The 224595-nt window shown below is 67.5% G+C and carries 213 protein-coding genes, 1 tRNA gene and 6 riboswitches (1 of these 220 running past the window's edge); of the genes, 114 read left to right on the top strand and 100 right to left on the bottom strand.

Annotation, left to right across the window (positions count from 1 at the left end):
* Nucleotides 1–130 precede the first annotated feature (130 nt).
* Nucleotides 131–376 (bottom strand): hypothetical protein, encoded by a 246-nt coding sequence (locus tag AC5RVV_RS13025; RefSeq protein ID WP_494001803.1) that lies wholly within the window; start codon nt 374–376, stop codon nt 131–133.
* Nucleotides 377–799: 423 nt separating this feature from the next.
* On the opposite strand from AC5RVV_RS13025, the gene AC5RVV_RS13020 reads away from it, so the two are divergent.
* Complete coding sequence (locus AC5RVV_RS13020; RefSeq protein ID WP_494001802.1) at nt 800–1579, top strand: hypothetical protein; 780 nt, start codon at nt 800–802, stop codon at nt 1577–1579.
* A gap of 41 nt (nt 1580–1620) precedes the next feature.
* Here the strand turns inward: AC5RVV_RS13020 and AC5RVV_RS13015 are convergent, their stop codons facing one another.
* Nucleotides 1621–2769, bottom strand: coding sequence for a YDG/SRA domain-containing protein (locus AC5RVV_RS13015; RefSeq protein WP_494001801.1), 1149 nt, complete (start codon nt 2767–2769; stop codon nt 1621–1623).
* A 275-nt stretch (nt 2770–3044) separates the two neighbouring features.
* Here AC5RVV_RS13015 and AC5RVV_RS13010 point away from each other — a divergent pair, with 275 nt between their 5' ends.
* Nucleotides 3045–3347, top strand: coding sequence for a hypothetical protein (locus AC5RVV_RS13010; protein ID WP_494001800.1), 303 nt, complete (start codon nt 3045–3047; stop codon nt 3345–3347).
* Nucleotides 3348–3453: 106 nt separating this feature from the next.
* Here AC5RVV_RS13010 and AC5RVV_RS13005 read toward each other — a convergent pair whose 3' ends face one another.
* The gene (locus tag AC5RVV_RS13005; RefSeq protein ID WP_494001799.1) at nt 3454–3642 is read right to left on the bottom strand and encodes a hypothetical protein; all 189 of its coding nucleotides are present in this window, start codon (nt 3640–3642) and stop codon (nt 3454–3456) included.
* Nucleotides 3643–4558: 916 nt separating this feature from the next.
* On the opposite strand from AC5RVV_RS13005, the gene AC5RVV_RS13000 reads away from it, so the two are divergent.
* A complete protein-coding gene (locus AC5RVV_RS13000; RefSeq protein ID WP_494001798.1) occupies nt 4559–5584 on the top strand; it encodes a GmrSD restriction endonuclease domain-containing protein in 1026 nt (341 codons plus the stop codon).
* Nucleotides 5585–5662: 78 nt separating this feature from the next.
* On the opposite strand, the gene AC5RVV_RS12995 is transcribed toward AC5RVV_RS13000, so the two are convergent.
* Together AC5RVV_RS12995 and AC5RVV_RS12990 are read right to left on the bottom strand one after the other, a co-directional pair.
* A complete protein-coding gene (locus AC5RVV_RS12995) occupies nt 5663–7267 on the bottom strand; it encodes a phospholipase D family protein (protein ID WP_494001797.1) in 1605 nt (534 codons plus the stop codon).
* A gap of 134 nt (nt 7268–7401) precedes the next feature.
* Nucleotides 7402–7851 (bottom strand): MarR family winged helix-turn-helix transcriptional regulator, encoded by a 450-nt coding sequence (locus AC5RVV_RS12990; protein WP_494001796.1) that lies wholly within the window; start codon nt 7849–7851, stop codon nt 7402–7404.
* Between the two features lie 178 nt (nt 7852–8029).
* Here AC5RVV_RS12990 and AC5RVV_RS12985 point away from each other — a divergent pair, with 178 nt between their 5' ends.
* Complete coding sequence (locus AC5RVV_RS12985; protein ID WP_494001795.1) at nt 8030–8515, top strand: general stress protein; 486 nt, start codon at nt 8030–8032, stop codon at nt 8513–8515.
* 125 nt (nt 8516–8640) lie between these two features.
* Here the strand turns inward: AC5RVV_RS12985 and AC5RVV_RS12980 are convergent, their stop codons facing one another.
* Complete coding sequence (locus AC5RVV_RS12980) at nt 8641–9243, bottom strand: NADPH-dependent FMN reductase (protein WP_494001794.1); 603 nt, start codon at nt 9241–9243, stop codon at nt 8641–8643.
* Nucleotides 9244–9550: 307 nt separating this feature from the next.
* Between AC5RVV_RS12980 and AC5RVV_RS12975 the strand changes: the two genes are divergently transcribed.
* The gene (locus AC5RVV_RS12975) at nt 9551–10069 is read left to right on the top strand and encodes a hemerythrin domain-containing protein (RefSeq protein WP_494001793.1); all 519 of its coding nucleotides are present in this window, start codon (nt 9551–9553) and stop codon (nt 10067–10069) included.
* 56 nt (nt 10070–10125) lie between these two features.
* Nucleotides 10126–10290: a hypothetical protein gene (locus AC5RVV_RS12970; RefSeq protein WP_494001792.1), complete on the top strand. Its 165-nt coding sequence runs from the start codon at nt 10126–10128 to the stop codon at nt 10288–10290.
* A 75-nt stretch (nt 10291–10365) separates the two neighbouring features.
* Here AC5RVV_RS12970 and AC5RVV_RS12965 read toward each other — a convergent pair whose 3' ends face one another.
* From AC5RVV_RS12965 to AC5RVV_RS12945, 5 genes are all read right to left on the bottom strand, one after another.
* The gene (locus AC5RVV_RS12965) at nt 10366–11631 is read right to left on the bottom strand and encodes a CAP domain-containing protein (protein WP_494001791.1); all 1266 of its coding nucleotides are present in this window, start codon (nt 11629–11631) and stop codon (nt 10366–10368) included.
* A 203-nt stretch (nt 11632–11834) separates the two neighbouring features.
* Nucleotides 11835–12872 carry an LLM class flavin-dependent oxidoreductase gene (locus tag AC5RVV_RS12960; RefSeq protein ID WP_494001790.1) on the bottom strand — a complete coding sequence of 346 codons (1038 nt, stop codon included), beginning with the start codon at nt 12870–12872 and terminating at the stop codon, nt 11835–11837.
* Between the two features lie 84 nt (nt 12873–12956).
* Complete coding sequence (locus tag AC5RVV_RS12955) at nt 12957–14375, bottom strand: lipase maturation factor family protein (protein WP_494001789.1); 1419 nt, start codon at nt 14373–14375, stop codon at nt 12957–12959.
* Nucleotides 14376–14525: 150 nt separating this feature from the next.
* Complete coding sequence (locus AC5RVV_RS12950) at nt 14526–14627, bottom strand: MFS transporter small subunit (protein WP_493968694.1); 102 nt, start codon at nt 14625–14627, stop codon at nt 14526–14528.
* 1 nt (nt 14628) lies between these two features.
* Nucleotides 14629–16029 carry an OFA family MFS transporter gene (locus AC5RVV_RS12945; protein ID WP_494001788.1) on the bottom strand — a complete coding sequence of 467 codons (1401 nt, stop codon included), beginning with the start codon at nt 16027–16029 and terminating at the stop codon, nt 14629–14631.
* 151 nt (nt 16030–16180) lie between these two features.
* Between AC5RVV_RS12945 and AC5RVV_RS12940 the strand changes: the two genes are divergently transcribed.
* Nucleotides 16181–17710: a sialidase family protein gene (locus tag AC5RVV_RS12940; RefSeq protein ID WP_494001787.1), complete on the top strand. Its 1530-nt coding sequence runs from the start codon at nt 16181–16183 to the stop codon at nt 17708–17710.
* A 138-nt stretch (nt 17711–17848) separates the two neighbouring features.
* The gene (locus tag AC5RVV_RS12935) at nt 17849–19477 is read left to right on the top strand and encodes a threonine/serine exporter family protein (RefSeq protein ID WP_494001786.1); all 1629 of its coding nucleotides are present in this window, start codon (nt 17849–17851) and stop codon (nt 19475–19477) included.
* A 128-nt stretch (nt 19478–19605) separates the two neighbouring features.
* On the opposite strand, the gene AC5RVV_RS12930 is transcribed toward AC5RVV_RS12935, so the two are convergent.
* Together AC5RVV_RS12930 and AC5RVV_RS12925 are read right to left on the bottom strand one after the other, a co-directional pair.
* Nucleotides 19606–20493 (bottom strand): siderophore-interacting protein, encoded by an 888-nt coding sequence (locus AC5RVV_RS12930; RefSeq protein ID WP_494001785.1) that lies wholly within the window; start codon nt 20491–20493, stop codon nt 19606–19608.
* Nucleotides 20494–20800: 307 nt separating this feature from the next.
* On the bottom strand, nt 20801–21556 hold the full coding sequence (locus tag AC5RVV_RS12925) for a uracil-DNA glycosylase (protein ID WP_494001784.1): 756 nt from the start codon (nt 21554–21556) through the stop codon (nt 20801–20803).
* A gap of 163 nt (nt 21557–21719) precedes the next feature.
* Between AC5RVV_RS12925 and AC5RVV_RS12920 the strand changes: the two genes are divergently transcribed.
* The 3 genes from AC5RVV_RS12920 (at nt 21720) to AC5RVV_RS12910 (ending at nt 23117) form a co-directional block, all read left to right on the top strand.
* The gene (locus AC5RVV_RS12920) at nt 21720–22028 is read left to right on the top strand and encodes a DUF3263 domain-containing protein (protein ID WP_127515197.1); all 309 of its coding nucleotides are present in this window, start codon (nt 21720–21722) and stop codon (nt 22026–22028) included.
* Between the two features lie 60 nt (nt 22029–22088).
* A complete protein-coding gene (locus AC5RVV_RS12915) occupies nt 22089–22724 on the top strand; it encodes a LytR C-terminal domain-containing protein (protein WP_494001783.1) in 636 nt (211 codons plus the stop codon).
* Nucleotides 22725–22910: 186 nt separating this feature from the next.
* Nucleotides 22911–23117, top strand: a complete 207-nt coding sequence (locus AC5RVV_RS12910) for a cold-shock protein (RefSeq protein ID WP_127515201.1) — start codon at nt 22911–22913, stop codon at nt 23115–23117.
* 96 nt (nt 23118–23213) lie between these two features.
* Here AC5RVV_RS12910 and AC5RVV_RS12905 read toward each other — a convergent pair whose 3' ends face one another.
* A complete protein-coding gene (locus AC5RVV_RS12905; RefSeq protein WP_494001782.1) occupies nt 23214–23747 on the bottom strand; it encodes a TM2 domain-containing protein in 534 nt (177 codons plus the stop codon).
* Between the two features lie 394 nt (nt 23748–24141).
* On the opposite strand from AC5RVV_RS12905, the gene groL reads away from it, so the two are divergent.
* Nucleotides 24142–25770, top strand: coding sequence for a chaperonin GroEL (gene groL / locus AC5RVV_RS12900; protein ID WP_494001781.1), 1629 nt, complete (start codon nt 24142–24144; stop codon nt 25768–25770).
* A gap of 85 nt (nt 25771–25855) precedes the next feature.
* Here groL and AC5RVV_RS12895 read toward each other — a convergent pair whose 3' ends face one another.
* On the bottom strand, nt 25856–26776 hold the full coding sequence (locus AC5RVV_RS12895; protein WP_494001780.1) for a DUF4031 domain-containing protein: 921 nt from the start codon (nt 26774–26776) through the stop codon (nt 25856–25858).
* A gap of 115 nt (nt 26777–26891) precedes the next feature.
* Between AC5RVV_RS12895 and AC5RVV_RS12890 the strand changes: the two genes are divergently transcribed.
* Nucleotides 26892–27917, top strand: a complete 1026-nt coding sequence (locus AC5RVV_RS12890) for an RNase H family protein (RefSeq protein WP_494001779.1) — start codon at nt 26892–26894, stop codon at nt 27915–27917.
* 73 nt (nt 27918–27990) lie between these two features.
* Here AC5RVV_RS12890 and AC5RVV_RS12885 read toward each other — a convergent pair whose 3' ends face one another.
* From AC5RVV_RS12885 to AC5RVV_RS12875, 3 genes are all read right to left on the bottom strand, one after another.
* Entirely contained in the window at nt 27991–28281 is a 291-nt protein-coding gene (locus AC5RVV_RS12885; RefSeq protein ID WP_494001778.1) for a WXG100 family type VII secretion target, read from the bottom strand.
* A gap of 119 nt (nt 28282–28400) precedes the next feature.
* Nucleotides 28401–29858 carry a sensor histidine kinase gene (locus AC5RVV_RS12880; protein ID WP_494001777.1) on the bottom strand — a complete coding sequence of 486 codons (1458 nt, stop codon included), beginning with the start codon at nt 29856–29858 and terminating at the stop codon, nt 28401–28403.
* 3 nt (nt 29859–29861) lie between these two features.
* Nucleotides 29862–30572 carry a response regulator transcription factor gene (locus tag AC5RVV_RS12875; protein ID WP_494001776.1) on the bottom strand — a complete coding sequence of 237 codons (711 nt, stop codon included), beginning with the start codon at nt 30570–30572 and terminating at the stop codon, nt 29862–29864.
* A 178-nt stretch (nt 30573–30750) separates the two neighbouring features.
* Here AC5RVV_RS12875 and AC5RVV_RS12870 point away from each other — a divergent pair, with 178 nt between their 5' ends.
* Nucleotides 30751–31014 (top strand): hypothetical protein, encoded by a 264-nt coding sequence (locus AC5RVV_RS12870; protein WP_494001775.1) that lies wholly within the window; start codon nt 30751–30753, stop codon nt 31012–31014.
* Between the two features lie 85 nt (nt 31015–31099).
* On the opposite strand, the gene AC5RVV_RS12865 is transcribed toward AC5RVV_RS12870, so the two are convergent.
* From AC5RVV_RS12865 to AC5RVV_RS12855, 3 genes are all read right to left on the bottom strand, one after another.
* Nucleotides 31100–32755, bottom strand: a complete 1656-nt coding sequence (locus AC5RVV_RS12865; protein WP_494001774.1) for a DNA repair helicase XPB — start codon at nt 32753–32755, stop codon at nt 31100–31102.
* Entirely contained in the window at nt 32756–35359 is a 2604-nt protein-coding gene (locus AC5RVV_RS12860; RefSeq protein WP_494001773.1) for a helicase-associated domain-containing protein, read from the bottom strand. It abuts the gene before it with no gap.
* Nucleotides 35360–35475: 116 nt separating this feature from the next.
* Entirely contained in the window at nt 35476–35730 is a 255-nt protein-coding gene (locus tag AC5RVV_RS12855) for a hypothetical protein (protein WP_494001772.1), read from the bottom strand.
* A 230-nt stretch (nt 35731–35960) separates the two neighbouring features.
* On the opposite strand from AC5RVV_RS12855, the gene AC5RVV_RS12850 reads away from it, so the two are divergent.
* Genes AC5RVV_RS12850 through AC5RVV_RS12840 form a run of 3 tightly spaced genes read left to right on the top strand, consistent with a single transcriptional unit; the run spans nt 35961 to nt 38499 of the window.
* Nucleotides 35961–36344 (top strand): cold-shock protein, encoded by a 384-nt coding sequence (locus AC5RVV_RS12850; RefSeq protein WP_494001885.1) that lies wholly within the window; start codon nt 35961–35963, stop codon nt 36342–36344.
* Between the two features lie 10 nt (nt 36345–36354).
* Entirely contained in the window at nt 36355–37185 is an 831-nt protein-coding gene (locus tag AC5RVV_RS12845) for a DUF3027 domain-containing protein (RefSeq protein WP_494001771.1), read from the top strand.
* 48 nt (nt 37186–37233) lie between these two features.
* Nucleotides 37234–38499 carry an MFS transporter gene (locus AC5RVV_RS12840; RefSeq protein ID WP_494001770.1) on the top strand — a complete coding sequence of 422 codons (1266 nt, stop codon included), beginning with the start codon at nt 37234–37236 and terminating at the stop codon, nt 38497–38499.
* 103 nt (nt 38500–38602) lie between these two features.
* Here AC5RVV_RS12840 and AC5RVV_RS12835 read toward each other — a convergent pair whose 3' ends face one another.
* The gene (locus AC5RVV_RS12835; RefSeq protein WP_494001769.1) at nt 38603–40606 is read right to left on the bottom strand and encodes an HNH endonuclease signature motif containing protein; all 2004 of its coding nucleotides are present in this window, start codon (nt 40604–40606) and stop codon (nt 38603–38605) included.
* Between the two features lie 169 nt (nt 40607–40775).
* Complete coding sequence (serC, locus tag AC5RVV_RS12830) at nt 40776–41909, bottom strand: phosphoserine transaminase (protein WP_494001768.1); 1134 nt, start codon at nt 41907–41909, stop codon at nt 40776–40778.
* Nucleotides 41910–42157: 248 nt separating this feature from the next.
* On the opposite strand from serC, the gene AC5RVV_RS12825 reads away from it, so the two are divergent.
* The 12 genes from AC5RVV_RS12825 to AC5RVV_RS12770 all read left to right on the top strand — a co-directional run bounded on the left by AC5RVV_RS12825 (nt 42158) and on the right by AC5RVV_RS12770 (nt 56106).
* Entirely contained in the window at nt 42158–42853 is a 696-nt protein-coding gene (locus AC5RVV_RS12825) for an iron-dependent transcriptional repressor DtxR (RefSeq protein ID WP_494001767.1), read from the top strand.
* A gap of 99 nt (nt 42854–42952) precedes the next feature.
* Nucleotides 42953–43166: riboswitch (cyclic di-AMP (ydaO/yuaA leader) on the top strand.
* Nucleotides 43167–43343: 177 nt separating this feature from the next.
* Complete coding sequence (locus AC5RVV_RS12820) at nt 43344–43940, top strand: M23 family metallopeptidase (protein ID WP_494001766.1); 597 nt, start codon at nt 43344–43346, stop codon at nt 43938–43940.
* 117 nt (nt 43941–44057) lie between these two features.
* Nucleotides 44058–44230: riboswitch (cyclic di-AMP (ydaO/yuaA leader) on the top strand.
* A gap of 4 nt (nt 44231–44234) precedes the next feature.
* Nucleotides 44235–44957, top strand: coding sequence for an NlpC/P60 family protein (locus AC5RVV_RS12815; RefSeq protein ID WP_494001765.1), 723 nt, complete (start codon nt 44235–44237; stop codon nt 44955–44957).
* Between the two features lie 419 nt (nt 44958–45376).
* Nucleotides 45377–45546, top strand: a riboswitch (cyclic di-AMP (ydaO/yuaA leader).
* Between the two features lie 4 nt (nt 45547–45550).
* Complete coding sequence (locus AC5RVV_RS12810; RefSeq protein WP_494001764.1) at nt 45551–46345, top strand: NlpC/P60 family protein; 795 nt, start codon at nt 45551–45553, stop codon at nt 46343–46345.
* A 316-nt stretch (nt 46346–46661) separates the two neighbouring features.
* Nucleotides 46662–47162: an HNH endonuclease gene (locus AC5RVV_RS12805; RefSeq protein ID WP_493979388.1), complete on the top strand. Its 501-nt coding sequence runs from the start codon at nt 46662–46664 to the stop codon at nt 47160–47162.
* Nucleotides 47159–47866 carry a molybdenum cofactor guanylyltransferase gene (gene mobA, locus AC5RVV_RS12800; RefSeq protein WP_494001763.1) on the top strand — a complete coding sequence of 236 codons (708 nt, stop codon included), beginning with the start codon at nt 47159–47161 and terminating at the stop codon, nt 47864–47866. Before AC5RVV_RS12805 ends, mobA begins: the two co-directional genes overlap by 4 nt.
* Nucleotides 47867–47915: 49 nt before the next feature.
* Complete coding sequence (locus AC5RVV_RS12795) at nt 47916–48194, top strand: DUF6457 domain-containing protein (protein ID WP_494001762.1); 279 nt, start codon at nt 47916–47918, stop codon at nt 48192–48194.
* Nucleotides 48191–49360: a molybdopterin molybdotransferase MoeA gene (locus AC5RVV_RS12790; protein ID WP_494001761.1), complete on the top strand. Its 1170-nt coding sequence runs from the start codon at nt 48191–48193 to the stop codon at nt 49358–49360. Before AC5RVV_RS12795 ends, AC5RVV_RS12790 begins: the two co-directional genes overlap by 4 nt.
* A gap of 98 nt (nt 49361–49458) precedes the next feature.
* The gene (fdhD, locus tag AC5RVV_RS12785; RefSeq protein ID WP_494001760.1) at nt 49459–50343 is read left to right on the top strand and encodes a formate dehydrogenase accessory sulfurtransferase FdhD; all 885 of its coding nucleotides are present in this window, start codon (nt 49459–49461) and stop codon (nt 50341–50343) included.
* A gap of 51 nt (nt 50344–50394) precedes the next feature.
* Nucleotides 50395–52704, top strand: a complete 2310-nt coding sequence (locus AC5RVV_RS12780) for an FdhF/YdeP family oxidoreductase (protein ID WP_494001759.1) — start codon at nt 50395–50397, stop codon at nt 52702–52704.
* A 177-nt stretch (nt 52705–52881) separates the two neighbouring features.
* A complete protein-coding gene (locus AC5RVV_RS12775; protein WP_494001758.1) occupies nt 52882–54762 on the top strand; it encodes an ABC transporter ATP-binding protein in 1881 nt (626 codons plus the stop codon).
* A 114-nt stretch (nt 54763–54876) separates the two neighbouring features.
* Nucleotides 54877–56106, top strand: coding sequence for an ROK family transcriptional regulator (locus AC5RVV_RS12770; protein WP_494001757.1), 1230 nt, complete (start codon nt 54877–54879; stop codon nt 56104–56106).
* Between the two features lie 421 nt (nt 56107–56527).
* On the opposite strand, the gene AC5RVV_RS12765 is transcribed toward AC5RVV_RS12770, so the two are convergent.
* Together AC5RVV_RS12765 and AC5RVV_RS12760 are read right to left on the bottom strand one after the other, a co-directional pair.
* Nucleotides 56528–56600, bottom strand: a tRNA-Arg gene (locus AC5RVV_RS12765).
* Between the two features lie 17 nt (nt 56601–56617).
* Nucleotides 56618–57274, bottom strand: a complete 657-nt coding sequence (locus AC5RVV_RS12760) for a hypothetical protein (protein WP_494001756.1) — start codon at nt 57272–57274, stop codon at nt 56618–56620.
* A gap of 96 nt (nt 57275–57370) precedes the next feature.
* Between AC5RVV_RS12760 and pcrA the strand changes: the two genes are divergently transcribed.
* From pcrA to AC5RVV_RS12735, 5 genes are all read left to right on the top strand, one after another.
* Nucleotides 57371–59767, top strand: a complete 2397-nt coding sequence (gene pcrA / locus AC5RVV_RS12755) for a DNA helicase PcrA (protein WP_494001755.1) — start codon at nt 57371–57373, stop codon at nt 59765–59767.
* A 75-nt stretch (nt 59768–59842) separates the two neighbouring features.
* Nucleotides 59843–60910: a mechanosensitive ion channel family protein gene (locus AC5RVV_RS12750; RefSeq protein WP_494001754.1), complete on the top strand. Its 1068-nt coding sequence runs from the start codon at nt 59843–59845 to the stop codon at nt 60908–60910.
* 221 nt (nt 60911–61131) lie between these two features.
* Nucleotides 61132–62295 carry an ADP-forming succinate--CoA ligase subunit beta gene (gene sucC / locus AC5RVV_RS12745; protein WP_494001753.1) on the top strand — a complete coding sequence of 388 codons (1164 nt, stop codon included), beginning with the start codon at nt 61132–61134 and terminating at the stop codon, nt 62293–62295.
* An 18-nt stretch (nt 62296–62313) separates the two neighbouring features.
* The gene (sucD, locus tag AC5RVV_RS12740) at nt 62314–63234 is read left to right on the top strand and encodes a succinate--CoA ligase subunit alpha (protein WP_494001752.1); all 921 of its coding nucleotides are present in this window, start codon (nt 62314–62316) and stop codon (nt 63232–63234) included.
* A gap of 117 nt (nt 63235–63351) precedes the next feature.
* Nucleotides 63352–64407, top strand: a complete 1056-nt coding sequence (locus AC5RVV_RS12735; RefSeq protein ID WP_494001751.1) for a zinc-dependent alcohol dehydrogenase family protein — start codon at nt 63352–63354, stop codon at nt 64405–64407.
* A 30-nt stretch (nt 64408–64437) separates the two neighbouring features.
* Here AC5RVV_RS12735 and AC5RVV_RS12730 read toward each other — a convergent pair whose 3' ends face one another.
* From AC5RVV_RS12730 to AC5RVV_RS12720, 3 genes are all read right to left on the bottom strand, one after another.
* A complete protein-coding gene (locus AC5RVV_RS12730; RefSeq protein WP_494001750.1) occupies nt 64438–66921 on the bottom strand; it encodes a GcvT family protein in 2484 nt (827 codons plus the stop codon).
* A 140-nt stretch (nt 66922–67061) separates the two neighbouring features.
* Entirely contained in the window at nt 67062–68972 is a 1911-nt protein-coding gene (locus AC5RVV_RS12725; RefSeq protein ID WP_494001749.1) for a BCCT family transporter, read from the bottom strand.
* Between the two features lie 31 nt (nt 68973–69003).
* Complete coding sequence (locus AC5RVV_RS12720; protein ID WP_494001748.1) at nt 69004–69354, bottom strand: bifunctional 3-phenylpropionate/cinnamic acid dioxygenase ferredoxin subunit; 351 nt, start codon at nt 69352–69354, stop codon at nt 69004–69006.
* Nucleotides 69355–69600: 246 nt separating this feature from the next.
* Here AC5RVV_RS12720 and AC5RVV_RS12715 point away from each other — a divergent pair, with 246 nt between their 5' ends.
* The gene (locus AC5RVV_RS12715; protein ID WP_494001747.1) at nt 69601–70806 is read left to right on the top strand and encodes an NAD(P)/FAD-dependent oxidoreductase; all 1206 of its coding nucleotides are present in this window, start codon (nt 69601–69603) and stop codon (nt 70804–70806) included.
* Between the two features lie 47 nt (nt 70807–70853).
* Nucleotides 70854–71999 carry an aromatic ring-hydroxylating oxygenase subunit alpha gene (locus tag AC5RVV_RS12710; protein WP_494001746.1) on the top strand — a complete coding sequence of 382 codons (1146 nt, stop codon included), beginning with the start codon at nt 70854–70856 and terminating at the stop codon, nt 71997–71999.
* Nucleotides 72000–72039: 40 nt separating this feature from the next.
* On the opposite strand, the gene AC5RVV_RS12705 is transcribed toward AC5RVV_RS12710, so the two are convergent.
* The 4 genes from AC5RVV_RS12705 to AC5RVV_RS12690 all read right to left on the bottom strand — a co-directional run bounded on the left by AC5RVV_RS12705 (nt 72040) and on the right by AC5RVV_RS12690 (nt 76781).
* Complete coding sequence (locus tag AC5RVV_RS12705) at nt 72040–72849, bottom strand: IclR family transcriptional regulator (protein ID WP_494001745.1); 810 nt, start codon at nt 72847–72849, stop codon at nt 72040–72042.
* A 55-nt stretch (nt 72850–72904) separates the two neighbouring features.
* Nucleotides 72905–73729, bottom strand: coding sequence for a creatininase (locus tag AC5RVV_RS12700; protein WP_494001744.1), 825 nt, complete (start codon nt 73727–73729; stop codon nt 72905–72907).
* 101 nt (nt 73730–73830) lie between these two features.
* Nucleotides 73831–75090, bottom strand: coding sequence for a M24 family metallopeptidase (locus tag AC5RVV_RS12695; protein WP_494001743.1), 1260 nt, complete (start codon nt 75088–75090; stop codon nt 73831–73833).
* 86 nt (nt 75091–75176) lie between these two features.
* Nucleotides 75177–76781, bottom strand: coding sequence for a purine-cytosine permease family protein (locus tag AC5RVV_RS12690; protein WP_494001742.1), 1605 nt, complete (start codon nt 76779–76781; stop codon nt 75177–75179).
* A gap of 165 nt (nt 76782–76946) precedes the next feature.
* Between AC5RVV_RS12690 and AC5RVV_RS12685 the strand changes: the two genes are divergently transcribed.
* On the top strand, nt 76947–78455 hold the full coding sequence (locus AC5RVV_RS12685) for a PucR family transcriptional regulator (RefSeq protein WP_494001741.1): 1509 nt from the start codon (nt 76947–76949) through the stop codon (nt 78453–78455).
* 28 nt (nt 78456–78483) lie between these two features.
* On the opposite strand, the gene AC5RVV_RS12680 is transcribed toward AC5RVV_RS12685, so the two are convergent.
* Entirely contained in the window at nt 78484–79152 is a 669-nt protein-coding gene (locus tag AC5RVV_RS12680) for a GntR family transcriptional regulator (RefSeq protein WP_494001740.1), read from the bottom strand.
* Nucleotides 79153–79320: 168 nt separating this feature from the next.
* Between AC5RVV_RS12680 and glyA the strand changes: the two genes are divergently transcribed.
* From glyA to AC5RVV_RS12630, 10 genes are all read left to right on the top strand, one after another.
* Nucleotides 79321–80616, top strand: coding sequence for a serine hydroxymethyltransferase (gene glyA, locus AC5RVV_RS12675; protein WP_494001739.1), 1296 nt, complete (start codon nt 79321–79323; stop codon nt 80614–80616).
* Nucleotides 80616–81833 (top strand): sarcosine oxidase subunit beta family protein, encoded by a 1218-nt coding sequence (locus AC5RVV_RS12670; protein ID WP_494001738.1) that lies wholly within the window; start codon nt 80616–80618, stop codon nt 81831–81833. Before glyA ends, AC5RVV_RS12670 begins: the two co-directional genes overlap by 1 nt.
* A 14-nt stretch (nt 81834–81847) precedes the next feature.
* Nucleotides 81848–82174: a sarcosine oxidase subunit delta gene (locus tag AC5RVV_RS12665; RefSeq protein WP_494001737.1), complete on the top strand. Its 327-nt coding sequence runs from the start codon at nt 81848–81850 to the stop codon at nt 82172–82174.
* Between the two features lie 14 nt (nt 82175–82188).
* Nucleotides 82189–85098: a sarcosine oxidase subunit alpha family protein gene (locus AC5RVV_RS12660; protein ID WP_494001884.1), complete on the top strand. Its 2910-nt coding sequence runs from the start codon at nt 82189–82191 to the stop codon at nt 85096–85098.
* Nucleotides 85091–85720 (top strand): sarcosine oxidase subunit gamma, encoded by a 630-nt coding sequence (locus AC5RVV_RS12655; protein WP_494001736.1) that lies wholly within the window; start codon nt 85091–85093, stop codon nt 85718–85720. Before AC5RVV_RS12660 ends, AC5RVV_RS12655 begins: the two co-directional genes overlap by 8 nt.
* Before the next feature lies 1 nt (nt 85721).
* Complete coding sequence (locus tag AC5RVV_RS12650) at nt 85722–87197, top strand: L-serine ammonia-lyase (protein ID WP_494001735.1); 1476 nt, start codon at nt 85722–85724, stop codon at nt 87195–87197.
* A gap of 139 nt (nt 87198–87336) precedes the next feature.
* Nucleotides 87337–88200, top strand: a complete 864-nt coding sequence (gene purU / locus AC5RVV_RS12645) for a formyltetrahydrofolate deformylase (protein ID WP_494001734.1) — start codon at nt 87337–87339, stop codon at nt 88198–88200.
* 149 nt (nt 88201–88349) lie between these two features.
* On the top strand, nt 88350–88994 hold the full coding sequence (locus tag AC5RVV_RS12640) for a TetR/AcrR family transcriptional regulator (RefSeq protein ID WP_494001733.1): 645 nt from the start codon (nt 88350–88352) through the stop codon (nt 88992–88994).
* Nucleotides 88991–90658, top strand: coding sequence for an MDR family MFS transporter (locus tag AC5RVV_RS12635; protein WP_494001732.1), 1668 nt, complete (start codon nt 88991–88993; stop codon nt 90656–90658). The genes AC5RVV_RS12640 and AC5RVV_RS12635 overlap by 4 nt, the downstream gene beginning before the upstream one ends.
* A gap of 48 nt (nt 90659–90706) precedes the next feature.
* Nucleotides 90707–91966 (top strand): LOG family protein, encoded by a 1260-nt coding sequence (locus tag AC5RVV_RS12630; RefSeq protein WP_494001731.1) that lies wholly within the window; start codon nt 90707–90709, stop codon nt 91964–91966.
* Here the strand turns inward: AC5RVV_RS12630 and AC5RVV_RS12625 are convergent.
* The 3 genes from AC5RVV_RS12625 to AC5RVV_RS12615 form a co-directional block, all read right to left on the bottom strand.
* Entirely contained in the window at nt 91961–93052 is a 1092-nt protein-coding gene (locus AC5RVV_RS12625) for a matrixin family metalloprotease (RefSeq protein WP_494001730.1), read from the bottom strand. The genes AC5RVV_RS12630 and AC5RVV_RS12625 overlap by 6 nt on opposite strands.
* A 128-nt stretch (nt 93053–93180) precedes the next feature.
* On the bottom strand, nt 93181–94284 hold the full coding sequence (locus AC5RVV_RS12620; protein WP_494001883.1) for a VIT1/CCC1 transporter family protein: 1104 nt from the start codon (nt 94282–94284) through the stop codon (nt 93181–93183).
* Nucleotides 94285–94701: 417 nt separating this feature from the next.
* Nucleotides 94702–96171, bottom strand: a complete 1470-nt coding sequence (locus AC5RVV_RS12615) for a sodium:solute symporter family protein (RefSeq protein WP_494001882.1) — start codon at nt 96169–96171, stop codon at nt 94702–94704.
* 241 nt (nt 96172–96412) lie between these two features.
* Between AC5RVV_RS12615 and AC5RVV_RS12610 the strand changes: the two genes are divergently transcribed.
* The 3 genes from AC5RVV_RS12610 (at nt 96413) to AC5RVV_RS12600 (ending at nt 100016) form a co-directional block, all read left to right on the top strand.
* The gene (locus AC5RVV_RS12610; RefSeq protein WP_494001729.1) at nt 96413–96988 is read left to right on the top strand and encodes a helix-turn-helix domain-containing protein; all 576 of its coding nucleotides are present in this window, start codon (nt 96413–96415) and stop codon (nt 96986–96988) included.
* A gap of 281 nt (nt 96989–97269) precedes the next feature.
* Nucleotides 97270–98331, top strand: a complete 1062-nt coding sequence (speB, locus tag AC5RVV_RS12605) for an agmatinase (protein ID WP_494001728.1) — start codon at nt 97270–97272, stop codon at nt 98329–98331.
* The gene (locus AC5RVV_RS12600; RefSeq protein WP_494001727.1) at nt 98328–100016 is read left to right on the top strand and encodes a thiamine pyrophosphate-binding protein; all 1689 of its coding nucleotides are present in this window, start codon (nt 98328–98330) and stop codon (nt 100014–100016) included. The genes speB (AC5RVV_RS12605) and AC5RVV_RS12600 overlap by 4 nt, the downstream gene beginning before the upstream one ends.
* 107 nt (nt 100017–100123) lie before the next feature.
* Here the strand turns inward: AC5RVV_RS12600 and AC5RVV_RS12595 are convergent, their stop codons facing one another.
* Entirely contained in the window at nt 100124–100552 is a 429-nt protein-coding gene (locus AC5RVV_RS12595) for a very short patch repair endonuclease (protein ID WP_494001726.1), read from the bottom strand.
* A gap of 148 nt (nt 100553–100700) precedes the next feature.
* Between AC5RVV_RS12595 and AC5RVV_RS12590 the strand changes: the two genes are divergently transcribed.
* Nucleotides 100701–101645: an aldo/keto reductase gene (locus AC5RVV_RS12590; protein ID WP_494001725.1), complete on the top strand. Its 945-nt coding sequence runs from the start codon at nt 100701–100703 to the stop codon at nt 101643–101645.
* An 80-nt stretch (nt 101646–101725) separates the two neighbouring features.
* Here AC5RVV_RS12590 and AC5RVV_RS12585 read toward each other — a convergent pair whose 3' ends face one another.
* From AC5RVV_RS12585 to fdhA, 3 genes are all read right to left on the bottom strand, one after another.
* Nucleotides 101726–102661 (bottom strand): M23 family metallopeptidase, encoded by a 936-nt coding sequence (locus AC5RVV_RS12585; RefSeq protein ID WP_494001724.1) that lies wholly within the window; start codon nt 102659–102661, stop codon nt 101726–101728.
* A 3-nt stretch (nt 102662–102664) separates the two neighbouring features.
* A riboswitch (cyclic di-AMP (ydaO/yuaA leader) is annotated at nt 102665–102841 on the bottom strand.
* Nucleotides 102842–103585: 744 nt separating this feature from the next.
* The gene (locus AC5RVV_RS12580) at nt 103586–103987 is read right to left on the bottom strand and encodes a GlcG/HbpS family heme-binding protein (RefSeq protein WP_493979553.1); all 402 of its coding nucleotides are present in this window, start codon (nt 103985–103987) and stop codon (nt 103586–103588) included.
* A 34-nt stretch (nt 103988–104021) separates the two neighbouring features.
* On the bottom strand, nt 104022–105233 hold the full coding sequence (gene fdhA / locus AC5RVV_RS12575) for a formaldehyde dehydrogenase, glutathione-independent (RefSeq protein ID WP_494001723.1): 1212 nt from the start codon (nt 105231–105233) through the stop codon (nt 104022–104024).
* Between the two features lie 269 nt (nt 105234–105502).
* On the opposite strand from fdhA, the gene AC5RVV_RS12570 reads away from it, so the two are divergent.
* Nucleotides 105503–106126, top strand: coding sequence for an FMN reductase (locus AC5RVV_RS12570; protein ID WP_494001722.1), 624 nt, complete (start codon nt 105503–105505; stop codon nt 106124–106126).
* A 99-nt stretch (nt 106127–106225) separates the two neighbouring features.
* Here AC5RVV_RS12570 and AC5RVV_RS12565 read toward each other — a convergent pair whose 3' ends face one another.
* The 3 genes from AC5RVV_RS12565 to AC5RVV_RS12555 form a co-directional block, all read right to left on the bottom strand.
* Nucleotides 106226–106651: a pyridoxamine 5'-phosphate oxidase family protein gene (locus tag AC5RVV_RS12565; RefSeq protein ID WP_494001881.1), complete on the bottom strand. Its 426-nt coding sequence runs from the start codon at nt 106649–106651 to the stop codon at nt 106226–106228.
* A gap of 145 nt (nt 106652–106796) precedes the next feature.
* Complete coding sequence (locus AC5RVV_RS12560) at nt 106797–107426, bottom strand: superoxide dismutase (RefSeq protein WP_494001721.1); 630 nt, start codon at nt 107424–107426, stop codon at nt 106797–106799.
* A 225-nt stretch (nt 107427–107651) separates the two neighbouring features.
* Nucleotides 107652–111236: a TM0106 family RecB-like putative nuclease gene (locus tag AC5RVV_RS12555; protein ID WP_494001720.1), complete on the bottom strand. Its 3585-nt coding sequence runs from the start codon at nt 111234–111236 to the stop codon at nt 107652–107654.
* Nucleotides 111237–111458: 222 nt separating this feature from the next.
* Nucleotides 111459–111580: riboswitch (SAM riboswitch) on the top strand.
* A gap of 29 nt (nt 111581–111609) precedes the next feature.
* On the opposite strand from AC5RVV_RS12555, the gene AC5RVV_RS12550 reads away from it, so the two are divergent.
* The 3 genes from AC5RVV_RS12550 to AC5RVV_RS12540 all read left to right on the top strand — a co-directional run bounded on the left by AC5RVV_RS12550 (nt 111610) and on the right by AC5RVV_RS12540 (nt 113986).
* The gene (locus AC5RVV_RS12550) at nt 111610–111759 is read left to right on the top strand and encodes a hypothetical protein (RefSeq protein WP_494001719.1); all 150 of its coding nucleotides are present in this window, start codon (nt 111610–111612) and stop codon (nt 111757–111759) included.
* Nucleotides 111756–112283 carry a PIN domain-containing protein gene (locus AC5RVV_RS12545; protein ID WP_494001718.1) on the top strand — a complete coding sequence of 176 codons (528 nt, stop codon included), beginning with the start codon at nt 111756–111758 and terminating at the stop codon, nt 112281–112283. The genes AC5RVV_RS12550 and AC5RVV_RS12545 overlap by 4 nt, the downstream gene beginning before the upstream one ends.
* 392 nt (nt 112284–112675) lie before the next feature.
* The gene (locus AC5RVV_RS12540; protein WP_494001717.1) at nt 112676–113986 is read left to right on the top strand and encodes an Nramp family divalent metal transporter; all 1311 of its coding nucleotides are present in this window, start codon (nt 112676–112678) and stop codon (nt 113984–113986) included.
* A gap of 192 nt (nt 113987–114178) precedes the next feature.
* On the opposite strand, the gene AC5RVV_RS12535 is transcribed toward AC5RVV_RS12540, so the two are convergent.
* Together AC5RVV_RS12535 and AC5RVV_RS12530 are read right to left on the bottom strand one after the other, a co-directional pair.
* Nucleotides 114179–114391, bottom strand: coding sequence for a FitA-like ribbon-helix-helix domain-containing protein (locus tag AC5RVV_RS12535; protein ID WP_494001716.1), 213 nt, complete (start codon nt 114389–114391; stop codon nt 114179–114181).
* A gap of 98 nt (nt 114392–114489) precedes the next feature.
* Nucleotides 114490–115737 carry an NAD(P)/FAD-dependent oxidoreductase gene (locus AC5RVV_RS12530; RefSeq protein WP_494001715.1) on the bottom strand — a complete coding sequence of 416 codons (1248 nt, stop codon included), beginning with the start codon at nt 115735–115737 and terminating at the stop codon, nt 114490–114492.
* 132 nt (nt 115738–115869) lie between these two features.
* Between AC5RVV_RS12530 and AC5RVV_RS12525 the strand changes: the two genes are divergently transcribed.
* Complete coding sequence (locus AC5RVV_RS12525; protein WP_494001714.1) at nt 115870–116379, top strand: Lrp/AsnC family transcriptional regulator; 510 nt, start codon at nt 115870–115872, stop codon at nt 116377–116379.
* Nucleotides 116380–116668: 289 nt separating this feature from the next.
* Nucleotides 116669–117385 (top strand): NADPH-dependent FMN reductase, encoded by a 717-nt coding sequence (locus AC5RVV_RS12520; protein ID WP_494001713.1) that lies wholly within the window; start codon nt 116669–116671, stop codon nt 117383–117385.
* Nucleotides 117386–117596: 211 nt separating this feature from the next.
* On the opposite strand, the gene AC5RVV_RS12515 is transcribed toward AC5RVV_RS12520, so the two are convergent.
* From AC5RVV_RS12515 to AC5RVV_RS12505, 3 genes are all read right to left on the bottom strand, one after another.
* Nucleotides 117597–118880 carry a hypothetical protein gene (locus AC5RVV_RS12515; protein ID WP_494001712.1) on the bottom strand — a complete coding sequence of 428 codons (1284 nt, stop codon included), beginning with the start codon at nt 118878–118880 and terminating at the stop codon, nt 117597–117599.
* 99 nt (nt 118881–118979) lie between these two features.
* A complete protein-coding gene (locus AC5RVV_RS12510) occupies nt 118980–119384 on the bottom strand; it encodes a DUF4383 domain-containing protein (protein ID WP_494001711.1) in 405 nt (134 codons plus the stop codon).
* A 260-nt stretch (nt 119385–119644) separates the two neighbouring features.
* A complete protein-coding gene (locus AC5RVV_RS12505; protein WP_494001710.1) occupies nt 119645–120040 on the bottom strand; it encodes an SRPBCC family protein in 396 nt (131 codons plus the stop codon).
* Nucleotides 120041–120210: 170 nt separating this feature from the next.
* Here AC5RVV_RS12505 and AC5RVV_RS12500 point away from each other — a divergent pair, with 170 nt between their 5' ends.
* Complete coding sequence (locus tag AC5RVV_RS12500) at nt 120211–121269, top strand: App1 family protein phosphatidate phosphatase (protein ID WP_494001709.1); 1059 nt, start codon at nt 120211–120213, stop codon at nt 121267–121269.
* A 150-nt stretch (nt 121270–121419) separates the two neighbouring features.
* On the opposite strand, the gene AC5RVV_RS12495 is transcribed toward AC5RVV_RS12500, so the two are convergent.
* Nucleotides 121420–121917 (bottom strand): CarD family transcriptional regulator, encoded by a 498-nt coding sequence (locus AC5RVV_RS12495; RefSeq protein ID WP_494001708.1) that lies wholly within the window; start codon nt 121915–121917, stop codon nt 121420–121422.
* A gap of 80 nt (nt 121918–121997) precedes the next feature.
* Between AC5RVV_RS12495 and AC5RVV_RS12490 the strand changes: the two genes are divergently transcribed.
* Both AC5RVV_RS12490 and AC5RVV_RS12485 read left to right on the top strand, forming a co-directional pair.
* Nucleotides 121998–122669, top strand: a complete 672-nt coding sequence (locus AC5RVV_RS12490; protein WP_494001707.1) for a TetR family transcriptional regulator — start codon at nt 121998–122000, stop codon at nt 122667–122669.
* Nucleotides 122670–122671: 2 nt separating this feature from the next.
* Nucleotides 122672–123082, top strand: a complete 411-nt coding sequence (locus AC5RVV_RS12485) for a YchJ family protein (protein WP_494001706.1) — start codon at nt 122672–122674, stop codon at nt 123080–123082.
* A gap of 108 nt (nt 123083–123190) precedes the next feature.
* Here the strand turns inward: AC5RVV_RS12485 and AC5RVV_RS12480 are convergent, their stop codons facing one another.
* From AC5RVV_RS12480 to AC5RVV_RS12470, 3 genes are read right to left on the bottom strand one after another with little or no spacing between them, the layout of a single operon-like run.
* Complete coding sequence (locus AC5RVV_RS12480) at nt 123191–123535, bottom strand: DUF202 domain-containing protein (protein ID WP_494001705.1); 345 nt, start codon at nt 123533–123535, stop codon at nt 123191–123193.
* Nucleotides 123535–123933 carry a YidH family protein gene (locus tag AC5RVV_RS12475; protein WP_494001704.1) on the bottom strand — a complete coding sequence of 133 codons (399 nt, stop codon included), beginning with the start codon at nt 123931–123933 and terminating at the stop codon, nt 123535–123537. The genes AC5RVV_RS12480 and AC5RVV_RS12475 overlap by 1 nt, the downstream gene beginning before the upstream one ends.
* A 60-nt stretch (nt 123934–123993) precedes the next feature.
* Nucleotides 123994–124311 (bottom strand): hypothetical protein, encoded by a 318-nt coding sequence (locus AC5RVV_RS12470; protein WP_494001703.1) that lies wholly within the window; start codon nt 124309–124311, stop codon nt 123994–123996.
* Nucleotides 124312–124421: 110 nt separating this feature from the next.
* Here AC5RVV_RS12470 and AC5RVV_RS12465 point away from each other — a divergent pair, with 110 nt between their 5' ends.
* Nucleotides 124422–124898 carry an acyl-CoA thioesterase gene (locus tag AC5RVV_RS12465; RefSeq protein ID WP_494001702.1) on the top strand — a complete coding sequence of 159 codons (477 nt, stop codon included), beginning with the start codon at nt 124422–124424 and terminating at the stop codon, nt 124896–124898.
* 30 nt (nt 124899–124928) lie between these two features.
* Here AC5RVV_RS12465 and AC5RVV_RS12460 read toward each other — a convergent pair whose 3' ends face one another.
* On the bottom strand, nt 124929–125348 hold the full coding sequence (locus tag AC5RVV_RS12460) for a MarR family winged helix-turn-helix transcriptional regulator (RefSeq protein ID WP_494001701.1): 420 nt from the start codon (nt 125346–125348) through the stop codon (nt 124929–124931).
* A gap of 214 nt (nt 125349–125562) precedes the next feature.
* On the opposite strand from AC5RVV_RS12460, the gene AC5RVV_RS12455 reads away from it, so the two are divergent.
* The gene (locus AC5RVV_RS12455) at nt 125563–126045 is read left to right on the top strand and encodes a helix-turn-helix domain-containing protein (RefSeq protein WP_494001700.1); all 483 of its coding nucleotides are present in this window, start codon (nt 125563–125565) and stop codon (nt 126043–126045) included.
* A 363-nt stretch (nt 126046–126408) separates the two neighbouring features.
* Here the strand turns inward: AC5RVV_RS12455 and AC5RVV_RS12450 are convergent, their stop codons facing one another.
* On the bottom strand, nt 126409–126837 hold the full coding sequence (locus AC5RVV_RS12450) for a DoxX family protein (RefSeq protein ID WP_494001699.1): 429 nt from the start codon (nt 126835–126837) through the stop codon (nt 126409–126411).
* Between the two features lie 255 nt (nt 126838–127092).
* Complete coding sequence (locus tag AC5RVV_RS12445; RefSeq protein ID WP_494001698.1) at nt 127093–127707, bottom strand: GyrI-like domain-containing protein; 615 nt, start codon at nt 127705–127707, stop codon at nt 127093–127095.
* A 72-nt stretch (nt 127708–127779) separates the two neighbouring features.
* Here AC5RVV_RS12445 and AC5RVV_RS12440 point away from each other — a divergent pair, with 72 nt between their 5' ends.
* Nucleotides 127780–128529, top strand: coding sequence for a M50 family metallopeptidase (locus tag AC5RVV_RS12440; RefSeq protein ID WP_494001697.1), 750 nt, complete (start codon nt 127780–127782; stop codon nt 128527–128529).
* A 208-nt stretch (nt 128530–128737) separates the two neighbouring features.
* Complete coding sequence (locus AC5RVV_RS12435; protein ID WP_493979582.1) at nt 128738–129040, top strand: DUF4193 domain-containing protein; 303 nt, start codon at nt 128738–128740, stop codon at nt 129038–129040.
* A 54-nt stretch (nt 129041–129094) separates the two neighbouring features.
* Here AC5RVV_RS12435 and AC5RVV_RS12430 read toward each other — a convergent pair whose 3' ends face one another.
* Nucleotides 129095–129745: an SDR family oxidoreductase gene (locus AC5RVV_RS12430; RefSeq protein ID WP_494001696.1), complete on the bottom strand. Its 651-nt coding sequence runs from the start codon at nt 129743–129745 to the stop codon at nt 129095–129097.
* A gap of 56 nt (nt 129746–129801) precedes the next feature.
* On the opposite strand from AC5RVV_RS12430, the gene AC5RVV_RS12425 reads away from it, so the two are divergent.
* Nucleotides 129802–129942: a hypothetical protein gene (locus tag AC5RVV_RS12425; protein ID WP_494001695.1), complete on the top strand. Its 141-nt coding sequence runs from the start codon at nt 129802–129804 to the stop codon at nt 129940–129942.
* A gap of 65 nt (nt 129943–130007) precedes the next feature.
* Here the strand turns inward: AC5RVV_RS12425 and AC5RVV_RS12420 are convergent, their stop codons facing one another.
* Nucleotides 130008–130829, bottom strand: a complete 822-nt coding sequence (locus AC5RVV_RS12420) for a family 1 encapsulin nanocompartment shell protein (RefSeq protein WP_494001694.1) — start codon at nt 130827–130829, stop codon at nt 130008–130010.
* Nucleotides 130826–131296, bottom strand: a complete 471-nt coding sequence (locus AC5RVV_RS12415) for a ferritin family protein (protein ID WP_494001693.1) — start codon at nt 131294–131296, stop codon at nt 130826–130828. The genes AC5RVV_RS12420 and AC5RVV_RS12415 overlap by 4 nt, the downstream gene beginning before the upstream one ends.
* 429 nt (nt 131297–131725) lie before the next feature.
* Here AC5RVV_RS12415 and AC5RVV_RS12410 point away from each other — a divergent pair, with 429 nt between their 5' ends.
* Nucleotides 131726–132109, top strand: a complete 384-nt coding sequence (locus tag AC5RVV_RS12410) for a hypothetical protein (RefSeq protein WP_494001692.1) — start codon at nt 131726–131728, stop codon at nt 132107–132109.
* A gap of 97 nt (nt 132110–132206) precedes the next feature.
* Here the strand turns inward: AC5RVV_RS12410 and AC5RVV_RS12405 are convergent, their stop codons facing one another.
* The 3 genes from AC5RVV_RS12405 to AC5RVV_RS12395 form a co-directional block, all read right to left on the bottom strand.
* On the bottom strand, nt 132207–133991 hold the full coding sequence (locus tag AC5RVV_RS12405; RefSeq protein WP_494001691.1) for an HNH endonuclease signature motif containing protein: 1785 nt from the start codon (nt 133989–133991) through the stop codon (nt 132207–132209).
* A gap of 281 nt (nt 133992–134272) precedes the next feature.
* The gene (locus AC5RVV_RS12400) at nt 134273–135793 is read right to left on the bottom strand and encodes an MDR family MFS transporter (protein WP_494001690.1); all 1521 of its coding nucleotides are present in this window, start codon (nt 135791–135793) and stop codon (nt 134273–134275) included.
* A gap of 381 nt (nt 135794–136174) precedes the next feature.
* The gene (locus tag AC5RVV_RS12395; RefSeq protein ID WP_494001689.1) at nt 136175–137083 is read right to left on the bottom strand and encodes a C40 family peptidase; all 909 of its coding nucleotides are present in this window, start codon (nt 137081–137083) and stop codon (nt 136175–136177) included.
* 3 nt (nt 137084–137086) lie between these two features.
* Nucleotides 137087–137251: riboswitch (cyclic di-AMP (ydaO/yuaA leader) on the bottom strand.
* Nucleotides 137252–137443: 192 nt separating this feature from the next.
* Between AC5RVV_RS12395 and AC5RVV_RS12390 the strand changes: the two genes are divergently transcribed.
* Nucleotides 137444–138433 (top strand): LysR substrate-binding domain-containing protein, encoded by a 990-nt coding sequence (locus AC5RVV_RS12390; protein WP_494001688.1) that lies wholly within the window; start codon nt 137444–137446, stop codon nt 138431–138433.
* Nucleotides 138434–138508: 75 nt separating this feature from the next.
* Here AC5RVV_RS12390 and AC5RVV_RS12385 read toward each other — a convergent pair whose 3' ends face one another.
* Complete coding sequence (locus tag AC5RVV_RS12385; RefSeq protein WP_494001687.1) at nt 138509–139870, bottom strand: MFS transporter; 1362 nt, start codon at nt 139868–139870, stop codon at nt 138509–138511.
* Entirely contained in the window at nt 139867–140937 is a 1071-nt protein-coding gene (locus tag AC5RVV_RS12380; protein ID WP_494001686.1) for an MBL fold metallo-hydrolase, read from the bottom strand. The genes AC5RVV_RS12385 and AC5RVV_RS12380 overlap by 4 nt, the downstream gene beginning before the upstream one ends.
* Before the next feature lie 300 nt (nt 140938–141237).
* Between AC5RVV_RS12380 and AC5RVV_RS12375 the strand changes: the two genes are divergently transcribed.
* Nucleotides 141238–142701, top strand: a complete 1464-nt coding sequence (locus AC5RVV_RS12375; RefSeq protein WP_494001685.1) for an aldehyde dehydrogenase family protein — start codon at nt 141238–141240, stop codon at nt 142699–142701.
* Nucleotides 142702–142705: 4 nt separating this feature from the next.
* Here the strand turns inward: AC5RVV_RS12375 and glsA are convergent, their stop codons facing one another.
* The gene (glsA, locus tag AC5RVV_RS12370) at nt 142706–144520 is read right to left on the bottom strand and encodes a glutaminase A (RefSeq protein WP_494001684.1); all 1815 of its coding nucleotides are present in this window, start codon (nt 144518–144520) and stop codon (nt 142706–142708) included.
* A 147-nt stretch (nt 144521–144667) separates the two neighbouring features.
* Here glsA and AC5RVV_RS12365 point away from each other — a divergent pair, with 147 nt between their 5' ends.
* The 3 genes from AC5RVV_RS12365 (at nt 144668) to AC5RVV_RS12355 (ending at nt 146657) form a co-directional block, all read left to right on the top strand.
* Nucleotides 144668–145462, top strand: coding sequence for a hypothetical protein (locus AC5RVV_RS12365; protein WP_494001683.1), 795 nt, complete (start codon nt 144668–144670; stop codon nt 145460–145462).
* Between the two features lie 195 nt (nt 145463–145657).
* On the top strand, nt 145658–146095 hold the full coding sequence (locus AC5RVV_RS12360) for a LapA family protein (RefSeq protein ID WP_494001682.1): 438 nt from the start codon (nt 145658–145660) through the stop codon (nt 146093–146095).
* A gap of 13 nt (nt 146096–146108) precedes the next feature.
* The gene (locus tag AC5RVV_RS12355; RefSeq protein ID WP_494001681.1) at nt 146109–146657 is read left to right on the top strand and encodes a DUF488 domain-containing protein; all 549 of its coding nucleotides are present in this window, start codon (nt 146109–146111) and stop codon (nt 146655–146657) included.
* A gap of 120 nt (nt 146658–146777) precedes the next feature.
* Here AC5RVV_RS12355 and AC5RVV_RS12350 read toward each other — a convergent pair whose 3' ends face one another.
* From AC5RVV_RS12350 to AC5RVV_RS12330, 5 genes are all read right to left on the bottom strand, one after another.
* Nucleotides 146778–147077 (bottom strand): hypothetical protein, encoded by a 300-nt coding sequence (locus AC5RVV_RS12350; RefSeq protein WP_494001680.1) that lies wholly within the window; start codon nt 147075–147077, stop codon nt 146778–146780.
* A 120-nt stretch (nt 147078–147197) separates the two neighbouring features.
* Nucleotides 147198–148061: a phosphatase PAP2 family protein gene (locus AC5RVV_RS12345; RefSeq protein ID WP_494001679.1), complete on the bottom strand. Its 864-nt coding sequence runs from the start codon at nt 148059–148061 to the stop codon at nt 147198–147200.
* 55 nt (nt 148062–148116) lie between these two features.
* On the bottom strand, nt 148117–148326 hold the full coding sequence (locus tag AC5RVV_RS12340; RefSeq protein ID WP_494001678.1) for a CDGSH iron-sulfur domain-containing protein: 210 nt from the start codon (nt 148324–148326) through the stop codon (nt 148117–148119).
* The gene (locus AC5RVV_RS12335; RefSeq protein ID WP_494001677.1) at nt 148262–149296 is read right to left on the bottom strand and encodes a glycosyltransferase family 2 protein; all 1035 of its coding nucleotides are present in this window, start codon (nt 149294–149296) and stop codon (nt 148262–148264) included. Before AC5RVV_RS12335 ends, AC5RVV_RS12340 begins: the two co-directional genes overlap by 65 nt.
* On the bottom strand, nt 149293–150351 hold the full coding sequence (locus AC5RVV_RS12330; protein ID WP_494001676.1) for an iron-containing redox enzyme family protein: 1059 nt from the start codon (nt 150349–150351) through the stop codon (nt 149293–149295). The genes AC5RVV_RS12335 and AC5RVV_RS12330 overlap by 4 nt, the downstream gene beginning before the upstream one ends.
* A gap of 215 nt (nt 150352–150566) precedes the next feature.
* Between AC5RVV_RS12330 and AC5RVV_RS12325 the strand changes: the two genes are divergently transcribed.
* The 3 genes from AC5RVV_RS12325 to AC5RVV_RS12315 all read left to right on the top strand — a co-directional run bounded on the left by AC5RVV_RS12325 (nt 150567) and on the right by AC5RVV_RS12315 (nt 152358).
* Entirely contained in the window at nt 150567–151127 is a 561-nt protein-coding gene (locus tag AC5RVV_RS12325) for a type 1 glutamine amidotransferase domain-containing protein (RefSeq protein WP_494001675.1), read from the top strand.
* Between the two features lie 80 nt (nt 151128–151207).
* A complete protein-coding gene (locus AC5RVV_RS12320) occupies nt 151208–151768 on the top strand; it encodes a GNAT family N-acetyltransferase (protein ID WP_494001674.1) in 561 nt (186 codons plus the stop codon).
* Nucleotides 151769–151923: 155 nt separating this feature from the next.
* Entirely contained in the window at nt 151924–152358 is a 435-nt protein-coding gene (locus AC5RVV_RS12315; protein WP_494001673.1) for an Hsp20/alpha crystallin family protein, read from the top strand.
* 106 nt (nt 152359–152464) lie between these two features.
* Here the strand turns inward: AC5RVV_RS12315 and AC5RVV_RS12310 are convergent, their stop codons facing one another.
* Nucleotides 152465–153217: a SurA N-terminal domain-containing protein gene (locus tag AC5RVV_RS12310; protein ID WP_494001672.1), complete on the bottom strand. Its 753-nt coding sequence runs from the start codon at nt 153215–153217 to the stop codon at nt 152465–152467.
* Between the two features lie 160 nt (nt 153218–153377).
* On the opposite strand from AC5RVV_RS12310, the gene AC5RVV_RS12305 reads away from it, so the two are divergent.
* The 4 genes from AC5RVV_RS12305 to AC5RVV_RS12290 all read left to right on the top strand — a co-directional run bounded on the left by AC5RVV_RS12305 (nt 153378) and on the right by AC5RVV_RS12290 (nt 158389).
* Nucleotides 153378–153821: a glutaredoxin family protein gene (locus tag AC5RVV_RS12305; protein ID WP_494001671.1), complete on the top strand. Its 444-nt coding sequence runs from the start codon at nt 153378–153380 to the stop codon at nt 153819–153821.
* A gap of 402 nt (nt 153822–154223) precedes the next feature.
* Nucleotides 154224–156038, top strand: coding sequence for a DUF4389 domain-containing protein (locus AC5RVV_RS12300; RefSeq protein WP_494001670.1), 1815 nt, complete (start codon nt 154224–154226; stop codon nt 156036–156038).
* A gap of 603 nt (nt 156039–156641) precedes the next feature.
* A complete protein-coding gene (locus AC5RVV_RS12295) occupies nt 156642–158081 on the top strand; it encodes a glycosyltransferase family 2 protein (protein WP_494001669.1) in 1440 nt (479 codons plus the stop codon).
* Complete coding sequence (locus AC5RVV_RS12290; RefSeq protein ID WP_494001668.1) at nt 158027–158389, top strand: hypothetical protein; 363 nt, start codon at nt 158027–158029, stop codon at nt 158387–158389. Before AC5RVV_RS12295 ends, AC5RVV_RS12290 begins: the two co-directional genes overlap by 55 nt.
* Here the strand turns inward: AC5RVV_RS12290 and AC5RVV_RS12285 are convergent.
* Nucleotides 158386–159495, bottom strand: a complete 1110-nt coding sequence (locus tag AC5RVV_RS12285) for a copper resistance D family protein (protein WP_494001667.1) — start codon at nt 159493–159495, stop codon at nt 158386–158388. The genes AC5RVV_RS12290 and AC5RVV_RS12285 overlap by 4 nt on opposite strands.
* A gap of 144 nt (nt 159496–159639) precedes the next feature.
* Between AC5RVV_RS12285 and AC5RVV_RS12280 the strand changes: the two genes are divergently transcribed.
* Nucleotides 159640–160707, top strand: coding sequence for an enoyl-CoA hydratase/isomerase family protein (locus AC5RVV_RS12280; RefSeq protein ID WP_494001666.1), 1068 nt, complete (start codon nt 159640–159642; stop codon nt 160705–160707).
* Nucleotides 160708–160757: 50 nt separating this feature from the next.
* On the opposite strand, the gene AC5RVV_RS12275 is transcribed toward AC5RVV_RS12280, so the two are convergent.
* The 4 genes from AC5RVV_RS12275 to AC5RVV_RS12260 form a co-directional block, all read right to left on the bottom strand.
* Complete coding sequence (locus tag AC5RVV_RS12275; RefSeq protein ID WP_494001665.1) at nt 160758–161561, bottom strand: ABC transporter permease; 804 nt, start codon at nt 161559–161561, stop codon at nt 160758–160760.
* An 11-nt stretch (nt 161562–161572) separates the two neighbouring features.
* On the bottom strand, nt 161573–162502 hold the full coding sequence (locus AC5RVV_RS12270) for an ABC transporter permease (RefSeq protein WP_494001664.1): 930 nt from the start codon (nt 162500–162502) through the stop codon (nt 161573–161575).
* A gap of 181 nt (nt 162503–162683) precedes the next feature.
* Nucleotides 162684–163883, bottom strand: coding sequence for an ABC transporter substrate-binding protein (locus tag AC5RVV_RS12265; protein ID WP_494001663.1), 1200 nt, complete (start codon nt 163881–163883; stop codon nt 162684–162686).
* Between the two features lie 46 nt (nt 163884–163929).
* The gene (locus AC5RVV_RS12260; RefSeq protein WP_494001662.1) at nt 163930–164997 is read right to left on the bottom strand and encodes an ABC transporter ATP-binding protein; all 1068 of its coding nucleotides are present in this window, start codon (nt 164995–164997) and stop codon (nt 163930–163932) included.
* 186 nt (nt 164998–165183) lie between these two features.
* Here AC5RVV_RS12260 and AC5RVV_RS12255 point away from each other — a divergent pair, with 186 nt between their 5' ends.
* Both AC5RVV_RS12255 and AC5RVV_RS12250 read left to right on the top strand, forming a co-directional pair.
* Nucleotides 165184–165969, top strand: a complete 786-nt coding sequence (locus tag AC5RVV_RS12255) for a winged helix-turn-helix domain-containing protein (RefSeq protein ID WP_494001661.1) — start codon at nt 165184–165186, stop codon at nt 165967–165969.
* Nucleotides 165966–166772: a cache domain-containing protein gene (locus AC5RVV_RS12250; RefSeq protein WP_494001660.1), complete on the top strand. Its 807-nt coding sequence runs from the start codon at nt 165966–165968 to the stop codon at nt 166770–166772. The genes AC5RVV_RS12255 and AC5RVV_RS12250 overlap by 4 nt, the downstream gene beginning before the upstream one ends.
* Nucleotides 166773–166847: 75 nt before the next feature.
* Here the strand turns inward: AC5RVV_RS12250 and AC5RVV_RS12245 are convergent, their stop codons facing one another.
* From AC5RVV_RS12245 to AC5RVV_RS12235, 3 genes are all read right to left on the bottom strand, one after another.
* Nucleotides 166848–167312 carry a hypothetical protein gene (locus AC5RVV_RS12245; protein WP_494001659.1) on the bottom strand — a complete coding sequence of 155 codons (465 nt, stop codon included), beginning with the start codon at nt 167310–167312 and terminating at the stop codon, nt 166848–166850.
* Nucleotides 167296–168912: an SDR family oxidoreductase gene (locus AC5RVV_RS12240; protein ID WP_494001658.1), complete on the bottom strand. Its 1617-nt coding sequence runs from the start codon at nt 168910–168912 to the stop codon at nt 167296–167298. Before AC5RVV_RS12240 ends, AC5RVV_RS12245 begins: the two co-directional genes overlap by 17 nt.
* Before the next feature lie 65 nt (nt 168913–168977).
* Complete coding sequence (locus AC5RVV_RS12235; RefSeq protein ID WP_494001657.1) at nt 168978–169493, bottom strand: DUF6328 family protein; 516 nt, start codon at nt 169491–169493, stop codon at nt 168978–168980.
* Nucleotides 169494–169682: 189 nt separating this feature from the next.
* On the opposite strand from AC5RVV_RS12235, the gene AC5RVV_RS12230 reads away from it, so the two are divergent.
* The 6 genes from AC5RVV_RS12230 to AC5RVV_RS12205 all read left to right on the top strand — a co-directional run bounded on the left by AC5RVV_RS12230 (nt 169683) and on the right by AC5RVV_RS12205 (nt 174281).
* Nucleotides 169683–170504 carry a DUF4397 domain-containing protein gene (locus AC5RVV_RS12230; protein ID WP_494001656.1) on the top strand — a complete coding sequence of 274 codons (822 nt, stop codon included), beginning with the start codon at nt 169683–169685 and terminating at the stop codon, nt 170502–170504.
* 113 nt (nt 170505–170617) lie between these two features.
* On the top strand, nt 170618–171313 hold the full coding sequence (locus AC5RVV_RS12225) for a class F sortase (RefSeq protein ID WP_494001655.1): 696 nt from the start codon (nt 170618–170620) through the stop codon (nt 171311–171313).
* Nucleotides 171314–171377: 64 nt separating this feature from the next.
* Nucleotides 171378–171950, top strand: a complete 573-nt coding sequence (locus tag AC5RVV_RS12220; protein ID WP_494001654.1) for an RNA polymerase sigma factor — start codon at nt 171378–171380, stop codon at nt 171948–171950.
* A complete protein-coding gene (locus AC5RVV_RS12215) occupies nt 171937–172725 on the top strand; it encodes an anti-sigma factor (protein WP_494001653.1) in 789 nt (262 codons plus the stop codon). The genes AC5RVV_RS12220 and AC5RVV_RS12215 overlap by 14 nt, the downstream gene beginning before the upstream one ends.
* A gap of 69 nt (nt 172726–172794) precedes the next feature.
* Nucleotides 172795–173595: a TspO-related membrane protein gene (locus AC5RVV_RS12210; protein WP_494001652.1), complete on the top strand. Its 801-nt coding sequence runs from the start codon at nt 172795–172797 to the stop codon at nt 173593–173595.
* A 125-nt stretch (nt 173596–173720) separates the two neighbouring features.
* On the top strand, nt 173721–174281 hold the full coding sequence (locus tag AC5RVV_RS12205; protein ID WP_494001651.1) for a Dps family protein: 561 nt from the start codon (nt 173721–173723) through the stop codon (nt 174279–174281).
* 160 nt (nt 174282–174441) lie between these two features.
* Here the strand turns inward: AC5RVV_RS12205 and AC5RVV_RS12200 are convergent, their stop codons facing one another.
* Nucleotides 174442–175260, bottom strand: coding sequence for a CPBP family intramembrane glutamic endopeptidase (locus AC5RVV_RS12200; protein WP_494001650.1), 819 nt, complete (start codon nt 175258–175260; stop codon nt 174442–174444).
* A gap of 80 nt (nt 175261–175340) precedes the next feature.
* Nucleotides 175341–175616 carry a hypothetical protein gene (locus AC5RVV_RS12195; protein WP_494001649.1) on the bottom strand — a complete coding sequence of 92 codons (276 nt, stop codon included), beginning with the start codon at nt 175614–175616 and terminating at the stop codon, nt 175341–175343.
* Between the two features lie 299 nt (nt 175617–175915).
* Here AC5RVV_RS12195 and AC5RVV_RS12190 point away from each other — a divergent pair, with 299 nt between their 5' ends.
* The 7 genes from AC5RVV_RS12190 to AC5RVV_RS12160 all read left to right on the top strand — a co-directional run bounded on the left by AC5RVV_RS12190 (nt 175916) and on the right by AC5RVV_RS12160 (nt 182098).
* Nucleotides 175916–177007, top strand: a complete 1092-nt coding sequence (locus AC5RVV_RS12190; RefSeq protein ID WP_494001648.1) for a polyprenyl synthetase family protein — start codon at nt 175916–175918, stop codon at nt 177005–177007.
* 5 nt (nt 177008–177012) lie between these two features.
* On the top strand, nt 177013–177897 hold the full coding sequence (locus AC5RVV_RS12185; protein ID WP_494001647.1) for a phytoene/squalene synthase family protein: 885 nt from the start codon (nt 177013–177015) through the stop codon (nt 177895–177897).
* Entirely contained in the window at nt 177897–179582 is a 1686-nt protein-coding gene (gene crtI, locus AC5RVV_RS12180) for a phytoene desaturase family protein (protein WP_494001646.1), read from the top strand. Before AC5RVV_RS12185 ends, crtI begins: the two co-directional genes overlap by 1 nt.
* The gene (locus tag AC5RVV_RS12175; protein WP_494001645.1) at nt 179579–179959 is read left to right on the top strand and encodes a lycopene cyclase domain-containing protein; all 381 of its coding nucleotides are present in this window, start codon (nt 179579–179581) and stop codon (nt 179957–179959) included. Before crtI ends, AC5RVV_RS12175 begins: the two co-directional genes overlap by 4 nt.
* The gene (locus tag AC5RVV_RS12170) at nt 179956–180312 is read left to right on the top strand and encodes a lycopene cyclase domain-containing protein (RefSeq protein WP_494001644.1); all 357 of its coding nucleotides are present in this window, start codon (nt 179956–179958) and stop codon (nt 180310–180312) included. Before AC5RVV_RS12175 ends, AC5RVV_RS12170 begins: the two co-directional genes overlap by 4 nt.
* Nucleotides 180309–181166 (top strand): prenyltransferase, encoded by an 858-nt coding sequence (locus AC5RVV_RS12165; protein WP_494001643.1) that lies wholly within the window; start codon nt 180309–180311, stop codon nt 181164–181166. Before AC5RVV_RS12170 ends, AC5RVV_RS12165 begins: the two co-directional genes overlap by 4 nt.
* A gap of 62 nt (nt 181167–181228) precedes the next feature.
* Nucleotides 181229–182098 carry a glycosyltransferase gene (locus AC5RVV_RS12160; RefSeq protein WP_494001642.1) on the top strand — a complete coding sequence of 290 codons (870 nt, stop codon included), beginning with the start codon at nt 181229–181231 and terminating at the stop codon, nt 182096–182098.
* Here the strand turns inward: AC5RVV_RS12160 and AC5RVV_RS12155 are convergent.
* Nucleotides 182043–182435 carry a VOC family protein gene (locus AC5RVV_RS12155; RefSeq protein WP_494001641.1) on the bottom strand — a complete coding sequence of 131 codons (393 nt, stop codon included), beginning with the start codon at nt 182433–182435 and terminating at the stop codon, nt 182043–182045. The genes AC5RVV_RS12160 and AC5RVV_RS12155 overlap by 56 nt on opposite strands.
* Before the next feature lie 170 nt (nt 182436–182605).
* On the opposite strand from AC5RVV_RS12155, the gene AC5RVV_RS12150 reads away from it, so the two are divergent.
* Nucleotides 182606–183055, top strand: coding sequence for a YkvA family protein (locus tag AC5RVV_RS12150; RefSeq protein ID WP_494001640.1), 450 nt, complete (start codon nt 182606–182608; stop codon nt 183053–183055).
* Here the strand turns inward: AC5RVV_RS12150 and AC5RVV_RS12145 are convergent.
* A complete protein-coding gene (locus AC5RVV_RS12145) occupies nt 183052–183990 on the bottom strand; it encodes a serine/threonine-protein kinase (RefSeq protein WP_494001639.1) in 939 nt (312 codons plus the stop codon). The genes AC5RVV_RS12150 and AC5RVV_RS12145 overlap by 4 nt on opposite strands.
* Before the next feature lie 207 nt (nt 183991–184197).
* On the opposite strand from AC5RVV_RS12145, the gene AC5RVV_RS12140 reads away from it, so the two are divergent.
* The 3 genes from AC5RVV_RS12140 (at nt 184198) to AC5RVV_RS12130 (ending at nt 185619) form a co-directional block, all read left to right on the top strand.
* Complete coding sequence (locus AC5RVV_RS12140; RefSeq protein ID WP_494001638.1) at nt 184198–184953, top strand: ANTAR domain-containing protein; 756 nt, start codon at nt 184198–184200, stop codon at nt 184951–184953.
* Nucleotides 184954–185056: 103 nt separating this feature from the next.
* Nucleotides 185057–185401 carry a hypothetical protein gene (locus AC5RVV_RS12135; protein ID WP_494001637.1) on the top strand — a complete coding sequence of 115 codons (345 nt, stop codon included), beginning with the start codon at nt 185057–185059 and terminating at the stop codon, nt 185399–185401.
* Nucleotides 185398–185619 carry a hypothetical protein gene (locus AC5RVV_RS12130; protein WP_494001636.1) on the top strand — a complete coding sequence of 74 codons (222 nt, stop codon included), beginning with the start codon at nt 185398–185400 and terminating at the stop codon, nt 185617–185619. The genes AC5RVV_RS12135 and AC5RVV_RS12130 overlap by 4 nt, the downstream gene beginning before the upstream one ends.
* On the opposite strand, the gene AC5RVV_RS12125 is transcribed toward AC5RVV_RS12130, so the two are convergent.
* A complete protein-coding gene (locus AC5RVV_RS12125) occupies nt 185616–187016 on the bottom strand; it encodes a dihydrolipoyl dehydrogenase family protein (RefSeq protein WP_494001635.1) in 1401 nt (466 codons plus the stop codon). The two genes, AC5RVV_RS12130 and AC5RVV_RS12125, sit on opposite strands and share 4 nt — an antisense overlap.
* 153 nt (nt 187017–187169) lie before the next feature.
* Nucleotides 187170–188111, bottom strand: coding sequence for a DMT family transporter (locus AC5RVV_RS12120; RefSeq protein WP_494001634.1), 942 nt, complete (start codon nt 188109–188111; stop codon nt 187170–187172).
* A gap of 294 nt (nt 188112–188405) precedes the next feature.
* Between AC5RVV_RS12120 and AC5RVV_RS12115 the strand changes: the two genes are divergently transcribed.
* Nucleotides 188406–189026: a phosphoribosylanthranilate isomerase gene (locus AC5RVV_RS12115; protein WP_494001633.1), complete on the top strand. Its 621-nt coding sequence runs from the start codon at nt 188406–188408 to the stop codon at nt 189024–189026.
* A gap of 17 nt (nt 189027–189043) precedes the next feature.
* Here AC5RVV_RS12115 and AC5RVV_RS12110 read toward each other — a convergent pair whose 3' ends face one another.
* Nucleotides 189044–189736 (bottom strand): TetR/AcrR family transcriptional regulator, encoded by a 693-nt coding sequence (locus AC5RVV_RS12110; protein ID WP_494001632.1) that lies wholly within the window; start codon nt 189734–189736, stop codon nt 189044–189046.
* Between the two features lie 109 nt (nt 189737–189845).
* On the opposite strand from AC5RVV_RS12110, the gene AC5RVV_RS12105 reads away from it, so the two are divergent.
* The 4 genes from AC5RVV_RS12105 to AC5RVV_RS12090 all read left to right on the top strand — a co-directional run bounded on the left by AC5RVV_RS12105 (nt 189846) and on the right by AC5RVV_RS12090 (nt 196710).
* A complete protein-coding gene (locus tag AC5RVV_RS12105) occupies nt 189846–190574 on the top strand; it encodes a DUF2306 domain-containing protein (RefSeq protein WP_494001631.1) in 729 nt (242 codons plus the stop codon).
* A 183-nt stretch (nt 190575–190757) separates the two neighbouring features.
* The gene (locus AC5RVV_RS12100; RefSeq protein WP_494001630.1) at nt 190758–191885 is read left to right on the top strand and encodes a DUF4236 domain-containing protein; all 1128 of its coding nucleotides are present in this window, start codon (nt 190758–190760) and stop codon (nt 191883–191885) included.
* A 175-nt stretch (nt 191886–192060) separates the two neighbouring features.
* Entirely contained in the window at nt 192061–192915 is an 855-nt protein-coding gene (locus AC5RVV_RS12095; RefSeq protein ID WP_494001629.1) for an excalibur calcium-binding domain-containing protein, read from the top strand.
* A gap of 687 nt (nt 192916–193602) precedes the next feature.
* A complete protein-coding gene (locus AC5RVV_RS12090) occupies nt 193603–196710 on the top strand; it encodes a DEAD/DEAH box helicase (RefSeq protein ID WP_494001880.1) in 3108 nt (1035 codons plus the stop codon).
* Between the two features lie 25 nt (nt 196711–196735).
* Here the strand turns inward: AC5RVV_RS12090 and AC5RVV_RS12085 are convergent, their stop codons facing one another.
* The gene (locus tag AC5RVV_RS12085) at nt 196736–196933 is read right to left on the bottom strand and encodes a YegP family protein (protein WP_494001628.1); all 198 of its coding nucleotides are present in this window, start codon (nt 196931–196933) and stop codon (nt 196736–196738) included.
* A gap of 150 nt (nt 196934–197083) precedes the next feature.
* Here AC5RVV_RS12085 and AC5RVV_RS12080 point away from each other — a divergent pair, with 150 nt between their 5' ends.
* Complete coding sequence (locus tag AC5RVV_RS12080; protein WP_494001627.1) at nt 197084–197308, top strand: hypothetical protein; 225 nt, start codon at nt 197084–197086, stop codon at nt 197306–197308.
* Between the two features lie 47 nt (nt 197309–197355).
* Here AC5RVV_RS12080 and AC5RVV_RS12075 read toward each other — a convergent pair whose 3' ends face one another.
* Both AC5RVV_RS12075 and AC5RVV_RS12070 read right to left on the bottom strand, forming a co-directional pair.
* Entirely contained in the window at nt 197356–197979 is a 624-nt protein-coding gene (locus AC5RVV_RS12075; RefSeq protein WP_494001626.1) for a class I SAM-dependent methyltransferase, read from the bottom strand.
* Between the two features lie 82 nt (nt 197980–198061).
* Nucleotides 198062–198415 carry a MerR family transcriptional regulator gene (locus AC5RVV_RS12070; RefSeq protein ID WP_494001625.1) on the bottom strand — a complete coding sequence of 118 codons (354 nt, stop codon included), beginning with the start codon at nt 198413–198415 and terminating at the stop codon, nt 198062–198064.
* Between the two features lie 108 nt (nt 198416–198523).
* Between AC5RVV_RS12070 and AC5RVV_RS12065 the strand changes: the two genes are divergently transcribed.
* The 3 genes from AC5RVV_RS12065 (at nt 198524) to AC5RVV_RS12055 (ending at nt 199930) form a co-directional block, all read left to right on the top strand.
* On the top strand, nt 198524–198946 hold the full coding sequence (locus tag AC5RVV_RS12065; RefSeq protein ID WP_493987766.1) for an Hsp20/alpha crystallin family protein: 423 nt from the start codon (nt 198524–198526) through the stop codon (nt 198944–198946).
* 97 nt (nt 198947–199043) lie between these two features.
* A complete protein-coding gene (locus AC5RVV_RS12060; RefSeq protein WP_494001624.1) occupies nt 199044–199520 on the top strand; it encodes a J domain-containing protein in 477 nt (158 codons plus the stop codon).
* A gap of 11 nt (nt 199521–199531) precedes the next feature.
* On the top strand, nt 199532–199930 hold the full coding sequence (locus tag AC5RVV_RS12055; RefSeq protein WP_494001623.1) for a hypothetical protein: 399 nt from the start codon (nt 199532–199534) through the stop codon (nt 199928–199930).
* 280 nt (nt 199931–200210) lie between these two features.
* On the opposite strand, the gene AC5RVV_RS12050 is transcribed toward AC5RVV_RS12055, so the two are convergent.
* The 3 genes from AC5RVV_RS12050 to AC5RVV_RS12040 form a co-directional block, all read right to left on the bottom strand.
* On the bottom strand, nt 200211–200384 hold the full coding sequence (locus tag AC5RVV_RS12050) for a hypothetical protein (RefSeq protein ID WP_494001622.1): 174 nt from the start codon (nt 200382–200384) through the stop codon (nt 200211–200213).
* 219 nt (nt 200385–200603) lie between these two features.
* A complete protein-coding gene (locus AC5RVV_RS12045; RefSeq protein ID WP_494001621.1) occupies nt 200604–202808 on the bottom strand; it encodes an ATP-dependent nuclease in 2205 nt (734 codons plus the stop codon).
* A gap of 948 nt (nt 202809–203756) precedes the next feature.
* A complete protein-coding gene (locus tag AC5RVV_RS12040; protein WP_494001620.1) occupies nt 203757–204938 on the bottom strand; it encodes a helix-turn-helix domain-containing protein in 1182 nt (393 codons plus the stop codon).
* Nucleotides 204939–205101: 163 nt separating this feature from the next.
* Between AC5RVV_RS12040 and AC5RVV_RS12035 the strand changes: the two genes are divergently transcribed.
* From AC5RVV_RS12035 to AC5RVV_RS12020, 4 genes are read left to right on the top strand one after another with little or no spacing between them, the layout of a single operon-like run.
* A complete protein-coding gene (locus tag AC5RVV_RS12035; RefSeq protein ID WP_494001619.1) occupies nt 205102–206424 on the top strand; it encodes an MFS transporter in 1323 nt (440 codons plus the stop codon).
* 45 nt (nt 206425–206469) lie between these two features.
* Nucleotides 206470–208176, top strand: a complete 1707-nt coding sequence (locus tag AC5RVV_RS12030) for a thiamine pyrophosphate-dependent enzyme (protein WP_494001618.1) — start codon at nt 206470–206472, stop codon at nt 208174–208176.
* Entirely contained in the window at nt 208173–209951 is a 1779-nt protein-coding gene (locus AC5RVV_RS12025; RefSeq protein WP_494001617.1) for an amidohydrolase, read from the top strand. Before AC5RVV_RS12030 ends, AC5RVV_RS12025 begins: the two co-directional genes overlap by 4 nt.
* Nucleotides 209948–211231, top strand: a complete 1284-nt coding sequence (locus AC5RVV_RS12020) for a M20 family metallo-hydrolase (RefSeq protein WP_494001616.1) — start codon at nt 209948–209950, stop codon at nt 211229–211231. Before AC5RVV_RS12025 ends, AC5RVV_RS12020 begins: the two co-directional genes overlap by 4 nt.
* Before the next feature lie 63 nt (nt 211232–211294).
* Here AC5RVV_RS12020 and AC5RVV_RS12015 read toward each other — a convergent pair whose 3' ends face one another.
* The 6 genes from AC5RVV_RS12015 to AC5RVV_RS11990 form a co-directional block, all read right to left on the bottom strand.
* On the bottom strand, nt 211295–212206 hold the full coding sequence (locus AC5RVV_RS12015; RefSeq protein ID WP_494001615.1) for a cation diffusion facilitator family transporter: 912 nt from the start codon (nt 212204–212206) through the stop codon (nt 211295–211297).
* A complete protein-coding gene (locus AC5RVV_RS12010; protein ID WP_494001614.1) occupies nt 212203–212610 on the bottom strand; it encodes an ArsR/SmtB family transcription factor in 408 nt (135 codons plus the stop codon). The genes AC5RVV_RS12015 and AC5RVV_RS12010 overlap by 4 nt, the downstream gene beginning before the upstream one ends.
* Nucleotides 212611–212698: 88 nt before the next feature.
* Nucleotides 212699–213568 carry a 3-hydroxyacyl-CoA dehydrogenase family protein gene (locus AC5RVV_RS12005; RefSeq protein ID WP_494001613.1) on the bottom strand — a complete coding sequence of 290 codons (870 nt, stop codon included), beginning with the start codon at nt 213566–213568 and terminating at the stop codon, nt 212699–212701.
* 7 nt (nt 213569–213575) lie between these two features.
* Nucleotides 213576–215045: an aldehyde dehydrogenase family protein gene (locus tag AC5RVV_RS12000; RefSeq protein WP_494001612.1), complete on the bottom strand. Its 1470-nt coding sequence runs from the start codon at nt 215043–215045 to the stop codon at nt 213576–213578.
* 28 nt (nt 215046–215073) lie between these two features.
* Nucleotides 215074–216234 (bottom strand): acyl-CoA dehydrogenase family protein, encoded by a 1161-nt coding sequence (locus AC5RVV_RS11995; RefSeq protein ID WP_494001611.1) that lies wholly within the window; start codon nt 216232–216234, stop codon nt 215074–215076.
* 78 nt (nt 216235–216312) lie between these two features.
* Complete coding sequence (locus AC5RVV_RS11990; RefSeq protein ID WP_494001610.1) at nt 216313–217743, bottom strand: aminotransferase class III-fold pyridoxal phosphate-dependent enzyme; 1431 nt, start codon at nt 217741–217743, stop codon at nt 216313–216315.
* A gap of 82 nt (nt 217744–217825) precedes the next feature.
* On the opposite strand from AC5RVV_RS11990, the gene AC5RVV_RS11985 reads away from it, so the two are divergent.
* Nucleotides 217826–219412, top strand: coding sequence for a PucR family transcriptional regulator ligand-binding domain-containing protein (locus AC5RVV_RS11985; protein WP_494001609.1), 1587 nt, complete (start codon nt 217826–217828; stop codon nt 219410–219412).
* Between the two features lie 3 nt (nt 219413–219415).
* Here AC5RVV_RS11985 and AC5RVV_RS11980 read toward each other — a convergent pair whose 3' ends face one another.
* Nucleotides 219416–220603, bottom strand: coding sequence for a CaiB/BaiF CoA transferase family protein (locus tag AC5RVV_RS11980; protein ID WP_494001608.1), 1188 nt, complete (start codon nt 220601–220603; stop codon nt 219416–219418).
* 230 nt (nt 220604–220833) lie between these two features.
* Here AC5RVV_RS11980 and speB (AC5RVV_RS11975) point away from each other — a divergent pair, with 230 nt between their 5' ends.
* Entirely contained in the window at nt 220834–221814 is a 981-nt protein-coding gene (gene speB / locus AC5RVV_RS11975; RefSeq protein ID WP_494001607.1) for an agmatinase, read from the top strand.
* A 42-nt stretch (nt 221815–221856) separates the two neighbouring features.
* Here the strand turns inward: speB (AC5RVV_RS11975) and AC5RVV_RS11970 are convergent, their stop codons facing one another.
* On the bottom strand, nt 221857–222450 hold the full coding sequence (locus AC5RVV_RS11970) for a helix-turn-helix domain-containing protein (RefSeq protein ID WP_494001606.1): 594 nt from the start codon (nt 222448–222450) through the stop codon (nt 221857–221859).
* Between the two features lie 175 nt (nt 222451–222625).
* Here AC5RVV_RS11970 and idi point away from each other — a divergent pair, with 175 nt between their 5' ends.
* Entirely contained in the window at nt 222626–223156 is a 531-nt protein-coding gene (gene idi / locus AC5RVV_RS11965; RefSeq protein WP_494001605.1) for an isopentenyl-diphosphate Delta-isomerase, read from the top strand.
* 59 nt (nt 223157–223215) lie between these two features.
* Here idi and AC5RVV_RS11960 read toward each other — a convergent pair whose 3' ends face one another.
* Nucleotides 223216–224595 carry the 3' portion of a putative bifunctional diguanylate cyclase/phosphodiesterase gene (locus tag AC5RVV_RS11960; protein ID WP_494001604.1) on the bottom strand. It continues 984 nt past the right edge of the window, so the window shows 1380 of its 2364 coding nt (coding positions 985–2364); the start codon falls outside the window, past its right edge; it ends in the stop codon at nt 223216–223218.

Genomic DNA, 224595 nt, shown 5'->3' with positions numbered 1-224595 from the left:
CTGGTCGTGTTCCAACCGGAGTTCGTCCCAAGACTTCTTGGCTTTTGGAACCATCACCTCGACAGGCAGGTACTCGATGATGTCGCGGGCCCGGAAGCCGTAGGCTCTATGCGTGAATCTACCTGGTGCTTCAGCGCACGCCCGAGCCAGTTTGTAATCCACTAGTACTCGTTGCCTTTCGGCCACGGAATGCGCTGGTCAGTCGTGTCATGGCCAAGTCCTGTTCGTTGGACTTCGACAGCTTCACTGCTTCCGCCCACACCTCGTTGACTTCTTGAATCCTGATATCGTCCAGGATCGCCACAAGATGTGCGTCGGTGAGGTCAAACAGAACCTGGCTCTCGATTGATCCAGGCAGATTCCTCGCTCCATGCATGGGGATAATCCTGACCCGCGTTTCGTCCAGTGTTTGGCCCGCAGAAGGCGCGCAGCTTCGACTAGGAGGAAAATGCGGTAAAGGCCTAGAAGGTCAGACGGAGACAGTCCCAGAACTGCAAGGGACTCCGGGCCCAGGTCCGGGATTTTTCCAACGCGCGTTCTCCCATCGGTTTTCGACACATGGACGCAACTGGTGGCAGGCGGCGCTCCATCGCGCTGCCGAGCGGCACCTGTCTGCGGGCCTCGAAGCGCTTACGGCATTTCGGCCCCAGCTAATTGTCGCCACACACTCTCCCGAGGTTCTCAACTCCAGTACTTCGTCTTTGGGAGTGGCTGCCGGAGCGGGGGAAATAGAAGCGACCCCCCGTTGCCCTCTATCATTTGTCAAGCTACCGCAATCTAGGTTAAGTAGTCTAAGACAGTGAGAATTATCGATGATCTTTCGCATCTTGTCCTGGCATACCTCGAAGCGATGGAGAGACGTGGCTGCAGGCTGTCAGTTCAGGCGCTAAACGCCTACGGGATACAGCCTGAACGCATCGTTTACGACGAGATGCACGGCGTAGAAGCGGGGCGTGGAAGTTTGATCAAGGCCCTGATTAGGAGTGACACCGATGAGCCTTGGATAAGCGATGAGCCTTTCGACCGATTCTTTTCTCGGCTCCAATGGATTGAGGTTAAGGATGAGAGGGTGAGTCTGACCGAACTCGGCAAAACCGTACTTCAGGAAGCCAATAGTCCCCGCACGGAGGATACATCAGCCATTGATGTCCTCATTGACCCGAACAATCAGTTCGCCTATGTCCAGGTGATGAACAAAATAGGTCAGGTTGAGGAATCCCTTGTCATTGATCCCTATCTTGATGCGGAAACTGCTGTGGATCTTGGGCAAGTGCCAACGATCACCAGAGTACTGACGGGGGATAGGACTATAAGCAAGCTGCGAGGACATTTTGGTCTTGTCATGAGGGCGAGACCAGACTTTGAGATCCGATACATCGATCAGAAAGTCCTGCACGACCGATACGTTATTCCCAAGGTCGGTCCCGTGCTAGTTCTAGGGAGTAGTCTCAACTCCATAGCACGCCGCCAGGGCGTGATAACTCCATTGGAACCACGCGGGTCTCAGTACATCGCAAAGGCTTACGAGAAGATGTGGCTTGAGGCCAGTAGCCTCACTATTGAGGCAGTCGAAAGTTAGTCTACGAGATTCGGTAACTGCTAGAGGCGACTTACCGGCCGTTACTGGTACCCCCAAAGTTCGCGGTGGTAGCGCAGATACTCGACGCCGACGTCGTGTTGGGCGTGCCTCTGAAGGGTGCCGATGACCAGTCCCAGATGATCGGTGACCGTCAGGTCATCAGTGATGTAGATACCGCCCTCGTCGAAGAGGGTGTGGTGGTTGGGGCAGAGGCAGAGCACGTTTTCGGGCGTGTCCGGTCCGTCGTGTGGTTTGCCCAGCGCCCGGATGTGGGCTCCCTCGGAGATCGAGCCGCCGGGGATGTCGAGCCGGAGGCCGCAGATCTGGCAGTGGTCCTGGTAGAGCTTTTTGACCGCCCGGGACACGGCGGTGCTGCGGATGGTACGGGTCACCACACTGGCGGATGTTTTCGGCATCCTGCTGCCCTCGGGGAGGTCGGCAATCGGCTTTCCGGTGTTGAGGTCGTTGCCGCCGGCGCCGAGGTAGATGGTTTCGTCACCGAAGTCCTCATCGTCCTCATGCCCGCCGCTGTCGGCGATCGAGTCCGCTCTCTCGGTCTTGGTCCCGCTGATGCCGTCTATGATCGACTGGTGTACCCCGAGTACCGACATTTCCCGCCTGGCCCGCCAGGTGCCTTCCGGGACGCCGGGAGGTTCTCCAAAAAACCGTTCTGCCACAACGGTGACAGGCATGCGCGCGGCGCTGTCAGAGCTTGCCTTCCGGTGCCATATGCGGGGGGTGTCCCATTCGACCACGAGCCGGTCTTTCAGGGAGGCAAGGAAGCCTGTCGGTCGCAGGTCGTAGTACCGGTTCGCCTCGGTGCGCTCTGCTGACACCTCGCCATGGTTTTCATAGGTACCCCAGAGACGGGAGCGGCGCTGGCCGTCGGCGATGAGGATCACCCAGTATCGAGGAGGGTCCGCGGGGAAGCGGCGGGGCGAAACGTCCTGCTCTCGGGTGTAGGCGAGGACTCGCTCCTCGGTCAGGTCCTCCGGTCCACGCAGCCCACGGGGGTCTCTTGGCCTGAAGGCGTGGCGGATGACGTGTACGTCCTCCAACCGGACCTCCGCATAATGCGCGCCCATGCCGGTGAGCACATGACCGAGGGTGAGTGACGCAGGGGGAGCCTGCCCGGCAGGGACCGCTGTTTCCGCAGACAGGCCGGGGGCAAAGGATTGGAGATCTGCCACGGGAACACCTTATGCCACCCAGGCTGAGCAACCGCCATGAGTTGCCAACGAAGGTCCATCTCGTGAACGCACACGGTTTGTACAAGAAACCAGTCGAGAGCCGTTCTGATCTGCATGCCCGCGAGCAAGTGACTGAGAAAGCAGTAGATCCCGCTTAGCGTGCAGGCACGGGCAAAATGCGGCTCCTCGACTGGGTTGTGGTGCCGCTGCTGACCAGTCAGGAGATTGGTATAGCCTTCTTCTCAGCTTGACCTTCCCGACAGATTGGACCACTCGTGCCGACTGAACGACTTTACGCACAAGCGGCAAATCAGAAGACGGGCAGGCTCGCCCTGGGACTATCTCTCCTTGGCCTGGCACTATTCCTGGCCGGCCTGCTGTTGCCGACGATCTGGGTGCTCATGTGGGCGTCGTTGCTGCCGTTGCTGGCAGGACTGATCGCCGGCCTCGTGGCGCTCTCGAAGAATGCGGGCAGGAAACCGGGAGTCTGGGCGATCGCCATCGCCATGCTGCCCATCCTCGCCGGGGCCGTCTTTGGTGCGCTGGTATGGATGGCGCTCTTCAGCGCCATCCTTTAGCAGACAGCTTCGCACCGAGTGCGGGCTTCTTAATGCTGCGGAGGAACTCGCCGGCAACGCTTCATTGGCCCCCATCGGATTACGCGTCCCGCCAACGGGGTTGTGCCTAGGCTGCCTTGGCGGCTTTCGCCTCGGAACACGGCCATTCAACGAGCCGGACGAAGTTGCCCTCCTCGTCATAACAGCAGTCCTCGCAAATCACCGGTGCGGGCAGTTCATCGCAGGCGTCGCAGCGGCCGCACGAGTTGGGATCCATGAAGTCGATGCCGATGCCGCGGGAATGTGTAGTGGCCATCTCGTCCTCCTTCTCTCCATCTGAGGTTGCTGCCAACCTAACACCGGCCTCTGACAGGATCTCAGATTTCGAGCGGCGTTGCCGGGACCGGCACGGAGTCGGGTACACAGGAAGCAAGGAGCGTATCAGCTGAGGGCTGAGGGCTGAGGGCTGAGGGCTGAGAGCTGAGAGCTGAGAGCTGAGAACTGAGGGGCGAGGGGCGAAGGATGTGAAGTGTCAGGAAAGGCGTCCCGGTGACCATCCGCCGTCGCCGGATTGGCTCTAAATTGGGGCGGCGCGAGGCTCTGCCGTCACCGATCCCCGGGCCAGCACCTCAACCCATTGTGTGCCCGCCAATCGGCGCCTACCCTAAGAGCCAAGGGTAGGAGTTGGCCATGGAAGTCACCCTTTTCGTTATCGACCTCGTGCTCGCCTTTGCCCCTTTTATGGTGCTGGTGCTTGTGCCGAATCGACGGGAAGGCCGACCCGTTGCGCCGCACCGCCGCTCCCCATCCGGCTTGGCAGCTGCCCGCCGGGCCAGGAAGAAGGTAGTCCCGGAAGGGGCCGGGAATCCTCTCCTGCCAGCGCCGGCGGGTGTCGGTGGAGTAACCGCGGCGACAGTGCGGCTGCGGCCCGCCCGGCGGCTGACCCGGCCGAGGTTCCGTCGCGGCCCAGGACGTCACACCAGGGGACCGCGATAAACGGGAGCATGGAACCGGCGGGTTGAAGCAGCTTCCATGGTGCTCACGGTTGTTTGGCCCTGCCCGCTCCGGAGCCTCTGAACCGCGGAACCGATCCTTGTCTGCGGCTTGTTCCCCACCGCGAAGACTATTGATCGATCAGTGATTTCCCTCCGCTCTGCTCCGCCTTCATATGCCTGCCGCTACGGCGTGTCCATCCGGGCGCGATGAGGCGTCTGCCGTAGACATGAATGGACATGGAGAAGAAGAAACCCCTCGCACTTGCCTGCTTGGCGCTGGCCGTCCTGCTGTCCGGCTGCACCTCGCCCGCCGAAGCGGACCAGCCCCTGGTCGCCCCCACCATCGAGGTGACCGACAGCCCCGAACCGACCCGGGTTCCCGAAACCCCGGAACCGACCGAGAAGACGGAGGAGCCCAAGGCCCCGCCGGCGCAGGAACCGGAGGAGGAGCCTGCCGGCGCCGGCACCGCCCTGAAACAACTGGATAGCATCGCGATCAAGGGCCGCGCCCCAAAGACCGGATACTCGCGCGACCAGTTCGGTGACGGCTGGCTGGATCCGGACCGTAACGGCTGCGACGCGCGCAATGACATCCTTCAGCGCGATCTGGACTACACGGTTCTCAAGGCCGGCGGCTGTGTGGTCACCTCAGGGGTGCTGACCGATCCCTTCACCGCCACGACCATCGACTTCGTCCGCGGCAACAAGACCAGCACCGCCGTCCAGATCGACCACGTTGTCGCCCTCTCGGACGCCTGGCAGAAGGGTGCCCAGCAGCTGGCCAAGAACCAGCGCGAAGTCTTCGCCAACGACCCGCTGAATCTGCTGGCGGTGGACGGACCCACCAACGGCTCCAAGTCCGACGGCGACGCTGCGACCTGGCTGCCGCCGAACAAGGCGTTCCGCTGCGAGTACGTGGCCCGGCAGACCGCCGTCAAAGCCAAGTACGGACTCTGGATGACCCAGGCCGAGCACGACGCCATCAAAAACATCCTCTCCACGTCCTGCCCGGACCAACCGGTCCCGGCCGACGGGGGAGTGGACGTGCCCGTGGCAGCCGCGCCGGCGGCACCCAAGCCCGCTCCTGCGCCAAAGCAACAGCCTGCACCGGCGCCTGTCCAGGAGGCGCCAGCCGGCGGGAACGTGTTCTACAAGAACTGCACCGCCGTGAAGGAAGCCGGCGCGGCCCCGATCCGGGCCGGCGACCCCGGCTGGGACACCAAATTCGACCGCGACGGCGACGGCGTCGGCTGCGAGGGCTGACGAGAGCTAACGAGCGCGGTTGAATCGCCCGAGACATGGTTTCCACGAGGGGCCGGCGCCGCAGCGGTGGCATGACGGTCAGTAACGGCGCCGCAGTCTCATCCGGAGGGGGCGGCCGTCCGGGTCGAAGAGGAGCCGGTAGGCCGGGGCTGCCAACCGGCGCTGCCAAGGGGATCCCTCCGCCGGGCTATGGGAGCGCAGCCGTCCTTGCGGCCGCGGCAGTAAACGACCTGCACGATGCCAGGCATCGAGCTCGTCGGCGCTTGAGCGGACGGCGCGTACAGCCTCGCGGGGATCGAGGAGGTCAGCATTATCGCCGGGGACGCGTCCCAGATGTTCGCAGAGTAGCCGCAGGCGCAGGTCACGGGCGAACGGGCGGGCACCGTCACCGAGTTTTGCCGGGTCTGCCGGTGGCCTCGGGTCGCGCTGTTCGTCGAGCACGGCGGCCGTGAGTTCGGAATCGTGGCTCCAGGATCGCCGGTTCAGGTTGGCGCTGCCCACGGCGGCCCAGACGTCGTCGACCACGCAGACTTTCGAGTGGACGTAGATTGGCCAGCCCTGCCCGTTTTCGATGTCCAGCATCAGCAGCCGGTCGCCTCCGGCGTCGTGCACCATGCGCCAGGACAAACCCTGACCGAACAGCGCCGGTGGAACCTTGAGCCTGCCCTCCTGGTCCGGGAAGCGGGGGCAGACTGCGATGACATGGAGGCCGGGATTGCGGCGCAGGGCTTCCGCGAAGACCCGGCCGACGTCGGCTGACCACAGATACTGGTCCTCCACGTAGACCAACTGTCGTGCTCGCCGCAGCGCCTTCGCGTAATCGCGGGCCACGCTGCGCTCGCCGCCGGGTGCGAACGGGTAGCCCGGAGAGCGTTTGGGGTAGGTGCGCAGTAACTGCACGTCGCAGTCACCCGCGGCAGGCGGTGCCGGCCGCGGGGGAGGCAAGGGGGAGGCCTGCTGCAGGAGGCCGCGGACCATGTCTGGCAGCCGGTGCCAGGGCAAGCGTGCCATTGGTGCGGGGTCGTCCCAGCGCTCGCGAAACACCTTCTCCACCTCAAGGACGACCGGTCCGCGCAGCAGCAGCTGCACGTCGTGCCATGCCGGAGTCGGTCCGTAGGCGCGGGCAAACCTGCGGGGCTGCGGGTCCCCTCGATGGGTCTCGTCGTCGCCGCGGGACCGGGCCAGATCCATCCCGCCCACGAAGGCGACGTCGGTGGAAGGATGGGCCGCGCGCCGGATGACCACGAACTTCTGGTGGTGACTGCCGAATCTGCGAACGCGGTGGTCGAGCAGCATCTCGGCGCCCGAGGCGTTGATGGCGGCGGCCAACTCCCGGTTCTGTCCCAGCGTGCCCACTATCCAGGAGGGATGGGATCGCCACAGGAGCCCCTTGACCGTGGCTCCGCGCCGCGCGCTGCGGCTCAGCGCTTCCGCCACGGTCAGGCCGTCGGTGAGCAGCTCGTCGGCGTCCATCCGCCACCCGGCAAGCAGGACCAGGTCCCCCGGCCCCGTGGCATGCAGCTCAGCGGCCAGGAGCGGGAAATACTCCCGGCCGTGCACAAGCACGCGCACCTCGTTGCAGGCCGTCCATGGGAGCAGCTGTGTAGCGTCGTTGCCCCGCTCGGCCCCCGACAACAGCCAGTGTTCGAGAGAAGAGCCGGTCGCTTCTCCCGCCAGCCTCATCTCAGCATCATGCCCGCCCGCCCCGGCACCGGCAATGCACAGCCCCCCGGACCGGGTCCGGGATGCCACACCGAGCTCGGCCTAGCAGCTGCAATGACTTGCGACAGGTGCTTTCAGCGGGAGTGCTTCCCGGGTCATTCCCGGGTGGACTCGGGCAAGGAAGCCCGGGGTGAGCCGTACTGGAAAAGCCGGGGCGTGGCTGCGGAAAGTTCTTTGGCAAAGCGGACCAGCATTGCGCCGAGGATTTCCCGGTCTTCAGGTGACCACGTGGAAAGGATTTCGTCGAAGGCCGCGGCGCCGGCCTGGCCGATTTGCCTTTGCAGTTCGATTCCCCTGGCTGATGTGCCAAGAAGGGTGGCGCGGCGATCCGCGGGGTCAGGTTGGCGATCCATCAGTCCTCTGCCTTCAAGCCGGCGGACTTGCGGGTTCATGGTCGATTTATTCACTCCCCACTGTGCGGCCAGGTCCGAAAGGCGCATTGGGCCGTTCCCGGTGAGGTATTCCAGCAGCGCCGTATCGGTTGGCGAGAGGTCAGCGGCTGCCGGGCCGAAGACGAAGTCTCGGATTTTTTCCTGCTGGCCCACTGGAGCATCAGGGCAAAGCCGTGCGGACCTGCACTCTATGTCGGCCTGTCGCCGTCGCCCGCTTGCGTCGCTGTATCGGTCAGGGGGAAGCCTATCCAGAAAGATTCGGTTCGGCTAACCTAACTAAATTTGCTAAGCTTGATGCGTCCACAAAGACAACACCATTGGAGGTAGGAACATGACCACCACATCATTCCAGCATCAGTCGACTGTTTCCGGTCCGGCGGCTCCGGGAACCTCAGCCGTGCTCGCCGAGTTCAAGGACTACCTGCAGGCGCAGCGCCTGGTGGACCGCCTCTCGGATGAGAAGTTCCCGGTGGAGCACGTGCGCATTGTCGGCCTCGGCATCAGCAGCGTGGAGCAGGTTACGGGCCGGATGACCAAGGGCAAGGCCGCGCTGGCCGGAGCTGCGGGCGGCGCCTGGTTCGGCCTGCTCATCGGACTTCTGTTCGGGCTCTTTGTCCCCGGTATTGTCTGGCTGAGCGTGCTGCTGGGAAGCGTGGTCATCGCAGCAGTATGGGGGGCCGCTTTCGGTTTCATCGGGCATTGGAGCACCGGGGGACGCCGGGACTTCAAGTCGGTCAAGTCCCTCGAAGCCGAGCGCTACGCCGTCATGGTCGACGCCGACTACTTCGCCACGGCGGCTGCCATCGCCAACCGGTAGCCTGCCCGAGGGGGCGGGCGTCCCCTCCGGTGGACCGCGGGAGAGCCCCGGGAGCGGTTCACCCTCGTCGGGCCCACCTCTGACCCGTGGCTAGCTGAACGACCGCATCCACCACCGTTGTGGCGTCACTTGCGGGATTCGGGGTCCTCGTCTCCAATGTGTCCGGCGGCGTTCGCGTCAAGGACACGCTGGACGAAGGCGGAGTACTCCTCCATGTAGTGGCGCAGGAAGGCCTGCGTGGACTCGTCCCTGACCTCGCCGTCGTCGCCGTAGATGTCCGGCTTGAAGCTGATGTAGGCCTCGGGGGCGTTGAGCTGCGGGGCGTCCAGGAAGCTGAGAACGCTGCGCATGCTCGACTGCATGACGGCGGTGCCGATGCCTCCCGGGGAAGCGCCGATGATGCCGGTGGGCTTGCGGGCGAAGGAGTTGGTCCCCCACGGGCGGGACCCCCAGTCAATGGCGTTCTTCAAGGCTCCGGGGATGGACCGGTTGTATTCGGGTGAGATGAAAAGGATGCCGTCGGAGGCCTCCACCGCTTCCTTCAGTGCCCGGCCCTCGGCGGGGTAGTCGGCGTCGTAATCCGAGTTGTAGAGGGGGAGGTCCCGGATGGGGATCTCGTTGAACTCCATACCCTCCGGGGCAAGCTTAATCAGCGCCTTCGAAAGGGTCCGGTTGATGGAGCCGCTGGCCAGGCTCCCGACAAAATATCCGATCCGATAGTTGGGCATGACGGTTTTCCTTCCAGTCAGCCGGCCGGAGCCGGCATTCATCCTGAGGCCCGGACGTGACCCGGCCCGGCGATTGTCAGGCCACTCCCGTACTAGCACGACGTGCCGCACGCCGCCAGAGCAGCGGACGGAGCGGCACTACGATCGGCAGGATCCTCCGCGTTTCCCGGCGTAGCCCGGATGATGGGCAGCCTCGGGCGCCGGGCGGCTGGGGCGGCCTGACCCTCGACAGCCCGCCTGCCCGCGTCGACAATGGACAGACCCGGTCCGCCTGCAGGCGGCCCCACCTCGACCCGAGGAGCATGCGGTGACCGACAGCAGCGTCGAGGCAGAGAACGCGGCCGCGGCCGCCGTCGTTAGCCACCACCGTGAGATGCTGGCCCGGCTGCAGGCGACGACGGCGGAGCTCACCCGTGCCCTCGACACCGGAGATGAAGACACCGTCTACAACGCGCACGGCATACTGCTGGAGTGGGGCGAACGGGAGATGTTGCCACACGCCGAGTTGGAAGAAGCCCAACTGTACGGGCCGGCCGGGGCGACCGGGGAAGCCCGGCTCCTGGTGGAGTCGCTGCTGGCCGACCATACCGCGCTGGCCTCGCTGCTGGACGAACTCCGGGGCGCCGAAGGAATGGAGACGGCCACGGTGGCCGCCTCGATGTGCAGCGTGTTCGCACTGCACATCGAGAAGGAGAACAGGCTGCTGGTGCCTTTCATTGCACGGACTCCGGATCTGTCCTTGTCCTCGGCGGTGGAGGGCCTGGTGGAACTCGTCGGCGGCACGCACGTGCACGCGCCGGACGAGAACAAGCGCGCCCACGGGTGAGGGCCTGCAGGCGGCTGAGGAGCCAACACGTAAGCGACGGTGAGGGGAGCAATGCTGTGAGCGAAGACCGCCCGGAACTGGATCCGGACATCCCGCAGAACGAAGACGGCATCGTCATCGAACCCGGATCGGAGATCGACCGGGACCTCGAAGAAAACCTGCCGGCGGACAAGGACGGCGCCGGGTCGGAAGGGGAGCAGCTCCTGGGCGGGGAAGAGTAGCCCGGGCCGCCCCGGCGCTCGCAGATCAGGAGCGCGGCTGGACGCCGCTGGCCCTCGCCCCTCGGGCGCTCGGCGTCAGCTGCCGATGATCAGGGTTTGCCAGCCGCCGACGCCGATGACGGCCCGCGAGCCAAGCTTGTTGATCAGCACCGGGTAGTGGTACAGATTGCCGCGGGAGTCGCGGGCCAGTACGCCTTGCTTTCCGTCGCCCAGATGGTCCCGGATCAGGGACAGATGCGTCATCGCGTTCCAGCCCGAGGAGCCGATGATCCGTCTGGTCTCGGAAATGAACTTGCCGGCGCCGTTGGACCGGTACAGCTTGAGCTGGCCCTGGGGTGTCTTGGCGACGACGTCCATCTTGGCGTCGCCGTCGATGTCGGCCGTGAAGATCGGCAGGGACTTCCAGCCGGTGCCCAGCAGCGTGCGGCTGCCGTGATTGAGTCCGGCCGGGTTCGGATAGTAGTAGAGCCGGCCGGTGTCGGTGTTGCGGGCCAGCAGCGCAGGGTAGGGGTCGGCCTGTTTCCACGCGGTAACGGTGACGTCGTAGTTTCCCCACCCGCTGGATCCGATGGTGGCGGCACTTTCCAGTCCGCCGTCCGGCTTGCCGAAGTGAGCCGTCAGTTTGCCGGACTTCCAGCGCACCACCACATCGAGCACGCCGTCGGCGTTCCAGTCGGCCACCTGAACCTGTGACACTCCCTTGAACCCGCTCGCTACAAGCCGGCGCTTGTAAAGGTCGTGGCCCTTGGCCGAGTCGTAGGCGTAGAGGTTCCCCGCGGAGTCGATGGCCGCGACGTCGCCGTGCTGGAAGCTGGCGCGCACCATGCCCGGATGCGGGGGCAGCGTTGCCCGGGTGGTTGCGTAGCCGGCCATGTTCGCCACCGCCACGTACATCCCGTACCAGTCCTTGTGCGTGGTCTTCATATACCCCACGCCGATGTCCGTGGCGTTGGGGCTGAGCAGGCCGGCGCGGTGCGCGGGGGAGTTCATCCACCAGTCCACCACCTCGCGGGCGGAGTTGTTGATGGCGATGTTCTCGGTGTACCAGTCGAAACCGCGCGGGATTTCGTTGCTGCCGTAGCCCGGGCGATGGATCTTGTTCATGTCCAACGTGTTCTTGTTGATCCGCGCGTTCAGCTCCTCGGACCACTGCTGGGCAACATTGCCTACGTTCTGGTTCCAGACCACGGGCGAGAGGCCGTTCTGCGCGCGGTAAAGGTTGGTCAGCCGCAGCACCTCGGCGACGAACGGATCCTGCGCGTTCCTGGTGACCGCCGAGGCCGGGGCCACCCCCGCGAAAGCGAGGGCGAACAGCAGGATGATGGCAATAAAAGGTTTCACAAGAACGCGCACATCATTCAGGGTACGGGTTGAACGATAAAACCACGATGGTGAGACCCCTGGCGGACGTCCCCGCGCGCAAAGAAATGACGCCCGCCCGAAAAATCACTACCAAGGCGAGCGGGACGGCGGCGGGAGGCTTCCCCGCGAAGCCTCCCGCCGCCGTCGAACGCTGACGCGCGCCAGCCCCGCCCGTTCGGCGACTACTCCGCCAGCTGCTCCCGCACCAGCGGCGCCACCTTGGTGCCGTAGAGCTCGATGGAGTTCATCAGCTTCCCGTGCGGGAGGGTGCCCAGGCTGTACTTCATGTCCCAGCGGGACAGGCCCAGGCCCTTGGCGACCTTCACGATCTTGGTGGCCACGGTCTCCGGGGAGCCGACGAACAGGGCGCCGTCCGGGCCCGCCTCGGCCTCGAACTGGCCGCGGGTCATCCGGCTCCAGCCGCGCTCGCGGCCGATCCGCTCCTGCATGTCCGCATACGGCAGCCACATCTCCTCGCGGGCCTGCTCGTCCGTGTCCGCGATGTAGCCTGGGGAGTGCGCTCCGACGGGCAGCGCCGGCTTTTCGAACTGGTCCAGCGCACGCTGGTAGAGCTCGGTGAAGGGGGCGAAGTTCATCGGTGCCCCGCCGATGATGGCCAGCATCAGCGGCAGGCCGTAGTGGGCCGCGCGGACCACCGACTGCGGGGTGCCGCCGACCGCGATCCAGGTTTTCAGGCTGCCGGAGGCCGTGGGCGGGTAAACCCGCTTGTTGTCCAGCCGCGGCCGGGTGCGGCCGGCCCAGGTGACGGGCTCTTCCTTGAGCAGTTCGGTGAAGAGGTGGAGCTTCTCGTCGAAGAGGACGTCGTAGTCGGCCAGGTCCAGGCCGAACAGTGGGAAGGACTCCGTGAACGAGCCGCGGCCCAGGATGACTTCGGCGCGGCCGTTCGAGGCGGCGTCCAGGGTGGAGAAGCGCTGGAACACCCGGACCGGGTCGTCGGAGCTGAGCACGGTCACGGCCGAGCCCAGGCGGATGCGGCTGGTCTGGCCGGCGATCGCGGCCAGCACCACATCGGGGGCGGACACCGCGAAGTCCTCGCGGTGGTGCTCGCCGATGCCGATGAAGTCCAGGCCGACCTCGTCGGCCAACTTCGCTTCGGCGATCACGTTCCGAATGACCTCATCGTGCGGCAGGAGCTTGCCGTCGGCTCCGGTGGTGACGTCCCCGAAGGTGTCCAGCCCGAGTTCGATTGTCTGTGCCACGCGGTGGCCGCCTTTCATCATTAAGGTATATATGCATATGCATATGCATGGTGTCTACTGGCGGCAACCGCGGGCCGGCCCGGGTTATTCCGCGGCGCGCGGGCGGGAGAGCGGGGGGACCAGCTGGCCGGACTCCCGGCGGATCCACCATTGGCCGGTGCTTCGTTTTTCTGCCCACGTGGAAAACCGGTAGTGGTAGAGCGTCGCGCGCACGTAGAGCGGCCGTACGCCGTCGAATGGATCGTGCCTGAGCAGCTTCAGCGTGGCCTCGTCCGCTTCCAGCAGCCGCACCAGCAGCGGGATGAACCAGTTTTCGCCGCGGGAGCCCAGCGCCAGGAACCACATCAGCCAGTCGAGCCTCAAGTGGTAGGGCGCGTACTGCCGCGGCATCCGCTGCGGGTCTCCGGGCTTGCCCCTGAACCCGTACTCGCGCCAGTGGACGCCGTCGGCGGACCCTTCCACGGCCACTTCGTAACGCTCCCGCGTGATGGAGCCGAAGGCGCCGTAGGCATTGGCCAGGTGCCAGCTGTTGAAACTGGCGTTCATCAGCTGATGCCGGCTGAACAGGTTCTTCAACGGCCAATAGCTCAGGTACACCAGCAGGGCGCACACCGCGAGCACCACAACGGTGAACCACACCGGTTCCTGCCGGTACTCCGGCGTGAAGTCACCCACCGGCAGGATGGCCTGCACCGCGTCGTCGGACACCGCCGCGAAGGCGAGCAGGATGGTCAGGGTGTTCAGCCAGGCGAAGTTGCCCGACGCCACCAGCCACAGCTGCGTGACGATCACGACCGCGGCCGCCATGCTGCCCACCGGCTGCGGGAAAAACAGGAAGAACGGCACCACCAGCTGGGCAAAGTGGTTGCCGGCCACCTCCACCTTGTGCAGCGGTTTGGGCAGGTGGTGGAAAAACCAGCTGGCCGGATTGGGCATCGGCTGGGTCTCATGGTGGTAGTACAGGGCGGTCAGGTCCCGCCAGACCGGGTCGCCGCGCATCTTGATCATGCCGGCGCCGAACTCCAGCCGGAACACCAGCCAGATGAACAGCCACAGCACCGGGGCCGGCGGCGCCACCCGGTCCGAGCCCAGGAAGGCGGCAAGGAAGCCGGCCTCGAGCAGCAGCGTCTCCCAGCCGAAGCCGTAGAACGTCTGGCCCACGTTCACGATGGACATGTACAGGAACCACAGGGCCAGGAACGCGATCATCGGCAGCCACGGCGGCCCCAGCTGCGGCAGCCCGGCCACCACCAGGGCTGCGATGACGACGCCGGCCCAGGCCACCGCCCGCAGCCGGCGGTCCGTGTATCCCCAGCGGAAGAGGGTGAAGCCGCGCGGGGTTCTTCGCTCCAGCAACCGGGGCACGGGCAGCAGCCCGTGTTCGCCCAGCAGGGCCGGGAACTGGGCCAGAGCCGAGGCGAAGGCGATCAGGAACACCGCGGCGATGCCCCGCTGCAGCACCTGCCGCGCCAACTCGAACCCCTCGGCACTGAACCATTCCATGGCATGTCCAACGCTACGACCGGCCGGTCCGCTGTCAAGCAACAGGCCCGGCTCGAAGGAGCCGGGCCTGCCGGGGGTTGAGCTTCACCAGGTGGGCCGGCGAAGCGGTGATGCGGGGGAGGTGCGTAGTGGGGTAGGTGCGCAGTTGGGTCAGCCGAAGAGCGCGGAGACCTTCAGCAGCGTCTGGCTGACGCCGTAGAGCAGCGGCACGCCGACCAGCACCCAACCGAGGGCTACTTGGGCTTTCTTCATCTCAGGCCTCCTTTCCGGCCATCGCGGCTTCGCCGGCATCCCTGGCCGGTGCCTCGTGGTACTTGCTGTCCACCGGCTTGACCATCAGGTTGGCAATGAAGCCGATGACCAGCAGGGCCACCATGGTGAGCAGGGCCGGCTGGTAGGCCTGCGCCGTCAGCTCGCCCGGCTTGCCCTGGGCATCCAGGAAGGCGTTGACGATCAACGGCCCGGCGATGCCGGCGGCGGACCAGGCCGTGAGCAGGCGGCCGTGGATGGCGCCCACCTGGAAGGTGCCGAACAGGTCGCGCAGGTAGGCCGGCACGGTGGCGAAGCCGCCGCCGTAGAAGCTGATGATGACGGCCGCCAGCAGCACGTACAGCCCGGTGGAGGTGTAGCCGAACAGGGCGAGCACCACGTACAAGGCGGCGCCCACGCCCAGGTACAGCATGTAGTTGTTTTTGCGGCCCAGGTAGTCGGAGGTGGTGGACCAGACAAACCGGCCGCCCATGTTCGCGATCGAGAGCAGCCCCACGAATCCGGCCGCAACGCCCGCGGACACCAGCGAAACGCCGTCGGGCTGGCGGAAGAAGTCCTGGATCATCGGGGAGGCCTGCTCCAGGATGCCGATGCCTGCCGTGACATTGCAGAACAGGGCGACCCAGACCAGCCAGAACTGGCGGGTCTTGATGGCATTCTTCGCCGAGACGTTCGCCGTGGTGACCAGGGCCTTGGCCTTGACCTTCGAGGCGTCGAAGCCTTCGGGCTTCCAGCCGTCCGCCGGCACCTTGATCGTGAAGGCACCGAACAGCATGTAGGCCAGGTACACCACGGCCAGGGTCAGGAACAGCTTGCCGACGGCGTCGCCGCTGGCGACCCAGCCCGGGGTCCCGTCGAAACTGGGGTCGTAGAACTGCAGCAGTGCGGTGGAGACCGGGCTGGCGATCAGCGCGCCGCCGCCAAAGCCCATGATCGCCATGCCGGTGGCCAGGCCGGGGCGGTCCGGGAACCACTTGATCAGGGTTGATACGGGGGAGATGTAGCCGATGCCCAGGCCGATGCCGCCGATCACGCCGTAGCCCAGGTAGACCAGCCAGAGTTGTTCGGTGAAGATGCCCATCGAGCCGACCAGGAAGCCGGAGCTCCAGAACACCGCGGAGGTGAACATCGCCATGCGCGGACCGTTGCGGTCCACCCAGGTGCCCATGACGGCGGCGGAGAGCCCGAGCATCACCATGGCGATGGAGAAGATGATGCCGATCTCGGTCAGGCTGACGTCGAAGTGGGCGACCAGGGCGTTCTTGTACACACTGGTCGCGTAGGCCTGGCCGATACACAAATGCACGGCCAGCGCCGCCGGCGGAATCAGCCAGCGGTTAAAGCCCGGAGGGGCGATCGTATGCGATCGGTCCAACCAACTCATCGTCGGGCGTCCTTTCAGGAGAGGGGTGCGAGCAGAACTGCAACGTGTGCTTCAGTTCACATAGTGGCCGATGGTTGGGCCAGGCAACCGGATTGATCCGGCGTGTCGTCCGGCACTGCCCTCGGGGCGCCGCGGCCGGTACGGTGGAGGAATGGAACAGGTCCTCGCCGTTCGGGGCGTGGAGGGCTACCGGCAGTACCGGGCTCCGGCGCTCGCCGTGACCCCGGCGGGCAGCGCCGTCGTCGCCTATGCAGGGATGGGAAGGCAGGGCCGGTCGCCTGCGACCGGCGACCTGCTGCTGCGCCGCAGTTTCGACGGCGGCGCGACCTGGGAACCGCAGCAGGTGGCGTGGGCGGACACGTCCGGACACGCGGCGGGCCGGCCGGGACTGTTTTCCGACGCCGCAACCGGGCGGATTTTCCTGGCCTTCGTCGCGGCGGCCGGAGGCGGCGAAGCGGGGCCGGACCCGGCGGCCACGGCACGGCGCTTCGAACTGCTGTCTTCCGACGACGACGGCGCCACCTGGCAGCACCGGTCGGTCGCCCCGCGGCCTGCCTCGGACGCGATCACGCGGCTCGCCGCTGCCGGGCCGGGCACCGGCGTGCACGCCGGCCGATACGCCGGGCGGTTGCTGGTGCTGTTCGCGGTGATGGCCGAGGGCGCGGGCGCGGGGGCCGCCTCCTGCTACAGCGACGACCACGGGGACACCTGGACCTTGGGAAAGCCGCTGCCGGCGCAGGACTCCGGCCCGGCCGCGGAGGACGGCGGGGGTGCCGCCGTCTGCCTGACCGACGGCCGGGTACTGCTGCATACCTGGGCTGCTCCCCGGCGGTTGGCCGCGGTCTCTGACGACGGCGGGCACAGCTACGGGCCGCTGCAGCCGGTCGACGAACTGTCCGATCCCGGGAGCAGCGGCTCCCTGGTCCGCTTCGACGGGCTGCCGGCCGTGGGCGGGCTGGCCGCACCGGCCAGCGACCGCTGGCTGCTGGCCGCCAACTGCCAGGACCCGCTGCTGCCCCGCAACGTGGTACTCAGCCTCTCTCGGGACAACGGGCACTCGTGGCCGCACAAGCTCACCGTTTACGGGAGCGGTGCCAGCGGGCCGGCCGCGGTGCGGCTGCCGGACGGCCGCATCGGGGTGCTGTACCAGCGGCAGGGCGGACGCGAGATCGTCTATGCCACCGCAGATCCGGGGCGGCTGCTGGCGGCCTGGCCGCGCGGGGCCGTCACGGCCCGGGACGACGACGACGCGGCGGGGCCGGGCCCCGTGACCGGGCCGCTGCCGGTGCCCAAGGACTACCCGCTGCGCTTCGACATGGTGCTGGAGGAGGTCCGCAGCCCGGCCGGGGGCGGGCCGGAGCCCGGCCACCGCGCCGGGGATGTGCTGGTCTTTGCCGGGCGGGCAAAGATGCTGGGACCGCAGCACCTGAGGGTGAGCCTGGCCGGCGGGTTCGACAACGCCGCGGATTTTCCGCCCCAGGACCTGGGCCCGGGCGGAGAAGCCAGCTACCTCCATCCTGTCCGCACGGTGACGCGCGCCGACGTCGCGGCCGGAGGCCTGACCGTTTCCTTCTCCTGCACCGCGGTCCCGGCGGACGAACCTTCCGGCGGTGCCCCGGTGGCGAGCCGCACGCGGGAGTTCAGCATCGACGTCGTCAGCGGTGAAATCCGCGAGACGTGACGCGCGCCTCGGCACCATCCCGGCGCCCTCCCGGCGAGGTGTGCAAGGATTTAACCCGGGATCAACGAGCGCCGCCCGGCGGTGGCGGAGACGCAGAACGGAGAGGGATTGCAGGACAAGGACCCAGACCAGGAATCCATGTCACCCATGACTCCGCAGGCGGGAATGCTGCCGATCATCAAGCCGAAAAACATCCCGGCCAACGACGCCGGCCGCGGCTCCGGCACCGGACGCGCCGGTTCGGCCGCTGGGCCCCAGAGCACCCACCCTCCGGTGCCGCGTCCGACGGACCGGCCGGTAGCCAAGCAGGTCAAGCCCGTTCCCAGCGGCACCGCGCCGCTGCCCGCCTCCGCGGCAGCCTCGCGCTCGAACGCGGCGGCCCGCCGGATGCTGCGCAAGCTCGTGCAGGGCGAGGCGCCGCCCACCGCGCCGATGAGCATCGTCGAGAGGCTGGCCGGCAGCCCCTACGCGAACCCGATGATCCAGACGGCCGGGGTCGATGCCTCCGCCCGCATCACGCTGGACTTTGCCCTGGACGTGGCGGAAACCATGTTCCGCTACGGGGCCGGCGCGCTGGAGGTGGAAACCAGCATCATCGCCGTGACCGCGGCCTTCGGGCTCAGCGACATCGACGTGGACATCACCAACCAGTCCGTGGTGATCAACTACGCCAAACCGGACACGATTCCCATTACCGTGATGCGGGTGGTGCGGTCCTGGACCAACAACTACGCCGGCCTGTCCCTGGTGCACGAACTGGTCACCGACATCGTCAACGGCGGGGTGGGGCGCAGCGAGGCGAAGGAACGGCTGCAGGAGATTACCTCGCGCCCCAAGCCCTTCGCCCGGTGGATGGCCATCGCGGCCGGCGGCGTGTTCTCCGGCTTCATCATTGCCTTCCTCGGCGGCAGCGTCTTCGCGGCCCTGGTGGGCGGCATCTCCACCGTGCTGATGGGTTTGGTCGGGCGGAAGCTGAGCAAATGGCGGATGCCGGACTTCTTCATCACCGGCATCGGCGCCTGCCTGGCCACCGTCATGGCGCTGCTGTTCTGGACGCTGCACGTGCCGATGAGCCCGTCGCTGGTGATCGCCGGCGGCATCCTGTTCCTCCTGCCGACCGGTCGGCTGGTCTCCGCCACCCAGGATGCGATCAACGGCTTCCCGGTCACCGCGTCGGGGCGTTATCTCTCGGCCTTCTTTACCTTCGCTGCGATTGCCGCCGGCGTCGCCGTGGGGCTGGTGGGCGGCTCGATGCTCGGCGTCAGCCTGCCCGAAGTCTTTGTGGAGGGCCAAGGCCAGTACCCCTACGTGGTGCGGGCGCTGCTGCTCGTCGTGTCAACCATTGCCCTCAGCATGACCGAGCAGACCAAGCTGAACATGCTGCTGCCCACGGCCGCCGTCGGGCTGGTCGGGCTGTTGATCTACGATCTCGCGGTGTGGGCGGGGATCGGCGACCGGATCGGCCCCGCCGTCGGGGCGGTGGTGATCGGGTTCCTCGGGCGCATCGTGGGCCTGCGGATGGGCTCGCCGCAGCTGGTGGTGGCGGTGCCGGCCGTGCTGTTCCTGCTGCCCGGGCTGTCCGTGTTCCGGTCGATCTTCGAGCTGACCGTCAACTCGGAGGCGCCGTTCAACGGCATCCTGGGGCTGTTCGGTGCGCTGACGGTGATCCTGGCCATCGCCGGCGGTACCGTGCTCGGCGACAACCTGGCCCGGCCGTTCACCAAGGGGCTGGGCTCGAACGAAAACCGGCGGGCCCGGCGCCGCTAAGGACGCAGGATCCACCGGGTGCGGGATGGGTTGCCCTGCACCGGGGGCCGGGGTGGGCGTCGGGGATGGGCGCCCGGTGGGCGCCGTCCGCCGGTGGATCGTTGCAGAAAGCCCCCGGCGATCCCGGCTCAGGCCGGGTAGTTCTCCGGGAAGATCTGGCCCGCCGGCGTGCGCTTCTCCGCCTGGAAGGCGTCTTCGGCCCGGCCGTAGGCCCAGTAACCCGAGATGGAGACCTGGTCGCGGGACAACCCGTGGTCCTTGAACAGGACATCGCGCAGGGACTTCACCTCGTCGCGCTCGCCGTGGACGAATGCATCCACGCGGCCGTCGGGCCAGTCCAGGCCGGCTATGGCGTCGCGCAGCAGGGTAGCGGTCCCGGGCGTTTGGCCGCGCCGGAACAGCCAGTGGATTTCCAGGTTGGCCGGAGCGCCCAGCTCCTGCACGTCCGCCTCGGAATCCACTTCCAGGAAGGCATGGCCGCGCGCGTCCGGAGCCAGTGCCTCAATGGCGGCGGCAACTGCCGGCAGCGCCGCGTCGTCGCCGGCCAAAAGGTACCAGTCGGCGTCGGGATCGGGCCGGTACGCGCCACCGGGGCCGTTGAACATCATCCAGTCGCCCGGCTTGGTCTGCGCGGCCCAGGGTCCGGCGAGGCCTTCGTCGCCGTGGACCACAAAGTCGACCACGACCTCGCGGGTGTCGCGGTCCAGCCGGCGCACGGTGTAGGTGCGGGTGACGGGCAGCTTGTCGGCCGGAAGGGTTTCCTTCAGCTCCGCGACGTTGACCGGGAGTTCCACATCGAGCGCGGGGTCCAGGAAGATGATCTTGATGTACTGGTCGGTGGCGTCCTTGGCGGCAAACCGTTCGGCGAACGAATCGAACGCCTCGCCGCCGGCGTAGACCCGGACCATGTGCTGTGAAATCCACTCGGTGCGCGTCACCTGGAGATTCGTCTGCACCCGCGGCGGCCGAGCGCTCCGTCCCGCACGGGCCGGGGCTGCTGCCGGTTGTGTCTGCATCCTGCACTACTCCTGACGAAGGGAAACTGCTACTGAGGAGAACCTAATCCACCGGTCGGGTAATCCCAATTTGCGGATGTTAAAGGTCACACGCGCGCCCAGGAACGCACGGACCCCCACCGCGAACCCCTTGGCCTCAGCGGTCCGGGCAAGGTCCCGGCTGTCCACGTTTGGCCGAAACTGTCCATGTCTTGGAAACCGTTAAGGCCTTGACCTGCGGCGACGCCGGAGCCGCGCGCAAAACATGGACAAAACGTTCCGGCGTCTGCCAGTCGGCCGTCCACGTCGCCCGGCTGCACGACGCGGCTCAGCGCAGCTCCCAGTGCACCGGTTCGGCGCCCTGGGCGGCCAGCAAGTCGTTAACCCGGCTGAAGGGCCGCGACCCAAAGAATCCGCGGGAGGCCGACAGGGGGCTGGGGTGCACCGTCTCGATCCGCGGCACCTGCTCCAGTACCGGAGCCAACTGCTGGGCTTCGCGGCCCCAGAGCAGTGCCACCAGCGGGCCGCCGCGCTGAGCCAGCGCCCGGACCGCGAGTTCGGTGACCTGCTCCCACCCCTTGTTGCGGTGGGACCCGGCCTTGCCCGCCTCCACAGTCAGCGCGCGGTTGAGCATCAGCACGCCCTGGTCGCTCCAGGCGCTCAGGTCTCCGTGCTGGGGCGGCCGGATGCCCAGATCCATCTGCAGTTCCCGGTAGATGTTGGCCAGGCTGCGCGGCAGCGGACGCACGTGCCGTTCGACGGCGAAGGCCAGTCCGATCGAGTGTCCCGGCGTGGGATAGGGGTCCTGGCCGACGATCAGGACCTTGACCTTGGACAGCGGCCGCTGGAATGCCCGCAACACGTTTGCCGGCGCGGGCAGCAAGGTCTTTCCGGCGGCGCGCTCGCCGTCAAGGTAGGAAGCCAGGTCCCAGAGCAGGGGTTCGGCGGGAGCGAGCACCTCGGCCCATTCGGGATGAATCACGGCGGAGAGCTCCCGGGGGGAGGCAAACGGGTACGGGGCGCCAAGGTCCGCGGCAGGCGGGTGGGCTGGCAGCGGAAAGAGGGCACCGTCGTCGTAGTTCACAGTTCCATCTTTGCGGAAACCACCCGCCGGCCGGCAATCAGGTGGGGCGGCGCTCGCCGGGCCGCAACCGGCCCGGGGCGGTGAATGACACGCCTGTGATTCGCCTTTATCATGGGGGAGGTATTGATTGCTGTCAGCAAGTACTAGGAAGCGCAGGTGTGTTGTGGCGGGTTCGGCCGAGGCCAGTGCCTTTTCACTCGAGGCCGAGGTTGACGACGCCAGCCCGCTGAGCGAACGCGACCAGCGCATGCTGGCCCTGGAGCGGCAGTGGTGGAAGTACGCCGGAGCCAAGGAGCAGGCCATCCGCGAACTGTTCGACATGTCCGCCACGCACTACTACCAGATCCTGAATGCGTTGATCGACACCGAGGATGCGTTGGCGCACGATCCGATGCTGGTGAAGAGATTGCGTAGACTACGTACGTCCCGCCAGCGCGCGCGCACTGCTCGCCGGCTGGGCACCGACGCCTAGATCCGGGACGGCCTGGTAGGCCGGTTTCCGTTTCGCCACCACAAGGATGCACTGAAAGCGATGAGCAAGTACCCCCGGGATGAGTTCGACCAGGTCCCTGAAACTTCAGACCGCCACGGTGTGCACCGCGCACGGATGGCGACGCCGAAGTCCAACGGCCTGGGCCTGATCGTCCTGGCCGCGGTACTGGCGCTGGCAGTTGGCGCCCTGTCGTTCTTCGTGCTTCCGCTGCTGGGAGGCGGAGGATCTTCGACCACGGCCGCCGGCCAGGCCGCCCCCGCTGCCAGCGTTTCGCCCACGCCAACGGCGCAGGAAACCGAAACCGCCGAGCCGGAAGCGACCGCCACCGCGAAGCCGACCGAGGAGGCAACGGAAGAGCCCACCGAGGAGCCGACCGAGGAACCCACGGAAGAGGCCGCGGCGGTCAACAAGCAGGACCCGGTGATGATCCTCAACGGCACCGGCGTGACCGGGCTGGCCGGAACCGTGTCGCAGCGGGTGCAGGCGGACGGCTGGTCGATCGCGGTCGTGGACAACTGGGGCGGTGCCCCGCTCGCCGGCTCGGTGATCTTCTACAACCCGGGCCAGGAAGCCAACGCGCGGGCCCTTGGACAATTACTGGGCATCAGTGCGATGCAGGAAAACGGCAACGTCTCGCAGTACGTCACCGTCGCGCTGGGGCCCGGCTACCAGTAAGGCATTTTCCTCGCGCGCCGTAGCCCCGTTACCCATGCAGGGCGGCCTCCAAGCGGAATTTCGGTTACGCCTCAATAACATTTAGGTGTGCGGTAGCTCACTTCACCCCGCTGCGCGGTTAAGGTGAAACCATCCTGCCGCTGAACCGTACACGGCAGGCTGGAACTACTGAGTATGGAGAACGCTATGGCGCTGGGAACCGTCAAATGGTTCAACGCGGAAAAGGGCTACGGCTTCATCACCGTGGACGAAGAAAATTCCGATGTTTTTGTCCACTGGTCCGCTATTCAAATGGATGGTTACCGTTCCCTCGATGAGGGGCAGCGCGTAGAGTTCCAGATCGGCCAGGGCCAGAAGGGCCCGCAGGCGGAAGAAGTTCGGGTCGCCCCGTAGCAGACCCAGAACGACGACGGCGGCGGAGGCTGGGGTGCCTCCGCCGCCGGTTTCGTCGCGCCGGTTTCTCGCGCCGGTTTCGTCGCGCCGGTCGGGCTACTCCTTGAGCGGGATCCCGCGGGCGTCGCGCTTGAACGGCTCTGCCCCGACCAGGATCATGATGCCCTCGACGAACCCCCAGACGGCGCCGAAACCAAACGTCAGGAACGTGACGACAATCTGCACCACGCCGATGGCGACGTGGCCCAGATAGAACCGGTGGACGCCCAGGCCGCCCAGCAGGATGCCGAGCAGCCCGCCGATCAGCCGGGACTTCTGTTCCGGATAGTAGTAGCCCGGGGGAGCCCCGTAGTACTGCTGCTGCCCGTATGGCTGGCCCGGCTGGCCCGGCTGGCCGGGCTGCGCGTATGGCTGTCCCGGGGCGCCGTACGGTTGCTGGCCGAAGGGCTGCTGGCCCGGGGCCGGCTGCTGTTGCCCCGGAGCCCCGTAACCCGGCTGGCCGGGCTGCGGGTATTGCTGTCCCGTTGCGCCGTACGGCGGCTGTCCGCCGAGCGGCCTCGTCGGGTTGGTGCCCGGTGCCAGCGGCTCGGTGGGGTTGCTGGTGTTCTTCTCGTCCGGTGATTCAGACATGGTTCTCCGACCTGTGCCCGGTGCCGGGCCGATTGTTCGCGTGCGCTGTCTTGCCTGCCAATCTACGCGGGAGGGGCCTGTCGTTTCCATGGGGGTCCACCCTGATTGTTGGCCCGGGGGTGCTCAGGGGGATCTCGGCCGGAGAAGCGCGTCATCCGGCAGGCCCAACAGCTTGCACTCGACACCTGCGAGTGCTAATTATTGAGTTAGCACTCTCGCGGGCTGACTGCTAAGAAAGCCTGTAGGGAGTGAAACCCGCCACCTCGGTGAGGTGAGCGGCGCGGCGTACCGAATCCGCCGTCGTCGTGAGCCGTCCGTCGCGGGCACCGCAGGTGGCCAGCAGCCGTCAAAAGCTGCGTCCAGTGTCTATTGTCCAGAAGGGACGTAAGCCGCTATGGCAAAGATCATTGCATTTGACGAAGAGGCCCGCCGCGGCCTCGAGCGCGGACTCAACACCCTCGCTGACGCCGTTAAGGTAACCCTCGGCCCGCGTGGCCGCAACGTCGTGCTCGAAAAGAAGTGGGGCGCCCCCACGATCACCAACGATGGTGTTTCCATCGCCAAGGAGATCGAGCTGGACGACCCGTACGAGAAGATCGGCGCCGAGCTGGTCAAGGAAGTCGCCAAGAAGACCGACGACGTCGCCGGTGACGGCACCACCACCGCCACCGTCCTGGCCCAGGCCCTGGTCAAGGAAGGCCTGCGCAACGTTGCTGCCGGCGCCGACCCGCTGAGCCTGAAGCGCGGCATCGAGAAGGCTGTTGACGCCGTCACCACCGAGCTCATCGCTTCCGCCAAGGAAATCGAGACCAAGGAACAGATCGCCGCTACCGCGTCGATCTCCGCCGGAGATCCGCAGATCGGCGAGCTGATCGCCGAGGCCTTGGACAAGGTGGGCAAGGAAGGCGTCGTCACGGTCGAGGAGTCCAACACCTTCGGCCTGGAGCTTGAGCTCACCGAAGGCATGCGCTTCGACAAGGGCTACCTGTCCGCATACTTCGTCACCGACGCAGAGCGCCAGGAGACGGTCCTCGAGGATCCGTACATCCTGATCGTCAACTCCAAGATCTCCAACGTGAAGGACCTGGTTGGCATCCTGGAGAAGGTCATGCAGTCGGGCAAGCCGCTGCTGATCATCGCCGAGGACGTCGAGGCCGAGGCCCTGGCCACCCTGATCGTGAACAAGATGCGCGGCACCTTCAAGTCCGTGGCCGTCAAGGCTCCGGGCTTCGGTGACCGCCGCAAGGCCATGCTGGCCGACATCGCCATCCTGACCGGCGGCCAGGTCATCGCCGAAGAGGTCGGCCTCAAGCTGGAGAACGCCACCCTGGACCTGCTGGGCCAGGCCCGCAAGGTGGTTGTCACCAAGGACGAGACCACCATTGTCGAAGGTGCCGGCGAAGCCGACGCCATCGCCGGGCGCGTCAACCAGATCCGTGCCGAGATCGAGAACTCCGATTCCGACTACGACCGCGAGAAGCTGCAGGAGCGCCTGGCCAAGCTGGCCGGCGGCGTTGCAGTCATCAAGGCCGGTGCCGCAACCGAGGTCGAGCTCAAGGAGCGCAAGCACCGCATCGAGGACGCTGTCCGCAACGCGAAGGCTGCCGTTGAGGAAGGCATCGTCGCCGGTGGCGGCGTGGCCCTGATCCAGGCCGGCGCCAAGGCGTTCGCCAACCTCAACCTCGAAGGCGACGAAGCAACCGGCGCCAACATCGTCAAGGTTGCCATCGACGCTCCGCTGAAGCAGATCGCACTCAACGCCGGCTTGGAGCCGGGCGTCGTGGCCGACAAGGTCCGCGGCCTGGCCGACGGCCACGGCCTGAACGCCGCCACCGGTGTCTACGAGGACCTGCTGGCTGCCGGCGTGAACGATCCGGTCAAGGTGACCCGCTCTGCCCTGCAGAACGCGGCCTCCATCGCCGGCCTGTTCCTGACCACCGAAGCCGTTGTCGCCGACAAGCCGGAGAAGGCCGCTCCGGCCATGCCGGGCGGCGACGAGATGGGCGGCATGGGCGGCTTCTAAGCTTCCCCGCCACCACCTCGGCTTGACAGCAGGCCACGGTTCAGCGAGGCGCGGTTCCCGTCACGGGAGCCGCGCCTCGCGGCCTTTAACCCCTTTCCGGAGCGAGCCAGTCGGGCCTCTCGTGCCAGGCTTCCAGCTCGGCGGCGAGGTTGTGCCGGGCACGCTCCAGCCACTTCTCCCGGGCGGACGGGGTCCGGTAGAGCGGATCCAGCGCCAACAGACCACGGACGACGGCGGTGCGCCCGGCGGCGAAGTCGGCGTCGGGCACGTGCGCATAGTCTTTGCGGACGTCCCGGACATAGCTGCGGTACTCCGCCGGCGTTCCGCCGAGGACGGACAGGTCGGCGTCGCACAGCAGGGCACCGGTCCGATCCTGCGGGCCGGGCGAATGGGTGGCCGTGAGCAGGACCAGCCGGACCACTTCGGCCGTCTCCTCGCCGCTGCAGCCCGCGGCCGGCAGGCAGGCAGCCGCGAGATCAGCCGATTCCTGTTCGTCGACGCCGGGCCGGCCGTTGTAGACGGCGTCGTGGAACCAGGCCGCCAACCATACTGCCCGCGGCCGGGGAACGGACCCGGCCGGGGCAGTGAGCTGTTCCAGCGCCTCCAGGACAGCCAGCAGGTGGCCGGGGCCGTGGTAGTGGCGGTGCGGTTCTCCCCAACGGTCCAGCAGGTCGCGGCCGAGGTTCTCCTGCCCGGGCAGCAGCTCGTTCCACCGGCGGAGCAGCACCCTGCGCAGCCTCTCCGGGCGCTGACGGGCCGGTACCCGCAACCCGCTCGCCTGCAACCGGCGGGTCAGGTCACCGGCGCTGACTTCGACGGCACCCAGCCTGACCAGCTCGGCGTAGCGGCTGGCCGGCACATCGTAGTGGTCCCGGTCGAAGGCCCGCTCGCGGATCTCGGCTGCCGCGGCGAAGCGGTGCAGCTCGGCCAGCGACGTGTCGGAGACCAGATGGGAAAAGCGGGTGCCGTGCGCGGGCCAGAGCGGAGGATCGATGAGTATTGCCACGTGCCCAGCCTAGGGCCAAGAATGTCTGCCCCGCGCCCGCCCTAGGGCCAGGAATGTAGGCCACGTGCCCCGCGCACGGACAGGAACGGTGGCCGGATCTGAAAAGATGGAGATCATGACTATCACTGCTGCCGCCGATGGCTCCGCGCTCGGCAACCCCGGACCCGCTGGCTGGGCCTGGTACATCGACGACACCGCGTGGGCTGCCGGGGGCTGGCCACACGGCACCAACAACCAGGGCGAGCTGATGGCTGTGCTGGACCTGTTCCGGGCCACTGCGCACCTGCCGCAGGAACACCTGCGCGTGTTGTGTGACAGCCAGTACGTGATCAACTGCGTGACCAAGTGGATGCCGGGTTGGAAGCGGCGGGGCTGGAAGAAGGCCGACGGCAAGCCGGTGCTGAACGTCGACCTGCTCAAAGACATCGACGCCGCGATCAAGGGCCGCAGCTACGAGTTCGAGTGGGTGAAGGGCCACGCCGGACACAGGCTGAACGAAGCCGCCGACGAACGCGCCCGAGCGGTGGCCCTGGCCTTCCAGAACGGCACCGGCGCACCGGCCGGCCCGGGCTTTCCCGGTGGACCGGGAACCTCCGGCAGCGCCGTCATCGGATCTGCGCGGGCTGCCGCCGCCCGCCCGGGAACCACCCCGGCTGCCGCCGCCCGCCCGGGAACCACCCCGGCTGCCGCCGCCCGCCCGGGAAACACCCCGGCTGCCCGGCCGGCGGCCGCAGTCGTGCCGGAACCCGATCTTTTTTCCGAGTTGGAAGACTTCGCCGACCCGGCCGCTGTCGGGGACGCCGCGGAAGAGCTGGTGGTGCGGCTCGAGAAGGAGCTGCTCAACCCCGTCGTCCGGGCAGACTACGGGCGCTTGGCCGTGCTGCTGCACCCCGACTTCGCCGAGATTGGCGAAGCAGGCCGGATGTGGACGCGGGACGCGATGATCAGCGAACTTCAGGAAAGCCCGGAGCTCGACGCGTCCATGGAGGTCTTCGCCGTCGAACGGCTGGGAGAAGACAGCATCCTGCTGACCTACCGGAGCGTCCGCCGCGACAGTTCGGCCCTGCGCAGTTCGCTCTGGCTGCGCGAAGGCGGGCGGTGGCGCCTGCGGTTCCACCAGGGCACACCCGAGCAGGACTGAACGCCCGGCCGCACACCCGGCGGCGCCGCGGCCAAACCCTGCGGCCTCGCACCGGCACCCGCCCGGACGAAGGTCAGGCCAGGAACATCCGGGCGTTGGCCTCCTCGGCCTGCGAGTACTGCTGGGAGGCGTGGGACAACGCCGCGTTGATGCTGGCCAAGGATTCCTCCACCTTCAGCTGGGTGGCCCGCCAGTCCGTGATCAGCTGCTGGAAGTTCGTCGCCGCCGAACCGGTCCACAGCGACTCCAACTCGCGCAGCCCGGACTGCATGGTGTTCACCTCCGCCTGCAGCCGTCCGATGGTGCCCTGGACAGCGAGGCTCTTGGCGGCCAGAGCCTCGCTGTCTACCTGGAATACGGCCATGGTGTCCTCCGCTCGTGGATGAATCTGTCCGACACGTTCAGGCTAAGCAGCGGCGGAAGATGCCGCGAGACCCGAACCGACGGATGTGGAAAACCCCCAAGCGAGGGACGGGCCCGCGGTCACCCGAGGTCGAAGGCGCCGTCCTCGTCCGCCGGCGGGTGATACGGGATCCGGATGGACATGGTTGCCCCGCCGCCCGGGGTTTCAGCCAGCCTGACGCTTCCGTCGTGCTGGGCCACCAGGGCCGCGACGATGGCCAGGCCGAGCCCGGTGCCTCCGGTTTCGCGATCGCGGGAGGTGTCCGCCCGGTAGAAACGTTCGAACACCCGCGCGGCCTCGTCTTCGGAGATGCCCGGTCCGTGGTCGCGGATCTCCAGGACGGAATCCAGGCGGTCCTCGCTCGCGGGCTGGACGCCGACGGCGATCTCCAGCGGTGAGCCGTCGGGTGTGTAGCGCAGGGCGTTCGTGACCAGGTTGGCGACCACCTGGCGCAGCCGGGCCTCGTCGCCCACGATCGGGGCGGGCCGCGGCGCCCCGCCGTCGAGCCCCACGACCGTAATGGCGCGGTTGGGGGCGCTGGCCCGTGCATCCAACGCCGCATCATTGCCGAGCATGAGGAGATCCAGCGGCCTGGTTTCGAGCGGACGCTGTTCGTCCACCCGTGCCAGGGTCAGCAGGTCTTCCACGAGCTGGCCCATGCGCTTGGCTTCGCTCTCGATCCGGCCCATGGCCGCACCGACGTCGTCGGGCGTCTGCAGCGCGCCGTGCCGGTACAGCTCGGAGAAGCCGCGGATGGTGACCAGCGGGGTGCGCAGCTCGTGCGAGGCATCCTGGACGAAACGCCGCATTCGCTGTTCGGACGCGGTCCGGGACGCGAAGGCGGTTTCGATGTGCGCGAGCATGGCGTTCAGGGAACTGGACAGCCGGCCCACTTCGGTCGCCGGGTTCAGCACGTCGACGCGGCGGGAGAGGTCCCCGGCGGCAATGGCCGCTGCCGTTTTCTCCACCCGCGCCAAGGGCCGGAAGGAACGGGTGACGGCCAGCCACACGATGCCGATGGCGGCCACCGTGGCCGAGACGGCGATCAGAAGCGTGCTGGCCGCAACCTTGTCGAAGGTGCTGTTCACCTCGCTGTAGCTCACCGCCACCGCGACGGAGCCGGAATCGTTCTGGAGGGGCGTGACCCACACCCGCCAGCCCTGGCTGTCCCGTTCGGTGCCGGCAACGTGGAACCCCCGGCCTTCGAGTGCCTGGGCCCGGTCGGGGGTAATGTCCCGCAGGTCCGGGCGGTCACCCGTTGGGTTGGTGTCAAGCGTGAGCTCGCCGCTGCGGGTGAACAAGGCGCCGTAATACCTCGACGAGTAGGACATTCCGGTGGGGGCCGTCGCCTCACGGACCAGGAAGGACGAGATGGACTGGCGGTTCTTGAGCAGGTCCTCGTCGAGCTGCCTCACCAGCGTGTCGTGAAGCTGGGTCAGGATCAGCGCCGAGGTCAGGGACAGGGTGGCGACCATGAGCACGCCCATGATCAGCACCAGCTGCGACCGCAGGGATGCTGACTTCCATCGATCCAGCATGGATCAGCGGCGGTCGGCCGTGCGCAGCAGGTACCCCACGCCGCGCTTGGTCTGGATCAGCGGCGGAGTATCCGGATTCGTGTCGATCTTCCGGCGCAGGTAGGAGATGTAGGACTCGACAATCGAGGCGTCGCCGTTGAAGTCGTACTCCCAGACATGGTCCAGGATCTGCGCCTTGGAGAGCACGCGGTTGGGGTTCAGCATCAGGTAGCGCAGCAGCTTGAACTCGGTGGGGGAGAGGTCGATGACGTCGCCGCCCCGGCGCACCTCGTGCGCGTCGTCGTCGAGCTCCAGGTCGTCCACCTGGATGATCGCGTCGTCTTCCAGCAGCGGCCGGGTGCGGCGGAGCACGGCGCGGATCCGGGCCACCACTTCGTCCAGGCTGAACGGCTTGGTCACGTAGTCGTCGCCGCCGACCGTCAGGCCGGTGACCTTGTCTTCGGTTTCGTCGCGGGCGGTGAGGAAGACCACGGGGAAATGCCTGCCGGAGGCCCGCAGCTTGCGGGTGACGGTGAACCCGTCCATGTCCGGCAGCATTACGTCCAGCACGGCCAGATCCGGTAAATGCTCTTCGGCGGCGTCCAGGGCCTCGCGGCCGTTGGCCGCAGCCACTACCTCGAATCCTGCGAACCGCAGCGAGGTGGACAGCAGTTCCCGGATGTTCGGCTCGTCGTCGACGACCAGCAGTTTGGCTTCGGGCTCAGGCTTTTTCACCCTTTCAGTGTGCTCCCGGTTTCTGGGAGTTTGCTGAGTGAATGCTGCGCGTGTAGGGCGGCCCGGATGCCCCATGCCCGGCCGGGGCAAATGGGTCGTTTGCCCGATGCTGCCACACCTGTCGGCGGCGGATTCTTGATTCGTCGGCGACAGTCCGGCACAAGCCGAAAGGGAAATCATGCAGTCAGCAGTATTGGCCCGCGAATCTGAAGCAACGGATCTTTATGAGGCGGTTGAGGAGTTCGACGGTTCCCAAACCTTGAAACTCCGGCAGTTGCTCCGCGACACGGCGAGGGCGCTGAGCGCGGCGGCGGGCACCGCACGCCGAAGCCTTGCCCGTCGCCGCATGGACCGGCGCCGCTGGGCGGTTGATTACCAGCGGCTGGAGGAAGTCCGCGAAGAGGCCTTCCTCCAGTTGTACCGAAACGGCGGCCTGCGCTGAGGCCGGCGGCAGCCCCAAAGCGGCCTTCCTCCAGTTGTACCGAAACGGCGGCCTGCGCTGAGGCCGGCGGCAGCCCCAAAGCGGCCTACGGCTGCAGCACGTCGTTGGCATCCTTGATGGTGTAGGCGTAGCCCTGCTCGGCCAGGAAGCGCTGGCGTTTGGCCGCGAAGTCCTGGTCCAGCGTGTCCCGCGACACCACCGTGTAGAACCGGGCAGCCCGGCCGTCCGACTTCGGGCGCAGGAGCCGGCCCAGGCGCTGGGCTTCTTCCTGCCGCGAGCCGAACGAACCGGACACCTGGATGGCCACGGTGGCTTCGGGCAGGTCGATGGAGAAGTTGGCGACCTTGGAGACGACCAGCGTCTGCAGTTCGCCGCGGCGGAACGCGTCGAACAGGCGCTGCCGTTCCTTCACCGACGTCTCGCCCTTGATCAGGGGCGCGTCCAGGTGCGCGGCAATCTCATCCAGTTGGTCGATGTACTGTCCGATCACCAGCAGCTGCTCGCCCCGGTGAGCCCGCACCAGGGCATCGACCACCGGGGTCTTGGTCGGCGACGTTGCGCACAGCCGGTACTTGTCGCCGTCGTCGGCCATGGCGTAGGCCACCCGCTCGTCCCGCGGCAGGTCCACCCGGACTTCGACGCAGTCGGCGGGGGCGATGTAGCCCTGCGCCTCGATGTCCTTCCACGGCGCGTCGTAGCGCTTCGGGCCGATCAGCGAGAACACCTCGCCCTCGCGGCCGTCCTCGCGCACCAGCGTCGCCGTCAGCCCCAGTCGCCGCCGCGCCTGCAGGTCAGCGGTCATCCGGAACATCGGGGCCGGGAGCAGGTGCACCTCGTCATAGATGATCAGACCCCAGTCGTTGGCATCCAGGAGCTCCAGGTGCGGGTGCAGCCCGCCGCGGCGCATGGTCAGCACCTGGTAGGTGGCGATGGTGACCGGCCGGACCTCCTTGACCGAACCGGAGTATTCGCCCACCTCCTCCGCGGTCAGGGAGGTCCGGCGGACCAGTTCGTCCTTCCACTGCCGCGCGGAGACGGTGTTGGTCACCAGCACCAGGGTGGTGGTGGAGCTGGTGGCCATCGCGGCCGCGCCGACCAGCGTCTTGCCGGCCCCGCACGGCAGGACGACGACGCCGGAACCGCCGGCCCAGAAATTCTCCACGGCCAGGCGCTGGTATGGCCGCAGCTGCCAGCCGCCGGGTTCCGCGGATTCGGCCAGCGCGATCGGATGCGGCGTGCCGTCGACGTAGCCGGCCAGGTCCTCCGCGGGCCAGCCCAGCTTGAGCAGCAGTTGCTTGAGCTGGCCGCGCTGGGAGGAGTGCACCACGGTGGTCTCGGCATCGATCCGCGGACCCAGCAGCGGCCGGATCTTCTTGGCGTGCATGACCTCTTCGAGCACCGGGTAGTCGGTGGTGCGCAGCACGAGGCCATGCTGCGGGTCCTTCTCCAGCCGCAGCCGCCCGTAGCGGGACATGGTGTCCTCGATGTCCACGAGCAACGCGTGCGGCACCGGGAAGCGGGAGTAGTTCAGCAGCGTGTCCAGCACCTGTTCGGCGTCCAGCCCGGCCGCGCGCGCGTTCCACAGCCCCAGCGGAGTGATCCGGTAGGAATGCATGTGCTCCGGTGCGCGCTCCAGTTCGGCGAACGCGGCGATGGCGTGCCGGGCCTCGGTGGCCTGTTCGTGGTCCACTTCCAGCAGGATGGTCTTGTCGCTCTGGACGATCAGGGGTCCGTTGGCCATTCAGCTGCCCTCCACTAGTTCGATGTCCATGACGCGGTGGATGGAGACGGTGCGCTCGCTGTCACGGTCGGGGTCGAAGACCCGCACCCGCCCGCCGCTGACGGACAGCGGGAGCATCACCTGGCGCCGGTGGTTGCCGTCCGGGTCCACGATCCCGATCCGCACCTTCTGTTTCAACCGGACCGCGGTGCGCAGCGTTTCCAGCGCCAACAGCGGCCCGGCCTCGGCGGCCGGGCGGGCGGGAACGCCGCTGCTCCGCAGCATCGCCAACTGCGCATCCGTGTCTTCAGCGGTGAGTTCCCAAGGGTTCGTCCTGACCGGGAACGACGACGGCGCCCGGCCGGCCTGCGCCGCGCCGGAGCCATCGGGCGGAGGGTTGTCAGCGGAAGTGCTGCCGCCGGCGCCCGTCCTGCGGCCGGCGCCCGCCCCGCCGTCGGGGCACGTTCCGCCGCCCAGAGCCGCGCCGTCGTCGGCCTCCGGAGCCGGCGCATAACCGAGCTGGCGCAGGGAGGCGATCAGGTCGCGGGGACCGACCCGCGACACCAGCACCGTAGGGGCCAGCCGGCGCAGGCCCAGGCGGGCCGTGCGCGGGTCGGCGAGGAGGTCCGTCAGGGCATCTTCGTCGTCGCTGCGCAGGAAACTCGCGGCCGATCCGACCCGCAGCGCGCCGTGCCGGGAAGCGGTGTCCTCCACCAGGTACTCCAGCGGCTGCGGCACGCCGGTGGCCGAATGCCGGGTCAGGAAGCCGAGGATGCCGGCCGCATCCCGGCCGGCGTCCAGGGCGCGGCGAATGCTGTCGGCCGAGAACCGGTAGATGGCCGCCGGGCCCTGGCCTTCGGCGTCGGACAGCAGGGACAGTTCGGCGGCGATGTCCGGGGCCAGATACCCGGGAGCAACGGCCGTCAGGTCCGCCTGCAGCATGAATTGGTCCAGCGGTGCCGGCAGCTGCTCCGCCAGCAGCGCGGCGGCCTCGGCCAGCCGGTCCTGCGCCGTGGCCCGCCCCAGATCGGTCAGCGCGCCGGAGCCGGTGAGACCCAGCCGCGCGGCCTCGGTCAGGATGCCCGGGACCAGCCGCTTGTACCGGCGCTGCTGCCGGGGCCGCCGCCAGACCAGGTAGGCGGTAACCGCTTCCGGCGAGGGCGCCGGCGTGCTGCCGCTGGTCGCTCCACCCTCTTCCGGGGCACCCTGTCCCGCCCGATCTGTGACTGAATCGGCCGCGCCGCAGAGTTCGTCCAGTGCCTCGAGCACGTGGCGCCGGACTGCCGGTGCATCGGGCCGCGACGCTTCGGCTGCCAGCGCATTAATGGCGGTGTCCGACGTCGTCCGCCCGCCCACCAATGACGGCGCCCGGTCGAGCTGGAGCCAGGACGCGACCAGCAGCTGCCATTGGTCCCGGCGCTCCAGGGAGCCGAACGTGGCGCCCGCAGGGACCACCCAGCGGGAGGTATCAACGTCCAGGACGACGAGGCCGGCGGCGGCGGACAGCTCCAGCAGCCAGCTGGTCATGCCCGGCTCGATCCGCAACGCCTCGGCCAGCCGCCGGACTTCGCGGACCCCCACGCCGCCGGCCCGCAGCGTGGCTACCGGGCCCCGGCGAATCTGTTCCAACAGTTCGGCCACCAGCCGCAGCGTCTCGGCCGCGGCAGAGAAAGCGGCGTTGTCGCGCAGCGAATTCCGGACCTGCCGGGCTGCAACCTCCGGCGGCCGCGTGTGCCAGGGGTCAACCACGGCGCCGCCGCGCACCGCCAGGCCGACCGGCCGGGGGAGCTCCACGTGCGATGCGTCGATGGGCACCAGCAGCGCATGGGCGGCCAGCCAGTCGATGGGTGAGGCGGCGTCTCGTAGGCCTGTATCGGCCAGCCGGTGCGGCAGCGCCCCGAGCGGGGAGCGGTGGAATTTCCCGAGCAGCTCCTCCGTATGCTCGGGCGCCCGGGCCATCAGCGCCGGCCAGGTCCGCGGGTCGGCGAGCCAGCTCCCGAGGGCGGCGGCTGCCCGGACGCCCGGGGACGGGGCGCCCGCGCTTTCGTCCGGGTCCGGCTCGCCAACGTCGGCGGGGAGGGCATGACCGGCCTCCCGCAGCAGCCGCTCCGTACGGATTAAATGGTCGGCGGCCACGGGGCTGGCGGCGGCCAGGGCTGCGTAGCTGCGACCGAGGCCGGACGGGTAAGGTCCCAGTGCTTCGGCCAGGCTCGCCACCGGTAGGTAGGCCGGGGAAGGAGGGGCGGCACCGCCGTCGTCGTCGGAGGGCGCTTCGGCGAGCAGCAGCAGGGCCAGCCCGTGCAGCCGCGCCAGGCACGAGTCCAGTTCGTGAAGGGTCGCCGTGCCGTCCGGGGGCACAAGCAACGGCCGCAGGGAGCGGGCGTCGGCGGCGCGTCCGGCATCCACGTCGGTGCTGAGCACTACGGCTTCGAGTACCTCCAGCTCGGGCCTGGACAGCTGCTCCAGCACCCGCTGCAGGCTGATCCGCGTGCACGCGCGCGCAGCCAGCGCGGAAAGGTCCGGCACGGCCGGGAGGCAGAGATCCGGACGGGCGCCAAACAATTGCCGCAGCTCGGTGTCGCTGCGGGCGGCCAGTTGACCAGCCAGGGCGCGGATGGAGGACACCGGATTAACGTTACCCCGGGCCTCTGCGGCGCGACGGTGCCGAGGCGGGACTCGGGAGCGGCTGCTGCGCGCTGGCTGTCCGCTAGCTGGAGCGGCTGCTTCGCGCTGGCTGCCCGCTAGCTGCGGCGGCGGCGGCGGACGCTGCCGGCCACCAGCAGCACCATCAGCACGAAGGCGATCGGAAAGCAGAACCAGGCCAGTCCCAGAAAGCCGGCCCACACCTCGGTTCCGGCCATGGCACCGGCCAAAATCACGCCCAGGCTGCCCAAACCGGTCAACAGCGCGACGATGGCGGCAAGGACCAGCACTCGGTGCAAAGCACCGGACTCGGCGGGGCGGGACGGCTTGTGGGCGGGGACGGTTGCGGGCATGACACCAGATTACAGCCGCCATTCCGGGGCCTCATTCCGGGTGCTCACGCCACGAGCGGAAAGCGGCGGGCAACGGGCTCGGCGGTCAGCGGAACGCGATAACCTAGAGACAGACTTTCCCCGATTCGGCGCGGTCGCATGTGCGACCGCTGTGCTACCGGCGGGGCCCATGGTAAGAACGCAGCAGCGTGCGGTACCGCTGCATCATGAAGCAGAACGAGGTAAGCAAAGTGCCCATCGGCAAAGTCAAGTGGTTTGACACGGAAAAAGGGTTTGGATTCCTGGCCAGCGAGGACGGACAGGAAGTGTTCCTGCACGCCTCGGCGCTGCCGGCCGGCGTCAAAGACGTCAAGCCGGGAACGCGGATGGAATTCGGCATAGCCGATGGCCGCCGTGGCCCCTCCGCGCTCTCGGCGCGCATCCTCGACGCCGCTCCTTCGGTGGTCCGGGCGACGCGGAAGCCGGCCGAGGACATGGCCGTGATCACCGAAGACCTGATCAAGCTTCTGGACGAGGTCTCCAACGGCCTGCGCCGGGGCCGCTACCCCGAGCGCTCCCACGCGTCGAAGGTTGCAGCGGTGCTCCGCCGCGTAGCCGACGACCTGGACGCGTAGAGCGGCCTCGATGACTGAAAATATGACCGACGCCGGCGCTGAAACGGTTGACGAGGGGCAGGCGCTCGCCGACGAGCCGAAGGCCGAGGCGGCGCCCCGGCGTCGTCCCGCCAAGCGTGCTCCGAAATTGGACCCTGTGTTGGCCGAAGCGGTGGACCGTGCGCGCGACGGTGTGCTGGAGATCGCCCCGTCGGAGCAGATCGGTGCACACGTAGGCACGTTTGCCGACGGCGACCGCCTGGTCACCCACAGGTTCGAGGCCCAACTGGCGGGCTACGCGGGCTGGCAGTGGTTCGCCACGCTGGCCCGGGTGCCGCGGGGCAAGGAAGCAACTGTTTGCGAAGTGGGCCTGCTTCCCTCCGAGAAGTCGCTGCTGGCGCCCGAGTGGGTGCCGTGGGCCGACCGGGTTCGGCCCGAAGAAGCCGCGGCTGCGGCGGAAGCAGAGGCGGCGGAGCGCTCCGAGGCTGCTGCTGCAAACGATGGGGCAGAGGCGGCGGACGGCACCGAGGCAACTCCTGCCGATGATGCGGCAGCGACGGATCGGACCGAGGCAGCCGCGGGCGGCGTGGCGGAGGCAGCGGACGGCACCGAGGCCGCTGCTGGCGATGATGTGGAGGCGGGGGACGGCACCGAGGCCGCTCCTGCCGACCATGTGGCAGCGACGGATCGGACCGAGGCAGACGATTCCGATGTAGCCGCGGACGGCGTGGCTGCAGCCGAGGATCTGCGCCCGGCCACGGAGGACTCAGCCCACGGGAACGGCACCGAGACATCCGACGTCACCGCGACCGAGACATCCGACGTCACCGCGACCGAGGACGGCGCCGAAACTACGTCCTGACGCGACCCATCGACGAGGCAGGTGTGCAGCCGGAAAGGGCGGTAAAGCGTGTTTCGTTCACTGAGGTTGTTCAACTACCGGATCTGGTTCATTGGAGCTTTGGTCTCCAATATCGGTACGTGGATGCAGCGCACGGCGCAGGACTGGCTGGTCTACGACATCCTGACCGAGCAGGACGCCGCTGCCATGGGCATCGTGATGGCCCTGCAGATGGGGCCACAACTGGTCCTGGCTCCTTGGGCAGGGCTCGTTGCCGACCGCTTTGACCGGCAAAAGCTGCTGATGGCCACCCAGATTTCGATGGCCGTGCTGGGCTTGGCGTTGGGGTTGATGGTGATTGCCGACGTCGCCCAGTTGTGGCATGTCTACGCCTTTGCCCTGGCACTCGGCATGGTGACAGCGGTGGATGCGCCGGCACGGCAGACGTTCGTCTCGGACGTGGTGCGCGACGATTACCTGCCCAACGCAGTGGCGCTGAACAGCACGTCCTTCAACCTGGCCAGGATGGTCGGGCCGGCCATTGCCGGTGTGCTCACCGTCGCCATTGGTCCCGGACCGGTATTCCTGATCAACACCGCCACCTTCGCGGCAATGATCGCGGCGCTGCTCGCCATCCGACGGCAGGAGCTTCACCTGCGGGAGAAGGCCGCCAAGGGACGCGGGCAGATCCTCGAAGGCTTCCGGTATGTGAAGCAGCGGCCCGACCTGGTGGTGGTGCTCGCCGCCATCTTTATCATCGGTACTTTCGGCCTGAACTTTTCCGTCTTTGTCGCCTCGATGGCGCGCACCGAATTCGGCGGACATGCCGGAGATTTCGGCTTGCTCTCCTCGGTCATGGCCGCGGGTTCGGTCACCGGGTCGCTGCTTAGCGCACGGCGTGACCGGCCGCGGTTGCGCTATATCTTTGGCGCGTCGGTGGCCTTCGGCATCGCCTGCACTGTGGCAGGGCTCGCCCCCACGGTTTGGCTCTTCGGGCTGGCGCTCGTGCCGGTCGGCGCTGCCGCCATCACGATCATGACCAGCGCCAATGCGTACGTCCAGACCACGACTGCCCCCATGATGCGCGGGCGTGTCATGTCTTTGTACATGGCCATCCTGATGGGCGGGACCCCGATCGGTGCGCCTCTGGTCGGTTTGGTGGCCAACAGCTTCGGCCCGCGCTGGGGGCTGGGGGTGGCCGCGCTGTCCGGCGTGGCCGCCGCCGCGATCGGGATCGTATGGGCCTGGCGTGCCCACCACATGCGCCTGCGCTTCGACCGCTCTGCGGCCCGGAAACTAACCATTACCTACGGCGTGCCGGACCGGCGCGCCTAAGAGATTCCGAGACCGCAGGCGCCCCACGCACCCGGAAACTTCTGCTGCGTTACGGCATTCTCCGCTGGCGTCCCCGGCATTTTCTGCTCGTGTCGCGGGAAGCTCAGAATGGGGGTGGTGCGCTGGGGTCAGTGTTGTCGTCGGGCAGTTCGATGCCGCCGAGCGTGCGTTTTGGTGGTTGGTCACCGCGGTCGATGGTTTCTCGGGCGGCGGTGTCTCCGGCTGTATCTACGCCGCCGTCGGTGTTGTCTCCGTTTTCGCCGTTGGTTGCCGATTCCGTCTCCGTTGGACGGGGCAGGAGGGTGTCCCAGCCCTCGTCCGGGTAAGTGGTCTTGCGGTGGCCGGTGCGCGTGGTCCACGTGATCTCACCTTGTGGCCCGGCCTCGGCCTGGACATGCCCGGCGGTCTTCGCCGCATGGTGGGTGCTGCACAGGCACTGCAGGTTTTCCGGCACGGTCGGCCCGCCGTCGTCCCAGCCTCGGACATGGTCGATCTCGCAGTATCTGGCCGCGCGGCGGCAGCCGGGGAAGCGGCAGTGCCGGTCCCGGACACGGACCAGGCGTTTGAGCCATTCGGGCGGAATCCGCAGTTTCCGGGCGGCCGCGATCGCCTGGCCGTGGTCGTCGGTAAGCACCGGCAGCCAGGACCTGGCCAGCTGGGCCAGTTCCCGTCCCATGTCCGCCGAGATCGGTCCGTGCCCGGCCAGGTCCCCGGGCTCCTCGCCCAGTCCCAGCAGCGTGGCCAGGGGCACCGTGACCAGCATCCCCGGCCCAGCACCGCCGCAGTTACCGCCGCTGCCGCTGCCGGGTGCGGTCCGGGTGCCCACAGCGTCCCCGAGGAGCGGCCGTGGGTCTGCGACCGCCCCGGCCCTGGACGCACCACCACAGTTACCGCCGCTGCCGGCGGTTGCCTGTGCCGCGGCTGGCTCCGGTGCTGCCGGCACCGTGTCTTCTGCCGTCGTAGGCTCCACGGTGCCGGCCGGGCAGGTGCGGTCGGCCAGTATGAGATCGCAGAACACATCGGCGCGGAGTTGGGGCAGGGTCCTGGTCTCGCCGGGGCCTTGGAGGGAGCGGGCTGTGGCCTGGATCCGGTCGAAGACCAGATGCGCTTTGTCCGCGCTGGTGCGGATCCACAACTCGCCCATCCCGTCGTCCTGGTGGGTTAGCTGCACGTCCCGGGACTCGTTCGCCCGCCGGTGCCGCTGCGCCAGGGATTCCGGGTGCAGGCGGTCCCGCATCCGCCGGGCACGGGACCGCACGGTATCCAGTGTGACGTCCCCGGCGCCGGGCAGCACCGCGGCCTCAAAATCCTGCAGGCATTCCGCCGGCAGGTCCGCGCAGCCGCGGGCCAGCGCCTTCGCGCGCGGCAAGTCCAGGTCCCCGCGGCCCATCGCCTCGAGAGTGCCCGGCAGGTGCGTGCAGATCTGCCGGGCGTCGGCCAGCATGGCCCGCGCCGCGGCGTCACCGGTGCACAGATGCGCCGAGATCTCGTGGTGCGCGAAGCGGGAAAAGCCTTCCGGGTCCCGGTCGGCGCCCACCCCGGGACGCAGCCGGGCGAAGCGGTCCAACGCCTTCACCCGGCAGGACTGCACCCACGCCTCCACCCGCGCGGCAGCCAAAAGGTAATCCATGGTCTGCACGTCATCCAGTTCCGCCGGCTCCACCACCGCCAACAAACCGGCCAGCACGGCAGGCACCCCCACCCCACCCTCGGGCACCACAGGCTCGCTATCGGTGCCCTCCGGCACCACGGGCAGGCCTACCCCCTCTTCGGTGGTCCCGGCCGTCGGCTGTCCGGTGCCAGATCCCTGGGATGCTCCGGGATCCTCGGGCATTGCTGGCTGCCCGCCGCCGTCGGCTTCGGTCGGTGAGGGAGTCTCTGCAGTGTTGGCCGCCTCGGCGGCGGCAGACGCACCAAGTTCAGCGGCCGCGGGAAAGAAACCGGCGCGATCAGGCCCGATGCCATAACGCCGGAGCAGTGCCTCTGCCACCACGTGCTGCAGCAGCGCCTCCAGCAGCGAACTGTCCGGACGCGAGGGCACCCCAAGGTCCATCACCAGTCCCTGTCCCGGAACCGGGAACCGAAGCTCGTCGCCCTCGCCCTCCATATCCTCACGCTACCGGCTGCCCCGGACAGTTTAGGGTTGAGCAGAATCGCTGGATGGCGGCACGACGCCGGTGCTGGCGCAACGCCCTACGCAACGCTGCCAATGCAAAAGGTCCGGCCGCCGCGAACGGAAGCCGGACCTTTGCGAAACGACGCGAGGTCGGGGGGAGTCAGCCCTGGAACCGGTCCACCACGTAGTCGATGCAGGCCAGCAGCGCGCTGACGTCCTCCGGCTCTACGGCGACAAAGGTGGCGATGCGCAGCTGGTTGCGGCCGAGCTTGCGGTACGGCTCCACGTCCACCACTCCGTTCGCGCGCAACACCTTGGCGACCGCCGCGGCGTCAACCGACTCGTCGAAGTCCACCGTCGCGATGACGTTCGAGCGGTGCTCCGGGTTCGCCACGTACGGGGTCGCCACGGCGGAGGCCTCCGCCCACTGGTACACCCGTCCTGCCGAATCGGCGGTCCGGGCGGAAGCAAAGTCCAAACCGCCGTTGCGGTTCAGCCACTCGATCTGGGCGTTGAGCGTGACCAAGGTTGCCAGCGCGGGCGTGTTGTAGGTCTGGTTCTTCAGCGAATTGTCGATGGCCGTTTCAAGATTGAGGAAGTCCGGAATCCAGCGATCGGTGGCACCGATCCGGGCGGCCCGTTCCAGCGCTGCGGGGGAGAAGACGCCCAGCCACAGGCCGCCGTCGGACGCGAAGTTTTTCTGGGGCGCGAAGTAGTAGACGTCGCTCTGGGCGACGTCGACGTCGAGCCCGCCCGCGGCGGAGGTGGCGTCGATGAGGACCAAGGCGCCGTCGTCGGCACCCTCCACACGCTGCACCGGAGCCGCCACGCCGGTGGAGGTTTCGTTCTGCGCCCATGCATAGACATCCACGCCAACCTCAGCCCGCGGCTCCGGCCGGGAGCCGGGTTCCGAGGTGATGATGCTGGACTCGGCCAGGAACGGAGCCTTGTTGGTGGCCGCGGCGAACTTGGAGCTGAACTCCCCGAAGGACAGGTGCTGGGCCTTCTGCTCTACCAGTCCGAAGGTTGCAACGTCCCAAAACGCCGTCGAGCCGCCAACGCCGAGGATGACCTCGTAACCCTCCGGCGCCTTGAAGAACTCCTTGAGCCCTTCGCGGACGCTGCCCACCAGATGCTTCACCGGTGCCTGGCGGTGCGACGTGCCCAGGAGGTTCTTGCCGGCGGCGACCAGGGCGTCGACCTGTTCCGGGCGCACCTTGGACGGCCCGGCGCCAAAGCGCCCGTCTTTCGGCAGCAGGTCGGCGGGAATGCTGATGGACTGGGTATCGCTCATGAATACCTTTCCTGGCGTGGTGGCAATGATCTCGATGGCGGTTCGCCGTTGAACGCCCGTTTCATTCTGCCTCAACGCCGAGGGCCGCCGTTAGTTGCAGTGGGCATTGTTGCGTTGGGCGCTCGGCGCGTCAGCCCGCGGCGAAGCTGCCGGTCCGGCAAGGAAAACAGGCTAGGCTGGGGAGGGGAAAACACCCTCATGCATGCTGCTGGAGCAGCCTTTTCACCGCGCCGAGGAGCAAGAAGCCATTGACTGATCTCATCGACACTACCGAGATGTACCTGCGCACTATCCTCGAGCTCGAAGAAGAGAACATCGTCGCGCTGCGCGCCCGGATCGCCGAGCGGCTGCGCCACTCGGGCCCTACCGTGTCGCAGACGATCGGGCGGATGGAGCGGGATGGACTCGTGGTCGTCACCGGCGACAGGCATCTGGAACTGACCGAGCTGGGCCGGCGAAAAGCCACCGAAGTGATGCGCAAGCACCGACTTGCCGAGCGGCTGCTCTCCGACGTCATCGGACTGGACTGGGCCTACGTGCATGACGAGGCCTGCCGCTGGGAGCACGTGATGAGCGAGCGGGTGGAGCAGCGGCTCTACGAACTGTTGGGCAGGCCGACGGTTTCGCCGTACGGCAATCCCATCCCCGGCCTGGAAGCGCTCGGGGGCCAGCCGGCCGAAGAGTTCACCACCGGCGTGCTCAATCTGGCGCAGGCCATGGGCAGCTACACGTCCGACAAAGAGGTGAGCATCGTCAGGCTGGCGGAGCCCATCCAGGTGGAACCGGAACTGTTGCTCCAGCTGGAAGAGGGCGGTTTGAAGCCGGGCGCCAGCCTTCAGCTGGAGACCGCCGGCGAGTACATCTCCGTGCGCGTGCCGGGGATCGAAGGGGCCTTGGAGCTGCCACCGGAAGTCGCCGCGCACATCTTTGTATCAATGCGATGAAACGTTGACCCTTGAAAACACGCACCCCGGATAACGGATTTATTACTTTCGGGGACTTTTACGTATAGTTGACCCGGGCGTCGAGACATCGATTCCCACACCCTCCGCAAGCCGAGCCCTGTCGGCGGAGGCGTGTATCCGTGAGACAGGGGCGGAGGACCCACCAAGCGGCAGTATGTTCGCTGCCTTGGGGTGAAGCCGCAGCGGGCAAAGCCTCGGTGAATCGTTCCACCGGCGCTCTGTGCGGTGTGGCCGAGTTTTCTCTTGACTCGAATCCGACAGCTAACTTCGCAGGCGCTTTGGGAGAGGTAACAGAATTTTGGCAGGACACAAAGCCTCGGGACGGCGCCGTTCAACCGCCCCGGCCGAACACTCACGCCCTCGTGCCGCAACGCCCGGCCGACGCCGGGCCCAGCCTGCGCCGTCGCCGGTAGCAGCAGCCGCGCGCGACGTCGGGCATAAGACGGCGATCGTTGCAGCCGCCTCCGGGATGGCCCTGACCGTGATGCTGCCGACGACGGCCGGCGCCACCGCCGACGCCCCGCAGGATGCCCCTGCCGCCAGCAGCATCTCCGCCGCCACCGAAGCCCGGCTGACGTTCGAGCGTGCCGGCCTGACCAGCAAATTCGACCCGGACACCAAGCTGAAGCAGGTCATGGTCGCCTCGGGCAGCAATGCCAAGGTCGTCAGCAGCGAGGGCTCCCTCTCGCAGCCGATGGACGAGCTGACCATGACGTCGCCGTTCGGCTACCGCGTCAGCCCCATCACCGGCTACGCCGGGGAGCTGCACACCGGCCAGGACTACGGAGCAGCCTGCGGCACGCCGGTCCACGCAGCGGCCGGCGGAACCGTCGTCGAGGCGGGCTTCCAGGTCGGCGGCGGCGGTAACCGGATCGTGGTGGACCACGGCAACGGCCTGAAAACCACCTACAACCACCTGAGCACCATTGACACCTCCGTCGGTGCCACCGTGCAGCGCGGGGAGATGGTGGGCCAAAGCGGCACCACCGGCGCCTCAACCGGCTGCCACCTCCACTTCGAAGTCATGGTCAACGACAAGCTGGTGGACCCCACCGGCTGGCTGTGATGAACACGCCGTAACCGGAACGTGACACATACCGCAAACTGTTATAAGGTTTCACCCGTGCCAGCCGTCAACAGGCTGGCACCTTCGGGCGGAATGCCGAACTCTGCCGTCGCCCGAAGTTCGTTCGCACCGAATCGCATGGCAGAGGCGGGGGAACCACTTCCCGGACATCGCACGGTGTCCTTGGGGTAAAGCCGATTAGGCCCGGGCCACCAGCCCGCAGCCGGCCGGCCGGATGAACTCCCATCCGAACCCGACAGCTCACCTCGCAGGCATTTGGGAGAGGTACAGACCGTGTCCAAGAGCATTACTGCGGGCCGCCATCGTGCGACCCCCGTCCGCACGAGCCCGCTTGAGACGATTTCCAAGGCTGTGTCCGCGAATGCGGGAACCGTGGGACGTCAGGGTGCCGTGATCGCCGCCGCTACCGGCCTGGTTCTGACCGGTACCATTCCGGCCCAGGCTGTCAGCGCTGACCGAGGGGTCGAGGCCCCGGCCCGCGTGCAGGTGGAGGCCGTGCAGGCCTCCGCAGCCGTGAAGCTGACCTTCGAACGCGCGGGGATCACCTCCACCCCCGCACCGGAGCCGGTTGTCCAGGCCGTCTCCAACGAAATCAACCCCACGACCGGCAACGACGCCGGGTCGAACGAAACCAAGACTGTCAAAAAGGCCGGCGAGGCTGCCGCCAGCGGAGCCGCCGGCGCCATCGTCGCGGCCGCCTACGGACAGATCGGTGTCGCCCAGGACTGCACGGCCCTGGTCGAGAACGCCCTGCGCGCGGCAGGCTTCGCGGTGGGCGACCTCGCCCCGGCGCAGTTCTTTGCCTACGGCACGCAGGTAGCCACCCCGCAGCCCGGCGACATCATCTACTACGCCAACGGCGGTGCCGGCGTGGCCCACGTGGCCATCTACGTCGGCAACGGCCAGGCGGTCCACGGCGGATGGGCGGGCTACAGCACTGTCTTGGGCAGCGCCTACATCGGCTCCGGCCCGGTCTTCATCCGTCCGGCAGGCTAAGCACTTCCTGTCACGGCCTTCTCGCGGCGCGTCCTTCGGGGCGCGCCGCAGGCGTTAAAAACGGCGCGCGGAGGACCTGGGTGGAATCGGTGCGCTGAAACGCGCGCGGAGGACCTGCGCGGGAACGGCGCCTGGAACGTGCGTGCAGCCACGGCCCGGAGCGGCGTGTGGAAGACCCGCGCGACAACGGCGCCTGGAACGTGCGTGCAGCCCCGAAACGCACGGCGCACCCTTCGTACCAGCCTCGTCCCGGATCCGTCCGGAAGCAGGGCTCCGAGGGCTGTCGTAATCAAAACATCACCGCGCCGTGATCAGAATGTGACAATGCGTGATTGATCGTATACGCTCTAACGCGTGCCAGTTGCCAAACGGCTGGGACCTCCGGGTGGATTGCCGAGCTCTGCCACCGTCCGGAGTCCGTTCGCAAAAAACTTCGCGGGCAGAGGCGGGGGAACCAATTTCGGGTTCCGTACAAGGAACCCTTGGGGTTAAGTCGCCAGCACTCTCAGGCATTGCCGGGGAGGGCTGCGGCCGGATGCACTCCCATCCGAATCCGACAGCTCACCTCGCAGGCATTGGGAGAGGCCTTTAACGTGTTCAATGACACCGCTACGGGGCGCCACCGCGCCGTTTCCGTCCGCACCAACCCGCTGGAGACGATTTCCAAAGCCGTCTCGTCCAATGCCGGATCCATGGGTCGCTCGGCAGCCGTGATCGCTGCCGCGTCCGGACTGGCCCTGACCGCCGCGGTCCCCGCGCAGTCAACCTCCATCGAACGCACCGCATCCACGGTGTCCGTACCCAGCCGCGTGCAGGTGGACACCGTCCAGGCTTCGAGTGCCGTCGAGCTGACCTTCTCGCGTCCCGCCATCAAGTCCACTCCGGCCCCGGAGCCCGAGCCTGTCGTCGAAGCCGTGGCCGAGGAAGTGGCCCCGGTCGTCGAGGAGGCCGCAGACACCGCCCAGGGCGCCGTCCAAGCCGCCGCTCCCGCGGTCGAGGTCAAGGCAGCCACCGCGGCTCCCGCAGCCAAGGCAGCGCCGGCGAAGGCCGAAGCTTCCGCCAGCGGCGTGGCCTCCACGCTGGTGTCCTCCGCGTACGGCCAGATCGGCATCTCGCAGGACTGCACCGCCATGGTGGAGAAGGCCCTGCGCGCCGCCGGTTTCTCGGTGGGCGACCTCGCACCCGCACAGTTCTTCAGCTACGGCACCCAGGTTTCCACCCCGCAGCCGGGCGATCTGCTCTACTACTCCGACGGCGGAGCAGGCGTTGCGCACATCGCCATCTACGTGGGCAACGGCCAGGCCATCCACGGCGGCTGGACCGGTTACACCACCGCACTGGCCAGTGCGGACGTCGGATCCGGCTACGTAGCCATCCGCGTCAACTAGGCAACAGCCTTCCCGGTCCACAGCGACCGTCCCGCCGGCCCCGGTGCACGCCCAGCGCGCGCACCGGGGCCGGCGGCGTTGTCGGGAGGCCAGACGCCTGCGCGGACCGGGCTCGTCAGGGCCCACGGTGGGCCCCGCGGGTGTCGCCGCCGCGTCGCCGGACCGCCCGCGCCATCATTCCGACGGCCCACGGGCGGTGAAAAAGTTAGCGCGGAACGCACTCGCCGTCATACTCTTTGACTGTCAGTGCAGAAAATCCAGTCCCGGACCGGGATCTGAAGCACCGGTCGGGTTGGCCAGACCTAGAGGAATGTGCATGCGCACACTCGTTCTGAATGCTGGTTATGAACCCCTGGCGGTTGTCACCTTCCGCCGGGCGCTGCTTCTTGTGCTCACCGGCAAAGCCAGCGTGATTGCCGAAGACGGGGACCCCGTCGTCGGCCCCAACGACATACTGGGCCGCCCCTCGGTCATCCTGCTCAACCGCTACATTAAGATGCCGTACAACAAGGACACCGCGGTGACCCGCCGCGGCGTCCTGCGCCGCGACAACCACCTCTGCGCCTACTGCGGCAAGACAGCCACCACGGTGGACCACGTCAAGCCCCGGTCCCGCGGGGGAGAAGACAGTTGGGAGAACCTGGTGGCCTGCTGCCTGCGCTGCAACAACGCCAAGGGCGACCGCACGCTGGCCCAGATGGGCTGGAGCCTGCGCTTCACGCCCCGGCCGCCCAGCGGCGCCCGATGGCGGATCCGCGACCTGGACCGTCCCGCCCCGGCCTGGAGCCAGTTCCTCGACACCCATACCGCCGCGTGACCGCTCCGCTTTTCGACGCCGTCGTGCTGGCTGGCGGCCGATCCTCGCGCCTGGGCGGCAGCCCCAAGGCACTGTTGCGGCTCGAGGGAACCACCCTGTTGCGCCGCACGCTGGAGGCCGTCCGCGGGGCCCGGCGGATCTCCGTCGTCGGCCCCGACGACCTGTCCGAGGAAGTGGAAGCTTTCCGCCGCACGCTGGTCCCGCAGCCGCTGCGGCTGACGCTCACCCGGGAGGACCCGCCGTTCTCCGGCCCGGCAGCGGGCATTGCGGCGGGAATCCAGGCGCTGTTACGGGACGACGACGGCGGTGCCTCCGTCCAGGCGCTGTTACGGGACGACGACGGCGGTGCTTCCGTGCGGGCCCCGTTCACGCTGCTCTTCGCCTGCGACATGCCGATGCTGGCCGGGCTGCCGGAACTGCTGCTCCGCCACGCCGTCAGCCGGCCGGAGGCCAGGCTCTGGATCCCGGTCGACGCCGACGGCAAACAGCAGCCGCTGGCTTGCTGCGCGCACAGCGCGGCGCTGGAGGCCGCGGTGCGGAACGCCGGGGGTGCGGCCGGGTTGGCCGGCCAGCCGGTCAGGCGGCTGCTCGGCGGGCTGCCCGCCGCCGAGATCACGCTCGAGGGCCCGTCAGGGGGCCACACCTCCGACGTCGACACGTGGCAGGACGCGGGCCGCTTTGGCATTGCCCGGCCCGCGCCGTAGCCTGAAACAAACGTTGTACTTGCCCGCACCGGGCGGATCGGAGGCCATTGTGTCCGGAGCGGCCGAAAAGCTCTCCCCCTTCGTCAGCGAACTGCTCCAGGCGCTGGAAATCGAAGACACGCCCGTTGACATCGACGCCGTGCTGGAGCTCGCCGGCGTCGCGGCGCACAGCGTGATCCGCCCGGCGGCGCCGCTGACCACGTTCGTGGTGGGCTACGCGGCCGGCCTGGCCGCCGCCACCGGACAGGCAACACCCGAGGTGGCCATGCGCGCCGCCTCCCGCGTGGCCGACGAAGTGGCGCGCCGACACGGCGCAGTGCAGGAGTGAGTGGCTCCGGGCTGCGCTGGGACGACGCCCGCAGAGCCGCCTATGCCGCGGGCCGGGAGGCGGGACGGCCCGATCCCGCGAACGTGGAGCTGGCCGCCTGTGCCGGTCGCACGCTGGCCCGCGACCTGAAGGCGCTGGTGCCGGTCCCGCACTACGCTTCCTCCGCCATGGACGGCTGGGCCGTTGCCGGCACGGGGCCGTGGCAGTTGGTGCCGGCCGGCAGCGACCTGCGGCCGGGGCTGGCCGCCCCGGTCGTCACCGGCGGGCTGATCCCCGACGGCACGGACAGCGTGCTGCGCAGCGAATGCGGCACCGCGGCGAGTGACCGGCTCGAGCTGTGCGCGGGTACCGATGCGCGGGAACTGGCCCCCGGGCGCCACATCCGTCCGGCCGGCGAGGAGACCGCCGCCGGCGCCGTCGTCATCTCCGCCGGAACCGTGCTGACCCCCGCGCATCTGGCCGTCGCGGCCGTGTGCGGCCACGACACGCTCCCTGTTGCCCCCGTGCCGCAGGTAACCCTGCTGCTCACCGGCGACGAGGTCGTCACCTCCGGCATTCCCGCGCCCGGCCGGGTCCGGGACACGTTCGGACCCACGCTGCCGGCCATCATCGCCCGCCTCGGCGGCCAGGTCACGGACAGCCGGCGGCTGCCCGACGACTTCGCTGCCACCGCGGCAGCCATCGCCGGCTGCGGCGGCGACGTCGTGGTCACCACCGGCGGAACGGGCCACTCCTCGGCCGATCATCTGCGCCGGGTGCTGGACGCGGACGCGGCCACGATCCTGATCCCGTCCATCCGGATGCGCCCGGGGCATCCGGCGCTGCTGGCCCGGCTGGCCGACGGGCGGCTGCTGGTGGGCCTGCCGGGCAATCCGCTGGCCGCCATGATGGCGCTGCTGACCCTGGCGGCTCCGCTGCTGGCCGGGATGACCGGCCGGTCGCTGGCCCCGCTGCGCACCGTGCCCGCCGGGACGGCCATGCCGCCGCTGCACGACCAAGACCGGCTGATGCCCTACGGCATGTCGCCGGATGGCGGCGCCGTCCCCGCGGACCGCATCGGTTCGGCGATGATGCGGGGGCTGGCGGCCGCCGACGGCGTGATGGTGGTGCCGGCCGCCGGCGCCGAACCCGGCGAGCAGTTGCCGGCCCTCGAGCTGCCCTGGTAAACGGCGCTCCCAGCCCGCAGCCGGCCCCGCCCGCCGCGCCGCCGCGCGCAGCCGTGTGGCTGCCTTACCCTTGATTACAGGCAGTAGAGGAGAACTTCATGGGCCGCTTAACGCAGCGCCGCAAGGTGCTCAAACTCAGTCTCGATGCGCCGCCGCGCCGCCGCGAGGACGTGATGGCGGTGGAAGAGCCGCTGGAGATCCGGCTGGCCGGCCGCGCCTTCTCCATCACCATGCGCACCCCGGGCGACGACTTCGACCTGGTGGCCGGCTTCCTGGTCTCCGAGGGCGTCATCTGGTCGCCCGAACACCTTGTCTCGATGCGCTTCTGCGCCGGCGAGGACGAGGACGGGCGGCAGACCTTCAATGTGGTGGAGGCCCAATTGGCGCCGGGGGTGGCGCTGCCGGATCCGCGGCTTGACCGGCAGGTGGTCACCAGCAGCGCGTGCGGCATCTGCGGCACCGCCTCGATCGACGCCGTGACGAAGCGCTCCCGCTTCCCGCTGCAGAATGACGACGGCGGAGCCTCCCCGGGCCCGGACGGCACCGGTGCCGGCGGCGAAGTGCCGCTGGAGGTCCTGCTGCAGTTGCCGGACCGGCTGCGCGAACGGCAGCAGGTGTTCGAGCGTACCGGCGGCGTCCACGCCGCCGGGCTGTTCAGCGTCGCGGGCGAACTGCTCTGCCTGCGCGAAGACGTGGGCCGGCACAACGCGGTGGACAAGGTGGTGGGTTGGGCGCTGCGCGAGGGGCGGCTGCCGCTGCGCAACACGGTGCTGCAGGTCTCCGGGCGCGCCTCGTTCGAATTGGTCCAGAAGGCCTATCTCGCGGGGATCCCCGTCCTGTCGGCCGTGAGCGCGCCGTCCTCGCTCGCCGTCGAGCTGGCGGAAAAGGTGGGGCTGACGCTGGCCGGCTTCAGCCGCGGCCGCAGCATTAACGTGTATGCCCACCCGGGGCGGGTGGGCGCCGCCGTCGGGAATTTCGTGTGAGACGCGCCGGGTGAGTCGGGGAACCGGTGTGAGCCGGGATACATTAGGGGCATGACTCGTCCGGCACCCGTTAATGACATTGATGAAAGCACCCTGAAGGTCAAGGAACCGAAGAAGGTCGCCGCCGGTATTCCGGCGGTGAAGGTTGCGTTGGAGCGCGGCATCGAACAGGCCGGCGTTTCCCGCACCGCCCGGTCGCTGCTGCGGATCAACCAGCGCGGCGGTTTCGACTGCCCGGGGTGCGCCTGGCCCGAATCCATCACCGGTCCGCGCAAGCCGGCCGAGTTCTGCGAAAACGGCGCCAAGGCCGTGGCGGAGGAGAACACGAAGCGCACCGTCACGCCCGAGTTCTGGGCGCGCCACTCCATCGAAGAGCTCTCGACGAAGACCGAATACTGGCTGGGCCAGCAGGGCCGGATCACCGAGCCGGTCATCGTCCGCGAGGGGGAGACGCACTATTCGCCGATCTCGTGGGCGGACGCGTTCAGCCTGATTGGCGAACGCATCAGGGCCACGACGCCGGACCGCTGCGTGTTCTACACCTCGGGCCGGACCGCCAACGAGACCGCGTTCATGTACCAGCTGTTCGCACGCTCGCTGGGCACCAACAACCTGCCGGACTGCTCCAATATGTGCCACGAGTCCTCCGGCAGCGCCCTGAACCCGACCATCGGCATCGGCAAGGGCACCGTGTCGCTGGAGGACATCCACCACTCCGAACTGATCTTCGTAGTGGGCCAGAACCCCGGGACCAACCACCCGCGCATGCTCTCCGCGCTCAAGGAGTGCAAGGACAACGGCGGCACCATCGTGGCGGTGAACCCGCTGCCCGAAACCGGCCTGATGGCGTTCAAGGACCCGCAGTCGGTGGACGGGCTGCTGCGCGGCGGCACCGCGCTGGCCGACGAATTCCTGCAGATCAAGGTGGGCGGGGACCTCGCCCTCTTCCAGGCGCTGGGACACCTGCTGCTCGAAGAGGAAGGCCGCGCCCCGGGCACCGTCGTGGACAAGGCGTTCATCGACGCGAACACCGAAGGCTTCGAGGAGTACGTCGAAGCCCGCCGGCACGTCGACTGGACCGAAACCGAGAAGGCCACCGGGCTGTCGCGGCTGGAGATCGCCAAGGTCGCCGGGCTGCTGGCCAAGTCCAAGGCCACCATCATCTGCTGGGCGCTGGGCCTGACCCAGCAGCCGCACTCGGTCGATACCCTGCGCGAAATCGTGAACCTGCTGCTGCTCCAGGGCAACTTCGGCAAGCCCGGCGCCGGTGCCTGCCCGGTCCGCGGCCACTCCAACGTCCAGGGCGACCGCACCATGGGCATCTGGGAGAAGCCCAAGGAGTGGCTGCTGGCGGCGCTGGACAAGGAGTTCGGCATCACCTCGCCGCGCGAGCACGGCGTCGATTCCACCGAGGCGATCGACCGCTTCCACGAGGACAAGGTCGACGTCTTCGTCTCCATGGGCGGCAACTTCGCGCTGGCGAACTCCGAGACCGAGCTGCTCGAGAGCGGGATGAAGAAGGCCGGCCTGACCGTGCATGTCTCCACCAAACCCAACCGCTCCCACGTGGTGCACGGGAAGACGTCGCTGATCCTGCCGACGCTGGGCCGTACCGACCGGGACGACAAGCACCCGAAGGGCGCGCAGTTCCTCTCGGTGGAAGACTCCATGTCCGTCGTCCGGTCCACGCAGGGCCGGCTGGAGCCGGTCAGCGAGCACCTGCTGGCCGAACCGGTGATCATCGCGCGGATGGCCCAGGCCACCTTCGGCGACGACCACCCAGTGGACTGGCGGGCGATGGCCGAGGACTACGACGTGATCCGGGACCACATCTCCCGCGTGCTGCCGGGGTTCGAGGACTTCAACACGCGGATCCGGAACAAGAGCGGCTTTGTGCTGCCGAACCCGCCGCGCGACACGCGCTCCTTCGCCACCGACATCGGCAAGGCGCGGTTCACGGTCAGCCCGCTGGAGTACCTGGAGGCGCCCGAGGGACACCTAATCCTGCAGACCATCCGCAGCCACGACCAGTACAACACCACGTTCTACGGCCTGGACGACCGCTACCGGGGCATCTCCAACGGGCGGCGGGTCATCCTGGTGCACCCCGACGACCTGGCCGAACTGGGCTTCGCCGACCGCGACCTGGTGGACGTGATCAGCACGTTCAAGGGCACCGAGCGCCGCGCGGACGAGTTCCGCCTGGTGTCCTACCCGACGGCGCGGGGTTGTGCGGCCGCCTACTTCCCGGAGGCCAACGCGCTGGTGCACCGGGACCTGGTGGCACGGGAGTCCAACACGCCGGGCTTCAAGGCGATGACGGTGCGCTTCGTCCCGCACGAGGAGAAGCAGCTCAGCTGACGCCGGGCCGCGCCGGGTGGCGCCGGGCGGGCGGGGGCGGCGCCGGTGGGTCCGGCGGCTTTGCCTGCCCGCCCGCAATTCCGGACAGCTTCCGGCCGCATGGCCGCGGGCAGGAACACCAGGGCGTTCGGAATGGTTCTAGGGTGGCAGTAGCACCATCAGCCGTTAGGAGCCATCATGTCCATGGAAGGGGCAGCCTGGATTTCGCTGTACCGGCTTTCGCACTCGAAGGAGCAGAAGTCCTTCTCGCGGGAGACTGTCCGCCGGACCTTTGCGTTCGCCGCGCCCTACAAGGGCAAGATTGCTGTCTTTGTGCTGCTCTCGGTGGTGACCGCCACGCTGGCCGTCGCCACGCCGGTTCTCGCCGGCCGGGTGGTGGACGCGATCGTGGCCAAAACCGGCGTCGAGGTAGTGATCTGGCTCGCCGTCGTCATCGCCCTGGTGGCCATCGCCGACGCCGGGCTCAGCATGGTGACCCGGTGGATTTCCTCCGGGCTGGGCGAGGACATCATCCTGGACCTGCGCACCGCCGTGTTCGACCACGTCCAGAAGATGCCGATCGCCTTCTTCATGCGCACCCGCACCGGCGCGCTGGTCAGCCGGCTGAACAACGACGTCATCGGGGCGCAGCGGGCCTTTGCGGGAACGCTCTCCGGGGTGGTGAGCAACCTCGTGGCGCTGATCCTCACACTGATCGTCATGCTGAACACCTCCTGGCAGGTCACCCTGCTGGCGCTGCTGCTGCTGCCGGTGTTCCTGCTGCCGGCCCGCCGGATGGGCAGCCGGCTCGCCGAACTGCGCCGGGAAACCGCCAACCACAACGCCGCCATGAGCACACAGATGACCGAACGGTTCTCCGCACCCGGGGCCACGCTGGTCAAGCTGTTCGGCCGGCCCGCCGACGAATCCCGCGAGTTCAAGCTCCGGGCCCAGCGGGTGCGCGACATCGGCATCAAGACGGCGGTCATGCAGTGGGTGTTCGTCACGGCGCTCACCCTGGTGTCCGCGCTGGCGCTGGCCCTGGTCTACGGGCTCGGCGGTTTCTACGCCATCATCGGCCAGCTGGATCCCGGCGAGGTGGTGACGCTGGCGCTCCTGCTCACCCGCCTGTATGCGCCGCTGACGGCCCTGGCGAACGCCCGGGTGGAGATTTCCAGTGCGCTGGTCAGCTTCGAGCGCGTCTTCGAGGTGCTGGACCTGAAGCCCCTGATTACCGAAAAGGACGACGCCGCTGCCGTGCCGCCGGGCCCGGTCTCCGTCGAGTTCAAGGACGTGCGGTTCGCCTACCCCTCCGCCGAGAAGGTGTCGTTGGCCTCGCTGGAGGAGGTCGCGACCCTCGACGCCCGGGGCGGCGAGGAAGTGCTGCACGGGATCAGCTTCCGGGTGGAGCCGGGCCAGACGGTGGCGCTGGTGGGCTCCTCCGGGGCCGGAAAATCCACCATGGCCCAGTTGTTGGCCCGCCTGTACGACGTGGACTCCGGTGCCGTCGAGCTATCCGGCACCGATGTCCGTGACCTGAGCTTCGAGGCGCTGCGCGGAACCATCGGCATGGTGACCCAGGACGGACACCTGTTCCACGAGACCATCCGCTCCAACCTGCTGCTGGCCTGGCCGGAGGCCAGCGACGACGAGATATGGGACGTTCTGCGCCGCGCCCGGCTGCAGGACCTGATCCGTTCCCTGCCGGACGGCCTGGACACCATGGTGGGGGAGCGCGGCTACCGCCTCTCCGGCGGCGAACGGCAGCGGATGACCATCGCCCGGCTGCTGCTGGGCCATCCCCGGGTGGTGATCCTGGACGAGGCGACGGCGGCCTTGGACTCCACCAACGAAGCCGCCGTGCAGGCCGCGCTCAGCGAGGCACTCGAGGGGCGCACCGCCGTCGTCATTGCCCACCGGCTGTCCACCGTGCGCTCCGCCGACCGGATCCTGGTCATTGAGGGCGGCCGGATTGCCGAGCAGGGCACGCACGCTGAACTGCTGGCCTTGGAGGGCCGCTACGCCGAGCTGTACCGGACCCAGTTCCTCAGCGATACCCCGGTGGCCGGTTTGGCCTGACTGCGGCGGTCCGGCCCGCGCCGGGAGGGTGGCCGCGTGGCGGGTGTGGTCCGCCCGCTCAATGACTAGAGTTGCTCTGGGTCCCACACGTCGAAGAAGTGGAAAGCGGGTGCAATGCAGCGCGGAACCAACCTGGGCCGCCTGGGCGGCTACAACCAGGCCGTGATCCTTAACGCCATCCGACGTGCCCGCGGGGGAATCGCCCGGGTGGAACTGGTGGAGAGCACCGGGCTGTCCCCGCAGACCATCTCCAACGTGGTGCGCCGGCTGGTGGACGAGGGCCTGGTGCGCGAGGACCGCAAGACGGTCAGCGGGCCCGGCAAACCGCGCACGGTCCTGCAGCTGGAACTTTCCAGCCGGCTCGCCATCGGCATCCACCTCGACCCCGTGGTCATGACCCTGGTCATGCTGAACCTCGACGGCGAGGTGGTTGCGCGTGCCCGGCACGATGTTCCCGCCGCCGGGCAGCCGGACGGGATGGCCGCCGCGATGGCCGCGGCCACGGAGGCGCTCATCGCCGCTTCCGGAATCGAACGCCACCGCATCCTGGGCATCGGGCTGGCCGCGCCCGGGCCGATCGACGCGGTCGAAGGGATGGTGGTGGATCCGCCGATGATGCGCGAGTGGACTTCGGTGCCGCTGCGCGAACCCCTGCGCGACCTGACGGGCCTGCCGGTGCTGCTGGACAAGGACACGACGGCCGCGGCGGTGGCGGAACTGTGGGCCAGCGAACGGCGGGAGCCCGAGAACTTCGTGTTCGTTTACCTGGGCACGGGCCTGGGCGCCGGCATCGTGCTCGACGGACAGGTGCTGCGCGGCGCCTCCAGCAATATCGGGGAGATCGGCCATTTTCCGGTGGAGGCGGAGGTCCCGCCGTGTGACTGCGGGAAACGCACCTGCGTGGGCATGGCGCTGAACTTCGGCACGCTGTTCCGGCAGGCCATGGAGGCCGGCATCTTCCCGGCCGGCGCCGAGCTGGGGGACCGCCATCAGGCCACCGAAAGGATCGTCACGCTCTGCCGCATGGCCAGCGAGGGGGAGCCGGCGGCCGCGGCGATCATCGGCCGGGCCGCCGGGTTGCTGGGCGGAACCGTGGGGCAGGTGGCCAACATCCTGGACGTGGACCGGGTCATCTTCGGCGGCCCGCTGTGGGACGGATTGGACGAGCTCGCGCTGCCCATCCTGCGGGAGGAAATCAACAAACGGTTCGTCTCGCGGGCGATCCACGAGGTTGACGTGGTGTCGTCCCCGCTGGGCTTCGAGGTGGGGGCCATCGGCGGCGCCTGCCTGGTGCTGGATGACGCGCTCTCGCCCAAGGCCAGCGGGCTGATCCTGGGCGGCTAGCCGGGACGCGGGCAGGGGTGCGGTTCACACAGCGACGTCGGCGTCATCGGACCGGGCAGCCGCCCTGACGGGTTCAGGAGTTGCTTTATTAAATCCAATCGATTTAGATATATGGTGACGGCAGTGCCTGGAGTGCTCACGCTTTGGGAAAATGAACGGTCCCTTCAGCGGCTCACGTGCTTCAGGGGAACGGCTCGGCCGTCGGCCAACAGGCGGCGGGAAGATACTGCTGGCTCCGGCGAACGGGAAGAACCGGAACCAGCGGTCCCAGCTGACGGGAATTCCTGGCCGCTTTGGTGGAAGGCACTACAGCCGGCTACCGTCTGTGCTTCCGTGGGGGGTTGCACAGGCGGCGGTCGGCTGCCCTGGTTAACGGGCCGGGCGCGGCCGCCGCATTTCGCCGACAGGGCCGGCGGTGAAGTGCCCCCGGGCAGATTCGAACTGCCGACACCCGCTTTAGGAGAGCGGTGCTCTATCCCCTGAGCTACGGGGGCAACGCCAAAAGCTTAGCTTAAACGGCGCCGCCCGCCGGTGCGGCGGCCGGGCCTCCGGCAGGCCGGGGTTTACGCGTGAAGACCGCGACGACGGCGGCGACCAGGCTCAGCCCGAACAGGACGGACTTGGCGACAGTGAGGAAGCTCGCCAGTGACGCGTCGCCGACCGGGTCCGTGGCCAGCATGGCGTCGACGGCGAGGTTTTCCCCCAGATCCGCTGCCACGTAAAGCACGACGACGGACCAGGCGAGCCAGCGCCAGCCGAGGCGGCGGATTTGCTGCCCCAGCAGGATCAGCCACGTGAAGCCGAACATCAGCGGGAAGATGGTGTCGGCTGTCTTGTGCCAGTAGTTGTATTGCCCGGCACCGTCTTCGCCGAACGCGGTGCGCACCTGCTGGACGTACTCGGTGGAGTATCCGCCGATGAGCGTGTCCGGCATGGCCAGCCCCCCGGTCAGCTGGGAGAACTGCGGCATCACCAGCAGGAACGAGTAGCCGAACAGAAAGGCCGAGGCCGCGGCCCCGGCGATGACGATCAGGTTCGCGTTGCCGGCAGCGCGCTGGGGCGACCGGGTGCTGCCGGGAACGGCAGGCCTCGCGGCGGCGCTGCTGCCGGGGGCTGGGGCCGCCGCCGCACCGTGTTTCTTCGCGCGCTGTGCTGGGGTTTTGGACATACAACCATTATGCCGGGGCGCTCCTGCGTCGGCCGTGGTCGGAAGTCGCCGCCGGCGTCCCGCAGTGTCGGTGGTGGCTAATAGACTTAGGGGACCATGGATTTCCTCACCGACCCGGCGTTCGACCCGCATGTTGCCTCTCCGCCCGCTCCGCATCTGCCCGGCGCCGAAGAGCTGCTCTCGGGGCTGAACCCGCAGCAGGAAGAGGCGGTCAAGCATGCCGGCTCCCCGCTGCTGATCGTCGCCGGCGCCGGATCCGGCAAGACCCGGGTGCTCAGCCATCGCATCGCGTACCTGCTCGCCACCCGCCGCGCACGGCCGGGAGAGATCCTCGCCATCACCTTCACGAACAAGGCCGCCGCGGAGATGCGGGAGAGGATCGAGTCGCTGGTGGGGGACTCGGCCAAGCGGATGTGGATTTCCACGTTCCACTCATCCTGCGTGAAGATCCTGCGCCGCGAAGCCAAGCACGTGGGGTTGAACTCCAACTTCTCCATCTACGACTCGGCGGACACGCTGCGGATGGTCAGCCAGGTGGCCAAGGGGCTGGACCTGGACCCGAAGCGCTTCCCGCCCAAGTCCATCCAGCACAAGATCTCGGCGCTGAAGAATGAACTGATCGACGACGAGTCCTTCGCCTCCACCGCCAACTATTCGGATCCGTTCGAGCAGGCGGTGGCCTCGGTCTACACCGGTTACACCCAGCGGATGCGCCAGGCCAACGCCATGGACTTCGACGACCTGATCGCGCAGGTTGTCTTCATTTTCCAGGCGTTCCCGGCGATTGCGGACTCGTACCGCCGGCGGTTCCGCCACGTGCTGGTGGACGAATACCAGGACACCAACCATGCCCAGTACCGGCTGGTGCGCGAGCTGACCCGGGAGTCCGAGGACGGGTCGGTGCCGGCCGGCGAACTAACCGTGGTGGGCGACTCGGACCAGTCCATCTACGCCTTCCGCGGGGCCGACGTGCGCAACATCGTCGATTTCGAGAAGGACTACGCCAGCGCGCGCACCATCCTGCTGGAACAGAACTACCGGTCGACCCAGACCATCCTCACCGCGGCCAACTCGGTGATCTCCCGGAACCCTGACCGCCCGGCCAAGCGGCTCTGGACCGCCGAGGGCGACGGCGAGAAGATCATCGGCTACGTGGGCGAGAACGAGCACGACGAGGCCCGCTTCATCACCGGGGAGATCGACCGGCTGCAGGACTCCGAGGGCATCCGCCCCGGCGACATCGCCATTTTCTACCGGACCAACGCCCAGTCCCGTTCCATCGAGGACTTGCTGGTCCGGGTGGGGCTGCCCTACAAGGTAGTCGGCGGCACCCGCTTCTACGAGCGCAAGGAAATCAAGGACGCGCTGGCCTACCTGCGGGTCCTGGCCAACCCGGACGACGTCGTCAACCTGCGCCGCATCCTCAACGAACCGAAGCGCGGGATCGGCGACCGGGCCGAGTACGCCGTCGCGGCGTTGGCGGAACGGGACCGGATCTCGTTCATGGAGGCGCTGCGCCGGGCGGAGGAGGCACCCGGCATGGCCACCCGGTCGGTGAACGCGGTCGCCGGCTTCGTGAAGCTCATCGACGACCTGGCCGAGGTGGCCGCCGGGTCCGGTGCGGCAGCCGCGCTGGAGGCCGTGCTGGAGCAGACCGGCTACCTGGCGATGCTGCGCCAGAGCAACGACCCGCAGGACGAATCCCGCGTGGAAAACCTGGCCGAACTCGTGGCCGTGGTGCGCGAATACGAACGGGACAACCCGGAAGGGTCGCTGTCCGAGTTCCTGGAACAGGTGGCGCTGGTGGCCGACGCGGACCAGGTGCCCGACGCCCCGGACAGCGAGGCGGCGCGGCTGGCCCAGGACCAGGGCGTGGTGACGCTGATGACGCTGCATACCGCCAAGGGACTGGAGTTTCCGGTGGTCTTCCTCACCGGCATGGAACACGGAATCTTCCCGCACCAGCGCTCCATGACCGACCCGACGGAGCTGGCCGAAGAGCGCCGGCTGGCCTACGTGGGCCTGACCCGCGCCCGCCAGCGGCTGTACCTGACCCGGTCCGAGTCCCGCAGCATGTGGGGCCAGAGCCAGTTCAACCCGGCCAGCCAGTTCATCGAAGAGGTCCCGGCCGAACTCATCGACTGGAAACGCGAAGGCACGGCCCGCCCGACCTTTGCCTCCGCGGGCAGCTTCGGGTCCAGCCGCTACTCGGGATCGCACTGGGGCGCCGGGACCTCGGGCAGCCAGGACATCAGCAACATGCGCGGATCGGCGCCGTCGATCACCAGCGCCAAGACCCGGGCCGGACGGGTGCAGCCGCAGAAGGAAGTCATCGCGCTGTCCATCGGCGACAAGGTCAACCACGCGAGCTTCGGCAACGGGACCGTCCTGGGCCTCGAAGGAGCCGGCGACAAGACGGTGGCCAAGGTCAAATTCGACGCCGGCGAGAAGCGGCTGCTGCTGCGCTATGCGCCGCTGACCAAGATGGGCTGACCCCGCTGGGAGATGCGCCACGTTTGCGGCGGCGCATTTGGCAGCGGCATGACGGGGCGCTTACCGTTCTTATCCATGGACCACGTGGACATCAGGACTTTGGAACGGCTGGCAACCCCCGATTTTTGGCTTGACAAGCCGCTGCGCGTTTCGCTGATCCTGCTGGGTGGATTCCTGCTGAACATTGTGCTGCGGATGGTGATCAAACGCGTCACCGGAAAGATCGCCGACGGCGAGACCGCCAAGCTGGACAAATTCGACCCGGCAGCGCCCAAGAACACGAAGGACCCGCGCTACTGGCTGATTCAGGACTCGCCGATCGCCGCGGTGCGCCGGGCCCAGCGCTCGAAGACAATCGGATCGGTGCTGCGTTCGATCACCACCATCGTGCTGGCCAGCGTCACCGCGTTGATGGTGCTCACGGAGCTGGAATTCAATCTTGGCCCGGTACTGGCCAGTGCCGGTATTGCCGGCGTCGCCATTGGTTTTGGCGCCCAGACCCTGGTCAAGGACTACCTGTCCGGGCTGTTCATGGTGGCCGAAGACCAGTACGGCATCGGTGACGTGGTCGACTTGGGCGAGGCATCCGGCACCGTGGAGTCGGTCGGTCTGCGGGTCACGCAGGTGCGCGCCGTGGACGGCACGCTGTGGCACGTTCGCAACGGGGAGATCCTGCGGGTGGGTAACTCCTCGCAGGGCTGGGCGCGGGCAGTGCTGGACATCCCGGTGCCGTACGACTCCGATGTGGAGAAGGTCTCCGAGTTGATCCTCAAGACCGCCATGGAGCTGCGCATGGACGAGGACAACCGCAGGCTGATTTTGGACGATCCGGAGGTCTGGGGTGTGGAGGCACTGACCGGCGAATCCGTGGTGATCCGTTTGGCCATCCGCACGAAGCCGTTGGAACAGTGGGCAATCGCGCGCAAGATGCGGGCCCGCCTCAAGGAAGCGTTGGCCGAGGAAGGCCTGCGCATTCCGCTGCTGAACCAGACCGTGATCAGGGGCAGTGCACCGGCAGCAGCCGCAGCGCAGGGCGGGGGAACCACCGCGCAGGACGGGGACGCTGCCGCGCAGGGCGGGGAGGCCGCCCAAGGCGGGAACACCGCCGTCGTGGATCAGACGGGAGCCGGCGGCAAGAATTAGGTTCACGGCGCCGATACCTCAAACCCGGACACTTCTACAAGTCGTAGAAGTGTGCCCTTGGCCACTAAAGCGGTACTCTGGGACCGGCGCCCGAGGCCAAAGGGGCTAGAGTTCCCCATGGAGCACTGCAGGCATCCGCTCACCGTCCGTGGTCACCGCCACGGCCAACCGCGGACGCCGCTCCGAGTCAGAAACGACTTCGACGTAGAAGGACACAACCCGTGGACCTGTATGAATACCAGGCGCGCGATCTCTTCGAGGCACACGGAGTACCCGTGCTGGCTGGAATCGTTGCGTACACCCCAGAAGAAGCCAAGGCAGCTGCTGAGAAAATTGGCGGCGTAGTTGTCGTCAAGGCTCAGGTGAAGGTCGGAGGCCGCGGCAAGGCCGGTGGCGTCAAGGTCGCCAAGACCCCGGACGAGGCATACGAATACGCCTCCAACATCCTCGGCATGGACATCAAGGGCCACACGGTCAAGAAGGTCATGATCGCGCAGGGCGCCGACATCGCCGAGGAGTACTACTTCTCCGTGCTGCTGGACCGCGCCAACCGCAACTACCTGGCCATGTGCTCGGTGGAGGGCGGCATGGAGATCGAGCAGCTGGCCGTGGAGCGCCCGGACGCCCTGGCCAAGGTTGCCATCGACCCGGCAGTGGGCATCGACCAGGCCAAGGCCGACGAAATCGTTGCCGAGGCCGGCTTCGCCGAAGACCTTCGCCCCAAGGTCGCCGAGGTCATCGTCAAGCTCTGGGACGTGTTCATCAAGGAAGACGCCACCCTGGTGGAGGTCAACCCGCTGGTCAAGACCGGCGCCGGCGACATCGTCGCCCTGGACGGCAAGGTCTCGCTGGACGAGAACGCCTCCTTCCGTCAGCCCGGCCACGAGGAGCTCGAGGACAAGGACGCCGCGGATCCGCTCGAGGCCAAGGCCAAGGAACTGGACCTGAACTACGTCAAGCTCGACGGACAGGTCGGCATCATCGGCAACGGCGCGGGCCTGGTCATGTCCACCCTGGATGTCGTCGCCTACGCCGGCGAGAAGCACGGCAACGTCAAGCCCGCCAACTTCCTGGACATCGGCGGCGGCGCCTCGGCCGAGGTCATGGCCGCCGGCCTGGACGTCATCCTTAACGACGAGCAGGTCAAGAGCGTGTTCGTGAACGTCTTCGGCGGCATCACCGCCTGCGACGCCGTGGCAAACGGCATCGTCAAGGCCCTGGAAATCCTGGGCGAGAAGGCCAGCAAGCCGCTGGTTGTCCGCCTCGACGGCAACAATGTCGACGAAGGCCGGCAGATCCTGCTCAACGCCAACCACCCGCTGGTCACCCTGGCCCTGACCATGGACCAGGGCGCCGACAAGGCCGCCGAGCTGGCCAACGCCTAAGGACCGAGGAACTAAAACATGTCTATCTTCATCAACAAGGACTCGAAGGTCATCGTCCAGGGCATCACCGGTGGCGAAGGCTCCAAGCACACGGCGCGCATGCTGCACGCCGGCACCAACATCGTTGGCGGCGTGAACGCGCGCAAGGCCGGCACCACCGTCACGCACGGCGAGAAAACCCTGCCGGTCTTCGGCACCGTCAAGGAAGCCGTCACCGAGACCGGCGCCGACGTCTCCATCGTCTTCGTCCCGCCTGCCTTCACCAAGGACGCCGTGGTCGAGGCCATTGAGGCCGAAATCGGCCTGGTCGTGGTGATCACCGAGGGCGTTCCGGTGCAGGATTCCGCCGAGTTCTGGGCGCTGGCACAGTCCAAGAAGGACTCCGACGGCAACCAGATCACCCGCATCATCGGCCCGAACTGCCCGGGCATCATCACGCCCGGCGAGTCGCTGGTGGGCATCACCCCGGCGAATATCACCGGCAAGGGCGGCGTGGGCCTGGTCTCCAAGTCCGGCACGCTGACCTACCAGATGATGTACGAACTGCGCGACCTCGGCTTCTCCACCGCCATCGGCATCGGCGGCGACCCGGTCATCGGCACCACCCACATCGATGCCCTGGCCGCGTTCGAGGCCGATCCGGAAACCAAGGCGATCGTGATGATCGGCGAAATCGGCGGCGACGCCGAGGAGCGTGCCGCCGAGTACATCAAGGCCAACGTCACCAAGCCGGTCGTGGGCTACGTGGCCGGCTTCACCGCGCCCGAGGGCAAGACCATGGGCCACGCCGGCGCCATCGTCTCCGGCTCCTCCGGCACGGCCCAGGCCAAGAAGGAGGCCCTCGAGGCCGCGGGCGTGAAGGTCGGCAAGACCCCGTCCGAGACCGCGCACCTGCTGCGCGAGGTCTACCCGGACCACGAGGCACCGTCCAGCCTCTAGGCCCTCCGCCTACGGCATCGAGGCCCGCCACCTGCACAAGGTGGCGGGCTTCGCCCGTTCCCGGCCGCCGCGGCGACGCGGTTAGGCTGGAAAGCACACCACTGCACAGGAGGCTTAATGCGCGCTGCCATCATCCACGGACCGGGCGACATCCGGGTCGAGGAACGACCCGACCCGGAAATCCTTGCCCCCACCGACGCGATCGTGCGCGTGAGCGCCACCTGCGTCTGCGGCTCCGATCTGTGGCCCTACCGCGGCATCCGCGAGCCGGGCAGGCCGCATCCCATCGGCCACGAACTCATCGGCGTGGTCGAGGCCACCGGCGACGCCGTGCAGGCGCTGTCCGCCGGCGACTTCGTCATTGCCCCATGGGCCATCAGCTGCGGCGGGTGTCCGCCCTGCCGCAACGGCGTGCAAACCTCCTGCGAACGCCGGGCCAGTTGGGGAGGCCGGGACGAACACGGCCTGCCGGTCGACGGCGGGCAGGGCGAAGCGGTGCGGGTGCCCCACGCCGACGCCACGCTGGTTGCGGTGCCCGGCGTGACCGAACCGGGAGAGGAACTGGCCAAGAGCCTGCTCACGCTCTCCGACGTGATGGGGACCGGACACCACGCGGCCATCAGCGCCAAGGTCGGCCCGGGACGCACCGTCGTCGTCGTGGGAGACGGCGCCGTCGGGCTGTGCGGAGTGCTGGCAGCCCGGCGGCTGGGCGCCGAGCGGATCATCGCGATGTCCCGCTACGACGACCGGGCGGCGTTGGCGCGCGAATTCGGGGCAACCGATGTGGTGGCGGAACGCGGGAAGGCCGCCGCCGAAAAGGTCAAGGAGCTGCTCGGCGGCGTGCTGGCCGACTCCGTGCTCGAATGCGTGGGCACGGCGGAGTCCATGGACCAGGCGCTGCGCTGCACCAGGCCCGGCGGATCCGTCGGGTTCGTCGGCGTCCCCGCCGGCGGCGCCGAACTGCCCATCGGCGTGCTGTTCTCGAAGAACATTGCCGTCGCCGGCGGCGCCGCGCCCACCCGCGAATACCTTCCGGAACTCCTCGACGACGTGATGTCCGGGAAGATCAACCCCGGCAAGGTCTTCGACGCAGTCATGCCCCTCGACGACGCCGCGGAAGCCTACCGGGCGATGGACGAACGCCGCGCGATCAAGGTGATGCTGCGGCCCTAGCCGCGGCCGGGCTTCCCGCCAGCGCGGGCCTCAGCCGCGCAGGCGCTCCATGCCGGGGTCGACCAGCGGCTCGGCGGCGACGGTGGCCGGGATGCGGCGGCCGAAGTATTCGATCTCGACGCCGTCTCCCTCCCCGATGTCCGCAGGCAGCCACGCGTACGCCACCGGCCGGCCTACCGTGTGGCCGAAGGCCGCGCTGGTGACGTAGCCGGACGGGACGTCGTCCACGTATACCGGCTCCTTGCCCAGCACCACCGACCGGCCGTCGTCGATGGTCAGGCAGCGCAGCCGGCGGGGCGGCGCGCCCGCGGCGGCCAGCGCGGCGGCGCCGACGAATTCGCCCTTGTCGGCCTTGACCGCGAACCCGAGGCCCGCCTCCTCCGGCGTGTGCTCGGTGGTCATGTCGGTGCCCCAGAGCCGGTAGCCCTTTTCCAGCCGCAGGCTGTTGAATGCGGCCCGGCCGGCGGGGACGATCCCGTGCTCCTGCCCGGCGTCGAACAGCGCGTCCCAGAGCCTGAGCCCCTGGTCGGCCGTGGTGTACAGTTCCCAGCCCAGCTCGCCCACATAGGAGAGCCGCATCGCGGTGACGGAGAGGCCGGCGACGCGCACCTGGGCCGTGCGGAAGTACTTGAGCGAGTCGTTGCTGAAGTCGTCGCTGCTGGCCTTGGCCATCACGCCGCGCGCCAGGGGGCCCCAGAGCCCGATGCAGCAGGTGCCGGCGGTGATGTCCTCGACCCGGGCCCACTGGGCCGGGTCGGCCTGCGATTGCGCGGCCGCCTCGCCGCGCAGGTACTCGTAGTCGGCGTTGTTGTTGATGCCGGCCTGGAACCGTTCCCCTGCCAGCCGCGCCACCGTGATGTCGCTGCGGATGCCGCCGCCGGAATCCAGCAACAGGCAGTAAGTCACCGCCCCGGGTTTCTTGTTGAGCTGCCCGGTGCCCAGCCGCTGCAGCAGGGCCAGGGCGCCCGGCCCGGACACCTCCACCCGCTTCAGCGGGGTCATGTCGTACATGGCGACGGCGGTGCGCGTCTTCCACGCTTCGGCCGCGGCGATGGGGGAGTGGTAGCGGGCTGCCCAGGCCTCGCGCTCCGGTTCCCGCCAGTCCTGCGGCAGCGCCGCCAGCAGGGCCGCGTTGGCCTCGTACCAGTGCGGGCGCTCCCAGCCGCCGGATTCCAGGAAGACCGCGCCGAGCTCTTGCTGGCGGCCGAAGAAGGGGCTGGTGCGCAGGTTCCGCGGGGATTCGCGCGGTTGCAGCGGGTGCAGCACGTCGTAGATCTCCACGAAGTTCTGCTGCGACGTCTCGCTGATGTATTCCGGGGCCAGCTGCACGTCTTCGAACCGGCGCACATCGCCTTCGTGCAGGTCCGTCTGCGACCGCCCGTCCACCAGCAGCTCTGCAACCGCCTTGGCCACTCCCGCCGAATGGGTGACCCACACGGCTTCGGCCAGATAAAAGCCGGCGACGTCCGGCGACTCCCCGATCACCGGGGCGCCGTCGGGGGTGAAGGAAAAAACGCCGTTGAATCCGTCGGTGATGCCCGCGCCGCGGAGGGCCGGCAGCAGCCGCTGGCTTTCCCGCCAGGACGGTTCGAAGTCCGCCGGCGTGAAGCCCAGCCGCGAGGGCATGTGGTCGTCGGAGACGTCCGCCGGCGCGACAGCCGGCAGCCCGTCCAGGTCCACCGGCATGGGCCGGTGCGCGTAGGAACCGATGCCCAGCCGGTCGCCGTGCTCGCGGAAGTACAGGTCCGCGTCCTGGTGGCGCAGGATCGGCAACCGGGCGCCGTTGGGCAGTTCGTTCCGGCCGGCCAGCACCGGCAGCGCCGAGGTCTTGACGTACTGGTGCGCCAGCGGAAGCAGCGGCACCGTCATGCCGACCATGGCGCCGATCTTCGGCCCCCAGAACCCGGCACAGCAGACCACGACGTCGGCGGGCACCCTCCCGGTGTCGGTCTCCACCGCGGTGACCCGCCCGCCGGCGTGCTCAATGCCCGTCACGGTGGTGGAACCGCGGAACTCGACGCCGGCGGCGGAGGCGCGGGCGATCAGCAGCCGGACGGCGCGGGCCGCGAGGGCCAGCCCGTCGGAGGGGATGTGCAGGCCGCCGAGCACGTTGCCGGCCGGCAGCAGCGGATGGTGCTTTTCGCATTCATCCGGGTCGATCAGCCGGGCCTCCACGCCCCAGGAGGCGGCGAAGCCGGCCCTGCGCTTGAGCTCCTCGAACCGGGCGGGCGTGGTGGCCACCTCCAGCCCGCCCACCTGGTTGAAGCAGGAGATGCCGTCTGCCGTGAGCGAGCGCATTTTGCCCACCGTGTAGCGGGCGAATTCGGTCATGGTCTTGGACGGATTGGTTTGGAAGACCAGCCCGGGTGCGTGCGAACTCGACCCGCCGGCCAGGTGCAGCGGGCCCTGCTCCAGGACGGTCACGTTCGTGCGGCCGCGGGCGGCCAGTTCGTCCGCCAGATTGGCGCCGACGATCCCTGCTCCGATGATGACGATGCGCGGGGAAGTGCTCATGCGGTAATGCTCCTTCAGGTAGCAGGGCGGGGCAAGAGATGCGGGGCCATGCGTTGTAGATGTGCGCCATGCGTTGTGGGGCGGCGAGTTTGGGGTGCGGCGGGTGGTCCGGTTGCCCCGGCCGCCCGCCGCAGGGCGGCCTAGGCGGGCGGTGGAGCAGCTGCCGGGCACTTCCCTTCGGGACAGGTGTCGTCGCATTCGTGTTTGGTGACCAGGTCGAACCTGCTGCCGCCGTGCTGGCCCACCCCGGATCGGATGGCGCGTTCCACGACGGAGTCGGCCAACCGGCGGCGCAGCGCCAGCGGATCACGGCGCAGGTCCTTGGCCAGCGCAATGCACATCAGCAGCATCACCAGGACGAACGGCAGCGCGACCACGATGGTGATGTTCTTGAGCCCGTTCAGGGCCTCGGCCGGCTGGTCCCCGCCGGCCAGCAACATCACCGCAGCGACTCCGCCGGTCAGCGCGCCCCAGAAGATCACGACGCCGCGGGAGGGCTCTTCGGCCCCGTTGGAACTGAGGGAAGCCATCACCAGCGAGGCCGAATCGGCGCCCGTGACGAAGAAGATCCCTACCAGAACCATCGCCAGGATCGCCACCGCGCCGGCCAGGATGTTCGGCAACGGCAGGTTTTGCAGCAGATCGAAGAGGGCGCCGTCGAAGGAGATGGTCGGGTCGCCGTCGACCATGTCGACCAGCCCGTCGCCGGTATCCGGTGTGGCGTCTGCCGCGGCCTGCACTCCAAAGCTGGCGCCGCCGAAGATCGCGAACCAGGCGACGCTCACAACGCTTGGCACCAGCAGCACGCCGGTGACGAACTGGCGGATGGTGCGGCCGCGGCTGATCCGGGCAATGAACATGCCGACGAACGGTGTCCAGGACACCCACCAGGCCCAGTAGAAGACCGTCCAGCCGGACATCCAGCTGCGCAGCGCCTCGTCGCCCACCGCTTCGGTGCGGGAGGCCATCTCGGCCAGGTCGCGGGCGTAATCCCCGACGGCGGCCGGCACCAGGTTCAGGATGAACAGCGTGGGGCCGGCAAGGAACACGATCAGCGCCAAAAGAACGGCCAGCACCATGTTGATGTTGGCCAGCCACTGAATGCCGCGGCGGATTCCGGAGACGGCCGAGGCGATGAAGCAGGCCGTGAGCACGGCGATGATGACCACGAGCACGCCGGTGGCCAGCTCGCCCACCCACCCGTTGAACGCCAAGCCGCTGCCGATTTGCAGGGCGCCGAGGCCGAGCGACGCGGCCGTGCCGAAGAGGGTGGCGAAGATGGCCAGGATGTTGATGAACTTCCCGGCCGGTCCCTCCACCGTCTTGCTGCCGAACAGGGAGGTGAAGATTGCCGAGATCAGCTGTTTGCGGCCCAGCCGGTAGGTGCCGTAGGCCATGGCGATGCCGACGACGGCGTACATCGCCCACGGGTGCAGCGTCCAGTGGAACAGCGAGGTTGCCATCGCCGTCTGGATTGCCTCCGGCGTCTGCCCGTCCACGGTGCCGGGCGGCGGGGCGATGTAGTGGTACATCGGTTCTGCCACGCCGTAGAACATCAGGCCGATGCCCATGCCGGCGGCGAACATCATGGAGATCCAGGAGATGGTGCGGAACTCCGGCTTTTCGCCGTCCTTGGACAGCGGGATGTTGCCGAACCGGCCGATCGCCAGCCACAGCACGAAAACCACGAAGAGCGAGGCCAGCAGGATGAAGAGCCAACCGGTATTCTCCATCACCCAGTTCAGTACGGTGACCGAGGTGGTGCCGAGATGCTCGGTGGCCAGGAAACCCCAGGCCACGAAAGCGACGGCGAGGGCGCCGGCCACGGCGAAGACTGTCTTGTCCAAGCCTCCGCTCGTCCGCTGGCGGCCCGCCAGCGCCTGCTCGTTCTCGCTCTCCCGAAGCTCGGCCAGGATCCGGGCGTCCTCCTCGGTGCCCGCTTGATCCGGCGGCGCATTGGCCGGTCTGTCGGAGGGCTCCTGGGCCAGCACCCGCTGCACCTCGTGGTCGGGTGGGCCATCATCAACTGCAAGATCGTTGTTCACTGACATCTGGTTCCTTTGGTGGATGACGAAGGCCCGGCTACACGAACCCGTCGACCTGCAGGCCGGGCGGGAGATTCGGGGCCTCTTCTGATTCCTGGACCATGATGATGCCGTCCACGACGGAGACACCGTGGACGCGGACCGGGAGTTTTGCCGGCGGCGCGTCAACGACGCCGGTACGCAGATTGAACTTCGACGCGTGCAGCGGGCACTCGACTTCGCAGCCCTCTACCCAGCCGTCCGCCAGCGAGGCGTCCTGGTGGGTGCACGTGTCGTCAATGGCAAAGAGCTCGCCCTCTTCCGTGTGGAAGACGGCGATGGGAGGCGAAGTGTCAAGCCGGATGGCGTCGCCGGGGGTTAGCTGGCTTAAGGGGCAGGCCTGATGCATGGGGGCGCCTTCTTTCGCAACGACACAGCGTGCCAAGTTCCGTCGTGAACAACGGCGTTCACGATAGGCAACAGTGTGCCGGGTCACATTCGGTTGTCAAGGGTTTGGAGAAATTCTTTTCTGCGGGTCCTTACCCCTTGACACACGCGGAATCCGTCTTCACGCTGTTTCACATAGCGCGTCGTGTTGCGTCAGGCGCTGCTTGTTCGGAAAACGTGAACCCTCATGCTGTGAAAGGCCCTATCCATGCAGACCCTTGTTGTCATCGGAGCTTCGCTGTCCGGGCTTTCTGCGGCCCGGGCGGCACGGAACCAAGGTTTTGCCGGCCGCCTGATCGTCGTTGGAGCGGAAGTGCATCCGCCCTACGACCGTCCGCCGCTGTCCAAGGACTTCCTGGCGGGCCGGGTCTCGGAGGCGGACCTGGCATTAGTCGACGGGGACGACGAGTTGGCCGCGGAATGGATTTTGGGTGTGACGGCCATAGGCCTCGACCCGGAGTCGATGACCGTGTCGCTCAGCGACGGACGGAGCCTCGCCGCGGACGGACTGGTCCTGGCCACCGGGTCCTCCGCCCGGGTACTCCCCGAAGTCGATGGCTGCGCGAACGTTTTCACCCTCCGCACGTTGGACGATGCCCGTGCGCTGCGCGGTCATCTGCTTCCCGGCCGGAAAATGGTGGTGATCGGGGCAGGCTTCATCGGCGCCGAGACCGCTTCGACCGCCCGTGACGCGGGCCTCGACGTCACCGTGGTGGAGCGGTCTCCTGCCCCACTGTCCGGCGCCCTGGGCGTCGAGATGGGTGCGGCCGTCGCCGGGCTGCACTTGGCCGGCGGGGTGGAGATGCTGTGCGGCACATCTGTCCGGTCCTTCCGCACCAGCGGCGGAAACGTCAGCCACGTGGTGCTCGACGACGGGCGGGAACTTCCCGCCGACATCGTCTTGGTGGGCATCGGCGGGCAACCGAACACCGACTGGCTGCTCGGCTCCGGAATAGAGTTGGGCAACGGCGTGCTCTGCGACTCGGCGGGCCGCACCAGCGTCTCCTCGGTGGTGGCCGTCGGGGACTGCGCGGCCTGGTGGAACCCGCGGGCAGGGGCGCACCAGCGGGTTGAGCACTGGACCGGGGCCTTGGAGCAACCTGCCGTTGCAGTGGCAGCGCTGTTGCAGGACACCGCGACCCTGCCGCCGGTCAATCCGCCCTATTTCTGGTCCGACCAATACGGCTCGCGCATTCAGTTTGCCGGCCACGTGCACGGCCACGACCGGGTTGAAATTGAACACGGCTGCCTCGAAGACAACAGCTTCCTCGCCGTCTACTACGCCGGAGCCGACCCCGTTGCCGTGCTGGGTGTCAACCAGGTCCGCCAGTTCACCAGGTGGCGCAAATTCCTCAACCGGGAAGCCGAACGGCACCTGGGCGTACTTTCAGCCGAATTCGCCGCCGCATCCTGAGCAACGCACCGATTCTCCCGCTGCCAGTTCTGTTCAAAGGAGTTCGCATGACCGCCGAAATGGTTTCGGATAGCCTGATCGCCACCCTGCCCGGCCATACCTATGTTGACGACGACGTCTTTCGGGCCGAGCAGGAACGCATCTTCGAGCAGATGTGGTTCTGTGCGGTCAGGTCCGCCGACCTTGACAAAGCCGGCGCCTACCGGACGGTGCAGGTTGGCCGCGAATCGGTCATCGTGACCCGCAACCGCAAAGGCACCGTCCGTGCGTACTACAACATCTGCCGGCACCGCGGCGTCAAACTTTGCATGGAAGAGAGCGGTGAGGCGGGACGTTCGTTCCAATGTCCCTACCACGCCTGGACATACGACTTCGATGGCAAGCTCATCGCGGCGCCCAATCTCACCAAGATGCCCGATATCGACCGGCATAAGTACGGGTTGGTGGATGTTCCGGTGCGCGAATACCTGGGTTACGTGTGGTTGTGCCTCGCGGAGGAACCGCCGTCGTTCGACGACGACGTGGTGGGGGCGATCGAAGAGCGCCTGGGCGACGCCGGCGCGATCGACGGCTACGACATCGCCAACCTCAGCCTGGGCCGGCGGATCAGGTACGACGTGAAGGCCAACTGGAAGCTGATTATCGAGAACTTCATGGAGTGCTATCACTGCGCGACCATCCATCCGGAGTTGACGGAAGTGCTGCCGGAGTTCGCCGATGGACTGGCCGCGCAGTATTTTGTGGGCCACGGCGCCGAATTCGGCGAGGACGTCAAGGGCTTCACGGTGGATGGGTCGGAAGGCCTGGAACGGATTCCGGGCATCGCCGACGACCAGGACCGGCGCTATTACGCGGTGACCATCAGACCCACGGTCTTCCTGAACCTGGTGCCGGACCACGTGATCATTCACCGGATGTTTCCGTTGGCCGCGGACCGGACAGTGGTGGAGTGCGACTGGCTGTACATGCCCGGCGTGGTGGAAGCCGGAAAGGACCTCACGGCCTCCGTCGAGCTCTTTCACCGGGTGAACCAGCAGGACTTCGACGCGTGCGAACGCTGCCAGCCGGCGATGGGCTCCAAGATCTACGCCAACGGCGGCGTGCTGGTTCCCAGCGAACACCACATCAGCGCGTTCCACGAGTGGGTCACGGCCCGACTGGCCGGAGAGCCCGCCGCCGCCGTCGTCAAATGACAGCCGGGCGCCAACGTCGTCATTGGGTAGCCGGCGGCGGTCAGCTGTCCCGGGAGTAGCCCATCCGGGCGCTGATGTCCTGCCCGGCCTGCTTGATGTCCTCGACCAGCCCGTCAATCTGCTCGGGCTTGAACCGGAAGGCCGGGCCCGAAATGCTGACGGATCCGATAACGGTTCCCAGGTGGTCCCATACCGGAACAGCAATGGAATTCAGGCCGATCTCGAATTCTTCCTTGACGACGGCGTAGCCCTGGGCGGAGACCTGGAGCAGCTCCTTTTCCAGTTTCTGCCGGGAGGTGATCGTGTTCGCGGTCTGCGCCGGCAACCGGGTTTGCTTCACGATCTTGAGCCGGTCTTCGGAGGTGAGCCCCGCCAGCAGGACCTTACCGCTGGACGTGGCGTGGAGGGGCGTCAGACTGCCGATCCAGTCGGACATCGCCAGAGTGGAGGTGCCCCGCGCCTGGTCCACGTTGACGGCATAGTTGGAACGCAGGACTGCCAGGTTCACGGTTTCCTTGTACTGTTCCGCCAGTCGTTCCAGCACGGGCCGTGCCTCGCGCACCAGGCTCAGGTTCCCCGGGATCGAGTTCGCGAGCCGCAGGATGCTAAAGCCGAGCTGGTATTTGCCGCGCTCGCTGTTCTGCTGCACCATGCCGCGCTGGTCCAGGGATGCCAGCAGCCGCGACGCGGTGGACTTGTGCACGCCCATTTCCTCGGCGATGTCGCTGACGCCGGCGGCGCCACGGCGGGCCAGGATCTCGAGCACGGTGATGGCGCGGTCCACAGACTGCACGCCGCGGTTCAGGTTCTCCGGCGACGCCTCGTCGTCGAGCTCTTCAGGATCGGCCATAGGACCATAATCTCATTGCGGCAGGGCGGGGTGGACCCGCACGGCGAAGCTGGTCCTACATTGCCGCGACGGCTTCAGGGTCGGCGGCGAGTGCCTGCGCCACGGCAGGGGTGAATTCGCGGGACAGGGCTGCCGCCATGCCGGCCGATGCCCGTTCGAGCAGGATTCTGCCCTTGCCGGCGGTCGCCTCGGCCGCGGAGGAAAGGCAGCCGGAGGCCGGTGTCAGTTCGGGGTTGACGGGCAGGACATCGTAGTTCGGCAGGACGGCGGGGGGAGCGTCGACGACCTTGTCCATGCGGACGCGCTCCGGGTAGAGGTGCAGCATGAGCGAGGTTTCCAGCACGCCGCCGTGCTCCAGGTCCCAGCCGGTGAAGCCGTCCGGGTACAGCTCGGTGATGGTCCGCTCGTCAACGAAGTCCCAGTAGGAGAGCAGCACTACCTTGACGTCCTGGACGCCGCTTTGGTGCAGTTCGCGGAGCGCCAGGTCGACGCCTTCGTACAGGAACTGGTAGTTCTCGAAATGGCCGTTGATGAAGGCGATGTTCCGCGCGCCATGCCGGGCGAATTCCAAGGTCAGCGTTTTAGCGATGGAAATGACCGTCGCCGCGTCGAGGCTGGTGGTGCCGGGGAGGTGGTTGCCGCCCCCGGAACGTTGCTGGGACTTGTACCCGTAGACGACGGGAGCGGCGACAACACCGCCGATGGATGACGCCGTCGCACCGGCCAACGCCGTAGACAGGAGAACATCCACGTTGAGCGGCATATGCGGTCCGTGCTGCTCAATGGAGCCGACCGGGATCAGCACGACGGCGTTGTCTTCGGCGATGCGTTCCCGATAGGTAAAGGCGTCGAGTTCTTCCATGTACACGCTGGCAGTCATGCTTGCTCCAAACGATCGTTGTGCGGCCCATTGGCGATGGGCGGTGGATTGCAGATGGTGCTGCCGGGGCGGGACCGGACGGCCCCGCCCCGGCAGGTCTGTCAGGCCTGGATGATGTTGTTCTCGGGACCGAAACCGAACTTGGTGATGTTTTCCACGCTGTCTTCGCCGATGACGAGGATGTCGTGTTCGCGGTAGCCGCCGGCACCGGGTTCGCCGTCGGCGACGGTGATCATCGGCTCCATGGAAACGACCATGCCCGGTTCCAGGACGGTGTCGATGTCCTCGCGCAGTTCCAGGCCTGCCTCGCGTCCGTAGTAATGCGAGAGGACGCCGAACGAGTGGCCGTACCCGAACGTGCGGTTCGCCAGCAGCCCGTGGCCGATGTAGATCTCGTTCAGCTCGGCGGCGATGTCCTTGCAGACGGCGCCGGGCTTGATCAGTTCCAGCCCGCGGCGGTGCACCTCTACGTTGATGTTCCACAGCTCGAGCGAGCGTTCGTCCGGCTCGCCCAGGAACAGGGTCCGTTCCAGCGCGGTGTAGTAACCGGAGGTCATCGGGAAGCAGTTCAGGGACAGGATGTCCCCGCGCTGCAGCTTGCGGGTGGTGGCCCAGTTGTGCGCACCGTCGGTGTTGATGCCGGACTGGAACCAGACCCAGGTGTCACGGACTTCGCGGTGCGGGAAGGTGCGGGCAATCTCGTGGACCATGGCCTCGGTGCCGATCAGTGCCACTTCGTACTCGCTGATGCCTTCCCGGATGGCCGCCTTGATGGCCTCGCCGCCCAGGTCGCCGATCCGTGCACCGTGCTTGATGACCTCGATTTCCTCGGCCGACTTAATCATCCGCTGGCGCATCGCGTCCTGCGAGACGTCGAGCAGTTCGGCGCCGTCGAAGGCGGCCTGGATGCGCTGGCGGGTCATCAACGGCAGGGCATCGTCCTCGACACCGAGGCGGCGTGCGCTGACGCCGCGCTGGCGCAGGGCTTCCTGGAGGCCGAAGTAGAAGTTGTCTCGCTTCCAGTCCGTGTAGACGATGTTCTCGCCGTAGCTGGTGCGCCATGGCATTCCGGCGTCGATGTTGGCGGTGACCGTGACCGAGTCGTCTGCGGTGACGACCAGGGCGTAGTTGCGGCCAAACGTCGTGTACAGGAAGTCCGAGTAGTACTTGATGCCGTGGTAGCTGGTCAGGATGACCGCGTCGAGCTCCTTGGCGGCCATAATCTGCCGCAGCCCGGCCAGGCGGCGTTCGAATTCCGCATCGGAGAAGGTCAGCTGCTGCTTCTCACCGTTGTGCAGGACCTTCAGGCGCTCGAGCTCGGACACGCTGTTGGCGGAGGGGGAGGCGGGGGCGATGGTCATTGGATCTCCTTCATGGTGTTTCTGTGTGCGGGAAAGGTGGCTTTGAGGTTGGTGCGGCCACGCATGTTGATGCGTCGGTCCGCCGGCTAGGCCGTGGGTGCGGGGGTGCGGTCCTCCGGGGCATCCGGGGCCTCCGGTGCCAGCGCGGCAACGGAGCCTGCGGGATGGTCGGCCTCGACCAACGCTGTTTCGCAGTCGCCGTGGTCCTTCAGGAATTCCTCGTCGGAGCTGTCCTGCTTCAGGCCGAGCGGAATGCCGGCGGCAATCCGAGAGCGGAACCGGGAGTATCCGAGCAGGAAGTACACCGTGGCCGAGGTGATGGTCCCGCCCAGCCAGGAGAAATCGATGCCTCCGACAGCGGTCGCGATGGGTCCCTGGAGGACCGGAACCGAGCCGTACATGCACATCCAGGTCATGAAGATGCCGGCGAAGAAGGCGATGAAAGCCGCCGGGTTGAAGGCCTTGAGCTGGGTGTCGGACGGCGAGCGGAAGAGGTAGCTGAAGTTCTTATGGTGGCGCTCAAACACGAAGTAATGAACGGCCATGATCCCGCCCCAGGTCGCGACCCACGCTGCGATCGCGATGATCCAGTTGTGCAGCATGTGGGCAAAGTCAGTCGCGAACATGAAACCGATGACCGCCGCCATTGCGAGGCCACCGACGACGATGGACAGCTTCTTGCGGGAGATCTGGATGTCCAGGGCCTGTGTGGCGACGCCGAACGTGTACATGTTGATGATGTTGGTTGCGATGGGTCCGTGGATGACCAGCAGGATCACCGGAATGGCGAACGCTCCGTAGCTTTCCACGATCAGCTGGCCGGGATCGGCCGTGCCGTTCTTTGTCGCCAGGCTGGCGCCCAGGACGCCGAGCCAGACCACCGGGAGGAACTGCCCGAGGACGCTGACGACATAAAGCTTTGCGGGCCGGATCTTCTTGCTCACGAAGCGGGAGTAATCGGGAGCGTAGGTAAACCAGCCGATGCCCCAGCCGATGCCGATGGCGGTCATGATCGAGGACATGGCAGCGATCCGCGGCATGCCGGTGAGAACCTCGCCCACGGGTCCCTGGTAGCTCCAGTCGATGTCCAGCTGCGTCCAGGCCACGATCGACATGGCAATGAGGACCAGGACGGTGGGCGGCATGGTGATCCGCTCGAAGCGGGAAATGGCGCGGTAGCCGCGGTAGCAAATGGCCACCTGGATCGACATGATGACGGCAGCCGTGCCGATGCGCCACCCCAAGTTGGTGGCCGCAGGATCAACCCAGCCGATCATTCCGAACAGCGCCATGATCAGGTCCAGGATGACCCACGTGTTGACGGCGGACCATCCGATGGCGATCACGGCCTGGATGGCTGCGGGTAGGTAGGCGCCCCTGCGGCCGAACGCTCCGCGGGCCAGCAACATGCCGGTAGCTCCGGTGCGCTGCCCGAGGATTACGAAGAAGCCGAAGCCAAGCATGCCGATGACGTTGCCGGCAATGAGCACGGTGAGCGTATCGGCCAGGCTCAATCCGAGGTGGATGCCCAGGGCACCCAGGATCCAGTTGATCGGGGCGACGTTGGCGCCGGCCCAGATCCAGAACTGGCCGGACAGCTTGGTGGTACGGGCCGATTCGGGAACCGGCTGCAGGATGTCTTCTACGTGTTGGGTGGCCTGTTCGGATTTCGTGGCGGATCTCTGGCTCATGGCGGGTCTCCTGACGATTTGCAACGCGAGGCGGAGCAGGACTTCACCCAGACTAGGAGGTGATGCAGCTCACAGCGTATAGTCGGACCGTAACCACTTAGGTGCACGGAGGGTGACGGACTGTCCCCCCTACGCCGGTCGGGCTGCTCAGAGGCGGGATTATCCATGGTCGTGATGTTGTCGGATGTGCTTGGGCTTGAACTGATGCAGCGCGCCAGTCCGTTGGTCCGGGCCGGCAAAAGCCAGATTCCCGGCGGCAAGGTCAGATGGGTGCATTCGAGCGAAGTTTTGGAAATAGCGCCGCTGCTGCGCGGCCAGGAGCTGCTGCTGAGCGGCGGGGACGCCTTGTTGAACCTCCGGCCCGCCGCACAACACGAGTACATCCGCAGCCTGGCGGCCCGGCACGTGACGGCCTTGGCGATCCAGACCGCAGGCTCCGGCCGCTCCCTCTCGGCCGAGCTTGTGGAGGCAGCCGAAGAGGTGGGGCTGCCGCTGATCGAGCTGCGGCGCGTGGTCCCGTTCGTGGAGATTGCGGAAGAAGTCAATCGGAAAGTCGTGTCTGAACATGTCACGGCCCTGCAAACCGCCGATTCCATCTCGCAGCGCTTGGCGGAACACCTGGCTTCTTCCGGTCCGGCACTGAGCCCCCTGATCGAGATTGTCTCGCAGTCGCTGCGGATCGAGGCGGCGCTGCTGGACCCCAGCGGGACCGTCTTGGAGTTCGCCGGCGGCTTCCCGCCCGACCCCACCTCCGTGAATGTGGAATCGGACATTTTCGTTGGCAGCCTGGTGTCGGCGCGCCTGCGGCTGCAAAGCCGCCGGGATGTTGCCCCGGAGCTGCTGAAGACGGTGGGGGAGCGGATCGGCGGCATTCTGGCGCTCGCCGTGTCGCAGCAGCACAGGCCGACGGCGCAGCAGATTGCCCACACCGCCCTGATGCGGGCCGTTATCAGCGGCGCCGGCGCCTCCCAAATCCACGAGTTGTGCACCGCCGCGGGCCTCTCGACAGTGCAACCGGCCTTCGTCATGGTGTTTCGCCGGATTGGGCTGACCAGCGTGCGCGGAGTGGCCGAAAGGATCCTCAAAAACCGGTGTCCCGACGCCCGGACCTATCTGGACGGCGAGAGCCTGTGCGCCCTGGTCCAGCTCAGCATCAGCGGCACGCGCCAGGAGCGGCGGGAAATCCTGGCCGGATTGCGTGAGGACTTCCGCGGCCTGGCGGTGGCGGGTGCGATCGGGCCGACGGTTGCCACGCCGTTGCACGCCCACTCGTCCCTGGTCGAGGCCAGGCTGACCCAAGCGGTGGGGCCCCCGGACGACCTGGAAAGCAACATCCGCGACTGCGAGGACTTTGTCCTGGAGCGGCTGGCGGCCCGCGAGCTCTCCGGACCGGTCGCCGGACGAATCACCCAGGAACTGCTCGGCGAGCTGTTGGACTACGACCGGAAGCGGGGGACGCGGCTGCTGGACACCCTCGACGCCTGGCTCATGAGCGGCTGCAATTCCGCAGAGACTGCGCGGATCCTGTTCGTGGAACGCCAAACGCTGCATAAGCGGCTGCGCAAGATTTTCGATCTCATCGGCGAAGACCCCCGGGGCACGCCCAAGATGTCCGGGCTCAACCTGGCGGTCCGCCTGGCCAAGAACCCCTCGCCCGCCGAAATCGGCGGCTGAACGTTCCGCCAAAGACACCTTCCCCGCGCTACAACACCGCGCGGATGGCCTTTTCGAAGCCGGTGATGTGCTCGAGGGCCAGGCCGGCAGCGTGGTCCGCGTCGCCGTCGACAATTGAGTCCAGCAGTTCCACGTGCTCGGTGATGTGGCCGGCGACGGACGGCACCTTATCCAGCACGAGGCACCAGATGCGGGTGGCCAGGTTGTCCAGCCTGATCAGGGTGTCCTCGAGGTAGGGATTGCCCGCGGCGCGATAGATGGCGCGGTGCACGCTGAGGTCGTAACGCATCAGGTCGTGTTTGGCGGGCCGAGCGTCGTCGAGCTTTCCGATGTCCCGCGCCAGCTGCGACAGTTCTGCGCGCATGGCCTCCCCGGCCGACTCCGCTGCCTTGCGGGCCGCCAGGGGTTCCAGCACGCGGCGCAGTTCCGACACGGCGGCCAGCTCGGTGATGTCCACGATGGTCGCGAAGGTCCCGCGGCGCGGATAGGAGATGACCAGGTGATCGATCTCCAGTTTCTTCAGGGCCTCGCGCACCGGGGTGCGGCCGAAGCCGAGTTCCGCCGCCAGCTGCCCGTCATTGATGGGCGCGCCAGGGCGGATATCCAACATGATCAGCTTGTCCCGCAGCGCCCGGTAGGCCTGCTCGGCCAGCGACAGGTGCTCGGTCCCGGCATCGGTTTCCGCGGTGATGCTCATGATGCTCCTAATGGTCCGCTGACCTGGTCGGGGTCCTGCCGGCCGAAAACTGGATGCCGGAAGGAACCTCTTGACGGGGTGTGATCTCCCCCATACTATTGCAATCAGTTCTGATATATCAGTCACACATTAGTTGTGATTGATCACGTTCTTCGAAGGAGAAGTCGGATGGTGAACACGCTGACAACCGGATTGGCTGCGGCCGATCCCGAGGTGGCCGGTGCCATTGCGCGGGAGCTGGAACGCCAGCAGTCCACGCTGGAGATGATCGCGTCGGAAAACTTCGCCCCCACCGCGGTGATGGAGGCCCAAGGGTCGGTGCTGACGAACAAGTACGCCGAGGGCTACCCGGGCCGGCGCTACTACGGCGGCTGCGAGCACGTGGACGTGATTGAGCAGCTGGCCATCGACCGGGTCAAGGCACTGTTCGGCGCGGAAGCCGCCAACGTCCAGCCCCACTCGGGTGCCCAGGCCAACGCCGCGGCCATGTTCGCGCTGCTGACCCCGGGTGACACCATCCTGGGCCTGAACCTGGCACACGGCGGGCACCTGACCCACGGCATGAAGATCAACTTCTCCGGCAAGCTCTACAACGTCGTGCCCTACGGGGTCTCGGAGTCCGACCACCGGATCGACATGGCAGAGGTGGAGCGCCTCGCCGTCGAGCACAAGCCCAAGCTGATCGTGGCCGGCTGGTCCGCCTACACCCGCCAGCTGGACTTCGCGGAGTTCCGCCGCATCGCCGACAAGGTCGGCGCGTACCTGATGGTGGACATGGCGCACTTCGCCGGCCTGGTGGCCGCCGGACTGCACCCGAACCCGGTGCCGTACGCCGACGTCGTCACCACCACCACGCACAAGACGCTCGGCGGCCCGCGCGGCGGCGTGATCCTGTCCAGGCAGGAGCTGGCCAAAAAGATCAACTCCGCGGTGTTCCCCGGCCAGCAGGGCGGCCCGCTCGAACACGTGGTGGCCGCCAAGGCGGTGGCCTTCAAGTTTGCCGCCTCCGACGAGTTCGCGGACCGCCAGCAGCGGACCCTCGAGGGCGCGCGGCTGCTGGCCCAGCGGCTGCTGGCCGACGACGTGGCGGCCGCCGGCATCAGCCTGGTCAGCGGCGGCACGGACGTGCACCTGGTCCTGGTGGACCTGCGCAACTCGGAACTGGACGGCCAGCAGGCCGAGGACCGGCTGCACTCCATCGGCATCACCGTCAACCGCAACGCGGTCCCGTTCGATCCGCGCCCGCCGATGGTTTCCTCCGGCCTGCGGATCGGCACCCCTGCCTTGGCCACCCGCGGCTTTGGCGCCGCCGAATTCACCGAGGTGGCAGACATCATTGCCGCCGCCCTGACCCGTGCACCGGACGAGGAGCTGCTCACCGAGCTCCGCGGCCGCGTGGCCCTGCTGGCGGAGAAGTTCCCGCTCTACCCCAACCTGAACGCCGAGCCGAACGGAGCCGAATAATGGCCGATCTGCTGCCCGAGCACCCGGACTTCCTCTGGCGGAATCCGGAGCCGAAATCCTCATACGACGCCGTGATCGTCGGCGGCGGCGGCCACGGCCTGGCCACCGCCTACTACCTGGCCAAAAACCACGGCATGACCAACATCGCGGTGCTGGAACGCGGCTGGCTGGCCGGCGGCAACATGGCCCGCAACACCACGATCATCCGCTCCAACTACCTCTGGGACGAGAGCGCGGGAATCTACGAGCACTCGCTCAAACTCTGGGAGCAGCTGCCGGAGGAACTCGAATACGATTTCCTCTTCTCCCAGCGCGGCGTGATGAACCTGGCGCACACCCTGCAGGACGTGCGCGAGAGCATCCGCCGGGTGAACGCCAACCAGCTCAACGGCGTGGATGCCGAGTGGATCACCCCGGACCAGATCAAGGAACTGTGCCCCATCATCAACACCGGGGACGACATCCGCTACCCGGTCATGGGGGCCACCTACCAGCCCCGCGCCGGCATCGCCAAGCACGACCACGTGGCCTGGGCCTTCGCCCGCAAGTGCGACGAGATGGGCGTGGACATCATCCAGAACTGCGAGGTCACCGGATTCCTCAAGGACGGCGACCGTGTGGTCGGCGTCGACACCAGCCGCGGCCGGATCAACGCCGGCAAGGTCGGCCTGGCCGGCGCGGGACACAGCTCGGTGCTTGCCGAACTGGCCGGCTTCGAACTGCCCATCCAGTCGCACCCGCTGCAGGCGCTCGTCTCCGAGCTGCACGAGCCGGTCCACCCCACGGTGGTCATGTCCAACCACGTCCACGTCTACGTCTCCCAGGCACACAAGGGCGAACTGGTCATGGGCGCGGGCATCGACACCTACAACGGCTACGGCCAGCGCGGCGCCTTCCACGTCATCGAGGAACAGATGGCGGCCGCCGTAGAGCTCTTCCCGATCTTCGCCCGCGCCCACGTGCTGCGGACCTGGGGCGGCATTGTCGACACCACGATGGACGCCTCGCCCATCGTGTCCAAGACGCCGATCGACCAGCTCTACGTGAACTGCGGTTGGGGCACCGGCGGCTTCAAGGGCACGCCGGGCGCCGGCTACACCTTCGCCCACACCATCGCCACGGACGAACCGCACCCGCTGAACGCCCCGTTTGCCTTGGACCGGTTCGAGACCGGACACCTCATCGACGAACACGGCGCCGCCGCCGTGGCCCACTAGGAAGGAAGACCGAGATGCTTCTGATCGAATGCCCCTGGTGCGGGCCGCGCGACGAGACCGAATACCACTACGGCGGCCAGGCCCACGTCGCCTACCCGGCGGACCCGAACCAGCTGAGCGACGCCGAATGGGCGAAGTTCCTCTTCTACCGCGCCAATCCCAAGGGCCTGTTCGCCGAACGCTGGGTGCACAGCACCGGCTGCAGGCGCTGGTTCAACGCGGTGCGCGACACCGTCAGCTACGAATTCAAAGCCGTGTACAAGCCCGGCGAGAAACCACCGATCGAACTCGGCAGCCTCGCGGGTGCCAAGGCCCAGCCGGCCGAAGGAGGAGCGAAATGACCGCCACCGGCAACATCGCCAACCAGTCCCAGCGGCTTGCCGCCCCCGCCGCTGCCCGGATCGACCGAAACAAGCCGCTGAACTTCACGCTCGACGGCGACACCTACACCGGCTACGCCGGGGACACGCTGGCCTCCGCGCTGCTCGCGGCCGGGAAGGTCACGGTGGGCGACTCGCTCTATCTCGGCCGGCCGCGCGGCATCATGTCGGCCGGCGTGGAAGAGCCCAACGCACTGGTCAAGGTCAGTGCCCGCTACGCCGGGCACGTTGACGAGTCCATGCTGCCGGCGACGGCCCTGGAGCTGACGGACGGCATGGACGCCAGGCTGCTGAGCGGCCTGGGCCAGCTGGATCCGCGCACTGACGAGGCCGTCTACGACCGCAAGTACGTGCATACCGATGTGCTGGTGGTCGGCGCCGGCCCGGCCGGCCTGGCCGCGGCGCGAGAGGCAGCCAGGAGCGGTGCGCGCGTGATCCTGATGGACGAGCAGCTGGAGGCCGGCGGCTCCCTGCTGTCGGGCCGCGGCGAGACCATCGACGGCCTGCCCGCGCAGGAGTGGGTGGACCGGACCGCCGCCGAGTTGTCAGCTGCCGAAGAGCTCACCTACCTGGCCCGCACCACGGCATTCGGCAGCTACGACAGCAACTTCATCGTCGCCGTCCAGCGCCGCACCGACCATTTGGCCGGCGAGCTGGGAGCCGGCGTCTCCCGCGAGCGCATCTGGCACCTCCGCGCCAAGCAGGTGGTGCTCGCCACCGGTGCGCACGAACGTCCCATCGTCTTCGCGAACAACGACCGCCCCGGCATCATGCTGGCCTCCGCCGTCCGCAGCTACCTCAACCGGTACGCGGTGGCCGCCGGCAACCAAGTGGTCGTCGCCACCAACAACGACTCGGCGTACCAACTGGTCGCCGACTTGTCCGCGGCCGGCATCGCCGTCGCCGCCGTGGTGGAGGCGCGCACCGAGATCGGCGGCGCCGCGGCCGAGACGGTCCGCGCGGCCGGCACCCGCCTGATCACGGGCAGTGCCGTGGTGGACACCGAAGGCCGGAACGACGGCGGACGGATCAGCGCCGTCGTCGTCAGCGGTCTGGATGACGAGGGGCAGCTGACCGGGGAACCGGAGACCATCGAGACGGACCTGCTGGCCGTCTCCGGCGGCTGGAGCCCGGTGGTGCACCTGCACAGTCAGCGCGAACGCCGCCTGTCCTGGAACGACGAGCTGGCGGCCTTCGTGCCCGGCCACGCGGTCAAGGACCAGCAGACCGCCGGCGCCTGCAACGGAACCCTGGATCTGGCCGGCAGCCTGCGGGAAGGCGCCGCCGCCGGCGCTGAAGCGGCCACCCGTGCCGGCTTCGGCGTGGATCCGCAGGTCCCCGCGGCCGCCGCCGAAACGGTCTCCCCGATCCGGCCGCTGTGGCTGGTTCCCGCCCTCGACGGCGAGGCCGCCGGCTGGAAGAACCACTTCGTCGACTTCCAACGCGACCAGACGGTCGCCGACGTGCTGCGTTCGACCGGCGCCGGAATGCGCAGCGTGGAACATGTGAAGCGCTACACGTCGATCAGCACCGCCAACGACCAGGGCAAGACCTCCGGCGTCAACGCCATCGGCGTCATCGCCGCGGCACTGAACAACCCGGACGTCGGCAGCATCGGCACCACCGCCTACCGCGCCCCCTACACGCCGGTGGCATTCGCCGCACTGGCGGGCCGGCAGCGCGGGGAGCTCTTCGACCCGGCGCGGCTGACCTCGATCCACCCCTGGCACGTCGCCCACGGCGCGCTGTTCGAGGACGTCGGGCAGTGGAAGCGGCCCTGGTACTTCCCGCAGCCGGGCGAGGACATGGACGCCGCGGTGCTGCGCGAATGCGCCGCCGTCCGCGAATCCGTCGGCTTCATGGACGCGACCACCCTGGGCAAGATCGAGATCCGCGGCAAGGACGCCGGCGAATTCCTGAACCGGATGTACACCAACGCGTTCAAGAAACTGAAGCCCGGCCTGGGCCGCTACGGGCTGATGTGCACCCCGGACGGCATGATCTTCGACGACGGCGTGACGCTGCGCCTGGACGAGGACCGCTACTTCATGACGACCACCACCGGCGGTGCCGCCAAGGTGCTGGACTGGCTGGAGGAGTGGCTGCAGACGGAATGGCCGGAGCTGGACGTCGTGTGCAACTCGGTCACCGAGCAGTACACCACCGTCGCCGTCGTGGGGCCGAAGTCACGCGCGGTCATCGCCAAGCTGGCGCCCGAGCTGGACCTGGACAACGACGCCTTCCCCTTCATGGCGTTCCGGGAGACCACGCTGGCCTCCGGCATCCCGGCCCGCATTTGCCGGATCTCGTTCTCCGGCGAGCTGGCGTTCGAGATCAATGTGTCCTCCTGGTACGGCCTGAAGGTCTGGGAAGACGTGGCCGAAGCCGGCGCGGAGTTCAACATCACCCCGTACGGCACCGAGACCATGCACGTGCTGCGCGCCGAGAAGGGCTTCATCATCGTCGGCCAGGACACGGACGGCACGGTCACCCCGCAGGACGCCGGGATGGACTGGGTGGTCTCCAAGGCCAAGGACTTCGTGGGCAAGCGCTCCTACACCCGTGCCGACAACCTGCGCGAGGACCGCAAGCAGCTGGTCGGGGTCCTGCCGGCGGACAAGTCGTTCCGCCTCCCCGAGGGCGCGCAGCTGGTCAACCAGGGCACCCGCATCGCGCCGGCCGAGGCCCCGGTGCCGATGGAGGGGCATGTGACCTCCAGCTACCACAGCGCCGCGCTGGGCCGCAGCTTCGGCCTGGCCCTGATCAAAAACGGCCGCAACCGCATCGGCGAGACGCTGCAGGCACCCGTCAACGGGCAGCTGGTGGACGTCGTCATCGCAGAACCCGTACTCTACGACCCCGAAGGGAGCCGTCGTGATGGCTGAACAGGTCTTGACCAACATCGAAGCACTGCGCCGCAGCCCGCTGGCGCACCTGACCGAGGCAATCAGCCAGGGCGCCGTGGCCGGCGAACGCGGCGTAAGCCTGCGTGAAATCCCGTTCCTGAACATGGTCGCCCTGCGGGCCGAGCCCGGATCGGCCGGCGCCAAGGCGCTGGAGGCCGCCGCCGGGCTGCCGTTGCCGGCCGGCCACGGCCAGGTTTCCGGAAGCGCGAACTCGACGGCCATCCTGTGGCTGGGGCCGGACGAGTTCCTGCTGGTCGGGCCCGAAGGCACGGACGCCACGGCGGACCTGACCGCCGCGCTCGGCGGTGAGCCGGGCGCCGTCGTCGACCTGTCCGCGAACCGCACCACGCTGGAACTTTCCGGACCCTCGGCCCGGCTGGTGCTGGAGAAGGGCTGCCACGCGGACCTGCACCCGCGGGCGTTCGGTCCGGGCACGGCGATCACCACCCAGCTGGGCCCGGTGCCGGTGCTGCTGTGGCAGACCGCGGACCACGACGGCGGCCAGGTCTACCGGATCATGCCGCGGGCCTCGTTCGCGGACTACACCGCCCGCTGGCTGCTGGACGCCATGACGGAGTTCGCCGCGCCCGAGGTGGACTGAGATGGCACTGAGCGCGCTGGACCTGTTTTCGATCGGCATCGGGCCGTCGTCGTCTCACACGGTGGGCCCCATGCGGGCCGCCCGGCAGTTTGCCGCGTCGCTGGCCGGCGACGGGCTGCTGGAGTCGGTGGCCCGGGTGAAGTCGGAGCTGTTCGGCTCGCTCGGTGCCACCGGGGCCGGCCACGGGTCGGACAAGGCCGTGATCCTGGGCCTGCAGGGCGAGGACCCGGAGACCGTTGATCCGGATGCCGCAGACGCGCAGGTGCAGGAGGCGGCGGCCGCGCGGAAGCTGAGCCTCGCCGGCACGCACCCGGTGGAGTTCGACCTGGCGTCGGACGTGGTGCTGCACCGCCGCCGCTCGTTGCCGGCGCACCCGAACGGGATGACCTTCACCGCGTACGACGCCGGTGGCTCACCGCTGCGCGCATCCTCCTATTACTCGGTGGGCGGCGGGTTCGTGGTGACGGCCGAGGAGGCTGAACGTGCGGCGGAAGAGGCTGCGCGCGACGCCGGCGCAGGGGAGCGCGACGGCGGCGCCACCGCGCGCGACGCCGGTGCGGCGAGCTCTGCCGGGGACGGGGAACGGCTCCCGTACCCGTTCTCCAGTGCCGCGGAACTGCTCGCCCGCTGCCGCGAGGCCGGAACGTCGATAGCCGGCGTGATGCTGGCCAACGAACTCACCTGGCGCAGCGAAGCCGAACTGCGGGCGGACCTCCTGCGGATCTGGGCGGTGATGCAGGAGTGTGTGGAAAACGGCTGCACCCGCACCGAGGAGACCCTGCCCGGGTCGCTGCTGGTCCGCCGGCGTGCCCCGGGGCTGCGGCGCAGGCTGCGTGCCGCCGAGGAGGCACGGGCAGCGGACGGCACGCCCAACGCCGACCCGCTGTGGGCGATGGAATGGGTCAACCTGTACGCGCTGGCGGTCAACGAGGAAAACGCCTCCGGCGGGCGGATCGTCACGGCCCCCACCAACGGGGCGGCCGGGATCCTGCCCGCCGTGCTGCACTACTACACCAGGTTCGTGCCCGGCGCGGACGACGACGCGGTGGTGGATTTTCTGCTCACAGCGGCAGCCATCGGCATCCTGTTCAAGACCAACGCCTCGATTTCCGGGGCCGAGGTCGGCTGCCAGGGCGAAGTCGGGTCAGCTTGCTCGATGGCGGCCGGTGCACTGTGCGCGGTGCTCAGCGGGACACCGGAGCAGGTGGAAAACGCCGCCGAGGTCGGAATCGAGCACAATTTGGGCCTGACCTGTGATCCGGTGGGCGGCCTGGTGCAGATTCCCTGCATCGAACGCAACGCCATTGCCAGCGTCAAGGCGATCAACGCCGCCCGGCTGGCATTGGCCGGCGACGGCGACCACCGGGTGTCCCTGGACATGGCCATCAAGACCATGCGGGAGACCGGCGCGGACATGATGTCCAAGTACAAGGAGACGTCGCGCGGCGGCCTGGCCGTCAACGTCGTCGAATGCTGAACAGCCAGCGCTGAACAGCCAGCGCTGAACAGCCAGCGCTGAACAGCCAGCGCTGAACAGCCAGCGCTGAACCGTAAGTCGCACGGCAGTCCCGACGAGACCGCCGCGCGAAAAGCCAGACCGAAACGGGGTAGCAACCATGCCGATCCACCACGAGCACATCCTGACCCTCGACTGCCCGGAGCGGCTCGGGATCGTCCACGCGGTCTCGGGTTTCCTGGTCGAGCACCGCCAGAGCATCCAGGAGCTCAAGCAGTTCGACGACCGGCGGGCCGGGCATTTCTTCATGCGCACCGACTTCGCCGGGGAGAACGGCGGAACCAACTCCACGGAGCGGCTGCGCGAGGCGTTTGCGCCGTTGGCCGAGCAGTACGGCATGGCGTGGCAGCTGGAGCCCAAGGGCCGCAGGCGGCGGGTGCTGGTCATGGTGTCGAAGTTCGGGCACTGCCTGAACGACCTGCTCTTCCGCTCCCGGATGGGGGAGCTGCCGGTGGAGATTGTCGCCGTCGTGTCCAACCATCTGGACCACAAGGGGCTGGTGGAATGGCATGAGGTCCCGTATTACCACGTGCCGGTCACGCCGGACACGAAACCGGCCGCCGAGGCCGAGCTGCTGCAACTGATCGATGCCCACAACGTGGAGCTGGTAGTGCTGGCCCGCTACATGCAGGTCCTCAGCGACCACCTGAGCCGCGAGCTGACCGGGCGCACCATCAACATCCATCACTCCTTCCTGCCCAGCTTCAAGGGGGCCAAGCCCTATCACCAGGCCTACGAAAAAGGAGTGAAAACCGTGGGGGCCACCGCGCACTACGTCAACGCCGAACTCGACGAAGGCCCGATCATCGCCCAGCAGACGGTGGAAGTCGACCACACCTTCGGGCCGGAGGACCTGGTCGCCGCCGGCCGCGACACCGAGTGCAAGGCCCTGACCAACGCGGTCAAGTGGCACTGCGAGGGCCGGGTCATCCTGCACGGCAACCGCACCGTGGTGCTGCGGTAGGAGCGCGCGGTTGGTTGGTTTCTTACCGCTGAGCTGCCACGGATGCCACCGATCCTCTCCTTCGTTTGCCGGTGTGACGTTGCTCAAATTCTTGCAGGAATGAATGTTTGCACTTGTGCAAAGAGCGGGAGCGCTGGCACACTGGTTCGGTGAGTCAACTAAATTCCCTGCGTGAGCGCAAGCGGGCCGAGTGCTGGGCCGCCCTGCATGACGCCGCGGCGGAAGCGGCTCTGGAAGACGGAATCGAGGCCGTCACCGTGGATGCGGTGGCGGTCTCCGCCGGAGTTTCCCCGCGCACCTTCTTCAACTACTTCACGTGCAAAGAAGACGCGGTGCTGGGCCTCCGCGAGCCGGTGCTTGACGATGCCATGCTGGCCGAATTCGACGTCCACGCCAATCTGCTGGACGAAGTCGGCAAGTTGATGCTGGCGGTCACCCGCTCCATCCACGGCGGAGACGATGCCACCCGCCACCTGATCCTGCGCAAGCACCCGCACCTGCTGCACCGCCGCGTCCAGTACATCGTCAAGGTGGAGCAATTGGTCACCACCGCAGTCTCCGAACTGCTCGCCGGCTCCGACCGGCTCGCGGACGCTGAACGAATCCTGGCCGCCCATCCCGTCGGCGGGCAGTACACCGCCGAAGACGCCGCCCGCATGCTGGTCATGACGGCAGGCGCAGCAATCCGCTTTGCCATGCAAAAAACCATGTCCCAACCCACCCTGGAATCGCAGACCGAGGCCCTGGAACACAGCCTGGCCTTGCTGCGCGCAGTTCTGAAGGAATCCGAATGAACAACGAAAGCCGACAGGCGCTACAGCGCCCACCGGCATCCGCGACGTCCCGGCCGGAGCACCATGGCCACAGCCATGGCAACCTGCTGCTGGTATTCGTTGCGCTGATGATGGCCATGTTGCTGGCCGCCCTGAACCAGACCATCCTGGCCACCGCACTGCCCACCATCGTGGGCGAGCTCAACGGCGCCAACCTGATGCTCTGGGTGATCACCGCCTACATCCTGGCCGCCACGGTCATGATGCCCATCTACGGCAAGCTGGGCGACCAGATCGGCCGCAAATACCTGCTGGTCGCGGCGATCATTATGTTCCTGATCGGCTCGGTCATCGGCGCCCTGGCGCCGGACATGGGCTGGCTCATTGCTTCCCGTGTGGTGCAGGGGCTGGGCGGCGGCGGACTGATGATCCTGTCGCAGGCCATCATTGCCGATGTGGTTCCCGCCCGCGAACGCGGCAAGTACATGGGCGCCATGGGCGGAGTCTTTGCGTTCTCCTCCGTGGTCGGACCGCTGCTGGGCGGCTGGTTCACCGAGGGACCGGGCTGGCGCTGGGCCTTCTGGTTCAACCTTCCCGTGGGCGTCTTGGCCTTGATTGGCGCGCTGTTCTTCCTGAAGTCCCGTCCCGTCAAGGTGCGGCCGAAGCTCGACCTCTGGGGCATGCTGCTGATGGCGGCCGCGACCACCGGCCTGGTCCTGGTGAGCAGCTGGGGCGGCAGCACCTTCGCCTGGTCCGACCCGGTGCTCATCGCCCTCATTGCAGGCACCGTGCTGGCCGCCGTCGGGTTCGTGCTGGTGGAGCGCAAGACCGCCGAACCCATCATTCCCATGTCCATGTTCCGTGACCGCAACTTCATTATGACCACCATCGCGGGACTGCTGATCTCCGTGGCCATGTTCGGGGCCCTCGGCTACATGCCCACCTACTTCCAGATGGCTGCCGGCGTGTCGGCGACGGCGGCCGGGATGCTGATGATTCCCATGATGGCCGCGCTGCTCGCGTCGTCCATGACCTCCGGAATCCTGGTCTCAAGGACCGGCCGTTACAAGTGGATGCCGGTGGCCGGTTCGGCGGTGATGGCTGTGGCCCTGCTGCTGATGTACTTCGTGCGCGCGGACACGCCCGTCTGGGTGCTCTGCGTTTATCTGGGCCTGCTGGGCCTTGGCCTGGGCCTGAACATGCAGATCCTGGTGCTGATCGTGCAGAACTCCTTCCCGCTGCGGCAGGTGGGCACGGCGACGGCGGCCAACAACTTCTTCCGCCAGATCGGCGCCACGCTCGGCTCGGCCGTCGTGGGAAGCCTGTTCGCCCACCGCCTGGTCAACCTCCTCAATGACCGCCTGCCGGCAGCCGCCGTCGCGGCCACCGGAGGCGGGAACTCGCTGACGCCGGACATGGTCGCCGGCCTGCCCGCACCGGTACACGACGTTATTGTCGAGTCCTACAACGAAGCCCTGATGCCGCTGTTCCTGTTCATGGTGCCGATGGCCATTGCCGCCACCGTGCTGTGCATGTTCGTGGTGGAAAAGCCGTTGGCCACCTCGCTGGAGCCGGACGTCCTGGCCGAGGCGGCCTCGGAGGGGAATCTCGCGATCACCTCCGCGACCGAGGGCAACCCGCCGGCGAACACGGACCTGCGCCAAACCGAAGCCAGCAACAGGTAGCGCCCGGACCACCGCGGGCAGCTTCGAGTCGACGGTTATGCTGGCTGCATGGGAGCGTCAGCGGCACTGCACAAGGAACCGCGCGTCGTCGAGATTGAGTCGCTCGAGCACTTCGACCGGCTCGTCGCCCAGGCTCCTCGAGCCGGGGCAGCGGGCGACGGCGGACGCCATGCGAGGCCATCCGGCGAACCACAGCCAGGCGGGGGACCGGCCGGCCTGAGGCCAGACCGCGGGCCGCGACCCGACCGGCATTCGGCGACGGACGGGGGACCGCCGTCGATGAACGGCTGGCACTTCCAATCGGTGGATCTCAGCGGCCGCACGGAGGCCCTGCTCAGCATGGACCCGGCCGGCTCGGTGTTCCTTGGGTGCACGTTCGAGGCCGCCACCGAGGACTGGCTTCACCGCAACGGCGCGCTGATCTTCCCCACGCTGCCCGGCGTCCCGTTCGACCCGTACCGCGGCCAGGTTTACACCGCCGCCGAGCTCTACAGCGGGCTGGACACCGGACCCTACGAAGGGACGCTGGACGCGCAGGTCTACGCCTGGTCGTCGCGGTCCGCCACCCGCCATGACCTGGACTCCACGCTCGCGGCGAGCCTGCACGACCATGCCATCGGCGATGCCATGGAGGCGCTGTTCTCCACCGTGTTCGCCGGCCGGAGGATGGTGGGGGTGATGGGCGGGCACGCTGCCGAGCGGGGCAGCACCATTTACGACGGCGCCGCCCGGCTGGGCAGGCTGCTCGCCAGGGAGGGGTATGCCGTGGCGACCGGCGGCGGCCCGGGCGCGATGGAGGCCGCCAACCTGGGAGCGCGACTCTCCGCGTCCGGCGATGACGAGTTTGCCGACGCGCTGGACCGGCTGGCCGGGGTCCCCGGCTTCCGGCCGTCCGTCACCGACTGGGCCCGCGCGGCGGCCGACGTGCTCGCCAAAGCCGGGCCCGGCGTCGCGAATCTGGGCATCCCCACCTGGCACTACGGGCACGAACCGCCGAACCTGTTTGCCACCCACATCGCCAAGTACTTCGGCAACGCCCTGCGCGAGGCCGTGCTGCTGCAGCGCTGCGACGGCGGAATCGTGTTCCTGCCCGGCGCCGGCGGCACGGTGCAGGAAATCTTCCAGGACGCCTGCGAAAACTACTACGCCACCCCGGAAGCGCTCGCGCCGATGGTGCTGGTCGGGCGCAAGTACTGGACCGAGGAAATGCCTGCTTGGCCGTTGCTGCAGGCGCTGGCGCGCGGGCGGTCCATGGAGAAATCCGTGCACCTCGTGGACACCGTGGAGCAGGCCCTCGAGGTTCTATAGCTCGGGCACGCACTCGCCCTGGCCCAGCAACGCCAGGCCGGTGAGGTCGCCGTCGGCAAAGGTGAGGATGTCGTGCGAGGCCTGCGCGTACATCAGCTGGCTGGGATCCTCAACGTGGTCCAGGCCGATCAGGTGGCCCAGCTCGTGCATGATGATCGCCCGGGCGGCGCCTTTGCCATCGGGGGCACCCAGCAGTTGGCGGAACTGCGGGGTGTCCAGTTCGATCTGACCCGATACGTAAGCGGAAACCCCGCCCCGCGATGCCCAGCCGCTGCCGCCCAAGCCGATGGTCGGACCGGCCAAGGAGGGGCTCTGCTCCGGGTCCGACCAGGCGATCAGCACCGGCGCCCAGCGCTCGCCGTAGCGTTCTGGCTGGTAGGACCGGCGCCGCTCGGCGGGCCGTTCGGTCGTGGTTCCTTCGTCAATGAACTGCAGGCCGGTGGCATCCGAGACGTGGTCCACCGCCTCATGGACCAGCTCGATGTTGCCCGCGGGGGAGTCGGCAGTGCGGACCACATACCGGATCGGGCGGCACGGGTCGTAGGCGAGGTAGTCCTGCTTGGACGGCGAGGGCAGGAATCGGTAGGAACTGCTCTCCTCATTGAGGGGTGCGGGCACTCCCAGCGGTTCGTCCGCGGCGTCGACTCCCGACGGCGGAAAGCCGCCATGGCCCGGACCCTTGACAGTGGAGCCGGCATCGAACGGTACCCCATTCAGGGCGGCGGCCCCGCCGGGTTGCACAGCCGGGGCGGGCCCCGGTTGGGCCATCCAGATGAAGGCCCACGCCGCCAGTGACGCAGCGGCGGCCAGCAGGATGAATTTGCCGAACGGTGACGGGCCCCGGTGGTCCGGTTCTCTCCGGGCGGCCGGGGCCTGCGGGACCCGTGTCAGTGTGGGCATCTGCACGGGAGCGCGCGCCGGCCGCGCTGTCGGGTTGATCCAGACCTGCCCCTGGTCGGGCTGCGGCTTCCGGGGCTCGGCGGCGTCGGTGGCGACCCGCTGGGGGTCCTGCCCCGTCCCGGCTTCCGGCACAGGCCGGGCCCCGCCCGGCGCATGGCCCGGGCCCTCGGTCGGCGGCCAATTCATGGTCCCCCTCGGCATGGCGGACGGCGGTGCATCGTTGCCCCGCTTGCCTCAGGGTAACCAAGCCGTGAGACAAACGGTAGGGGTCTGTCCGGTGGCCCGCGGGTGAACAGGACGGGCGGCCGGCGGGGTCAGAGCGCTGTGGTGCCGAACAAGGAACCCAGCAGGTAGGTGGCCAGCGCCGCACCGAAGCCGATCGCCAGCTGCCGCAGGGCCCGCTTGAGCGGCGAGGCCCCGGACAGCAGCCCCACGATTCCGCCGGTGACAAGCAGTGCCACGCCGACCAGCACGAGCGCGACTACCACGGCCGCGGTACCCTGCATGCCGAAGATGTAGGGCAGGATCGGAATCAGCGCCCCGCTCGAGAAGAACAGGAAACTGGACAGGGCGGCATTCCAGCCGGTGCCGATCTCCTGATAATCGTTAATGTACGTTTCCGGCGGCTGCAGGGAGAGGCTCGGATCGCAGTCGCAGTCCAGGTAGCCCATCCGTTCGGCGGCACGGTGTTCGGCTGCTTCTTGGGTCATGCCCCGCGCACGGTACACGAGCACGAGTTCATTCGCGTTCAGGTCCAGGTCCGGCGCTGCCTGCAGGGTGATTTGGGTGGGGCGGGTGGCGGAGAGCAACTCGCGCTGGGAGCGCACGGACACGTACTCACCGGCGCCCATGGACAGTGCGCCGGCGAGGAGGCCGGCGAAGCCGCTGAACAGGATGAATCCACTGGAGACCCCGGTGGCACCGATGCCCATGATCAGGGCAAGGTTCGAGACCAGTCCGTCGTTCGCGCCGAAGACCGCCGCACGGAAGTTGCCGGAGAGCCGGGCTCGGCCGCGGGTGGCCAGGCCGCGGATGACCTCTTCGTGAATCAGTTCATCGGCGGCCATGGCCTCGGTCGCCGCAGGCTCACTGCCGTAGGGGGAGCGGCTCTCGGCCCGTTGCGCCAGGGCCAGCACGAACACCGAGCCAAAGCTGCGGGCCAGGAACCGCAGCACCGTCCGGCGCAACGAGGGCCGCAGCCTTTGTCCGGCATGCTTGCCCAGCAGATCGCGCCAGTGTTTTTCGTGCCGGCCCTCGGCGTCGGCCAGGGCCAGCAGGATCTCGCGTTCCTCGCCCTCGCGGCGCCTTGCCAGATCGCGGTAGATGGCGGCTTCGGCGCGTTCGTCGGCAAGATAGCGGCGCCACAGCCGGATGTCGGATTTCGACGGCGATGCCTTGCCGTCGGGGTGGGCGTCCATAGGGTCGGGGCCGGCTGGATCGGGGCTCGTTGTCACGCTGCTCCTGAGTCGGACCGGAGACGGTTCGATGATCTCCGGTCAGTTAACCATCAACTGACCGAAGGTCTCGCTCGCCCGGGCGCAGCGGAACAGGCGGTACCTGCCCTGCGCTCAGGTGGACTGCCGGGCCGCTAACGCTGGCCAGTGTGTCGACAGGCCTCCACGCCCAGTGCGCGTGAACCGCGCGGCGGTGGAGCTACTCCCCTTCGCAACCTCCATTGTAGCCGGTCGGGGCGGTCCCTTGAGGACCGCCCCGCCGTCACCGTCTCCTAGCCGGACCTAGGCACCAGCGTCAGCAGCCGTTCGGGCAAGGCGCCAGCCTCAGCTGCCGTTCGGGGCAGAGCCCACGCCAGCAGACGTATGTGGCAGCGCACCGCGTCAGCGCGTGGCGACCTCGTCGGGACCCTCGACCGGGACTTCCTCCGTTGCCTGCCCCGCCACCCGGCGGTCCCACGCCTGGCGCACGGCGGCATCGGTGGGCTTCGTGAGCAGCGACACTCCCACGTAGACCAGCGCGGAGGCGATCAGGCCGTAGTAGATCGGCTCGTTGGCGTAAACGCCGGCATATTGTTCCTCGGCGTTGATCTCCAGCACGATCATGGTGGTCAGCGTGACGATGGTGCCGGCCGCCATCGACCACGCGGCGCCCAGGCCGGTGCCGCGCTTCCAGACCAAGCCGCCCAGGATCGCGACCAGCAGCCCGCCCACCAGGATGTCGTACGCAATGGTCAGCGCGGCAACTACGTCCTGCACCACGATGGCCAGCAGGATGGAGACGGCACCCAGGCCGAAGACCCACCAGCGGTTGCCGGCCACATCGTGTTCGGTGTTCTCGTGGTCGTAATGGACGTGCTTGCCGAACCAGGAGGCCACGAACGGCACCACGTCGGCGCGGGCCACCGTCGCCGCGGCGATCAGGCAGCCGGACGCCGTCGACATCATCGCGGCCACGGCCGCGGCCAGCACAATGCCGCCGATGCCGATGGGCAGCAGGTTCATGGCCACGTCCGCGTAGACGTCGTCCTCGACTTCGATGGCCGGCAGCGCCACGGAGGCCGCCATGCCGATCAGGGCGCCGGCTGCTCCGTAGAGGATGCAGTAGATGCCGGCCGTCGCGCCGCCCCAGCGGGCGACCCCTGGGTTGCGGGCGGTGAAGACGCGCTGCCAGATGTCCTGACCGATCAGCAGGCCCAGCGTGTAGACCACGAAGTAGGTGATGATGGTCTGGACGCCGATGCCGGTCAGTGAGAAGAACTCCGCATCGACGCGCGAGCGGATGCCGTCCAGGCCGCCGGCGGCCGACCAGGTGAACGGCAGCATCAGCAGGAAGACGCCGACGGTCTTGATGATGAACTGTGCCATGTCGGCCAGCGTGATGGACCACATGCCGCCGACCGTGGAGTAAATCAGCACAATGGCGCCGCCGACGGCGATGGACAGCCAGCGCTCCCAGCCGAACAGCACCACCATGATGGTGGCATACGCCCCGGTGGACGTGGCGCAGAGCATGAGCGTGTACGCCAGCATGACGATGCCCGACACCTTGGTGGCATGCACGCCGTACCGCAGCGTGAGCATCTGTGCCACGGTGTAGATCTTCAACTTCTGCAGGGTCGGGGCGAAGAGCAGGCTCAGCAACAGCACGCCCGAGCCGATTGCGACGACCAGCCACATCCCGGAGATGCCCCATTTGTAGCCCAGGCCCACGCCGCCGACGGTGGAGGCTCCGCCCAGGACGACGGCGGCCATCGTGCCGGTGTAGAGGACGGGGCCGAGACGGCGGCCGGCCACCAGATAGTCGCTGGTGTTCTTGGTGCGGCTTTTGCCCCACCATCCGAAGAGCAGCATGGCGGCCAGATAGGCCACCACGATCACGACGTTGACGATTTGATTGTCCAAGGGAGACTCCAGGGGAGAATAGCGCGGAACACATGCCGAAAATTGCCTGTGGGGCAACAAGTGTTGAGTGTTAAGCTAAATGTGGCACGCGGCACAGGTCAACTCGGCCACGCTGCCTCTGGGTCCGCAGGGGTGGTTCGGCCACCCCTGCATGCCACCTCCGTCAACTCTGCACCGAGAAGGATGATTAGTGAAGGCACTGCCAGTCGAGCCCAGCAATGACCCGGTGGCCATAGGTTCGCGGATCCGCGCCGCACGCCAGGGTCAGCGCATGACCATCGAACAGGTTGCGGATTCGACGGGGCTGACCAAGGGATTCCTCAGCCGGGTGGAGCGTGACCTGACCTCGCCGTCGGTGGCATCGCTGGTCACCCTGTGCCAGGTGTTGTCCATCTCCATCGGTGACCTCTTCTCGATGCCGGAAACGCACGTCTCGCGCGCGGGGGAGGGGCCGCGGATCAATCTGGGCGGCGAAGGCATCAAGGAGGAGCTGCTGACCGCCCGGCACGAGCGCCGGTTGCAAATCATCCGTGCCGTGATCGAACCGCGGGGGCGCGGGGAGGCCGATCTCTACTCCGTGGACTGCGACGTGGATGTCCTGCACGTGATCGCCGGCAGAATCACGCTGGTCTTTACCTCCGAGCGCTACGAACTCGACGCCGGTGACACCATCTCCTTCTCCGGGCGGGAGCCGCACACGTGGATAAACGAGACCGACGAAGAGGCCATCGTCACCTGGACGCTGGTCCCGGCGGCCGCGCGCTAGTGCCCGTGTTGCGCTGCCGTCCGTGCCGCGGTAGCCGCCAGTGCCGTGTAGCCGTGGCGTCCGTGCCGCGATAGCCGCCGCGCCGTTCCGCGTTGGCCGCCCTGCCGCCTTGCCGCCCGGACCGCGGTCTTGACTGTTACCCCCACCACAAATAACATCACAGGCAACAGATGTTGCACATGAGGCAACCGTGAGTCAGTCGTTCCAGTACGGCACGCAGCCATCCGCGGCTCCGAATGACCGACCCCCAGCCCGCCGCCCGCACCCCTCAGAGGAGAACCATGGAAGAGCTACGTGTGGAAGCCAACGGCCATCTTGGCCCGATCGATTCGTCCCGTATCCCGCGGTACGCCGGAGCCGCCACCTTCGCCCGGCTGCCCCGCCTGGACCAGGTGCAGCAGGCGGACATCGCCGTCGTCGGCGTACCCTTCGATTCCGGCGTGTCCTACCGCCCCGGCGCCCGCTTCGGCGCCAACCACGTCCGCGAGGCTTCGCGGCTGCTGCGGCCGTACAATCCCGCGTGGGACCTGAGCCCGTTCGAAGAGGTCCAGGTGGCCGACGCCGGCGACATGGCCGTTAACCCGTTCAACATCAACGAAGCCATCGAGACCATTCAGCAGAACGCCCTCGACCTGACCGCCGCCGGCACCAAGCTGGTCACCCTCGGCGGTGACCACACCATCGCCCTGCCGCTGCTCCGCGCGGCCGCCGAGCGGGCCGGCGGTCCGGTCGCCATGCTGCATTTCGATGCGCACCTCGATACCTGGGACACCTACTTCGGTGCCGAGTACACGCATGGCACTCCGTTCCGCCGGGCTGTGGAGGAAGGCATCCTGGACACCGAGGCCATTTGCCACGTGGGCACCCGCGGCCCCCTCTACGGCAAGAAGGACCTCGACGACGACCATCGTTTCGGTTTCGGCATCGTCACCAGCTCGGACGTCTACTACGAAGGCGTCCGCGACGTGGTGGCCAAGCTGCGCGACCGAATCGGCAACACCCCGCTCTACATTTCGGTCGACATCGACGTGCTGGATCCGGCCCACGCACCCGGCACCGGCACCCCGGAGGCCGGCGGCATCACCAGCCGCGAGTTGCTGGAAATCATCCGCGGGTTCCGCGGCATGAACCTCGTCGGCGCCGACGTGGTGGAAGTGGCCCCCGCCTATGATCACGCGGAGATGACAGGGGTTGCCGGCAGCCACGTGGCCTACGAACTTGTCTCGCTGATGGCCGACACCGCGGCAGGCGGGTCCGGCAACGGGTACAGCGCCCAGGCGCTGAAGCGCGCGGGCGCCACCGTCGGTAGCGGCAAGGGATCGGATCAGGAGTCCTTCGAATGACAGCAGCAGGGAAAGCCGACTCCACGGCCCCGGCCGAAGCGACCGTTCGCAACGGCGGGGACCTCGTCGTCGAAACCCTCAGCGCGTTGGGCGCGACGACGGTGTTCGGGATCCCGGGGCAGCACGCCTTGGGATTGTTCGACGCGTTGTCCCGTTCGCCGTTGCGCTTCGTCTCATCCCGGGTGGAGAACAACTCCGCCTTCGCGGCGGACGGGTTCTCGCGTGCCACCGGCGAGGTCGGCGTGCTGTTCCTCTCCACCGGCCCCGGCGCCCTGACCTCGTTGGCCGGGCTGCAGGAGGCCTATGCCACCGGCGTGCCGATGGTGGTCATTGCCAGCCAAATTCCATTGGAAGGCCTGGGCGCGCGCCGCAAGGGCATGCTGCACCAGCTCGACGACCAGAAGGCATCGGCGGCCAACGTCACCAAGAGCCAGCGGTTGATCCAGCACGCGTCCGGCATCCCGTCGGCCATTCAGGACGCGTGGACCGAGGCGATCTCGTCGCCGCAGGGACCGGTCTGGGTGGAGGTGCCGCAAAACGTGCTGCTGGACCCGATCATGGTGCCGCCGGTGGAGGACGCGCTGGCCGAGGCATTCGACAACCCGCCGCGGACCGAGCTGGTCAAGGAAGCCGTGCACTGGCTCTCCGAGGCCAAGCGGCCGGCTATCATCGCCGGCGGCGGCGCCCGCCGGGGCAAGGCAGAACCGTGGCTGCGCTCCATCGCGGAAAAGCTGCGTGCCCCGGTGGTCTGTTCGCCGGGCGGCAACGGCGCGTTCCCGTGGAACCACGAGCTCTCGCTGCAGTCCTGGGTCGAGGACCGGTACGTCACCGACCTCCTCGAAGATGCGGACGTCCTGTTGGTCGTGGGCTCGTCGCTCGGTGAAGTGACGAGCAACTATTTCACCATGGAACCGCGGGGCCGGATCATCCAGATCGACGCCGAGCCCCGCGTCCTGGAGTCCAACGGCCCGGCCCTGGGCATTCGCGCCGACGCCGGCCAGGCACTGCAGGCGCTGGACGCTGCGCTGTCCGGCGATCCGGTTAACGGACCCGACTGGCACGGCCAAACGCCCGAGCAGCTGGTCAAAGACACCCTGACCAAGGTCCAGGCCCGCCTAAACAGCCAGGACCTGGCCAAGGAGCGGACCTTCATGGCGGACATCCGCGAGGCCGTGCCGGACGACATGCAAACCTTCTGGGACATGACCATCTCCGCGTACTGGGCCTGGAGCTGCTGGGACTCGCGCGACGGTGAATTCCACTCGGCGCAGGGCGCCGGCGGCCTGGGCTACGGTTTTCCCGGCGCCATCGGCGGCAGCGTCGGCCTGGCCAGCCAGGGAAAGCCCGCGCGCGTGCTGGCCGTCTCCGGCGACGGCTCGGCCATGTATTCGATCAGCGAGCTGGCAACCGTCCGACAGCATGACCTTCCGGTCACCTGGCTGATTGTGGACGACGGCGGCTACGGCATCCTGCGCGAATACATGGAAGGCGCGTTCGGACGGGCGACGGCAACGGAACTGGCGCGGCCGGACTTCGTGGCGCTGGCACAGGCCTTTGGTGTGCCGGCACGCCGGGTAGCGCCGGAGGATGTCGGCCCCGCACTCCGGGAGAGCTTTGCCGCCGAGGGACCGAACGTCGTCGTCGTCGAGACACTGCTGAAGATGTTCGCCCCCACGCACCTCTGACCCAACCCCGACGGGGGTCCACCCATTGCCGCGTTCCCCTGGCCAACAGCCCCTCCACCCCGGGATTTTCCCCGCGGGCGGAGGGGCTGTTGGGCCGGTAATCCGGCTCAGGCGAGGAAAGCGACCAGCTTGTCCTCGAGCGCGGCCAGATCGCCGGTTCTCTTGAACTCGCACTCCCAGACGGTGAGGACCTGCCAGCCGGCCGCCTGCAGCGCCGACCGTTGGGCTTCGTCGCGGGCAGCCGTACGCGTCCGTTTGGCTTCCCAGAAGCCGGCGTTGGACTTCGGCGCATGCCGGCCGACCCTGCAGTCATGGGCATGCCAAAAGCAGCCGTTGACGAAGATCACTTTCCGCCGTCCGGCGAAAACCAGATCCGGTTTGCCCGGCAGCTTCCCGCCGCCTGCGCTGCCATGCAGGCGGTAGCGGTATCCCTTGGCATGCAGCAGTTTCCGGACCAACAGCTCGGGTTTGGTGTTCTTGCCGCGGATTTTGGCCATGTTGGCGCTGCGCTGCTGCGGGGTCAGCGAGTCGGCCATAGCTAAAGTCTAGGGGAGCACGGTACTGCCCGGCGGGCCGCCGGCCGCCCGGCGGCGCCCTTACCGCGTCCGGGGAACGCGTCCGCCGCTGCTAGGTTAAACGTAAGCGGCATGCGAAGGCCGCGCCTTACCTTTGAAAGGACCTTCGATGCGCTTGATCGGCACTTCGGACATCAAGATCTTCCCGCTCGCTCTGGGCGGCAACACCTTCGGCTGGACCTCGGACGAGTCCGGTTCACAGCAGGTGCTGGATGCCTTCACCGAGGCCGGCGGCAACTTCATTGACACCGCGGACAGCTACTCCGCGTGGGTTCCGGGTAACCGCGGGGGCGAATCCGAGGAGATCATCGGCCGCTGGATGGCCGAACGGAAAAACCGCGAATCGGTCGTCATCGCTACGAAGGTGGGCGGTCATCCGGAACTCCAGGGACTGTCGGCGGTGAACGTGGCTGCTGCCGCCGAGGCTTCACTGCAGCGGCTGGGCACCGAATACATCGACCTGTACTACGCCCATTACGACGACGAGGGCACCCCGTTGATTGAGGCGGCCGCCGCGTTCGACGCCCTGGTGAGGGAGGGCAAGGTCCGCCAGATCGGTTTGTCCAACCTGTCTCCCGAGCGGATCGCCGAGTGGATGAACATCGCCCAGCAGAACGGTTTTGCGCTGCCGGTCGCGCTGCAGCCGCACTACAACCTGGTGGCCCGCAAAGACTACGAACAGGGCTATGCTCCGTTGGCCCGCGAACACAACCTCTCGGTGTTCCCGTACTACTCGCTGGCCGCCGGTTTCCTGTCCGGCAAGTACCACTCGACGGATGACGCCGACAGCAGCCCGCGCGGCGGCATGCTCCGTGATTACCTCACGATGGAGGGCTTCGCGGTCGTCGACGCGTTGGAGACCGTCGCCCAGTCGCGCGGCATCTCCCTCACGACAACCGCGCTTGCCTGGCTGCTGACCAAGCCCGGCATTACCGCTCCGCTGGCCAGCGCCCGGACGCCCGAACAGCTGCCGGAGCTGATGGCCGCCACGGACGTGGAGCTGACCGCCGACGAAGTCGCCGCCCTGGACCGGGCGTCGAGGCTCTTCGCCTGACCGGCCCTTAACGACGACGGCGATGCCGGGTGGGCATCGCCGTCGTTGGTGGCGGAAGCTCCGCCGTTGTCAAGGGTGGGTTAGAGCCAGCCGGCCGGATCCACCAGTTGACCGTCCTTGACAACCTCAAAGTGCAGGTGGCAGCCGGTGGAGTTGCCGGTGGTGCCCAGCTGGCCGATGGCCTGGCCCTTGGCCACCTTCTGGCCCAGCGAAACGCCGATCGACTGCAGGTGGTTGTAGGTAGTCTTCAGGCCGCTGCCGTGCTGAATTACGATGCGGTTACCGCCGCCGCCAACCTGCCAGCCGGCCTCGACGACCTTGCCGCCGTCGGCCGCGTGGACAGGGGTGCCGCAGGCCATGGCGTAGTCAATGCCGGTGTGCAGCTCGCCGGCAGCACCGGTGATCGGGTTCTGGCGGTAGCCGAAGCCGGAGGTCTGGTTCATGTTCGGGATCGGAGCGGCCAGCTTGCCGGTGGCAAAGCCGACGGTCTTCGCCTTGGCTGCGGCGGCCTTCTTGGCTGCGGCCGCGGCCTTTGCCTTCTTCTCCGCTGCAGCCTTCTTGGCCGCAGCTTCGGCCTTCGCCTTCTTCTCGGCTGCAGCCTTCTTGGCGGCCGCCGCCTTTTCGTCGGCCTTCTTCTTTTCGGCGGCCTCGGCGGCAACCTGGGCTTCCTCCGACGTAGCCTTGCTGGCTACCTTGGCCCGGTCAAAGCGGATTTCGGCCTCCTGGGCCGCCTGAATCTGCACGGGGCTTTGCTCGGAGGCGCGGTCGGAACCAACGTCGGTAGTGCCGCCGGCTTGGGCCACCGGGACCACTGCCGCGGCAAGGATGCCGGCGGCAACGGCAGCCAGGCCGGTCTTGCGGGCGAGGGAGTAGGCCGCCGGGGATGCTTCCCCTTCGCGGCGGGCAGGGGAGCCCTCGCTGGAACGGGAGATCTTAGCCAGGGCGGAACGCGAAATCTTGGACAGGGCATTCGTGGGGGTGTCGGAACGGCGACGACCGCGCACAGGGTTGTTCACAGGGTTTCCTCTCTTGCGCCTGCGAAGTTAGCTGTCGGATTCGAGCGAGAGTTCACTCGGTCCTGCCGGCAGTCGGATTTCAGAGTGCGACTGTGCCGGTGAGGACTTCACCCCGAGGTGCCCCCAAGCACCGTAAGTGGTTCCTCCGCCCCTGCCTTCGATGAAAAGCTCGATTCTTGCGGTCCGCTGGCAGGGTTAGACGGGCGGACCGGATGCCTACCTAGATAGATAGGAACAAATTCAAAATTACCGGAGCGACACGCGGCGTTACAAATTCGTTATCCGTGTTCCTTGTCACCAGAAGTTCCTCGGTCTGAGGTGATTCCTTTAATTGGGCGGAGTGTGCATCCGCCTGGGACTCGCGGCGCTGCTTGGCCGTTAGCGGAGCCCCGCGCCGGGGAGTAATCGGAGGTTGCACGCCGTTCCCGGGCCGTTAGTGGAGCCCCGCGCCGGGGAGTAATCGGAGGTTGCACGCCGTTCCCGGGCCGTTAGTGGAGCCCCCGCGCCGGGGAGTGAGCGGAAATTACAACGCCGGGGAGTGTTCGGAGGTTACACGCCGTTCCCCGGCCGTTACCGACCCCGTCCGGCCGGTAAGGGACGCCGCCGCCGGGCAGCTTCCAGTTAGCATTCGCGGCCCTGCGCGCACCAAGCCTTCGCGGCGCTGCTCTCGGGGAAGTGAGAGTGGATCGTGGCGGCGCAGACTGCGAAAGCGGTGAAGGCCAGCCGTGATGAACGCAACAAGCAGGGGCAGGCATCCGGATGCAGCCGCGTACCGGTCAGGCCGGCTGGCGCAGCAGGCCAAGCCCAACGAGCAGACGCCGAATCCCGGCCCGCCGCCCGGTGCCGACAGTCAGGCGCTGACCCGGACCCGGGTCCGCGGCCCGGTGCCGATAATCAGGTGCTGACCGGCTCCGGACCCCAAACCTAGAGTGCCGCCGCTCCGGCCTCCGCCACCGATTGGTCCTGCTCTCCGGAGCCGCCGCTGACGCCGATCGAACCGACCACCTGGCCGTCGCGGGAGAGCGGGATGCCGCCGGCGAAGATCATGATGCGGCCGTGGTTGCTGGCATGGATGCCGTAGAACTGATTGCCCGGCTGCGAGTTGTCGCCCAGGTCCTTGGTCTGGATGTCGAACGCCCGCGAGGTGAAGGCCTTGTTGATCGAGATGTCGATGCTGCCCAGCCACGCCCCGTCCATCCGCACGTGCGAGACCAGGTTCCCGCCCGCATCGGCGACGGCGATGTTCATCGGCTGGCCGATGTCGGCGGCTTTGGCCTCGGCGGCGGCAATGACCCGGCGGGCGTCTTCCAAGGTGACGGTGTCCATGTTTGCTCCTAGGTTCAAGGCCCCGTCGCGGGGCCTAGCTGATGTAACCGTTGGGGTTGAGCACGTACTTTGTGGCGGCACCGGCGTCGAACTCCGCATAGCCCTTCGGCGCGTCCTCCAAGGGGATGGCCGTGGCGTTCACGGCCTTCGCTATCTGCACCCTGTCGTGCAGGATGGCCATCATCAGGCCGCGGTGGTACTTCATCACCGGGCACTGCCCCGTGGTGAAGGAGAGCGACTTGGCCCAGCCCGTGCCCAGCGAGAGCGAGAGCGAGCCCTTCTGCGCGGCCTCGTCGATTCCGCCCGGGTCGCCGGTGACGTACAGCCCCGGGATGCCCAGCGCCCCGCCGGCCGCAGTAACCTCCATCAGCGAGTTCAGCACGGTGGCTGGCGCCTCTTGGGCGTCCTTGCCGTGCCCGCGGGCCTCGAAACCCACCGCGTCCACGCCGCAATCCACCTCGGGGACGCCCAAAAGCTGTTCGATCTGGTCCCTGGGATGGCCCTGGGAGACGTCCACGGTCTCGCAGCCGAAGCTGCGCGCCTGGGCGAGGCGGCCCTCGTTCATGTCCCCGACAATCACGACGGCGGCGCCGAGCAACTGGGCACTGGCCGCAGCGGCCAGCCCCACGGGGCCGGCGCCGGCAATGTACACAGTGGATCCAACCCCCACGCCGGCGGTGACGGCGCCGTGGAAGCCGGTGGGGAAGATATCGGAGAGCATGGTCAGGTCCATGATCTTCTCGAGCGCCTGGTCCTTGTCCGGGAACTTCAGCAGGTTCCAGTCGGCGTAGGGGACCAGCACGTACTCGGCCTGGCCGCCCACCCAGCCTCCCATGTCCACGTAGCCGTAGGCGCTGCCCGGGCGCTCCGGATTCACGTTCAGGCAGATGCCGGTCTTCCGCTCCTTGCAGTTCCGGCAGCGTCCGCACGCGATGTTGAAGGGGACGGAGACGATGTCGCCGACCTTGATGAACTCCACGTCGGAGCCGACGTCGACGACCTCGCCGGTGATTTCATGGCCCAGGACCAGGTTTTTCGGGGCAGTAGTACGGCCCCGGACCATGTGCTGGTCGGAGCCGCAGATGTTGGTGGCAACGGTGCGCAGGATGACTCCGTGCGATACCTGCCGGCCCACGTTGTCTGGGTGGACCCCCGGGCCATCCTTGAGGGTGAAACTTGGATAGTCGATGTCGATCACTTCGACCTTGCCAGGTTCCTTGTAAGCCACTGCTCGATTGCTGCTCATGGGGATTCCTCTGATGCGGAAGTCATGGATGGTGGGTGCCACGGTAGCCCTCTTGGATGGGGGCTGGCTAGGGTTGAGGCAGCCTTGGCCCTGCAGTCCAACACCTCTTGTGGCCCGTTGAAGGCGGCTCGTGTGCTTCTTGCGGGCCGACGCCCGCGGCGGAAGCGTGGCGCCCCGCCCTCCGCCGTCGGCTCGCCCCGGAATAATCTTCGCGATGCCTTGGTTGACCCATCTAGATGCGATTGCATGAACAAACCAGGAGGGTCTCAGTGTCAGAGCGCAAGATCGTTGTTATTTCCGCCGGACTCGGCGTTCCGTCCTCGAGCCGGATGCTGGCTGACCAATTGGCTGCCTCTGCCGTGGACCAGTTCCGCCTGAAGGGCGTCGAGGCCGAGGTCCGACTGGTGGAGCTGCGTGACTACGCCGTTGATATCGCCAACAACATGGTGACCGGCTACGCCGCGCCGAAGCTGGACGAAGTGCTCAAGGCAACCATGGCAGCCGATGCGCTGATCGTGGTGACCCCGGTCTTTAGTGCCTCCTACAGCGGGCTGTTCAAGTCCTTCTTCGATGTGGTCGAGCCGCGCGCGCTCGCCGGCAAACCGGTGCTGATGGGCGCCACCGGTGGCAGCGCCCGCCACTCGCTGGCCCTGGACTACGCCGTCCGTCCGCTGTTCAGCTACCTCCGTGCCCGCACGGTACAAACCACGGTCTTTGCCGCACCGGAGGACTGGGGTGCCGGTGAGGCGGGAACCGGCGGACTGTCCGAGCGCTCGGACCGGGCGGCCGCCGAACTGGTTGACCTGGTGGAGGGCGCTCCGGTGACCGAGCGCGGCCGTGGCGGCGTCGAATCCAAAAGCTTCGAGGAGATCCTCGCCAGCGTCGGCCACTGAATGAGCGTCTACCGCTGAGCAAGACGAAGGCCCGGTCGGGCGTGGTCCAGCGATGCGCACCCCCGCAGCGCGACCACCCGGACCGGGCCTTTGCTGTGGCTAAAAACGTTCGGGTTGTTGACCCAGTTTGAAGTGGCGTCCGCTGATGCTGGCCGGCTTTACTGCCACATAGAAATCCTTAAGAGTCGGGATCCAAGTCTCGACCGGCAGCGCTTCGGCGGCCGCGATGTCCTCCTGGTCCTGCAGTACCCGGGCGGTGCCTTTGACGACAACGCTCCATGCTTCCTCGCTGCTGATGCCGTCGGCCTCGAACAAGACCTGGTCGTTGATCGTTAATTCGGCCAGTTTGGTGCCCGGCGCCGTGCGCAGGATGAGCCTGCCATCGCGCGCAACATAGTTGATGGGGAAAATATCGGTTTCCCCGGCGGCCGTGAGGACGAGGCGGCCATGCTTCGTCCTCTCCAGCAGCATCCACGATTGCTCGTCGGTGAGCTCAAGGACCGCGTCGTCGTGTTCGAACATCATGCCTTCATCCTTCTGCATCGCTTCGGTGAAAGGAAGTCCTTGATACAAGCGGACATCTTAACGACGAGGCACCGCCGTTGAGCCGGTTGTCCGGCCCAGCGGCGGTGCCTGGGTCATCTCCGTGCCCGAGCACGGGTGGCCAGTGTTACTTGGCCGGAGTGATCAGCGCGGAAGCGCTGGTGCGGGCGGAGTCGAAGCGGGCTGCGACGTCGGCCCAGTTGACGATGTTCCAAAACGCCTTGACGTAGTCGGCCTTGACGTTGACGTAGTCGAGGTAGAAGGCGTGCTCCCACATGTCCAGCATCAGCAGCGGAATGGTGCCTACCGGGATGTTGCCCTGCTGGTCGTAGAGCTGCTCGATGACCAGGTTGCCGCCCAGGGGTTCGTAGGCCAGCACGGCCCAGCCCGAGCCCTGCAGGCTCAGCGCTGCGGCGCCGAAGTGGCCGCGGAACGCGTCGAAGGAACCGAAGTACTCATCGATGGCGGAGGCCAGTTCGCCGGTGGGCTTGTCGCCGCCTTCCGGGGAGAGGTTCTTCCAGAAGATCGAGTGGTTGGTGTGGCCGCCGAGGTGGAAGGCCAGGTCCTTGGACAGCTTCGGCACGTTGCCGAATTCGCCCTTGGAGCGGGCGTCGGCCAGCTGCTCCAGCGCGGTGTTCGCGCCGGCCACGTAGGTGGCGTGGTGCTTGGAGTGGTGCAGCTCCATGATCCTCGCCGAGATGTGCGGCTCCAGGGCCGCGTAATCGTAGTCGAGCTGGGGCAGTTCGTACTTGCTCATGTTCTTCCTCTCGTCGGAATTACTGTGCGGAAACTACTCAGTGCACACTTCCAGCCGGCACGGACAACGGGTGGTTGGCCCGCCAAGCTGCCAATCCTCATTCAAACATGACCGAGGCTGGCACCGTAGCGAATTTCGCCACTGACGTAGCCCCGCATCCGCAGCCTGTCGGGCGGTTTGACCCCTGAGACGACATTCGACCTCCAGAGAGCGGGGGCGGTGAGGTCATTTCGTGCAGTCGCAGAGCCCCGCGAACGCCCCCAGCTCCTCCAGTCCGGCGGGCCGTGCCGGCAGGTAGTCCGTGAGGGCGCGGGAACGCACGATAACCGCCCGCCACTGCCCGCGCGAGACAGCCACGTTGTTCCGGTTCCGGTTAAGCACGAATTCCATGCCGCGCGGCGCCTCGGCCGCGGCGGACACCGCGGTGGAAACGATCACGACCGGCGCTTCCTGGCCCTGGAACTTGTCCACCGTGCCCACCCGGACTTCCGCCAGCCCGGCGCCGTCCAGCACGGAACGGATCAGCTGGACCTGGGCGTTGTAGGGTGCCACCACGAGGATGTCCGTTCCGGCCAGGGGGCGCGGCCGTGCCGTGCCGTCCGTACGCCAGGGCAGGCCCAGATGCCGGCGGACCTGGGCCAGTACCTCGGCGGCTTCTTCGGGCGACGACGTCGCGTTGCCGTGGTGGTTCACGTACACGCATTCCACCCCGGGCGGAGCTCCTTCCAGCCGCCGCAGCCCGGCGGCCGGCGCCGACTTGAGCCGCCCCTCGTAGGCCAGGACGGAGACGGCCCGGCACAGGTCCGGGTGCATGCGCCAGCTCAGGGCGAGGAAATAGCCCAGCTCCGGCGGCAGCGTGGCATGGCCGTCAGAGAGCCACCCGAGTGCCGACTCGTCGACCGGTTCCGGATGCGTTCCCTGGGTCACCTGCGGCAGCTGCTGCGGATCACCCAGCAGCAGCAGGCGCCTGGCGGCCCGGGAGACGGCCAGCGTGTTGGCCAGCGAGAACTGGCCGGCTTCGTCGATGACCAGCAGATCCAGCGACTTCGGCGGGACAGCAGACCCCGTCATGGTCCACGCCGTGCCGCCAATCAACGAGCCCCCGGGAGAGGCGAGCAACCGGGCCACATCGTCCATACTCCGGTTGGGCCACGGCAGGTCGTGGTCGCCGTTGGGTTTTTTGGCAACGACTTCCGGCGGCACGCCGGCCTTCTCGATGGCGGCGCGCAACATGTTGTCGACCACGGCATGCGACTGGCCGACGACGCCGACCTTCCAGCCCCGGGCCACCAACCGGGCGACGGCGTGCGAACCGACATAGGTCTTGCCGGTACCCGGCGGTCCCTGAACCGCCAGGTAGGAATCGTCCAGGTCGGCGACGGCGGCGGTGATCGCGTCCACGTAGCCGTCGGGGTGGTCTTGGACCTCGGGCAGCCGCGCCAGCGTTGCCAGCCGCGGCGGGCGACGGCGCAGCAGGTCCAGCGCCGGTTCGGCCGGGAAGCCGGGAAGTGTGCCGGCAACCGCAGCGGCGAGGTCTGCGAGGGCCTGCCGGATGGAGGTGGTGGGCAGCGGCTTGTCGGGTGTGAGCGCCACCGGCGGCTCGTTGTACTCGTCGGCGCCGCGGGGCAGCCGCTCCTTCACCAGGAGCGTGTCCTTCTCGCCGTCGGCACCCAGTTCCAGCACTTCCGCGCCGAAACAAAACGCGCGGTGATTGACGCCGTGGTCCTGGTCGCAGAGGAACGCCGGGAAGGGCTGGTCGTAGAGCCGGCAGAGCAGGCTGCCTTCCTTGATGGTGGATCCGGGCGCTAGCCTGCCGGTAAGCCGCAGCACGCGGGCCGGGTTGCTGCGCGACGTCGGCTTCTCCCACCCGGAAACCACGAGCGCGGAATCCACGGTGAAGACGTCGCGGGTATCCGCCCAGTCCTCCAGCGGAGCGTCGAGCCGGTCGAAATGCGCCCACCAGTACTGCTTCGCTTCCCGCCGGTGGTAGCCGACCGAGGCCGCGACCATGGCGACGGCTTGTTCATCGGCGGACAGCGTTTCGCCTCGGCGGGCGGCCCTGTCGGCGGCAGCCTCGACGTAGTCGTGCAGCCGCCGCTCCTCGGGCGGCAGCGGCTCGTCGTCGGCGGCCAACGTCCCGCTCGCGGCAGAGGCAGCCGCCGCCGCGGGGGCGGCCGTACGCCCCGGCACGACTCGGCGCTCGGCCGCCAACCGCAGGAGCCAATTGCGCAGTTCCATCGTGGAGAGGCAGTCGTACTCGTTGTAGTCGGCAATGCTTTTCAGGACCGTCTCTGCCTCGGCGTCGTTGCCGGCGTCCCTGGCCGCACAGTAGCGGGCGTATGCGACCACGGAAGCTCCGGCGTCCTTGACGTCGCCGGACCGCAGGTTATCTCCCATGTACAAGGGCTCGAGCTTCTTGATGCTGTAGGAGTTTTCCGAGATCCGCAGGTTGTGCCGGACCGTGTCGTAGAGGTCCACCAGGATGCCCTCGCGCAGCAAACCGTCCACGGTTTCCTCACCCACCAGATGCTGCAGCGACAGCCGGCGTAATGCGGCCTTCTCGTAGTTGGCGTAGTGGTAAATGTGCATCCCCGGATACCGGCGCCGCCGATCGGAGACATATTCCAGGAAATCCGCCAGCGCCTGCCGTTCGCCGGCGCGGCTGTGCGCCCAGAAGGGCTTAAACGGCGGGGCCATGCCGGCAGCCGGCGCATTTTCCACCACGCCGAAAAGGTACTCCAGCCCCCACTCGCCGTCCTCGTCCTGCCACAGCGGGTCGCCCTCGAAGTCGAAGTAGATGTCGCCGGGGTTGGGCGCAGGCAGGCGGGACAGTGTGTGCTGCTCCAGCACGCGGTACGAAACCTCGTGTTCCGTGCCGTCCTTGCGGTAGGTCACCCGGCCGTCCGGCGTGGCGGAGCCGGTCTGCATTCGTGCCTGGTCGCGGAGCCGGGCCAGCGCGCCGTCTGTCGGTTCACCGGGTGGAAGTTCCAGGGCGGCCAATTGGTCGATGGTGAAGATCCCGGCCGCTCGCAGCTTGCGCCGGCGCAGCGTGCTCATGTTCGCGACCAGCAGCAGGTCCCGGTGCAGCTCAACTTGTTCGGAGCAGTAGTTGCAGCGTCCGCACGCGGTGACCCTTTCGTTCCCCCAACGGACCTGGTCTGGCTGTTCGCGGTGTGCGGTAACGAGGTTGAGGAACCTGGTGCGGCGTTCGCGAAAAACCGGCAGCAGGTCGGTGAGGCTGTGGTTGCTGTGCCGCCGGTCGCCCAGCACCAGCGTCACGGTGGGAGCCACGGCGATGCCGGCTTGGAGGAGCTGGTCCCCGTACGCGGCCAGCTGCAGCAGCGCGGTGACCTTGGCGTGTCGGGCCAGCTTGGTGTCATAGACCGCGTAGGCGGCAGCTCCGCCGTCGTTGTGGGTTTTGACCAGGAAATCGGACCGTCCATGGAACCGGCCGTCGAAGAAGGACGCCTGGAACACCACGTCTGCGCCGGAGCGCAGCGCGGCGATCGACTCGTCGTGCTTGGCCTGCAAATCCTGCCGCGTGTAGCTGCGGGTCTCGGCAATCTCCGCCACGCCGGCGCCGAAGGTGTCGCGGAAGTGCTGCAAGACCCGGTGCTCGTGCAGATCGCCCAACTCCGCCGTGCGCTCGAGCATCTCGTCGCGGCCAAAATCCGCCACGGGGGAGCGCCCCAGCTTCTCGTCCAGCTTGCGCAGCAGCTGGTACTCGCACTGGGCGGCGACGACGAGGTCGCTGGCTGTGTAGACCAGGTCGCGGTCAGCCCCGTCGACTTCGGAGTCGAGCAGAAACACGGTGCCTCCTTCAAACAGGTGCGCAGGTGCCAACCCGGCCGGCGGCGGGTCCCCCCAACGATATCCCGCCGCCAGCCGGTGCCTGCCGGCAGTTACAGGTCTACCGTCCGGCACCGACATTTTGGCGAATGGGGCATGGGCGCCCGGCCCCGGGATTCCTGTTACGCGATGTGACCGCCGTCTCCGACGGTCGGGCGGCAGCTCTGGCTATACTGCCAACAGCTTCAAGAACTGTGGCCGCCAAGCTCCGACTTGGCCACATACCAACCCCACGCTCGTTGGGTGGTTCGGATGACGAAGCGGCCCGCATCAGCCTCGGCTACCGATGCGGGCAAGAGCACGCGAAAGGACGCGGCGCCCGGCGCCGGCTGCCATGGACATCCCTCACTCCCCGCAACTGCAGGTCTTGAGCCTGGCCGACTATGAACAGGTTTCCGCAGCGCGCGAGGCCTTCGTAGACTTCCTGCTGGATGCCGCCCGGCAGCCCCGCGGGCAGCAGCGCGACATCGCCGCGGCGCAATGACCACGCGGACCGTGCCGACAGCGAAGGCTCCGGCAGTGGCGCAGGCGCCGGCCGCGCCCGCGTCTCAGACTCCCGCGGCCGCGCAGGTGCCCACCGCAGCTTCCGGCCCGCGGCGGGCCCGCGGGCTGCTGCTGGACACCGACGTCGTGGTCGAGCTCAGGCGCGAGAGCCCGGACCCCGCCGTCGTCGACTTCCTGCGGCGCCGCCGCCGCTCCCGGGTCTACATCTCCGCCTTGACCCTGGGGGAGCTGCGGGCGCTGAGCACCCAGGACTCCGCGCTGACCGGGCAGGCCGACGCGTGGCTGGTCGAGCTGACCGCGCGGTTCTCGGCCTTTATCCTGCCGGTGGACCAGCAGGTGGCAGAGGCCTGGGCGCCGCTGGCCATTCAAGACGTGCCGGCCGTCGAGTCGCTGATCGCCGCGACCGCCTCCAGGCACTGCCTGACCGTGGTGTCCGGCAACGCCGAGGCCTATCGGCGGCTTGCGGTTGAAGCCTGCGACCCTTGGGTGCCGGCCCGGCGATAGGGCCTGCAGCGTCCACGGGCGGGAGCACCACACCCCGAGCACACCGCGGCCCGCACCCCCAGCACCGCACCCCGAGGACCGACCCCGTCCGACGCCACCACCACCCCCGTGATCAACCGCAGCGCCCGCGCCCCCCAGAACCGCACCTTGAGGACCGCACCACCGACCCCTGCGACCAACCGCATCGCGTATGCGAACGACCACAATCGCACGCCACTTTCCCGCCGAAGGGTGCCTGTGTTGCGCCGAACGGTTCCGCGAGTGGCCCCCTCGGCTATTTACCGACCGGGCGTTCAGAACGCGTGAGAAACTAGACGGGGTCCGGTGACGGGCGGCACTCTTGCCCCCTCTTTCTGCGGACAAGCTCCATCACGGTAAGGAATACATGGCTCATGGCCACTGAGAACAATGCCCCGGGCACGCTCGATGCCGCTGCACGGGTGGATAACGACGGCGGCGCTCCCGCCAAGTGGAAGATCGTCGGTCCCGGTCTCGTTGTCGCCGCCACAGGCGTCGGCGCCGCGGACATGGTGGCCACGCTGGTGGCGGGCTCCCGGTACGGCTACGGGCTGTTCTGGGCGGTGATCGTCGGCGTCATCCTGAAGATCATCCTGGTTGAAGGTGCCGGACGCTTTACCCTTGCAACGGGCAAGACGATCTTCGAGGGCTGGCGCTCGCTGGGCCGCTGGACCACCTGGTACTTCGGTCCGTACATCATGATCTGGGGCTTCGTCTACGGTGCCACGGCAATGTCATCGGCAGCGCTGCCGCTGGCCGCGATGTTCCCGGTGCTGCCGCTGTGGGCCTGGGCGATCCTGATGGGCCTGGCCGGATTTGTCATGGTCTGGTTCGGCAAGTACGCCACCTTCGAGAAGATCACCGCCTTCTTCGTCGGGCTGATGTTCGTTACCGTCGTCGGGCTGGCCATCATCGCCGTGCCCAACATCCCGGAGATGATCGGCGGCCTGGTGCCCATGATCCCGCAGGAAGAGGGCGCGGTGTTCTACACCCTGGCGCTCGCGGGCGGCGTGGGCGGCACCATCACGCTGGCGGCCTACGGCTACTGGCTGCGCGAAAAGGGCTGGCACACACCCAAGTGGATGCGCGTCATGCGCATCGACAACTCCGTGGCCTACGTCATGACCGGCATCTTCGTCATCGCCATGTTGATTGTCGGCGCCGAAGTGGTCCGCACCGCGGGTGTTTCACTGAGCGCCGGCGACGAAGGACTGCTGGACCTGTACGAGGTACTCAAGGATGAGTACGGAGACGTGGTCGGCACCGGCTTCCTCGTCGGTTTCTGGGCCGCCTCCTTCTCCTCCATCATCGGCGTCTGGAACGGCGTGTCCCTGATGTTCGCCGACTTCTGGGGCAACATGCGCAAGAAGGAGTCCGGCCACCCGGACACGCGCGTGGGCGGCAAGTACTTCAAGTTCTACGTCCTCTGGCTGACGTTCCCGCCCATGCTGCTGTTCATGCTGGGCAAGCCGATCGCGCTGATCCTGCTGTACGGCGCCCTGGGGTCCTTGTTCATGCCGTTCCTGGCACTGACGCTGCTGGGCCTGCTCAACGGCAAGCGGATCCCGAAGGAATGGGCCAACCGCCTGCACACAAACATCGCGCTGGGCATCTGTGCCCTGCTGTTCGTGGTCCTCGGTGTCTACCAGTTGTGGAACTCCGTCTCGCCGCTCTTCGGCGGCTGATTTCCCGCATGCTCCGCTGCCCCGTACCGTTTCGGTGCGGGGCAGCGCTTGTTTAACAACGACGACGGCGGGCGCCCGGTTTTGAACGCTCGGCGGCGGTGGCGCGGTTTTGAGCGCTCGACGGCGCCGGCGCGTCGACTGCCTGCGCGTCGACTGCCTGCGCGGTCGGGCGCCGCGCGGCGACGGGCCCGCCTACTGCCGGCCGGTCCGGCGTTCGCCGTCGTCGGCCGAATCGTCGTCGCCGATGATCGAAGCCAGGAGTTCGTCCGCCTCGCCCAGCCCGCGGACTGCCTGCACAAGGATCGCCCGGGCCTCAGCTTCCGGTGAGCGATGGTGGGTATCGGCCAGGATCCGGAGTCCTTCCATGGTCCGCGCGTCCAGCCCGGACACCGTAAGCGATTCCATGACAGTCACCTTCCCGTGGAGCATGGCGCCCCAAGTCCCGCCCATACTAGTCCCGCCCCGACGAGCTGTCAGCGGGCCGTCAGCGGCCGTCAGCAGGGTCAGCGCAGCGGGTCGAACGGCCGGATCTCGTCGGGCACCCGGCCGGTGACAATCTGTTCTGCCAGCAGCTTGCCGGTCGCCGGGCCCAGCACGATGCCCCACATCCCGTGCCCGCCGGCAACGTACACCCCGGGGGAGCGGGTGGCGCCGATCAGCGGCAGCCCGTCGGGCGTGACCGGGCGCGGGCCGACCCAGAGATCCTCGAGGTTCTCCAGGTCCATGTTGGTGAACAACGGCCGCACGGCGGCCAGGATCGCGTCGATCCGCCCGGTCTGCAGCGGTTCGTCCGGGCCGCGGAACTCCATGGTTCCGGCGATGCGCAGCCGTCCCTCGTAGGGGGTGCAGGCCACGCGGCGCGCCGGGAAGTAGATGGGGAACTCGGCCGGCTGGTCGGTGGCCACGCTGAACGAGTATCCGCGTCCGGCCTGCACCATGGTGCGGACGCCCAGCGGCTTGGCGAGATCGGGCAGCCAGGCGCCGGTGGCCAGGACCACGACGTCGGCGTGGAACGGCTCATGCGCGTAGGTCTCCACCGAAATCCCGGTGTGGCCGTGGCGCAGGGAGCGCACTTCGGCGCCGGAAATGATCTTTCCGCCGCGTGCCACCACGGATGCGGCAAGGGCCTCGACGAACGGGCCGGGCTCAAGGAACCGCTGGCCTTCCAGTTCGAACACGGTGGATACGCCGGCGGACAGCTGCGGCACCTTGACCTGGGGGTTGTCCAGGCGGCTCAGCGGGACGGACTGGCCGGCCTTCTCCACGTTGGCCAGCTCGTGGACAAAGTGGCGGCTTTCCTTCTCCGCCTCGAAACCGACGATGAACGGTCCCTTGCGCGTCCACGATTCGACGCCGTTATCGGTCAGCTCATCGAAGCTCTCCAGCGCCATCTTGTCGATCGGCGTCAGCGCGGCCATGGTCCGGTCCCAGGCCTTTTGCGTGCCGTGCAGCGCGAAGCGGGCCAGGAACTTCCACAGCTGCGGGTCCAGGCGGGCGGGAATGTGCAGCGGCGCCGTGGGGTCAACCAGCGCCTTGGGTCCGTAGGTCCAGACGGTCGGGTCCGACAACGGCATGGCCATGCCGGGCGTGAGCCAGCCGGCATTTCCCCACGAGGCGCCGGCGGCGACGCCGGATCGGTCCAGAACGGTGACTTCCACGCCGCGTTCCTGCAGGTGCCAGGCGGTGGCCAAGCCAACCATGCCTGCACCCACGACGACGGCGGTGCTCGGGGCGTGTGCGCGAGAGTACATCGTGTGCTCCTCGGGTCGACTCTTCTCTCGGACCCATCCTGAAGAATGTTTACTCGTTTCTCAAGCCGGTAGGAGAAGATTCTGTAAGAGTGAGGCATGCAGGCAGTAAGTTCAGAAAGTGGTGGTGATCACATGGTCGAATCGAATGATCTTCGACGCCCGTCCGGGGCTCCCGCGGGGGCGGGACTGGACCGCATCGACCGGTTGATCGTTGAGATGCTTCAAGCCGACGCCCGGACCCCCAACAACGCGATCGCGGCGGCCGCCGGCATTGCCCCCTCGACGTGCTTGAGCCGGATCCGCTCCCTGCGCGAACGCGGCGTAATCCGCGGTTTCCATGCCGACGTGGACCCTGCGGCCGTGGGGCGCGGCCTGCAGGCGCTGATCTCCATCCGCTTGCAGGCGCACGCGCGGTCGAATCTGACCCAGTTCAAGGACTTCCTGTCAGGCTTGCCCGCGGTGGAGGGGATCTTCTTTGTGACCGGCGACCGCGACTTCCTGATCCATGTCGCCGTGGCGGACTCCAACGCGCTGCGCGACCTGGTCGCGAACAACCTCAGCGTCCGCCCCGAGGTTGCCGGCACGAATACCACGGTCATCTTCGAACACGTCCGCCCGCCCGGCAGTTCGCTCGCTCCCTGATGGGGGAGAGGGTGTCCTCGTGGGGTTCGGTCCCCGCCATGTTGGCGAGGGGAGGGCTGCCCGGAGGCGTGTCTCGCTCCCTATTTGGGGAGCCGGCTTCTCTGGGCACGCCCGTACCCTGGCTGCGGAACCCCGGAAGGGCCCGCCTCTCCGCCGCGCCGGCCCGGATTCAGGGCGATCCCAGTCGCCCCACCCATGCCCCGGAGCGGGCACCCCTGCCCTTTGTTGACATGTCATTCTTTCGCCGGATAGGATAGTTGAAAGCTCAAGCAATCTATCGAAGGCTGCAATGTCCTGGTTTAAGAATCTTTTCAGCAAGTCCAGCGCCCGCCGGTCTGCCGCCAACCCTGCGGCCTCCGCTGCGGAGCCCCGCACGGATGCCCCCGTCGCCCAACCGGCCGAGGCCGCTCGCAGCGAAGCCGCCGCCGGCCTCCCCAAGATCGCCATCATCACCGGCAGCACGCGCCCCGGCCGGGTCAATGACTCCGTCGCCAACTGGGTCGCCGCCGAACTGGCCGCTCGGACGGACGCCACCTTTGAGGTCGTCGACATCGCCGACTTCAACCTGCCGCTGCTGGACGAGGCCTACCCGGCCGCCTACCAGAACTACCAGGCCGACCACACCAAGGCCTGGTCGGCCAAGATCAGCGAGTTCGACGGCTACATCTTCGTGGCCAACGAATACAACCACACGGTCTCGTCCGCACTAGCCAACGCCTTGTCCTACCTGAACGCCGAGTTCAACAACAAGGCTGCCGGCATCGTTTCCTACGGCTCGATGGGCGGCGTCCGCGCTGCCGAACACCTGCGCAATATGCTGGCCGAGCTGCAGGTGGCGGTGGTCCGCAACCAGGTGATGTTCTCGCTGTTCACCGACTTCGAGAACTTCTCCGAGTTCAAGCCGACCGAGCAGAATGCCGGAACGCTGGCCCCGATGGCCGACCAGCTTGTGCTGTGGGCACAAGGCTTCGCCACCATCCGCACTCCGCAGAACGCCGCCGCTTAGAACCCCAAGCCCGGCACGCCCGCCGCCTCCGTTCGGCGGGCTGTCCTGCCGCCGGCCTTCGGGCCGGCCGGCACCGCCCCCGCCGTTTCCCCATCCGGCGGGGGCGGTGCTGTTCTACGGGGGCCGCGGCACCGTTCCGTCGGCTGAACCCGCCGCAGCAAATCGGTGCGGCACCGCCTCGTCGGCTGAACCCGCCGAAGCAATCGGTGGGCTACCCGCGCTCGGCCGCAAGGATGGTGGCCATGGAGATGATGAAACCGGGCGTGCAGGCCGCAGCCAGCACCACCAAAGCGATGCGTCCGCCCAGCAGGACCCTCCGCTGCAGCAGTCCTTCCCGCCGTCCCGGGCCAGCAGGCCGCCCGGCGCGCCAGTCTGCGAAGAGCTTCACTCTGAGGGCCGCAAGTGCCCAGCCCACCACGACGGCGGCGACAATCCAGGCCGCGACCACCACGCTGGCGCCGCCCAGCGGGACCAGTAGGAGCAGCAGCGGAAGGTACCATTGCAGGTCCTTGGCCGTCCGCAGCAGCGGGAGGCGACGGGACAGCCAAGCCGTGGCCACCGCGACGAGCATGCCGTGGGCAATGGCCAGCGCGGAGAAGGCCGCGATCGAGAGCCAGCCAGGGCCCACCACCTCAAAGTCCCGGCTGTCCGGCTGCAACGGCCCAAGCACGGTACCGAGTACTAATAACAGCAACAGCCCGAAGGCCGCTCCGCCGGCCCGGCCGGCCGGCAGCCACCACCGCACCAAGCCGTAGAGGAGTGCCGTCCCGCAGCCGATGGCCACGCCGAAAAGGACGAAGCTCCCGGTCCCTTCCAGGCTGATCTCTCCGATGGTCTGGTTGTTATCGGTCAGCCTTCCGTCGTCCTCCGGCGACGTCACCGCCAACAGGCGCATGATCAACCGGCCGCCGGCGCCCGCCATGCACAGCCCGGCCACCCCGCCGGCGACCAGCAGCACTGTCGCCCACCACAGCACCCTGCGCGCAACGTGCGCCAGGAGTGCACCGCCGCCGCTCGGCAGGGCGCGGCCGCGAAGCAGAAGCGCTCCGTCGTCGTTCCCGGGGGTGCCGCCCTCGGGCACCTGGGCGTCGACGTCCACGTGGGTGTCGCCAGCGAGCACGAGCCCCCCGTCGTCGTTCCCGGGGGCGCCGCCGTCCAGGACGAGCACACCGTCGTCGTCCACGCCTGTGCCGTAGTGCACGAGGGCTCCCTCATCGTTCCCGGGGGTGTCACCGTCCAGGACGAGCACACCGTCGTCGACGGCTGTGCTGCCGTAGTGCACGAGGGCTCCCTCATCGTTCCCGTGGGTGCCGCGCTCGAGGACGAGGGCCCCGTCGTCGTTCCCGTGGGTGCCCCTGTCGAACACGAGCGCGCCGTCGTCCCGACGCAGGTACTCGTCACGGCCCGGCGGAGGCTGGAACCGCTCCCCGCCCCGAAAGGCCACCGCGGCCAGCCCGGCGACCACCAGCACGCCGCACAGGATCATGAGTGTCACGGAGCCAGTATCCGACGGCCCCGGAAGCCAGCGAACCCCAGTCATGTCGACTGGGGTCCGCAGCGAACCGTCCGCCGGAAACCGGCGGGACGGCTTCGGTTAGCGTGTTTCGCGCGCCTCGTCCCGGTGGCGCACCATGTAGGCGATGGCCAGGGCCAGCATCACGGCGCCAAGGACGAAGTTGAGCCAGGTGGTGGCTGCATTGGTGGACAGGAAGTTGGCCGCTGATTCGCCGGGGCCGACGATCAGGCCGTACAGCCACATCGCCAGGTACAGGATGCCGGCTCCCATGAGGAAGTCCCGGGCACCGCTGGTGGTGCGGCTCATGATGTAGCCCACCACGCCTACCACCAGGTAGACGATGTTGAGCAGCATGGACACTTGGAACGCGTTGATCAGCATGGCGCCGGAGCCGCTGGCGAAAGCCATTTCTCCGTACTTCATGGTGATGCCGGGGATGAAGCCCAGCACACCGATCACCAAGAGAACAATTCCCGAAGTCATCGCGGCATTCCGCACATTTCCGCGCGAGACGTGTGCGTGATGCGCATGCGGTGATGCGGTAGTCATTTCTCCTCCCAGACAATGAGTTCGAAACTTCGTCGAGTAACAACTCGGCTGTTGGTAGGGGCGCATCTGACGTCAGAACCAGCGCTTTCAGTTTACGTCCGCCTGGCCGCGGCGGCACGGAAAAATGACGACGGCGGTGGGCCGGCCGGTCCTGTCGGTGCGGCTGCCCGGGTGGTTCGGAACCGGGGGTCGGTTTAGGCCTCGAGCAGCCTCTTGAGCGTGTGCAGGTCCCGGTCCACGGCGGCGGCATCGGCTTCGAACGCCGCCTCGTCCATGCCGTCACGGTGGTAGAGGGTGAACACCACCTCTGTCCCGTCGCCGTTGCCGAGCACGCGCAGCGGGTTGTAGACAGCTTCGCCCGACGGCAAGGTCACGTAGTGGTCCAGCACGCCGAAGTCATTGCGCTCGGTAAACGTGACCCGCACCGGCCCACTGTCGGTCTCGGCGACCCAGGCGTCGTCGACCACACCGATGGAGGAGCTGAGTCCGGCGGCCCACTGCGGCATGTTCTCGGGTTTGGCGGCGAACTCGTAGACCTCTCCAACGGGTCGGTTGATGGCGATGCTGATGTGCCGCGATGCAAACGTCATGTGGCCAGTCTTCAGGTTCGCTCCGACGCGGGCAAGACCCACGGAGCGCCCGGCACCGCCGGGAGGATCGGCGGGCTGGCGATGCCGTCGGGAGGGCCCGTGGTTGGCGCGAGGCGGGGCGCGCTGCCGCGGGTTCGAACCGGAAAGCGTGTGCATGACAGACTTGGACCATGGCATCCCTTACCGGCAACGGCGACGATCTCCATGAGAAGGCAGCCCACATCGGCATGCGCCTTGAAGACCGCTGGCAGGCGGTCCGGGAACGGCGGGCACGGCAGCGCGGCGACGTGGCCACCGTCATGCCGTTTACCGGCTACGGCACCGACGGTTGGATCCGCGTGCTGGCCCGGGTCGTGATGGCGCGGCCGGGGGCCTTCGACAACGGCCGCATGCCCTCCAAGCTGGTGGCCGACGGCATCCGCGGCTGGCGGAATTTCATCAGCCCGCCGGTGGCCAACGCCCGAGTGACGATCCACGCCGACGGCATCGAGCACCAAGTGGTGGCCGACCGCGGCGGAGTGGTGGACGCCAAGGTTTCGGTGAGCCTGGCTCCGGGCTGGCACACCGTCACGCTGCGCTGCGAGGACTCTGAACCGGTGGAAGCCGCGGTCTACGTGGTGCCGCCGGACACCCGGTTCGGGGTGGTGTCCGACGTCGATGACACCGTCATGGTCACGGCGCTGCCCCGCCCGATGCTCGCGGCCTGGAACACGTTCGTGCTGGATGAACATGCGCGCAACGCCACGCCGGGCATGGCCGTGATGCTGGAGCGGGTCACGCGCGAGCATCCGGGCAGCCCGGTGTTGTATCTATCCACCGGTGCCTGGAACGTTGCTCAGACGTTGACGCGTTTCCTGTCCCGGAACATGTACCCGGACGGTGCGCTGCTGCTCACGGACTGGGGGCCGACGAAGGACCGCTGGTTCCGCAGCGGTCAGATGCACAAGGTGGACCAGCTGCGGCGGCTGGCCGAAGAATTCCCGAAGATCAAGTGGCTGCTGATCGGCGACGACGGCCAGCACGACGAAGCCATCTACGCCGGCTTTGCGCTGCGTTATCCCGACCACGTGGCGGCCATCGCCATCCGCCAGCTGTCGGTCAGCGAAGCGGTGCTGGCCGGCGGCCGTTCTCAGGACGGCCCGGTCGGACCCGCGCGCAGCATCCCGTGGATCTACGCCTCCGACGGGAAAGGCCTGGCGAACCAGCTTCAGCAGCTGGGAATCCTCTAACGACGACGGCGGCCCGTCCGGCTGGGAACCCTTCAAGGACGACGGCGGCCACGGTTGGGAATCCTCTAACGACGACGGCGCCCCGCTCCTGATGGAGCGGGGCGCCGTCAAGCGGCAGTGCCCGGACGTCGTTCCTGCGGGCGCGGCCTGTTAAACGGTGGCCTCCAGCGGGCCGAAAACGGCTTCGATCATGGCCCGCGCCGTGTCGTTGTCAGTCTTTTCGGCCAGCGCAAGCTCCGAGGACAGGATCCGCATGGCCTGTTCGAGCTGGTGCTTTTCACCGGCCGAGGAGCCGCGTTCGATCGCCCGCAGCGAGAGGTCGCGGACCACTTCGCTGACCCGGTAAATGTCGCCGCTGTTGATCTTTTCCTGGTTGGCCTTGAACCGGCGCGACCAGTTCTCCTGATCCTCCGGCACCTTCGCCTTCAGGATCGCAAAAACTTCCTTAACACCTTTTTTGCTGATGGCCTTGCGTACGCCGACCGTTTCCGCGTTGCCCAGCGGCAGTTCGATCAGCAGGCCGTCGTGATGAGCGCGGAACTGTACGAACTTGGTCTGGCAGTCCTTGAACGGACGGGTCCGGAGATCGGTCACGGTAACAGCGCCGTGCGGGGGATAGACGAGGGTGTCGCCAACTTTAATGTTCATTGATGCCCTTTCATGCCATTATGGCAGATACTGCCACATTGGCAGCGAATACTCAAATATGGGGTATCTTGGAAGCTGCTATGCCACAGAAAACGCCGACCAGCGGCGCTTCCAGAACCGATGTGCCCGGCCCGACCACGGCTGAGCTCCCTGTCGCTGCACCCGGATTAAGGGAGCGGCGGCGGCGCCAGACCCGGACGGAAATCAGCGAGGCCGCACTGCATCTGTTCCAGGAACACGGCGTGGACGCCACCACCGTGGACGGCATTGCCCACGCCGCCGGGATCTCCCAGCGCACGTTCTTCCGGTACTTCACCAGCAAGGAAGAAGCCGCGCTGCCGGCACACCAGGATTTCGACGCCGCGCTCGAGGCCGGGCTGCTCACGATAGATCCGGCCGGCAACCCGCGCGAAGAGCTTGAGCGCGTCTACCAAGAGGTCATGCAGGGGTATGCGGACAACGACGCCCCGGCAGTCCGCCGCATGTTGCTCGTCAACCAGCTCATCCGCAAGGAGCCCCTGCTTAAAGCGGCCATGCTCAAGCACAATGCCACCCGGACCACCGGGCTGGTGGAGGCCCTGATGGACCGGTTCGGCCGCGACGGGGTGAGCGACCTGCAGATCAGGCTGGCGTTCGAGACCTGCGCGGCAGTGGTCCGGGTCGCCTTCGAGGTCTGGGTGGCCCGGCGCGAGGCCGGCCGGAATGACAACCTGCCCGACATCTACGCGGCTGCCCTGCAGTTGTCCCACTGACCATGCGAAACACGCGCACCGCCCCAGTCCTTACGACGACGACGCCGTGTCCGTGCCGGAGCGGCCGGCCGTACGGCGAGTGCTGTGGGCCGTTGCACCGCGGCGAGGCGGAGGCGCCGACGGCGGAAGCGCTGATGCGATCGCGCTACACGGCGTTCGTCGCCGGGGATGCCGCCTATCTGCTGCGCACGTGGCATTCAGAAACGCGGCCCGCGCGGCTTGAGCTGGACCCCGCGCTGCACTGGACCGGACTGGAAATCCTCAAGACCGTCCGCGGCGGCGAATCCGACCGCGCGGGCACCGTCGAATTCCGCGCCGGCTACCGCGAGGGCGGCCGGGACCGCACGCAGCAGGAGAAGAGCACCTTCGTTCGCGAGGACGGCCGCTGGGTCTACCGCGACGCCATAGCCTGAGCACAGCCCGGTCGAGATGGCGGCGGCGGTGCACCACCCCGGGCGTCCGTCAGTCGCCCGTGCGCCCGGCATCACGCCGCGCGAGCACGGTGGCGCCGTCGTCGTTGTTCAGTCCAAGGCCAGGACGGCATAGATCCCGAGCGCGCCGAGGACCACCACGCTGCCGGCAACCCAGGCGGCAGCGGCGGCGTCGGCATAAATCCTCTCGTCGGCCACGCCGGAGACCGCACGGCGGTACCGGAGTTTCTGCGTGATGTAGATGCCGAACGCCGTGCACAGCGCCACGGCGACCAGCGTCCCGGTGAACCAGCCGTATTCCGGCATCCAGCGCAGGAACATGGCTGTCGCCACGATCATGGCCAGGGTGGTCCGGCTCCAGGCCAGGGACGTGCGTTCGGGCTGCAGGCCGGCGTCGTGGTGTTCCGGCTCCGGCACGGCGCGGGCGCGTCGCATCAGGACGGCCGCAGGACGACGAAGACCACCAGCAAGGCCGCCACCACACCGCCGCCTACCGCCAGGATCGGGGCTATCAGCGGCAGCGGCAGGGGAGTCTTGTGGCGCATGGCCCGCTCGACGTTGAGCCAGCGGAAGAACGAGCCGCCGCCGATCGCCATGGCCAGGACCAGGAGGATGATGGCGATGGTCTTGCGGATTTCCGGGACGAAGACGCCGCCGGTGAAGACCTCCACCGCGATGCCGCCGGCCAGGAGTGCCAGTGAGGTGCGGATCCACGCCAGGAAGGTGCGCTCGTTGGCCAGCGTGAACCGAGGGTCGGGCTCGGTGCCGCCGCGGAGCAGTTTGTCGGCGAGTTTGCCGCGTTCCGGGCTGGGTGAGGGCGAAGAGGTAGGCACGGCTTCATGGTAACCAAGTCCGCGGTAGGCGCGGCGACGGCTTACGTCACATGCCAGCCGTCAGGCCGCCGGCCGGTCCCGGTCGTCGTCGTTGTCCTGGTCCATGCGGGCCACGGTGAAGAAGCGGTTGCCCGCCCCCTTGTGTGAACTCGGCACCAGGAGTTTGGAGTATTTTTCGCACCATTGGGCGGTGCCGCCGGAATCCGCGGCAGCCGCAGCGATGGCGTCAATATCGTCGGACCACCCCAGAACGCGTTCCCCCTCGAGGCAGAACTGGATGAGTCCCAACTCGGTATCTACGTGCAGTTCGACGTCCACCCAAACGTCGAATAGCACAGTGCTGCTGGCTGTATCTTCTGTTTTGTATGTGTTCATCACGAGACCTGTGTTGCGCGTCACACCCTGTGGCGCCCTCCCACTATAGGGTTCACCATGCGGAATGCCAAACGGTTTCCCCAGCGTGAACGGCCGGTAAAGTGAATCGGGCGATGACTCAGACACCTTCCGCCCAGCGCCTCACCTGCAACGTGCCGATGCGTTGGGGAGACATGGATGCCTACGGGCACATCAACAACGTGGAAATCCTGCGCATCCTGGAGGAGGCACGCATCCACGCGTTCGGGCCTCCGGCCGGCACCGGCGGTCCCGGGCTCGAGGTGGATTTGCCGGTCTTCTCCGACCTGCCCGAATCCACCCAGGCTTTGGTGGCGGAGCACCGGGTGAAGTACGTCCGGCCGCTCAGTTACCGCAACATCCCGGCACACGTGGAGGTCTGGATCAGTGCGATCAAGGGCGCCAGCCTGACCATCGCCTACCGGATCATGGACCCGGTCACCGCCGAGCAGTGCGTGCTGGCCGAAACCACGCTCGCGTTCTTCCACACGGATACGGGGCGGCTGCTGCGCCTGAATGAGCGCCAGCGGTCGATACTGGCTCCCTACCTGGGAGAGTCCAACTTCCGCTGAGACGACGACGGCGATGGGCCGCCGTCGTGCCTAGCCCTCCCAGCCCAGGTTGCGGGCAATCCGCTCCAGCACGTCGAGGGTGGCCGTGTACTCTTCCTCGCTGATGCCGTCCGCCATGCGGGCGCGCGTGCGGTCGACCACCTCACCGAGGGAGGCCAGGCTGGCCCGCCCGGTGTCGGTCAGCGCATAGTGGCCGTTCTCGGCGCTGACCCAGCCGCTTTCCATAAGTTCTTCGACCGGTTCCTGGGGCCCTTCGCCCTCTTCCTCCGGAATGAAAGGCCCCAGGGCTTCCGCGAGCTCGTCGGCGGTGGACGGCTTGTCCGCGAGCAGGTTCATCATCTGCCACTGCCGGCGGGTGATGCCGTGTTCCTCCATGGTCTCGATGAACTGCTCGTCGAGCAGCCGGTCAACGAGCTTCAGCCAATAACCGATAGGTCGTAGAGGTGCCATGCCGCCACCCTACAAGGGTCCGCGCGGCCGATCGACTGAAATTGCCGGACACGCCGCTTAGTTGGCAAAGGCACCCCGGGGCCTGCGTGGCCGGTTCCTGGCGGGCGCGCGGTTGGGCCCGGCGCAGACGGGGACGCTTTCTGCCCTGAGCAGACCCTGCTGACGCCGACGGCGCCGCTTCCTACGATGGAAGCAGCCAGAAGGGAGTTCCGCCGTGCTCGAACTTCAGAAGCTTCATCGCGGGCCAAGTTCAGCGCCTCCGCCTTTGCTCCGCGACGTCTATGGGGCGGTGCTGCGCAGGGAACGTCGTCGCCAGCGGCGCACCCTCGACGACGTCGCCAGCCGGGCGGGCGTGTCACTCCAGTACCTCTCGGAGATCGAACGCGGCCGTAAGGAGGCCTCCTCGGAGATCCTCGCGGCAGTCTGTGCGTCGCTGGGGTCGGGACTGGCCGCCTTCCTGGCAGCAGTTCACCGTGAAATGGCGGCGGTCGAAGGAAGGGCTGTGCTGCATCTTCAGTCCATGCCATCGGCCTCCCGGCCCATTGGCCGCGCGCGGGAGGAATGTGCAGATGCTGCTGACCTGCTTTCTGGAGTCCTCGCCGACAAGGACCTGGCCCCGCACGCCCCGGCGGACGCGTGCCGCCAACTGGGCGCGGGCGTTCAAGGCGGGCCGCCGCCGCTTCTGATGGCCGCCTGACGTTATAGGCCGCTGCACGCCCGGCGCGGGTCGCCGTGCACATTGGGCCACGTGGCCGGACGTGTTCCGACAACGAACCCGCCGCCGCTGCTCGCCTCCAATCCTGCCCCAGCGTCTGCGGCGGAACTGCGCCAGCGTCTGCGGCGGAACTGCGCCACCGGTCGCGCCGGTTCTGCGCCACCACCGGTTGCGCTGGTTATGCGCCAACGGCTGCGGCCGGAGACAGGAAAAACGGGCAGGTGCAGCCTTTCGGCTGCGCCTGCCCGTTTCAGTTCGGGCGTCCGCTTGATCCGGGGTTGCCCGTTGCGGTTTCCGCCTTTTCCGGGGTTTGCCCGGCGAGGTCCGGCCGGGCCGCCTGGGAACTTAAGCCAGAGGGGCCAGCTTGGTCTTGCCGAAGACGGCGCGGTCCACCGAAATCCGGCCGGGGCCAACCAGTGCCAGCGCCAGCGCTGCGGCGCCGAGCAGCAGCACCAGTTCGTAGCCGCCGCCGTCCACGAAGACGCCGGCGGGAGCGTGGACGAGCACCAGGGCGCCGAGCATGTCCAGCGTCAACAGTGCCGCCACTAGCCGCGTCAGCAGGCCGAGGATCAGGGCGATGCCGCCGGCGAGCTCCAGGCCGGCCACGATCGGTGCGGCGATATCGGCGGCCGGGATGCCCATCTGGCCGAAGGCTGCCTGGGTGCCGGCGATGGTCCATTCGTTGAACTTCTGCCAGCCGTGGGCGACGAAGAGGAAGCCCAGGACGACGCGAAGAACTGTGCGTGCAGTGGTGGTCAAAGCGGAGTTAGTCATGATGTTTTCACCGTTTCAATGGTCAGAGGATCGGCCGTCTGGAACGAGCGATAAGCATCAATAACTTGACGCTTCAATCAAATAGTGACAGCAATAATGTTGAAGTGTCAACTTTCGGGCCGTGTCTGACGGTGCGAGGCGGGCAGCAGCCCCAGCTGGCCGGACCGCACGGGCTGGCCGTCCCAAGCCCCAGCTGGCCGGACCGCACGGGCTGGCCGTCCCGAGCCCCCAGAGCATGCCGCCGCTGCCGAACGCTCAGGCGCGGCGGACCGGTTGGCGCAGGATTGTCCTGAGCTTGGCCGGTTCGGTCTTGCGCGGGTCGCCGAGGTAAATTTCGTGGTGGTGCCCGTTCGGTTCCAGCTCGTTGGCCGGTAGGAACTCATCCCTCAGGCGGGCCAGGACCGGTCCTTCGTCGTCGTACGCACCCACGTGCATGACCTGGGCGCTTAGTCCCTCGTCCAGCCATCCGTGCCGGAGCGATCTCACCGCGGGAAGATCCTTTGTGGTGGCCGCCTGCCGCATCGCGTCTTCGATGTGTTCCGGCTCCAGCCAGTCGGGCTGGCGGATCATCATCGTCCACGACCACTCGTCCTTGGCCCGCCGGGTGAAGGCGGTCATGTCCTCCGCCCACCAGAGGCCTTCCAGCGGACCGACGACATAGTCGCGCCCGAGTTGCTTCTTGCTGGTGAACTTCAGCGTGTAGGACACTGCGTATAGGGCCTCGACCGCCCGCAGGTACCCGTCCGCCGTGTTCGGATCGCCGCGGCCGTCCGCCTGCAGGAACTGCATGGGCGGTACGGTAACCAGCTGGAAATCCTGGCCCGGGGCGTACAGCTCCTTCTGGTCCTTCTTGAAATCCAGCTTGTCCATGGGGCTTTCCGGTGGTGGGCAGCGGGCAGTGTGGTCTAGTTATATCGCGTCGTCACGGATGAAACGAGGAACATGCTGCAGCAAATCGCCGCCGAATGGTGGACCAGGATCACCGCCGGCTTCACGCGCGGTGAACCACTCCAAGCCGGAGCGCTGGAGCTGGCGGTCATCCTGGCCGCGGCGCTGCTGTTGTCGGTGCCCCGAGCAAGCTGGCGGTATTTCGGGTTGTTCGTCACGGCGGTCCATGAACTTGGACATGCCTTCGCTGCGCTGGCCACGGGGCGGCTGGTGCGCGGAATCCATTTGCGGTTCGACCAGTCCGGCGCCATGATCAGCCGCGGGGCGGGCCGGGCATCAGCGGCCTGGACCGGGTTCTGGGGCTACCCGGTGCCCGCGCTGGTCGGGGCGGCGCTGGTGTGGGCCGCCTTCAGCGGTTGGTCCGGTGCCGCACTGTCCGTCAGCGCGCTGCTGCTGCTGGCCACGCTCCTGTTCATCCGGAACCTCGAGGGCGTCGTCATCGCCGTGGGGTTGGCGGTAGGTGCTCAGCTGCTGGTGTGGTTCGCGCCGGTGGAGTGGCTAGGGCACCTGACGCTCGCCATCGGCGTCGGGCTCCTGGTGGGGGCCGTGCGGGACTGGCTGAATCTGCTGAGCGTGCACACCCGGCGCCGGCACCAGTTGGCTAATTCCGACGCGTTCATCATGGCGCGCCGGACCGGGGTGCCGGCCGCGCTCTGGCTGGCCGGGTTCGCGGTGGTCATCCTGCTGTGCTGGGCGGCTGCCGTGGCGACCGCGGCCGCTGTCGTCCCGCTGGCGATTCTGTAACGGATTCCCGGTCCCCTCGGCCTTCTGGAGTGGCCCTGCTCACAGCAATGTCATTCGCCTTGGGGCCCGAAGGGACCGCGTCGGTGCACGGGAATTATCGCCGTGTGTGAGACGTTGTTGACCGATGTTGAAATCTGTGGAACAGCAGCTATGATGGGCGCTCGCAGATAGGTCAAAACAACGAGAACTTCAGGAGTTTTAAACCCGCATGGCAACCGATTACGACGCACCGCGCAACAAGGACGACGACAACAATAATGAGTCGCTCGAAGCCCTTCAGGCTCAGCGCTCCGGTGGTGCGAAGACCGCGCTGATCGACGTCGAAGACTCGGACACCGCCGAGGGCATCGATCTGCCCGGTGCCGACCTCTCCGGTGAAGAACTGGTGGTTCAGGTTGTTCCTCCCCGTGAGGACGAATTCACCTGTGGCTCCTGCTTCCTCGTCCGTCACCGCAGCCAAGTAGCCCGCGAAAAGAACGGCGAGAAGTACTGCCGCGACTGCGAAGGCTAAATCCCCAATCTTCCGAACCCCGCGCTGGGACCAGCGCGGGGTTCTGTGGTTAAATCACACGCTTCGGACGGCCTCGCCGATCGGCGTGCCGCCGTTGATGAACTCGATCACCTTGCCTGCCGTGGCAGGAACGGCCAGCACTTCGGCCGCCACCATAGCAACGTCTTCGCGGCTCACTTCACCGCCAGGAGTACCCGGTCCGGCTTGGATCTTCCCGGTTGCGGGCTGCAGCGTCAACGAGCTCGGCCCCAGGATTGTCCAGTCCAGTGATGTGGACTTCAAGTAGTCGTCCGCGGCGGCCTTGGCATCGGCGTAGGGGAAGAACGCGTTGTCCTCCGGCACGCCGTGGTTCTTGCCGGCGCCCAGATAAGACACCATGATGTAGCGCTGCACCCCGGCCGCCACGGCTGCGTCCATCGACCGGATGGCCGCGTCCCGGTCCACTGCATAGGTCCGGGCTGGATTGCCTCCGCCAGCGCCGGCCGACCAGACGACGGCGTCGTGGCCGCGCAGCAGATCTATCAGGTCGTCGGTGGTCGTCTTCTCGACGTCGGCGATCACCGGCACCGCACCGGTTTCCCGCACATCGGCGACGTGGTCCGGATTGCGGATGATGGAGCTGACTTTGTGGCCCTGAGCGGTGAGGATGCGGGACAGGTGCAGCGCGACCTTGCCGTGGCCTCCAAAAATGGCAATGCGTGACATAAGGTTCCTTTCGGTGTGGTCAAACCCAATCTAGGCAAGGAGTCAGGTGGCAGCCAATGGCCGGCATCCTTGACGGTGACGGCGCCCGGCCGTCGCCCGGCCCCACCTGTGCCTGGTTCGGCTGGCGGCCAGCCGTCACCCGGCCCCAACTGTGCCTGGTTCGGTGGCTGCTCGACGCCGCGCTGGCTCCCCGTTGACGCCCGCCCGGCGGGCTGGTCACCTGGTTAGGCCGCCGCGAGCCCGGCCCTCCGATTCCGCCGTCTTAGCCGTCGCTGCCGGTGAGATGGATACCGGCTTCCCGCGTGGCCACCCGGAAACTGAAGGACTGCTCAATGTACAGGTAGACGAACTCTTCATCATGCCGGTCGTAGCCCACCGAGAGGTCCTGGCCCGATTCGAACAGGAAATCGCCGCCGCGCAGGCTCATCACGATGGCCCCGCGGACTCCCGGCGCCCAGACAATCGGACCGCCCAGCAACTTGCGCAGGTGCTCGGACAGCAGATACCCGCCGCGCTCGGTCGCCTCCACCACGGCGGTGTAGTGTCCAGGGCCGAGTGCCAGGCCGAACGGACCTCCAATGCCGGCCTGGAGCAGCGCCGAGACGGCCTTGGCAACACGCTTGGGGTAGTCATTGAAGTCAGTCACGCGGGGCACCGGCGAATGCGGGGTGGCGCTCGTGACCCCCTCAATGCCCACCTGTCGCCAGCCATGGAATACGGCCGCGTTCTCCGCAATGGCAATTTGCATCGCCGCCTCGGCCAGGTCCGTGAGGTCCACATCGGCCGCACCCCGGTCATGGTCAAGCAGTTCCAGCCGGGAAACCTTGAACGGTGCGCGCATCTCCACGAGGGGCAGCACCCCGCGCCGTCGCGTCGCCACGCCGTCGGCCAGCGCCGGGCCCGTGATGCTTTCGGTGCGGCCCAGGTTTGTCGCCGAGTACTCCCAGCCGAATGGACCAGCGAAATCCACCATTTTGCGGGCCCCGAGGGCAACGGTGAGCCGCTCCTTGGCCTCCCGGTCCAGCAGCGCCCAACCACCGTCGGAGATGGGGGCGTGCTCGCGCAGCAGGTGATCCATGGTCATGAGAAGTCCTCCTTGAGGCTGCCGATTCCCAGGGACGAATCAGAACCGGCTCGCCACCGGCGAGGATCCGTACGACGTGCCGCGCCCGACGGAGTGCGGCCCACCTGCCCGGGTGCAGGGACTGCAGTTTCGTCCGTGCCGGCAGCCGTGCCAGCAGCCGTTGCTGCCTCGGCCGCCCCGCCGTTGGCCACAATGTCGCCGTCCTGAAAGAGGGTGCCCCGGGCGATCTGGCGCCATTTAGGCTTCCTGCGCAGGAGAAACTCCAGGTCCATACTGAAATGTTTGAACTCCTCCGCCAGGGAATCCTCCATGATCGCGACCGATTCCGGGTCCTTCTCCAGCGACATCCGTTGTTCATACCAGCCGATCGCCTCGGCCTCCTCTGTCAGGTTGGCGCACATACGCGCAAAGGTCCGCGTCTCGGCGGAGAGCTCTGCGGCGGGTTCGTGGTACTGGTCAAAGCCCATCTGGATTCCTCCGTGAGGTTGTGCCTCTCTGCCAGCGTAGCCACGGCCCCGCCGGCTGACTACCTTTGACGGGCGGAAGGCCCGGGAGTGCGGCCTGGCTACCGTATGACCGCCAGGCGTAGCCATAGATCGGCCGAACTGCTGCGTTCTTGTCTATTTCTGGCCGGCCCGGATCGGCCATCTTCCGGGCGCTGGGATTGCCCCATCGCGTAGGGCTTCTGCCGGTGAAATCCGCGCTAGGCCCTACGCAGTACCCACCGGAAGAATCCATGAAGAACCACAGGGACGGCCCGTCGCGGCCGGCGAGTTCACGGCGGACCGCTACGCACGGCCCGGCGCCGCCGGCGAGTTCACGGCGGACCGCTACGCACGGCCCGGCGCCGCCGCCGAGCTATCGGGAACGCTACCGCGGCATAGTAATGTTGCAGGGTGATTCGCCGATACTCCGCCTTGCTCATGCTGCCACTCGTCGCCCTGCTTGCCAGCGGCTGCGCTCAGGTTGAACAGGCCGCCTCCGACGCCGTCGACCAAGCCGCCAATTCCGCTTCCGAGGCCGTAGGTCAAGCCGCGTCCAACTTGGCCAACGCAGCGGTCGGGGAAGCAGTCAAGCAGGTGTGTGCCCCGATTCAGGACGGCAGCATCGGTGAAAAGGAACAGGAGATGCTCGCTGGTCTGGTTTCTGCCGCCGACGCAGCCGGTGTTCCCGCCGAGATCACGGGGCCGATGTCGCAGATCGCCGAGTCCGGCGACCAAATTCCGGCCGACGCCCTGGCCTCCATGCAGCAAGCCTGCGACAACAACGGCGCTGGGTAGTTAGGCAACCAACTGACCACTCCCAAACCGCTCTTGCGCGGAATGGGAAAGCCTGTGGGGCGCCAAGGCAGCCGGGGGACCGGCGGCAACGCCGCTTTCAGAACGGCGGCGTTTCAGGCTGGGCCGGCCAACCGTCAAATGGACTGGAACTTCTGCCGGGCGGCGCGGTGGCTCCCGCGGCGCTGTCCACCCCGATATCGAGTTCCGACTGCATCGGGGCCTTCGGCGGACCTAAGTGGCCGAACGGCGTCCTGCGGACCGTCGCGTCAGGGTCTAATGGGCCTCCGTCCGGGGGAGGGCTGCTGGAACGACAGGGTTCTAAACCTACTTCGGCCGGCTCCGGCAGACGTTCGGGCAGCGGCGCGTCTTTCAACCACACGTGGTTGCGGAGCGGCCTTTGAGCCGGGTCGACGCTGAGCGGCGGTAGGAACCAAGGTACGCCCTTGCTCACTGTGACCCGCCAATCTCCCTGATGCAGCAGATGGTGGTGGTGCCCGCAGACCAAGACGCCATTGTCGACAGAGGTGGGACCGCCCTTTTCAAACCACTGGATGTGATGCACTTCGGTCCAGGGAGAGGGCGCAGTACAGCCGGGGAAGGCGCAACCTCCATCCCTGGCGATGATGGCCAGCCGCATGTACTTCGGAAACAACCGCTGGGACCGGCCGACGTCCAGAACCGCACCCGTGCCGGAGAGGATCACCGGGATGATGTCGGCATCGCAAGCTATCCGTCGGATTGCCTTGGCGCTCAGCGGCCCGGAGAAGATGCTGGTTCCCGGACGTCCGACTTCGGAGGCCAAGTCCTTGTAGTCGATGGTGACCAGGAGCTGCGGCCGTCGACCGCCGGCGGCTGGTAGAAGATCCGTGGTAAGAGCGACTTTGCAGGCACCAATGAGGCCGTCGAGCTGCTTCTGTTGCCGGGTACGCCCGTCCTCTACCGTCGCATCAACTAAAGCATCCGCTCCGCTGTCTCGAGCATCCGTGTCCGGGGTTAAGACCTCGTCGTCGTTGTCGGAAGCGCCGTTCAAGCGGGAGGCCGCATCTTCAACCGCGTCAAATCCTACTGCCCCGGCCGTGGCCGTCCCTTCCCTCAAACGAGGGTTGGTGGCGGTGTTGTAGACGGTTGCAAGAACTTCATTCTGTTCGTCGGTGGCGTTGATTTCGTAGCAATGCAGGCCATTGCGCCGCCCGCGATAGAACAGGCCCTGGCGTGCTTTGAGCTCGGCTGGCCCGAGATCGGCGCCGGCTGGGTTGAGGCCGCCTTCCCAATGCCGGATCAGCAGCCTGAGCGAGTCGGTGTCGTAATCGGAGGCATGCTGAACCAGTGCCTCTTCCATCTTGCGGAGCTGCTCCGGCTCCGCGGTGCGACGCAGCCCATCGACAGCCCTTCGGATCAGAGTTGCGGCCTGACCGGAGACCATTCCATCATCCATTGCACGGGCGAGCACCGGCAGCCTGGGCGACACAACAGGCTTACCCGGGGGCGCTGGGCGGACTTCGGTGGCTTCCGCGAGTTGGAAGCGTCGTGCAGCCTCCTGCCGTGCATTGCCCAACTTCGCCCGCAGATAGTCTTCGTTCGATTTGTAGGCGCCGCGCATACGATGATTCGCTGCCTCGGGGTCATGCGGCTTGTCTGTTTCCCCAACGGCGGCGATGTTTTGCTCTTTAATGATGCCCGCCAGAATCAACTGGGTTTGACCAACAATGTTGGCCAGCTCTTCAACCTGTGCCGCCGTCCGGGCCACCGACTTGGTACTGCGTCTCAGCCCGTCGTTCCGAAGGCGGTTATTCAGTTCGCTGACCTCGGCGCGGACCCGGGCCAGCAGGACGGAATCGTCCTGCCCTGCCCCCGCAGCCTCATCCAGCACCTCGATCGCCATAAATACAGCCTATGAAACCCCCGAGCAGGGTAGGAGAACCAGGGGTCGGCATGTGGATGAGCAAGCGCACGGGGCTGGCTGTGGAGAAGAAGTGGATGGGTGCTCAGGCACGGGCGTCGAGAGTCAAGCGATCTCGATGTGTGCAGTCCCGACGTTAACGGCTTAAGCAACCGGATGTCGACCGGCTGGGGCGCGAAGGAGCTCGGCCGGCTATGTGCAGCGGGGCTCCGTAAGCACGGTCAGCGGGCGACCGGCACGCCCATCCCGCCTGAACCCCGTCGTCAGCGGGCGACCGGCGCGCCCTCCACTGAAGCCGGCTCGCCGGCGGGCTCCTCCACCGGTTTCCGGATGAATAACGCCGCCGCCACGGCCACAATGGAGATGAGGGCTCCGGCCAGGAAAGCCATCCGCACTCCGCCTGCCACCGCCGTCGTCGTTGCCGCACCTTCGGCGGAAAGAACGGCCGCCTGCATGGACATGACGGTGACGAACATGGCGGTGCCCGCTGCCCCGGCCACTTGCTGCACCGTGCCGATGACGGCGCTTCCGTGCGAGTACAGCTGCCGCCGCACCGAGCCGAGACCAGCGGAGAACAGCGGCGTGAACAGCAGGGCCAGGCCCACGCTGAGCACGATGTGCGCCGCCAGCAGCGTCAGCGGGGCGGTGTCCTCGCCGACCGTGGAGAAGAAGCAGAGCACGGCGCTGACCACCGCCGTCCCCGGCACCAGCAGCACCCTCGGGCCGAACTTGTCATAGAGCCGGCCGACGGCCGGGGCCAGCAGGCCCATCAGCAGCCCGCCCGGCAGCAGCATCAGCCCGATCTGCAGCGGCTCGAGCTCCAGGACCTGCTGCATATATATAGGGAGCAGAATGATGGTGCCGAACAGTGCGGCCATGCTGACGGCCATCAGCCCGACGGACACGGAGAAGTTGCCGGAGCGGAAGGTCCGCAGGTCCAGCAACGCCCTGTCCGAGCGCTGCAGCCGAACCTGACGGAGCAGGAATACCAGCAGCCCCACGCCGCCGGCCGCAAACGCAACCCACATGGCGGCACCCGTGCCCGGCCCCGCCGTCGTTGTTCCGTGCCCCGCGCCGACCTGGCTGAGGCCGTAGATCAGCCCGCCGAAGCCGATGGCGGAGAGCGCCACCGACGGCAGGTCCAGCGGCACCGGCCGAGGCTCGGTCACGTTCTGGATCCGCCGGTTGCCGACGGCCAGCATGGCCAGCGCGATCGGCAGCACCAGCCAGAACATCCAGCGCCAGGACAAGGTGTTGAGGATGATACCGGAGATGGTCGGGCCGATGGCCGGCGCCACCGATATGACAATCGAGACGTTGCCCATCGTTTTGCCGCGGTCCTCGGCCGGCACCAGGTTCATCAGCGTGGTCATCAGCAGCGGCATCATGATCGCGGTGCCGGACGCCTGAACCACGCGGGCCACCAGCAGCACCTCGAACCCCGGAGCCAGCGCGGCCAGCAGCGTTCCCGCGGAGAACAGCGCCATCGAAGCGGTGAAAACCTGGCGCGTGGTGAAACGCTGAAGGAGGAATCCGGTCACCGGGATGACCACCGCCATGGTCAGCATGAACGCCGTGGTCAGCCACTGCGCCGCGCGGGCGCTGATGCCCAGGTCGTTCATCAGGTCGGTCAGCGCCACGGACATGATGGTCTCGTTCAGGATCACCACGAACGCAGACACCAACAGGATGCCAATCACACGGCGGTTCCGGCTCGACTCATCAGCCGTCAGCCCGCTGCCGCGGGCGGGTCCGGGCCGTGCCGAGGCTCTGTTCGTCGACATATCTTTATTCACGGGAAGATCCTCGCGTGGAAATCGTGCTGTTGGGGGCGGCCGGAAACAGCCCAAGAAGGCCGGGCGCAGGCGGAGTAACAGCTTAACCTGCCCCCACTGACTCCTATTCCCGGCGGTCAACCTCGAATAAACAACGACGCCGGTGCTCGCCGCCGGGCGGCAACCGCCTCCTGCGGGGGAGGGGCGCGCGCCAATGGTTCCCCCACCGGTCCCCTTCAAGAGGACTCCCGCCGCGTCGTTTAAGTGGAGGGAAAGTCGCGCTTACGGGTTAAAAGAGGAGAAGCCCCGCCGGCGCAAGGCCGACGAGGCTTCCCTGTGATCCCGGACCGGCCGTTGGGGGAATAACCGGTCCAGGAGTTTTGGGGGTGGTTACATCGTGTAGTAACCGGTAACGGGCATGGCGTTCACGTCGTGCACCATGGTGCCCTGGCTCGGGTTCAGGGCGCTGATCATTTTGCCGCCGCCCAGGTAGATGCCCACGTGGCCGCCGCCGTTCTGCACCACCAGGTCGCCCGGCTGCGGGTTGCTGGTCGGGGTCAGGGCGCCGCCCTGGTGCTGGCTGAGGCGGGGGAGGTCAACGCCGGCCTGGGCGTAGACCCACTGGGTGAAGCCGGAGCAGTCCCAGCCGGCCGTGGAGGTGCCGCCCCAGACGTAGGGCGTGCCCTGGGCGGACAGGGCGATGTCCACGATGCTCTGGTTGCCGCCGGTGGAGGCCGGCTTGATGTCGGCGCTGGCCAGCGAGACAGTCGCGGCGTCGGTCGACGCAGCCAGGGTCGTAGCGGCTCCGCCGCCGCCCTGCGCTGCCTGTCCGCCACCGGACTGTGCGGATCCGGTCAGCGCGATCTGGTCGCCCGGGTAGATGATGGAGTACGCGCCCAGGCCGTTGATGGCCAGCACGTCCTGCACATTCTTGCCGTACTGGGCGGCAATCGTGCCCACGGTGTCGCCCGCGACCACGGTGTGCGTGGTGGCACCGGTAGCGGCACCGGCGTCGGCGGCCGAGCTGGTAACGGAAGCGCGCTCCACCTCGAAGCCGGCGTTGGCCGGAGCGGCAACGGTGTCCGTTGCATTGGCAGCGCCGTAGGTCGGGACCGTGACATCGGCGGCGGCATTGGCCGGCAGGCCGGCACCCAGCATCAGGCCACCGGCGGCGGTGACGACGGCGGCGCCGCGGCCGACGGTTCCGGCGCGGGACGAGACAGCCTGGGACAGACCGGCCACGGTGGTGTTGCGGACCGGGGTGGCACGGTGGCGTGCGCGATTGTTTTTGAGCAGCAAGAAGATACCTCTCCCAATGCCTGCGAGGTAAGCTGTCGGGTTCGGGTGGGAGTCACCCGGCCGTGCGGCAGTGCGGTAAGCACTCCGTACGACTTAACCCCAAGAGCCCCAAGAGGGGCCCGGAATATGGGTCCCCCGCCTCTGCCAGATGTCTAGCGAACGAACTCGGAAAGGCTGGCAGAGCTAGGCAATACCCTCCGAGGACATCGGCGCATGATCGCCGACGTGCTGAAAACATTACATAACGGTTCGGTAACTGTCCAAGCCCTGAAATTTACCTGTGGATAACCTGAGAGCCATCTTGCGGTCAGGAGCGAGCAACCCCCAGGGGGCCGTTGCACGCGTCCGTCACGGTACATCGTGCGCAACAATCGGCCGATTAAGCAGTCGCTGGGGGCTAACTTGTACGCTGGCAGAGTGGTGGACTTCACGCTTAAACAGCTGCAGTACTTTGTGGCAGTCGCTGACCACGGCTCAATCTCGGCCGCCGCCGCCGCCAGCCACATCTCACAGGCGGCGATGTCCCAGGCGCTGACAGAGCTGGAGCGGATCGTCGGCGCGCAGCTGATGGTGCGGCACCGGTCCCGCGGAATCGCCCTGACCGGCGTCGGGCAGCAGTTCCTGCGCGACGTCCGGAGCCTGGTCCGGCACGCCGACGACGTGCAGAACAGCATCATCGAGCGCCAGCAGGGGTTGGTCGGCCCGCTGGCCATCGGCTGTTACAGCACCCTGTCCGCCTTCTGGGTGCCGGTGATCAGCGAACGGTTCATCAGGCCGCATCCGCGCCTCACCGTGACCTTGGAGGAAGGCGAGGCCGCCGAGCTGCAGCACCGGATGCAAGAGGGCTATTTGGATGCGGTGCTGACCCATACGCGGCACCTCTTGCCCGGCGTGCAGGCCCGCACCGTCAAGGAAGGCCGGCCCTACGTCCTGCTTGCTGCAAGCCACCCGCTGGCTTCGCGCAAAAGCGTGCGGCTCGCCGAGCTGGCCGAAGAAGACTTCGTCTCGCTGGACATCCCCACCGTGCGAGATAACCAGTTGGTCAATCTGCGGCTTTCCGGGCTGGATCCGAAGATCGCCTGGCGTTCGTCAAGTTTTGAGGCGGTGCGGGGAATGGTGGCGCGCGGCCTCGGCTACACCGTGCTGGTGCAGCGGCCGCCGGGCAATCACAGCTACGACGGGCTTCCCTTGGCCACGGTGGAAATCGAGGGGCCGGTCGGTCACAGCGATGTCTGTGTGGCCTACGCAAGCGTCACCCGGCCCAGCCTCAGGCTGCGGGCATTCCTGGATTTTTGCGCAGAAGTCGGCGGCGCTGCGGCGAGCGGATGGGATGAGCACACGACGGCGTGACCCCGCTTAACCGCGACGGCGGCCGCTGCCCCAGGCAACGGCCGCCGCATGCCGGTTACGGCATGGCTGGAGGAACTACATGTTCTCCGCGGTCAGGTCCTGGTCCTTTCCTTCCTTGATTGCCAGGATGCACAGCCCTGCGAGGACGAACGCGCCGGCCCAGACCGTCGCCACCAGCCACAGCTCGCCGCCGGCCGCCAGCACCAGCCCGCTGGCGATCATGGGGGTAAAACCTGCGCCCAGCGTCGAGGAGAGCTGGTAGACCAGCGAGGCGCCGGTGTAGCGCATCCGGGTCGGGAACAGCTCGGCGGTAAACGCCCCGAACGGTCCGAAGATCGTGCCCTGGATGACGCCGTTGGCCAGGAACAGCCCGATCGCGAACAGCCACAGCGTCCCGAGCTCCAGCATCCACATGATGGGGAAGGCCAGCACCGCGCCGGCGGTGATGCCGATCAGCATCACGGGCCGGCGGCCGAGCTTGTCGCTGTGCCGGGCCGCAAACCAGATGGCGACGACGGTCAGCGCCGCGCCCAACGCTTTGACGTTGAGGACGCTCGTCCGGTCCAGGCCGACCTCGTCCACCACATAGGAGATGGCCCAGACGGTCATCAGGCCCTGGACGGTGTAGGAGCTCATCCCCACCAGCGTGCCCATGATCACGTTCTTCGGGTACTTCGTCAGCACCTCGAGAATCGGGATCTTTTTCTCCTCGGCCTTGTCCTCCAGCGCAAGGAACAGCGGGGACTCGGCGACCTTGAGGCGAACGATCAGGCCAATGCCCACCAGGACGATGCTGATCAGGAACGGCAGCCGCCAGCCCCAGGTCAGGAACTGCTCGTCCGGCAGCACGGACACGGCCGAAACCGCCAGGGTGGCCAACACCGCACCGGCGGGACCTCCCATGTTGGCGAAACTGGCCGCGAACCCGCGGCGTTCCTTCGGCGCGTGTTCCAGGCCCATCAGCATGGCACCGCCCCATTCGCCCCCGACGGCCAAGCCCTGGACGATGCGCAGGACGATCAGCGCCAACGGAGCGGCCATGCCTATCTGCGCCGTAGTCGGCAGCAGGCCGATCAGGGTAGTCGCCACGCCCATGAGCACCATGGAGGTGATCAGCACGCCCTTGCGCCCCAGCCGGTCACCGAAGTGGCCGAAGATGATCCCGCCGAGCGGCCGGGCGATGTAGCCGACCGCCAGCGTGGCGAAGGAGGCGAAGATCCCCACCGCGGGGTCCAGGTTCACGAAGAACACCGTGTTGAAAACCAGCGCCGCCGCGGTGGCGTAGAGGATGAAATCGTAGAATTCGATGGCACTGCCCAGGAAGCTGGACGCCAGGATGCGCCGCATCTCCGGGGTGTTGAGGCTAGGGACCTTTAGGTCCCCGGGCTGCCTGTCGTTCGCCGCAGGGGCCGACGCCGTCGTCGTGTTATTGCTCATGGTGCAACCGCCATTTCGTCATGATCGGCGACTCCGGTGGATTCCGGGTCGCTGGAAGAGAAGGAGATAACGTCCAGATCGTCGGGGATCAGGAACGTGCCGCTGAAGTCCTTGCCGTGTGCCTGCCAGACTGCGTCCGGAGTGGTTCCCGGCACCAGGTGGTGCAGCGCCAAGGTGCGGGCGCCGGCCTGCCGCGCGATCGCGATGGCGTCCTGCGGCGAGGTGTGGGACCTGCGGTGGTGGTCCATTGAGGCCCGGGCTTCGTCGGAATCGATGCTGCCGTACGCCCGCTGCACCCAGTCGAAGTCGATGGCCTCGTGCAGGAGCAGGTCGGTGCCGCGGGCCAGCCGCACCAGGTTTTGGCAGGGGGCGGTGTCGCCGGAGATCGTGACCGACCCTTCGGCCGTGTCGAACCGGAAGGCGAAGGCGGGTGCCACGGGCGGGTGCTCCACCAGGGTCGCTGTCACGGTGACCAGCTCATCGCGGTAGATCTCGAACGGCTCCATGCCGGCCGGCGTCGGGTTCTGGTTCGGGTGGTAGCCGATTGCGTCGGGGACCACGATGTCTTCGGCCACGAAATAGTCCAGCGGCGAGGGGCGCAGGGCGTCGATGACCCGGTCGTTGAGGTCGGTGGCGTACGCCTGCATCAGGTGGTGGAACATGTCCCGGGTGCCCGGCGTCGGCAATTGCGGGAAAACGGGCGACGGCGGAACCGTGGCGCGGGGTGAAGCCGGCGGCAATTCTCCCCGGTCGCCGGGTCCCAGAATGCGGATGCTCCGCTGTCCGGGCGTGAGGGTGAACAATCCGAAGATGGCCAGCCCGGCCAGATCGATCGTGTGGTCGGAATGCAGGTGGGTCAGGAAAATCCCGCGCAACGACGAAACCTGCAGGCCTGCTTTCATCAGCTGGCGTCCGACGCCGTTGCCGGCGTCCACCAGATAGACGGCATCGCCGACGACGACGGCGGTGGCGATGCCGGTCCGGCGGCCTGCATTCTCTCCGGTCCACCAGCGGGGACCGCCCGCGGTGCCCAGCGTGACGACGTGCGGCTTGAGGGAATGGGTCATGGGTCGAGCTCCTCGGAAGTCTTTCCGCCTGTGGTGCCGGCGGAACCTGAATCCCATGATGCGGCTCACAAACACTTTCGTAAAACGGTAATAACCGACCTACTTAAACGGTTTCACTTATAACGTGGCCGGCCCGTTCGGCTGCCGGCGATCCTCTGCCGGCGATCCTCATCCGCGTCCGTGCCATTGTCCGGGCACGGCGGCGGGAGTAGGCTCCGCCTTATCCGGGCCGCGGGGACGGCCGGCGCTTCGGCTGTGGCCGGCGGCGTGGCCCAGCCACTTCGGAAAGGAATGAGCGCCATGCCCATCACGCGTGAGTTGATCATCAACGGCGAGCACGTCCCGGCAGCCTCCGGCAAGACCACCGAGGACATCGGCCCCTACACGGGCGAACCCTTCGCGACCGTCGCTGCCGCCGGGCCGGAAGATGTCACGCGAGCGGTCGACGCGGCGTCGGCGGCCTTCGACGATTGGGCCGCTACGCCTCCCACCCAGCGGGCAAAGATTTTCCTAAAAGCTGCAGATTTGTTCGAAGAACGGATGCAGCAGGGCATCGAGTTGATGGCCGGCGAGGTGGGCGGCGTGGCGGTCTGGGCCGGGTTCAACGTCCAGCTGGCCGCCAACATCCTGCGCTCGGCCGCCGCGGCCACCACCGCGCCGCGCGGCGACGTGCTGGCCACCGACCTGCCCGGCAAATTCTCGTTCTCCGTCCGGCGGCCCTACGGCGTGGTGGCGGCGCTGTCTCCGTGGAACGCGCCCTTCATCCTGGGCATGCGGGCCATGGCCATCCCGATGGCCGTGGGAAACACCGTGGTGCTCAAGCCCAGCGAGGACGCGCCCCTTTCCTGCGGCCTGTTCCTGGCCGACGCGTTGCTGGATGCGGGCCTGCCCGCCGGAGTGCTGAACGTCATCACGAATGACCGGGCGGACGCGAACGAGGTGGTGAGCACCCTGATCTCCGACCCCCGCGTGCGCAACGTGAACTTCACCGGTTCCACCAAGGTGGGACGCATCGTCGGAACGCTGGCTGCGCAGAACCTGAAGCCTGCGGTGCTTGAGCTCGGCGGCAAAAACTCCCTGGTGGTGCTCAAGGACGCCGACGTCGACTACGCCGTGCAGGCGGCGACCTTCGGCTCGTTCATGAACGCCGGGCAGATCTGCATGTCCGTGGATCGCGTGATCGTGGACCGCAGCATTTCCGAGGAGTTCTCGAGCCGCTTCGCGGAGAAGGTCGCCACGCTGCCCACCGGGGACCCGATGAAGCAGGACACGGTGATAGGCCCGCAGGTCACGCAGGCCGCGGCGGACCGGCAGTATGCATTGATCGACGACGCCGTGTCCAAGGGCGCGACGGTGCTGGCCGGCGGCGGGAAGGCTGCCCAGGCCGTGGTGCCCGCGACGGTGCTCTCCGGGATCACCGAGGAGATGCGGATCTACGACGAGGAGATCTTCGGTTCGGCGACCACGGTGATGGAGGTGGACGGCCCGGAACAGGCGGTGAGGCTGGCGAACGACACGCACTACGGCCTGACCTCCGGTGTCATCACGGAGAACCTGGCCGAGGGCATCGAGGTGGCGCAGCGGCTCAAGACCGGCATTGGCCACGTTAACGACCAGCCGGTGCTGGATGAACCGATGGCCCCGTTCGGCGGCATCCAGGAGTCGGGCTACGGCAAGTTCGGCGGGCAGGCCGGCATCAATTCGTTCACTGAGGAGCGCTGGATCACCATCCAGCAGAACGGGCACGCGCAGTACCCGTTCTGAGCCGTCAGTCGCGGATGCGCACGGCCGTTTCGCGCATGTAGCGGTCCACGTGTGCGTACGCGTCGCGGGTCAGGGCTTTCCAGAGCTCGACGGCGAGGCGCGGGTTTTCGCTCTCCAGCCGGTTCATGGTTTCGGCCGGGAGGAGCTTGACCCGAACGGGGCCATCGGCGCGCACGGTGGTTTCCTGCCGGTCCGCGCTGCCCAGCGCCATTTCGCCGAACGTCATGCCGGCGCTGAGGGTGGTGAGTTTGACCCTGATGTTCTCCGGCCCGGTGGAGGTGGTGGTGACGCGGCCGGACAGGATGAAATAGACGCCGGCGAAGCGCTGGCCAACCCGGCGGATGAGCTCGCCGTCGTCATAGCTGCGCTCTTCCATCAGCTCCGCGAGCGCGGCGGAGTCCTCCCGGTCGAGCGGGCTGAGCGCAGGGGAGTTGGCCACATCCACGGTGGCGGGCATGCAGAGCTGATCGCCGTAGCCGGCGATCAGCCGATTTTCGGCGAATTCGACGGCGGTGCTGCGGGTGGCGAACGACGGCATTGGCCGCCCGGATTCCTCGAACCGCTGCGCCAGGGCGCCCTCGCCGTCGATCATCACCAGTTCGCGCCCGGCGTCCGCGAGCGAGGCGCGAAGCTGCTCCAGCATGTCCAGGGCGACCGGGGCGGTTTCGTCCACCCGGCGCATGTCCAGGATGACGAGTTCCACGGAATCGTCCAGGTCGCTGACCTCGCGCACCATGGATTCCGTGCCGGCGAACAGCAGGTCGCCGTTCAGCTCGATGACGCGGGCGCGGTGCCCGTTGGCGCGCAGCACCTCGGCGGCCTCGTCGTTGCGGCGGATCCCGGACGGGGCGTCGGTGATGTCGTAGCTGGCGCGGATGGCGTTGCGGCCGGTGCGCGCGGCCCGGACGAAGTGCAGCCCCATGTCGTGCGAGATCCGCCGGCTGGCCGCCACGCCGCGCACGCTGCTGCCGTGGTCGTCCAGCGGCGGCGAATAAACGGCCAGGCCCAACTGGCCCGGCAGCACCGCGAGCAGGCCGCCGCCGACCCCGGACTTCGCCGGCATGCCCACGTCCGAGAGCCAGGCACCGGCGTCGTCGTACATGCCGCAGGTAGCCATCACGGAGAGGACCCGTTCCTCCACCTCCAGGTCCAGCACCTGTTTTCCGGTGAGCGGGTTGGTGCCGCCGTTAGCCAGTGTGGCCGCCATGACCGAGAGGTCGCGGCAGGTGACGAGCACCGAGCATTGCCGGAAGTAGTCCTCGGCCACCGGGTCCGGATCCTGCTCGATGATCTCGAAGGAGCGCAGCAGGTGGGCCAGCGCCCGGTTGCGGTAGCCGTGCCGCGCCTCCGACTGAAACGTGCGTTCGCTGACCGACAGGTCGCGGCCGGCGAAGGCGGAATAGTGCTCGAGGATGCGGCGGAAACCGGTCTTGCCGCCGCTGCCCTTGATCAGGGAGGTGGCGGTCAGTGCTCCGGCATTGATCATCGCGTTGGCCGGGCGGCCGGTGCCCGGAGCCAGGGAGATCTCGTTGAAGGCGTTGCCCGACGGTTCTACGTCCACCTTCCGGTCCACTGCGTCGAGGCCGAGGTCGGAGAGCGCGAGCCCGTACGTGAAGGGCTTGGATATGGACTGGATGGTGAACTCTTCGTTAGAGTCGCCGACCTCGTACACATAGCCGTCCACGGTGGCCAGGCAGATGGCGAACTTGTCCGGGTCCGCCCCGGCCATCGCGGGAATCCCGCCGTACGGCTTGCCGTCCTTGAGGCCGGCGAGCTCGGCGTGCAGGGTGCGGAGATAGCTCTGGATAGGGGAGTCCATGATGCCAGCCTATGGGGTGGCTGGAACGTACAACCAACGGGGCGGGTCCCGGCCCGGCCCACGGGCCATGCCCGGCGAGCGGGCCGCCGAGGTGCCGATCATGCCGGAAAGCCGAGTCGTCGGCGGCCTGCGGGTTAGATTGGCGGTATGACCGATCCCGGGCCGGTGCCGGCCGCCGACAATCCGCTGTTCGACTTGCTGGGCGCCGGTGATCGCGACGGGGTCCTTGGCTACGCGGCAGCCATGCCGGACAGCGAAAAGCGGCGCCAGAAGTCGATGGTGCGGCGGTTCCGGACGGTGGTCTCGGCAGAGCCGACCGGCGAGCGCTCGCCGGACGGGTGGTGGCAGGGCCCGCTGAAGCCCGACCATTGGGCCGCCGCGGACATCGCCCACATGGCCTGCATCGGCGCCGAGCGGTCCGCCAACCTGTCCTACACCGACTTCAAAGTTGCGCGCGACGTGCCGCCGGTGTTGTTTCCGGGCCACCTTGACCTGTTCGTCGAGGCATGGGCTGCCCGCTATCTGCGCAATCCCAAAGGCTGGGACCGCAACCGAGGAATTGAGGCGATGTTTGACTGGGTCCGCGACGGCCTCGTGCCCGCCCCGGCGCACCGAGGCGCGATGCTCCTGCTGTTGAGCCAGACGCAGGTTGAAGCCATCGATTTTTTAATGTTCCTGCGGGCGCGGCCGGGATTAATCGACGTGACGCTCAAGGAACTGTTCCACGTACCCGGAATCAAAGGTGCCAGCGCCATGCAGTTCGATGAGGGCAATCCCTGGGAGAACCGCAAGCTGGCGGTTCTGCTGCCGCAGTTGGTGAAGCTGGGCTACTGGGACGCCGAGTGGGTCCGGCAGGGGATTGAACGCGTCCTGGTGAGCGACGAATGGCCGGACTACCAGAAGCGCTTTTTCAAGTTGTTGCGCAGCAACCTCGCGGAGTAGCAAGGGCCGGCAACGGACCTTGAATGGGCGGCCGTGCGGCAGGCCGTCCCCTGATGACTGGAAGCTGCCAGGTGGGCAGATCGAAGTGCACGAAGTCGTGGCGCACGACGTGTTTGCGGTTTGACACCGGTGTTGCTGCCCTGATGCATCGTCTACGCTGAGGGAAAAGGCGCCGCGGCGAAAGGCAGGACAGCAATGACTTCCAATCCGCAGGGCACGGGACGGGACGGAGCCGAAGCCGGGGGTACCCACACCGGCCGATCGGGAGCGGGGCCGTCCGGCGGCTCCGGGCAGGGCAAATCCGGCGATCTTGGGCCCAAAACCGGCGGGACAGGCCGGGACGCGCTTGACGGGCGCGAGGCGAGGCAACAAGGCACCCGGCTGGGGATGATCTGGACGTCGGTGGTCGTTGCGCTGCTCCTGCTGGTGCTGCTGATTGTGTTCATCGCGCAGAACCAGGACCAGGTCCTGCTGCGCTATTTCGGCTTCGAGGGGCAAGTCGCACTGGGGCTGGCGCTGTTCGTGGCGTCGGTCGCCGGGGGAATCTTCGTCGCCGCCGCCGGGGCAGCCCGCATCATCCAGCTGCGCTACCGCACCCGCGTGAGCCGCAAGAACGGTTCGGCCCCGCGTTAATTCGGATTCGCAGATGGCACAGGACGTACATAGCCGGCTGTTCACGGTCGGTCACGGCACCAGCACGCCCGAAGAGCTGGCCGAACTGCTCCACGGCGCCGGCGTGCAAAAGGTCGTCGATGTCCGCCGGTTCCCGGGCAGCCGCAAGCATCCGGACATGGGTCGCGACGCGCTCGCCGAATGGCTTCCGACTGCGGGCCTCGGCTACCGCTGGGAAGAAGACTTGGGCGGCCGACGGCGGATTCCCGCCGGCGAGCCGGAGCCGGACAGTTGGTGGCAAGTCGCTGCGTTCCGGGCCTATGCCGCCTACACCCGCACCCCGGAATTCGCCAAGGGACTGGGACGCCTGGTGACCGACGCCGAGGCCGCCGACGTGGCGATCATGTGCAGCGAGAGCGTGTGGTGGCGCTGCCACCGCCGGATCATCTCGGACGTCCTGGTGCTGCTGCACGCCTTCGAGGTCGTGCACCTGCTGCCCGGCGGCAAGAAATCATTACACGAGCCGGCGGCGGGTGCGCGAACCGAAGCCGGCCGGTTGTACTGGGACCTGCCGGCGGCATAACGCCGGGCGATACCCCACCGTTCGGGAACCGAGCGCAGTCGAACGCAATAAACCACGGCGCCGGGGAACCGAGCCGCGGCTCCGGAAATCAACCCTTGGCGGCCCGCGCGCCGGTGGCGGTCAGCGCTTGCGGCCGAAGACCAGCGAAGCCAGCGCCGTCGCCGCCGTCACCGTATACACCGCCGGCCAGGCGCCGATCTTCTTGGCCAGCGGATGGGACACGCCAAAGGCCGCCAGATAGCCACCGGTCAGTGCCGCCGCCCGCCCGGTGCCGGCGTTGCGCTGCCACATCGCGAAGGCTCCGGCCCCCGCGACGGCCAACACGGCGCCGGCCAGCGGGCGGTTCTTGGTCGCCTGGCCGGTCTTGAAACCGCCGAGCAGGCCGGTGCTGGTGAGCAGGGTGGGGAGGACGGAACTCATGGGCATCTCCTTGGACGTCGGGACTTCCAGACTATCCCCGCCCACTCGCCAGCGGGGTGCTCGGCAACCGTGCAGGTGTCCCGGTCGAACCCGCCTGAGGGCATCTGCCCCGGCGCCGCCCTAGGGTGCCGCCGGCGGGGATCTCCTCTTGGCGGGACCCCGTGCACCCCCGCGGTGCCAAACGGTCAGGTAGAGGCGGTGGGCGGTGATGACCAGCGCCAGCCACGCGGCACCGAGGGTCCAGGCGACCAGGACATCGGTGAACCAGTGGTGGCCCAGAAAGACCCTGCTCAATCCCATGGCCACCGCGAACAGGGCAGCGGCGCCGACGGTGAGGATCTTCGACCGCCGTTTGGCCTGGCGCAGGATGAGCAGGTAGGCCACCACGCCGGCGATGACGACCGCGTTGAGGGAGTGCCCGCTGGGAAAGGACGCCGAATATTCGAACGGCGGCACCGCCTCCCGCAGCGGCGGCCGGGCCCGTCCGATGAACTGCTTGGCGGCAACCGTCATTAACAGCGACCCGGCGGCGGCGGTGGTGATCAGGATGGCCGGTGTCCAGGACCGCCGGCGGAAGGTCAGGATACCCATGACCAGCAACGCGAGGATCGGCATGCCGATGGGCCCGCCGATGTTCGTGAACGCGGTCACCGCCGTATTGAGCCAGGGTGACCGGACGGTTTGTGCAGCGTCCAGGACCGGCTGATCGAATTCGGCAACGCCGTCTTCGTCGGTCACCGCCTCGTAGATCTCGGTCGACGCGACGGTGAGCAGCACGGCGACCAGCGCCCCGGCGGCCAGCGTGAGGATCAACGCGCCGTGTGGACCCAGGATGCTGCTGAGGCGGTGCATCCCGCGTGCCAAAAACCTGCCCGGTGGCGTGTTCCACCGGGTCAGGTCCCGCCCGCCCAGGAAGCGCTCTTCGCGCGGACCGTCCACCGGCCGGGACGGCGCGGCGTCGTCGTCGTTGACTTCGTCAGGCATTACGCCCCCTCAGCGGCGGTGCCGCACCACCGCGTTACGGCGCCGCACGACCGCGCTACTGCGCGGCCTTCCGCCTCGCCGCGATCAGCTTGTGCGTTCCGTCGCAGTACGGTTTGATGCCCGACGCGCCGCAGCGGCACAGGGCGACCGTCTCCCGCGTCCGGGGCACCGCCTCGCCGTCGCCGTCCACGAGGTCAAAGTCACCGCGCACCAGCAGCGGCCCGTCGGGGCAGACGACGATCTCGGTCGGTTCCTGGCTCGTCATAAATTTCTCCTATCGAAGCGTTGGAGTGGCTGAACCGCCGCCGCAGTGATGCCGGGCTGCTGGCCGCGCTCCGCAGCCGGCGGCCGGAATACGGCACGCCGCCCGCCCAGCGCCAGCCCACGGCGAGCCATGAGGTCACGGCCCGCTCCAGCACCCACAGCGGTGCCCACAGCGCGGCCCGCGCGCCGAACACCCGGGCACCGCTGGCGCGCCGCCGCCCCGCTTCTGCAAGGACGACGGCGGCGGCCGCCCACGCCCCGTAGCCCGCCGGCCGGCGCGCCTGCAGCAGCAGGAGCGGGACCAGCAGCAGCTCGACGGCCAGGCGCCCGGGCTGGGTTTGCGAATCGTAGGCCTGCCGAACCCGCTGGCCCACGAAGTGCCGGAAGGTGGGCGGCAGCCGCCGGACGTAGATGCCGTCGGCCCGGACCTGGCGTCCGCCCGCGGCCTGGACCGTGCGGATCAGTTCCAGGTTCTCGAACAACACGTCGCCGCGGTAGCCGCCGGTCCTCAGCAGCAGCGAGCGGCGGACGCCGAGCGTTCCCGGGTAGTCGGACGCGAACGCCCGGTTCAGCAGGGACCGCGCGGTGTCCCAGCGGGCATGCCACGGCAGCGGGTCGAAGTAGTTCTGCGGGCGCACCAATTCGGCCTGCGCCAGCAATTCCGCGACGGCGGCAAGGCTCTCCGGGGTGTACCGCACGTCGTCGTCGGCGATGATGACCCGGTCATGCCGCGCCTGCCGCAATCCGGTGAGCACCCCCTGGACTTTCCCGTTGGGCGTGGCCGGTCCGTCCGGGCGGAGATGCTGCACCCGCCGCTGCCAGAGCCGGTGATGCCGTTCGAACACGGGATCGGCGGATCCGTCCACCACGGTGATGTCCACCCAGGCAGGCAGCGACATGAGGTACGCAGTCAGCTCGGCGTCGCCGGAACAGTCCTGCCACTTCAGCGGCAGGACATATTCGATGCTCACACCGATGCGCCGGCAGCGACCGGCGCCTCTTGGCCCGGATCGAGCGGCTGGCGCAGCGCCGACCTGCCGGCATTCCACGCGTCCAGCTGCCAACCGCCGGCGAGTCCGTCCAGATAGCAGGCGCTGCCGGCACCGAAAAAGACGTCCGCGGCGAGCGTGGGGTCCTCGGCGATCAGCCCGCCGGCGAGATCCCGTCCGGCAATCTGTTCATGTACTGCGTCCGCTTCAACATGCTCGTCGAAGTACTCGGCCACCTCGCCGTCGAAGCCCAGCCGGCGGAAGCCGCGGGCGTATTTTCCGTTCGGGATGGAGGAAGTCATTTCGTAGATGGCCAGATGCCCGCAGATGGCTCCGCGCAACCGTCGCTGGAGCCCGAACATGGACATGGCGTTGACCGACGCCAGCGTGATGGCCGGAACAGAGTCCACATATGCGCCGAAGGTCGGATTAAGGCCCAGCCCCTGCATGGTGCGCGCGAACAGCTGCGAGTGCATCCGCCCGGGCTTTCCGCCGCCGTACTCGTCCGCCTGGATCTCCACCATCGCCGACTTCGCCCGCCCGTGCAGGCGCGGAATCGCCCAGGTATGCGGGTCGGCTTCTTTGAGCTGGTACACCGAGCGGAGCACCACAAATTCCTTCGCCTGCTCCAGCGTGGCCTCGCGCGCCATGAATCCGGAGACGCTCGGCCCGCCGTCGTCGGCTGCCATCTCGAACAGCCGGTCCGCCACGGCCTGCGCCGTCAGCCGCTCCGGCACCGCCACGGACACCGACTCCCGCAGCCTCGCTTCCAGGTCTTGCTCAATCTTCGCGCGGACCTGCAGCAGCGGCAGATTCCACTCCCACCGGTCGTTCACTCCGTCCAACCCGCCGTAGTGCAATTCGTACAGGCAGAACAGTGCCAGCTGCAGATCGTCGTCGAACAGGATGTCCGCCGTTGAGGCCAATGCGTGCTCTGTTGCGTCCTGCACCTGCGGCAGGGCGTCCGGAACGTCGTTGCGCTGCAGCGCGGCCAGCAGTGTTTCACTGACAGGACCCCGGGGATGTGGAAGCTTCACGGCGTCTCCTTATGTAGCCCGCGCATGGCGTTATGTACCGCGCTCGGCGGCGATCTGTTGATCTCAAGTGCATCCCGGCGGCCGCGGGACGTCAAGGCCCCGCCCGACCGCTGACCCGCAGCGGGGAGCAGGAACGTCCCCCGCCGCTTGGCTTCACTTCCCAGCGGTGGCAAGGTGGGAAGAGTCCGAACATCCCCGTAGGAAGGACGGAAGACATGCCCGAAATTGCCGGCAAAAAGGTCCTGGTAGCGGTGAGTAACCGCGGCGTCGAACAGGACGAACTGAAAATCCCGGTCGAAAAACTGCGCGCAGCCGGGGTCGACGTCACGATCGCGGCACCTGAAGCCGGCGACGTGGAAACCCTGGTCGGGGACTGGGACCGGGGCGAAAAAATCCCGGTGGACAAGTCTTTGCCGGATGTTTCCGACGGCGACTACGACCTGCTGGTTCTGCCCGGCGGGACCCTGAACGCGGATCAGCTGCGGCTGGACCCGGACGCCCAGGGCATCGTGCGGTCCTTCTCCGAATCCGGCCGGCCGATCGCCGCCATCTGCCACGGACCGTGGCTCCTGGTCGAAACCGGGCGCACCCGCGGAAAGACCCTCACCTCCTACGTCTCGCTCAAGGCGGACATCATGAATTCCGGCGGCCAGTGGGACGACGAACCCGTGGTGATCGACCGCGAGCACGGCTGGACCCTGGTCACGTCCCGCAACCCGGGCGATCTGGACCAGTTCGTGGCCGCCGTCATGGACGTCCTGGCCGAAACCACTTGAGCCCGGACGTTACGCCCGTGCAGCCCCCTTCCGCGCCGCCCGTGCCGGCCCCGCAGAAGGGAACCGGCCCCATCGCAGACATGGATGCACGCCTGCCCTTGGCTTGGCCGGAGGTCACGCCGGCGCAGGGCAGCGTGGTGCTACGCCAATTCCGCAGCGACGACGCCCATCTGGCGTTGGAGTTGGCCCGGGATCCGTACATCCCGCTGATCAGTTCCATCCCTTCGCCGTGCCGGGAGGACGACGCGGTGGAGTGGATCCTGCGCCAGAACGGCCGGTTCACCTCCGGCGCCGGGTACTCCTTCGCGGTGGCGGACGCGGAGTCGGATCGGGCAGTGGGCCAGATCGGACTGTGGCTGACCTACCTGCCGGAAGGCCGGTCGACCGCCGGCTACCTGATGGGCCCGGCATACCGGGGGCAGGGCCGGGCGGCGGATGCGCTCGCGGCGCTCGCGGCCTTCGCCTGGACCATCCCGGAACTGCACCGGCTGGAGCTTTACATCGAGCCCTGGAACAACGCCTCGATCCGGACCGCCGAATCCGCAGGTTTCAGCCGCGAGGGCCTGCTGCGCAGCTACCAAACCATCGGCGGCGTGCGCCGGGACATGCTGCTCTATGCCGCGATCCGCCCGCAGGCCTAACCCATTCCCGTATATACCGGGCAGCTATACCATGTTGCCGTGCCGAACGCACCGGGTGCGTTATGCCAGAACCTGCACCTGCGAAAACTGAAGGGTATGACGGGCCGGCGGCGCCTGGCCGCCAGCCTGCCGTTTCTGTCACAGGAGTGTGAGCCATGAGCGATTTGTTGAGGTGGCCGCCGTTCGAGCGCCGCTCGCCCTTCGAATTGGCGGAGCCGTTCCGCCGCTTTTTCGAGGGTGAACAGGAAAAATCCATGATTCGGGTGGAGGAGGAAATCAAAGACAACGTCCTGACCATCCGCGCCGAACTGCCGGGCATCGACCCGGAGAAGGACGCCGAGATCTCCGTCTCCGAGGGACAGTTGCATATCCACGCCGAGCGCCACGAGCGGAAGGAGCAGAAGGAGAAGGGCAGCTACCGCTCGGAGTTCCGCTACGGATCCTTCTCCCGCAGCGTGCCGCTGCCCCAGGGCGTCAAAGACGAGGACATCACCGCCACCTACCGGGACGGAGTGCTCGAGATCAAGGCCCCTGTTCCCCAGGTGGAGGCGGAAACGCCGCGACAGAAAATACAGGTCAGGCGCGGGTAGGGCGCCGGTTGCGTCAGCGCCCGGAAACTACGTCAGCCGCCCCACAACTACGACGACGGTGACCGCTAAGTCGGGCACCGTCGTCGTAGTTTCGAGAGAGGGAGAATCAGAGGTTGATCTTGACGTCCGCCTTCTCACGCAGGTCCGTGACCAGGGCCTGGGTGGCTTCGGTTTCCTTCTGCGCCTGAATCTGCTGCTCCAGGTTCGGGCGCATTTCCTTCATCGAGGGGACCTCGGCCTTCTGGCCGGTCTGTTCGCCCATCTGCTCCTGCTGCTTCTTGGCCTGCTCGTAGGCGGCCTTCAGCTCGTCCTCGGTGGGCTTGGCGTTGCCGGCCTCCTCGGCAATCAGTTTGTCCACCCGGACCTGGGTTTCCATCTCGGCATTGACCTCGTCCTCGGTCATGCCCTGTTCCTTGATGGCGGCCATGAGCTCGTCCACGGTCTTGAACTGGTTGGCCTTCGCCATCTCCTCCAGTGAGGCCTGCACGTCCTTGTCGGACGCCTTGATCCCGCGGTTGTCCGCTTCCTGAATCAGCAACTGCGTGCCGACCATGGCCTCGGCCGTCTGCTGCTTCAGCGCGTCCTGGTCCACGTCCTGCCCCGTCATCTGGGACTGCATGGCCATCTGCTGGAACTGCCCTTCGTACGCGGCGGTGAACTTGTCCTTCGGGATCTCCGTCCCGTTGACCACGGCCACCACGTCCGGGATGCCTTCAAGATCCGGCTCCGGCAGCTGGGCCTGCCCTTCCGCACCCGCGCCGGCTTCCGCGGAGGCCGCCGGGCTCGAACCGCTCTCCTCCGCCGGCGACCCGCCACAGGCGGTGAGGACGGCGATGGAGCCGGCAACGGCCAGGCTCAATAACCACTTCTTAGTCACTCTGTTCTCCCATCTCGGTGCATAAGTCAGCGACACTACTGGCCCACCATGTGTGTTGCCGTGGCGAAAGCTGGGAGAAACCTAGGCGAAAGCGGAGGGAGGGCGACGGTGGCCTGCGAAACGGCGCGCGTACGCTGTGTCCATGAAACGCTACGAGCGATGGTTCCCTGCAGCAGCTTTGGCCGGGTTGGGCGTGGCTGCCCTGGTCTACAAGGGGCAGGACGGCGATTGGCTGCCCGCCATCATCTTCGCCACGCTGCTGCTGGCCGGCGCGTGGGCGGTCAGTCCCTTCTTCGGCAGCCGGCGGGCCGCCCCGTGGACCGCGTTGCGGGACCAAAGCGACGATCCTGGCCGGGTGGTCATCTTCTGGCGGCCCGGCTGCGTCTACTGCCTGCGGCTCAGGGCAACCCTGGGCCGCAACGGCCGGGCCGCCCACTGGGTGAACATCTGGCAGGACCCGGAAGGCGCGGCGTTCGTCCGGCAGCACAACGACGGAAACGAAACCGTTCCCACGGTGTTGCTGGGCGGCGAGGTCGTGACGAACCCGGAGCCCAACCTTGTCGGCCGGGCCTTGGCCGGCAGGTAAGCGCTGACTCTATCCCCGGTCCGAGCGGCTGAGTACCATGGTGCCTGCAGCCACACGCGCCGAGCGCGGCCGGGCATGTGTACCGCCGGCATTTGACGGACTGGGGCTGCCTGAAGTGCGCCGGCGTTCAGGCTGGCCTCGTTCCTGTTGGGGGCGGGAGCCGGGCCTTGGAGGGCACACTGTGACGGGGAAGCGCACCCAGGGGGAGGTGGCACCATGCGGGTTTCGAATGCCTCTGCCGGTCCCCTTGATGCGACGTTGGAGACCGCTGGGCGGATTGCTGACGCGCTGACGCACGAGAACCCGATAGCCGGGCGCCGGTCTGGCTGCCCGCATCCTGCCAACCCAGCCGTAGGCGCTTAGTCCGGGCCCGGTTCCGGCACGCGCTGCGAAAGGACCGTCATGACCGCCCAACCTGTCCCGCCTCCCGCGCCTGGTCCGGCGCCGCCAGCCGCCCGGATGAAGCCCGGACACTGGGTGCTGCTGATCCTCGGTGTGCTGCTGACCGTCGCCGGGCTGGCCTTGACCATCAGCGCCGCCGTCATTCTGGGTGCCAGCGCCGTGCAGGGCGACGGCCGCTACCTGACCGGGCCGACGGAGCAGTACCAGAGCACGGGGTATGCCCTGGTCGGCCCTTCCGTGGTCGTCGACCCCGGGGCAGCGGGAATGCCCAATATTCCGGCACTCGGAGACCTGGCGAGTTTCCAGGTGCGGGTCACCCCCATGGTTCCGGACCAAGAGGTGTTCGTGGGCATCGCCGAGGCCTCCGACGCGGCGGCCTACCTGGAGGGCGTCTCCTACACCTCGCTGGGTGACGCCTCCCGGTCCGACGACGGAGACCGGCCGGGGCGCTCGTCGTGGTTCGATGACGACGACGAGGTGACCTCGGAAGGGGACCGCGTGCCGGCCCCGCCCGGGGAGCAGGACTTCTGGACGGAATCGACCTCCGGCAGGGGCCCGCAGCAGATTGCCTGGGACCTGCAGCCCGGCCAATGGTCGCTCGTCGTGATGAACGCCGATGCCTCCCGCCCGGTGTGGGTGGAGGCGCAGGCAGGGGCACGATCCGATGTGCTGGGACCGGCCGGGAGCGGCCTCTTGATCGCCGGGCTGATCGGCCTGGTCATCGGCGTTCCCCTCCTGTTGCTCGGTTCCGCCGGCCTGGGCCGCGACATCGATCCGGATCGTTCCCGTCCGGGCCAGCGGCAGGGCCCGGGTCCGGACGGCATGGATCAGTACCGCCGCCCGGGCCAGGGCCCGGGAGCCGCGCCGGCCGCGAGCGCAGGGTGGGGACGGTCGACGCAGTCCTACCCGGTGCTGGTGACCGGTTTCCTGGATGGCCGGCTCTCGCGCTGGCTCTGGCTCGTCAAGTGGTTGTTGGCGATTCCGCATTACATCGTCTTGGCCGTGCTGTGGTTTGCCGTGCTGGTGGCCACGATCGCGGCCGGGATCGTGATCTTGTTCACCGGGCGTTATCCGAGGTCCTGGTTCTGGTTCAACGTCGGTGTGCTGCGCTGGTCCTGGCGTGTGGGTTTCTACGGGTACTCCGCGCTGGGCACGGACCGGTATCCGCCGTTCACCTTGGCCGCCGCGGACTACCCGGCCAACCTGGACGTGGCGTACCCGCAGCGCCTCTCGCACTGGCTCGTGCTGGTGAAATGGTGGCTGCTGGCCATCCCGCACCTGCTCATCGTCGGCATCTTCACCAGCGGCACCGGTGCCGCCTGGGACCGCGGCTGGGGCAGGGGCTGGGGCGAGGACGCCTATGCGTCCCCGGCAACGTGGGGCCCCTCGCTGCTGGGCTTGCTCGTGCTGATCACCGCTGTGATCCTGCTCTTCAGCAGCCGTTACCGGCAGGAGCTGTTCGACCTGATCATCGGCATCAACCGCTGGGCCTACCGGGTGGCGGCCTACGTCTTGCTGATGCGCGACGAGTACCCGCCCTTCCGCCTGGACCAGGGGCCCGTCGACCCGTCTGCCACGGCCGCAGCGCAGGGGCCCGTCGATCCGTCGGCTCCGGCCGCTGCGCAAGGGCCCGTCTACCCGGGGACCGCACCTCAGGGGCCAGGGCCCGTCTACCCGGGGACCGCCCCTCAGGGGCCAGGGCCCGCCAACCCGCAGGCGCCGACAGCCCGGCCGCAAGAACCCGGGACACCCGGAACACCGCCCCCGGGCAACGGGGGACCGGAGCCGTGGACCCGCCCGCCAGGAACGACCTAAGCCAAGAGACTGCTCCTGGCAGCCTTCACCCGCGTTCCTTCTGGCCACGCAGCGGACCCAGCTAGGGTGTGTCTCCGCATTAGGCGAAGCCAGGTAAGGACGAGATTGCTCGCCGATGATTCCGGGCGGCGCCGCTCAGCCATGTCGACCGTCGCACGCTCCGTCGGGCGCTCCCCGTAGAATCCGATCGGAGAGGGAGGGACAGTTGTGCTGGAACTGACGACGCCCGCATCGTCGATTCGGATCTGGCCGGACGACCGTCCAGCTGATCATCCTGCCGACCGCCAGGGAACTGTACTTCTCCTACCTGCACGAGCGGGCAGGCCTCTCCGGTCCGAAACCGCCGGTTCGCACGCATGACCCGCCGCACCAACGACGCGCTGACCCTGGCCGCCCCAAAAGCATGGGGAGTGTCAACCAGATCCAAATGGGCTCGCGCACTGCCGGTCATCGACGGTGGCGGCTTGGGGGTGCTCCGACGTGTTCAAGCCGCCACCACGGGTCACATAACAACCTGAGCAAACGCAGCGGATAACCCTGCAGGCCCCAAACCGGTACCCGCTAGTCTTCAGCTGAGACGTTCATTCCAGCAGGAGCGGGTGTATGGAGCGGGGGCGGTTCAAACGGGGAGTCGGCGCGGTCATTGGGGTGACTGCCGCGGGCGCGGCGACGGGGCTTTGGTCCGCCGTTGCCGCAAACGATCGGGAAGCGCCCGCTTCCCCCTCCGAAGGCGTTATTTTCGGGCTTTGGAGCTTCCTCTACGACACGCAGGCTCCTCCCGCGCGGGTGATTCTGGCGGCCGCTGCCCTGGCGCTTCTGCTTGTGACCGGCATAGCGCTGCTCGAGCGGCTCGTGTCGACCAGATCGCGCCGCTCCATCGACCACCGGGCAACTCCCCTGGCTCCGAGGCTGGTGATGGCCGCAACCCGCGGTGTCTACGCAGGCCCAGTCACGGTGACCGTGTTGATTCCGGCCCACAATGAGGAGGCTTCCCTCCCCGAAACCATCGCTTCCCTGCTGGCCCAGTCGCACAAGCCGGAACGAGTCATCGTTGTCGCCGATAACTGCACCGACTCCACCGTCCGACTTGCCGCCGAAGCCGGGGTCGAAGTCTTCGAAACAGTGGACAACACGCAAAAGAAGGCCGGAGCGCTGAACCAGGCGCTCAAGATGCTGCTGCCGGGACAAGGCGACAACGACGTCGTCATGGTGATGGACGCCGACACGAGACTCGATGACGGCTTTCTGGCGGCCGCGGTCCAACGCTTCACAGACGACCGCGCGCTGATGGCTGTGGGCGGGTTGTTTAACGGGGAGGAAGGGCACGGGCTGCTTGGCCAGTTCCAACGCAACGAGTACATCCGTTATGCCCGTGAGATGCGCCGCCGCCGCGGCCGGGTGTTCGTGCTCACCGGCACCGCCTCCCTCTTTCGTCCCGCTGCGCTGCGCGCGGCGGCACTGCAGCGCGGACGGTCGATTCCAGGGGAGCCAGGTGACGTCTATGACACGGCGTCACTGACGGAAGACAACGAACTAACCATCGCGCTGAAGTCTCTCGGCGCCCTGACGATCTCCCCGGCGCAGTGCACGGTCGTCACCGAACTGATGCCCACTTGGCGCACCTTGTGGGCGCAGCGCCTGCGCTGGCAGCGCGGTGCCCTGGAGAACATCGGCGCCTACGGCGTTACCCCACAGACGCTTCGTTACTGGGCCCAGCAACTGGGCATCGGCTACGGCGTCATTGCCCTGGGCTCCTACCTGCTGCTCATCGCGCTGATGGTGCTCTCACTTGATGATTGGATCTTGTTTCCATTCTGGCTCGGGATGGGTGCCCTGTTCGCCGTGGAACGGACGGCCACGGTGTGGAAGGGCGGCTGGCGGGCACGCCTGCTAGCACTCACGCTGTTGCCCGAACTGTTCTTCGACATGTTTTTAAACATCGTCTACGTCAAAGGAATCATCGACATATCCCTGGGCCGGAAGGCCACATGGAAGCACGTCACGCGCCGCGGCCCGGCAGCAGCAAGGGCGGCCCGGTCATGACCGGCGCCTACTTCATACTGCCCGCCGGAATCCTGCTTCCCGAACCGATCCTGCACTCCGAACTGTTTGCGGTCCTAGCGGCCTTCGTTGCCATAAACACCGTCATGTATGCCGCGCTGGCCGTGACCAAGATTCTACCCAAGGTCTACCCCGCCGACTGGATGCGCAGAACCAACCAGCGCTCCGAGACGCGCAGCATCCACCCTGACACGCGCCGGGGGCACGCTCGTTCCGGCGGACGCCGAGCTGACGGAATGGCTGTCCCTGCCCCGCCCGTCGTGGACATGCCACGCCGCGGAACCAGCTAGGGCAGAGGTGTCCGGGCCAGCGCTATCGCCAGGCCGTAGGCCGCCGCCATCACCATGAGCTCGGCGGCCGCCAGCTTCAGGAACGGCCGCAGCGGCGCGGGTCCGGCCGGCAGCCCGGGATCCGCCCTGGCCGGGAGGCCGGCGGGAGCACGTTCCCGGGCAGCAAAGGCGCGCAGCGTCGTGCGGCGATGCAGCCAGCCGCACACAATCAACAGCGCGAACGCCGCCGCCTTGCCCAACACCAGGAACCCGTAGCCGGAGACCAACGCGGCCGGGGCCTGAACCTGGAGCACGGCATTGACCAGGCCGCTGGCAGCCACCGCCGTGGCGCAGGCCAGCGCCAGCGTGCTGTAGCGCCGCACGGTCCGCAGGAAGTCGTCAGGTGCCCGCAGCGCCAGGTACGCCACGCCCGCCAACCCGCCCGCCCAGAGGCCCGCGGCGGATACATGAAGGCCCAGGCTGGCAACCGCCAGGAAGTGTTCGTCGTGGCTGGAGGCGTGGCCTGCCAGCGGCGGCATGGCGAGGGCTGCCACCAGAAGAATCAGGGCCAGACCCGCGCCGGTCGCCGTGCGCGAGAACCGCGCGGTCGCCGCCGCCACGACCGTCAGTACCATCTGGAAGAGCAGGACCCGGCCGGGCCTGACCTCCAAGACCACCCGCATCTGCTCCGCGGGGTCCAGTTGGGTGACGGGCACGCCGAGCAGTTCGCTCCCGGTAAACCACAAGCGGACCAACACGGCGGGCACAGCGGCGGCTCCTAGCGCGGCCGCCACGACGGCCAGCCTTCGGCCGGCAGCCGACAGCTCTTGGCTTCCCGCGGGGAGGGCAAGCAGCGCCGCGCAGGCGAAGCCGACAGCCAGGACCATACCGACGGTGGCCAGCAGCGCGGCCGCCGGAAGCCCCCAAGCGGTCGCTGCTCCCGCCGAGGGCAGACCCGGCAGGGGCGGCGGCACCGCGCCTCCCGCGGCGAGTCCCAGGACCATCAGGCCGGCCCCCAGCAGCAGGCAGCAACCCGCAACAGCCCAGACCGGCAGCCGGCGCAGTGGTGGCGGTCCTGGAGGCCCGGATGCTGGCTGCGTGCCCGGTTCCGCGTCGGGATGGGTCATTTGTGCAGGATAGGGCTCGCACCCCGCGGCGTCGAGAGGCTGCGGGCCGCCGGTCGCCGTCAACCGTTGTCGCCTCCTATGCGACGACGGCGGCCGCCCGACGCCCGCTGACGCGGCGGCCGCCGCCGGGTAGGCTGTGCTGCGATGAATACCAACGAGATACTGCTGCAACGCAACGGCCGCCTGGGCCACATCGTCCTGAACCGCCCGAAGGCCATCAACGCCCTCAACGACTCGATGATCACGTCGATCACGGCGGCCCTCCGCGAGTGGGCCGAGGACGACGCCGTCGAGACCGTCCTGATTTCCGGCGCCGGTGAACGGGGACTGTGCGCCGGCGGCGACATCGTGGCCATCTACCGGCACATGAAGGACGGCGGCGACCAGCTCTTCTGGGAAGACGAGTACCGGATGAACTCGCTAATCTCCCGCTACCCGAAGCCGATCGTCGCGTTCATGGACGGCGTGGTGCTCGGCGGCGGCGTCGGAGTGTCGGCACACGCCTCCTACCGGGTGGTGACCGAGCGGACCAAGATCGGCATGCCGGAGACCCGGATCGGGTTCATTCCCGACGTCGGGGGCTGCTTCCTGTACTCGCGGGCACCGGGGGAGCTCGGCACCCACCTCGCGCTGACCGCGGGCACCGGGACCGGAGCCGACGCCATCGTGATGGGCTTGGCCGACTACTTCGTGGACAGCGCGGAGCTCCCGGCCCTGGCGGCAGCGCTCGCCGAAGCCCCGGCCATCGAAGCCATGGCGGCCTTCTCCCACACGGACGTCCCGGCGTCGGACCTGGAAAAGGAACGCCACTGGATCGACGAGTGCTACGCCTACGACGACGCCGAGCAGATCCTCGCCGCCCTGCGTCACTCGCCGGTCCCGGCCGCGCGCGCCGCCGCCGAGGAGATCGCCCTGAAATCGCCCACCGCCGTGAAGCTCGCGCTCGAGGCACTCCGCCGGGCGGGCAGGATGGACACGCTGGAGGAGGTGCTCGACCAGGACTACCGCCTGGGCATCCGGCTGGTCGCCGCTCCGGACTTCGCCGAGGGCGTCCGCGCCCAGGTGATAGACAAGGACCGCAATCCGCGCTGGAACCCGGCCACGCTCGCGGAGGTGGACCGTGCCGCCGTCGAGTCCTACTTCGCGGACCTCGGTGAGGACGAACTGGGCCTGGCCGCATCCGTTGCGGCACAACCGGCCGCGGGCAGCTAGACGAACGGCGCGGGCCCCGGAAACCGGGAACCCGCGCCGTCGAGCCTTTACTACTTCTTGTCGTCTCCGGTCATCCGCTGGCTCAGGTAGACCGGGATCATCGACACGATGATCAGCACGGCAGCGATCACGTTAACCACCGGCGCCTGGTTGGGCCGGGCCATGTTGTTGAAGATCCAGATGGGCAGGGTCTCGGTTCCGGGCGGGGCCGTGAAGGTGGTCACCACGATCTCGTCGAAGCTCAACGCGAAGGCCAGGAGGCCGCCGGCTACGAACGCCGAGCGGAAACCCGGGAACGTGACCTGGAAGAAGGTCTTGACCACGTTGGCGCCCATGTCCATGGCGGCCTCTTCCAGGCCCTTGTTCATCCGGCCCAGCCTGGCCTGCACGTTGTTGAACACCATCACGATGCAGAACGTCGCGTGGCCCACGATCACCGAGAACAGCCCGAGGCCGATGCCCAGCGGTTCCAGCACCGTCTTGAACGTGTTGTTCAGCGCCACGCCGGTGACAATGCCCGGCAGCGCGATGGGCAGCACCACCAGCAGGTTGACCGTATTCTTCCCGAAGAAGTCGTACCGGGAGAGCGCGAACGCGATCATGCTGCCCAGCAGCAGCGCAATTATGGTGGCTACCGTGGCCACACGCAGCGAGGTCCAGAGCGCCTCCCGCACGCCCTCGTTGCGGAAGGCGGCCTCCCACCAGCGGGTGGTGAATTCGGTGATGGGAAACGCGCCGGAGGTGGTGGCGTTGAAGGAGTTGACGATCACCAGTAGCAGCGGCAGGTAGATGGCGGCCATCACCAGCCCGGCGAACAGGCGCAGGGTGACCTTGGCGGAAGAGGAGAGTCTCATCGGTGAAGTTCCTAAAGCTGCTTGAGGGCGCCGGACTTGCGGGCCAGGAAGAGGTACAGGACAACCACCAGGATGGGCACAGTGCCGAACGCGGCGGCCAACGGCGGATTGAGGTTGATGTTGGAGGCGATCACCGTGCCGATCACCTGCGTTTTCCCGCCGACGAACTGCGCCGCGATGTAGTCGCCCAGGCTCAGCGAGAAGGTGAAGATGGACCCGGCAATGAACGCCGGCTTCAACAGCGGGACTGCCACCGTGCGCACTGTGGACCAAGCCTTCGCGCCCAAATCGGAGGAAGCGTCGAACAGGTTGTCCGGGATCTGGCGGAAGGCCGAGTACACCGGCACCGCCATGTACGGGAACCACAGGTAAGCCAGCGTGACCACCAGCGCCGCGGTGCCGTAGCCCGGCCCGGTCATGCCCAGCGGGGCCAGCAGCCAGTCCAGCGGGCCGCCGCTGGAGAACGTGATGCGCCAGGAGAACACCTTCACCAGGTAGCCGGCCCACAGCGGCAGCGTGATGCCGATGGCCAGAACCGCGCGCATCCGCGGCGAGGCGACCTTGGCCATGTACAGTCCCAGCGGCAGCGCCAACGCGGCGCACAGCACGGTCACGGCCAGCGCGATGCCGATGGTCCGCAGCGCGGTGAGCTGGTAGGCCGGCACGGTGAGGATCTCCACGAAGTTCTCCACGGTGAACGCGGGGATCACCTTGGAGGTGAAGGAGTCGGTGGTCCAGAAAGCGGTGATGAACAACAGGATCAGCGATCCGATGTACAGCACGCCGAGCCAGGCCAACGGCAGGGTCAGGAGCGCGGTCAGCCGCAGTTTGGGCCGGGCGTAGAGCAGTCGGGAGATCCGGTCGCCCAGTCCGCTGCGCTCGCTGCCCGGCGCCGAGGCGCTGCGGGCTGCGGCCTCCGGTTCGATCGTTGGTGCTGCCATGGTGGTTTCCGGCGGGCCTGCCCGCCGTTCCTCCTTCAGATGCGGTGCTGATCAGGATGCGTGTGCACGGTCGGCGGGGACACCGCCGTCGTGCTGGGGGAATGCCTCCACAGCAGGGGCACGACGGCGGTGCTCACCGCGCGCCGCGCCCCTGCCATGGGGAGGGTGCTGGAGGGAGGGACTAGCCCTTGACCTCGGTCCAGGCCTTGGTCCACTCCTGGTAGTTGGTGCACGTGGCGTCGGTGCGGCCGTCAATGCACTGTTCCACCGGGGTGGTCCACATCCACACCTGCTTGTAGTACTCCTCGTCCGTGGCGTGGTAGGTGGCGCAGTGCTCCTCGTTCTCCTTGGAGCCTTCGCACGCCAGCGCGTTGGCCGGGGCCATGCCGAAGTTCTGGGCCATCTTTGCGTTCACCTCGGCGGAGGAGGCCCAGTCCATCCACTGGTAGGCGCAATTGGGGTTCTTGGACTGCGCGGAGAGCATCCACGTGTCGGACCAGCCGGTGGCGCCTTCCTTCGGCAGCACGGACTCAACCTTCCCGCCGTCGGCCTGGGCGATGTTCACGATGACCTGCCAGCCGGTGCCCAGGGACGCGGTCCCGGAGGAGATGGAGGAGACGGCCTTGAGCGCGTCGTTCCAGTACTCGCCGGCAATGCCGTTCTGGGTTTTGAGCAGTTCCACCGCCGCGGCCAGCTGCTCCTTATCCAGCGCGTAGGGGTTGGTGATCCCCAGGTCCGGCTGGGTGGCCATCAGGTAGAGGGCCGCGTCGGCGATGAAGATCGGCGAATCGTAGGCCATGATCTCGCCGGCGTACTCGCTGTTCGGGTCCCAGGTGGCTTCCCACGAGTCAGGGGCTTCGGGCACCGCCTCGGTGTTGTACATGAGGACGTTGGCGCCGCGGCCGATGGGAACGCCGTAGGTCTTGCCGTTGAGCGTGTCGTAGATCTGGCCCTTCAGGCCGTCCACGATGTGGCCGAAGTTCGGGATCAGGTCGGTGTTGATCGGGGCCACGTCGCCGCCGGCAATGAGGCGCAGCGAGGCATCGCCGGAGGCCGAGACCAGGTCGTACTCGCCGGTGCGCATCAGCTGGACCATCTCGTCGCTGGTGGCGCCGACCTTGCGGTTGACCTTGCACTGGGTCTCTTTTTCGAACTCGGTGACCCAGTCGGCGTCGGGGTTGGTGGAGCCGTCCTCGACGAAGCCGGCCCAGGCGATGATGTTGACTTCGCCCTCGGACTCGCCCACCTCGGTGGCGGCCGGGATGTCAGGGACCTGGATGCCGCCGCCGGCGGACGAGGCGGGAGCGGAGCCCCCGCAGCCGGCCAGGACCAGCGAAAGCGAGGCGAGTGCCGCCAGCGGCAGTGCCTTGGTGATCTTCATGGAGTACCTTTCCTTCAGGGTGCGTAGTGAGGTAGTTGGTGCGGGACTAGACGGTGTAGTTGAAGCGGGAAGACCACTGCAGCCGGACCCGGTCGCCGCGCTGGGCGCCGGAGGCGCGGGCATCGTTCGGCTCCTGGACAATCAGGGTCTGCCCGACGGCGGTGCGCGCCACGTAGCGGGTGGAGGGGCCGGTGTAAATGACCTCCTCGATCACCGCTTCCACGGTGGACAGCCCGGCTGCTTCCGCCGGCTCGTCCAGGCGGCGGATGTGGATGCGCTCCGGCCGGATGCTCAGCAGGGCGTCGGAGCCGGTGAGCTGTTTGGCCAAGGCGCCCTCCACCAGGTTGGTGTTGCCCAGGAAGGAGGCGACGAACCGGCTGCCGGGGCGCTCGTACAGGTCCTCGGGCGTGCCCACCTGCTCCACCACGCCTTCGTTGAAGACGGCGACCCGGTCCGAGAGCGTGAGCGCTTCTTCCTGGTCGTGGGTCACGAAGACGAACGTGATGCCCACCTCGCGCTGGATTTGCTTCAGCTCCACCTGCATCTGTTCGCGCAGCTGCTTGTCCAGCGCGCCGAGGGGCTCGTCCAGCAGCAGCACCTGCGGGCGCAGGACCAGTGCCCGGGCCAGGGCAACACGCTGGCGCTGACCTCCGGAGAGCTGCGAGGGCAGCCGGTCGGCCACCCGGGGCAGGCGGATCATCTCCAGCGCCTCGGTCACCAGCCTGCGGCGCTCGCTCCGGGGCGTCTTGCGCAGCTTGAGCCCGTACTCCACGTTCTGCGCCACGCTCAGGTGCGGAAAGAGCGCGTAGTCCTGGAACACGGTGTTGACGTCGCGCTCGAACGGCGCCTTGCGGGTGACGTCGCGACCGGCCAGATCGATGCGGCCGGAGGTGGGGAGTTCGAAGCCGGCGATCATTCGCAGCACGGTGGTCTTTCCGGAGCCGGAGGGGCCCAGCAAGGAGAAGAACTCGCCCTGGCGGATGTCCAGGTCCAAACCTTTGACGGCGGTGAAGTCGCCGAAGGTCTTCGCGACCTGCTGCAGGGAGATGGCAGGCGTGGCGGAGGCCCCCGTGCTGTCCGGCGCGGTGGTTGCGGAGGTGGCTGTGGCTTGCACGGCTGGGTCCTTTCAAGAGGGCTGATGTGGCGTGGACTACATCGTCTTGCGTTAACATATGAAACCAGAGGTTAAATGTAAAGCGGGTCACATCGTGTAGATTTCTTGTTACGGGCCCGTTCCGGCCGCAGGACGCTCCGCCGCGTCCTGCCGTCCTGCGGGCGGTCCGTCTGGAAGGATCGACGCATGCCCAAGGATTCACCGCCACGCCAGCGCTTGCTCGCCGCGGTCTTCGCCCCGCTGGGCGAGGGCGGCAAGGCGCAGCGCGTGGAGGACCGGATCCTGGAAGGGATTGCCGCGGGTGTGCTGGCCGACGGCGACCGGCTGCCCAGCGAGGCCGAGCTGGCTTCCTCCATGGGCGTGGCTACGGTGACGGCCCGGGAAGCCTTGGTGGGCCTCCGGTCCCGCGGGCTGGTGGCCACCCGGCGGGGCCGCGACGGAGGCACCTTCGTCACCGTCCCCACCGGACGGCGTGCTGAACTGGTCCGCGAGCGCCTGGGCCGGATGAGCCGGGTGGAGCTGCGCGACCTGGCTATCCATTACCGTGCCATTGCGGCGACCGCCGCCGAACTGGCGGCGGATTTTGCCGATCCCGACGACGCCGAAATGCTGCGCCGGATCCTGCATGCTTCCCGTTCAACAGGCACCGGCGGGGCCGTCGTCGGCGATTTCCTGCTGGAGTTGGCAGCCTTGAGCCAGTCGGCGCGGCTGACGCGTGAATTCGTCCGGCTCTATAAGGACTTTGGTCCGTTGTTGTCGGTGCTGCACGAGGACGCAGAGTTCGACGCCACGATGGTGCAGATGTGCGACCGCATTGCCGACGCGGTTGCCGCAGCCGATGCCGCGACGGCGCGCACAACAGTGACCGAACAAATCCAGACCGGATTGGCGGCGCTGATCGATGAACATGCCCGGCTGACCGACCGGCCCGCCGGCCCGACCCCCGCTACCGCCCAAAGGAGGACGGGATGAACTCCATGGCCCAACCGGCATCGGCACGTGCGGCGGATCCGCTCGCCGAGGTCACCGGATTCTTCGAAGACATCCTGGCCGAAGTCAACGCGTGGGTGCCCGCCTTGGCCGGGTTGTTTGAGGATCCGGCCCGGCCGCCGGGCGGCAAGCAGGTGACCGCGACCATGCAGCCGCTGGTCGCTGAGCTGGTGGGGAGGGAGGAATGGCCCGTGGTCGGCGCCGGCTTTGTGGCCGCCGCCCACGCCGTGGCCGACGCTTCCTGGCACATGGCGTGGTGGCAGGGCGAAAGCATGGAGCGGCTGGTCTTGCCCGCCCTGGCATCGGCCTCCGACGCCTACATGCGGCGTGAGTGGTTCACCCGGCCGATGGAGACCGGCCTGCCGCATGTCACCGGACCCTACGTGGACTTCCTCTGCACCGACGAATACACCATGACCATGACGGTCCCGGTCTCGGTGGGGGACCGGCGCGTCGGCGTGGCGGGCGCCGACGTCTTTGTCGAATCGCTGGAACCGCTGCTGCTGCCGGCGCTGAAGAACCTGCACCCGGCCGCGGCCCTGGTCAATCGTGCCGGCCGGGTGGTGGTTTCCGCCGACGCCCAGCTGGCCGCCGGCACGCTGCTGGCGCCGGGTGCCGTCCCGGCGACCGGTCCGGCGACAGGGAGCGCCGGCGATCCGGGAAGCCGAGCCGGTCTGCCCCGCCCCCGGACGGTGCGGCCCCGCGGCGACCGGTACATCGACGTGGAGCTCGCCGTGCTGGACTGCGGCCGGCTGCCGCTGGCGGTTGTGTACCCGGAGGCCTAGCGGCCAGAGAGGCGGCGCACGTCGTGGCTTGAAGGCTGTCCGCTGGAAGCCGGGGCGGAATCGTGCCGGCCGCGATCAGGTGCCGGCGTCCCGCTGGCCCGGGGCGGTTGCCTCGTGGTTTCGGAGCCCGTGGGTTCGCCGGTCCTCTTTCATGGCGGCTTCGAACAGGTGCTTGCGGCCGCCGGCAAGCGTTTCACGTGCCTGCCGCTCCAGCTCCTTGAAGGGGCCGTAGTAGATCTCGTCGTACTCGTCGATGATCTGGAACGTCCAATGTCCCTCGATGACGTTGCGGCCCACGATCTCCCGGTCGACGCGCTCGGCCAGTTGCCGGTGTCCGGCCTTGCGCAGCAGCTCCACCGCCTCGCCCAGCGCCAAGTCGGCCGTACCGGTGAGCCGGTGAAAGCCGTACAGCAGGCCGCGGGCGTGTTCCACCGCTTCCAGCGCCTCCGAGATCTTGCCCAGGGCCTCAAGGGTGGCATCGTCGAGGCCCTCGGGGCGCCGGTACTTTTCGGCGGGCACGTCGTCAGGTCGCTTTGTCATGGTGGGCACTCCTTCCGGTTGTCGCGTCACCGGCAGCCCCGAGTCCGGCGGCCCCCAGCCCGGCAGCGTTGCGTACGGCGGCCGCGTCCGCGGCGGTCGCCTCGCCCCCCACCCCGAGCGCGGATGCCCGGCGGATGATGTTGCGGGCCATGGAGGGGAAGATCAGCCCGTGGAACGGGAGCACCAGCCACCAGTAGAGCTTGCCGGAGAGCCCGGTGGGGAAGTAGATGGCGCGCTGCCGGTAGACGCTGCCGCCGTCCGCGGGGACCACCGACAGTTCCAGCCAGGCCTGGCCCGGCACCTTCATCTCGGCGTGCAGCCGCAGCAGCCGGCGCTCGGGCGCGTCCTCGATGGCCTCCACCCGCCACCAGTCAACGGCGTCGCCCACGCTGAGCCGGTCGGCATGCCGCCGGCCGCGGTTGAGCCCGGCGCCGCCCACCAGTTTGTCCAGCACGCCCCGGATGGCCCAGGCCGCGGGCCACGAGTACCAGCCGCTGTCCCCGCCGATCCCCTGGATCACACGCCAGACGTCTTCGGCGGCGACGGCGGAGCCGCGTTCCCGCGCGTCCACGAAGACGGTGCGGCCCGCCCATTCAGGGTCGCTGGGCAGCGGGTCCGACGGCGGGCTGTTGGAGGCGTTGGTCCAGCTGGTTTCCACCTCGCCGCTGGCCATCTTGCCCAGCGCCAACTGCACCGCGCGGCGGTACCCGGTCAGTCCGCCCTCGGGCGGCGGGATGTAGCGGTCGATGTCGTGTTCCGCGGAGACGGCGTCGTGCTGGAGGGACTGCACCAACGGCACGGCCATGGCGTGCGGGATCGGGGTCGTCAGCGCCACCCACCAGCCGGCCAGCGCGGGAGCCGGAATCGGCAGGGCATAAATCAGCCGCCGCGCCAGCCCGGCCTCGCGCGCGTACCCGTACATCAGTCCCGCGTAGGTGATCCGTTCCCGCGAGCCGATGTCGAAGGTGCGGTTCAGCCCGGCCGGCAGCTCCGGCGCCCGTTCCAGGTAGTGCAGCACATCGCTGATGGCTATCGGCTCCACGGTGCGCCGCACCCAGCTGGGCGCCGGCATGACCGGCAGGTTTTCGGCCAGATGCCGGATCATCTCGAAGGAGGCGGAACCGGAGCCGATCACGACGCCGGCCTGGAAGACCGCCGCCGGCACCTCGCCGTCGAGCAGCGTCCGGCCCACGGCGGCCCGCGAACGCATGTGGCGGGACAGCTCGACGTTCTCCGGATGCAGCCCGCCCAGATAGACGATCCGTTGCGCCCCGGCCGCGGCCGCAGCGGCCGCGACCGTGCGCGCTATCGCCAGTTCGCGCCCTTCAAAGTCGGTCCCGGAGGCCATGGAGTGCACCAGGTAGAACACCGTCTGCACACCGGCGCAGGCCAGCTTGGCGTCGTCGGCGTCGGCGAGGTCCCCGGCAACAATGTCCACGTCGTCGTGCCACGGAACGGCCGCAAGCTTGCCCGGTGAGCGGACCAGGACGCGCACGGCGTAGCCGCGGGCCAGCAGCCGCGGAACCAGCCGCCCGCCAATGTAGCCGGTGGCGCCGGTGACCAGCACCAGCTGCGGCGTCGGTTCCGGTGGAGTGGCCATGACGCCATGCTTCCACCCGCGCCGGGCCGTGTCACGGGGTCAAGGGCCCGGAAAGCGCCGGACGGTCAGTCCCCGGAGCGCGGCTCTGCGTCGCGCAGCCCGCGCTGCAGCAGGTACGGCAGGATCCACAGCAGGAAGAACATTGCCACCAGCACGCCGCCGCCCACCGCCAGGGCAGGGACGTCCCCGGCGATCACGTCCACGATGAACGCCACACAACCGGTGGCCAGCAGCCCGATGCCCAGCACGGCGACCCTCACGATCCGGTGCCCGTGCGCCACGGTCGCGTCTTTGAGGTGCAGCCCGAACAGCTGGCGGTGGATCGCCACCGGCGTGAGGATCACGCCGGTCATTAGCGCCGCGAGCACCAGCAGCGCGATGTACAGGCTCACCTGGTACGGGGCCAGATCGCTGAAGCGGCTCTGGAACGGAAGCGTCATCAGGAACGCGGTGATGATCTGCGCGCCGGTCTGCATCACCCGCAGCTCCTGCAGCAGCTCGTTCCAATTCCGGTCCAGCTTCTCCTCGAAGGTCTCGGTCCGGCCCTTTGAATGTTCGTTAACGCGATCTTCCGTAGCCATAGGAAAAACTTAGCGTCTCCGGCCGCTCTCCACTCAACCGGGGGAAGTACGACGGCGGGGCGCATCCCGAGGGGAGAGACGCCGCCAAAAAAATTTCCATGAAAGTGCATCCAAATACCCCGCCCGGACAGTAGTAGGGGTGTAAGCACCGATCAGCCCGGAGCACCCGGGCCGTTGAAGGAGAACAAAATGCGCAAGAGCATCGTTACGGTTTCAGCCCTGGGGCTTCTGGCACTCGGCGCGGCAAGTCCCGCCCAGGCGGCCGAACAGGAAGCCCAGCTCTCGGTCCTGCACGGCGTCCCCGATTTGACCGTGGACGTGTGGGTGAACGGCGAACGGACGCTGGATGACTTCGCTCCCGGCGACCTGGCCGGTCCGCTGGCACTGCCCGCCGGCGCGTACTCGCTGGCCATCACCGCCTCGGACGCCGAGAACGCCGACAGCCCCGCCATCGGCCCGGTGGATGTGCAACTGGAAGGCGGCGGCAACTACACGGCCGTGGCCAACCTGGACGCCGAGGGCAACCCCACTGCCAACCTTTTTACCAACGACGTCTCCGCCATCGAGCCCGGCAAGGGCAAGCTCACCGTGCGCCACACGGCCGCCGCCCCCGCCGTCGATGTGCTGGCCGGCGGATCCCCGGTGATCCAGGGCCTGTCCAACCCGAACGAACAGACCCTCACCCTCGACCCGGGCACCATCTCCGCGGCGGTGGCCGCGGCAGGCACCACCGAACCGGTGATCGGGCCGGCCGACGTGCCGGTGGCGGAGGGCACCCACACGGTCGTCTATGCCTGGGGCAGCTTGGATGACGGCAACCTGGCTCTTGCGGTGCAGAACATCGAAGGGATGCATTCGGCACCGGGCGCAGTGCCGGGCGGCATGTCGGGCGCGGCGGCGGAGGCCGGCCCGGACTACACCATCGCCGCGGTTGCCGGCGGAGCAGTGGTGCTGCTCCTCGGCACCGGCGCAGTCGCCCGTCGCAGGCAAGCGGTTCGCACCACCGACTAACTGCGACGGGTCCGAAAAGAAGCCGGCGGCGCCAGCCCGGGGCGCCGCCGGCTTCCACCGCTCCGCACCGGCAACCATTGCTTCCGCACCTGCAGTCCCTCGAGGAAAGAATCATGACAACCGTACCGACGACGACGATGGGCACCCGCGCAGGGCTCCTGTGCTGCAGCGTCTTGATCGCCGCTACCGGCTGCGCCGGACCGATGCAGCCGGCCGCGGGCCGGCAACTGGTTCCGGCGGCCTCCCCGGCAGCTGTTGGAAACCCCGCAGGGCCAGGCGAAACCGCGGTCCCGGCGGTCGACAAGATCCCCGACCCCGCCGACATTCCGGTGCGGCTGGCCGCGCCACTGACCGCCGCCAATCAGGAGACGCCGCCCACCCGGCTGCTCGTGGCCGGCACGTCAATCGATGTGAGCGTCGTCGACGTCGGCGTCACAACGGGCAACGCCATGGAGATCCCCGAGTCGGTGGAGCAGGCGGGTTGGTACCGCTACGGTGCCGCGCCGGGCGACCGGACGGGGACCGCGGTCATAGCGGCCCACGTTGACACCTTGGCGGGCCTGGCTCCCTTCTCCGAACTGAGGCAGCTGGAGCAGGGCACCCGCATCACGGTGGAACGGGCTGCCGCCGGTCCCGTGACCTACCGTGTCGCCGAGGTGGCGCTGATGGACAAGGACGATTACGACGGAAACGGCATCTTCCGCCGCGATGGACAACCGCTGCTCAAGCTGGTCACCTGCGGTGGCCAATGGCTGGACGCGCGAGAGGATTACAGCCACAATGTGGTTGTCACGGCAGTTCCCGACTGACTTTTCCGGTCCCGCAACAACTGTTCGCGTGGCGTTTCCTCCGACCAACCGGAAGGACGCAGGCTTGGTACCTCATCCTTTCGAAGCGTGGGACACGAACATCGACGCAGCCTTCGCGGCGGGTGAGGAGGCTGCCATCGCCGATGCCTACCGGCACCTGGCCCCGCTCGTCCACACGCTGGCCTCCAGGGCCCTGCAAGACAAGTCTGCGGCGGACGATATCACCCAGGAAGTATTCATCCGGGCGTGGCGATCGCGGGAAGGATTCGATCCCGCGCTCGGCCGGTTGCCCGCATGGATCGTGGGGATCACCCGCCGCGCCATCGCCGATGCCTATTCCTCCGCCGCCCGCGAGCAGCACAAACTGCGGGCCGTTTCGGCGGTCATGCCCGACCCCGAATTCGCCCGGGACTCCCAGTCGCCGGAGGTCCTCGCAGACCGCCTGCTGCTGGACGATGAGCTGGAACGGCTGGGCGAACCCAAGGGCTCCATCATGCGCCTGGCGTTCTACGAGGATCTGACCCACGAGCAGATTTCCCACCGGCTGGACCTTCCCGTTGGTACCGTCAAGAGCCATATTCATCGCAGTTTGCACCACCTGAGGAGCCGATTGGAGGTCGACCATGCAGCATCTTGAACCGGAACTGATCAGCCTGCTGGCGCTGGACGACACCGTCGGCAACCAATCGGACAGGGACCATCTGCGCCGCTGCAGCCAGTGCGCGGAGGAGTACCAAGCGCTGCGGCGGGCGGTGGAGACGGTGAGGGCCAACCCCGAACCAACCCTGGAGCCGCCCGGCCCGGCGGTGTGGGAAACCATTCACCGGGAACTCGCGCTTTCCCCCGAACTGGCCGCGGACCCATTGCAGGGTCGTACGGAAACAGCGCCGGCCGGGCGCCGGCCGGCCCGGACCGCCTCATCCCGGGGGGTATCTGCCAAGCCCAAGGCTGCCCGGCGCCTCCCCGCCGGGCCTCCGTCCTCCCGGCGCGTGTCCTCCCGGCACCTGCCCGCCTGGCTGGCCGCGGCGGCCGCGGTGGCGATCGTCGCCGCCATCGGCATCTCCTGGGGCGTCACCCGCAACGCCGCCACGCTGGCGCAGGCGCAGTTGGAACCGCTGGAGACATACGCGGCCACCGGAACGGCCCGGGTAGTGGAAGCCAACGGCACCAGGGAACTCGAGATCAGGCTGAGCGAGAACGAGGCGCAGGGATACCAGGAGGTGTGGCTGATAGCACCGGATTTGTCCGCCCTGGTCAGCCTCGGCGTGATGGACTCGGACACCGGCAGGTTCGCCATCCCGGACGGGCTGGACCTGTCGAAGTTCCCCATCGTCGACGTCTCGGACGAACCGCTGGACGGAAACCCGGAGCACTCCAGCGTCAGCATTGTCCGCGGCACCCTCGACACCTAGCCGTCCCCTCCGGTAACGACAGGAAGGTCCCGCAGCGCACCCGAACATCCGTCGACAGCCGGAGGAACCATGCAGCAAACGGAGACGAGGACCGGGCCGGCCGTGCCGATCCTGGTGTTGGCCAGTTCCCTGGCGGCGATCGTTGCCGCCTTTTGGGGCAGCGGGGCGCTCATGGGCACGCCGATCCAGGAGGCGGCAGGGGGTTGGCTGAATGAGGACTCGACGCCGCTGGCCCCGGCCTCGGCCGCCTTCCGCATCTGGTCGCTCATTTACCTGGGCCTGCTGGCCTACGCGGTGTGGCAACTGCTGCCGGCCCAGCGGCAGTCGGAACGACACGCGGCCCTGCGTCCCTGGGCGGTGGCGGCCATGCTCCTGAACGCTGCCTGGATCTGGGTGGTGCAGGCCGGCCTGTTGGTGTTCAGCCTCACGGTGATCGTCGTCCTGCTGGCGGTGCTGGCGCGCATCCTCGTGCTGCTGGTCTGGTCGACGTCCGGCGCGTGGCTGGACACCCTGATCACCGACGGCACGTTCGGGCTGTACCTGGGCTGGGTCACCGTGGCCACGGTCGCCAACACCTCCGCCGTCCTCGCCGCGTCCGGGCTGGACGGCCTGGGGCTGCCGGTCACCTTGCTGTCCTCCATCGTGCTTGCCGTCGCGGCGGCGGTGGGCGTCGGAACCGCCCTGTACAGCCGCGGCCGGCTCGCGCCTGCGCTGGCCACCGCCTGGGGCCTGGCCTGGATCGCCGTCGGGCGCCTGGACGGCGGGCTGGTGGACGAAGGCACCGCGATTGCGGCCGGCATCTGCGCCGCGGTGGTGCTGCTCTCCGCCGTCGTCATACGGTTCATTGCCAGGGGAGCCCCGGGAGATTAGTAAGGGTGCTGAATTTCGCCCTTGGCTGACGGACGCGCCGCCGACGGGACGAAACCGCCGGCCATGGCTAGGTTGGGAATAGCAGCACGCCGACAAGCGGCAGCACCTACACAAGGAGGTTTCTCATGGCGGAAACGAACCGATCGAAGGCAAGCTACACCGTACCGGGGCTCGAACTTGAAGAGGGTGTCAAGGTCGCCGACCTCTTGCAGATGCGGCTTCACGCCCTCAACGACCTGCAGCTGACGCTCAAGCACGCACATTGGAACGTGGTGGGCCGCGACTTCATCGGCGTCCACGAAATGCTGGACCCGCAGATCGAAAAGGTCCGCGCGATGATCGACGAGACCGCCGAGCGCATCGCCACCCTGGGCGTCTCGCCGAACGGCTTGCCCGGCGCCCTGGTCAAGGAGCGCAGCTGGGACGACTACGACATCCACCGAGCCGGGACCGCCGAGCACCTGGCCGCCCTGGACGTCGTGTACAACGGCGTGATCTCCGACCACCGCGAGGCCATCGAAACCGTCGGCGAGATCGATCCGGTCACCGAGGACATGCTGATCGGCCAGACCGCCGAGCTGGAGCTCTTCCAGTGGTTCATGCGCGCACACCTGGAAAACAGCGCCGGTGAACTCGCGACCGAAGGCGCCAGGACCGAAAAGGGCGCGGCCAAGAAGACCAAGTAGGCCGGCGGCGCCCTCCGGCGCGCCTCGCCGCATCCAGGGCCCGGCGGCACCCCGCACAGGGGTGCCGCCGGGCCCCTTTGTGTCCTGCGTGCCGGGGGCCACTTCGCGTCCCACGTGCCGGGGGCCCCTCTGCGTCCTGGTGTGCGCGGGAGCAGCAGGGTCAGTACAGGAAGATCGGCAGCCAGTCGCGGTTGTGCGCGTGCACGAGCGCCAGGAACAACACGAAGTCGAAGATCAGGTGCACGGATACCACGTAGGTGAACGACTTCGTCAGCTTGAACGTGTAGCCCTGCAGCAGCGCGAACGGGAAGGTCAGCAGCGGCCCCCACGCCTGGTAGCCGATCTCCCACAGGAAGGACGAGAACACGACGGCCTGCAGGAGGTTGGCGAGCCAGTCGGGAAAATGCCGGCGCAGCAGTGTGAACGTGGTGCAGATGAAGAACAGTTCGTCCCAGATGCCAACGGCGTTCACGCCGAGAAAGAGCCGCCAGAAGATCGTGGGGTCGGAGGCATCAGGCCAGTTTTGGTAAACGCCCGTGCTGACCAGGTACACCGGCAGGATGAAGTAGCCGAGTGCCACGACGCCGATGAGGTACAGCTTGGCGGACAACGGCCATTTGCGGCCCGTGTTCACCGGAAACCTGATGATCTTCTCCCGGTAGACAAACCTCGACACCAGCCACGGCACCAGGACGGCCAACGCGAGGGCGCCGCCCATCAGGGTCATGTGCCCGAGGCTCAGGTCCGCGTTCAGGGGCACCAGGCTGATGATCAGCATCCCGGCCGCGATCAGCGCAAGATGCCGCGCAAACTCCCGGTCAACCAGCGCCGCCGTGGCCACGCTCAGCGCGAGCAGGCCGTAGCCGAGGGGGCCATTCTCGACGGCAAAAAGCAGCACGCCGGACGCCGAGAGGAGCAGCGCCGGCACCAGTTTCCAGCTCAGCGCGGTCCGGGGCGGTTCGGTCGAGATTGTTGTCACGCCACCAGCATCTCAGCACAGCCCCCGCCGCGGAAACCGTTGACGGTTTAGCGCCCGGCTGGTTCCACCGCCGCCCGTGGCTAGTGGTGGCCGGCCTTGGTGGTGCCGAACATCAGCGTGCGGCGGGCGATGTCGTAGTACACGGTCTCCGCGGTGGAGAGGAGGTCCTGGAGGTTGTCGGCGTCGTCGGCGTCCAGCGTCAGCACCTCTTCCCACGCGCCCTGGTCCAGGACCAGTTGCAGGGTCCAGGTCCCGCGGGCCCCCGGCTCGCCGGCTACCCAGGTGAACTGATAGTGGCTGAGCTGGCGGACCTTGATGCTGTCGTCGGTGACCGGCTGTTGCGGTGTCGGTGTCATGGTTTGTTCCTTAGGGTGAGGAAGCCTGACCGGCCTCACGTGACGTCGGGGTCCGGACGATATACCCCAACGATACTAAGTGTGCTTACTACGTTCCATGATGGGGCCGCCGCTGGCAAGCCTTTGCCGGATATCGGCGCCGGGCCCCGCCAAACCGGCCGGCTACTTGGGGATCCTGACCCCGCCAATTGCGGGCAATGGTCGCGCACCGGGCCCCGGTGACGCACACTATGGAACAACGAAGTGCAGAAGTGACGGGGGCAGCCTGCGCGCTCCCAACCTTGGGGAGAAGGTCAGTCATGACTCTGAACGCCGAAAGCCGCGCGGCCGCCGAGGCAGCGTCGGATCCTTGTGGCTGGCGGCGGGTAGGCCCCCTCGTCGAAGCGGAGCTTCAGCGTTTCACAGCAGGGAACCGCAGCCGGGCCGGCAAGCTCTCGCGTACTTTTCCCGTGCTGTGGGACCGCATTGAGGCTGCGCTGGGCGGCGGCAAGCGGCTGCGGCCCAGGATGGTTCAGCTCGCGTACCGGTCCTTCGGCGGCGAGGATCCGCGCCGCTGCGCCCGGCTGGGTGCGGCGTTCGAGCTGCTGCACACCGCCCTGGTGATGCACGACGACGTCATCGACAGGGACTTCGTCCGCCGCGGCCTGCCGACCATCGGTGCCCGTTACCGGGACGACGCCAGAGGTCAGGGGCTGCCCGGGCCCGAGGCCGAGCACCTGGGCCACGCGGCGTCGATCATTGCCGGCGACCTCCTGCTGACCAGTGCCCTGCGGATGGCCGGCAGCTCCGGCGCCGGGCTGCCGTGCGCCGACGTCCTGATGGAAACGGTCCACGACGCCGTGTTCGCCTCGGCCGCGGGCGAACTGGATGATGTCCTGCTGTCGGCGGCGACGGAAAGCCCCGGCCTGGGCGACGTCCTCGGCATGGAACGTTTGAAGACGGCGGCCTACTCCTTTGAGGCGCCGCTGAAAGCCGGGGCGCTGTTGGCCGGCGCCGACCGACACCCGGCCGAGGCACTCGCCGCGGTCGGCCGCCGCATCGGGCTGGCCTATCAGATCGTGGACGACGTTCTCGGGACCTTCGGGGAGCCCGGCACCACCGGGAAGTCCGCCGAATCCGACCTGCGTGAAGGCAAACGCACCGTGCTGACCGCGTATGCGGCGGAGGCGGAAGGGTTCGATGACCTGCTGGCCGCGTTTCGCCGCGGCGAGGCGGGGGTCGGCGAGGTCCGCGCGGCGCTCACGGACTGCGGCGCCGACGCGCGGGCGATGCGGCTCGCCCGCATCCTGGTGGACGAAGCGCTCGAGGAGTCCCGCCTCCTGCCCCTGAATGCCGGCGCGTGGAGCGAACTGGCGCGGGTCTGCAACCAGGTGCTGACGAGGGGGAACTAGCGGCCATGGAACCGAACCCACTGCTCCGGTACACCGACGCCGCCGGCCGCAGCGCCGGCGTCGTGATTGCCCGCTATTCCACCTCCTTCGGCTTGGCGTGCCGGCTGCTCGGTCCGGAGGAACGCCGGCACATCGCCAACATCTATGCGCTGGTCCGGGTGGCCGACGAAGCGGTGGACGGAGCGGCTGCCGAGGCCGGGCTCGACGCCGTGGCCGTGCGCGACCAGCTGAACAGGCTGGAACACGAGACGGAGACCGCGCTGCTGACCGGTTACAGCACCAACATGGTGGTGCACGCGTTCGCCGGGACCGCCCGCGCGTGCGGCATCGGCGTCGACCTGACCCGGCCGTTTTTCGCCTCGATGCGCGCGGACATCACGGTGCCCGAACACACCGCAGATTCGTTGGCGGACTACATCTACGGCTCCGCCGAGGTGGTGGGCCTGATGTGCCTGCGGGTGTTCCAAACCATGCCCGGCGCGATGCCCGGCCGGGGCGACGAGCTCGCCGCCGCCGCCCGCCGGCTGGGCTCCGCCTTCCAAAAAGTCAACTTCCTGCGCGACCTCGCCGCCGACCGGGATCAGCTGGGCCGCAGCTACTTCCCGCAGACGGGCGCCGAGGCGTGGGACGAGCAACGGAAGCACGCGCTGGTGGCCGAGATCCGGGCGGACCTCGCTGCCGCCGGGCGGGGCATTGCGCTGCTCCCGCCCGGTGCCTGCACCGCCGTCGAACTGGCCCATGCCTTGTTCAGCGCGCTCGTCGACCGGCTGGAACGGATACCGGCGGAGGAGCTGCTTTCCCGCCGGGTGCGCGTCGGCACGCCGCAGAAGGCCGCGATCGCCCTGCGGATCCTGGCCCGCCAGCGGCTGCGCGGAAGGAGCGCCGCCTGATGGGCACCGCCTCGTTCAAGACCAGGCTGACCGCCCGCCGACGGGCAGCGGGTGCGGCGCCGCAGGCCGGCGGCTCGGGCCATCCGGTCGTGGTCATCGGTGGCGGGGTCTCCGGACTGGCAACGGCCGGGCTGCTGGCCCGGGCGGGGCACCGCGTCACCCTGCTGGAGCAGCGTTCCGTCCTCGGCGGCCGGGCCGGACGGCACGAGCGCGACGGCTTCCGCTTCGACACCGGCCCGTCCTGGTACCTGATGCCGGAGGTGATCGACCACTGGTTCAAACTGATGGGCACCAGCGCAGCAGAGCAGCTGGAGTTGGTGCGGCTGGACCCCGGTTACCGGATCTGGTTCGAGGGGTATCCGGCGGCCACGGAGGTCCGCTCGGGCCGCGAAATCGTGGCGGATCTGTTCGAAGGCCTGCAACCGGGGTCCGGGCCGGCGCTGCACCGCTACCTGGACGAGGCAGCGGAAACGTACCGGCTGGCCAAGGAGCACTTCCTATACGACGATTTCGCCAGCCTGCGCGGCCTGGCCCACCCGCAGGTGCTGCGCCGGGCACCCCGGCTGGCCAAGCTGCTGGGCTGGAGCCTGGACCGTTACGTCCGCGAACGGTTCACGGACCCGCGGCTGCACCAGCTGTTGGGCTACCCGGCGGTGTTCCTGGGCACCAGCCCGTACCGGGCGCCGGCGATGTACCACCTGATGAGCCACCTGGATCTGGACGACGGCGTGTACTACCCGATGGGCGGGTTCGCCGCCCTGGTCGATGCGATGGAGCGGCTGGCGCGGGAGGCCGGCGTCCGGATCGAAACCCGTGCCACGGCCCGGCGGATCGTCACCGGGCGGTCCGGCGCGAAGGCCCGCTGCGAGGCGGTGGTCTGGTCGGATGCCGCCGGCGCCGAACACCGGACGGCGGCGGGCGTCGTCGTCGCCGCGGCGGATCTGCATCACGTGGAGACCGCGCTGCTGCCGGCGCACCTGCGCAGCCACCCGGAACGGGTATGGCGCCGCCGCGACCCCGGTCCCAGCGCCGTGCTGGTCTGCCTGGGCGTGCGCGGGCCGCTGCCGCAGCTGGCCCACCACAACCTGCTCTTCACCCGGGACTGGAAGGAGAACTTCGGCCGCATCCGCTCCGGGTGCGCGCTGGCTCGGGAGACGTCCATCTACGTGTGCAAGCCCAGCGCCACCGACGCCGGGGCGGCGCCCGCCGGGGACGAGAACGTGTTCATCCTGGTTCCCGCCCCGGCTGAGCCGGCCTGGGGCTCGGGCGGTGACGACGGGTCCGGGGCGGCCGCCGTGGAAGCAGTCGCGGATGCCGCCATCGACCAGCTGGCCGCCTGGGCTGGCGCGACTGACCTGTGCGGCCGGATCGCCGTCCGGCGCACCTACGGCCCGGCGGACTTCTCGGACGGCTTCAACGCGTGGCGCGGCAGCGCGCTGGGTCCGGCGCACACCCTGCGGCAGAGCGCCTTCCTGCGCCCGGGCAACCGGAGCCGCCGGGTGGACGGGCTGCACTACGCCGGCAGCTCGGTCCGGCCGGGCATCGGCGTGCCCATGTGCCTGATCAGTGCCGAACTGGTGCTCAAGGCCGTGCAGGGGATCGGGACGCCCGGCGCACTGCCGGAACCGGACCCGGCGGCGCCCGGCCCCGCGCCGTCGTCGGACAGTGCGGGGAGGAGCGCATGATCTACCTGGCCGTGCTGGTGGCGCTGCTGGGCTGCATGGCCTTGCTGGACGCACGCTACAGGCTGTTCTTCTTCGCCCGGCCGGTCGCGGCGGCCGTCACCCTGGCCATCGGACTGGCGTACTTCCTGGCCTGGGACGTCTGGGCGATCGCGCTCGGAATCTTTGTGCACCGCGACTCGCCGTTGATGACCGGCCTGATGCTGGGCCCGGAGTTGCCGCTGGAGGAGGCGTTCTTCCTGGCTTTCCTCTGCTACCAAACCATGATCCTGTTCACCGGGCTGCTGGCATGGGGCCGGCACCGGCGGGCGGCCCGCGCGGCCAGGCCGCAGCTGGCCGGCCGCGACGACGGCGCGCCGGCCGGGGGTGGTGCGGCGTGAGTTTCCTGGAGCTGAATGCGGTCTTCCTCGGCGTCGCGGTGGTGGCGGCAGTGGGCGCGGTTCTGGCCCGGCGGGTGCCCCGCGGGGCAGTCGCGGCGGCCGGCCTGTCCGTCGCGGCGCTGTGGGTGCTCACCGCCGTGTTCGACAACGTCATGATCGCCTCCGGGCTGTTCGACTACGGCGGCCACGCCCTGGCCGGACTACGGATCGGCCTGGCGCCGGTCGAGGACTTTGCCTATCCGTTGGGTGCGGCGCTGCTGCTGCCCGCGGTGTGGCTGATGCTCACGGGCCCGCGCCGCCGTCGTGCGGATGAGAGGGCCGGCCGAGCCGACGGGGGAGGGGAACCGTCGTGATTCGTGAACTGGTCATCACCTCTCGGCCGGTGTCCTGGGTCAACACCGCCTACCCCTTCGCCGCCGGATACCTGCTGGCCTCCGGCGGCGTCGACTGGCTGCTGGTGGTGGGCACCATCTTCTTCCTGGTCCCGTACAACCTGGCGATGTACGGCATTAACGACGTCTTCGACTACGAATCGGACCTGCTCAACCCGCGCAAGGGTGGGGCCGAGGGAGCGGTGGTGGACAGGGCCCGACACCGCGCGATCCTGCAGGCAAGCGCCGTGGCCACGGTGCCGTTCATCGCGGTCCTGGCGGTCGCGGGCAGCGTGGCGTCCAACCTGGTGCTGCTGGTCTCGCTGGCCGCGGTCTACGCTTACAGCGCGCCGGGGCTGCGGTTCAAGGAAAGGCCGTTCCTGGACTCCCTGACCTCCAGCACGCACTTCGTCTCGCCCGCTATCTACGGGCTGGTTCTGGCCGGCGCGGTGTTCACCCCGGGGTTGTGGGCGCTGCTGGCCGCGTACTTCCTGTGGGGCGTGGCCAGCCATGCCTTCGGGGCGGTGCAGGACGTGGTCCCGGACCGTGAGGCCGGGCTCGGGTCGATCGGCACCGTGCTGGGCGCACGCAACACCGTGCTGGTCTCCGCCGCCGCCTATGCCGCTGCCGGACTGCTGATGCTGGCCACCGATTGGCCGGGCCCGCTGGGCGGGCTCCTGGCCCTGCCGTACCTGGCCAACGTGCTGCGCTTCGCCCGGATCGACGACGCGGGCTCGGCCGCCGCGAACGCGGGGTGGAAACGGTTCCTGTGGCTGAACTATGCGGTCGGTTTCCTGGTCACCATACTGCTGATCTGGTACGCGGGAGCCCGGTGAAACCCCGGGGCGACAACGGGTCCGCGGAGGCCCGTCCGACGGAGGGCCGGCATCACACCATCATGACCGTGGTGATCCCGGTGCTCGACGACGCCGCGGCGCTCGCCGACTGCCTCGCGCTGTTGGGGCGGCAGACCCGTGCCGCCTTCGAGGTCATCGTCGTAGACAACAACTGCACCGATTCCTCGGCCCAGGTGGCACGGGCCGCCGGGGCGCGCGTCGTCGTCGAACGCCGTCCCGGCATCCCGGCGGCATCGGCTGCGGGCTACGACGCCGCCGCCGCGGGGTTTGATGCTGCCGCCCGCTTCGACACCCCCGCCGCCGCTCCCAGCCTCGCCGCCCCCGCTGCCGGTTTCGCGGCCGTCCCGGCGTTCGATGCCGCCGCCGCGGTGATCGTCCGCTGCGACGCCGACACCCGTCCTCCCGCCGACTGGCTGGCACGGATCGGTGCCGCCTTCGACGCCGATCCCTGCCTGGACGCGCTGACCGGCCCGGGCCGGTTTTACGACCTGCGGCGGCCGGTGGCTTGGCTGGCCAGCGCCGCGTACGGCTCCGGCTACCGGCTCGGCGCCGGCCTCGCGATGGCGGCCACCCCGGTGTGGGGGTCGAACTTCGCCATGCGACGGTCTGCCTGGGAGCGGGCCATGGCGGGCGTCCACCGCGACCGGCAGGACATCCACGACGACCTGGACCTGAGCTTCCAACTGGCTCCGTGGGCGCGGATCAGGTTCGACCGGCGGCTGCGCGTCGGCGCGGCCGGGCGGATCTTCGCCGGCCGAACCGCGTTTGCCCGGCGCTTCCGCTGGGCCCTCACCACGGTGGCGGTGAACTGGGCGGTCCAGCCACCCGGGCAGCGGTGGCTGCGGCGCTTTAACGTCAGGACGCCGGAGCGGAGGAGCCCAGCATCTCCAGGTAGTGCGGGTTCTGCATGATGCCGAGGACGTTGCCGAACGGATCCACCACCGAGGCCGTGACGAAACCGTGGCCGCGTTCCGTGACGGGCTCCAGCTCCTTCGCGCCCTTGTCCAGCAGGCGCTGCCGCACGGCCCGCACGTCGTCCACATGCCAGTAGAGGATCGCGCCGCCGGGGTCGATAGCGTGTCCGGGCGGAGCGTGCATGGTGTCGATCAGCCCCAGCTCGTGCTCGTAGTCGCCGACCCGGAACTCCGCATAGCCCGGCTGCTCAAAGTAGGGCTTCTTCCCCAGCAGGTCGGAGTACCACTCGACCGCCGCCGGCAGGTCCGGGGTGTAATAGCTGACCGTACTCATTCCGCGCAGCATGGGTCCCTCCGAAGGATTGCCGAAGCCGGCCCGGCACTCGCCGGGCCGCCGTGATGGTTGGACGCTACCGCACATGGACGTCCCTGTCTGCCCTACAGTTGCGGTAGCGCGGCCAGGAAAAGTACGACGTCGGGGCCGTGCCGGGAAGGGAGCAGAGAGTGGACTGGGTTGACCTGCTGGTCGGTGTTGCCGGTGGCCTCGTCCTGGTCTATGCGGTGCTGCTGGCCTGCCTGTGGTGGTACGCGCGCCGGCATCCGGAGACGGTGGGAATGCGCGATGCCCTGCGCCTGCTGCCGGATCTGTTGCGGCTGCTGCGCCGGTTGACGGGGGACCGCGCGGTTCCGGCGCGGGTCCGGATTCTGCTCGTGCTGCTGCTGGCCTACCTGGCCAGCCCCATCGACTTGGTGCCGGATTTCTTACCGGTCATCGGGTATGCCGACGACGTCCTGGTCGTCGCCTGGGCCCTGCGGCTGCTGATTCGGTCCGCGGGCCCGGAGGCATTGCGCCGGCACTGGCCCGGTACTCCGGCGGGACTTCGCGTGATAGAACGCTTGGCCGGGCTGCCGGCGTCGGACCCCGGACCGGCAGAGCAGCCGCGAAAGCCTTAGCGCGCGGCCGCTTTCAGGCGGTGGGGTCCGTGGTTCGGCACGACGGGGATGTCCAGCCGGCGCCTGCCCCACAGCCGCCGCCTGCCCCGGAGCGAAAGCTCCATCTCCTCCAGCGCCAGCGCCACCTCCCGTCCGGTAGGGCGTTCCGCCGGGTCGGCAGCCGTCATGGCGCCCAGCAGCAACACCCAGTCGGGACCGAGGCTGGCCGGGATCTCCGGATCACGCAGCAGCCGGGCAACCGCTGCTTCCAGCGGCGGACCGGGAAAGGCGGGCTTGCCGGTCAAGCACTCCAACAGCACCAGGCCAAGGGAGTAGATGTCGCTGGCCGGGCCGGCGGGCTCGCCCTTGGCCTGCTCGGGGCTCAGGTAGGCGGCGGTCCCATAGATGCCGTCCTCGCGTGCATCTTCGGAAATCACGACGGCGATGCCGAAGTCGGTGAGTTTGGCCCGGAGCCGCGAGGCGTCGTCGTCGTAATTGAGAAGCATGATGTTGCCGGGCTTGATGTCCCGGTGGACCACGGAGTTGTTGTGGATGTAGGCGATTCCCTCGGCCAGCTCGCGGCCAACCTGGGCCACGTGGCGCGGCGGCAGCGGCCCCTCCGCCAGGCGCGTTCTCAGGTCCGCGCCTTCGATCAGCTCCATGACCAGGTAGATCTGCGGGTGTCCCGCTTCCACGCGGTCGATGCCCGCGTCCAGCAGGATCACCAGGTTGGGGTGGTTCAGCCGCGCCAGGAGCTTGATTTCCGCGTCATCGCGGTGGAACTCTGCCTCGTTCATCGAGGGCCGCTGGATGACCTTGACGGCGACCTCGCGTCCCAAGACGGCATCCTCCGCCCGATACACCCGCGCGCTCGCTCCGGTCCCGACAAGTTCCTTGAGCCGGTATCGCCCGCCCAGGAGCGTGCCGGCCCGATCTGAATGAGGCGTACTCGCCAACGTCTCCTGCTTTCCGGCTGGCCCTTTGACAGCACACTTAGCATCGTACGGTGTCGAGTGCCAAGTAGTTGCCTGAAGCGATTGGTATTCCGAATCGTTATCAGCGAGGGAGGGGGAGGCCGTAGGCCGGCGAAACAGATTCCGCCCCACTGGCTCTAGCTGTGACCCGCGTCACGAGGTGTAGCGTGGACGTACGCCGGAGCATCAGTGGAGGACATCATGGCAGGCGAGATTTTTGATGATTCCGAGACGACAGTCAGGGACTTTCTTCACGGACTGGCTGCCGACAGTGCGGACATCGAAGCGTTCCTCAACGCGGTGGCCCGTTTGGCCGTTCACAATTTGTCGCGGCCCGGCGAGGAACTCCTGGTCGGCATCACGCTGCTGCGCCATAAGAAGGCCGGCACGGTCGCGAGCAGTAGCGACCGTGCGCAGAAGATGGACGAGATTCAGTACGAATACGCAGACGGACCGTGCCTGCGCGCCGCTCGCGAACACACGGTGGTACACATGGCAGACCTGCAGACAGAAACGACGTGGCCTGAATACACCCAGGACGTTCTGGCCGAAGGCATCCGGTCCATCCTGGCCGTGCCGATTCCGCTTGAGAGCGGGGACAGCGCGGGGCTGAACCTCTACTCGGATATGCCGAAAAGGTTTGATGCGGAAGCGCTTAAGGCCGCCGAACAATACGCGCACCAGGCCTCCCAGGCATTGTCCCTGGCGGTCCGGCTGGCCCGGCATCGGGAGACCGAAGCGGATTTGAAGGCGGCGCTGGAATCACGAACGACCATTGCCGTTGCCGTCGGGATCATCATGGGTCAAAGCCGCTGCAGCCAGGACGAAGCCTTCGCGATGCTCAAGTCAGCCTCCAACACCCGCAACATCAAGCTCCGCGAGCTGGCCTCCGACATCGTCGCCTCCACCGGAACTCCGTCGGCCGAAACCCATTTCGACAAATAACCCGTACGCATCGCCTCCAGCCCTTGAGCAAGGGGAGATGTACTTGTAGCGTTGGGTCCGGTTAAGCAGTTGGCCATCGATCCACTCATATGGAGAGCCGATCATGGATCACAAACTGCGTGTACTTGTCAGGCTTGATATCGACCGTTCCTCGGCGGTCATCGAGGTCAGCGGGTGCCTGACCGCGGACAGCTGCACAGCGCTTTTACCCCTGTTCCATCGCATGGAGCGCCTTGCCCGCGGAATGCTAATCACGGTAGATCTGTCCGACGCGCAGCACATTGAACGCCGCGGCCTGGAGATGCTCGAACGGTTCGGCGCAGGAGAGCAAGTTGGCGCAGCGCAGCCGGGCCCCTTCACCGGCACTCTTGCGGTAGCCGCTCCCGCGAATCTGCCGCAGTGCCCGGCTTTGCCCATTGGCCGGGCACCTTTGCAGGGGGCGGCATGAACAGCATGATTCGGGCGTCCGGACGTTCGCCGTTTCCCGCCGATCTGTCGATCCTGCCCACGGACCAGCTATTGAATCTCAGCAACCGGTGCTTTCGGGACCTGGATTGTGAGCACCCTGTCCGGGACGCGCTGTTCCAGTACTACGCACTCGCCGCGGAGCTCGAAGTCCGGGAAGCCGCCACGAAGGACACCGGAAAGCAGGCGCTGGACGCCTAGTCCTCCAGCCACGCAGGTGTGAACAGCAGGTTCAACCCCTCGGAGACGGTGGGGTGTGTGATGATCGCGTCTCGCACCGCGGTGTAGTCCATTCCCCCGATCATCGCCATCTGCAGCACCGCGATTGCCTCGCTGGCCCCCGTTCCCAGCAGCGCGGCACCCAGGATCTTGCCGGTCCGTCGGTCCAGCACGGCCTTCCATTCGCCGTCCAGCTCACCAAGGGTCCTGGCGCGGGGGATCGCGCTGACCGGCATCCTGGCGATCCGCACCTCGTGGCCGGTCTCCCGGGCCTGGGCCTCCGTCATCCCCACCCTGGCGAGCTCCGGCGTCGTAAAGACGGTGTAGGGGATTAACCGCCCCTGGGTAGACCGGGGCTTGCCCTCGCGCCGCGCGGCGGCCAGGTTGGCTTTCAAGATCCGGTAGTCGTCGTAGGAGGCGTGGGTGAACTGCGGGGAGCCGGCCGCGTCGCCGGCGGCCCATACGCCGTCGGCCGTGGTGCGTAGCTGGTCGTCCACTTGGACGAAGCCCTTGTCAGTCAGCTCCACCCCGGCCTTCTCCAGCCCCATCCCGTCCGTCATCGGCCGGCGTCCCAGCGCCAGCAACACGTCGTCCGCGGTGACGGTCTCCCCGGTGGACAGCGTCACGGTCACGCTCCCGTCGGCGGCGCGTTCGATCTTCTCCGCGGACGACTCGAGCTTCAGCGTGATCCCGGCGTCGGTGAAGTTCCGGGCCACCAGCCCGGCCACGTCGGCGTCCTCCCGCGGCAGCAACTGCCCGGCGCGCTGGATCACCGTGACCTCCACGCCGATGGTGTTCAGCAGGTCGGCGAACTCGCAGCCGATGTAGCCGCCGCCCAAGATCACCATGCTCGCCGGCAGCTCCTCCAGGTGCAGCAGGGTGTTGCTGGTCTGCACCCCGGATTCGGCCAGGCCGTCGATGGTGGGCAGGGCCGGCTCGGTGCCCAGATTGAGCACGACGTCGGTGCCGCGCAGGAGGCGGGTGCCGCCGTCGTTCAGCGCCACTTCCACCGTTTTCTCGGCCACGAACTTGGCCTCGCCAAGGATAAAGTCCATGCCCGACCCCGCGAACAGCTTCTGCTGCCCGGCGACCATGGTGTCCACCACGTCCTCCTTGCGGCGGCGCAGCAGGTCGAGGTCCATCCGGGGCTGCTCCGCGCCCGCCACGCCGAACTCGGCCGCCCGACGCACGGTGTCCAGCACCCGGCCGGACTGGATGAGGGTCTTGGTGGGAATGCACGCCACGTTGATGCAGGTGCCGCCGACCATCGCCCGCTCCACCATCGCCACCTTCTGGCCGGACTTGGCCAGGTCCATCGCCAGCGACTTGCCGGCCTTCCCGCCGCCGATCACCAGCAGGTCGAAATCCTCGGGTTCCATGTCCATCCTTCCCTCGGTTTGCTGTTCGCGGCTGGTTTTCACGCTCGCCGCTTACGGTCACAGCGCATGCTCGGGCGCGCTTGCGCCTTCCCTTGCAGCCGCCTTGAAGCCACCGTACGCCTGATAGCGGCTCCCGTTCCAAAGGGACGGACGCTAAGGAATTTCCTCAGCGGCTGAATCCCTGCGAGGTTCCACGGCGGGCCGCGAGCCCTTGCGCCCGGCGCTTGTTTTGTCCCGGGTGGTGAAGAACACGCCGCACATCACCAGGGCTGCGCCGAGTATCTGCATGACGCTGATGCTCTCGTTCAGCAGCAGATACGCACCGAGCATGGTGAAGACCGGCACGAAGTTCAGGAACACGGACGTCTGGGACGCCCCGAGGACGGCAACGGCCCGGTTGTACAGCATCAGGGCAATCACCGACGGGAAGACGCCGAGGTACACGAGGCCGGACCAGTGGCCTCCGCCGATCCGCGGAACTCCCACGATCAGCCACTCCGCCGCCATGACGGGCAGCAGGATTATGACCGACAGCCCGGTCATCACCAGGACCGCCCCGTAGGACGGGAACAGGTGCAGATACTTCTTCACCGCGATCGAATACACCGCCCAGGACACGGCGGCCAACGCCATGATGGCATCCCCGATGTTCCAGGACAGGTCGGCGAGGCGAGCCAACTGCCCGTCGGTCACCACCCATAGCGCGCCGCATACGGACAGCACGACGCCGAACCACTGGACCGCCCTGAGCCGCTCGCGCAACAGCCAGAAGCTGAGGGCCACCGTCACCGCCGGCACCGAGGCTTCCAGCACCGAGGCGTTGGTGGCCGAGGTGAATTGGAGGGCGGTGTAGATCAGCGTATTGAAGAGGGCGACTCCGGTGAGCGTCATCAGCAGCAGCGGTCTGCGGTGCTGGAGGAACAGGCGGCGGGACTGCCAGGCGCTGCGGTAGCCCAGCGGGAGCAACACCAGGAAGGCAATGAAGACCCGGAAGAACGCGATGGTCAAAGGCGGCAGGTCGCCGAGCGCCTTGCCGGTCAAGATATTGCCGGCGTAGAAGATGACCACCAGCAGGAGGAGGACGTAGGCGCGCATTCTCCTCCTCTGGTCGGCTTCCGGCGCTCGTCCCTCATACCCTACGTGTCGGGGGCAAGGCCTGACCGGAACTCGTCGGCCGACCCGGACGCGGTGCACCTGCGGGCGGCTACGATGGTGTCCTCAAGAGTGGCGGGCTCCAGAGTCGGCTGCGCTCGCCGGAGCGCGCATCCCAGAAGGTGCTTGGCGGAGTCCGTGGCCACGGCAAAGCCCTCGCGTCGAAATCCTGAGCAGTTTCGGTCCCGAGAGCGAGCGGATGCACACGTACACGCACAGCACGAACGGGCAGGAATAATGGCTGAAACCTATGTCAAGATCTGCGGACTGCGGACTCCAGAGGCGGTCGCCGCCGCTATCGACGCCGGCGCGGACGCGGTCGGCTTCGTCTTCGCCCCCGGTGGCCCGCGCACAGTCGGTGCCCAATTGGCACGCGCGCTCGGCGAAACCGTGCCGGCGGATGTCGAAACGGTCGGCGTGTTCCGCAACCAGCCCATCGGCGAGGTGCTCGAAACCGCCAGGGCCGCGGCAGTGACCACCGTCCAGCTGCACGGCGACGAGCCGCGCCGCGACATCCGCATGCTCGAGGACGCGGGGTTCCGGACTCTGCGCGCCTTCTCCGCCGGTGCCTACGAAGCCCTCCCCGCGGACGAAAAGGCGGACTGGGACACCGGGCGGATCCTGCTCGACGCAGTCGAGCCCGGCGCCGGAGTGACCTTCGACGGGAGCGCCATCCAGGCGCAACCGCCGCGGGGGTTCTGGCTGCTGGCGGGCGGGCTGACTCCCGCCAACGTCGGCGGGTTGATTGCCACGCTCCGGCCGAACGGCGTGGATGTGTCCAGCGGCGTTGAATCCCGCCGCGGCGTCAAGGACGTCGGGCTGATTCGCGATTTCGTACAGGCCGCCAAAATGCAGTGATCCAGCCGCGCGCCGCCTTAGCGCTGGGCCGAGGTCCAACCCTGCTGGTGGAGCCTTTCGAAACCGTCCAGCAGCAGGTCCAGCGCAAACTCGAACTCGAACTGGTCGTCGCAGCCCTGGCCGACCACTGACCCGTCGTCGTGCGCTCCCGCCATGGCAACCTCGGCGATATGGGGGTACCGCGCGGCCATCATCTGCAGAATCTCCGGCGGCACGTCCGCCGGCGCGCTCTGGGAGTCGTCGAACAGCTCCTGGGTGAAACCCCACATCCGGCTGCCCAAGGCGTGCATCACGTGGTGGGTGAGGTCGACCGAGAATCCGCCGGCGCGGAACATGCCGATCACCGAGTCCATGTAGTCCAGGACAACCGGCGACTTGTTGGTGCGCGACTCGAGTACTTGGCGGGCCCATGGGTGGCGCAGCAGGACCTCCCGGGCGGAGAGGATCCGCTCACGGACCGCGTTCCGCCAATCCGTCCCGCTGGGTCGCGTCTCGATCTCGCCGACGATGACGTCGACCATGCCGTCGAGCAGTTCTTCCTTGTTGGCGACGTGCTTGTAGAGGGCCATCGGGACCACGCCCAGTTCCTGGGCCAGCTTGCGCATGCTGAGCGCGTCCACACCGGCTTCGTCGGCAAGAACGACGGCGGCGCTCAACACCCGCTCCCTGTTCAGCGGGGTGCGGCGTGCCGACTCCACCTGCTGAGCCATCAGGACCACCCTTTCTGATGGCAGATATCTCTTGACAAGTGTACAACGTACACCTACTTTTAAATCACAAGGTGTACGCCGTACACCCATCAACTTGGGGAAGCAAACAATGGCTGCAGAAACCATCGCCGTCACCAAGGCCTCCGGGCGCCAGCCCCGCGGCCGCTGGCTCATACCCGCCGGCTTGATCTTTGTCAGCCTCATCCCGGTCATCTTCGGCTCGATACGCGTGGCCGAGCTGACCGGGGGAGCGGCGGTCGCGCCGGCCAACCAGCGGTTCTTCGACTCGCCCCTTCCCGTGCTGATCCACATCCCCGCGGCCATCGTCTACAGCCTGGTCGGGGCCTTCCAGTTTGTGCCCTCGCTGCGCCGCGGCAAGCGAGGCAGGCACAGCTGGCACCGCATCGCCGGGGTTGTCCTCATCCCGGCCGGCCTGCTCGTTGCCCTCTCCGGCCTTTGGATGTCCGTCTTCTACGACCTCCCGCCCGACGACGGCGTCATCCTGCTCGTACTTCGACTGGTGTTCGGCACGGCCATGACGGTGAGCATCGTCCTGGGCATCCTCGCGATCCGGCGGCGCAACTTCGCCGCACACGGTGCCTGGATGGCCCGCGGCTACGCCATCGGAATCGCGGCCGGAACGCAGGCCCTGGTGACCATCCCCTGGATCCTCCTGGTCGGCCCGACCAACGAACTGAGCCGCGCAGTGCTCATGGGGGCCGCCTGGCTGCTCAACCTCGCCGCCGCCGAGTACTTTATCCGCCGGCGCGCCGGAAGGTCCGGGCACTCGAGGCGCGCGTCCGGCAGGCGCGCTACGCTTCCGGCTGTAGCTTCCTGATGAGGCCCGCGGTCCCAGGGAAGTTTGGCCCTCAAGGTCGTCAGCTGGTCGACGTGGCCCAGCCCTACCCGTCTACCCAAGCACAGCAAGCGTCACCAACTTCCCGATCGTTGAGCCAGCGCTTTAGCCGCTGTACGTCCGATAGGCTAAAGCCCAGTCAATCGTTTCTTCGGGGGAGAAGTCATGGCACGAGCGAGCTTCAAGATAGCGCCAGGTGTTCGCATCACTGCGTCCGGCCGAGGCATCCGGACGAGCCTTGGAGACAGCGTCGTGCAGGATTCCTCTGGCGCTGGCTGGAGTTATTCGGCAGCTAAGGTCGCCGGAATCCAGGTGAGCCAGTCGAGCCTTACTTCGCCGCTGCAGCGTCGGCAGGGCGGTTCTTCCCAATTTAAACGTCCCAGTCTCGCGCAGCTTGAGCGCGCCGACAAAGCAGCCGCAGCCGAGGCGCAGATTGCGGAGCTCGCGGCGCTGGAGATGTCCTTGGTGACACTCCATCACGAGGACTTTGAGCGCGCGGCCCCGGCGTACGTTCCAGTGCCGCCGGTGGCCAACTACGAGCTTATTCGGACTGCGTTGGCCCAGCAGGTGCTCGCGGAAATAGGTCGTTTTCAGCTGGCCGAACGCAAGGCGGCGAAGGCGCAAGCCGATCAAATGGCACATGCTGAGAAGGCTCGACTTGAAGCTGAATGGCAGCGAAGCTACGAGGTTCAATGCAAACTTGCCCAGGAGAACTGGGAGAAACTCCTCCGGCATGAACCGGAGACGGTCATGATGGCGTTGGAGGAAGCGTTTGGTGACAACGTATCCGAAGCGACGTGTGTTGATGTGGGCGTCGAAGAGGGTGAGAACTACGCCACCGTGGTCATCCTGTTTGGACCGGCACAGATGGTGCCGGAAAGGACACCCTCCTATACCCCATTGGGGAAACTTACGACCAAGAAGCGGACCAGGGCGGACCGCAACGCGCTGTATGTCAGCGCACTAGCATCGACGGTACTGGCTACGGTGAAGGAGGGGCTGGCCGTAGCGCCGTCCCTCGCGGAGATTCGCGTCGTCGTAATGAGGAAAGACTCGGCGGCGGCAACGCCCGCGGACTTCTTGACGCCCATCTTTGCTGGCTCATTCCATAGATCGAGACTTGAGCGGGTGCGGTGGCGGGATGTTGATCCCGTTGCACTCCTCCTGACGGCTGATGAGGCAGTTTTCACCAGAAAGGGCGCGGCAGGCGACGTAATGCCTATCAGCATTGGCGGCAGTTCCGGGCTGCAGCAATTGCTCGAGTCGTTCAAATCCATCGTGACCAGGGACTGACCTGATTTCGGGTCATTATTCGCGCTCCCTTTGAGTCGAACTCTAGGGCGAACCGAACTTCGGCTGCTATTCTGCCAACAGTGCGTAAACGCTTCATCACTAAGTTGGGGAACCCATGTATCACAATCCGTACGATCAACCTGCCCAAAGTCAGGCTCCCAAGTGGCGTCCCAGTGTGTCCTTCTGGATTATTGCCGCTGTTCTGTTGCTGCTGCTGATACTTTCCGTGGCGTCCGGCGGGTTCGGCGCGTATCTCGTCCTCTTGGGGATTGTCGCATTGCTAACCGCCATATTCGCGCTCGTGTTCAGGCGTCAGTCCTGGATAGGGCTCAGGAACGGGAAGGCAGCTAAATCTACAGCCTTGGGCGGAGTGCTGGTCTTCGTCCTGGGTCTCGTTGTCACGGGTACCTCTGCGACCGGAAGCGACAAACTCGAGCCCGCTGCGGGTAATGTCACGGCCACTCCTTCGCCGAGCGCCAGCATGATCGCCAACACTGGCTGTGACGTCGAGGATGCTCGACGCGGTGTTAGAGGGGAGGTCTATTTCTGCACGGAAAATGAAAACGGTGAGCTTGTGTGGATGGACAGGGATGCGCACGACGAAGTGGTAGCAGCAGCATTCGCCGCGGAAAAAGCAGAGAAGGAAGCTGCGGCGAAGAAGGCGGCAGAGGAAAAGAAGGTGGCTGCAGAAAAGGCAGCAGCTGAAAAGAAGGCGGCCGCAGAAAAGGCAGCAGCTAAAAAGAAGGCTGCTGCCGCTAAGAAGGCTCAGGAAGAAGCGGCAGCTGAAAAGAGGGCCGCGGAGGAAGCAGCGGCGGCCGAAAAAAGAGCCGCTGAGGAAGCAGCGGCGGCTGAGCAGAGGGCCGCAGAGGAAGCCGAGGCAAACGTCCCCGCAGTTCCAGCACCGGCACCTGCGGCCTACTACCCGAACTGCGCTGCAGCTAGAGCTGCAGGAGCTGCTCCGGTCTACAGTGGAGCCCCCGGTTATGGTTCACACCTCGACCGCGACGGCGATGGCGTCGCTTGCGAGTAGTAAGCTTGTCCAGCTGAACTGATTGGGGGGTGTTCTCCTGTAGCGGCTGCGTTGCGGGAGAACGCCCCTAAAGGTAACGCATACATAATGCGGATCATCCGGTCCGAGCAGAGGAGTTGCAGGTGGCTGTTCTGGCCGCCGACCTAGCTCCGACACGTGAGCCTCTTATGCGCAAGCCTCGCTTCCTGTCCTTGCTCCATCCAAACCGCTGGTGTTTGAGATCAGGACTTTTCTGTGCCGAAGTTCGGCCCCGGCGGAGGGAGCGTGGTTTGTGAATACCTACAGCAAAGAATCGCTCGAAATCACTCCCTCTTGGATCGCATAGTTTACGGCCTATGGTGGTGTGCGAACGGGGGCATGCGCTTGCTATCTTTAGCAATATGTTGGCACCTGCCGATGCCGCGTTACCGGCGTGACCATGCGCGGGCGCAGGGGAGCTGGTGATGATCAGCCGCGTTGACACCGACCGTGACTCGGCCATTGCCTGGGCGCATTGGCCGCGGAATCTGAACGGCAAACAATGCTTACAAGGGTTACGAGGAATAATGAGCACCTTCGGTCTGCACTACTTGCACTGAGTACACACCGCTAGATTTACTGGCAAGCCAACTCCGGGCCAGATGGATTACCGGGTTGCTCGATTACCCTGGTCAGGTGAACGCATTCATTGGGGGAGAGGCAGAAGCCCTGCACGAGGGTCTATATGAGGCCCTGCACACGGAATCTTTGGCCCGTCGACTGGAGGACTTGCCGGAGTACCAGGCGAACTTCGAGACACTAGACGGGGCTGGCGTCACGGAGATCCTTTCAAGACATATTGGTGACGCCGCAAGGAATGCTTTAGTAGCGGCGAAGCCCGAGGACCGGCTGACCCTTGCCAACAGGATGTTAGAAGTTATCCAGGCAGAAGATTCGATCAAAGACGGCCCGCAGCAGCTTCTCTCGCTTCATGCACCGGAGAAACTGCGACGTCGAAACCTTCGTCGTCCACTCACCGCACTATCAGAGTCTGCGCTTCTAACGAATGGCAAGGACGATCCGAATCTGGCCGCAGAGCTCCGTGCCGAAATGGCCTCGGCCAATGCGGTCTACATGCTCAGTGCTTTCATCAAGTGGAGTGGTCTGCGTCTTCTGGAGAGGGCACTCGATGAGCTCGCAGAACGTGGTGTCCCCCTCCGCGTTATCACCACTACCTATATGGGCGCCACCGAACGCCGTGCGGTTGATGAACTGGTCCGCAGACACGGGGCAGAAGTGCGGATCAGCTACGAAACCCAAGCCACCAGACTCCACGCCAAGGCATGGCTTTTCCGCCGCAACACTGGATTCCACACGGCCTACGTCGGCAGCTCCAACCTGAGCAGGCCAGCCCTCCTGGACGGTCTGGAATGGAACGTGCGTTTATCGTCTGTCACAACGCCCGCACTGCTGAACAAGTTCGAAGTCACGTTTGACAGCTATTGGGAGCAGCGGGCTTTCGTCCCCTATGACCCGGATTCCGACGCCGAAAGGCTCGATGCCGCCCTGCTGCGCAACGGTGGCACCACCGCGATGCAGCCCATGGGTACCACTGGGCTGGAGGTCCGGCCACATCTTCACCAGGTTGAGATGTTGGAGGAGCTTGAAACGTCCCGCGGGATCCACGGCCACCATCAAAACCTGATCGTGGCCGCTACGGGTACGGGCAAAACCGTTGTCGCTGCCTTGGACTACCAGCAGCTCTGCGACCAAGCCGGCCGCCAGCTTACTCTGCTGTTCGTCGCCCATCGGAAGGAAATTCTGGAGCAAGCCCTGCGCACCTACCGAGCGGTTATGCAGAGCGGAACATTTGGCGAACTCTACGTCGGGGAGGATAAGCCGACGCAATGGAAACACGTCTTCGCCAGCGTTCAGTCTCTAGCGTCCAAGGGCATCGAACAGATCGCCCCCCAGCATTTTGACGTCGTTGTCATCGACGAGTTCCACCACGTGGAAGCGCCGACGTACCGCCGGATCATTGACCACCTCCGCCCGCGGGAGCTGCTTGGCCTGACCGCCACGCCGGAGCGCGGCGACGGCGTCAACGTCGCGGAGGCGTTCTTTGGCGGCCGCACAGCAAGCGAACTTCGCCTGTGGGACGCACTGGAAGCCGACCTTTTGGTTCCATTCCACTATTTCGGACTGGCGGACGACGTCGACCTAAGCCAGGTGGAATGGAAGCGGGGGAACTACGATCTCCAGGCACTGAGCGTCCTGTACACGGGCAACGACGCCCGCGCGGCCAAGGTGATTAAGGAACTGCGCGATAAAGTGCTCAGCACCACTGAGATGCGAGCCATAGGATTTTGCGTCTCCGTCCAGCACGCACGTTACATGGCCAAGGTTTTCAACGGCGCCGGGATCGCTTCGGTGGCCGTCTCCGGCGATACGACCAGCGAGGACAGAGCCTCAGCCCTTTCCAGTCTTCGGAGCAAGGAGATCAACTGCATCTTCGCCGTCGACCTCTTCAACGAAGGCCTGGACGTGCCGGAAGTTGACACGATCCTGCTGCTGCGCCCGACGCAAAGCTCGACCATCTTCCTCCAGCAGCTCGGCCGCGGCCTCCGGCGAGCCGAGGATAAGGCCGTCCTGACAGTTCTGGACTTCATCGGCCAGCAGCGCCGCGAATTCCGCTTCGCTCCCAAGTTCCGGGCACTGACCGGAACCACCAGAGCAGGCCTCGTGAAACAGATCGAGGAGGAGTTTCCGCTCTTGCCCTCCGGCTGCCAGATCATCCTGGATCGGGTGGCGCAGCGGACTGTGCTGGATAACATCAGATCCCAGCTGAGGTTCAACCGCAGTCAGCTGGTCGCCGACGTACGGTCACACGCCGAGGTCCTGCTGGAGGACTACCTGCGCGAGTCCGGCAGGGATGCGACGGAGGTATACCGCAGAACCGGTGACTCTTGGACGTCGCTGATCCGTGAGGCTGGGCTGATCGATGCCGGCATGCAGCCGGCCATCCACCGCGCTGGTGGGTCACTTTTCGAGGAGCAGCTTGTACTCAAAAAGATGACCGCGCTGATGCATGTCGATGATCCGGAACGGGCTGAGACATACACCGCGCTCGTTTCCCCAGCCGCCGCGCCCTACGAAGACTTGGGGGAGCGAGAGAAGACCCTGGCCCGGATGCTCTTCTTTACCCTCTGGCCCGATGGTGGAGACTTCGAAGAGTACGACGACGCCTTCGAGCAGTTGCGGGCCTATCCTTACGCTTGCTCCGAGATTAGCCAACTGATGAAGCTCGGTGTTCAAGCTGCTCGCCACATGCCTAAGGGGCTCGGACTAGGCCTGCAACACCTACCTATGTACTCGCATGCCACATACCGCCGCGAAGAAGTTCTGGCTGCCCTCGGCATCGCCAAGCTCGGCGGGAGGAACGCGCAGCACAGAGAGGGTGTTGCCTGGAGCCCGGAAATAGCTACCGACGCCTTTTTCGTCACTTTGAACAAGGACGAGAAGAATCACTCGGCCACCACCATGTACAAGGACTACGCGCTAAGCGAGGACTTGTTCCACTGGGAATCACAGAACTCGGCGTCTACCACGAGTCCGGTCGGGAGGCGGTACCTCGACCGCAAGGCGCACGGGTCACAGGTTGTTCTGTTTACACGAGAGCATGCAAAAGATGATGCCGGGATGACTATGCCCTACACGTGTCTGGGCCAGGTCGACTACGTGCAGCACTCGGGTGAGAAGCCGATCGCGATCACTTGGAAGCTGCAGAGGGCGATGCCCGCGGACGTTTACGCGGCAGGGAGGGCGGTGGCACGGTGAGCAACGAAGCCGTCAGCTGCGCCGTCTAAGTATTTGCTGTGCCGTCCGTTCGGTCGATCACGCGGCCGGTGCCGGCGATTTCCCGTGCGAGCTCGATGCCGTCCTTGGCCTGCTGGAGGGACGGATAGGTCACCGATTCGGCCATGAGATTCCCCTTGCCGTCCAGCATTCTGACCCGGTAGCCGCCGTCGGGCGCCTTGATCACTTCGAAATGCCCTGCCATGTCTAGCGTTCCTGTCCACGAGATTTCCACGGCGCTATGGAGTCCAAACAGTATGCCATCCGGCGTTGGCTGCCGTCTCGAGCCCTTGCCACACCTGCCCGCCGCGAGGAGAGTGGACAGTACGCTGACACGCTAGCGAAGGGAAAACCCATGCAGATCGACAAGCAGCAGATCATCGACTTCCTCAAGCAGCAGGGAAACGAGGACCAGGCAGTTGCGGCAGATGCCGAACTGCCGCAGAAGGTGGACACCGAGCGCGACTCAGGGCTGTTGTCCAAGCTGGGCATCGACGTCGACGCGCTCCTCGGCAAGCTCCCCGGGGGATTGGGCGAGAAGCTTGGCGGCATGAAGGACAAGCTCGGCGGCTTCGGGTAACCAATCTTCCGCCTAAGCGGCTGCGCCGCGCTGCGCCCGGAGACTCCCTAGCGGATGGCTCCGGGCGTTGCCGTGCCCGCCACCATTGGATTTATAGGGAGCCAGGCCGGGCCGACGGCGAACTTATCCTGCATCGCCACGCTGAAGCCCGCGGCAGTGATCGCCGCCGCGGTATTCCGGTTGGGTTCGCAGCCCTGTGCAGCAAACGACCACACCGGCCGCAGCAAATCCTGCACCTTGCCGTGCGCGCCCGGGCCGCGGACATGCTCCAGGAAGAGGAGCTTGCCGTCTGGCTTAAGCACGCGCTTGGTTTCGGCCAGGGCCGCGGCCTGGTCGGGGACGCTGCACAGCACCAGGGTGAACACCACCGCATCCACACTCGCGTCCTCGGCCGGCAAGTCCTCGGCAAGCGCATCTACGACGCGCACCGCTGCCGAGTGGGACCCCACCCTGGACTCCAGCCGCTTGCGCATGTTCGGGTCCGGTTCCACCAACGTCACGGAGCACCCCGGCGGGAAGTAGGGCAGGTTCGCGCCGGTGCCGGCCCCGACGTCGTACACAATCCCGCTCACGCCGGACAGCAAGGCCTTGCGGTGCGCCGCGAGCTCCGCCGGCTCGCGGCGAATGGCAGCATCGTATTGCGCGGCGAACAGCGCGCTTCGCAGTCCCATGAGCGTGGTCCTTTGTTCGGTTCTGCTCCGCAGTAGTCCCCGGTGTCGACCCTACTCCGGGTGCCCGGCGGAGGGGAGGCGTTCAGGCCGGCCGCGTGGTTTCCTCCGGCTCCTCGGGCTGCTCCTGTCCGGCCGCACGTTCCTTGGCGGCTTTGAGCTGCCGGTGCAGCGAAGCGTTGTCCTCTTCCAGCTCCAGGACCTTGCCGACGCCGGCCAGGTTCACGCCGTCGTCCACGAGTTCGCCGATCCGGCGGAGGCGGTCAACGTCGTCCTGGCTGTACCGCCGCGTGCCGCCCGCCGTGCGCTCCGGTTCCAGCAGGCCGCGCCGTTCGTACAGGCGCAGGGTCTGCTCGCCCACGCCCACGATGTCGGAGACCACGGAGATGCCGTAGACGCCCTTGTCCGTCCGCGGCTGCTGCTTCTTCTCGCGTGCCAAAATTCCTCCCAAAACCGACTTGCAAACATAGTAGCGCAGAGTCATAATATCTATGCGCTCGAACATAGATTTAGTGAGCGCCGAGAAGAAGAACTGAAGGAGGCTGCCATGTTGATGAGAACTGATCCCTTCCGTGAGCTGGACCGCCTGACCCAGCAGGTCTTCGGAAACCAGGCTCGCCCGGTGGCGATGCCGATGGATGCATGGCGCGAGGGCGAGGAGTTCGTCGTCGAACTCGACCTGCCCGGCGTCGATCCGTCCACCATTGACCTGGACGTTGAACGCAATGTCCTCACGGTTGCTGCGGAGCGCAAGTCCAAGATCGAGGACGGCAAGGAAGTCGTTGCCGCCGAACGGCCAAGCGGCACGTTTAGCCGCCAACTGATCCTGGGCGACACGCTGGATACGGACAAGGTCACGGCGAACTACGAAGCCGGCGTGCTGGCCCTCCGGATCCCCATCCGCGAGCAGGCCAAGCCGCGTAAGATCGAGATCAAAGGCGGAGACACCAAGCAGATGATCGACGCCTGACCTGTGGGATCGCAGCCGGTGGTGACGCCCGGGCGCGGGCGGAGCCACCGGCTGGCCATGAGCGGCGAACGCTTCCGGCAGCAGGAGGGAGGCCAGCATGGGTGACGCCGACTTCTACGCCATCTTGGGTGTGGCGCCCGACGCCAGCGATGCGGACATCCGGCGCGCCTACCGGGCCTTGCTCCGCCTGCATCATCCTGATTTGAACCACGACGGCGATGCGCCGCGGTCGCGTGCTGACGGCTTGGCGATGGGGACCATCCTGCAGGCCTACTCCGTCCTGGGTGACGTGGGCCGCCGCGCGGATTACGACCGCGGACGCCGGGTGGGCAGCGGACGCGGGCAAACGGCGTCTGCGTCGTCCGGCGGCCGCCGCGGCGACCCAACGGCGGCTTCGCCCGGCGCCGGGCAGGCGGCTTCGCCGACACCGCCCATGACGCACAGGATGCGTCCGCACCCTGTCCCGCGAGTACGCCCGGCCACCGAGGTGGCGGATCCGGTCTACCTCGGCTTCCCACGACCGGAGCCCGAGGATACCGTGTGGCCTGAGTGGCTGCTATTCCCCTTTCGATGAAGCGAGGATCAATGCCTGTTTCCAGTTGGCGTCGGTACGACCATCACCTGTTTCCCGTCTTCCATGAACGGTTCGAGGAGCGCTGGGGGCCGGGGACCGCACCGTTCCTGGACCCGAGCGTCTTCGAAGAAGGCCAACCGCGGCCGCGCGCCCAGTGGATCAACGTCGATACCGGCGCCGCCGTCGCCGTCGTTCCGGTGTGGGAGGACGACGACGGCGAGCACCGCTCCTTCGCCGTGTTCTACTTGCCGCCGGCAGGTGGCATCTGGGCGCTGCGCCCGGGCTTCACGAACTACACCGAAAGCGTCAACGGCGGCCCGGAACAGGCGGCTTTACGCAACGACTCGTTTAAGAAGGCCGTGGCTCACGCCGAGGAGTTCATCTACGGAACAGGCGGGAACGGGCCCTAGCACTTCCGCGACAGGTCGGGAAGAGAACCGCTGCCGGATAGGCCGATGAAGGGTGACGACGGCGGGTGGCGGGAGGCAACGCTCCCGGCCACCCGCATTGTCCGCTGTTCTTGGCTGGTCTTACCTGCCGACGGCTTGCTTGGTGTCCCCGGTCTGGGCTGCCAGCACTCCGGTGTCAATGTTCTCGGAGGGGCCGCTGAGGTCTGGTGCCGGGCGGCCACCGGGCATGACGGATGGATGCTCTCCCGGTAGCCGAGGATTTTCTCTCCTTTGTCCTTCATCAACTGCTTGAGCGGGGCCGCGACGGCGTCCAAAAATTAGCTCCGGGTGGCAGGTAGTCGGTCTGGAAATCGGCCTCGGTGTCATGGTCGGAAAGCGCGTCCTGGTGGTCCAGCCAAGCCTGGATGTCCACTTGGCGTTGCTGCAGCGGCGGCAGCCCAATCCGGCCGAGCATCACGTCGCGGGCGATCCATGCCTGCGTCGAACGTCGCTTGAGCTACGTGTTGTGCAGGGCGGTGACCAGGACGCGCTTGCGATTCTCATGAAATTCAAGACCAATGAGCCGGGAATCGCCTGCGCACGAACCCTGCAAGATAGCCGCGAAGTCACCGGTCCGTACCAGACGTCGAATTACAACCCAGGTCGGCTGCATCTCATGACATGGTCACTATGTTTACGCCGGTACCGGCTCCTCGATCGGATCCGATGAACTGTCCAGACTTTCGCTGATCAACTCGAGGTTCAAGGCTGGATCACCGGAAAACATCTGAACCATGATTTCGCGTAACTCAAAGACGATGCTCTCTTCTTGGGCGTCATGCAGCGCACGGAAACTGTCAAGGTCCGTGACCCGGTCGCAGAATTCTAGGGCCTTGGCGACCTTTTCAGTCTTGCGTTTTGAGGCGAAGCTTCCGTAGTAGTCCTCCAGATCCCCCTGCCCGAGTACATACGTCTTGTTGCCTCGCAACGTGGTGAGCAGTTTGTCTTTGAGCCGGACTACTTCGGGGTCATCGCCTTGGAGTATCTCCAGACGTTCATCCTTGCGGGGTCTGCTGAAGAAGTCTTTCATAGCGGAAGCGATGGCAGCGAAACCGTCCGGGGAACCGTCCCAAGATCTGAATTGCGACTCAGCCTCGAGCCAACTCCCGTGTGCATCGCCCCTCTTGGATAACTGATTAGCCTGGCCCTGAGTGATGCTTTGGCCTTCCTTGGGTGGGAGTATTTTATTGACCGCTGCCAAAAGTTCTTGATGCATGGCTGTCGTGGCGGCGTCATTGAACAGATGAACATGTCCGTCAAGTAGCGCGTCCAGGTCGCATACGACATGTACGTCGATGCCGAAGTAATCGAAGAAGGTCTTGTAGCGGGAGATATTGTGCTTGCCACCAATCCTTGCAAACGCGATGTTCTCCTCTAGATGATCCCATTCGGAGTTCAGCAACTTCGCAAGATGCCCCAGAACGATCGCGTCACTGTCGCCCTCCACCAATACGACGGCTCTGGAGAAGAACGCGATGTCGTTATGTTCGTGGCAAATCATTTGGAAGGCATCGCGATCAGAAAGCTGTCCACGGAGGTCCACAGGGTAGACACGAGTGGCTGGAGCAGCTGTGTCTAGCTCTTGAGGTGTTTTGCTGAGTTTGATGAACGTCTTCGTCGCATCGGCGCTGAAAAAGGTTGGAGAGTGCGTTGTAACCAGAACGGGATGGTCTTTGGAGAACAACTCTAAGGCGCGGAAGAGTTGACGTTGAGCTCGGGGATACAGATACAGCTCGGGCTCTTCAAAGAGCAAAATGTAAGAAGCACGCGGACTGCGCGCAGCATCCGAGCTGATCCCGGACCGGAGGACTGTGTACGCGCGCAGAATTGCGAAAGCAACGGCCCTCTTCAGACCGTCTCCCTTACTCGTGATTGATCCTTCGTGACCGTCGTCGACGGTAAGCTCGGCGGCGGAAAAGATGGTCTTCAGTTCTGGAACCGGGACCGACATCCTGAGATCGATGTCGGGGAAACTCTCACGCACGAAGTTCTGGATAGTGGTTTCGATGCGTTGTACCTGCGCGAGACGGTTGTCATGAAAAACCCCCGAAGCATCCGCAACTCGACTGAGCCTCTCGTGGATTTTGGCGAACGCATCCTCAAGGTCGTGGAACTGATCAGAGACTTCATCCAGAAGGATCTTCAAAAGCTTGCCAAAGAGAGCCGAGTCAGTGGTCTTCACATCACTGGCAACGTCTTTGACAGCCTCTATATAAATTGCTTCCGGGAGGAAGGGCTTTATTGCAGCGTCAATGCCGGTGCCGAGAGGCTCATCTCGAAGGACTTTCTCACTCGCCGGAAGAGACGCAACGACTTCATCGCGGGCAAGCCTGATTGCCGCTTGGGTGGGTTTCGGACCTAGTCTGTTCTCCAGTTCGGGGATGAGTTCGACTACGCATTCTCGGAGCGCCGCGTCTTTCTTGCCCTTCATTAGGGGCGTAAGAACCTCATCGCTGTATTTCGGATCCGATGGAGCTAGCCGCAAAACTTTCAGGGACTGTTTGACTCCTTCCGGATTCACGATTCGTACGAAGGTGATGGTGCCGTCGATGATGTCGGCTGCAAGGCTGGCCCGGTGGCCTGAGTCCGAAACTCGCTCCAAATCGACCGGGCTAACGTCCTCGATTGTTAGCTCTATCCGAATCGGTCTCGTTCGATCATGGAAGTCGGAGTGGTCTGTCTTCCTAGGGGCGCTGCCGGTCAAGACCAAAACGAGTGCGTGGAGAACTGACGATTTTCCTGCGTTGTTTTCGCCGATGATGCATCCGAATTCGGAAAGAGGTATCTCGACATCAGCCAAAGCCCGAAAGTTGCGGATATGTAGATGCTTAAGGCGCATGGCGAATCGACTCCCTATAGATTTCTTGCACAATATCAGCGGGATCGGCCGTGACTCGTCGTCGAGTGCGGAGTGTCTAGTTTTAGGATGGTTGGAGGCCAGAACGCCCTTGATCAACGGGATAACTTCCAGAGTCCCGTGTACGGAGAGTTGCTATGCCGGTTTCGGGACGGGAGACGCTACTCGCGGCGTTCGCTCGTGAAGGTCCGGGTTCCACCAAAACCGCAGCCCTACCACGCCGACTGATGTGCACGAGTTGCGTGCGGACGGTGTCCAGAATTTCTGCGCAAGGTCGTGCGTTGTTTGCAGAATAGGCTGAAAGAGCCCACAATCTTACGAATAGTTTTGACCAACAATGGGCCCTTGCGGCGCGATCGGTGGCATCGGCGTGGATCCGTTGCAGCTTCTGGCTTCAGGCGCATGCACGCCCAGGGTGTTGGATTGCCGCATTCCAACTTGGGAGAAGGCTGCGGACCACCATGTCTCCCTGGCCGGCTCGGAGGCGGAATCTGGCGGACGCTGCGCCTGGCGCTCGGAGTTCCGCTCAACACACTGCACGAAGCCATCCAGCGCCATATTAGCTCGGAGAACCGGCACCTCAACCTCTTCCATCCCGCGGGTGTGTTCGGTGAGCGCGGCAATCGCCGGAAATCAGGACTCGGCGACGAGCTGGACATGGAGTCTGCAGAGGGCTTGACGGTGTGGCAATTGCGGTCCTGCGAAGGCAGCACGCTGGTTTAGGAGTACGACCTTGGTGACTGTTGCTGCACTCCGTGACAGTGCTGGGGCATGCGATTGTCCCCGCCGGTGCGATCACTTGCCTGGACGGCGACAATTCCGGCCCGCCGGAGGATGCGGGCGGCATCTGGGGTACCAGGAAAAGCCCCGCTGCAGCATCACCACTGCAATCGGAACGTCCTGCAAACGCCAAATTAATGCGTTGCTCGGTCAGGACCAAGCGACGACGAGGCGGGCGGCTTGTTGGGGGATGGTCACGTCGACACCGACTAGTTCCGTGAAGCGACGCAGCCGGTTCATCAGGGTGTTCCGGTGGCAGAAAAGCTGGTCTGCGGACTGGGCGATACTGCCCGTGGAAAGGTAGGACCGTACCGCTTCCACCAGCCGGGCCCGTTCCACCGTTCCGCATCGGGCCAGAGCGGCGTCCACGTCGGGGACAATAGGAACCCCGGTTTCCGAGAGGCGGTGCCGGGCCAGTCTGGCCCAGGCGTTTTGCATCGTGAGGGCCTGCTGATCACTGTCCTCGGCCAAGGATGCCAGGGCGCGGGCGGCCTGGGCGGCGACGCGCAAATCAGTGAGGCCCTCAACCTGGGCGACCAGGCCGCAGCGGATGTTCTTGATGTGCTCGGTGGTTTCGCGTGCGGCGCTGCCCGGGCGGTCATCGGCTGCCCAGAAGGCGACCAGCCCGTCGGGCAGGGGATGCGTGAATATTTCTGTGCCACGGCGGGAAGCCGAGGCAACCTCCACACGAAGCGCGGCGGCGTCGTCAGTTGTGGCTGCCGCGACAACGAGGGGAGCAGCTTCATCGATGCCGAGCTCGTCGGCGATGCGGGTGAGCGTTTCCGGCGGCGGGTCGACCTGCCCGAATATGGTGGCGACATGTCCTTGCCGCACCGACGATTCTTCCTGGGCCATTCGCTGGCGCTCCGCCATATAAATGGCTTGGGTTTCCGCCGCGTAGGAATCCACCACCTGCCACACCGTTTCGGCCCGGCGCACCAGTAGCTCGGCATCACCCGGAGCCGCCAGCGCCATGAGTTCGCCCCAGATCACGGTGAAGTCGATGCGGATTGCGGTCATCAGGGACTCCACGGGGATGCCGGTCCTCGCGCGGGAGACACCAACGTCCAATGAAATGCCTTGCCGCTCGGCGATGAGGCGCTCACTGTCGTCGCCGGGGCGCAGGCTCTCAATCAGCGCCCGGAACGAGGCCGCCCCGGTGCGGCGGATCTCGCTGGCCGGCAGCACCCCGTCCCGGTAGTCGTCGAGTTGCAGGATGCGTTCGATGAAGAGGTCCGTCAGCTTGTCCACGGACAGCTGGTCCAGCAGCAGGTTCCAACGGGCGGCGGAGGCGTCATCGTCGTCGTGGTTCTCCATGAGTGGTGCTTCCATGGCGTTTTTACCCCTATCGTGTGCTTTTGCACATCGTAGCCGCGAAAAGCCGCAACGTTTCGTGCGGGTGTGACGCGGCGCACTCTGGGAGGCTGGTGTGCGTCATCGGCGCGTTGTGGCGTCCGGCACAGCGGAACACCTGAACACCCAACACGGAGGAACCATGTCAGAAACCTTGAACCTCGAGGCCGGGGCAACCCGGCAGATCACGGACAAGGAGGCGATGAAGGTTTCCATCGGTGCCCTCATCGGCACCGCCATGGAGTGGTACGACTTCTTCCTGTTCAGCGCGGCGGCGGCGCTGGTGTTCAATGTCCAGTACTTCGCCAACGAGAACGCAACGGCGGCGGCGCTGGCCTCCTTCGCGACCTTCGGCGTCGGACTGGTGGCACGTCCGCTGGGCGGCATGTTCTTCGGGGCGATGGGCGATAGAATCGGCCGCCGAAAGACCTTGATGGTCACCATTGTCGGCATCGGCGTGGTGACCGGCCTCATCGGCCTGCTGCCGACGTACGCCGCCATTGGTATTGCCGCTCCGGTGCTGCTGGTGCTGCTGCGCGTGGCCCAGGGACTGTTTGTGGGCGGCGAGTGGTCCGGCGCAATGACGATTGTGGTGGAGAACGCCCCGCTGGAGCGCCGTGCCCGCTACGCGGCGCTGCCGCAGATCGGTTCACCGATCGGCACCATCCTCTCCTCCGGTGGCTTCTTCCTCATGACGTTGTTCTTCTCGCAGGAATCCTTCAACTCCTTCGGCTGGCGCATCCCCTTCCTGGCCGCCATCCCGATGCTGCTGATCGCGCTCTACATTCGCAGCAGGCTGGAAGAATCCCCGGTCTTCGCCGAGCTGCTGGAGCACGACCAGGTAGAGAAGGCCCCGATCCGCACCACCCTGAGGGAGTCCTGGAAGCACATCATCATCGGCATGGCCGCGGCCCTGCTCGGCGTCGGCGGCTTCTATCTGGTCACCGCGTTTGTGGTCTACTACGGCGTGAACATCCTGGGCTACCCCGCCCAGCTGATGCTGCTGGGCGGCATCATCGCCGCCATCGTGGAAATTCCCGTGCTCATCCTGGGCGGCCGACTGGGCGAGCGGTACGGTGCCAGCCGCGTCATCCTTTTCGGCGGCATCGCCTCCGCCGTGGCCGCGGTGCCGTCCTTCCTGCTGGTGGACAGCGGCAACCACGCGCTTGTGGTCACCGGCATGGTGCTCGCCGTGGCAACGCTCTCCTTCCCGTACGCGGCTTCCGGCACGGTGCTGACCGGCCTGTTCCCGGCGCGCACCCGCTACACCGGAGTGGGCTTCGCCTCCAACACCGCCGGCATGCTCTCCGGCTTCGTTCCGCTGCTGGCAACCGGTACCGTAGCGGCCGCCGGAAACCACTGGTGGCCGGCCGCCGCGTTGCTGGTGTTCCTCAGCCTGTTCACCGCCGTGGCCGGTGCGCTGGCGCCGCGCATGAGCGTGAACCTGCCCGGCTTCAAGCACTGATTCCAACGTCCGACGACGAATTCCCTGACGAAGGAGCACCACCCTATGGCCATGTCCGCAGGCCACCTGATTGTCCGACAACTTGAGGCGCACGGCGTCCGGCGCGTGTATTCGGTACCGGGCGAAAGCTTCCTCGATGTCCTGGACGGGTTGCACGACTCGCCGGTGTCAACCGTGGTTTGCCGCCAAGAGGGCGGCGCCGGGTTCATGGCGCTGGCGGAGGGGCGCAAGACCGGCATCCCGGGCATCGCGATGGTCACCCGCGGACCGGGTGCGGCGAACGCGATGATTGCCGTGCACACCGCGTGGCAGGACGCGACGCCGCTGGTGCTCTTTGTCGGCCTGATCCCGGTGGCGGACCGGGGGCGGGACTCGTTTCAGGAGTTCAGCTTGGAGGGCTGGTTCTCGACGACGGCAAAGCGGGTGGTGGTGCTCGACGACGAGCACCGCGCCGCGGAGACGGTGGCCGAGGCGATGCAATTGGCGGTGTCCGGCCGGCCCGGACCAGTGGTCATCGGCCTGCCGGAGGACGTGCTGGTTCGCGCGACCAACGCGGGGGTAGTTCAACCGCGTGCGCTGGCAGCAGCCGTCCCGCCGCCGGCCGCGATGGATGAACTGGCCGGCCGGCTGGCCGCTGCCGCCCGCCCTTTGATCATCGCCGGCGGCGAGGGCTGGGGCGACGACGGCGGCAAGCTCGCTGCCTGGGCAGCCGAGGCCGGGGTACCGGTGGCCGCCGACTGGCGTGCCTACGACGTGGTTCCGCACGGTTCGCCGGCTTGGTCCGGCTGGCTCGGCTACGGCCGGGCTGACACCCTGGCCGCCAAACTGGACGAGGCCGACCTGCTGCTGTTCATCGGCTGCGGTCGGAGCGATGTGCTCAGCGACGGCTACACCAAGGGCTTCGAGGCCACGACTGTGCTGGTGCTGCCGGATCCGGATGCAGCCATGCACTCCGGCCGGATTGACCAGCATCTGGCCGTTTCGCCGTCGGCCTTCGTCGACGCACTTCCTCCCGCCGCAGAGGTTCGCGGCACCCGGGGCAGCGGCTGGATGGACGCGCTCGCCGCAGACCAGCGCCGCTACGCCACGCCTCGTCCGGACCATAGCCCCGGGGTTGACCTGGGGGTGGCCTTCGGCGTGCTGGAAGACCGGCTGCCGGCGGACAAGGTGGTGACGTACGGCGCCGGTAACGCCACCCTCTGGGGCCACCGCTACCTGACCCACCACGGCGCCGGTTCGCTGATCGGACCGCGCAACGGCGCCATGGGACTGGCCGTCCCGGCGGCCGTCGCCGCGTCGCTGATAGAACCGAACCGGCAGGTGGTGGCCGTCTGCGGCGACGGCGACTTCATGATGAATGCGCAGGAACTGGCCGTGGCGGCGGCGCACGGCGCTGCTCCGCTGGTGATCGTGGTGGACAACGGCATCTACGGCACCATCGTCCAACACCAGCGCAGGCACTACCCGGACCGGCCGTCCGGCACCTCCATGGTCAACCCCGACTTCTCCGACTGGATCCGCAGCTTCGGCGGGCACGGGGAACGCGTCGAAGCGACCTCCGAGTTCGGGCCGGCGCTGGAGCGTGCCCTGGCCAGCGGGCGGCTGGCGCTGCTGCACCTGGTCGCGGATCCGCAGACGATGCCGCCGGGCACGGCCAATGCGCCGGAGGAAATCGCAGGCCTGGCTTCACCCCGGCCGGCTGCGCAGGATGCCGGCAAGCCTCTGGCGGCGGCGGTGGAGGGGACACGATGAAACTGGACCTCATCCTGCGCGACGCCGAAATCCTCACCCTGGAATCGGAGCGTCCCCGCGCCCGAGCCGTCGGCGTGCTCAATGGACGGATTGTCGGCTTCGATGAGGAGCTTGACGGCTGCACCGCCGTCCGCGAAGTATCGCTGGACGGCGCCGCCGTGGTGCCCGGCTTCATTGACGCGCACTGCCACACCACCTGGTGGGGACTGGGCTTGGGCGCCGTCGAGCTGGAACAGGCGCGCGGCCTCGAGGAACTGTATGCGCTGCTGGACGCCGAGGTTCGGCGGTTGGAGGACCGGCCGGGCGCTTGGGTCAATGGCACCGGCTTCAACCACAAGCACCATGGCGGGGCCTTTCCGGACATCCGACGGTTGGACGAGATCACGGGCGACCGGCCGCTGTACCTGCGGCACGTTTCGGGGCACCTGTCCATCACCAACTCCGCCACCCTGCGCCTGGCCGGCGTCTTCGATCCCGGCTTCAGCGACCCCACCGGCGGCGCCGTGCTCCGCGGCCCGGACGGCTACCCGACCGGCGTCGTCGAAGAATCCGCGCAGCAGCTGATCCAGAACCTGCTGCTGCCGTATCCGGTGGAGCGGATCGTCGAGGCACTGGACGCGGCGACCACGCGTTACGCGGCCGAAGGGATCACCAGTTTCACCGAGGCAGGCATCGGGGGCGGCTGGATAGGGCACAGCCCGGTGGAAGTGCAGGCGTACCTGAAGGCCAAGCAGGCCGGCAAGCTCCACGCCCGCGCCCAGCTGATGCCCGCGCTCGACTCGCTGCGGCCGCTTGAGGCCAACGCCGCCGACATGCATGGCACCGGCAACGGGCGGGGCCTGGATCTCGGGGCGGTTGCGGGCTTCGGCGACGATTGGGTGTCCCTGGGGCCGGTGAAGGTCTTTATGGACGGCTCATTGCTGGGCGTCACGGCGGCCGTGACCGAGGACTACTGCGGCCACCAGCACACCAGGGGGTACCTGCTGGATTCACCCGAGGCCTACCGTGAACGCGTGGACGCGGCCTACCGGGCCGGCTGGCCGATTGCGCTTCATGCCATCGGCGACGCGGCCATCGATCTGGCCACCGACATCATTGTCGGCTGTCAGGAGCGCTACGGCCGGAACCACCTGCCCAACCGGATTGAGCACTTCGGCATCTCGCGGCCGGACCAGCTGGCGCCCGTCGCCGCGGCCGGGATCGCGGTCACCCCGCAGGCCGCGTTCATCGGCCCGCTGGGCGACCAGTTTGCCGCCTTGGTGGGCCCCGAGCGCGAGGGCTGGCTCTACCGGGGGCGCTCGCTGGTGGACGCGGGCATCCTGGTTGCCGGCAGCTCCGACCTGCCGGTGGCCGATAACAACGTGCTGCGCGCCATGCAGTCCTGGGTGGACCGGCGCACCGAACAAGGACGGATCCTCGGCGGCGCATCCGAAGGCCTCACCGCCGAAGAAGCGCTGCGGACCTACACCGACTGGGCCGCCCGGGCCACCGGTGCGGCAAGCGAGAAGGGCACGTTGCGCAGGGGGAAGTTGGCGGACTTCGCGGTGCTGTCCGGCTCCCCGCTCGACGCTGCCGACATCTCCGCGCTCGGGGTCCTTGCCACGATCGTCGGCGGTGAATTTACCTACAACAAGTTGGACGCGGGCACGGCTCCCGGCGCGGGCAACGCCTCGCTTCCGGCCCCGAACCGGGTGCCCGCCCGCGCCCCGAGCCCGGCGCCGGCGTCGTCCGCGGAGCACCTTTTGAACAATCAGACCCTAGGAGTGCCATCATGACCATCACCGCCTCGCAGCAGGCCGGCAAGTCCAGCCACGACGCCGGGTCCTTCCTGCACGACTTCCGCTCCATGAGTACGTTCGGTGCCACGGCAGGCGGGGGAGTGGACCGTCAGGCCGGGACCGTTGCGGACGGGCAGACCCGGAACTGGTTCCGCGGGCTGGTCGAGGGGCACGGTTTCGAGGTGCGCTACGACGCGGTGGGGAACCAGTTCGCGCTGCTCGAGCTGGTGCCCGGTGCGCCGTACGTCGCCGTCGGCTCGCATCTGGACTCGCAGCCACTGGGCGGGCGCTTCGACGGCGCCTACGGCGTGCTGGCGGGCGCCCACGCGGCGATCCGGCTCAAGCAGCGGCTGGCGGCCGGGGGCACCAGGCCGGCGTTCAACATCGCCGTCGTCAACTGGTTCAACGAGGAAGGGTGCCGGTTCAAGCCCTCCATGATGGGCAGCTCCGTGTTCACCGGCAAACTGCCCGCCGAGAAGGTCCTTGCCACCACCGATCCGCACGGCACTACCGTCCGCGAGGCGCTGGAAGCGATCGGCACCATCGGCGACTTTTCCCTGGATATTTCAGCCTACGTGGAAATCCATATTGAGCAGGGCCGGTCGCTGGAGGACGCCGGGCTGACGATCGGCTTGGTCGAATCCACCTGGGGCGCTAACAAATACGAGTTCATCGTGCACGGCGAGCAGGCGCACACCGGCGCCACGGTGATTGCCGACCGGCACGACGCGCTGCTCGGAGCCTCCTCGCTGGTGGTCGCCGCGCGGGAGATTGCAGATGAGTTCAGCACCGACGAGCATTCCGTCATCACCTCCTGCGGCGAATTCACGGTCTACCCGAATTCGCCCGTGGTGGTGGCCAACCGGGTGGAGCTGCTCGTGGACGTGCGCAGCACGGACCCCGATGTGCTTGCCGCCGCCGATGCCGAACTGCACCGCCGGGTCGCTGAGATCGAGCGAAGGGCAAGTGTGCGGATCGAACGCGGCGCCGAACACGTCTGGGCGGCGAAGTCCTACGACGAGGCGGGCATGCGGCTGGCCGCCAAGTGCGCGGAGGCGCTGGGCCTGACGTACGGAACGGTCCGCACGCTCGCGGGGCACGATTCGACCAACCTGAAGGACGTCGTCCCCACCATCATGCTGTTTGTGCCCAGCGTGGACGGCGTCTCCCACAATGAGAAGGAGCTGACCCACGACGACGACCTGCTCGCCGGCGTGGATCTCCTCACGGAGTTGATGGGCCGTGTGGTGGCAGGGGAGTTCGTCCCGGCGCAGTAGCTCGCCCCGTCCGGCGGCAAGGAACGGCCGGTGTGAGGGGCGATGCCGCGCCGGCCGTTCCGCTCAGTCGTGGCCCGGGTGCTCGTGCTCCACGTGGCCCGCGGGCTCCAGTTGGAAGGTGGAGTGTTCCACGCTCAGCTCGAAGTGTTCGGCCACGCACTGCTGGAGTTGGTCCAGGACCTGTGGGGCGTGACCGTCCACAAAGCAGGAATCCTCGATCACCACGTGCGCGCTGAGTACCGGGATGTTGGAGGAGATCCGCGAGGCGTGCAGGTCGTGGACCGACAGCACATGCGGCACTTCCAGGATGTGTTGGCGGACGTCCTCGAGATCCAGGCCCTTCGGCACGGTTTCCAGCAGGATGCTGCCCGCCTCGCGGAGGATCTTGACGGTGCGCGGGACGATCAGGACGGCGATCAGCATCGCGGCCAGCGCGTCGGCCTGGGTCCACCCGGTGGTGGCGATGACGACGGCGCTGGCGATGACGGCGACGGAGCCGAGGGCGTCGTTGACCACCTCGAGGAAAGCCGCCCGCAGGTTGAGGTTCGCGTTCCGTCCGGCGCTAAGCACCAGCATGGCGACAATATTCCCCAGCAGGCCGATGATGCCGAAGACCAGCAGGCCGCCCGAACTGACTTCGGGCGGGTGGAACAGCCGCTGGACACCTTCAACCAGCGCGTAGATTCCGACCGCGAGCAGGACCGCGGCCTGGGCGCCGGCGGCCAGGACTTCCATCCGGAGGTATCCCCAGGTGCGGCGCGGCGTGTGCGGGCGGGCCATGAGCGAAGCGGCGAGCAGGGCGATCAGCAGCCCGCCGGCGTCGGTGAGCATGTGTCCGGCGTCCACCAGCAGTGCGAGGCTCCCGGTCACGAAGGCGCCGACCACCATGGCGACCAGGATGGAGGCGGTGATGCCGAAGGCGATGGCCAGCCGGCCGCGGTGCGTGGGCCCGGCATGGTGGTGGTGTCCGCTCACGCCGATGCCTCGGATGAGGGCGCCGCACCTGGCAGCGCCTCAGCGGCAGCCCGGCCGCCGGCAACCGTCGGACACAGCTCGACGGCGTAGCCGGTGGCCTTCAAGAGTTGCTCGGCTGACGCCAGGGCGGCGAGCAGTTCGGGCTCGGTGGTCAGCGAGTACATCGACGCCCGCCCCTCCGGGCGCGAGGTGACGAGGCCACAGTCGCTCAGGCACGACAGGTGGGCGCTGACCGTGGACTGGGCAAGGCCGAGGTGTTCCGTCAGCTCCCGGACCTTGTGCTCGCCCGTGGTCAGGTGCTGCAGAATAGTCAGCCGGGTGGGGTCCGAAAGGCTGTGGAACAAAGCGGCCGCCGGCGCCAAATCGCCTGTTCGGCCCGCGGCCCGTTGCCGTTGCATCGTCATATGGCGATGATATCGGCGAAGCGCGGCTTTGTCGTCTTCCCCGAACGAGGGGGAGCGGTTGAAGTGGTTAGTCCCTTGGAGCGGTTCGTCAGTAGCCGTACCAGCCCCGGCCGGTCTTGCGTCCCAGCCGGTTTTCCTCGACAAGCTCCGTGATGGCCGGATGCGGCAGGTCCGCCTCGTCGCCCGTTTCCGCGTAGGTGGCGCGGGCGATGAAGTCGATGACGTCCAGGCCGACCATATCCATGAGTTCGAAGGGGCCCATCGGGTGGCCGAGGGCGGTCTTGGCCGTGGTGTCGATGTCCTCGAGGCTGGCAACGCCCGCGGCGTGCAGGGCCAGCGCTTCCTTCTGGAGGGCGCCCATCAGCCGGTTGGCGACGAAGCCCGGGACCTCTTGGTTAATCAGGACGGGCTCCTTGCCGAAACGCCGCGCCAGCTCCATCGTGGTGTCCACGGTGGCCTGCGACGTCGACTCGTGCCGGACCACCTCCACACACTTCATCACCAGGGCCGGGTTGAAGAAGTGCATGTTGCAGACCTGCTCCGGCCGGCCGGTCACCGCGGCGACCTTGGACGAGCCGAGGGTGGAAGAGTTGGTGGCCAGGATGGCGTGCGGGGGCGTTACCTCGCCCAGCCGGGCGAAGATCTGCTGCTTAATCTCGAGCCGCTCCGTGGCCGCCTCGATGACGAAGTCGGCGTCCGCCGCGGCGGCCGCAAGGTCCGTGGCGAAGGCCAGGCGGCCCAACGCGCTCTCGGCGTCCCCGTGGCTGATCCGCCCCTTGGCCGCACTGGCCTGCATGCGCGCGGCCAGTTGCTCCTTGGCCTGGGTGAGCATCTCTTCGGCGATGTCCTGGACGGTAACCCGGTACCCGGCCAGGGCGGCGACCATGCCGATTTGTGAGCCCATGGCGCCGGAACCCACGACCAGGATGTGCTTGATGTTATCGATGGAGGCAGTCATGTGTCCCTCAGACTCCGGCGGTCCCGCCGCGCAGATAAACGGTGGTGGTATGGGTGAAGAACTCCTTGGCAGCGGCGCCCTGTTCCTTGGGACCATAGCCGGATTTCTTGGCGCCGCCGAAGGGTACATGTGGGTCGGCGCCGGCGGATTCGGAGTTGACGTGCAGGATGCCGACGTCGAGGTCGTCGATCGCGTCGAGGGCACGGGTAACGTCCTGGGTGAACAGGGCGGCGGAGAGCCCGAATTCACTGTCGTTCGCCAGCTCGAAGGCCTGCTCCACGGTGGCCGCCCGGCGGACGGCCAGCACGGGTCCGAAAAGTTCCTCGCGCCACAGGCCGAGCTCCCGGTCGCCGGGGAGCTCCAGGATGGTCGGCGGGACGAAGTAGCCGCGGGCAAGGAAGCCATCCTCGTACCGCTGGCCTCCGACGATCCGCCGGGCGCCCTGGGCGAGGGCGGCATGGATGCCGTCGTGGATGGACTTCCGGGCGGCGTCGTTGACAACGGGTCCCATCTGCACCGCGGGGTCGGCCGGATCGCCGACCGTCAGGGCATGGGCGCGTTCGGTGAGCACGGCGAGGAATTCGTCGGCGACGGCTTCGGCCACGATGAGCCGCGACGTGGCGGTGCACTTTTGCCCGGTGGAGCGGAAGGCACCGAGCAGGACTTGTTCGGCGGCAAGCTGCAGGTCGGCGTCGGCGAGGACGACGGCGGCGTTCTTGCCGCCCATCTCGGCCTGCACGGGAACGCCGCGTCCGGCCGCCTCGGCGGCGAGCCGGCGGCCCACGCCGGTGGAGCCCGTGAAGGTCAGGCCGTCCAGCGCCGGGTGCTCGACGAGGGTGTTGCCCATCGCGCCCGAGCCGATCAGCAGGTTCAGCACGCCGGCGGGCAGTCCGGCGGAGTCCAGCGCCTGGGCCAGTCGCAGCGCAAGCAGCGGCACGGTGCTCGCCGGCTTCCAGATCACAGTGTTGCCGTATGCCAGGGCCGGAGCGATTTTCCACGCCGGGATGGCGATGGGGAAGTTGAACGGGGTGATCACGCCGACCACGCCGAGCGGCTTGCGGGTCACGAGGATCTTCTCGCCGCGCCGCGGGGAGGAGAAGATCTCCCCGGCGGCGCGGTCGCCGTCGTTCCCGTAGTAACGGAAAATCTGCGCCGCCCGCAGCACCTCGCCGTGGCCTTCCGCCCGGGTCTTGCCCTCTTCCCGGGCCAGCTCCAGCCCCCAGGCTTCGGCGTTCTGTTCAAGCACGACGGCGGCGCGCAGCAATACGGCGCCGCGCTCGTGCGCCGGGGTGCGGGCCCACTCACGCCGGGCGGCGACGGCGGCGGCCATGGCCTGTTGCACCTCGGCAGGTCCGGCCTGCAGGCCCCTGGCGACAACTTCGTCCGGGTGCGCCGGGTTGTGGCTGGCGATGGGGGAGCCGGAACCGGGAACCCAGTCGCCGTCGATGTAGTGCTGCAGCTGTACCGGAGAGGTCATGCGTGCTCCTTGGCGTTCGGAGAGGGGGTCAGCGGAAGGCGGGGACGCCGGTGATCTTCTGACCGAGGATCAGGGTGTGGACCTCGTCGGTGCCCTCGTAGGTGCGCACGGATTCGAGGTTGTTGGCGTGGCGCAGCGGCGAGTAGTCCAGGGTGATGCCGTTGCCGCCGAGGATGGTGCGGCATTCGCGTGCGATTTCGATGGCTTCGCGGCAGTTGTTGAGTTTGCCGACGGAGATCTGGTGGGGCTGCAACTGTCCGGCGTCCTTGAGTCGGCCCAGGTGCAGGGCGAGCAGGAAGCCCTTGTTAATCTCCAGCGCCATGTTGACCAGTTTTTCCTGGGTGAGCTGGTAGCCGGCCAGCGGCTTGTCGAACTGCATGCGCTCCTTGGAATAGTCGACCGCGGTCTGCCAGGCATCGCGGGCGGCTCCCATGGCGCCCCAGATGATCCCGTAGCGCGCTTCGTTCAGGCATTCGAACGGGCCGCGCAGCCCCTTGGCCTTCGGCAGCAGCGCCCCGGCGGGCAGGCGGACGTCGGTGAGTTCGATGTCGCACTGGATGGAGGCGCGCATGGAGAGCTTGGCCTCGATCGGGGTCGCCTTGAAACCGGCGCTGTCGGTCGGCACCACGAAGCCGCGGACGCCGTCGTCGGTCTGCGCCCAGATCACGGCGACCTTGGCGACCGAGGCGAGGCCGATCCAGCGCTTGGATCCGTTGAGCACCCAGTCGTCGCCGTCGCGGCGGGCGAAGGTCTTCATGCTGGCCGGGTCGGAACCGGCGCTGGGTTCGGTCAGGCCGAAGCAGCCGATGGCCTCGCCTGTGGCCATCTGCGGCAGCCACTCGTTCTTCTGCTCCTCGGAGCCGTGCTTGTGGATTGCGCTCATGGCCAGCGAACCCTGCACGGAGACGAAGGTGCGCAAGCCGGAATCGCCGGCCTCCAGCTCGGCCCCGGCGAGCCCGTATTCGACGGCGGAGCGGCCGGCGCAGCCGTAGCCGTCCAGGTGCATGCCGAGCAGGCCGAGCTTGGCCAGCTCCGGCACGATCTCCAGCGGGAACACCGCGTTTTCGTACCAGCCGGCGATGTTCGGTTTGATCGCGCTGTCCACAAAGGAACGGACGTTCTTCTGCAGTTGCCGTTCCTCCTCGGTGAGCAGGGATTCGAACGAAATCAGGTCATGGTCCAAAGACATCGGGTGTTCCTTCCAAGGGAATTCGGCGGGATGGTGTTGAGGTGTGGGGCTGCCGCAGGACGGTTCGCAGCAGGCGGGTCAGGCCGATGCCGCAGCGGCCGACGTTGGCTTCCCGTCCGCGGCAACGTCGAGGACTGCCTGCCGCAGCACCTGCAGGCCATTGGCGAGCAGGTCCTCGCCGATGACCAGCGGGGGCAACAATCGGATGACGTTGCCATGGGTGCCGCAGGTCAGGGTCAGCACGCCCTGCGCGTGGCACCGCGCAGAAACTTCCTTGGCCAGGTCGGCCCGCGGGGCCAGGGTGTCCCGATCCGCGAACTCCAAGGCCAGCATGGCGCCGCGGCCGCGGAATTCGGCCACGACGTCGGTCTCCGCGACCAGCGGCTCCAACACCCGGCGCGCCGCGGCTTCGATGGCGCGGGCGTTGGCCAGCAGGCTGCCGTCCTCAAACGCTTCGAAGACGGCAAGCGCGGCCTCACAGGCCAGCGGATTGCCGGCGTAGGTGCCGCCGAGGCCGCCGGCGTGCACGGCGTTCATCAGGTCGGCGCGGCCGGTGACGGCGCTGAGCGGCAGCCCGTCGGCCAGCGCCTTGGCCGTGAGCGTGATGTCGCCGGCCACCCCTTCGTGCTCGCTGGCGAAGAGTGTCCCGGTGCGTCCCATGCCGGCCTGGATCTCGTCGATCACCAGCACGATGCCGTGCCGGTCGGCGATCCGCCGCAGCCCGGCGAGGAAGCCGGGGGCCGGAACAACAAAGCCGCCCTCGCCCTGGATGGGTTCGATGACCATGGCGGCGAAGCTGTCCGGGCCGTGCTCGGCGAGGGTGGCCTCGACCGAGGCAAGGGCCGCCGCGGTGACGTCCGCGGCCGAGGCGGGGACCCCGCCGTCGTGCTGTGCCGCCGGGCGCAGGAGATTGGCCGAGGCGGCCCGGACGATCTCTGCCGGGAAGGGGCCGAAGTTCAGCCGGTACGGGTTCTCCTTGGCGGTCATCGCCATGGTCAGCAGGGAGCGGCCGTGGTACGCCTCGTCAAAGACCAGCACCCTGCTGCGGCCGGTGGCCGAACGGGCGATCTTGACCGCGTTCTCCACCGCCTCGGCGCCGGTGGAGAACAGGGCGGTACGCTTCTCGAAGTCGCCCGGCGTGTGCTCGTTGAGCCATTTGGCCACCTCGGTGAAGGACTGGTACTCGGTGACCATGAAGCAGGTGTGGGTGAACCTCTCCAGCTGCGCGGCCACCCGCTCGCGGACCCGGCGGTGGCTGGCGCCGATGCTGGTCACGGCGATGCCGGAGGCGAAGTCAATCAGCCGGTTTCCGTCCACATCCTGCAGGATGCCGCCGTCCGCCTTCTCGATGAAGACCGGCAGGACGATGCCGAAGCCGTCGCTGACGTGGGCTAGCCGGTCCCGGTGCAACGCTTGGGAACGGGGGCCGGGGATGGCGGTCGCCAGGTGGCGGGACTGGGGGAGCGTGGCGGCGGCCGCGCCGGCCGCGGAGGTGAGCACATCGGTCATAGGGCAACGCTAAAGGCGCGTCCCGCATGACGTCATCGGATGTTCTGCCCAATCGACCCCGGCGGTGTTGGATAATCAGTCCATGGTTTCCCTTGCGCAGCTCAGCCATGAACTCGGAGATTCGCTCAGGCCGGCGGTTCCCGGACCGGTGCCGGGGATCCAGCTCTCCGGTGTCCATGTGTCCGAGCTGGCGGACCCGGGGGCCTACCTGGAGGGCGGCGAGCTGCTGCTGACCACCGGCATCCCGCTCAGCGGAAGTGCCGCCACCGTGGACGGGTACGTGCGGAGGCTGGCGGCCAAAGGGGTCGCCGCCCTTGGCCTGGGGCTGGGGGAGGGGCTGGACAGCGTGCCGCCGGAGCTGGTCCGGGCCTGCTCCGCCGAGGGCGTGGAGCTGCTGGTGGTCCCCGACGGCGTTCCCTTCCTGGACGTCTCGCGGATGTTCTGGGAATTGGCCTCGCGGAGCGACCAGGCCGACCTGATAGCGAACCTGGGAACGCAGACGGCTTTGGCCCGGGCGACGATGCGTCCGGATGCCCTGCCGTCGGTCGTACAGGGGCTGGCCCAGGCGCTGGGCGGCTGGGCGGCCTACCTGCCCGCGGACGGCGGGACGGAGGCCACCGTCTGGCCGGCCAGTGCGCTGCCGTTGCTGCCGCACCTCAGGCTGGAAACCACGCGACTCAATGTTGCCGGCACCCATTCCGCCGCTACCTTCTGGCTGCACGGCGCTCCCGTCGTCGAGTATCCGATCCTCGTGGGACGGCGGATCGACGGCTTCCTGGCCATCGGCCCCGGCCGGACCCTGACCAAGGCCGATCGGCAGATCATCACGACGGTCTGCGTCCTGCTGGCGCTGAAAGCCCAGCAGCGCGAGGAGCTGCAGGGGACGACGACGGTGCTGGGCTCCGTCGTCGCCAAGCTGGTTGCCCGCGGCCAGGTGGAGGCAGCCCGGCTGGTGGCCGCCGACGGAAACCTCGGGCAGCTGCCCGAACGGGTGCGCGTGCTGGCCGCGCGGGTGGGCACGGCGGATTCCCTCGCCACGCTCGCCGGTGAGGTAGCCCGGCTCCGGCCGGCCGACGGCGGCGGCTCGCCCGCGGCGGCGCTGGCCGGCTGTACCCTGCGCTTCGCGGACGACGGCGTGGCCTACTTGCTGCTGGATGCCGGGCTCGCGGAACAGGCAGCAGGCGGGCAGGCAGATGGGGAAGAGGTCGACGCGGAACTTCTGGCCTGGTCGGGGGGCGGCGCGGGCGCCGATGCAGCCGGGGTTGCGCCGGCGTCAACGTCGGCAGCTGCCTCCGGGGGTGCGGAGACTGGTGCTGCGTGGACGGAATCCCTCGCCTTGGCGGACGTGGCGGCGGCGATGTCGGCGGTGCGCCGTGCCGCGGTCGCGGCGCCCGCGGGCAAGCTCGTGGAATTGGCGGCCGACGATGAGGCGCGCGCAGATGCGTGGGCCGAGGCGCTGGCGGGGTACCGACGCGCCGAGCTGCTGGAGACGGTGGCCGCCTACCTGCGCCACCGGGGCCACTGGGAAGACACGGCCCGCCAACTGGGCGTGCACCGGAATTCGCTGCGCCATCGAATGGCGGTGGCCGAACGTCTGCTCGGCGTCAGCCTCGACGATCCGGACGTCGCCGCGCACCTGTGGCTGGCCCTCCGGCGGCGCGGCCTCTGACGTTCAGTCCAGGCTGCGCAGCCACTCCAGCACCGAGGTGGTGTGTTCGCCGAGCGCGGGCGGGGCGGCGGTGCGGGGTTCGAACGCCGGGCTCCAGGAGATCGGGTGGCGGACCTGGCGGCCGGCTGGCTCCCCGCTGGCATCGCGGACTTCGATGGTGGGGGCCAGCCCCAGTGATTCGGCATACCGGATGCCCTCGTCGATCCCGGCTACGGGTCCGGCCGGAACGCCGACGCCGGTGAGCTTGCCCTGCCACACCGATGCGGAGGCGGCGGACAGGGCCTCCTCCAGCAGCGGGATGAGCTCCCGGCGGTGCTGCACCCGGGCGCTGTTGGTGGCGAAACGCTCGTCGTCCGCGAGCTGCGGCTCTCCCAGGACACCGGCCAGCTGCCGGAACTGTCCGTCGTTGCCGCAGGCGACGGCCAGCGGGCCATCGGAGCATTCCAGCAGCTGATAGGGAACGATGGACGGGTGCTCGTTGCCCATCCGCCGGGGGACCTTGTTTGCTCCCAGGTAGGCTTGGGCCTGGTTGGCCAGGGCGCCCTGCAGGCTGGACAGCAGGTTGACCTCAAGCCGGCTGCCCCGGCCGGTGGCAGCGCGGGCGTTGAGCGCGGCGAGGATCCCTATGGTCGCATCCTTCGCGGTCAGCACGTCCACCAGTGCGACGCCCGCCTTGTAGGGGGAGCCGTCCGCCTCACCGGTGATGCTCATCAGGCCGCCGACCGCCTGCACGATGAAGTCATAGCCGGGCAGGGACGCACCTTCGGCTGAACCAAAACCGGAAATCGAGGCGTAGACCAGGCCCGGATTGCCGGCCGCGAGGTCCGCATACCCGAGCCCCAGCCTGTCCATCCCGCCGGGTTTAAAATTTTCCACGACGACGTCGGCCGCTAGCGCCAGCTTTCGGGCCAACCGCCGGTCGCCGGGATCCGCCAGGTCCAGGCAGATCGATTCCTTGTTGCGGTTCACGCTCTCGAAGTAGGTGGCCCCGGTCGGGGAATACGGCGGACCCCAGCTGCGGGTGTCGTCCCCCGTGCCCGGGCGCTCCACCTTGATGACCCGTGCACCCAGGTCGGCCAGCGTCATGGTGGCCAGCGGGCCGGCGAGCACCCGGGAGAAGTCGGCCACCAGCAGGCCTTCCAAGGGTCTTTTGACTGAGGCCGGGGCAGCGGCAGTGGGGGAGTCAGGCACGATCCGTCCTTCCGAACAAGCATGAAGTGGCGTTGAGTCTACGGCAGAGTGTTCGGCGTGGGACTGGTTGTCTTGGCCAGACGTTGGTTGTTTCGTCCAATGGGCGGTGGCTGCCGGCCCTACCTCCGGTATGGAGTCTTGACGGCCCTGCAGGCGGTAGGGATAGTGTTGCATGACCTAGGTCACGTATTGCAATACCTTCGAACCCGCGCCAAAAATAAGGAAGACCGTTGCCCCCATTGCCAGTGCACGCCACATCCCGCAACGAACAGGGCGAACCCGTCGTCGAGCAGGTCGACTTCGCGGCCGTCCCTCGGTTCTCGTCGGCGCCTACGTTCGCCGGGCTTCCCCGCCTGGACCAAGTCAGCGACTATCAGGTAGGTCTCGTCGGCATTCCGTTCGACTCCGGGGTGACCTTTAGGCCGGGGGCCCGCTTCGGACCGGAGGCGATCCGCAGCGCAAGCCGCCTGATTCGTCCCTACCACGTCGAACTCGGCTCCCATCCGTTCAGGCAGCATCAGGTCGCGGATCTAGGCAACATCCCGGTTACTCCGTTCAATATTGAGGCTGCCGTGGAGGCCATGATTCGAGGCCTCGACGAGGCATCGGAGCGGAGCCAGCGCCTGGTCGTGCTCGGGGGCGATCACACGATCGCCTACCCGGCGCTGACGTCACTGCACCGCCTTCACGGCCAGGTGGCGGTGGTTCACTTCGACGCCCACCTCGACACCTGGGGCCCCTATTTCGGCGCCAATCTCCACCATGGAGCACCATTCCGCCGGGCGTTCGAAGAAGGCCTGATCGACCCGGAGGGATGCCTCCATGTTGGTGTTCGCGGATCGGTTTACGGGCCGGAAGACCAGGACAACGATGATGCGACGGGCTTTCAACGCATTCGTGCCAGCGAGTTCATCGGCACCGGACTTGACGGCATCGTCGAACAGATCAGGCATCGGGTGGGAACGCGTCCGCTCTACGTCTCCGTTGACATCGATGTGCTCGATCCGGCGTTTGCCCCCGGCACCGGGACACCCGAACCTGGCGGCCTAGCCAGCCGGGAGCTCCTGCACCTGTTGCGGGGCCTTGCGGGCCTGAACCTTGTAGGGGCCGACATCGTGGAGGTGGCCCCCGCATACGACCATGCCGACATCACCTCGATGGCCGCCGCTCAGATTGCCTATGAGTACTTGAGCATCTGGGCCAAGCCCTGAAGCCGCTGCCCCACCGGCCCCGGGTGTAGGGCCGACGGCACGTCACACCGACGCATGCGGAGTCAGGACCCACAGGACCCGCGCTTGCCGGGTTTTCGAGGGGTTCCGCCAGAGATGGGGGAGTGAGGCACGAAAGGTGAGCGAATCACCCTCTTGGAGCTCCAGCTGCTGCCCTTCGACGGTGATGTGCAGTTCGCCTTGCAGAACAGTGACGAACTCCCGATCGACGGGGAGCCGGTACGGTTCGGGGTCGCTTCCGCCGCCGGGTTGAATGACCGTTTCGATAACCTGCACGCCTCCCTGGCCCGGCGGCGTCAGGATCGAATCTGCGACTTTGTGGCCGAGGAAGCGCGCGGGTTCGCGGGCATCCGCCCTGACCAGGTGAACGGCCGGCGGCTCGAAGAGGGCCGAGAGCGGAAGATTCAGCGCATCACATATGGAGGCCAGTGACGCGACGGAGGCCGATGTTTTTCCCAGTTCCACCTGGGAAATGAAGCCCTTGGTCAACCCGGTGTGGTTCGCGGTCTCCAGGATGGTGAGCCCGCGGTCCTCCCGCGCCCGCCGCAGCCGCTCGCCGATGAGTTTGACCTGTTTCGTCGCCGGCCTTTCATCGGTTCGCGCCGCGTCGTCCTTCATGCTCTTATCTTGCCCTACCGCTCGGTGATACGGTCCACTGCCCTCGCGCATGTGCCGATGTCCCCGCCAATGCTGCCGGTGGTCCCCCACCTGCCGCCCATACAATGGCTGGTATGAACAACACTGACCGCCGGGAGCTCTCCCGGCAACGGCAGCTGCCCGGGTCCGGGCCGACATGACGGCGGAAACAACCGAGCAGGTAGTGCTGCTGGACGAGAACCTGAAGCCCGCCGGCGTTGCCGACAAGGCCGAGATCCACACGGGCGAGACACCGCTGCATCTCGCCTTTTCCTGCCATATTTCCGACGCCGAGGGCCGCGTGCTGGTGACCAGGCGCGCGCTGAACAAGCTGACCTGGCCGGGCGTCTGGACCAACTCCGCGTGCGGCCATCCGGCCCCGGGGGAGGAGATGGCCGACGCCGTGCGGCGAAGGGTGCGCTACGAGCTGGGGCTCGGGCTGGAAGACCTGAAGCTGGTGCTGCCGGACTTCCGCTACCGCGCGGTGGACGCGTCCGGCATTGTGGAGAACGAGTTCTGCCCCGTCTACACGGCGCTGGCCGCCGGCGAACTGTCGCCGCGCGATGACGAGGTGGCCGAATACCGCTGGGTGCGGCCCTCCGACCTGCGGACCGCCGCGACCGCAGCGCCGTGGGCCTTCAGCCCGTGGATCGTGCTTCAGCTGCAGGCCCTGGAACGACTGGCCTAGCGTCCGCAGGGATTGGCGCGGGCACCGCGGCGTCAGCCGGATGCCGGACGGCCCGCGCCTCAGGTAGGCGAATGTTCGGCCGTCCGTCCGGCCATGGCCGGACGCGAATCGCGGCGGGACGGCGCCGGCAGCGCCGCCGTCCCGGAGGTGACCAGCCGGGAGATGAGTTCGTCCGGCCACATGGGCCGGCCGAAGTAAAAGCCCTGCGCATTCAAACCCGGGCAGCCGGCCAGCCACTCCACGGCCTCGGCGGTCTCGATGCCCTCGATCACCACGTCCGCCTTCAGCGCGGTGAACATGGCGATCAAATGGCTGACCACGATGTTGCGGGCGGTTTCGTCGTCGTTCGGTGCGCTTCCGTCGTCGCCGCTGACCAGCGAGCGGTCCACCTTGACGATGTCGAAGGGGAACTCGGTCAGCGCGTTCATGGATGAGTAGCCGGAGCCGAAGTCGTCCACGGCGATCCTGAACCCCTCGCTGCGCAACTGTACGAGGGCTGCCCGGGACTGCTCGGACATCTTGTCCAACGAGTTTTCGGTCAGCTCCACGATGATGTTCAGCTCCGGCCCTTCGGCGCGCATCCGCCGCAGCCGGTCCACGACGGGGGATCCGGTGGCGAGCTGGCCCAGCTCCACGTTGACGGAGACGGAGCGGACGCTGGTGATTTCGCTGATGCGGGCCATCGCCGCCGCCGCACCATCGATCACCTGGATGGTCAGCTCGTTGAGCAGGCCCAGCCGGTTCGCCTCGGTGACCAGCCGGTCCGCCGGGATGTTGCCCAGTTCGTCGTCTGCATAGCGGGCCAGGGCCTCGAATCCGACGATCGCATCCAGGTCCAGCGAAACGATGGGCTGCAGCGCCACACGCAACAGGCGCCGGCGAATGCCGCGTTCAACCGCAACAGCCAGACAGGCTTCGGCCTCCGAGCCGTCGCGCTGTGCGTCGCGCAGCCGCTGCTGCAGCCGCTTGGAGCCGTACATGCCGGAATCGGCGTTGCGCAGCAGCTCCTCGATATTAGGTGCCGGGCGATCCGAGTACGCCACGCCGGTGCTGGCCCGCACCCGCAGCGTGTTGCCGCGGGCGGTGAGCGGGCGCGCGATCGCGGCGGCGATGCGTTCGGCGGCGGCGCGGGCGCCGGTTTCGCTGGTGACGTCGCGGAGCACCACGACGAATTCGTCGCCGCCGATGCGCGCGGCAACGTCGTCCTCTCGGATTTCCGAGCGTATCCGCTGCGCGGTGGCGGTGAGCAGCAGGTCGCCGACGTCGTGGCCGTGCCTGTCGTTGACGGTCTTGAATTCGTCCAGATCCAGATAGACGACGGCGATGGCCTCGCCGGGGCGGCGGCCGGCGTTGATCTCGGCCAGCCGCTGCCAGAGGGCGCGCCGGTTGCCCAGCCCGGTGAGCGCATCGGTGTCCGCCTGCAGCCGCAGTTCGTGCAC

This window comes from Arthrobacter sp. MDT2-34-1 (genome assembly GCF_059091365.1).
Note: the sequence above shows the minus strand (reverse complement) of the source record. Positions and strands in the feature narration are given on the sequence as shown.

Bases quoted from the DNA above. Each gene is read 5' to 3' on its own strand.
- AC5RVV_RS12350 (WP_494001680.1), bottom strand. From the start codon at position 147,077: ATGAGTTCCGTCCTCCCCACCCTGCTCACCAGCACCGGCCTGCTCGGC.
- AC5RVV_RS12360 (WP_494001682.1), top strand. From the start codon at position 145,658: ATGACTTCCAATCCGCAGGGCACGGGACGGGACGGAGCCGAAGCCGGG.
- AC5RVV_RS12060 (WP_494001624.1), top strand. From the start codon at position 199,044: ATGGGTGACGCCGACTTCTACGCCATCTTGGGTGTGGCGCCCGACGCC.
- AC5RVV_RS12650 (WP_494001735.1), top strand. From the start codon at position 85,722: ATGGCACTGAGCGCGCTGGACCTGTTTTCGATCGGCATCGGGCCGTCG.
- AC5RVV_RS12685 (WP_494001741.1), top strand. From the start codon at position 76,947: ATGGTCGTGATGTTGTCGGATGTGCTTGGGCTTGAACTGATGCAGCGC.
- AC5RVV_RS12365 (WP_494001683.1), top strand. From the start codon at position 144,668: ATGACCGATCCCGGGCCGGTGCCGGCCGCCGACAATCCGCTGTTCGAC.
- AC5RVV_RS12240 (WP_494001658.1), bottom strand. From the start codon at position 168,912: ATGGCCACTCCACCGGAACCGACGCCGCAGCTGGTGCTGGTCACCGGC.
- AC5RVV_RS12730 (WP_494001750.1), bottom strand. From the start codon at position 66,921: ATGAGCACTTCCCCGCGCATCGTCATCATCGGAGCAGGGATCGTCGGC.
- AC5RVV_RS12725 (WP_494001749.1), bottom strand. From the start codon at position 68,972: ATGTCAGTGAACAACGATCTTGCAGTTGATGATGGCCCACCCGACCAC.
- AC5RVV_RS12545 (WP_494001718.1), top strand. From the start codon at position 111,756: ATGACCACGCGGACCGTGCCGACAGCGAAGGCTCCGGCAGTGGCGCAG.
- AC5RVV_RS12125 (WP_494001635.1), bottom strand. From the start codon at position 187,016: ATGGAACCCGAGGATTTCGACCTGCTGGTGATCGGCGGCGGGAAGGCC.
- AC5RVV_RS12930 (WP_494001785.1), bottom strand. From the start codon at position 20,493: ATGCAGACACAACCGGCAGCAGCCCCGGCCCGTGCGGGACGGAGCGCT.
- AC5RVV_RS11990 (WP_494001610.1), bottom strand. From the start codon at position 217,743: ATGACCGATGTGCTCACCTCCGCGGCCGGCGCGGCCGCCGCCACGCTC.
- AC5RVV_RS12820 (WP_494001766.1), top strand. From the start codon at position 43,344: ATGGCCCTGACCGTGATGCTGCCGACGACGGCCGGCGCCACCGCCGAC.
- sucD (WP_494001752.1), top strand. From the start codon at position 62,314: ATGTCTATCTTCATCAACAAGGACTCGAAGGTCATCGTCCAGGGCATC.
- AC5RVV_RS12710 (WP_494001746.1), top strand. From the start codon at position 70,854: ATGACCGCCGAAATGGTTTCGGATAGCCTGATCGCCACCCTGCCCGGC.
- AC5RVV_RS12695 (WP_494001743.1), bottom strand. From the start codon at position 75,090: ATGACCATCGCCCCCGCCTCCCCCTCCGCCAACAGCGTGTCCGAGCTC.
- AC5RVV_RS12940 (WP_494001787.1), top strand. From the start codon at position 16,181: ATGGAACAGGTCCTCGCCGTTCGGGGCGTGGAGGGCTACCGGCAGTAC.
- AC5RVV_RS12320 (WP_494001674.1), top strand. From the start codon at position 151,208: ATGGATGCACGCCTGCCCTTGGCTTGGCCGGAGGTCACGCCGGCGCAG.
- AC5RVV_RS12485 (WP_494001706.1), top strand. From the start codon at position 122,672: ATGCGAAACACGCGCACCGCCCCAGTCCTTACGACGACGACGCCGTGT.
- pcrA (WP_494001755.1), top strand. From the start codon at position 57,371: ATGGATTTCCTCACCGACCCGGCGTTCGACCCGCATGTTGCCTCTCCG.
- AC5RVV_RS12505 (WP_494001710.1), bottom strand. From the start codon at position 120,040: ATGACGTTTGCATCGCGGCACATCAGCATCGCCATCAACCGACCCGTT.
- AC5RVV_RS12130 (WP_494001636.1), top strand. From the start codon at position 185,398: ATGAACAGCATGATTCGGGCGTCCGGACGTTCGCCGTTTCCCGCCGAT.
- AC5RVV_RS12175 (WP_494001645.1), top strand. From the start codon at position 179,579: ATGATCTACCTGGCCGTGCTGGTGGCGCTGCTGGGCTGCATGGCCTTG.
- AC5RVV_RS12465 (WP_494001702.1), top strand. From the start codon at position 124,422: ATGACTCAGACACCTTCCGCCCAGCGCCTCACCTGCAACGTGCCGATG.
- AC5RVV_RS12705 (WP_494001745.1), bottom strand. From the start codon at position 72,849: ATGGCCGATCCTGAAGAGCTCGACGACGAGGCGTCGCCGGAGAACCTG.
- AC5RVV_RS12460 (WP_494001701.1), bottom strand. From the start codon at position 125,348: ATGGCACCTCTACGACCTATCGGTTATTGGCTGAAGCTCGTTGACCGG.
- AC5RVV_RS12525 (WP_494001714.1), top strand. From the start codon at position 115,870: ATGGTCGAATCGAATGATCTTCGACGCCCGTCCGGGGCTCCCGCGGGG.
- AC5RVV_RS12085 (WP_494001628.1), bottom strand. From the start codon at position 196,933: ATGGCAGGGCATTTCGAAGTGATCAAGGCGCCCGACGGCGGCTACCGG.
- AC5RVV_RS12450 (WP_494001699.1), bottom strand. From the start codon at position 126,837: ATGACTAACTCCGCTTTGACCACCACTGCACGCACAGTTCTTCGCGTC.
- AC5RVV_RS12980 (WP_494001794.1), bottom strand. From the start codon at position 9,243: ATGCCCAACTATCGGATCGGATATTTTGTCGGGAGCCTGGCCAGCGGC.
- AC5RVV_RS12715 (WP_494001747.1), top strand. From the start codon at position 69,601: ATGCAGACCCTTGTTGTCATCGGAGCTTCGCTGTCCGGGCTTTCTGCG.
- AC5RVV_RS12135 (WP_494001637.1), top strand. From the start codon at position 185,057: ATGGATCACAAACTGCGTGTACTTGTCAGGCTTGATATCGACCGTTCC.
- AC5RVV_RS12030 (WP_494001618.1), top strand. From the start codon at position 206,470: ATGGCCATGTCCGCAGGCCACCTGATTGTCCGACAACTTGAGGCGCAC.
- AC5RVV_RS12275 (WP_494001665.1), bottom strand. From the start codon at position 161,561: ATGAGACTCTCCTCTTCCGCCAAGGTCACCCTGCGCCTGTTCGCCGGG.
- AC5RVV_RS12105 (WP_494001631.1), top strand. From the start codon at position 189,846: ATGGCTGCAGAAACCATCGCCGTCACCAAGGCCTCCGGGCGCCAGCCC.
- AC5RVV_RS12400 (WP_494001690.1), bottom strand. From the start codon at position 135,793: ATGTCGACGAACAGAGCCTCGGCACGGCCCGGACCCGCCCGCGGCAGC.
- AC5RVV_RS12440 (WP_494001697.1), top strand. From the start codon at position 127,780: ATGCTGCAGCAAATCGCCGCCGAATGGTGGACCAGGATCACCGCCGGC.
- glyA (WP_494001739.1), top strand. From the start codon at position 79,321: ATGGTGAACACGCTGACAACCGGATTGGCTGCGGCCGATCCCGAGGTG.
- crtI (WP_494001646.1), top strand. From the start codon at position 177,897: ATGGGCACCGCCTCGTTCAAGACCAGGCTGACCGCCCGCCGACGGGCA.
- AC5RVV_RS12280 (WP_494001666.1), top strand. From the start codon at position 159,640: ATGAATACCAACGAGATACTGCTGCAACGCAACGGCCGCCTGGGCCAC.
- AC5RVV_RS12500 (WP_494001709.1), top strand. From the start codon at position 120,211: ATGGCATCCCTTACCGGCAACGGCGACGATCTCCATGAGAAGGCAGCC.
- AC5RVV_RS12655 (WP_494001736.1), top strand. From the start codon at position 85,091: ATGGCTGAACAGGTCTTGACCAACATCGAAGCACTGCGCCGCAGCCCG.
- AC5RVV_RS12250 (WP_494001660.1), top strand. From the start codon at position 165,966: ATGAACTCCATGGCCCAACCGGCATCGGCACGTGCGGCGGATCCGCTC.
- AC5RVV_RS12345 (WP_494001679.1), bottom strand. From the start codon at position 148,061: ATGCCTGACGAAGTCAACGACGACGACGCCGCGCCGTCCCGGCCGGTG.
- AC5RVV_RS12425 (WP_494001695.1), top strand. From the start codon at position 129,802: ATGGCCGGCATCCTTGACGGTGACGGCGCCCGGCCGTCGCCCGGCCCC.
- AC5RVV_RS12845 (WP_494001771.1), top strand. From the start codon at position 36,355: ATGACTGAAAATATGACCGACGCCGGCGCTGAAACGGTTGACGAGGGG.
- AC5RVV_RS12905 (WP_494001782.1), bottom strand. From the start codon at position 23,747: ATGTCTGAATCACCGGACGAGAAGAACACCAGCAACCCCACCGAGCCG.
- AC5RVV_RS12870 (WP_494001775.1), top strand. From the start codon at position 30,751: ATGCAGTCAGCAGTATTGGCCCGCGAATCTGAAGCAACGGATCTTTAT.
- AC5RVV_RS12855 (WP_494001772.1), bottom strand. From the start codon at position 35,730: ATGCCCGCAACCGTCCCCGCCCACAAGCCGTCCCGCCCCGCCGAGTCC.
- AC5RVV_RS12245 (WP_494001659.1), bottom strand. From the start codon at position 167,312: ATGACAAAGCGACCTGACGACGTGCCCGCCGAAAAGTACCGGCGCCCC.
- AC5RVV_RS12995 (WP_494001797.1), bottom strand. From the start codon at position 7,267: ATGAGGCTGGCGGGAGAAGCGACCGGCTCTTCTCTCGAACACTGGCTG.
- AC5RVV_RS12295 (WP_494001669.1), top strand. From the start codon at position 156,642: ATGGAGCGGGGGCGGTTCAAACGGGGAGTCGGCGCGGTCATTGGGGTG.
- AC5RVV_RS12075 (WP_494001626.1), bottom strand. From the start codon at position 197,979: ATGGGACTGCGAAGCGCGCTGTTCGCCGCGCAATACGATGCTGCCATT.
- AC5RVV_RS12580 (WP_493979553.1), bottom strand. From the start codon at position 103,987: ATGGACACCGTCACCTTGGAAGACGCCCGCCGGGTCATTGCCGCCGCC.
- AC5RVV_RS12700 (WP_494001744.1), bottom strand. From the start codon at position 73,729: ATGACTGCCAGCGTGTACATGGAAGAACTCGACGCCTTTACCTATCGG.
- AC5RVV_RS12305 (WP_494001671.1), top strand. From the start codon at position 153,378: ATGAAACGCTACGAGCGATGGTTCCCTGCAGCAGCTTTGGCCGGGTTG.
- AC5RVV_RS12780 (WP_494001759.1), top strand. From the start codon at position 50,395: ATGACTCGTCCGGCACCCGTTAATGACATTGATGAAAGCACCCTGAAG.
- glsA (WP_494001684.1), bottom strand. From the start codon at position 144,520: ATGGACTCCCCTATCCAGAGCTATCTCCGCACCCTGCACGCCGAGCTC.
- AC5RVV_RS13025 (WP_494001803.1), bottom strand. From the start codon at position 376: ATGCATGGAGCGAGGAATCTGCCTGGATCAATCGAGAGCCAGGTTCTG.
- AC5RVV_RS12155 (WP_494001641.1), bottom strand. From the start codon at position 182,435: ATGAGTACGGTCAGCTATTACACCCCGGACCTGCCGGCGGCGGTCGAG.
- AC5RVV_RS12315 (WP_494001673.1), top strand. From the start codon at position 151,924: ATGAGCGATTTGTTGAGGTGGCCGCCGTTCGAGCGCCGCTCGCCCTTC.
- AC5RVV_RS12210 (WP_494001652.1), top strand. From the start codon at position 172,795: ATGCAGCAAACGGAGACGAGGACCGGGCCGGCCGTGCCGATCCTGGTG.
- AC5RVV_RS12055 (WP_494001623.1), top strand. From the start codon at position 199,532: ATGCCTGTTTCCAGTTGGCGTCGGTACGACCATCACCTGTTTCCCGTC.
- AC5RVV_RS12420 (WP_494001694.1), bottom strand. From the start codon at position 130,829: ATGACCATGGATCACCTGCTGCGCGAGCACGCCCCCATCTCCGACGGT.
- AC5RVV_RS12880 (WP_494001777.1), bottom strand. From the start codon at position 29,858: ATGCTGGATCGATGGAAGTCAGCATCCCTGCGGTCGCAGCTGGTGCTG.
- AC5RVV_RS12040 (WP_494001620.1), bottom strand. From the start codon at position 204,938: ATGGAAGCACCACTCATGGAGAACCACGACGACGATGACGCCTCCGCC.
- AC5RVV_RS12480 (WP_494001705.1), bottom strand. From the start codon at position 123,535: ATGCGACGCGCCCGCGCCGTGCCGGAGCCGGAACACCACGACGCCGGC.
- AC5RVV_RS12720 (WP_494001748.1), bottom strand. From the start codon at position 69,354: ATGCATCAGGCCTGCCCCTTAAGCCAGCTAACCCCCGGCGACGCCATC.
- AC5RVV_RS12195 (WP_494001649.1), bottom strand. From the start codon at position 175,616: ATGACACCGACACCGCAACAGCCGGTCACCGACGACAGCATCAAGGTC.
- AC5RVV_RS12340 (WP_494001678.1), bottom strand. From the start codon at position 148,326: ATGACGAGCCAGGAACCGACCGAGATCGTCGTCTGCCCCGACGGGCCG.
- AC5RVV_RS12565 (WP_494001881.1), bottom strand. From the start codon at position 106,651: ATGATGTTCGAACACGACGACGCGGTCCTTGAGCTCACCGACGAGCAA.
- AC5RVV_RS12230 (WP_494001656.1), top strand. From the start codon at position 169,683: ATGCGCAAGAGCATCGTTACGGTTTCAGCCCTGGGGCTTCTGGCACTC.
- AC5RVV_RS12890 (WP_494001779.1), top strand. From the start codon at position 26,892: ATGACTATCACTGCTGCCGCCGATGGCTCCGCGCTCGGCAACCCCGGA.
- AC5RVV_RS12385 (WP_494001687.1), bottom strand. From the start codon at position 139,870: ATGAGCAATAACACGACGACGGCGTCGGCCCCTGCGGCGAACGACAGG.
- AC5RVV_RS12935 (WP_494001786.1), top strand. From the start codon at position 17,849: ATGTCACCCATGACTCCGCAGGCGGGAATGCTGCCGATCATCAAGCCG.
- AC5RVV_RS12865 (WP_494001774.1), bottom strand. From the start codon at position 32,755: ATGGCCAACGGACCCCTGATCGTCCAGAGCGACAAGACCATCCTGCTG.
- AC5RVV_RS12110 (WP_494001632.1), bottom strand. From the start codon at position 189,736: ATGGCTCAGCAGGTGGAGTCGGCACGCCGCACCCCGCTGAACAGGGAG.
- AC5RVV_RS13005 (WP_494001799.1), bottom strand. From the start codon at position 3,642: ATGGCCACTACACATTCCCGCGGCATCGGCATCGACTTCATGGATCCC.
- AC5RVV_RS12915 (WP_494001783.1), top strand. From the start codon at position 22,089: ATGAGCAAGTACCCCCGGGATGAGTTCGACCAGGTCCCTGAAACTTCA.
- fdhA (WP_494001723.1), bottom strand. From the start codon at position 105,233: ATGAGCAGCAATCGAGCAGTGGCTTACAAGGAACCTGGCAAGGTCGAA.
- AC5RVV_RS12020 (WP_494001616.1), top strand. From the start codon at position 209,948: ATGACCATCACCGCCTCGCAGCAGGCCGGCAAGTCCAGCCACGACGCC.
- AC5RVV_RS12670 (WP_494001738.1), top strand. From the start codon at position 80,616: ATGGCCGATCTGCTGCCCGAGCACCCGGACTTCCTCTGGCGGAATCCG.
- AC5RVV_RS12600 (WP_494001727.1), top strand. From the start codon at position 98,328: ATGACAGCAGCAGGGAAAGCCGACTCCACGGCCCCGGCCGAAGCGACC.
- AC5RVV_RS12735 (WP_494001751.1), top strand. From the start codon at position 63,352: ATGCGCGCTGCCATCATCCACGGACCGGGCGACATCCGGGTCGAGGAA.
- AC5RVV_RS12595 (WP_494001726.1), bottom strand. From the start codon at position 100,552: ATGGCCGACTCGCTGACCCCGCAGCAGCGCAGCGCCAACATGGCCAAA.
- AC5RVV_RS12185 (WP_494001647.1), top strand. From the start codon at position 177,013: ATGGAACCGAACCCACTGCTCCGGTACACCGACGCCGCCGGCCGCAGC.
- groL (WP_494001781.1), top strand. From the start codon at position 24,142: ATGGCAAAGATCATTGCATTTGACGAAGAGGCCCGCCGCGGCCTCGAG.
- AC5RVV_RS12000 (WP_494001612.1), bottom strand. From the start codon at position 215,045: ATGACCTCTCCGGTACAGCTGCAGCACTACATCGACGGCGACTGGGTT.
- AC5RVV_RS12760 (WP_494001756.1), bottom strand. From the start codon at position 57,274: ATGTCCAAAACCCCAGCACAGCGCGCGAAGAAACACGGTGCGGCGGCG.
- AC5RVV_RS12380 (WP_494001686.1), bottom strand. From the start codon at position 140,937: ATGACCCATTCCCTCAAGCCGCACGTCGTCACGCTGGGCACCGCGGGC.
- AC5RVV_RS12005 (WP_494001613.1), bottom strand. From the start codon at position 213,568: ATGACTGCCTCCATCGATAACATCAAGCACATCCTGGTCGTGGGTTCC.
- AC5RVV_RS12945 (WP_494001788.1), bottom strand. From the start codon at position 16,029: ATGAGTTGGTTGGACCGATCGCATACGATCGCCCCTCCGGGCTTTAAC.
- AC5RVV_RS12050 (WP_494001622.1), bottom strand. From the start codon at position 200,384: ATGCTCGGCCGGATTGGGCTGCCGCCGCTGCAGCAACGCCAAGTGGAC.
- AC5RVV_RS12225 (WP_494001655.1), top strand. From the start codon at position 170,618: ATGACAACCGTACCGACGACGACGATGGGCACCCGCGCAGGGCTCCTG.
- AC5RVV_RS12375 (WP_494001685.1), top strand. From the start codon at position 141,238: ATGCCCATCACGCGTGAGTTGATCATCAACGGCGAGCACGTCCCGGCA.
- AC5RVV_RS12950 (WP_493968694.1), bottom strand. From the start codon at position 14,627: ATGAAGAAAGCCCAAGTAGCCCTCGGTTGGGTGCTGGTCGGCGTGCCG.
- AC5RVV_RS12540 (WP_494001717.1), top strand. From the start codon at position 112,676: ATGGCCACTGAGAACAATGCCCCGGGCACGCTCGATGCCGCTGCACGG.
- AC5RVV_RS12625 (WP_494001730.1), bottom strand. From the start codon at position 93,052: ATGAATTGGCCGCCGACCGAGGGCCCGGGCCATGCGCCGGGCGGGGCC.
- AC5RVV_RS12235 (WP_494001657.1), bottom strand. From the start codon at position 169,493: ATGGCTACGGAAGATCGCGTTAACGAACATTCAAAGGGCCGGACCGAG.
- AC5RVV_RS12560 (WP_494001721.1), bottom strand. From the start codon at position 107,426: ATGAGCAAGTACGAACTGCCCCAGCTCGACTACGATTACGCGGCCCTG.
- AC5RVV_RS12805 (WP_493979388.1), top strand. From the start codon at position 46,662: ATGCGCACACTCGTTCTGAATGCTGGTTATGAACCCCTGGCGGTTGTC.
- AC5RVV_RS12120 (WP_494001634.1), bottom strand. From the start codon at position 188,111: ATGCGCGCCTACGTCCTCCTCCTGCTGGTGGTCATCTTCTACGCCGGC.
- AC5RVV_RS12270 (WP_494001664.1), bottom strand. From the start codon at position 162,502: ATGGCAGCACCAACGATCGAACCGGAGGCCGCAGCCCGCAGCGCCTCG.
- AC5RVV_RS12770 (WP_494001757.1), top strand. From the start codon at position 54,877: ATGCAGCGCGGAACCAACCTGGGCCGCCTGGGCGGCTACAACCAGGCC.
- AC5RVV_RS12430 (WP_494001696.1), bottom strand. From the start codon at position 129,745: ATGTCACGCATTGCCATTTTTGGAGGCCACGGCAAGGTCGCGCTGCAC.
- serC (WP_494001768.1), bottom strand. From the start codon at position 41,909: ATGAGCGATACCCAGTCCATCAGCATTCCCGCCGACCTGCTGCCGAAA.
- AC5RVV_RS12520 (WP_494001713.1), top strand. From the start codon at position 116,669: ATGTCCTGGTTTAAGAATCTTTTCAGCAAGTCCAGCGCCCGCCGGTCT.
- AC5RVV_RS13000 (WP_494001798.1), top strand. From the start codon at position 4,559: ATGGAGAAGAAGAAACCCCTCGCACTTGCCTGCTTGGCGCTGGCCGTC.
- AC5RVV_RS11970 (WP_494001606.1), bottom strand. From the start codon at position 222,450: ATGAAGGACGACGCGGCGCGAACCGATGAAAGGCCGGCGACGAAACAG.
- AC5RVV_RS12835 (WP_494001769.1), bottom strand. From the start codon at position 40,606: ATGGAGGGCGAGGGCGACGAGCTTCGGTTCCCGGTTCCGGGACAGGGA.
- AC5RVV_RS12100 (WP_494001630.1), top strand. From the start codon at position 190,758: ATGGCACGAGCGAGCTTCAAGATAGCGCCAGGTGTTCGCATCACTGCG.
- AC5RVV_RS12775 (WP_494001758.1), top strand. From the start codon at position 52,882: ATGTCCATGGAAGGGGCAGCCTGGATTTCGCTGTACCGGCTTTCGCAC.
- AC5RVV_RS12300 (WP_494001670.1), top strand. From the start codon at position 154,224: ATGACCGCCCAACCTGTCCCGCCTCCCGCGCCTGGTCCGGCGCCGCCA.
- AC5RVV_RS12080 (WP_494001627.1), top strand. From the start codon at position 197,084: ATGCAGATCGACAAGCAGCAGATCATCGACTTCCTCAAGCAGCAGGGA.
- AC5RVV_RS12405 (WP_494001691.1), bottom strand. From the start codon at position 133,991: ATGGCGATCGAGGTGCTGGATGAGGCTGCGGGGGCAGGGCAGGACGAT.
- AC5RVV_RS12010 (WP_494001614.1), bottom strand. From the start codon at position 212,610: ATGACGATGCAACGGCAACGGGCCGCGGGCCGAACAGGCGATTTGGCG.
- AC5RVV_RS12590 (WP_494001725.1), top strand. From the start codon at position 100,701: ATGCGCTTGATCGGCACTTCGGACATCAAGATCTTCCCGCTCGCTCTG.
- AC5RVV_RS12205 (WP_494001651.1), top strand. From the start codon at position 173,721: ATGGCGGAAACGAACCGATCGAAGGCAAGCTACACCGTACCGGGGCTC.
- AC5RVV_RS12190 (WP_494001648.1), top strand. From the start codon at position 175,916: ATGACTCTGAACGCCGAAAGCCGCGCGGCCGCCGAGGCAGCGTCGGAT.
- AC5RVV_RS12535 (WP_494001716.1), bottom strand. From the start codon at position 114,391: ATGGAATCGCTTACGGTGTCCGGGCTGGACGCGCGGACCATGGAAGGA.
- AC5RVV_RS12265 (WP_494001663.1), bottom strand. From the start codon at position 163,883: ATGAAGATCACCAAGGCACTGCCGCTGGCGGCACTCGCCTCGCTTTCG.
- AC5RVV_RS12215 (WP_494001653.1), top strand. From the start codon at position 171,937: ATGCAGCATCTTGAACCGGAACTGATCAGCCTGCTGGCGCTGGACGAC.
- AC5RVV_RS12445 (WP_494001698.1), bottom strand. From the start codon at position 127,707: ATGGACAAGCTGGATTTCAAGAAGGACCAGAAGGAGCTGTACGCCCCG.
- AC5RVV_RS12415 (WP_494001693.1), bottom strand. From the start codon at position 131,296: ATGGGCTTTGACCAGTACCACGAACCCGCCGCAGAGCTCTCCGCCGAG.
- AC5RVV_RS12255 (WP_494001661.1), top strand. From the start codon at position 165,184: ATGCCCAAGGATTCACCGCCACGCCAGCGCTTGCTCGCCGCGGTCTTC.
- AC5RVV_RS12325 (WP_494001675.1), top strand. From the start codon at position 150,567: ATGCCCGAAATTGCCGGCAAAAAGGTCCTGGTAGCGGTGAGTAACCGC.
- AC5RVV_RS12690 (WP_494001742.1), bottom strand. From the start codon at position 76,781: ATGAGCCAGAGATCCGCCACGAAATCCGAACAGGCCACCCAACACGTA.
- AC5RVV_RS12910 (WP_127515201.1), top strand. From the start codon at position 22,911: ATGGCGCTGGGAACCGTCAAATGGTTCAACGCGGAAAAGGGCTACGGC.
- AC5RVV_RS12885 (WP_494001778.1), bottom strand. From the start codon at position 28,281: ATGGCCGTATTCCAGGTAGACAGCGAGGCTCTGGCCGCCAAGAGCCTC.
- AC5RVV_RS12680 (WP_494001740.1), bottom strand. From the start codon at position 79,152: ATGAGCATCACCGCGGAAACCGATGCCGGGACCGAGCACCTGTCGCTG.
- AC5RVV_RS12495 (WP_494001708.1), bottom strand. From the start codon at position 121,917: ATGAACATTAAAGTTGGCGACACCCTCGTCTATCCCCCGCACGGCGCT.
- AC5RVV_RS12630 (WP_494001731.1), top strand. From the start codon at position 90,707: ATGGGAGCGTCAGCGGCACTGCACAAGGAACCGCGCGTCGTCGAGATT.
- AC5RVV_RS12065 (WP_493987766.1), top strand. From the start codon at position 198,524: ATGTTGATGAGAACTGATCCCTTCCGTGAGCTGGACCGCCTGACCCAG.
- AC5RVV_RS12615 (WP_494001882.1), bottom strand. From the start codon at position 96,171: ATGCTGCTCTTCGGATGGTGGGGCAAAAGCCGCACCAAGAACACCAGC.
- AC5RVV_RS12620 (WP_494001883.1), bottom strand. From the start codon at position 94,284: ATGGACGCCCACCCCGACGGCAAGGCATCGCCGTCGAAATCCGACATC.
- AC5RVV_RS12355 (WP_494001681.1), top strand. From the start codon at position 146,109: ATGGCACAGGACGTACATAGCCGGCTGTTCACGGTCGGTCACGGCACC.
- AC5RVV_RS12045 (WP_494001621.1), bottom strand. From the start codon at position 202,808: ATGCGCCTTAAGCATCTACATATCCGCAACTTTCGGGCTTTGGCTGAT.
- AC5RVV_RS12635 (WP_494001732.1), top strand. From the start codon at position 88,991: ATGAACAACGAAAGCCGACAGGCGCTACAGCGCCCACCGGCATCCGCG.
- AC5RVV_RS12955 (WP_494001789.1), bottom strand. From the start codon at position 14,375: ATGGAATGGTTCAGTGCCGAGGGGTTCGAGTTGGCGCGGCAGGTGCTG.
- fdhD (WP_494001760.1), top strand. From the start codon at position 49,459: ATGGGCCGCTTAACGCAGCGCCGCAAGGTGCTCAAACTCAGTCTCGAT.
- AC5RVV_RS12510 (WP_494001711.1), bottom strand. From the start codon at position 119,384: ATGACTTCGGGAATTGTTCTCTTGGTGATCGGTGTGCTGGGCTTCATC.
- AC5RVV_RS12435 (WP_493979582.1), top strand. From the start codon at position 128,738: ATGGCAACCGATTACGACGCACCGCGCAACAAGGACGACGACAACAAT.
- AC5RVV_RS12285 (WP_494001667.1), bottom strand. From the start codon at position 159,495: ATGACCCATCCCGACGCGGAACCGGGCACGCAGCCAGCATCCGGGCCT.
- AC5RVV_RS11995 (WP_494001611.1), bottom strand. From the start codon at position 216,234: ATGTCTTTGGACCATGACCTGATTTCGTTCGAATCCCTGCTCACCGAG.
- AC5RVV_RS12290 (WP_494001668.1), top strand. From the start codon at position 158,027: ATGGAAGCACGTCACGCGCCGCGGCCCGGCAGCAGCAAGGGCGGCCCG.
- idi (WP_494001605.1), top strand. From the start codon at position 222,626: ATGACGGCGGAAACAACCGAGCAGGTAGTGCTGCTGGACGAGAACCTG.
- AC5RVV_RS12160 (WP_494001642.1), top strand. From the start codon at position 181,229: ATGACCGTGGTGATCCCGGTGCTCGACGACGCCGCGGCGCTCGCCGAC.
- AC5RVV_RS12035 (WP_494001619.1), top strand. From the start codon at position 205,102: ATGTCAGAAACCTTGAACCTCGAGGCCGGGGCAACCCGGCAGATCACG.
- AC5RVV_RS12025 (WP_494001617.1), top strand. From the start codon at position 208,173: ATGAAACTGGACCTCATCCTGCGCGACGCCGAAATCCTCACCCTGGAA.
- speB (WP_494001728.1), top strand. From the start codon at position 97,270: ATGGAAGAGCTACGTGTGGAAGCCAACGGCCATCTTGGCCCGATCGAT.
- purU (WP_494001734.1), top strand. From the start codon at position 87,337: ATGCCGATCCACCACGAGCACATCCTGACCCTCGACTGCCCGGAGCGG.
- AC5RVV_RS12115 (WP_494001633.1), top strand. From the start codon at position 188,406: ATGGCTGAAACCTATGTCAAGATCTGCGGACTGCGGACTCCAGAGGCG.
- AC5RVV_RS12665 (WP_494001737.1), top strand. From the start codon at position 81,848: ATGCTTCTGATCGAATGCCCCTGGTGCGGGCCGCGCGACGAGACCGAA.
- AC5RVV_RS12530 (WP_494001715.1), bottom strand. From the start codon at position 115,737: ATGTACTCTCGCGCACACGCCCCGAGCACCGCCGTCGTCGTGGGTGCA.
- AC5RVV_RS12490 (WP_494001707.1), top strand. From the start codon at position 121,998: ATGCCACAGAAAACGCCGACCAGCGGCGCTTCCAGAACCGATGTGCCC.
- AC5RVV_RS12550 (WP_494001719.1), top strand. From the start codon at position 111,610: ATGGACATCCCTCACTCCCCGCAACTGCAGGTCTTGAGCCTGGCCGAC.
- AC5RVV_RS12750 (WP_494001754.1), top strand. From the start codon at position 59,843: ATGGACCACGTGGACATCAGGACTTTGGAACGGCTGGCAACCCCCGAT.
- AC5RVV_RS11985 (WP_494001609.1), top strand. From the start codon at position 217,826: ATGGTTTCCCTTGCGCAGCTCAGCCATGAACTCGGAGATTCGCTCAGG.
- AC5RVV_RS12985 (WP_494001795.1), top strand. From the start codon at position 8,030: ATGACCACCACATCATTCCAGCATCAGTCGACTGTTTCCGGTCCGGCG.